At 41.3% G+C, this 230,686-nt stretch carries 215 protein-coding genes, 1 tRNA gene, 1 riboswitch and 2 other annotated features (2 of these 219 cut by a window edge); of the genes, 51 read left to right on the top strand and 165 right to left on the bottom strand.

Going from position 1 to position 230,686, the window contains the following annotated elements; all coding sequences use genetic code 11:
* Nucleotides 1-517: the 5' portion of a DNA polymerase III subunit gamma/tau gene (dnaX, locus tag IGK63_RS06235; protein WP_016613273.1), read on the bottom strand. It extends 1,205 nt beyond the left edge of the window; only the first 517 of its 1,722 coding nucleotides appear in the window; the start codon lies at nucleotides 515-517; the stop codon falls past the left edge of the window.
* A gap of 283 nt (nucleotides 518-800) precedes the next feature.
* Here dnaX and IGK63_RS06230 point away from each other — a divergent pair, with 283 nt between their 5' ends.
* The 5 genes from IGK63_RS06230 (at nucleotide 801) to IGK63_RS06210 (ending at nucleotide 6,081) form a co-directional block, all read left to right on the top strand.
* Nucleotides 801-2,030 carry an SPFH domain-containing protein gene (locus tag IGK63_RS06230; RefSeq protein WP_016613272.1) on the top strand — a complete coding sequence of 410 codons (1,230 nt, stop codon included), beginning with the start codon at nucleotides 801-803 and terminating at the stop codon, nucleotides 2,028-2,030.
* A 16-nt stretch (nucleotides 2,031-2,046) separates the two neighbouring features.
* Entirely contained in the window at nucleotides 2,047-3,168 is a 1,122-nt protein-coding gene (locus IGK63_RS06225) for a hypothetical protein (protein ID WP_008381609.1), read from the top strand.
* Nucleotides 3,165-3,986 (top strand): TPM domain-containing protein, encoded by an 822-nt coding sequence (locus IGK63_RS06220; protein WP_005236637.1) that lies wholly within the window; start codon nucleotides 3,165-3,167, stop codon nucleotides 3,984-3,986. Before IGK63_RS06225 ends, IGK63_RS06220 begins: the two co-directional genes overlap by 4 nt.
* Before the next feature lie 97 nt (nucleotides 3,987-4,083).
* Nucleotides 4,084-5,634, top strand: coding sequence for an ATP-binding cassette domain-containing protein (locus IGK63_RS06215; RefSeq protein WP_016613270.1), 1,551 nt, complete (start codon nucleotides 4,084-4,086; stop codon nucleotides 5,632-5,634).
* A gap of 9 nt (nucleotides 5,635-5,643) precedes the next feature.
* Entirely contained in the window at nucleotides 5,644-6,081 is a 438-nt protein-coding gene (locus IGK63_RS06210) for a helix-turn-helix domain-containing protein (protein ID WP_008381614.1), read from the top strand.
* Between the two features lie 95 nt (nucleotides 6,082-6,176).
* On the opposite strand, the gene IGK63_RS06205 is transcribed toward IGK63_RS06210, so the two are convergent.
* The gene (locus tag IGK63_RS06205) at nucleotides 6,177-7,145 is read right to left on the bottom strand and encodes a pyridoxal-phosphate dependent enzyme (protein ID WP_005236650.1); all 969 of its coding nucleotides are present in this window, start codon (nucleotides 7,143-7,145) and stop codon (nucleotides 6,177-6,179) included.
* A gap of 210 nt (nucleotides 7,146-7,355) precedes the next feature.
* Between IGK63_RS06205 and IGK63_RS06200 the strand changes: the two genes are divergently transcribed.
* Both IGK63_RS06200 and IGK63_RS06195 read left to right on the top strand, forming a co-directional pair.
* Nucleotides 7,356-8,375 carry a branched-chain amino acid aminotransferase gene (locus IGK63_RS06200; RefSeq protein WP_016613269.1) on the top strand — a complete coding sequence of 340 codons (1,020 nt, stop codon included), beginning with the start codon at nucleotides 7,356-7,358 and terminating at the stop codon, nucleotides 8,373-8,375.
* Between the two features lie 149 nt (nucleotides 8,376-8,524).
* Nucleotides 8,525-8,698, top strand: a complete 174-nt coding sequence (locus IGK63_RS06195) for a hypothetical protein (RefSeq protein WP_005236653.1) — start codon at nucleotides 8,525-8,527, stop codon at nucleotides 8,696-8,698.
* 119 nt (nucleotides 8,699-8,817) lie between these two features.
* On the opposite strand, the gene rplL is transcribed toward IGK63_RS06195, so the two are convergent.
* The 4 genes from rplL to rplK all read right to left on the bottom strand — a co-directional run bounded on the left by rplL (nucleotide 8,818) and on the right by rplK (nucleotide 11,218).
* The gene (gene rplL, locus IGK63_RS06190; RefSeq protein WP_003127081.1) at nucleotides 8,818-9,189 is read right to left on the bottom strand and encodes a 50S ribosomal protein L7/L12; all 372 of its coding nucleotides are present in this window, start codon (nucleotides 9,187-9,189) and stop codon (nucleotides 8,818-8,820) included.
* A gap of 60 nt (nucleotides 9,190-9,249) precedes the next feature.
* Complete coding sequence (gene rplJ / locus IGK63_RS06185; protein WP_005236672.1) at nucleotides 9,250-9,750, bottom strand: 50S ribosomal protein L10; 501 nt, start codon at nucleotides 9,748-9,750, stop codon at nucleotides 9,250-9,252.
* 65 nt (nucleotides 9,751-9,815) lie between these two features.
* Nucleotides 9,816-9,942, bottom strand: a sequence feature (ribosomal protein L10 leader region).
* A 63-nt stretch (nucleotides 9,943-10,005) separates the two neighbouring features.
* A complete protein-coding gene (rplA, locus tag IGK63_RS06180) occupies nucleotides 10,006-10,695 on the bottom strand; it encodes a 50S ribosomal protein L1 (RefSeq protein ID WP_005229790.1) in 690 nt (229 codons plus the stop codon).
* 100 nt (nucleotides 10,696-10,795) lie between these two features.
* Entirely contained in the window at nucleotides 10,796-11,218 is a 423-nt protein-coding gene (rplK, locus tag IGK63_RS06175; RefSeq protein ID WP_005229787.1) for a 50S ribosomal protein L11, read from the bottom strand.
* 318 nt (nucleotides 11,219-11,536) lie between these two features.
* Between rplK and sdaAB the strand changes: the two genes are divergently transcribed.
* Together sdaAB and sdaAA are read left to right on the top strand one after the other, a co-directional pair.
* Nucleotides 11,537-12,202: an L-serine ammonia-lyase, iron-sulfur-dependent subunit beta gene (gene sdaAB / locus IGK63_RS06170; RefSeq protein WP_005229781.1), complete on the top strand. Its 666-nt coding sequence runs from the start codon at nucleotides 11,537-11,539 to the stop codon at nucleotides 12,200-12,202.
* Between the two features lie 13 nt (nucleotides 12,203-12,215).
* Nucleotides 12,216-13,088: an L-serine ammonia-lyase, iron-sulfur-dependent, subunit alpha gene (gene sdaAA / locus IGK63_RS06165; RefSeq protein ID WP_008381622.1), complete on the top strand. Its 873-nt coding sequence runs from the start codon at nucleotides 12,216-12,218 to the stop codon at nucleotides 13,086-13,088.
* A 154-nt stretch (nucleotides 13,089-13,242) separates the two neighbouring features.
* Here the strand turns inward: sdaAA and IGK63_RS06160 are convergent, their stop codons facing one another.
* The 4 genes from IGK63_RS06160 to rpmG (IGK63_RS06145) all read right to left on the bottom strand — a co-directional run bounded on the left by IGK63_RS06160 (nucleotide 13,243) and on the right by rpmG (IGK63_RS06145) (nucleotide 15,860).
* Nucleotides 13,243-14,733 carry a DUF1576 domain-containing protein gene (locus IGK63_RS06160; RefSeq protein ID WP_008379789.1) on the bottom strand — a complete coding sequence of 497 codons (1,491 nt, stop codon included), beginning with the start codon at nucleotides 14,731-14,733 and terminating at the stop codon, nucleotides 13,243-13,245.
* Between the two features lie 129 nt (nucleotides 14,734-14,862).
* The gene (gene nusG / locus IGK63_RS06155; RefSeq protein WP_005229769.1) at nucleotides 14,863-15,405 is read right to left on the bottom strand and encodes a transcription termination/antitermination protein NusG; all 543 of its coding nucleotides are present in this window, start codon (nucleotides 15,403-15,405) and stop codon (nucleotides 14,863-14,865) included.
* Between the two features lie 119 nt (nucleotides 15,406-15,524).
* Complete coding sequence (gene secE / locus IGK63_RS06150) at nucleotides 15,525-15,695, bottom strand: preprotein translocase subunit SecE (protein WP_005229766.1); 171 nt, start codon at nucleotides 15,693-15,695, stop codon at nucleotides 15,525-15,527.
* Between the two features lie 12 nt (nucleotides 15,696-15,707).
* Complete coding sequence (gene rpmG, locus IGK63_RS06145; protein ID WP_005229764.1) at nucleotides 15,708-15,860, bottom strand: 50S ribosomal protein L33; 153 nt, start codon at nucleotides 15,858-15,860, stop codon at nucleotides 15,708-15,710.
* A 155-nt stretch (nucleotides 15,861-16,015) separates the two neighbouring features.
* On the opposite strand from rpmG (IGK63_RS06145), the gene cbpA reads away from it, so the two are divergent.
* Nucleotides 16,016-16,654 carry a cyclic di-AMP binding protein CbpA gene (cbpA, locus tag IGK63_RS06140; protein WP_008379786.1) on the top strand — a complete coding sequence of 213 codons (639 nt, stop codon included), beginning with the start codon at nucleotides 16,016-16,018 and terminating at the stop codon, nucleotides 16,652-16,654.
* Between the two features lie 83 nt (nucleotides 16,655-16,737).
* Here the strand turns inward: cbpA and IGK63_RS06135 are convergent, their stop codons facing one another.
* Together IGK63_RS06135 and IGK63_RS06130 are read right to left on the bottom strand one after the other, a co-directional pair.
* Nucleotides 16,738-17,247, bottom strand: a complete 510-nt coding sequence (locus tag IGK63_RS06135) for a QueT transporter family protein (protein ID WP_008379785.1) — start codon at nucleotides 17,245-17,247, stop codon at nucleotides 16,738-16,740.
* Nucleotides 17,248-17,875: 628 nt separating this feature from the next.
* Complete coding sequence (locus IGK63_RS06130; RefSeq protein ID WP_005236686.1) at nucleotides 17,876-18,574, bottom strand: Ig domain-containing protein; 699 nt, start codon at nucleotides 18,572-18,574, stop codon at nucleotides 17,876-17,878.
* Between the two features lie 367 nt (nucleotides 18,575-18,941).
* On the opposite strand from IGK63_RS06130, the gene IGK63_RS06125 reads away from it, so the two are divergent.
* Entirely contained in the window at nucleotides 18,942-19,469 is a 528-nt protein-coding gene (locus IGK63_RS06125) for an FUSC family protein (RefSeq protein ID WP_005236688.1), read from the top strand.
* Between the two features lie 58 nt (nucleotides 19,470-19,527).
* On the opposite strand, the gene bsh is transcribed toward IGK63_RS06125, so the two are convergent.
* The gene (gene bsh, locus IGK63_RS06120; RefSeq protein WP_005236690.1) at nucleotides 19,528-20,502 is read right to left on the bottom strand and encodes a choloylglycine hydrolase; all 975 of its coding nucleotides are present in this window, start codon (nucleotides 20,500-20,502) and stop codon (nucleotides 19,528-19,530) included.
* A 393-nt stretch (nucleotides 20,503-20,895) separates the two neighbouring features.
* Here bsh and IGK63_RS06115 point away from each other — a divergent pair, with 393 nt between their 5' ends.
* The 3 genes from IGK63_RS06115 (at nucleotide 20,896) to IGK63_RS06105 (ending at nucleotide 23,108) form a co-directional block, all read left to right on the top strand.
* Nucleotides 20,896-21,408: a hypothetical protein gene (locus IGK63_RS06115; RefSeq protein ID WP_034872217.1), complete on the top strand. Its 513-nt coding sequence runs from the start codon at nucleotides 20,896-20,898 to the stop codon at nucleotides 21,406-21,408.
* 16 nt (nucleotides 21,409-21,424) lie between these two features.
* Nucleotides 21,425-21,673: a hypothetical protein gene (locus IGK63_RS06110; protein ID WP_005236692.1), complete on the top strand. Its 249-nt coding sequence runs from the start codon at nucleotides 21,425-21,427 to the stop codon at nucleotides 21,671-21,673.
* 463 nt (nucleotides 21,674-22,136) lie between these two features.
* Nucleotides 22,137-23,108, top strand: coding sequence for a diacylglycerol/lipid kinase family protein (locus IGK63_RS06105; RefSeq protein WP_008379780.1), 972 nt, complete (start codon nucleotides 22,137-22,139; stop codon nucleotides 23,106-23,108).
* Nucleotides 23,109-23,160: 52 nt separating this feature from the next.
* Here the strand turns inward: IGK63_RS06105 and IGK63_RS06100 are convergent, their stop codons facing one another.
* The 3 genes from IGK63_RS06100 to IGK63_RS06090 are packed head-to-tail and all read right to left on the bottom strand — an operon-like array spanning nucleotide 23,161 to nucleotide 26,411.
* A complete protein-coding gene (locus IGK63_RS06100) occupies nucleotides 23,161-24,333 on the bottom strand; it encodes an ABC transporter permease (protein WP_016613262.1) in 1,173 nt (390 codons plus the stop codon).
* Nucleotides 24,320-25,465, bottom strand: coding sequence for an ABC transporter permease (locus IGK63_RS06095; protein ID WP_034872216.1), 1,146 nt, complete (start codon nucleotides 25,463-25,465; stop codon nucleotides 24,320-24,322). The genes IGK63_RS06100 and IGK63_RS06095 overlap by 14 nt, the downstream gene beginning before the upstream one ends.
* Before the next feature lie 13 nt (nucleotides 25,466-25,478).
* Nucleotides 25,479-26,411 carry an ABC transporter ATP-binding protein gene (locus IGK63_RS06090; RefSeq protein ID WP_005236700.1) on the bottom strand — a complete coding sequence of 311 codons (933 nt, stop codon included), beginning with the start codon at nucleotides 26,409-26,411 and terminating at the stop codon, nucleotides 25,479-25,481.
* 86 nt (nucleotides 26,412-26,497) lie between these two features.
* Here IGK63_RS06090 and IGK63_RS06085 point away from each other — a divergent pair, with 86 nt between their 5' ends.
* Nucleotides 26,498-27,607: a sensor histidine kinase gene (locus IGK63_RS06085; RefSeq protein ID WP_016613260.1), complete on the top strand. Its 1,110-nt coding sequence runs from the start codon at nucleotides 26,498-26,500 to the stop codon at nucleotides 27,605-27,607.
* Nucleotides 27,604-28,227, top strand: coding sequence for a response regulator transcription factor (locus IGK63_RS06080; protein ID WP_008379771.1), 624 nt, complete (start codon nucleotides 27,604-27,606; stop codon nucleotides 28,225-28,227). The genes IGK63_RS06085 and IGK63_RS06080 overlap by 4 nt, the downstream gene beginning before the upstream one ends.
* Before the next feature lie 99 nt (nucleotides 28,228-28,326).
* Here the strand turns inward: IGK63_RS06080 and IGK63_RS06075 are convergent, their stop codons facing one another.
* The 5 genes from IGK63_RS06075 to IGK63_RS06055 form a co-directional block, all read right to left on the bottom strand.
* Entirely contained in the window at nucleotides 28,327-28,554 is a 228-nt protein-coding gene (locus IGK63_RS06075; protein ID WP_005236708.1) for a hypothetical protein, read from the bottom strand.
* A gap of 96 nt (nucleotides 28,555-28,650) precedes the next feature.
* Entirely contained in the window at nucleotides 28,651-31,311 is a 2,661-nt protein-coding gene (gene recD2, locus IGK63_RS06070) for an SF1B family DNA helicase RecD2 (protein ID WP_016613259.1), read from the bottom strand.
* Between the two features lie 20 nt (nucleotides 31,312-31,331).
* A complete protein-coding gene (locus tag IGK63_RS06065; RefSeq protein ID WP_008379766.1) occupies nucleotides 31,332-31,985 on the bottom strand; it encodes a histidine phosphatase family protein in 654 nt (217 codons plus the stop codon).
* Nucleotides 31,986-32,002: 17 nt separating this feature from the next.
* A complete protein-coding gene (trmL, locus tag IGK63_RS06060; RefSeq protein ID WP_008379765.1) occupies nucleotides 32,003-32,506 on the bottom strand; it encodes a tRNA (uridine(34)/cytosine(34)/5-carboxymethylaminomethyluridine(34)-2'-O)-methyltransferase TrmL in 504 nt (167 codons plus the stop codon).
* Nucleotides 32,507-32,860: 354 nt separating this feature from the next.
* The gene (locus IGK63_RS06055) at nucleotides 32,861-33,703 is read right to left on the bottom strand and encodes a methyltransferase domain-containing protein (RefSeq protein ID WP_016613256.1); all 843 of its coding nucleotides are present in this window, start codon (nucleotides 33,701-33,703) and stop codon (nucleotides 32,861-32,863) included.
* A gap of 102 nt (nucleotides 33,704-33,805) precedes the next feature.
* Between IGK63_RS06055 and IGK63_RS06050 the strand changes: the two genes are divergently transcribed.
* Nucleotides 33,806-34,447: a copper homeostasis protein CutC gene (locus tag IGK63_RS06050; protein WP_016613255.1), complete on the top strand. Its 642-nt coding sequence runs from the start codon at nucleotides 33,806-33,808 to the stop codon at nucleotides 34,445-34,447.
* Between the two features lie 75 nt (nucleotides 34,448-34,522).
* Here IGK63_RS06050 and IGK63_RS06045 read toward each other — a convergent pair whose 3' ends face one another.
* Both IGK63_RS06045 and IGK63_RS06040 read right to left on the bottom strand, forming a co-directional pair.
* The gene (locus IGK63_RS06045) at nucleotides 34,523-36,304 is read right to left on the bottom strand and encodes an ABC transporter ATP-binding protein (protein ID WP_005236718.1); all 1,782 of its coding nucleotides are present in this window, start codon (nucleotides 36,302-36,304) and stop codon (nucleotides 34,523-34,525) included.
* Entirely contained in the window at nucleotides 36,291-38,042 is a 1,752-nt protein-coding gene (locus tag IGK63_RS06040; RefSeq protein ID WP_016613253.1) for an ABC transporter ATP-binding protein, read from the bottom strand. Before IGK63_RS06040 ends, IGK63_RS06045 begins: the two co-directional genes overlap by 14 nt.
* A 144-nt stretch (nucleotides 38,043-38,186) precedes the next feature.
* On the opposite strand from IGK63_RS06040, the gene IGK63_RS06035 reads away from it, so the two are divergent.
* On the top strand, nucleotides 38,187-39,023 hold the full coding sequence (locus tag IGK63_RS06035; RefSeq protein ID WP_005236722.1) for an AraC family transcriptional regulator: 837 nt from the start codon (nucleotides 38,187-38,189) through the stop codon (nucleotides 39,021-39,023).
* 59 nt (nucleotides 39,024-39,082) lie between these two features.
* Here the strand turns inward: IGK63_RS06035 and mgtE are convergent, their stop codons facing one another.
* From mgtE to IGK63_RS06015, 4 genes are read right to left on the bottom strand one after another with little or no spacing between them, the layout of a single operon-like run.
* On the bottom strand, nucleotides 39,083-40,447 hold the full coding sequence (mgtE, locus tag IGK63_RS06030) for a magnesium transporter (protein ID WP_005229714.1): 1,365 nt from the start codon (nucleotides 40,445-40,447) through the stop codon (nucleotides 39,083-39,085).
* Between the two features lie 17 nt (nucleotides 40,448-40,464).
* Entirely contained in the window at nucleotides 40,465-41,364 is a 900-nt protein-coding gene (locus IGK63_RS06025) for an RluA family pseudouridine synthase (RefSeq protein WP_034872214.1), read from the bottom strand.
* A gap of 4 nt (nucleotides 41,365-41,368) precedes the next feature.
* Nucleotides 41,369-42,166, bottom strand: a complete 798-nt coding sequence (locus IGK63_RS06020) for an NAD kinase (protein WP_301280263.1) — start codon at nucleotides 42,164-42,166, stop codon at nucleotides 41,369-41,371.
* Between the two features lie 5 nt (nucleotides 42,167-42,171).
* Nucleotides 42,172-42,840, bottom strand: a complete 669-nt coding sequence (locus IGK63_RS06015) for a GTP pyrophosphokinase (protein WP_005236729.1) — start codon at nucleotides 42,838-42,840, stop codon at nucleotides 42,172-42,174.
* A gap of 196 nt (nucleotides 42,841-43,036) precedes the next feature.
* On the opposite strand from IGK63_RS06015, the gene IGK63_RS06010 reads away from it, so the two are divergent.
* Both IGK63_RS06010 and IGK63_RS06005 read left to right on the top strand, forming a co-directional pair.
* Nucleotides 43,037-43,615, top strand: coding sequence for a CYTH domain-containing protein (locus tag IGK63_RS06010; RefSeq protein WP_008379748.1), 579 nt, complete (start codon nucleotides 43,037-43,039; stop codon nucleotides 43,613-43,615).
* Between the two features lie 105 nt (nucleotides 43,616-43,720).
* Nucleotides 43,721-44,377, top strand: coding sequence for a DsbA family protein (locus IGK63_RS06005; protein ID WP_008379746.1), 657 nt, complete (start codon nucleotides 43,721-43,723; stop codon nucleotides 44,375-44,377).
* A 137-nt stretch (nucleotides 44,378-44,514) separates the two neighbouring features.
* On the opposite strand, the gene pepF is transcribed toward IGK63_RS06005, so the two are convergent.
* From pepF to IGK63_RS05980, 5 genes are all read right to left on the bottom strand, one after another.
* Nucleotides 44,515-46,332 carry an oligoendopeptidase F gene (pepF, locus tag IGK63_RS06000; RefSeq protein WP_016613250.1) on the bottom strand — a complete coding sequence of 606 codons (1,818 nt, stop codon included), beginning with the start codon at nucleotides 46,330-46,332 and terminating at the stop codon, nucleotides 44,515-44,517.
* A 60-nt stretch (nucleotides 46,333-46,392) separates the two neighbouring features.
* Nucleotides 46,393-47,391: a competence protein CoiA gene (locus tag IGK63_RS05995; protein WP_429972461.1), complete on the bottom strand. Its 999-nt coding sequence runs from the start codon at nucleotides 47,389-47,391 to the stop codon at nucleotides 46,393-46,395.
* Between the two features lie 100 nt (nucleotides 47,392-47,491).
* Nucleotides 47,492-48,142 carry an adaptor protein MecA gene (locus IGK63_RS05990; RefSeq protein WP_005236753.1) on the bottom strand — a complete coding sequence of 217 codons (651 nt, stop codon included), beginning with the start codon at nucleotides 48,140-48,142 and terminating at the stop codon, nucleotides 47,492-47,494.
* A 152-nt stretch (nucleotides 48,143-48,294) separates the two neighbouring features.
* Entirely contained in the window at nucleotides 48,295-48,693 is a 399-nt protein-coding gene (gene spxA / locus IGK63_RS05985; protein ID WP_003127030.1) for a transcriptional regulator SpxA, read from the bottom strand.
* A 705-nt stretch (nucleotides 48,694-49,398) separates the two neighbouring features.
* Entirely contained in the window at nucleotides 49,399-51,135 is a 1,737-nt protein-coding gene (locus tag IGK63_RS05980; RefSeq protein ID WP_005236757.1) for an ABC transporter ATP-binding protein, read from the bottom strand.
* 244 nt (nucleotides 51,136-51,379) lie between these two features.
* Here IGK63_RS05980 and IGK63_RS05975 point away from each other — a divergent pair, with 244 nt between their 5' ends.
* Nucleotides 51,380-52,114, top strand: coding sequence for an HAD family hydrolase (locus IGK63_RS05975; protein WP_034872213.1), 735 nt, complete (start codon nucleotides 51,380-51,382; stop codon nucleotides 52,112-52,114).
* A 46-nt stretch (nucleotides 52,115-52,160) separates the two neighbouring features.
* Here IGK63_RS05975 and IGK63_RS05970 read toward each other — a convergent pair whose 3' ends face one another.
* From IGK63_RS05970 to IGK63_RS05960, 3 genes are read right to left on the bottom strand one after another with little or no spacing between them, the layout of a single operon-like run.
* Entirely contained in the window at nucleotides 52,161-55,325 is a 3,165-nt protein-coding gene (locus tag IGK63_RS05970) for a DEAD/DEAH box helicase (RefSeq protein WP_016613244.1), read from the bottom strand.
* Between the two features lie 16 nt (nucleotides 55,326-55,341).
* A complete protein-coding gene (locus IGK63_RS05965; protein WP_016613243.1) occupies nucleotides 55,342-58,470 on the bottom strand; it encodes an AAA family ATPase in 3,129 nt (1,042 codons plus the stop codon).
* Between the two features lie 2 nt (nucleotides 58,471-58,472).
* Nucleotides 58,473-59,594 carry an exonuclease SbcCD subunit D gene (locus IGK63_RS05960; RefSeq protein WP_005236763.1) on the bottom strand — a complete coding sequence of 374 codons (1,122 nt, stop codon included), beginning with the start codon at nucleotides 59,592-59,594 and terminating at the stop codon, nucleotides 58,473-58,475.
* Between the two features lie 254 nt (nucleotides 59,595-59,848).
* Here IGK63_RS05960 and anmK point away from each other — a divergent pair, with 254 nt between their 5' ends.
* From anmK to IGK63_RS05945, 3 genes are all read left to right on the top strand, one after another.
* A complete protein-coding gene (anmK, locus tag IGK63_RS05955; protein WP_034872212.1) occupies nucleotides 59,849-61,009 on the top strand; it encodes an anhydro-N-acetylmuramic acid kinase AnmK in 1,161 nt (386 codons plus the stop codon).
* A gap of 21 nt (nucleotides 61,010-61,030) precedes the next feature.
* On the top strand, nucleotides 61,031-62,326 hold the full coding sequence (locus IGK63_RS05950; protein ID WP_008379718.1) for a PTS sugar transporter subunit IIC: 1,296 nt from the start codon (nucleotides 61,031-61,033) through the stop codon (nucleotides 62,324-62,326).
* Nucleotides 62,327-62,444: 118 nt separating this feature from the next.
* The gene (locus IGK63_RS05945) at nucleotides 62,445-63,536 is read left to right on the top strand and encodes a DUF871 domain-containing protein (protein WP_016613241.1); all 1,092 of its coding nucleotides are present in this window, start codon (nucleotides 62,445-62,447) and stop codon (nucleotides 63,534-63,536) included.
* A 53-nt stretch (nucleotides 63,537-63,589) separates the two neighbouring features.
* Here the strand turns inward: IGK63_RS05945 and IGK63_RS05940 are convergent, their stop codons facing one another.
* A complete protein-coding gene (locus IGK63_RS05940; RefSeq protein ID WP_005229679.1) occupies nucleotides 63,590-64,225 on the bottom strand; it encodes a lysophospholipid acyltransferase family protein in 636 nt (211 codons plus the stop codon).
* 137 nt (nucleotides 64,226-64,362) lie between these two features.
* Between IGK63_RS05940 and IGK63_RS05935 the strand changes: the two genes are divergently transcribed.
* Together IGK63_RS05935 and IGK63_RS05930 are read left to right on the top strand one after the other, a co-directional pair.
* Nucleotides 64,363-65,097, top strand: coding sequence for a tRNA1(Val) (adenine(37)-N6)-methyltransferase (locus IGK63_RS05935; RefSeq protein WP_016613240.1), 735 nt, complete (start codon nucleotides 64,363-64,365; stop codon nucleotides 65,095-65,097).
* Entirely contained in the window at nucleotides 65,087-65,365 is a 279-nt protein-coding gene (locus IGK63_RS05930) for a GIY-YIG nuclease family protein (RefSeq protein WP_005236776.1), read from the top strand. Before IGK63_RS05935 ends, IGK63_RS05930 begins: the two co-directional genes overlap by 11 nt.
* An 83-nt stretch (nucleotides 65,366-65,448) precedes the next feature.
* Here IGK63_RS05930 and IGK63_RS05925 read toward each other — a convergent pair whose 3' ends face one another.
* Nucleotides 65,449-66,141, bottom strand: a complete 693-nt coding sequence (locus IGK63_RS05925; RefSeq protein WP_008379712.1) for a hypothetical protein — start codon at nucleotides 66,139-66,141, stop codon at nucleotides 65,449-65,451.
* Between the two features lie 231 nt (nucleotides 66,142-66,372).
* Nucleotides 66,373-66,445: riboswitch (Fluoride riboswitch) on the top strand.
* Nucleotides 66,446-66,539: 94 nt separating this feature from the next.
* Here IGK63_RS05925 and IGK63_RS05920 point away from each other — a divergent pair.
* Nucleotides 66,540-67,751 (top strand): chloride channel protein, encoded by a 1,212-nt coding sequence (locus tag IGK63_RS05920; protein WP_086299712.1) that lies wholly within the window; start codon nucleotides 66,540-66,542, stop codon nucleotides 67,749-67,751.
* 62 nt (nucleotides 67,752-67,813) lie between these two features.
* On the opposite strand, the gene efp is transcribed toward IGK63_RS05920, so the two are convergent.
* The 18 genes from efp to parE all read right to left on the bottom strand — a co-directional run bounded on the left by efp (nucleotide 67,814) and on the right by parE (nucleotide 94,058).
* Nucleotides 67,814-68,374, bottom strand: a complete 561-nt coding sequence (efp, locus tag IGK63_RS05915) for an elongation factor P (RefSeq protein ID WP_005229668.1) — start codon at nucleotides 68,372-68,374, stop codon at nucleotides 67,814-67,816.
* Between the two features lie 74 nt (nucleotides 68,375-68,448).
* Nucleotides 68,449-69,387 (bottom strand): cation diffusion facilitator family transporter, encoded by a 939-nt coding sequence (locus IGK63_RS05910; protein WP_034872243.1) that lies wholly within the window; start codon nucleotides 69,385-69,387, stop codon nucleotides 68,449-68,451.
* 104 nt (nucleotides 69,388-69,491) lie between these two features.
* Nucleotides 69,492-70,061, bottom strand: a complete 570-nt coding sequence (locus tag IGK63_RS05905) for a DUF2179 domain-containing protein (RefSeq protein ID WP_005236782.1) — start codon at nucleotides 70,059-70,061, stop codon at nucleotides 69,492-69,494.
* 362 nt (nucleotides 70,062-70,423) lie between these two features.
* Nucleotides 70,424-73,441 (bottom strand): WxL domain-containing protein, encoded by a 3,018-nt coding sequence (locus IGK63_RS05900; RefSeq protein WP_422708681.1) that lies wholly within the window; start codon nucleotides 73,439-73,441, stop codon nucleotides 70,424-70,426.
* A 409-nt stretch (nucleotides 73,442-73,850) separates the two neighbouring features.
* Entirely contained in the window at nucleotides 73,851-74,612 is a 762-nt protein-coding gene (locus tag IGK63_RS05895; protein ID WP_016613236.1) for a hypothetical protein, read from the bottom strand.
* Nucleotides 74,613-74,693: 81 nt separating this feature from the next.
* The gene (locus IGK63_RS05890; protein ID WP_016613235.1) at nucleotides 74,694-77,147 is read right to left on the bottom strand and encodes a glycogen/starch/alpha-glucan phosphorylase; all 2,454 of its coding nucleotides are present in this window, start codon (nucleotides 77,145-77,147) and stop codon (nucleotides 74,694-74,696) included.
* Between the two features lie 117 nt (nucleotides 77,148-77,264).
* The gene (gene glgA / locus IGK63_RS05885; RefSeq protein WP_429972460.1) at nucleotides 77,265-78,698 is read right to left on the bottom strand and encodes a glycogen synthase GlgA; all 1,434 of its coding nucleotides are present in this window, start codon (nucleotides 78,696-78,698) and stop codon (nucleotides 77,265-77,267) included.
* Nucleotides 78,695-79,846 (bottom strand): glucose-1-phosphate adenylyltransferase subunit GlgD, encoded by a 1,152-nt coding sequence (gene glgD, locus IGK63_RS05880; protein WP_016613233.1) that lies wholly within the window; start codon nucleotides 79,844-79,846, stop codon nucleotides 78,695-78,697. The genes glgA and glgD overlap by 4 nt, the downstream gene beginning before the upstream one ends.
* Nucleotides 79,836-80,978 (bottom strand): glucose-1-phosphate adenylyltransferase, encoded by a 1,143-nt coding sequence (locus IGK63_RS05875; RefSeq protein ID WP_016613232.1) that lies wholly within the window; start codon nucleotides 80,976-80,978, stop codon nucleotides 79,836-79,838. The genes glgD and IGK63_RS05875 overlap by 11 nt, the downstream gene beginning before the upstream one ends.
* A 42-nt stretch (nucleotides 80,979-81,020) precedes the next feature.
* Nucleotides 81,021-82,955 carry a 1,4-alpha-glucan branching protein GlgB gene (glgB, locus tag IGK63_RS05870; RefSeq protein ID WP_016613231.1) on the bottom strand — a complete coding sequence of 645 codons (1,935 nt, stop codon included), beginning with the start codon at nucleotides 82,953-82,955 and terminating at the stop codon, nucleotides 81,021-81,023.
* 174 nt (nucleotides 82,956-83,129) lie between these two features.
* Complete coding sequence (locus IGK63_RS05865) at nucleotides 83,130-83,537, bottom strand: hypothetical protein (RefSeq protein ID WP_008379690.1); 408 nt, start codon at nucleotides 83,535-83,537, stop codon at nucleotides 83,130-83,132.
* Between the two features lie 94 nt (nucleotides 83,538-83,631).
* Complete coding sequence (locus IGK63_RS05860) at nucleotides 83,632-84,078, bottom strand: hypothetical protein (RefSeq protein WP_005236794.1); 447 nt, start codon at nucleotides 84,076-84,078, stop codon at nucleotides 83,632-83,634.
* Between the two features lie 197 nt (nucleotides 84,079-84,275).
* Nucleotides 84,276-85,085: a DUF1803 domain-containing protein gene (locus tag IGK63_RS05855; protein WP_034872210.1), complete on the bottom strand. Its 810-nt coding sequence runs from the start codon at nucleotides 85,083-85,085 to the stop codon at nucleotides 84,276-84,278.
* Nucleotides 85,086-85,173: 88 nt separating this feature from the next.
* Complete coding sequence (locus tag IGK63_RS05850) at nucleotides 85,174-86,103, bottom strand: manganese-dependent inorganic pyrophosphatase (protein ID WP_008379685.1); 930 nt, start codon at nucleotides 86,101-86,103, stop codon at nucleotides 85,174-85,176.
* 94 nt (nucleotides 86,104-86,197) lie between these two features.
* A complete protein-coding gene (gene pflA / locus IGK63_RS05845) occupies nucleotides 86,198-86,953 on the bottom strand; it encodes a pyruvate formate-lyase-activating protein (protein ID WP_008379682.1) in 756 nt (251 codons plus the stop codon).
* Nucleotides 86,954-87,057: 104 nt separating this feature from the next.
* Nucleotides 87,058-89,286 carry a formate C-acetyltransferase gene (pflB, locus tag IGK63_RS05840; RefSeq protein WP_008379680.1) on the bottom strand — a complete coding sequence of 743 codons (2,229 nt, stop codon included), beginning with the start codon at nucleotides 89,284-89,286 and terminating at the stop codon, nucleotides 87,058-87,060.
* Nucleotides 89,287-89,556: 270 nt separating this feature from the next.
* Nucleotides 89,557-92,019 carry a DNA topoisomerase IV subunit A gene (gene parC / locus IGK63_RS05835; RefSeq protein WP_005236805.1) on the bottom strand — a complete coding sequence of 821 codons (2,463 nt, stop codon included), beginning with the start codon at nucleotides 92,017-92,019 and terminating at the stop codon, nucleotides 89,557-89,559.
* A gap of 11 nt (nucleotides 92,020-92,030) precedes the next feature.
* Nucleotides 92,031-94,058: a DNA topoisomerase IV subunit B gene (parE, locus tag IGK63_RS05830; RefSeq protein WP_034872209.1), complete on the bottom strand. Its 2,028-nt coding sequence runs from the start codon at nucleotides 94,056-94,058 to the stop codon at nucleotides 92,031-92,033.
* A gap of 284 nt (nucleotides 94,059-94,342) precedes the next feature.
* Between parE and plsY the strand changes: the two genes are divergently transcribed.
* Nucleotides 94,343-94,981, top strand: a complete 639-nt coding sequence (gene plsY, locus IGK63_RS05825; RefSeq protein WP_008379676.1) for a glycerol-3-phosphate 1-O-acyltransferase PlsY — start codon at nucleotides 94,343-94,345, stop codon at nucleotides 94,979-94,981.
* A 52-nt stretch (nucleotides 94,982-95,033) separates the two neighbouring features.
* Here plsY and IGK63_RS05820 read toward each other — a convergent pair whose 3' ends face one another.
* The 15 genes from IGK63_RS05820 to IGK63_RS05750 form a co-directional block, all read right to left on the bottom strand.
* Entirely contained in the window at nucleotides 95,034-95,909 is an 876-nt protein-coding gene (locus IGK63_RS05820) for an aldose 1-epimerase family protein (RefSeq protein ID WP_008379674.1), read from the bottom strand.
* Nucleotides 95,910-95,920: 11 nt separating this feature from the next.
* Complete coding sequence (gene codY, locus IGK63_RS05815; RefSeq protein ID WP_005236817.1) at nucleotides 95,921-96,712, bottom strand: GTP-sensing pleiotropic transcriptional regulator CodY; 792 nt, start codon at nucleotides 96,710-96,712, stop codon at nucleotides 95,921-95,923.
* 13 nt (nucleotides 96,713-96,725) lie between these two features.
* Nucleotides 96,726-98,123: an ATP-dependent protease ATPase subunit HslU gene (gene hslU, locus IGK63_RS05810; protein ID WP_005236820.1), complete on the bottom strand. Its 1,398-nt coding sequence runs from the start codon at nucleotides 98,121-98,123 to the stop codon at nucleotides 96,726-96,728.
* 14 nt (nucleotides 98,124-98,137) lie between these two features.
* Nucleotides 98,138-98,680 (bottom strand): ATP-dependent protease subunit HslV, encoded by a 543-nt coding sequence (gene hslV, locus IGK63_RS05805; RefSeq protein ID WP_005229630.1) that lies wholly within the window; start codon nucleotides 98,678-98,680, stop codon nucleotides 98,138-98,140.
* 22 nt (nucleotides 98,681-98,702) lie between these two features.
* Nucleotides 98,703-99,641, bottom strand: coding sequence for a tyrosine recombinase XerC (gene xerC, locus IGK63_RS05800; protein ID WP_005236822.1), 939 nt, complete (start codon nucleotides 99,639-99,641; stop codon nucleotides 98,703-98,705).
* Nucleotides 99,642-99,837: 196 nt separating this feature from the next.
* Nucleotides 99,838-101,274 (bottom strand): flotillin family protein, encoded by a 1,437-nt coding sequence (locus IGK63_RS05795; RefSeq protein WP_016613227.1) that lies wholly within the window; start codon nucleotides 101,272-101,274, stop codon nucleotides 99,838-99,840.
* A gap of 13 nt (nucleotides 101,275-101,287) precedes the next feature.
* Nucleotides 101,288-101,713 (bottom strand): hypothetical protein, encoded by a 426-nt coding sequence (locus IGK63_RS05790; protein ID WP_008379668.1) that lies wholly within the window; start codon nucleotides 101,711-101,713, stop codon nucleotides 101,288-101,290.
* 119 nt (nucleotides 101,714-101,832) lie between these two features.
* A complete protein-coding gene (trmFO, locus tag IGK63_RS05785; protein WP_016613226.1) occupies nucleotides 101,833-103,134 on the bottom strand; it encodes an FADH(2)-oxidizing methylenetetrahydrofolate--tRNA-(uracil(54)-C(5))-methyltransferase TrmFO in 1,302 nt (433 codons plus the stop codon).
* 152 nt (nucleotides 103,135-103,286) lie between these two features.
* Complete coding sequence (gene topA / locus IGK63_RS05780; protein WP_016613225.1) at nucleotides 103,287-105,365, bottom strand: type I DNA topoisomerase; 2,079 nt, start codon at nucleotides 105,363-105,365, stop codon at nucleotides 103,287-103,289.
* A 142-nt stretch (nucleotides 105,366-105,507) separates the two neighbouring features.
* The gene (gene dprA, locus IGK63_RS05775) at nucleotides 105,508-106,386 is read right to left on the bottom strand and encodes a DNA-processing protein DprA (protein ID WP_008379662.1); all 879 of its coding nucleotides are present in this window, start codon (nucleotides 106,384-106,386) and stop codon (nucleotides 105,508-105,510) included.
* A 68-nt stretch (nucleotides 106,387-106,454) separates the two neighbouring features.
* Complete coding sequence (locus tag IGK63_RS05770; protein ID WP_016613224.1) at nucleotides 106,455-107,219, bottom strand: ribonuclease HII; 765 nt, start codon at nucleotides 107,217-107,219, stop codon at nucleotides 106,455-106,457.
* Entirely contained in the window at nucleotides 107,203-108,069 is an 867-nt protein-coding gene (gene ylqF / locus IGK63_RS05765; protein ID WP_016613223.1) for a ribosome biogenesis GTPase YlqF, read from the bottom strand. The genes IGK63_RS05770 and ylqF overlap by 17 nt, the downstream gene beginning before the upstream one ends.
* A gap of 423 nt (nucleotides 108,070-108,492) precedes the next feature.
* Nucleotides 108,493-109,398 (bottom strand): class C sortase, encoded by a 906-nt coding sequence (locus IGK63_RS05760; protein ID WP_016613220.1) that lies wholly within the window; start codon nucleotides 109,396-109,398, stop codon nucleotides 108,493-108,495.
* A gap of 22 nt (nucleotides 109,399-109,420) precedes the next feature.
* Nucleotides 109,421-111,289, bottom strand: a complete 1,869-nt coding sequence (locus IGK63_RS05755; protein ID WP_016613219.1) for a SpaH/EbpB family LPXTG-anchored major pilin — start codon at nucleotides 111,287-111,289, stop codon at nucleotides 109,421-109,423.
* A 52-nt stretch (nucleotides 111,290-111,341) separates the two neighbouring features.
* Complete coding sequence (locus IGK63_RS05750; RefSeq protein WP_429972459.1) at nucleotides 111,342-114,917, bottom strand: SpaA isopeptide-forming pilin-related protein; 3,576 nt, start codon at nucleotides 114,915-114,917, stop codon at nucleotides 111,342-111,344.
* Nucleotides 114,918-115,260: 343 nt separating this feature from the next.
* On the opposite strand from IGK63_RS05750, the gene IGK63_RS05745 reads away from it, so the two are divergent.
* Nucleotides 115,261-116,754 (top strand): helix-turn-helix domain-containing protein, encoded by a 1,494-nt coding sequence (locus IGK63_RS05745; RefSeq protein WP_005236849.1) that lies wholly within the window; start codon nucleotides 115,261-115,263, stop codon nucleotides 116,752-116,754.
* A 133-nt stretch (nucleotides 116,755-116,887) separates the two neighbouring features.
* Here the strand turns inward: IGK63_RS05745 and lepB are convergent, their stop codons facing one another.
* From lepB to IGK63_RS05710, 7 genes are all read right to left on the bottom strand, one after another.
* Nucleotides 116,888-117,436, bottom strand: a complete 549-nt coding sequence (lepB, locus tag IGK63_RS05740) for a signal peptidase I (protein ID WP_008379649.1) — start codon at nucleotides 117,434-117,436, stop codon at nucleotides 116,888-116,890.
* A gap of 32 nt (nucleotides 117,437-117,468) precedes the next feature.
* Nucleotides 117,469-118,899 carry a S41 family peptidase gene (locus IGK63_RS05735; protein WP_016613217.1) on the bottom strand — a complete coding sequence of 477 codons (1,431 nt, stop codon included), beginning with the start codon at nucleotides 118,897-118,899 and terminating at the stop codon, nucleotides 117,469-117,471.
* Nucleotides 118,900-118,974: 75 nt separating this feature from the next.
* Nucleotides 118,975-119,196, bottom strand: coding sequence for a YozE family protein (locus tag IGK63_RS05730; protein WP_005236867.1), 222 nt, complete (start codon nucleotides 119,194-119,196; stop codon nucleotides 118,975-118,977).
* Complete coding sequence (gene msrA, locus IGK63_RS05725; protein WP_008379644.1) at nucleotides 119,189-119,710, bottom strand: peptide-methionine (S)-S-oxide reductase MsrA; 522 nt, start codon at nucleotides 119,708-119,710, stop codon at nucleotides 119,189-119,191. The genes IGK63_RS05730 and msrA overlap by 8 nt, the downstream gene beginning before the upstream one ends.
* A complete protein-coding gene (locus tag IGK63_RS05720) occupies nucleotides 119,710-120,360 on the bottom strand; it encodes a YpmS family protein (RefSeq protein WP_005236869.1) in 651 nt (216 codons plus the stop codon). The genes msrA and IGK63_RS05720 overlap by 1 nt, the downstream gene beginning before the upstream one ends.
* A complete protein-coding gene (locus IGK63_RS05715; RefSeq protein WP_086317054.1) occupies nucleotides 120,357-121,343 on the bottom strand; it encodes an SGNH/GDSL hydrolase family protein in 987 nt (328 codons plus the stop codon). The genes IGK63_RS05720 and IGK63_RS05715 overlap by 4 nt, the downstream gene beginning before the upstream one ends.
* 214 nt (nucleotides 121,344-121,557) lie before the next feature.
* On the bottom strand, nucleotides 121,558-122,400 hold the full coding sequence (locus tag IGK63_RS05710; protein WP_034872242.1) for a DegV family protein: 843 nt from the start codon (nucleotides 122,398-122,400) through the stop codon (nucleotides 121,558-121,560).
* A 126-nt stretch (nucleotides 122,401-122,526) separates the two neighbouring features.
* Between IGK63_RS05710 and trhA the strand changes: the two genes are divergently transcribed.
* On the top strand, nucleotides 122,527-123,180 hold the full coding sequence (gene trhA / locus IGK63_RS05705) for a PAQR family membrane homeostasis protein TrhA (RefSeq protein ID WP_005236874.1): 654 nt from the start codon (nucleotides 122,527-122,529) through the stop codon (nucleotides 123,178-123,180).
* Nucleotides 123,181-123,243: 63 nt separating this feature from the next.
* Here trhA and IGK63_RS05700 read toward each other — a convergent pair whose 3' ends face one another.
* From IGK63_RS05700 to IGK63_RS05635, 14 genes are all read right to left on the bottom strand, one after another.
* Nucleotides 123,244-123,732: a dihydrofolate reductase gene (locus IGK63_RS05700; RefSeq protein WP_008379636.1), complete on the bottom strand. Its 489-nt coding sequence runs from the start codon at nucleotides 123,730-123,732 to the stop codon at nucleotides 123,244-123,246.
* A gap of 5 nt (nucleotides 123,733-123,737) precedes the next feature.
* The gene (locus IGK63_RS05695; RefSeq protein ID WP_275626201.1) at nucleotides 123,738-124,484 is read right to left on the bottom strand and encodes a hypothetical protein; all 747 of its coding nucleotides are present in this window, start codon (nucleotides 124,482-124,484) and stop codon (nucleotides 123,738-123,740) included.
* A gap of 43 nt (nucleotides 124,485-124,527) precedes the next feature.
* Nucleotides 124,528-125,475: a thymidylate synthase gene (locus IGK63_RS05690; protein WP_005236877.1), complete on the bottom strand. Its 948-nt coding sequence runs from the start codon at nucleotides 125,473-125,475 to the stop codon at nucleotides 124,528-124,530.
* A 16-nt stretch (nucleotides 125,476-125,491) separates the two neighbouring features.
* A complete protein-coding gene (locus IGK63_RS05685) occupies nucleotides 125,492-127,399 on the bottom strand; it encodes an ABC-F family ATP-binding cassette domain-containing protein (RefSeq protein ID WP_016613211.1) in 1,908 nt (635 codons plus the stop codon).
* A 204-nt stretch (nucleotides 127,400-127,603) separates the two neighbouring features.
* Nucleotides 127,604-129,640 (bottom strand): cation:proton antiporter, encoded by a 2,037-nt coding sequence (locus IGK63_RS05680; protein ID WP_016613210.1) that lies wholly within the window; start codon nucleotides 129,638-129,640, stop codon nucleotides 127,604-127,606.
* A 3-nt stretch (nucleotides 129,641-129,643) separates the two neighbouring features.
* Nucleotides 129,644-129,925 (bottom strand): hypothetical protein, encoded by a 282-nt coding sequence (locus IGK63_RS05675; protein WP_008379625.1) that lies wholly within the window; start codon nucleotides 129,923-129,925, stop codon nucleotides 129,644-129,646.
* A 190-nt stretch (nucleotides 129,926-130,115) separates the two neighbouring features.
* Nucleotides 130,116-132,236 carry a peptidoglycan D,D-transpeptidase FtsI family protein gene (locus tag IGK63_RS05670; RefSeq protein ID WP_016613209.1) on the bottom strand — a complete coding sequence of 707 codons (2,121 nt, stop codon included), beginning with the start codon at nucleotides 132,234-132,236 and terminating at the stop codon, nucleotides 130,116-130,118.
* Nucleotides 132,237-132,547: 311 nt separating this feature from the next.
* Nucleotides 132,548-133,576 (bottom strand): LCP family protein, encoded by a 1,029-nt coding sequence (locus tag IGK63_RS05665; RefSeq protein ID WP_034872205.1) that lies wholly within the window; start codon nucleotides 133,574-133,576, stop codon nucleotides 132,548-132,550.
* 175 nt (nucleotides 133,577-133,751) lie between these two features.
* Complete coding sequence (locus tag IGK63_RS05660) at nucleotides 133,752-134,561, bottom strand: ABC transporter permease (RefSeq protein WP_005236888.1); 810 nt, start codon at nucleotides 134,559-134,561, stop codon at nucleotides 133,752-133,754.
* Between the two features lie 42 nt (nucleotides 134,562-134,603).
* Nucleotides 134,604-135,653 carry an ABC transporter ATP-binding protein gene (locus IGK63_RS05655; RefSeq protein ID WP_005236889.1) on the bottom strand — a complete coding sequence of 350 codons (1,050 nt, stop codon included), beginning with the start codon at nucleotides 135,651-135,653 and terminating at the stop codon, nucleotides 134,604-134,606.
* Nucleotides 135,654-135,671: 18 nt separating this feature from the next.
* A complete protein-coding gene (tagD, locus tag IGK63_RS05650; RefSeq protein ID WP_005236890.1) occupies nucleotides 135,672-136,097 on the bottom strand; it encodes a glycerol-3-phosphate cytidylyltransferase in 426 nt (141 codons plus the stop codon).
* A gap of 283 nt (nucleotides 136,098-136,380) precedes the next feature.
* Nucleotides 136,381-136,581 carry a cold-shock protein gene (locus IGK63_RS05645; protein ID WP_005229578.1) on the bottom strand — a complete coding sequence of 67 codons (201 nt, stop codon included), beginning with the start codon at nucleotides 136,579-136,581 and terminating at the stop codon, nucleotides 136,381-136,383.
* A gap of 144 nt (nucleotides 136,582-136,725) precedes the next feature.
* Nucleotides 136,726-137,331: a superoxide dismutase gene (locus IGK63_RS05640; protein ID WP_016613207.1), complete on the bottom strand. Its 606-nt coding sequence runs from the start codon at nucleotides 137,329-137,331 to the stop codon at nucleotides 136,726-136,728.
* 76 nt (nucleotides 137,332-137,407) lie between these two features.
* Nucleotides 137,408-137,851 carry a GtrA family protein gene (locus tag IGK63_RS05635; RefSeq protein ID WP_034872204.1) on the bottom strand — a complete coding sequence of 148 codons (444 nt, stop codon included), beginning with the start codon at nucleotides 137,849-137,851 and terminating at the stop codon, nucleotides 137,408-137,410.
* A gap of 132 nt (nucleotides 137,852-137,983) precedes the next feature.
* Here IGK63_RS05635 and IGK63_RS05630 point away from each other — a divergent pair, with 132 nt between their 5' ends.
* Together IGK63_RS05630 and IGK63_RS05625 are read left to right on the top strand one after the other, a co-directional pair.
* The gene (locus tag IGK63_RS05630; protein ID WP_016613205.1) at nucleotides 137,984-138,793 is read left to right on the top strand and encodes a DUF1189 domain-containing protein; all 810 of its coding nucleotides are present in this window, start codon (nucleotides 137,984-137,986) and stop codon (nucleotides 138,791-138,793) included.
* A 26-nt stretch (nucleotides 138,794-138,819) separates the two neighbouring features.
* Complete coding sequence (locus IGK63_RS05625) at nucleotides 138,820-139,815, top strand: phosphoglycerate dehydrogenase (RefSeq protein WP_016613204.1); 996 nt, start codon at nucleotides 138,820-138,822, stop codon at nucleotides 139,813-139,815.
* A gap of 63 nt (nucleotides 139,816-139,878) precedes the next feature.
* Here the strand turns inward: IGK63_RS05625 and IGK63_RS05620 are convergent, their stop codons facing one another.
* The 21 genes from IGK63_RS05620 to IGK63_RS05520 all read right to left on the bottom strand — a co-directional run bounded on the left by IGK63_RS05620 (nucleotide 139,879) and on the right by IGK63_RS05520 (nucleotide 161,324).
* Complete coding sequence (locus IGK63_RS05620) at nucleotides 139,879-140,823, bottom strand: glycosyltransferase family 2 protein (protein WP_034872202.1); 945 nt, start codon at nucleotides 140,821-140,823, stop codon at nucleotides 139,879-139,881.
* A 57-nt stretch (nucleotides 140,824-140,880) separates the two neighbouring features.
* Nucleotides 140,881-141,180, bottom strand: coding sequence for a HesB/YadR/YfhF family protein (locus tag IGK63_RS05615; protein ID WP_008379609.1), 300 nt, complete (start codon nucleotides 141,178-141,180; stop codon nucleotides 140,881-140,883).
* Between the two features lie 11 nt (nucleotides 141,181-141,191).
* Entirely contained in the window at nucleotides 141,192-141,857 is a 666-nt protein-coding gene (locus IGK63_RS05610) for a potassium channel family protein (RefSeq protein WP_005229566.1), read from the bottom strand.
* 87 nt (nucleotides 141,858-141,944) lie between these two features.
* Nucleotides 141,945-142,574 (bottom strand): response regulator transcription factor, encoded by a 630-nt coding sequence (locus tag IGK63_RS05605; protein ID WP_005236913.1) that lies wholly within the window; start codon nucleotides 142,572-142,574, stop codon nucleotides 141,945-141,947.
* Nucleotides 142,575-142,577: 3 nt separating this feature from the next.
* A complete protein-coding gene (locus IGK63_RS05600) occupies nucleotides 142,578-143,645 on the bottom strand; it encodes a sensor histidine kinase (RefSeq protein WP_005236914.1) in 1,068 nt (355 codons plus the stop codon).
* The gene (liaF, locus tag IGK63_RS05595) at nucleotides 143,642-144,373 is read right to left on the bottom strand and encodes a cell wall-active antibiotics response protein LiaF (RefSeq protein WP_016613201.1); all 732 of its coding nucleotides are present in this window, start codon (nucleotides 144,371-144,373) and stop codon (nucleotides 143,642-143,644) included. The genes IGK63_RS05600 and liaF overlap by 4 nt, the downstream gene beginning before the upstream one ends.
* 152 nt (nucleotides 144,374-144,525) lie before the next feature.
* The gene (greA, locus tag IGK63_RS05590) at nucleotides 144,526-145,005 is read right to left on the bottom strand and encodes a transcription elongation factor GreA (RefSeq protein ID WP_005229556.1); all 480 of its coding nucleotides are present in this window, start codon (nucleotides 145,003-145,005) and stop codon (nucleotides 144,526-144,528) included.
* 115 nt (nucleotides 145,006-145,120) lie between these two features.
* Nucleotides 145,121-146,464 carry an endolytic transglycosylase MltG gene (mltG, locus tag IGK63_RS05585; protein WP_016613200.1) on the bottom strand — a complete coding sequence of 448 codons (1,344 nt, stop codon included), beginning with the start codon at nucleotides 146,462-146,464 and terminating at the stop codon, nucleotides 145,121-145,123.
* Between the two features lie 100 nt (nucleotides 146,465-146,564).
* On the bottom strand, nucleotides 146,565-149,375 hold the full coding sequence (locus tag IGK63_RS05580; protein ID WP_275626205.1) for an N-acetylmuramoyl-L-alanine amidase: 2,811 nt from the start codon (nucleotides 149,373-149,375) through the stop codon (nucleotides 146,565-146,567).
* A gap of 90 nt (nucleotides 149,376-149,465) precedes the next feature.
* Complete coding sequence (gene rfbD, locus IGK63_RS05575) at nucleotides 149,466-150,305, bottom strand: dTDP-4-dehydrorhamnose reductase (RefSeq protein ID WP_016613198.1); 840 nt, start codon at nucleotides 150,303-150,305, stop codon at nucleotides 149,466-149,468.
* Nucleotides 150,306-150,355: 50 nt separating this feature from the next.
* Nucleotides 150,356-151,384 carry a dTDP-glucose 4,6-dehydratase gene (gene rfbB, locus IGK63_RS05570; protein WP_034872201.1) on the bottom strand — a complete coding sequence of 343 codons (1,029 nt, stop codon included), beginning with the start codon at nucleotides 151,382-151,384 and terminating at the stop codon, nucleotides 150,356-150,358.
* A 13-nt stretch (nucleotides 151,385-151,397) separates the two neighbouring features.
* Entirely contained in the window at nucleotides 151,398-151,979 is a 582-nt protein-coding gene (gene rfbC / locus IGK63_RS05565) for a dTDP-4-dehydrorhamnose 3,5-epimerase (RefSeq protein WP_005236920.1), read from the bottom strand.
* 2 nt (nucleotides 151,980-151,981) lie between these two features.
* Nucleotides 151,982-152,851 (bottom strand): glucose-1-phosphate thymidylyltransferase RfbA, encoded by an 870-nt coding sequence (gene rfbA, locus IGK63_RS05560; protein WP_016613197.1) that lies wholly within the window; start codon nucleotides 152,849-152,851, stop codon nucleotides 151,982-151,984.
* 12 nt (nucleotides 152,852-152,863) lie between these two features.
* Complete coding sequence (locus IGK63_RS05555) at nucleotides 152,864-153,061, bottom strand: hypothetical protein (protein WP_005236922.1); 198 nt, start codon at nucleotides 153,059-153,061, stop codon at nucleotides 152,864-152,866.
* Nucleotides 153,062-153,064: 3 nt separating this feature from the next.
* A complete protein-coding gene (locus IGK63_RS05550; protein ID WP_249850268.1) occupies nucleotides 153,065-154,585 on the bottom strand; it encodes a glycosyltransferase in 1,521 nt (506 codons plus the stop codon).
* Between the two features lie 4 nt (nucleotides 154,586-154,589).
* The gene (locus IGK63_RS05545; protein WP_016613196.1) at nucleotides 154,590-155,696 is read right to left on the bottom strand and encodes a CDP-glycerol--poly(glycerophosphate) glycerophosphotransferase; all 1,107 of its coding nucleotides are present in this window, start codon (nucleotides 155,694-155,696) and stop codon (nucleotides 154,590-154,592) included.
* Complete coding sequence (locus IGK63_RS05540) at nucleotides 155,697-156,725, bottom strand: ribitol-5-phosphate dehydrogenase (protein WP_005236926.1); 1,029 nt, start codon at nucleotides 156,723-156,725, stop codon at nucleotides 155,697-155,699. It abuts the gene before it with no gap.
* Complete coding sequence (locus IGK63_RS05535; protein ID WP_005236927.1) at nucleotides 156,725-157,426, bottom strand: IspD/TarI family cytidylyltransferase; 702 nt, start codon at nucleotides 157,424-157,426, stop codon at nucleotides 156,725-156,727. Before IGK63_RS05535 ends, IGK63_RS05540 begins: the two co-directional genes overlap by 1 nt.
* Nucleotides 157,427-157,449: 23 nt before the next feature.
* The gene (locus IGK63_RS05530; RefSeq protein WP_016613194.1) at nucleotides 157,450-159,435 is read right to left on the bottom strand and encodes a CDP-glycerol--poly(glycerophosphate) glycerophosphotransferase; all 1,986 of its coding nucleotides are present in this window, start codon (nucleotides 159,433-159,435) and stop codon (nucleotides 157,450-157,452) included.
* A 16-nt stretch (nucleotides 159,436-159,451) separates the two neighbouring features.
* Nucleotides 159,452-160,177 (bottom strand): WecB/TagA/CpsF family glycosyltransferase, encoded by a 726-nt coding sequence (locus IGK63_RS05525; RefSeq protein WP_016613193.1) that lies wholly within the window; start codon nucleotides 160,175-160,177, stop codon nucleotides 159,452-159,454.
* On the bottom strand, nucleotides 160,167-161,324 hold the full coding sequence (locus IGK63_RS05520) for a CDP-glycerol--poly(glycerophosphate) glycerophosphotransferase (protein ID WP_016613192.1): 1,158 nt from the start codon (nucleotides 161,322-161,324) through the stop codon (nucleotides 160,167-160,169). Before IGK63_RS05520 ends, IGK63_RS05525 begins: the two co-directional genes overlap by 11 nt.
* Nucleotides 161,325-161,521: 197 nt before the next feature.
* Between IGK63_RS05520 and IGK63_RS05515 the strand changes: the two genes are divergently transcribed.
* A complete protein-coding gene (locus IGK63_RS05515) occupies nucleotides 161,522-163,279 on the top strand; it encodes a hypothetical protein (protein WP_429972458.1) in 1,758 nt (585 codons plus the stop codon).
* Between the two features lie 114 nt (nucleotides 163,280-163,393).
* On the opposite strand, the gene asnS is transcribed toward IGK63_RS05515, so the two are convergent.
* Genes asnS through IGK63_RS05495 form a run of 4 tightly spaced genes read right to left on the bottom strand, consistent with a single transcriptional unit; the run spans nucleotide 163,394 to nucleotide 169,285 of the window.
* Nucleotides 163,394-164,692 (bottom strand): asparagine--tRNA ligase, encoded by a 1,299-nt coding sequence (gene asnS, locus IGK63_RS05510; protein ID WP_005236932.1) that lies wholly within the window; start codon nucleotides 164,690-164,692, stop codon nucleotides 163,394-163,396.
* Between the two features lie 43 nt (nucleotides 164,693-164,735).
* Entirely contained in the window at nucleotides 164,736-165,929 is a 1,194-nt protein-coding gene (locus IGK63_RS05505; protein ID WP_034872200.1) for a pyridoxal phosphate-dependent aminotransferase, read from the bottom strand.
* A 50-nt stretch (nucleotides 165,930-165,979) separates the two neighbouring features.
* A complete protein-coding gene (locus IGK63_RS05500; RefSeq protein WP_016613189.1) occupies nucleotides 165,980-166,480 on the bottom strand; it encodes a DUF5590 domain-containing protein in 501 nt (166 codons plus the stop codon).
* Nucleotides 166,481-166,528: 48 nt separating this feature from the next.
* A complete protein-coding gene (locus IGK63_RS05495) occupies nucleotides 166,529-169,285 on the bottom strand; it encodes a helicase C-terminal domain-containing protein (protein ID WP_016613188.1) in 2,757 nt (918 codons plus the stop codon).
* A 212-nt stretch (nucleotides 169,286-169,497) separates the two neighbouring features.
* Here IGK63_RS05495 and IGK63_RS05490 point away from each other — a divergent pair, with 212 nt between their 5' ends.
* Complete coding sequence (locus tag IGK63_RS05490; protein WP_005236936.1) at nucleotides 169,498-170,268, top strand: SDR family oxidoreductase; 771 nt, start codon at nucleotides 169,498-169,500, stop codon at nucleotides 170,266-170,268.
* 98 nt (nucleotides 170,269-170,366) lie between these two features.
* Here IGK63_RS05490 and IGK63_RS05485 read toward each other — a convergent pair whose 3' ends face one another.
* The 5 genes from IGK63_RS05485 to IGK63_RS05465 form a co-directional block, all read right to left on the bottom strand.
* The gene (locus tag IGK63_RS05485; RefSeq protein WP_034872199.1) at nucleotides 170,367-170,999 is read right to left on the bottom strand and encodes a YfbR-like 5'-deoxynucleotidase; all 633 of its coding nucleotides are present in this window, start codon (nucleotides 170,997-170,999) and stop codon (nucleotides 170,367-170,369) included.
* A gap of 106 nt (nucleotides 171,000-171,105) precedes the next feature.
* Complete coding sequence (locus IGK63_RS05480; RefSeq protein ID WP_003126918.1) at nucleotides 171,106-171,306, bottom strand: cold-shock protein; 201 nt, start codon at nucleotides 171,304-171,306, stop codon at nucleotides 171,106-171,108.
* Nucleotides 171,307-171,584: 278 nt separating this feature from the next.
* Nucleotides 171,585-172,709 carry a hypothetical protein gene (locus tag IGK63_RS05475; RefSeq protein WP_016613184.1) on the bottom strand — a complete coding sequence of 375 codons (1,125 nt, stop codon included), beginning with the start codon at nucleotides 172,707-172,709 and terminating at the stop codon, nucleotides 171,585-171,587.
* 83 nt (nucleotides 172,710-172,792) lie between these two features.
* Nucleotides 172,793-173,512 (bottom strand): ThuA domain-containing protein, encoded by a 720-nt coding sequence (locus IGK63_RS05470; protein WP_016613183.1) that lies wholly within the window; start codon nucleotides 173,510-173,512, stop codon nucleotides 172,793-172,795.
* 96 nt (nucleotides 173,513-173,608) lie between these two features.
* Nucleotides 173,609-174,541 (bottom strand): hypothetical protein, encoded by a 933-nt coding sequence (locus tag IGK63_RS05465; RefSeq protein WP_016613182.1) that lies wholly within the window; start codon nucleotides 174,539-174,541, stop codon nucleotides 173,609-173,611.
* A gap of 69 nt (nucleotides 174,542-174,610) precedes the next feature.
* Here IGK63_RS05465 and IGK63_RS05460 point away from each other — a divergent pair.
* Nucleotides 174,611-174,682: transfer RNA gene (locus tag IGK63_RS05460), tRNA-Arg, on the top strand.
* 76 nt (nucleotides 174,683-174,758) lie between these two features.
* Here the strand turns inward: IGK63_RS05460 and IGK63_RS05455 are convergent.
* The 10 genes from IGK63_RS05455 to sfsA all read right to left on the bottom strand — a co-directional run bounded on the left by IGK63_RS05455 (nucleotide 174,759) and on the right by sfsA (nucleotide 184,990).
* A complete protein-coding gene (locus tag IGK63_RS05455; RefSeq protein ID WP_016613181.1) occupies nucleotides 174,759-175,940 on the bottom strand; it encodes a GNAT family N-acetyltransferase in 1,182 nt (393 codons plus the stop codon).
* A gap of 60 nt (nucleotides 175,941-176,000) precedes the next feature.
* Nucleotides 176,001-176,414 carry a DUF3284 domain-containing protein gene (locus tag IGK63_RS05450; protein WP_016613180.1) on the bottom strand — a complete coding sequence of 138 codons (414 nt, stop codon included), beginning with the start codon at nucleotides 176,412-176,414 and terminating at the stop codon, nucleotides 176,001-176,003.
* A gap of 193 nt (nucleotides 176,415-176,607) precedes the next feature.
* Nucleotides 176,608-176,829, bottom strand: a complete 222-nt coding sequence (locus IGK63_RS05445; protein WP_005236947.1) for a hypothetical protein — start codon at nucleotides 176,827-176,829, stop codon at nucleotides 176,608-176,610.
* Between the two features lie 59 nt (nucleotides 176,830-176,888).
* Complete coding sequence (locus IGK63_RS05440; RefSeq protein WP_005236948.1) at nucleotides 176,889-178,286, bottom strand: PTS sugar transporter subunit IIC; 1,398 nt, start codon at nucleotides 178,284-178,286, stop codon at nucleotides 176,889-176,891.
* A gap of 81 nt (nucleotides 178,287-178,367) precedes the next feature.
* Nucleotides 178,368-178,685, bottom strand: coding sequence for a PTS lactose/cellobiose transporter subunit IIA (locus tag IGK63_RS05435; RefSeq protein WP_005236949.1), 318 nt, complete (start codon nucleotides 178,683-178,685; stop codon nucleotides 178,368-178,370).
* Nucleotides 178,686-178,723: 38 nt separating this feature from the next.
* Nucleotides 178,724-179,041 carry a PTS sugar transporter subunit IIB gene (locus IGK63_RS05430; RefSeq protein WP_005229471.1) on the bottom strand — a complete coding sequence of 106 codons (318 nt, stop codon included), beginning with the start codon at nucleotides 179,039-179,041 and terminating at the stop codon, nucleotides 178,724-178,726.
* A 133-nt stretch (nucleotides 179,042-179,174) separates the two neighbouring features.
* Nucleotides 179,175-181,889, bottom strand: a complete 2,715-nt coding sequence (locus IGK63_RS05425) for a sigma 54-interacting transcriptional regulator (RefSeq protein WP_016613177.1) — start codon at nucleotides 181,887-181,889, stop codon at nucleotides 179,175-179,177.
* Between the two features lie 66 nt (nucleotides 181,890-181,955).
* The gene (locus IGK63_RS05420; RefSeq protein ID WP_422708670.1) at nucleotides 181,956-183,230 is read right to left on the bottom strand and encodes a DEAD/DEAH box helicase; all 1,275 of its coding nucleotides are present in this window, start codon (nucleotides 183,228-183,230) and stop codon (nucleotides 181,956-181,958) included.
* Nucleotides 183,231-183,244: 14 nt separating this feature from the next.
* On the bottom strand, nucleotides 183,245-184,246 hold the full coding sequence (locus tag IGK63_RS05415; protein ID WP_008381134.1) for a Gfo/Idh/MocA family protein: 1,002 nt from the start codon (nucleotides 184,244-184,246) through the stop codon (nucleotides 183,245-183,247).
* A gap of 18 nt (nucleotides 184,247-184,264) precedes the next feature.
* Nucleotides 184,265-184,990 carry a DNA/RNA nuclease SfsA gene (sfsA, locus tag IGK63_RS05410; RefSeq protein WP_016613175.1) on the bottom strand — a complete coding sequence of 242 codons (726 nt, stop codon included), beginning with the start codon at nucleotides 184,988-184,990 and terminating at the stop codon, nucleotides 184,265-184,267.
* A 182-nt stretch (nucleotides 184,991-185,172) separates the two neighbouring features.
* Here sfsA and IGK63_RS05405 point away from each other — a divergent pair, with 182 nt between their 5' ends.
* From IGK63_RS05405 to IGK63_RS05395, 3 genes are all read left to right on the top strand, one after another.
* On the top strand, nucleotides 185,173-185,517 hold the full coding sequence (locus tag IGK63_RS05405) for a DUF4828 domain-containing protein (protein ID WP_008381130.1): 345 nt from the start codon (nucleotides 185,173-185,175) through the stop codon (nucleotides 185,515-185,517).
* A 214-nt stretch (nucleotides 185,518-185,731) separates the two neighbouring features.
* Nucleotides 185,732-185,896 carry a hypothetical protein gene (locus tag IGK63_RS05400; RefSeq protein WP_008381128.1) on the top strand — a complete coding sequence of 55 codons (165 nt, stop codon included), beginning with the start codon at nucleotides 185,732-185,734 and terminating at the stop codon, nucleotides 185,894-185,896.
* Between the two features lie 241 nt (nucleotides 185,897-186,137).
* A complete protein-coding gene (locus IGK63_RS05395) occupies nucleotides 186,138-187,472 on the top strand; it encodes a serine hydrolase (protein ID WP_142424431.1) in 1,335 nt (444 codons plus the stop codon).
* A 57-nt stretch (nucleotides 187,473-187,529) separates the two neighbouring features.
* Here IGK63_RS05395 and IGK63_RS05390 read toward each other — a convergent pair whose 3' ends face one another.
* Nucleotides 187,530-188,042, bottom strand: a complete 513-nt coding sequence (locus IGK63_RS05390) for a GyrI-like domain-containing protein (RefSeq protein WP_086317016.1) — start codon at nucleotides 188,040-188,042, stop codon at nucleotides 187,530-187,532.
* A gap of 124 nt (nucleotides 188,043-188,166) precedes the next feature.
* Between IGK63_RS05390 and IGK63_RS05385 the strand changes: the two genes are divergently transcribed.
* Entirely contained in the window at nucleotides 188,167-189,366 is a 1,200-nt protein-coding gene (locus IGK63_RS05385) for a YdcF family protein (protein ID WP_086299623.1), read from the top strand.
* 48 nt (nucleotides 189,367-189,414) lie between these two features.
* Here the strand turns inward: IGK63_RS05385 and IGK63_RS05380 are convergent, their stop codons facing one another.
* Both IGK63_RS05380 and IGK63_RS05375 read right to left on the bottom strand, forming a co-directional pair.
* Nucleotides 189,415-189,924 carry an HD domain-containing protein gene (locus IGK63_RS05380; RefSeq protein ID WP_005236965.1) on the bottom strand — a complete coding sequence of 170 codons (510 nt, stop codon included), beginning with the start codon at nucleotides 189,922-189,924 and terminating at the stop codon, nucleotides 189,415-189,417.
* 124 nt (nucleotides 189,925-190,048) lie between these two features.
* Entirely contained in the window at nucleotides 190,049-190,810 is a 762-nt protein-coding gene (locus IGK63_RS05375) for a TrmH family RNA methyltransferase (protein WP_422708668.1), read from the bottom strand.
* Nucleotides 190,811-190,905: 95 nt separating this feature from the next.
* Here IGK63_RS05375 and IGK63_RS05370 point away from each other — a divergent pair, with 95 nt between their 5' ends.
* The 3 genes from IGK63_RS05370 (at nucleotide 190,906) to IGK63_RS05360 (ending at nucleotide 193,286) form a co-directional block, all read left to right on the top strand.
* Nucleotides 190,906-191,184 (top strand): acylphosphatase, encoded by a 279-nt coding sequence (locus tag IGK63_RS05370; protein WP_422708666.1) that lies wholly within the window; start codon nucleotides 190,906-190,908, stop codon nucleotides 191,182-191,184.
* 124 nt (nucleotides 191,185-191,308) lie between these two features.
* Nucleotides 191,309-192,235, top strand: a complete 927-nt coding sequence (yidC, locus tag IGK63_RS05365) for a membrane protein insertase YidC (RefSeq protein ID WP_005236971.1) — start codon at nucleotides 191,309-191,311, stop codon at nucleotides 192,233-192,235.
* 109 nt (nucleotides 192,236-192,344) lie between these two features.
* A complete protein-coding gene (locus tag IGK63_RS05360) occupies nucleotides 192,345-193,286 on the top strand; it encodes an AEC family transporter (protein WP_034872197.1) in 942 nt (313 codons plus the stop codon).
* A gap of 285 nt (nucleotides 193,287-193,571) precedes the next feature.
* Here IGK63_RS05360 and IGK63_RS05355 read toward each other — a convergent pair whose 3' ends face one another.
* From IGK63_RS05355 to rpsB, 9 genes are all read right to left on the bottom strand, one after another.
* Nucleotides 193,572-197,921, bottom strand: a complete 4,350-nt coding sequence (locus IGK63_RS05355; protein WP_016613170.1) for a PolC-type DNA polymerase III — start codon at nucleotides 197,919-197,921, stop codon at nucleotides 193,572-193,574.
* A gap of 108 nt (nucleotides 197,922-198,029) precedes the next feature.
* Nucleotides 198,030-199,739, bottom strand: coding sequence for a proline--tRNA ligase (locus tag IGK63_RS05350; protein WP_008381112.1), 1,710 nt, complete (start codon nucleotides 199,737-199,739; stop codon nucleotides 198,030-198,032).
* Nucleotides 199,740-199,808: 69 nt separating this feature from the next.
* On the bottom strand, nucleotides 199,809-201,077 hold the full coding sequence (gene rseP, locus IGK63_RS05345) for an RIP metalloprotease RseP (protein WP_016613169.1): 1,269 nt from the start codon (nucleotides 201,075-201,077) through the stop codon (nucleotides 199,809-199,811).
* Between the two features lie 150 nt (nucleotides 201,078-201,227).
* Entirely contained in the window at nucleotides 201,228-202,034 is an 807-nt protein-coding gene (locus IGK63_RS05340; protein ID WP_016613168.1) for a phosphatidate cytidylyltransferase, read from the bottom strand.
* On the bottom strand, nucleotides 202,031-202,831 hold the full coding sequence (locus tag IGK63_RS05335; RefSeq protein ID WP_005236994.1) for an isoprenyl transferase: 801 nt from the start codon (nucleotides 202,829-202,831) through the stop codon (nucleotides 202,031-202,033). The genes IGK63_RS05340 and IGK63_RS05335 overlap by 4 nt, the downstream gene beginning before the upstream one ends.
* Nucleotides 202,832-203,022: 191 nt before the next feature.
* Entirely contained in the window at nucleotides 203,023-203,580 is a 558-nt protein-coding gene (frr, locus tag IGK63_RS05330) for a ribosome recycling factor (RefSeq protein ID WP_005229434.1), read from the bottom strand.
* 1 nt (nucleotide 203,581) lies between these two features.
* The gene (gene pyrH, locus IGK63_RS05325; protein ID WP_005229433.1) at nucleotides 203,582-204,304 is read right to left on the bottom strand and encodes a UMP kinase; all 723 of its coding nucleotides are present in this window, start codon (nucleotides 204,302-204,304) and stop codon (nucleotides 203,582-203,584) included.
* Nucleotides 204,305-204,451: 147 nt separating this feature from the next.
* Nucleotides 204,452-205,333 (bottom strand): translation elongation factor Ts, encoded by an 882-nt coding sequence (tsf, locus tag IGK63_RS05320; RefSeq protein WP_005229432.1) that lies wholly within the window; start codon nucleotides 205,331-205,333, stop codon nucleotides 204,452-204,454.
* A 110-nt stretch (nucleotides 205,334-205,443) separates the two neighbouring features.
* A complete protein-coding gene (rpsB, locus tag IGK63_RS05315; protein ID WP_005229426.1) occupies nucleotides 205,444-206,232 on the bottom strand; it encodes a 30S ribosomal protein S2 in 789 nt (262 codons plus the stop codon).
* Between the two features lie 300 nt (nucleotides 206,233-206,532).
* Between rpsB and IGK63_RS05310 the strand changes: the two genes are divergently transcribed.
* Nucleotides 206,533-207,003 carry an arginine repressor gene (locus IGK63_RS05310; protein WP_016613165.1) on the top strand — a complete coding sequence of 157 codons (471 nt, stop codon included), beginning with the start codon at nucleotides 206,533-206,535 and terminating at the stop codon, nucleotides 207,001-207,003.
* Between the two features lie 85 nt (nucleotides 207,004-207,088).
* Here IGK63_RS05310 and argS read toward each other — a convergent pair whose 3' ends face one another.
* From argS to IGK63_RS05260, 10 genes are all read right to left on the bottom strand, one after another.
* On the bottom strand, nucleotides 207,089-208,780 hold the full coding sequence (gene argS / locus IGK63_RS05305) for an arginine--tRNA ligase (protein ID WP_016613164.1): 1,692 nt from the start codon (nucleotides 208,778-208,780) through the stop codon (nucleotides 207,089-207,091).
* 127 nt (nucleotides 208,781-208,907) lie between these two features.
* Nucleotides 208,908-209,101 (bottom strand) — a binding site (T-box leader).
* An 80-nt stretch (nucleotides 209,102-209,181) separates the two neighbouring features.
* The gene (gene argF / locus IGK63_RS05300; protein WP_005237003.1) at nucleotides 209,182-210,195 is read right to left on the bottom strand and encodes an ornithine carbamoyltransferase; all 1,014 of its coding nucleotides are present in this window, start codon (nucleotides 210,193-210,195) and stop codon (nucleotides 209,182-209,184) included.
* Nucleotides 210,196-210,331: 136 nt separating this feature from the next.
* The gene (gene tsaD, locus IGK63_RS05295; protein ID WP_008381103.1) at nucleotides 210,332-211,351 is read right to left on the bottom strand and encodes a tRNA (adenosine(37)-N6)-threonylcarbamoyltransferase complex transferase subunit TsaD; all 1,020 of its coding nucleotides are present in this window, start codon (nucleotides 211,349-211,351) and stop codon (nucleotides 210,332-210,334) included.
* A complete protein-coding gene (gene rimI / locus IGK63_RS05290; protein WP_016613163.1) occupies nucleotides 211,344-211,817 on the bottom strand; it encodes a ribosomal protein S18-alanine N-acetyltransferase in 474 nt (157 codons plus the stop codon). Before rimI (IGK63_RS05290) ends, tsaD begins: the two co-directional genes overlap by 8 nt.
* Nucleotides 211,810-212,352: a ribosomal protein S18-alanine N-acetyltransferase gene (rimI, locus tag IGK63_RS05285; RefSeq protein ID WP_008381099.1), complete on the bottom strand. Its 543-nt coding sequence runs from the start codon at nucleotides 212,350-212,352 to the stop codon at nucleotides 211,810-211,812. Before rimI (IGK63_RS05285) ends, rimI (IGK63_RS05290) begins: the two co-directional genes overlap by 8 nt.
* Complete coding sequence (gene tsaB / locus IGK63_RS05280) at nucleotides 212,336-213,061, bottom strand: tRNA (adenosine(37)-N6)-threonylcarbamoyltransferase complex dimerization subunit type 1 TsaB (RefSeq protein WP_008381097.1); 726 nt, start codon at nucleotides 213,059-213,061, stop codon at nucleotides 212,336-212,338. The genes rimI (IGK63_RS05285) and tsaB overlap by 17 nt, the downstream gene beginning before the upstream one ends.
* 263 nt (nucleotides 213,062-213,324) lie before the next feature.
* A complete protein-coding gene (locus tag IGK63_RS05275; RefSeq protein ID WP_016613161.1) occupies nucleotides 213,325-214,305 on the bottom strand; it encodes a LacI family DNA-binding transcriptional regulator in 981 nt (326 codons plus the stop codon).
* 32 nt (nucleotides 214,306-214,337) lie between these two features.
* Complete coding sequence (gene galT, locus IGK63_RS05270; protein ID WP_016613160.1) at nucleotides 214,338-215,822, bottom strand: UDP-glucose--hexose-1-phosphate uridylyltransferase; 1,485 nt, start codon at nucleotides 215,820-215,822, stop codon at nucleotides 214,338-214,340.
* A 3-nt stretch (nucleotides 215,823-215,825) separates the two neighbouring features.
* Nucleotides 215,826-216,824: a UDP-glucose 4-epimerase GalE gene (gene galE / locus IGK63_RS05265; protein ID WP_034872195.1), complete on the bottom strand. Its 999-nt coding sequence runs from the start codon at nucleotides 216,822-216,824 to the stop codon at nucleotides 215,826-215,828.
* A gap of 41 nt (nucleotides 216,825-216,865) precedes the next feature.
* On the bottom strand, nucleotides 216,866-218,023 hold the full coding sequence (locus IGK63_RS05260; protein WP_008381089.1) for a galactokinase: 1,158 nt from the start codon (nucleotides 218,021-218,023) through the stop codon (nucleotides 216,866-216,868).
* Between the two features lie 150 nt (nucleotides 218,024-218,173).
* Here IGK63_RS05260 and IGK63_RS05255 point away from each other — a divergent pair, with 150 nt between their 5' ends.
* A complete protein-coding gene (locus IGK63_RS05255; protein ID WP_017144401.1) occupies nucleotides 218,174-218,341 on the top strand; it encodes a DUF3042 family protein in 168 nt (55 codons plus the stop codon).
* Between the two features lie 56 nt (nucleotides 218,342-218,397).
* On the opposite strand, the gene IGK63_RS05250 is transcribed toward IGK63_RS05255, so the two are convergent.
* From IGK63_RS05250 to IGK63_RS05210, 9 genes are all read right to left on the bottom strand, one after another.
* Complete coding sequence (locus IGK63_RS05250) at nucleotides 218,398-218,754, bottom strand: DUF488 domain-containing protein (protein ID WP_016613158.1); 357 nt, start codon at nucleotides 218,752-218,754, stop codon at nucleotides 218,398-218,400.
* A 151-nt stretch (nucleotides 218,755-218,905) separates the two neighbouring features.
* A complete protein-coding gene (locus tag IGK63_RS05245) occupies nucleotides 218,906-219,307 on the bottom strand; it encodes a rhodanese-like domain-containing protein (RefSeq protein ID WP_016613157.1) in 402 nt (133 codons plus the stop codon).
* A gap of 82 nt (nucleotides 219,308-219,389) precedes the next feature.
* Nucleotides 219,390-220,361: an ROK family glucokinase gene (locus IGK63_RS05240; protein WP_005229395.1), complete on the bottom strand. Its 972-nt coding sequence runs from the start codon at nucleotides 220,359-220,361 to the stop codon at nucleotides 219,390-219,392.
* Nucleotides 220,361-220,570, bottom strand: coding sequence for a YqgQ family protein (locus tag IGK63_RS05235; RefSeq protein WP_005229394.1), 210 nt, complete (start codon nucleotides 220,568-220,570; stop codon nucleotides 220,361-220,363). Before IGK63_RS05235 ends, IGK63_RS05240 begins: the two co-directional genes overlap by 1 nt.
* Before the next feature lie 30 nt (nucleotides 220,571-220,600).
* Nucleotides 220,601-221,269, bottom strand: a complete 669-nt coding sequence (locus IGK63_RS05230; RefSeq protein WP_005237037.1) for a rhomboid family intramembrane serine protease — start codon at nucleotides 221,267-221,269, stop codon at nucleotides 220,601-220,603.
* A gap of 12 nt (nucleotides 221,270-221,281) precedes the next feature.
* A complete protein-coding gene (locus IGK63_RS05225) occupies nucleotides 221,282-221,821 on the bottom strand; it encodes a 5-formyltetrahydrofolate cyclo-ligase (RefSeq protein ID WP_016613156.1) in 540 nt (179 codons plus the stop codon).
* A gap of 90 nt (nucleotides 221,822-221,911) precedes the next feature.
* Complete coding sequence (locus IGK63_RS05220) at nucleotides 221,912-222,889, bottom strand: FecCD family ABC transporter permease (protein ID WP_016613155.1); 978 nt, start codon at nucleotides 222,887-222,889, stop codon at nucleotides 221,912-221,914.
* Complete coding sequence (locus tag IGK63_RS05215; RefSeq protein ID WP_016613154.1) at nucleotides 222,889-223,869, bottom strand: FecCD family ABC transporter permease; 981 nt, start codon at nucleotides 223,867-223,869, stop codon at nucleotides 222,889-222,891. Before IGK63_RS05215 ends, IGK63_RS05220 begins: the two co-directional genes overlap by 1 nt.
* Nucleotides 223,866-224,657, bottom strand: a complete 792-nt coding sequence (locus tag IGK63_RS05210) for an ABC transporter ATP-binding protein (RefSeq protein WP_005237041.1) — start codon at nucleotides 224,655-224,657, stop codon at nucleotides 223,866-223,868. Before IGK63_RS05210 ends, IGK63_RS05215 begins: the two co-directional genes overlap by 4 nt.
* A 202-nt stretch (nucleotides 224,658-224,859) precedes the next feature.
* On the opposite strand from IGK63_RS05210, the gene IGK63_RS05205 reads away from it, so the two are divergent.
* The 7 genes from IGK63_RS05205 to IGK63_RS05175 all read left to right on the top strand — a co-directional run bounded on the left by IGK63_RS05205 (nucleotide 224,860) and on the right by IGK63_RS05175 (nucleotide 229,688).
* The gene (locus tag IGK63_RS05205; protein ID WP_016613153.1) at nucleotides 224,860-225,819 is read left to right on the top strand and encodes an ABC transporter substrate-binding protein; all 960 of its coding nucleotides are present in this window, start codon (nucleotides 224,860-224,862) and stop codon (nucleotides 225,817-225,819) included.
* A 137-nt stretch (nucleotides 225,820-225,956) separates the two neighbouring features.
* Nucleotides 225,957-226,106, top strand: coding sequence for a 50S ribosomal protein L33 (gene rpmG / locus IGK63_RS05200; protein ID WP_005229384.1), 150 nt, complete (start codon nucleotides 225,957-225,959; stop codon nucleotides 226,104-226,106).
* 330 nt (nucleotides 226,107-226,436) lie between these two features.
* Nucleotides 226,437-226,688, top strand: a complete 252-nt coding sequence (locus tag IGK63_RS05195) for a hypothetical protein (RefSeq protein ID WP_005237045.1) — start codon at nucleotides 226,437-226,439, stop codon at nucleotides 226,686-226,688.
* A gap of 70 nt (nucleotides 226,689-226,758) precedes the next feature.
* Complete coding sequence (gene fosX, locus IGK63_RS05190) at nucleotides 226,759-227,169, top strand: FosX/FosE/FosI family fosfomycin resistance hydrolase (protein WP_008381069.1); 411 nt, start codon at nucleotides 226,759-226,761, stop codon at nucleotides 227,167-227,169.
* Nucleotides 227,170-227,233: 64 nt separating this feature from the next.
* Nucleotides 227,234-227,620 (top strand): VOC family protein, encoded by a 387-nt coding sequence (locus tag IGK63_RS05185; protein ID WP_008381067.1) that lies wholly within the window; start codon nucleotides 227,234-227,236, stop codon nucleotides 227,618-227,620.
* A 254-nt stretch (nucleotides 227,621-227,874) separates the two neighbouring features.
* Complete coding sequence (locus tag IGK63_RS05180; RefSeq protein WP_016613094.1) at nucleotides 227,875-229,269, top strand: Y-family DNA polymerase; 1,395 nt, start codon at nucleotides 227,875-227,877, stop codon at nucleotides 229,267-229,269.
* A 143-nt stretch (nucleotides 229,270-229,412) separates the two neighbouring features.
* On the top strand, nucleotides 229,413-229,688 hold the full coding sequence (locus IGK63_RS05175) for a hypothetical protein (RefSeq protein ID WP_008381063.1): 276 nt from the start codon (nucleotides 229,413-229,415) through the stop codon (nucleotides 229,686-229,688).
* A 35-nt stretch (nucleotides 229,689-229,723) separates the two neighbouring features.
* Here IGK63_RS05175 and IGK63_RS05170 read toward each other — a convergent pair whose 3' ends face one another.
* From IGK63_RS05170 to IGK63_RS05160, 3 genes are all read right to left on the bottom strand, one after another.
* Nucleotides 229,724-230,182, bottom strand: a complete 459-nt coding sequence (locus IGK63_RS05170; protein WP_008381061.1) for a hypothetical protein — start codon at nucleotides 230,180-230,182, stop codon at nucleotides 229,724-229,726.
* A 67-nt stretch (nucleotides 230,183-230,249) separates the two neighbouring features.
* A complete protein-coding gene (locus IGK63_RS05165; protein ID WP_016613092.1) occupies nucleotides 230,250-230,618 on the bottom strand; it encodes a thioesterase family protein in 369 nt (122 codons plus the stop codon).
* Nucleotides 230,619-230,625: 7 nt separating this feature from the next.
* On the bottom strand, nucleotides 230,626-230,686 hold the final stretch of the coding sequence (locus IGK63_RS05160) for a CCA tRNA nucleotidyltransferase (protein ID WP_016613091.1). The gene runs 1,154 nt beyond the window's last position; only the last 61 of its 1,215 coding nucleotides appear in the window; its start codon lies beyond the right edge, outside the window — the gene reads right to left on this strand; it ends in the stop codon at nucleotides 230,626-230,628.

Raw genomic sequence — 230,686 nt, 5'->3', positions numbered from 1 at the left:
ATCGTTGGGTTCGGGAAATAATCGTTGCTGGAATCTTATGGGGCTCTGTTGTTGCCAAAATAAAGACAACATTTTTCCGTGGTTCTTCCAATGTTTTTAGTAATGCATTAAATGCGCCTGTTGACAGCATGTGCACTTCATCAATGATATAAACTTTGTATTCTGCTTGGGTCGGTGCATAGTTCGCACGATCACGAATAAAGCGAATTTCTTCTACACCGTTGTTACTTGCCGCATCGATTTCGATCACGTCTTCTTGCGTTCCTGCTGTGATTGAGCGACACATGTCACACTCATTGCAAGGCTCGCCATTGACTTGGTTCGGACAATTGATGGCTTTGGCAAAAATTTTCGCTGCACTTGTTTTCCCGGTTCCTCGAGGGCCCGTAAACAAGTAAGCATGCGAGATTTGATTTTGATCGATTGCATTTTTTAAGGTTTGGGTAATTGCTTTTTGTCCGACAACATCATCAAAACGCTGAGAACGCCAAACACGATATAATGCTTGATAGGCCATAGTTTTCCACACTCATTTCAAAATTCGCTACCTTCTATTATACGTAATATCAGCTAAAAAAACCACCGTTTGCGTGGTGGAATCTCAAAAGAAATGGAAATTTAATTCGAAGAGCCATTCCGCGCGCTTTCACTCACTATATCCTTTTATTCCTCCCTATTTTCAAGAAAAAAGACCATTCCTCTTCTCCAACTTTAGACTGATAACGTAAATCTCACCTCCTATGGTATAATGAATCTACGTTCATCTATTGTGATGAAAACAATTTAAAGGAGGACTGAAAATGGGTATTATCAAAGCGGCAACAAGCGCAATTGGCGGCGGATTAGCAGATCAATGGCTAGAGGTGATCGAGCCTGACAATATGAGCGATTCGACAGTAATGACAAAAGGTGTCAAAGTGCGGCGTAATGACAAACGCGGTTCTAACAGAAAAGGCACGGAAGATGTCATCACTGATGGGTCAGTGATCCATGTCTATCCGAATATGATGATGTTATTGGTTGATGGCGGGCGAATCATCGATTATACCGCTGAAGAAGGCTACTATACCGTCAAAAATGAATTAGCGCCTTCGATGTTGAACGGTTCATTGAAAGATGCGATTTCTGAAACCTTCGACCGCTTTAAGTTTGGCGGCGTTACACCACAAAAACAACAAGTTTTTTATATCAATCTTCAAGAAATCAAAGGAATTCGCTTCGGTACTTCATCGCCTTTGAACTATTTTGACAACTTTTATAACGCAGAACTATTCTTACGGGCGCACGGAAACTATTCCTTACGAATTACCGATCCAATTTTGTTCTATACGAATGCGATCCCAAAAAACAAAAGTCAAGTCGATATCAACGACATCAATGAGCAGTACTTAGCTGAATTTTTGACCGCCCTACAAACAGCGATCAACAAAATGTCCGCTGATGGCGAACGAATTTCTTACGTTCCATCTAAGAGCATGGAATTAAGCAAATATATGGGAACGGTTCTTGATGACAGCTGGCGAGAACTCCGCGGCATGGAAATCGTTTCTGTTGCCGTCGCAAGCATCTCTTATACGGATGATTCCGTAAAACTGATCAACATGCGGAACCAAGGGGCAATGTTAGGCGACCCTTCGATTCGTGAAGGCTATGTTCAAGGTTCGGTTGCTCGTGGTATGGAATCTGCCGGTAGCAATGCCGCTGGGGCTACGACTGGGTTTGTTGGCATGGGCATGGGGATGAACGCTGGCGGCGGTTATTTGAACCAAGCGTCTCAAAACAACCAGCAGCAGATGCAGCAGCAACAGGCTTCCGCACAAAACAGCGCAGATTATTGGGACTGTCCACAATGCGGCACCTCTAATACTGGTAAATTCTGCAGCAATTGCGGGACGCCAAAACCAACGAGCGATGGACCAAGCCTGAAAATGAAATGCAGCGATTGTGGTGAAGTGATCGATTTAGCCAACGGCATTCCAAAATTCTGTCCGAATTGCGGCAAACCTTTCAAAGGTGTCCCAGTAGACTAATTGAGGAGGATTGCTGATGGATGTTATCACACATAAGTGCCCCAATTGTGGGGGCGCTTTAACCTTTGAACCTGGTGATCAAAAATTTCATTGTCCATTTTGTCTGAGTATTTTTACTGAAGACGAAGTCACTGCCTTCGAAGAAAAGCAAAAAGAAGCGCAGATGGCCGATACTCCTGTCTCAGATCCTTCTGCAGCGACCGAGACTGAACCGTCCCTTCAAGAAGAAGTTAGAGAGCAAGCCGATGCACAAGCGGGGCAGATGGACCTTTTCACCTGCCCCAGCTGCGGTGCTGAAATCGTGACGGATGCGACTACAGCCGCAACCTATTGCTACTTTTGCCATAATCCGGTCGTTTTGTCGGGACGGCTTTCAGGAGAATTTTTACCTAACAAAGTCCTCCCTTTTGCCATCGAAAAGGAAGAAGCAACTGCGAAATTCTTAGAATGGGCGCAAAAGAAAAAATTTGTGCCACGGGATTTCTTCGATCAAGCACAAGTAGAGAAATTGACTGGTGTGTACTTCCCTTATTGGGTCGTCGATGCTGAGATGAATGGCTCGCTTTCAGGTATGGGTACCTCTTTGCGTATTTGGCGCGTTGGTGATATTGAATATACTGAGCACAAACAATACGATGTCTTGCGACGAGGAAAAATCAAGGTGAATGAATTGCTCAAGCATGCGCTGTCAAAAAACGTTCAGCAAAAAATGGTGACTGGCGTTCAGCCGTTTCCCCTTGAAAAAGCTGTTAATTTTCGCAGTCAATATTTAGCCGGCTTCCAAGCAGAAAAAAGAGACATTGAATACATTGATCTTTCTGACGAAGTCAAAAACGAATTATCGGGTTATGCTGAAAATCTGCTAGCAGGTACCGTCAATGGCTATACTAGTTTTAAACGCAACAATCGTTCCATCAATCTAACAAAAGAAGAAAACAACTACGTTTTGCTTCCTGTATGGCTAGTGACCTATCGAGCCGATGATGAAAACAAGAGTGCCTTTTATTATGCGATGAATGGGCAAACCGGAAAAGTCAGCGGTGTTTTACCGATTAGTTACAAGCGCTTGGGAATCGTCAGTGGCGCAATTTTCGCGGCAACGACCATCCTCGCATTGATTGGAGCGTATTTCTTATGAAAAAACTATCTTATTTGTTGTTACTGCTGGTTGGTTTTTTCTTAACCGCCCTGCCCGCCTTCGCAGCCGAAGAGACAGTCGCAGACCACGCTGGACTCTTTACCGAACAAGAGATCCAGAAGTTGAACGAAGAAGCAGAAGCGCTGAATGCAAAGATCAAAGGCGAAGTTTTTATTCAAACAACAAACAGCAATACGGGAGATATCGAGTTGTACACTGATCGATATCTTTCAAGACGGATCGGCAACGACAACAACGGTTCGGCATTGGTGATCGATATGGCGCAACGGAAATTTCACGTTTCGACTTCCGGAAATATGATCGATTATCTTACCGATTCACGTCTAGATAAGCTACTTGATGCGGTATTTGACCAGATGGCAGAGGGAAATTATTATCAAGCTGCATTGGTCTATCTGCAAAAAGCAGAGGGTTTTGTGGAAGCAGGTGTTCCTGCCGATCATTATCGTATCGATCGTGATACCGGAAAAATTACTTATTACAAAGTGATAACGCCACTAGAAATTGCTATTTGCTTAGCGATCGCGGCAGTGATCAGTATCGCTTTTTTCATCATTGTTAAATCCCGTTACCAATTAAAAATGGGCGGCTACAAATTTAACTATCTAGAAAAATCAAGTATTGATCTGACCCAAAAAGAAGATCGCTTAGTCAATTCCTTTGTCACAACCAGACGCATCCCCCGTCCTTCGAATAATGGTGGAGGCGGTGGTGGCGGTTTTTCTGGCGGCGGCGGTGGCAGTACGACCCACTCTTCTGGTGGCGGAACATTCGGCGGCGGCGGACGCAGCTTTTAATTTTTCAAGAGTTCCTTTAATCAGGAACTCTTTTTTTGTTGACAATTTTCATAAAAACATCTACTATTTAGGAAATTATAGGAAATGAGTTGATTTTATGTTTGAAATTATTAGAAACAATAAACTTTTTATCAGTTTGAGTAGTTTGCTAGTTTTTTTGACTGTCCTGACAAACCTCGCTTTCCCTTTGCTTCTACAAGAAGATCACGCACTGCGCTTTGATCATCTCGTCGGCTTATTAGCGTTCATATTAAGTATTACTTATTGCGCACAATTCTTATTGATTGTGATGAAAGAGCGCTATGCAGCTTCGATGAATGTTCGCCATCTCTTAGAATTGTTAAAAAAAATGAAAAGGAAGAGTTATGTAGAACTCTCTGAAAAGGAGCCCACTTATCTATTAAACCGCATCTTTGGCGTTGTTGATTCCTTATACTTGTTTATTTGCGGTAGTTTTAGCGAAGCCATTCGCTGCTTTTTCTTATTGCTGATCCCACTTTTTTTGTGTTTCCAATTGCATTATTTACTGGGTTTCATTTTACTATCGCTATTTCCCATCAATGTTTTTGGGTTTCGATGGATCAATCAACAGTTGAGTATTAAGATGAAAAATATGCAAGAAGCATTTGCTCTTAGCAATAAGGAAATGTTAACAACATTGTCCCATATTGATACAATGAAGCAATGGAGTGACGCTGTTCTTGAGCAGCTGTTTTCCTCTCAATTGACATCGATGTATCAAACATTAGCAAACACCAATACTTTTGCCCAAACGACTAGTTTAGTCCTTAATGCGATCAATCAGATCGCCCAGATCGGCGTCTATTTGTTTATGATTCAAGGAATATTACAAGATGAACTGCCAACCTCTGCGTTGATTTTGATTGGCGTGCTATTACCCATTTACTTTTCTGCATTAAGTGGTTTAACGAAAATCAATCTTGATACAGCTACTCTGAGGACCAATCAACGTTTTGTTAACGAAGAATTGGCTGCTCCCGATGACCGCTGGAACCAAACGTGTGAAGCTACTCTGAGTCTTACTTTCGACCACCCTGTCGTATCCATTGGCAACCACAGCTTTTCCTTTCCCATTGAAGAAACCTTGAAACCTGGTGAACATATTTACTTGGCTGGCGCTTCAGGAAAAGGAAAATCAACGTTTTTAAAGGCAATTGCTGGCCTTTATCCATCAGAAGGAATTTCGCTTTCAACGAAGAGTAAACGCATCAAGCCAAGAAACCCTGAAACAGATAAAACCCTCTACCTTGCTCAAGACCCTACGATTCTCTCTCGGACAATTGAAGAAAATCTTGTATGGGGAAGAAAAATGACGGGAGAAGAAAAAACAATTATCGAAACCTCTGGTATTTTAGCGCCCATTTTTCAACAGCGCTCATGGACTAGCAGGCTTGCGGAAAATGGTGCCGACTTGTCTGGAGGAGAAAAGCAAAGAATCGCTCTAGCTCGCATATTATTAAGTGATGCCGAAATCATTCTTTTAGACGAAGCTACCAGCAGCCTTGATGATGAAGCTGCCGAAAAGATTATGAAGTGTTTAAAAAAACATGCAGAAAAACGCATGATCATCTATACTAGTCATAAGAAAGAGGAGCAACGCTTTTGTGATCGTACAATCGCTTTGTAGGAGGAACCGATGAAAGATTATTATACCGTTGAAGAAGTCGCTGAAAAACTGGGCGTAACGACTCGAACCATCCGAAATTATCAAAAGACCAACCAACTTAAAGGGACAAAAATTGGCGGGCAGTGGCGCTTTTCTTACAAAGATGTGGCTTCGTTGATGGGCGAACCATTTGAAGATCCCCTGCTTTCTTTTGCTTCAATACGTTCAGAAAAACAGATACCCGAAAGCTTACTTGCCATTGATTTCTTTATTGAATCAGAGGAATTGCTACAACAGCAAAAAAAAATCGTTATTGATGAGTTCAATGCACTTTACTCAGGGGAAAGTCGGCGTTTTTACTTTGAAAAAATCAACCCAACGATGGCACGATTTACATTGGTCGGACCGTTGAAATATGTAACAACCTTTGGACAGTGGATCGAAACAATACTTTCTCTCCCAAAGTAATCATCTGAGCGCCTGCTTTGAATTTAAAAGAAGAGACCCAATTAGGAGAATGTCTAATCAGGTCTCTTCTTTCTTTTTTGGAAGGCTTGTTGCACTCAGATGATTTCCTTAAACACAGAGAAATCAATATTGCCGCCGGAGACCAATGCCACAGTTTTCTTTCCTCGAAGCAAATGATCGATCTGTCCGCTTAAAATCGCCGCCGTACTTAATGCACCAGCCCCTTCTGCGATGACTTTTTCCCTCAATGCTAAGTAATGGATCGCTTGTTCGATATCGGATTCTTCAACTAAGACCGTTTCATCGATACGGGTCTTTAAAACATCATAGGTCAGTTCCCCTGCCAAAGCAACATCACAGCCATCGGCGATCGTTCTACTGCGGCGATTGGCTACTAGCTTTTGCTGCCAAAGTGAGGCGATCATGCCATAAACGCCATAGGATTGAACGCCGATGATTTTGACTTCTGGACGAAGTTCTTTTAAGGCTAAAGCAATCCCAGCAATCAACCCACCACCGCCGATGGGAATAATGACATTATCAACATCTGGAAGATCCTCCAACAGTTCGATCGCAATCGTTCCTTGCCCCTCCATTACTGCACGATCATCAAAGGGAGAGACAAATACTTCGCCACTATCTTTCATGGCGTCTAGTGTCAGTTGTTTGGTTTCATCAAACGTCTCTCCTGCTAAAACGACTTGTGCGCCATAACTTCTTGTCGCCTCTATTTTTGTTTTGGCAGCCGTTAATGGCATAAAGATTCGGACATTGATCCCCAGTAACGATCCGGCGAGAGCAACACCTTGCGCATGATTTCCTGCAGAACAGGCAATGACACCGCGAAGTTTTTCTGCATCAGTCAATGACGCGAGTTTGTTATACGCCCCCCGCGCTTTAAAGGAGCCGGTACGCTGTAGATTTTCTAATTTCAAAAATATCGTGCCCTCTTTTTCTTTGCCTAAAATATTACTTGGTGCAAGTGGTGTATGGATCATGATTGGTTTCAATCGTCGATACGCAGCAGCGATCCCCAGACTGTCCGTCAACACTTCCTCAATCACAAACGTTCCCCCTTTTTTGTTTTTTTATACTCTCATTGAAGCACAGAACTTGTAGAAAAACAATCTGGGGAACTCGTACAAGCAAAGATCGGTTCCCCTTTCTTTACACGTCACTGTCACCAAATATTCTTACAGAAGAATTTTCAGAAAATAATGACATTTCTTTTCTGAAGTGCTATACTTAGAAAAATTAAAAAAGGGTGTGAACGAATGACAATCGATTGGTCAAATTTAGGGTTTTCTTATATCAAAACGCCATGGCGTTTTTTGGCAACATGGAAAGACGGTTCTTGGAATGAAGGCGAACTTACCGAGGATAATTATCTGCATATCCACGAGGGATCAACCGCTCTTCATTATGGACAGCAATGTTTTGAAGGACTAAAAGCCTACCGAAGAAAAGATGGCGGCATCAATTTGTTCCGTCCAGACGAAAATAGCAAACGGATGAACCGCAGTGCCTATCGCCTGCGTATGCCAGAGGTTCCTGAGGCCTTTTTCTTAGATGCGGTAAAACAAGTAGTAAAAGCAAATCAGGAATATGTTCCGCCTTATGGCAGCGGCGCCACCTTGTATATTCGTCCTCTATTGATTGGCGTCGGAGAAAATATCGGTGTAAGCCCAGCACCAGAGTATATTTTTACGGTTTTTTGTATGCCGGTCGGACCTTACTTTAAGGGCGGATTGACACCAACCAATTTCATTGTTTCTGATTATGATCGCGCGGCACCAAATGGTACTGGCGCAGCCAAAGTTGGTGGAAATTATGCGGCGAGTTTGTTACCTGGATACGAAGCCCATCAACGGAAATTTTCCGATTGCATCTACCTTGATCCAGAAACGCATACCAAAATCGAAGAAGTCGGTTCTGCCAACTTTTTCGGGATCACGGCTGCTAATGAATTTGTGACACCAAAATCTCCTTCTATTTTACCAAGTATCACAAAATATTCATTGCTGCATCTAGCGCAACATTCATTAGGATTGACCCCTGTGGAAGGTGATGTTTATCTCAATGAGCTGGATCGTTTTGTCGAAGTGGGTGCCTGCGGAACAGCTGCTGTTATTTCCCCGATCGGCGGGATCCAAAACGGCGAGGATTTCCATGTGTTCTATAGCGAAACGGAAGTTGGTCCACAAACAAAAGCATTGTATGACCAATTGACCGGCATTCAATTCGGCGATATTTCGGCACCAACCGGTTGGATCTTTGATGTTCCATTGGATTAAGCGAACCGGGCTACATCCTCTTCAACCGAACGATCACTACGGACCGTTCGGTTTTTCTCTTACTATCGATCAATTTATCATCACTGCATCAGAATTGATTGCCACAACTCTTTTGACTTGTTACAATCATAGCAAAGGGAGGCGTAATGATGGGCAAACGATTCGGCTATTCTTTGCTAGCAACAGCCTTGTATTTGGTGGTTTCCAATATTGGTAATCTCGTTTTTGGTATTAACCGCAGCTTTAGTTGGACCACAACGTTGTGGGAAGCATTTTTCTTTTTTATTTTCGTGTTCTTATTCCAACAATTTCGAAAAAAATAAGCAGCGATCCTCGCTCATAAAAAAACGAGGATCGCTGCTTATTACTTTTTAGGAATCTCAGCCTCTAACAAAAAAAGCGCCAAATCCCTTCATACAAAAGGATTTGACACTAAGAAAAATTATTTAACTGTTACTGAAGCGCCAACTTCTTCTAAAGCTGCTTTCAATGCTTCAGCTTCGTCTTTAGAGATGCCTTCTTTAACTGCTGAAGGAGCTCCGTCAACGACTGCTTTCGCTTCTTTCAAGCCTAAGCCAGTTGCTTCACGAACTGCTTTGATAACTTTAACTTTTTGATCGCCAGCTGCAGTCAATTCTACAGTGAATTCAGTTTGTTCTTCAGCAGCACCAGCATCGCCAGCTCCACCAGCTACAGCTACAGGAGCTGCAGCAGATACGCCAAATTCTTCTTCGATAGCTTTAATTAAATCGTTTAATTCTAAGATTGTCGCGCCTTTTAGCTCTTCGACAATGTTTTCAATGTTCAATGCCATTTTGTTTTCCTCCATTTAAGTAAGTAGTTTAGTTTTTAATACTGAAAAATTATGCGGCAATTATGCTGCATCTTCTTCTTTTTCTGCCACTGCTTTGACAGCGTAAGCCACGTTGCGGATAGGTGCTTGTAGCACAGATAGCAACATAGAAAGAAGTCCTTCGCGGTTTGGCAATTTCGCCAATGCAGTAATTTCTTCCAATGAAGAAACTTTGCCTTCGATGATACCGCCTTTGATTTCTAAAGCTTTTGCGTCTTTTGCGAAATCGTTAATGATTTTTGCAGGTGCAACAACGTCTTCGTTACTGAATGCTACGGCAGTAGGGCCAGTGAATACTTCACCTAAACCTTCTAGACCAGCTTTTTCAGCAGCACGAGAAAGAATTGAGTTTTTGATAACTTTCATCTCAACGTTTGCATCACGCAATTGTTTACGTAAGCGAGTTACTTCATCAACAGTTAGTCCACGGTAGTCAACAACGACTACAGATGCGGCTGCAGAGAATTTTGCACTCACTTCATCAACGATCGCGGATTTTTTAGCGATAGCTGCTTCACTCATTTATATTTCACCTCCTGATTTTGATGGAAGAGTTTCTTCGAAACAAACTGTTCCTTTGTCCTATAAAGGACAATAAAAAAACTCTATGCCACCGTAGACATAGAGGGACTATTGAAGATTCTCAATAAACGTCCTCGGTAGGAAATTAAGGCAAATGCCACCTACTGTCTTCGGTACAGTTAAACTTTTAACCTTGACTACCTTACCATAGATAAGGTAGTCAAGTCAATAAAAGTTTTGAATTTTTGTATTAAATTAGAAAGAAGCTTGTTCTACATGGATCCCAGGACCAAATGTTGTTGTAACTGAGATATTTTTCATGTATTGACCTTTTGCTGCTGAAGGTTTAGCTTTCAACAATGTTTCATGGATCGTTTTGAAGTTTTCAATCAATTTGTCATCTTCAAAAGAAACTTTTCCGATTGGTACGTGGATGTTTCCAGCTTTGTCAACACGGTAAGTAACTTTACCAGCTTTTACTTCGTTAACTGCTTTTGTTACGTCCATTGTTACTGTACCAGTTTTAGGGTTAGGCATCAAACCTTTAGGGCCTAATACACGACCTAATTTACCAACAGTAGCCATCATGTCAGGCGTTGCAACAACAACGTCAAAATCGAACCAGCCACCTTGGATTTTTTGAACCATATCGTCGTCACCAACGAAATCAGCACCAGCTGCTTCTGCTTCTTTGGCTTTATCGCCTTTAGCAAAAACTAAAACTGTTTGTGTTTTACCAGTACCGTTTGGTAATACAACCGCGCCACGGATTTGTTGATCCGCTTTTTTAGGGTCTACGTTTAATTTGTAAGCAACTTCAACCGTTGCGTCGAATTTTGCAATATTTGTTTCTTTTGCCAAAGCTACTGCTTCTTCAACTGAATAAGCTTTTGTAGCATCAACTTTTTTCAATGCTTCTTGCATTTTTTTGCTTTTTTTAGCCATTTTGTTTCCTCCTTGATGTGGTTATAACGGTAGAACCTCCCACGTGTCCCATATTTTTCAATATGAAGCCGACTGAGAAGCTACTTCCTTAGGGCTGTAATTATTCTACAGTGATCCCCATGCTTCGTGCAGTTCCTTCAACCATGCGCATTGCTGCTTCAACGTCAGCTGCGTTTAGGTCTTCCATTTTCAATTCAGCGATTTCTTTTACTTGATCGCGTGAAACTTTTGCAACTTTTGTTTTGTTTGGTTCGCCTGAACCTTTTTCAACGTTTGCTGCTTTTTTCAACAATACTGCTGCTGGTGGTGTTTTTGTAACGAAAGTAAATGAACGGTCTTCGTATACAGAGATCACTACTGGAATGATCAAACCTGCTTGATCAGCTGTACGAGCATTGAATTCTTTAGTGAATCCCATGATGTTGATACCCGCTTGACCTAGCGCAGGACCTACCGGCGGAGCTGGTGTTGCTTTACCTGCAGGAATTTGCAATTTAACGATTTTTTCTACTTTTTTTGCCACGAGACATACCTCCTTGAGTCCGTGATGTGGTTAATTGGAGATCCAAATTTCTCCTCCCACTTTGGTGATTCATGTGCACACACAAAAAACGTGTGACGAAAGCACACTGGAATATTATAGCATCTTTATGGAATAATTCAAGGTTTTTCAGCTGATTTTTTTGAAAAAATGCTCACCAGCGCTTTTCGTTAGTCCATCGCTAAAAAAAGAAATAAAAATCACTTGCTTTTGGTCTGCTTTTTTCATTCTCTCATTTTTTTATGCTACACTACTACTGGAATTCTTCCCTATTCGTTTACTACTATCGAGGTGAAAAAAATGGAACAATTAAAATACCGCAGTGTATTTGACATAATCGGACCCATCATGGTGGGTCCCAGCAGTTCTCATACCGCCGGTGCTGCCCGGATCGGAAAAATCGTTCGCAGTATTTTTGGCGAACAGCCAGACAGTGTAGATATCCTGTTGTATGAATCGTTTGCTAAAACCTATCGCGGTCATGGAACCGATATTGCGTTAGTTGGCGGTCTCTTAGGCATGGAGCCAGATGATGCTCGCCTAGCGGACTCTTTAAAAATCGCTTATGAGAAAGGGATCGAAGTCTTATTCGTCCCTAAAAAAGAAAAAGCGGAACATCCGAATATGGTCAAGATGATTTTGACAAAAGGTAGCCACAAACTATCTGTCACTGGCATCTCGATCGGTGGTGGCAACATTCAAATCTCAGAGCTTAACGGCTTCAAAATTTCTCTGACACTGGGTACCCCTACTTATGTGATCGTCCATCAAGATGTTCCGGGAATGATTGCGAAAGTAACCAATTTACTATCAGAGGCTCAAATCAATATCGGTACGATGACCGTTACGAGAGAAGCTGTCGGTGATAAAGCAATCATGATCATCGAAGTCGATCAGCGCAATGATCAGCTGGCGCAACAAATCAAAGTTTTGCCGCACGTTTACAGCGCTGCGTATTTTGATTAAAGGAGATAAGCACATGTTCTATACAATAGAAGAGTTAGTAATAGAAAGTAAAAATTATCCTTCCGTTGCAGAGATGATGATTGCGATCGAAGCAGAAAATACTGGTCGTAGTCGCGAACAGATCCTTGCAATCATGGAAAAGAATTTAGTTGTTATGGAACAATCAGTCGCTGAAGGTGTCGCTGGTGTAAAATCGGTGACGGGATTGACCGGCGGCGATGCGACTCGCATGAACGACTACCTTGCTGCCGGTGATTTTTTAAGCGGAGAAACCATTCTACAAGCGGTCCAAAATGCCATTGCAGTCAACGAAGTCAATGCGAAAATGGGCTTGATCTGTGCAACACCGACTGCCGGTAGTGCGGGTGTTGTTTCTGGTGTATTAATGGCCGTACGTGAGCGTTTGGCACTGACTCGAGCGCAACAAGTCGACTTTTTGTTTACAGCCGGCGCCTTTGGTCTGGTGATTGCCAACAATGCCTCGATTTCCGGTGCCGAAGGCGGTTGTCAAGCAGAGATCGGTTCTGCTAGCGCAATGGCAGCGGCGGCTTTGGTTTGTGCAAAAGGTGGCACCCCCCACCAAGCGGCTCAAGCGGTGGCGATCACCCTCAAGAATATGATGGGCTTGATTTGTGACCCCGTCGCGGGCTTAGTCGAGGTCCCCTGCGTGAAGCGCAATGCCCTGGGATCTTCCCAGGCCTTTATCTCTGCCGACATGGCATTAGCAGGAATCGAAAGTGTCATCCCACCTGATGAAGTGGTCTTAGCGATGTATCAAGTAGGACGACAAATGCCTAGCATTTTCAAGGAAACGGCTGAAGGTGGTCTAGCCATGACGCCGACTGCCCAACGCCTACAGGCAGAAATCTTAGAAGCCAATCGTTGATGTTTTTTTAGAAATGAACACGAATAAAAACCAACCAAGAACAACCAATCTTTGCTTGTTCTTGGTTGGTTTTCATTTTCCCATTATTTCCAACGACGAAAAGGCAAGCACTCCCTACTTGTTAAACAAGTAACAAATGACATTGGCGGTTTTTCTACTCCCACTCGCCTACCCTATAGTGTTTCTTTTGGGCAACGGGTTTTAATACCTTCACAGGCTCGGAAAATTTAGGTTTTCCTTCTGTTTGATCCAATGGGACCAATGGCTGCTCGCTTTCTTGTGCTTTCAAGTCCATTTGTGGTTTTTCATCCTTGGTAGCTTGCGCCTGATCGGCTGATTTTTGCCAAAGCTGTTTGCTGAGATCCAATAAGGGAATGATCATCATGGCGACTAGCCCGCCAGAAAAACCATTGTTATACAGATTCAAACCTCCATGTAAGAAATCAATATTCAGTACCATTGAGGCGTGCACAAAACCGACCACCAAGCCGCCTTTCCAGCCATAGGCATTTGTTACTGCACAGAGCATCATCGCAAAAATCGCTGACGTGACTGTAACCGTCTCGTTGATGGTGTATACGCTCAATAGATTGGCAATCGTCACCCCTGCCAATAAAGGCAGCGAGTTAAAGACATGAGAGCCACAAGCAGAAAAGCCGATGACGCAAAAGATCGCACCGATAACTGGTCCATTTAAAACCGCACCAATACTGACGACATATGCCACAAGCAAAAACGTCATCAATCCCATGTTGATCATCGTATTATAAACGCCGGTATCACGTAAGATATCTCGTTCGATTTTGCCACTATGAGACCAAATCGCTCGCATATTCAATCGTTTTTTCTTGATTGCCATCAGCGACCCATAGCCTACGAACACACTTCCTAAAACCAGCATCATGAGAATCAAACGCGGCTGCTGTTCTTGCGACACCAATGTTCTTAGCTCAATCGTTAGGCCAAACATCCGACAGATAGCGGCGACTAATGTACACAACATTCCTGAAGTGAATCCAGCACTGTATAAACTGACGCTTTGAAAAAGTCCTTGAAAATATAAGGCCATGGGAACCATCAAAAAACCGGTAAAAATTCCAATACCGTACCCCATCACCAAGCTAAAATAAGGCGGTAGTGAGTCATTGAATGCAAAATAGCTGACGATTGGAGAAACCGACGATCCATACAATGCAATCAACAGAAATTTTTTCAATGGTTCATTCATAAAATACGAATACAGACGGACGCCTAAAAATATCGGGATAAAATTTAGTAGATTTTTCCCAAAAAAACCATACCCAGTCACCATAAAGATAGCAGACACCGCGCCTCCTGTGATCGGCACCCGATAATGATAGCAAATCGAGATCGCTACAAACGTCATCAAACTGCTGTTTAATAAAGCCGACCCTACAGAAGTCATAGCAATATAATCTGTCACAAGATGACTTTCCGAAAATAAAATCAACTTGAGCTCTTCGACTGCCACCCTTGGATCGAAAAACAACATGGCAAAGAAAAACAGCAGCAAATTAAAAAGAAACAACAAGCTATACCCATTATGTACAGAGATCATCCCTTTAGTATGGGGATGAAAATCATTGTGAAACTTTACTCTAAAAAAAGCAAATAATTTTGACATAAGACCCCTCCCTCTTATAAAGCGCTTACTCATTTTGAGAAAAAAAAGTGGGCCAACGAATTGGTCCACTTTATTCTCATTACTGTTATTTTACCGTAAATGAGCCGTTCATGCTAGTCTATCCGGCAGTTAAATTTTATCTACTTGCTCAAAATCAAGTTCTGTACTCGTTTCACGACCGAACATATCGATGTTCACTTTTAGTTTTTGTTTTTCTTCATCGATTTCTGCTACTTGACCTTCTAAACCAGAGAACGCACCTTCGATGATCTTGACGGTTTCGCCAATTTCTACTTCCAGTTCAACTGTCCGAGTACTCATACCGATCGAACGTAAAATTGAATTGATTTCTTCTTGTAATAAAGGCGCTGGCTTGCTTCCTGCACCATGGGAACCAACGAAACCTGTTACCCCAGGAGTATTACGTACAACGTACCAAGATTCATCCGTCATGACCATTTCAACTAATACATAGCCAGGAAATGTTTTATGAACGATTTCTTTGGTTTTGCCGTTTTTTTCTTCTGTTTCTACTTCTTCGGGAACGACGACACGGAAAATATAATCACCCATCCCCATGCTTTGTGCACGTGACTCTAGGTTCGCTTTTACTTTGTTTTCATAGCCAGAATACGTATGCAGTACATACCAATTTTTTTCAAAAGATTCCATTTTTTTCGGACTCCCCATCTTTTTTGTAAAATAAAAAAACCTCAGCTGCACCGAAGTTTTTCCTCAAAGCGATTATAGCACGATTTGTGATAAATGACTAGCGCTATCAGTAAGAAGTGTTACTTTAGGATCCAATTGAAGACCGTTTGAATCAGTGTGTCCATCACAAAGAACATCAATGCAAAAATAATGGTTGTTTGAATCACCACAAATGTATCTTTGCGTAATTGTTTTTTTGATGGCCAAGAAACGTTTTTCATTTCTTCAACAACATTTTTCAAAAATTTCATTCGATTCCCTCCTTACTTCGTTTCACGATGCAAAGTATATTGATTGCAATACTTGCAAAATTTGTTGATTTCAAGGCGTTCGCCTTTTTTACCTTCACTGACTGATTTTGAATAGTTGCGGGATCCGCAGACAGAACAAGCCAAAGCAGCTTTTTTCGTTGCCATCTTAGTGTCCTCCCCCTTTTTATAAAGTTTTCCAACACTAAAAATACCATTTATTAAAGATTGTGTCAATTTTTGATTTTCTGTCGTATAAATATAGTTTCTGCTGATTTTGTGGTATGATAATGGTGTTAAATGGGTATTTGGGAGGGAAAATTATGTTATTAAAAACAATGGTTTACAAAAAACGCGATTTAACAACGGTAAAGGAAACAGCTACCTTAGAAGAAGCGCTGGCAATTTTAGAAGAGTCTGGTTATCGTTGTGTGCCTATCCTAGATGAATCAGGAAAGATTTTTAGAGGAAATATTTATAAAATGCACATCTATCGCCATAAAGCAAATGGCGGTGACATGACTTTACCCGTCACCTATCTGCTAAAAAATGCGACGAAGTTCATTTATGTCAACTCTTCATTTTTTAAGGTTTTCTTCACAATCAAAGAATTGCCTTATATTGCGGTACTAGATGAAAACAATCAATTTTACGGCATCTTGACTCATAGTTCCTTATTGAATATGTTATCACAATCATGGAGCGTCGAACAAGGAAGCTATGTGTTGACGATCGCATCAACAGGACAACAAGGCGACTTAGCGGTTATCTCAAAAATAATCGCAAAATACAGCAGTATCGCTAGCTGTATCACTCTCGACATCGGTAAAGACGAATTTATTCGTCGTACGATGATCACTTTACCAGCAAACACATCAAAAGAATTATGCGACAAGATCGTTGCGCAACTAGAAGCGAAAAACTTCAAAGTTGTGGAGATCGAAGACTTAAAAGCAGAATAAAATAAAAGATCATTCCTTCATTTCTTAGGAATGATCTTTTTTCTTGTTTTTTGAGAACCATCAAAGCAAAAAACAAGCTTTTTTTACACGCGCTTATCGAAGCGAACGGCACGATTGATGATATACATCACCGGTGCCGTAATCGTCATTACAATAAATTCACTCAATGCCGTTGTTGCAAATGTTGGCCAGAAAGGCAATGCTAAGGTGATATTTAGCATAATCGCAATCAGGAACATACTTAATGAAAAAACAATGGTATTAAATGCCAGTCTTACGAAAACATTTGGAATCTTCTTATATACCAATGCAGTTGCTCCTAAAGCCAAGAAGCTTCCGAAACCGCCGAATACGACATCCAAGATCCCCATTCCAAAGAACATGTTATACACTACAACCCCGCCAACGACACCCCACATCAATTTTCTGTTGAAAACGACCAAGTGATTCAATCCTTCAGATATCCTAAATTGAATCGCTCCTGAGGCAACGGGTGAGACTAGAACCGTTACAGCAACATAAAGTGCCATAATGATCCCATTGGCTGCGACGACACGCAAACGTTGATTGGTTAGATTTGTTGATTTTTCCATTTGATCCCTACTTTCTCCGAGTTTTGATTACGCGGGATGGTTGATGAACCGCGGTGCGCTTCGCACAAGTACTTATTATACACATTAATAGCCATATATCAATGTTAAACCGGCCATTTAATCATCAAATCATCTAGAATTCACCTGACAAAACTTTATGCAGATGGAATTGCTTCCTCTATTCCTTCATCCGTTGATTCAAAGAAACACTTCGCAGCTTTCATTTTCTAGCCCTATTCGACTATCAATGAATCATCCATCGTCAGATTTCCTAATGGCTTGTGATTCAATCTTTACCCTTGAAAGAGATGGGAAAAATATTATTTTTACGCCTACCGAAGAAATGAACGATGAAGATGGTGGCTTTGTGTTGAAACCTCGCTAAATCAAGGCGCATCTCGTGATGAAAGGTTAAGTGCTGAATTACTTTAAGATTCGTCGGATCTACGCACAGAAATCATCTTGAATACGTAAAACATCCCTTTTCGCTAACGGAAAGGGATGTTTAGAATGAATCAGACGATTCAGTTACTTTTTGATCAAAAATAGCTCTCTTCTCGTTGCCTCGTTACCTTTTTGGTAAAGCAATTTCTCATAGATGTTTACTCAGCGAATGCCTGCCACACCTCTATTTAGCTGGTCGAAAGCCCGCTTTGTAGGCTTCCACCTCTGTCTTGAACATCCGAATTGGACTGGTCGTTTTATTATAATATTGACTCCCCGGTATATGATAAATCTTTTGTTTGGAGCCTTTGATCAGCCCTTTGCCCCGTTTGTCTACATATTTTTTCAGTCCATCTCTAAATGCATCATTCGTCGTTCCAGGTGCTTTCCCACCTTTTTTCACCAGTTTGACCTGGATTGCTTCCAGTTGAAAACCAAAGCCAGACGTTCCTGAAGACTGTCCGTTTTTCGCCCACCCCATCCAGCCAAATTGTTGTGCATTGACTCGATAATAGACATCGTAATACTTAGCGATCTCACCGGTGAGTTTGATTTGGATCGCCTCCAACCGTTGTCCTTTTCCACTTGTACCAGACAGAGTCCCATTTTTTCTAAACGATTTTTCCCAGCCTTGTTTCTGAATGGAGGTTTTATATTCAATATTCCCTTTGTATTTTTCGTTAGTAATTTTTATCTTGATTGCTTCAAGTCGCTTGGCTTTCCCTGTGGTCCCTGACGTCTGACCGTTTGTTTTCCATGATTGCCACCCTTGAGACTGGATATTTGTTTGATAGCTCACACTTGGTGAAGATGCAGCAAAAACTGTCATCGGAAAAACAACAAAGCCAAGTAAAAGAACAAATAGTATTGACACTTTTTTCATTTTAAACCCTCCTTATTTTGATTATCTCAATATAATATCTAAAAAACAAACTTTTTATGAACAATAAATATTTTTTTATCAAAACACTTATTTAAACGTTGAACAGACTGAGAAATAAAAAAAGGAGTCTTAAGCGATGGCAACGAAAGTCAATTCATTTAGGGTTGGGGTCACTTATTGTATTCCTTTCAACACTCAAAGTTGAAAATTGCATGGTATCAAGCTAGCTTCTCGACGACTGATAAAATTTGCCTGTCAACGTACGATGAAAGAATCGTTGTTCATTTTTCTGAAAATCTAAGCAATTGACCGTCTGCAATGTGGTATAATCGACTTCGTTGAAATTTGTTTTGAGAGGATGGCATGATTGAACTTATTTGGATTGACCTTTGGCTTAAGAAATGTAAAAACTGGAATCAGTGTATTCCTCTGTATTTTGATTAGTGTTCTTTTGAATCGTGAAACCTACGTCGTATCAACGATCACAGCTGTTTTCACATTAAGAGAAGATCATGAGAATACCGTCAAATACGGGAAACATCGGATTGCCGGTAACAGCTTCGGCGCAATCGCTTCTGTATTTTGTATTGCGATATTTAACTTTTTCGGACATTCGTCCTTTATTCAAATGATTGCAATCCCTTTAGTGATCATGTTAATGATCGCTTTATTGGTCAAATTTGATTACTCCGAGGGAACAGTTGGTGCTTGTGCCACACTATTGACGATTTTATTTATGATTCCTCAAACTGAATCTTACTTGTATGCTTTTAATCGAATTGTTGATAGTTTTATCGGCATGACGATTGCAATATTGGTGAACCGCTTTTTTCCATTTCCGAATAAAAGTACCGCAGGGACGAAGACGACAACAAATGAGAGTGATTCATTTTAAAAATGAAAAAGAAAAAAACCATCTCAAAACAGCTTTGAGATGGTTTTTTAAGAATGGATCAGTTACTGAAAAGAACTTGTTGGTCTTCAATTAATGGATAAGAAATCGGTACATTACCTTCCAAATCTTCTTTATTCATATCAACTGCAACGATTTGACTATTTTCATACGTACGATAGTAATAGATTCCTTTATCTGTATTGCAGCAAGAAGAATAAATCGTGTACTCATAGCGCTCATTGCCTATGTCACAAAGTCCTTTTTGTTGCTCAACCGAACCTAAAATATGGAAGAACTGACTAATGCTTTCGGATTCAGATTCTCCAGAAACGGAATTCAATCGGGTAAAAGCTACTTTGACAAAGCGAGACATCGAAGAAAGATCTCCTGGCAGACCTAAGCCTCCCATTCCACGACTATATTCATCAAAATCCACCTTGTCAGAAAAATGAGTTTCCGGAGTTTTCGATGATAACACACGGTAATTATTCAAATTGAACAATTGATAGTCAAATGGTGGATTATTTGTCAAAACTCCCACCGGATTTTCATGAATATGAAGGCCATCACTCATACTTTCCACAACGATGGCACTTTTTTTATCAGCAATCATCCAATGCAAAGGCGATAGAGGCAAATCTTCACTAAAATTGATCCGAACGAGATTGACATTGGCTAATAGCCCTTTTACCTCTTCGACAGTAGCGCATTGTCCTAAGAGCCATGGGATGAACTCAAAAGGCGTAACATTCTCTTTTCCTTCTTGAAATTCATTGTAGACAGCATTTTCTGGAAAATTCAATCCAGCGATACCTAAACCTTTTTCATTGACCGCATCATAATACAGTGGATACTCAGCGACACCAGCAGCAATCCCAATCATTGCGTAATGGTGATCTATTTCACTTACTTTGCGAAATTTGAATGGATAATTTCTCGGAGTAATGGTCACTACTTCTTTATAAGAAACATCATAATCAAAATTTCTGCCAAAATAATGATCTTTCGTTACATAAGTTAACGCAGTACACATAATACTTCCTCCTAAATAAGTTTTTTACACTTCTAATTTACTCCTATCGCTTTTTTTTAACAAGGAAAAAGCAATAAATAATAATAAAAAAATAATTAGATATATTATAGTTATTTTAATATCTTTTCTCCATAAAATGCAAACCTTTCGAATTTTTACACAAAATAAAAAAACGATTTTTTTATCACTATTTATAACAATATGCATAAACATAGTTAAATAATGGTTAAAATAACCAGATACTTCTTTATTCGTGAGACTTTTCAAGGTAAAATAAATAAAGTATCTAAAAAAGAAAGGATATGTTCTTTTTTAGATACAAAAAAATATTTCTTCATAAATTATAATATAAGCAAAATATTACAATTTATTTTGAAAAAAAGGGGTTTAAAAATGAAAAAGATTTTATTTGGTTTTGTACTAGTATCCACTTTATTCCTGGCTGGTTGCTCTAGTGAAGATGTGGAAAGTGATACTGTCGAATCGTCACAACAAACAACTGAAACAACAATGGAAAGCTCCGAAGATTCTGAGGATGTCGCTGCTTCTGAAGAAGAAGAGATTGAAACTAATGAGAGCTCAGAAGAAGAAATTGACAGCCAAGCGAATGAGCAAGCTTCTGATGAATTGGAAGCACAACTTGAAAAATTATCTGATACGTACGCTGATCTGATCGCAGAAGTTGAAGGGTATATGGCCAATCCTGAAACTTATGATTTGTCCGCTTACACTTCTGTTATGCGTAGCTACACTGATTTGATGAGAGAATTTCAAACAACCACTGAGACAATTGAAGCGGCTGATCTAGGTGACGGCTGGGCTTACTACGATATCTATATGGATATTTTAGAAGAATCTGTGAAACTAACTGAAGCCTTCGCCAATCTACCAGAAATGCAGCAATAACTAAAGGAGCTCTCCTATGAAAAAAGTACTAATTAAGCTAGTACGGATTTTATGTGTGATCACAATAATCCTTAACATACTAGGCACCTCTGCTTTATTTTATCTTGCCCATACTCAAAATTTACTGGGATTTATGTTTCAAACATGGCAAAATAATCCGTTTAATTTTAGTAATTACGATGTGCTGATAATCAATAATGCGATTATATTTTTAGTGGTTCCAATTTTGATTTTAATTTTTGTGAAAAATCCAAAAAAAGAATGACTGCTACTTTCTAAAAGACATAAAAGCAAAATCGAATGAAAACTCGGTTTTGCTTTTCCTTTATCTTTTATTTAAACTATTTAAATTTATCTAAAAGACAACAACCAAATCATGTAAGCGATTGCTAAAAGAGAAAAATGTGCTATACTATAAGTGTAAGGAGCAAGGATTCCCAGTAAAGCAGACGAAGCAGGTTCTGCAAGAAAAGAATTGTTGTCAACTTAGAATAAAAGACAAAGGATGTGGGAATTTGAGTTACTCCTTACTAATTGAATAGGATTCGGCGATGGGCATCATTACCTGAGGATCAAAGTGGACATAAGAGAACCTTTGAAAACCCAGAAAGCACAATCGTCGAATCTATTTTTTTGCTCTTTTTTCAGGCATCGTCTCCCCGCCTTCTGTCGAAACATGCTATAATTAACCGCATTGAACGAAAAAACGATATGGAGCTATTCATAAAATGAACTATTATTATCACTTCCTCGTAAACCCTGCTTCAGGTAGTGGACGAGGAAAAAAAGCGGCGGAACGTGTGCAAAGAATCGTAAAAAAACATCGTTTCCCCCATCAAATCTACCTAACCAAATCACCCGGCGACGAACGGAACATCACCAGAAAACTCTTAAAAGAACGACTTTTGCCTTGGGATGATGTCTATTTAGAAAATGGCGAGATGCTTTATCCATTATTGGTGGTTATCGGCGGTGATGGAACGCTTCACCAAGTAGTATCAGAGTTACAACTTGAACAACAACAGATTCCCGTTGCTTACATCCCCGCTGGCTCGGGAAACGATTTTGCGCGAAGTATCGATCTGCCACGAGAGCCGGAAAAAGCGTTTTGGAAAATTGCCGGTACTACTAAGCCCCAAGAATTGGCCATTATCCGCTATGAAGAGCAGATCCAAGAGGAAAACGGCATCGCTCTTAATAATGTGGGTATTGGTCTTGATGCGGCAATCGTCTATACCACCAATCACTCTGTGGCAAAAAGCAGTCTTAATAAGTTCAACCTCGGCTCCTTTTCCTATATCGCTGCAATTATCCGCGTTTTGTTTCTTCAAAGAGGTTTTCCGATCTTAGTCGAGTGTAATGGGCAACAATTCAGTTATAAAAAAGCTTTTTTGTGCACCACGACCAATCATCCTTACTTTGGCGGCGGTGTTGCAATCGCCCCAACCGCTTCAGTCAGAGAGAAAAAGTTTGATTTCGTGCTCGTTGAGCGTGTGTCGATTTTCAAGATTTTCTGGCTGATCGGTTTACTGATGCGTAAGAAACACATGAATTCACGCTACTTTCATCATCTCTCCACGTCGAAGCTGAGAATTATCTCTACCGTGCCCCAACATGGACAAGAAGATGGCGAAGAAATGGGCCAACGTCCCTTTGATATTACCTTTACTACTGCCAATCAATTATTTTGGTGCCCATAAAGAAAACGATACAAATCAGCAACGATTTGTATCGTTTTTTTCTGTGTACCTGTTAGTTTTTCGCTGAGTTGTACTGCCAACGAGGACTTCCTTCTTTTCCCAAAACAAAATGAATCATTGAAAATACTGCTGCAAATGCAACCAAGACAAAGCCATTGAACCAAAACGATTCAGTAAACCCTTGATTGTACGTGAGGGTCTCGCTAATCAAGGTATTGTTTTGAACAAACCAATACGTTGGTGTAAACGCCGCGATTTTATTGACGATATCTGGCAGGAAATTAGCTGATACAAAGACACCACCGATAAAACAGCTGCCGGTTATAAAGATATTGCTGATCCCGCCGATTGCTTCTGAATTTTTCACCAGGGAAGTGACACACGCCGAGAAGCTGATGACTGGTAATAAAAACAAGAACGTGTTCAAAATGTGGTACCAAGCTGCTGTATCCCAAGACGTGCGGATCACTAATAACACCATCAGTAATAAAAAGCCGAAAGTTAAGAGCAGCGAATAACTGATCAAGCTTAACAGGATTTTCCGCTGTAAGACACGTTTAGCAAGAGGGGCGCTCTGGTTTCGCTTGCTGATTGCTTTGCGATTAAAGGCCATATTGATCACGCCAAACCCGCTAAATATTGATAGAAAGAGACCATATGACAATAAGTTAAAGGTCATGCCTGTTAACATTTTTTTCATTCGTTGACTATATTCTGTACTGAGTTCAACTTGCCCAGTGACGGCTAGCGCTGTTTGTGCTTGTTCTATCGCCTCACTAACTGTTTTACCTTCTTCTTTAAAAAGTAAAAGCGTCTGTAAGTACGTGTTCACTTGCTGGGTGACAATGGTTTTAGAGAAAGCATCTGGCCGGCTTTGAATCTCGATTGCTGGCATCTGGCCGGCCTCCACCTGTTCCGTGAAATCTACTGGTAAATGCAAGACGATGTTTATGCGATTAAAATAAAGGGCATCATCAATTTCTTTTTGTGAGGTACCCTCCAAAGTGACCAAGGTCTGCTTCTCCTTCAAGTAGTCCCGAAGACCGTCAACGACTGGCGACTCCTCTTCACTGATCAAAGCAATGTTGGCTTCTTGTAAAGAGGTGTTTTCGACGTCGATGCTTTGTGCATAAAAGAATGTAACTCCCACAGTGATCAGTACTCCAATTAGTAAGTTCGACTTATTGGCCTTCAGCAAAGTCCAAATCGTTTTATAAAGCGTCATAGCGCACCCCTCTTTCGATCCAAGCATTTCCAATTGCGAAAAGGACGATAAAGCCAGTCAACCATAGAAGATTGGTATAAAAGCTAGCAAGATCTGTATAGTAGTATAATTGATAGAGACTTTCACTGATCAAATTGACGAGATTTACTTGCCCCAGTATCGGCACATGTAGATCAAGCCAATACTTGATTTGTTCCGAGCCCATCATCCCGGCAAAAAAGCTCATTGCCATCGTCACGGAAATCAAAATGCCATCCTTTTGCACCAGATTCATTTTTGGCGTCAGATTTCCAATCAATGTTCCTAGCAAAATCGCACACAATGATCCCAATGCGGCAACCAGTAGTAACCACTGCCATCGTTCACCAAAGTCTACTTGATAGACAAAACGAAAAACCGCTAAAATAATGTAGACTTCTACTAACACAATCGTAAAACTCGCCGCTAAATTCGCACTTGAAACCAATGTGCGTTTTCTTGGTATCAAGGAAAGCCGAATCCCATTCGCGGATTGATTGGCTTGCTGATCCTGAACATTGCGAACACCCCACATCGTCCCATAGAGGATCGCCATCCCAATCAAAGTAAAGAAATAAAAACTTTTAACACTCATGTCACGATCAGCATTCACTTCTTGAAAAGTCGCTTCCTGTTCAAACTCGGCCATAATTGGTGCAAGATCAAGCGTTTCAAGTTCTGCTGCTTTACTAGAAATAATCGCTGTACGTTGTAAAAATTGATCCATTACATTTTTCATCAACGTCTGACTCATGCCCGCTTGCCCCACATGGAGTGAAATCGTTTCGTCAGCTATCAGATAAAACCCAGCTAAATCACCCGCATTCAGCTCTTCAACTGCCTCTGCTTCTGATAGTTCCTTAAGGTCAAATAATGGTTTTTCATTGATTTCCACTTGTTCAAGGACCGCGGAAAAATTTTCCGAAAGCGCTGATTGATCCCCGTTTTTTACGATTCCCGTCGTGATTGTCTCTAAATTTCCTGCTTGATCGATCTCCCCAAAGGCCGCCATAAACATTAGGCCTAAGAGAATGGGAAACGCCAACGTCCAAAACAGCATGGATTTATTTCGCAACAGCACTTTTGTGCGATATTTGTAAAAATGCCAAAACATGTTTTCCCCTCCTTTAGTCTCTCAATTCCTTGCCCGTGATCTCTAAAAAGACATCATTTAAGGTCGCTTCTTTGGTTGCAATTTTTCCGTAACTGATTTTCTCTGCTTGTAAGAGCGTCAAAATGGGGAGCAAGACCGTATTGAGTTCCGTCGTTGTTACTTGGAGCTGTCCCTCTTTATAAACGATCCCGTCAGCAGTAATGGTGGTTTGAATTGTAGCCAATACATGGTCTGGCAGTAAGGGGATGTCGATGGTCAAACGATCTGCCGTGCGTACCATGTCTTTCAGAGATTCCTTGGTCCCTTTGGCAATCACCTGTCCCTGATCCATAATCACGATCTGGTCACAAAGAATTTCCACTTCTTCCATGTAATGGGTCGTATAAACGATCGTTGCTCCTTGGCGATTCAGCTCTTTGATGCTTTCCAAAATTTTATTACGACTTTGGGGATCGACGGCGACTGTTGGTTCATCTAAAAAAATCAAGCGTGGCTTATGAGCGATCCCACAGGCAATATTCAACCGTCGTTTCAAGCCACCACTCAGCTCACCTGGATGGAAAGTCACGAAATTTTCCAATCCCACTAATTGTATGACTTCTTCGATCAATGCTTGCCGTTTCTCTTTGTCAGCAACATATAAACCACAAAAATAATCGATATTTTCTTGTACACTTAGTTCTTCAAAGACGGCAACATCTTGAGGAACGACGCCAATCATTGCTTTAACGGCATAGTTTTCAGGGGTCATGGTTGATCCAAACAGTTTAATGGTGCCTTTGTCATAATTTAGCAAAGAGAGCATACAATTGATAGCAGTCGATTTCCCACTACCGTTTGGTCCCAATAATCCTAAAACTTCCCCTTCTTGTACTTGCAGATCAAAATGATTCAATGCCACAAAATCCCCATAGCGTTTAACTAATTTATCAATTTCAATAATCATGATGAAAAACTCCTTCCAAATTTCTTGTTAATCTGACTATAATAAAGTTTAAGAAAAGAAACTAGTGACGATTGACCAAAACAACCATGACATTTGTCACAATGAAGGAGTCTGCCATGTCCAAATCTCGACTACTCAGCGAAGCTGGCTTTCTACTCGCTATCTCATTGCTTCTATTGGTAAATCAAGGATTTGTTGCCGTACAAGTCATTTTTTTGCTGATCGCTATTTTCTTCACTGGTGTCAGTTATTTATTGCCTAGGAAAGCAAGCTGGTTTTTTCAAGTTATTCTATTGCTTCTATGTACTTTTTGGCCAGAGCTTGCCCTCTTTCTGCCTGCAATTATGCGGGTGATCGCTCCTGAAGAAAGAAAAGATGACATTCTATCTTTATTAGGATTTTTATTGATCGCAACAGTTGGCAATCAATCCCCCTCCAAGATCGCCTTTGTCATCCTTTTGTTGCTTTTTGCTTTTTACTTACGTAAAAAAGAACAGCGAATGTCTGCTCTTGAGAAAAAGTACATCGCTTCAAAAGATACTCATTGGGAAAAACAGCAGCAATTATCGCAGCAAAACAAAGTACTAGCCTTATCACAAGAAACAAAATTGGCCTTACAAATTGCCGAAGAACGAAATCGAATCGCGCGAGATATCCATGACAATGTTGGCCATCTGCTGTCGAGTGCCATTTTGCAGATTGGCGCACTTGAAATGATCAATCAAGAACCAAAACTGAATGAGCCCTTAGCAAATTTGAGTGCTACGGTTCACACTGGGATGGATCGTATCCGCCAAAGCGTTCATGATCTCCATGAGACATCGATTACTTTCCAACAGTCCTTAGAGTTTCTGATTGCTGATTTTCCATCTTCAGTCACGATTGAAGGAACCTTATTTGAAGGATTGAACGAAACCCAGCAAAATTGTTTCTTAATGGTGATCAAAGAAGCCTTGACCAACAGCATCAAACACAGTCATGCCAAAACCGTTGTCTTGCATTTTCGGACACTGCCTGCTTTTTTCCGCTTGCAAATCACCAATGATGGGGTCCGCGGATCTCAAATTGCTAAAACTGGAATCGGTCTGAAAACGATGCGTCAACGGGTCCAAGAACAACAAGGACAAGTTCATATCTTACAAGAAAACCAACGCTTTCAGTTGACGATCATTTTACCAAAGGAGGAACACCAATGATTACTGTAGTTATTATTGACGATGATCCGTTTGTGACGACCTCGTTGCAAACCATTTTAGAAAGCACAGAAGAAATTCGTGTATTAGGCATCGGTCATTGTGCCAAAGACGCCATTGACCTCTATGAAACTCATCGTCCTGACGTTTTGCTGACGGACATCCGCATGCCGGAACAAACTGGGATCGATGCTGCCAAAGAAATACTGGCTAAATTTCCCCACGCGATCCTTTTGCTATTGACTACCTTCAAAGATGAAGAATACATTCGAGAAGCCTTTTCCATCGGTGTGAAAGGTTATTTGATCAAACAGAATTTACAGGCAATCATCCCTTCTGTCAAAGCCTCTTATAATGGCCAAGTTGTCTTTGGGAATGAAATCGTTGAGACCTTCACGCAGCTAATGAAGAACGAACCATCAATTGACAATCAAGCTTCCTTTAGCGAACGTGAATTTGCGATCATCAAAGAAGTAGCAGCGGGTAAAAACAATAAAGAAATCGCCGATGCCTTGTATTTGAGTGATGGAACCGTTCGTAATTACATCAGCCAATTACTAGAAAAGCTGGGGTTACGGGATCGCACGCAATTAGCAATCTATTTTTATCAGCATTTACAGTGAGTCTCGTTAGACACAAAAAACCTGAAGAAATGCGCCTTTGCATTCTTCAGGTTTCTTTCTATTCGATTATTCAACAGTTGGTTTCTTCTTGGTAGAAAATCATGGATTTCCAGGACTGCCAGGATTCGTTGGGTTATTTGGTGTGTTAGGCGGGAAAATCGGCGCCTTATCTAACGTTTTTTCTAATCCTGATTCTTCCCGTTCGCCTCGTTCTGCATCAGGGCTTTCATCTAATTTAAATTCTTTTTCCATCTCATCCAATTTCTTAAAGTCGTTGCCAGATTCTTTTGCGAGTTTTGCTAATTTGTCTTCGGTTTCTTTCGCCATAATGTAACGCCTCCTTTTGATTTCAGCTTAGCATAAGAAGCTGAAAAACCAAAAGAAAGCGCTCACTAACAACCCATTTTTAGCATTTTCTCATCGTTATAATCCCTCGTTTTTTACGGGCATAAAGTCGTACGGAGAACAGTCCTTCATCCCAATCATTGGATCTACTAAATGCTTTTTGACCATCGTTAAGGTCAGCACACCATCGTTTTGCGTTTCTTCGATGAGTGCTTCTTCCCCCGTAGTCCCTTCACTTAGGACCTTATCCCCTGACAGAGGCTTGGCCGTTTCTGTCTGATTTGATGCCGACGGATCAGGTTCGGCAAAAGCAAACAAGTCCAACCCACTATCTGGTGACTTTTCTGTCGCTTGCTGGTTAGCAGCAGCTTCAGTGCTGGGATTTTCCTTTGGCTTCGAAGCTACCATTTTTGCCTTCGTGTTCTCAGAGGAATCATTATAAAACGGATCATCGGCTTCCTCAAACTGAGCCAATTTCGCCCGTTGCAGCGGCGTCATTTCTTCCGTGCCATTGATACGTTCTTTTAATGTCGTTAAGCGAGTGGCAGATTCGTGACTGACACAGGTTTGGTAGGCTTGCGGTTCACCAAGTAAAATCAGCATCTCTTTGCTGCGAGTCACAGCGGTATATAGCAAATTGCGCTGCAGCATACGCTGGTATTGATGAACCATCGGCAAAATAACCATTTGAAATTCACTACCTTGGGATTTATGGATCGAACAACAGTAGGATAATGTGATCTTGTTCCATTCATTACGCTTATAGGTCACTTCGTTGGCATCAAATTGAATGACCAGTTCGTCAACCTTGTCTTCCGACTGTTTGGCTAGAGTGATCCCAACGATTTGGCCCATATCGCCATTAAACACGTTATCTTCAGGAGAGTTTACCAACTGCAAGACCTTATCGCCGATACGATACACCGTATCATTGAAGGTGACCTCTTTTTTGGTTCCATCGTTGGGGTTAAAAATCTCTTGCATCATTTTATTCAGAGCATCGATCCCAGCTGCCCCACGATACATCGGCGCCAACACTTGAATATCTTGCGGCGTATAACCTTTGTCTTTCGCCCGTTTCACGATCTGAGCGATCAACGGTTCGATCTTGTACGCATCACACGCAAAGAAAGAACGATCTTTTTGGTTTTGTGTAAAATCAGCAGGCAGCTGCCCGTTTTTGATGGCGTGGGCCAGTGGAATAATACTTGATCCATCTCCTTGACGATAGATTTCCGTCAATTCTTGTTTCGGGATCGCATCGATCGCTAGCAAATCATGAAGGACTTGTCCTGGTCCCACAGAAGGAAGCTGATCTTTATCCCCCACAAAAATCACTTGCATGTTTGTAGGGATCGACTTAAAGAGCGTATTCGCCAACCACGTATCGACCATTGACATCTCATCGACGATCAGTAAACCGCCTTCTAACTCTTTGGGACTAATCGATGGTGCTTTTTCACGGCCATTCAATCCTAACAAACGATGGATCGTACCACTTGGCAAACCAGTCGTTTCGTTCATCCGTTTGGCGGCTCGACCAGTCGGTGCTGCCAAGAGAATCGGAAAGGTTTCGTCGCTGTATCTTGATGGTTCTAAGTCCAAATCGTTCAACTCAGCAAATAATTGTACGATCCCATTGATTACTGTTGTTTTCCCGGTACCTGGGCCACCTGTCAAAATAAACAATGGCGATCGGATTGCTTCTTTGATCGCTTCTTCTTGCGAGGAACCATAGGTGATGCCTAAGTGCTTTTCTATTTTACGTAACGTTTTGCTGATTTTTTTCTCAGGATAGACGATTTCTTTTTTGCGGGAAAGCAAGCGTTCGATGGAACTGGCAATTCCCCATTCAGAAAAGTACAAACTATTTTCATATAAACGGGTTTCTTCTTGTTGGATCTTTCCTTCTTCCACTAGATGAATGATCGTTGATGCCAAATCGTCAGGCGCAATCTCAATGGGGCGGCTCGTTTCTAATAGGCGCAGTGTCTGCTCTAACAAATCTTGGGCGTGGATAAAGGTATTGCCCGTCTGCAAGGACTGGGCGAAGATTTGATGCAAGACCGCCGCTCGAAACCGTTGCGGTGACGAAGCCTCGATCCCCAGCTGTTCAGCGATGCCATCTGCACGTTTAAAGCCAATGCCTTCAATGTCTTCCACCAGCTGATATGGATTCTCCTCAATAATGGATAGCGCCTCATTTTTGTAGGCTTGATAGATAGCAAAAGATAGCTGGCTACCAAAGCCATAGCGACTCAAGCCAACGATTACTTGATCCATCCCATGGTTTTGCCGAACGGTATCTAAAATCATTTTTTGCTTACTTTCATTTAACCCTGGAATCTGCTCCAACAATGCCGGTTCTTCCAGCATCCGGTCGATCGCTTCTTCTCCTAACAGGTCAACGATTTTTTCAGCAGTCTTCTTGCCGATCCCAGGAAATTTTTCACCAGAAAGGTAGGCAATCAATCCTTGTTCAGAGGTCGGTTGTTCTTGTTGGTAACTCTCAGCCTTCAACTGGACGCCATACTTGGGATGATTGACCAGCTCACCAAAAAACCGATACTTTTCCTCTTCTTGGATCTCGCCGAAACTACCAGTAACGACGATCTCCGAGTCTTTGTAGTCGGCATTATTCTCAGTGACTTTAACTAATAGTACTTTATAAAAATTGCTGGGATTCTGGAAAAAGATGGCGGCAACATGGCCGACAAAAAACGTTCTTTCTGGAATCATGGTGCCGCTCCTTTCATGGTTTACAATAAAGCGTCTAATCCTGCCTGATTGCTTAAAAAGCTTGCTTCATTCCAAAGTTTCAGCTCAAAAGGCAGTACTTTTTGGTCATTGGTCTCTAAAAGGCTTAAGCTGTTGTTGACTAGTCCACCTTGCTCTCTTAATTCGGCTAATGGTTTGCCTGCAAGCCACTGGATAGCAGCCGTAAAGGATGCCCCATGACCGACGAACAATAATGGGCCTTCATGCTGCATCACCGCATCCATGACGACGGTCTCGATCCGGCTCAATGTTTCTTGGATCGGCTCTCCCTTAAAGGCACTGGGATCGTAGCGATCAAGATGATTACGCAGATCAGTCAATTGTTGAGGATACTTCTCATGCATTTCATCGATAGAACGTCCTTCTAATTCACCAAGTCCGATCTCACGCAGGTTCTCATTATAAATAATTTCAACAGGGTGATGGAGCCTTGTTTGGATCTCTTGGGCAGTTACTTTTGCTCGTAAAGACGTGCTTGAATAAATCTTCTCAAAAGGAATAGCAGCCAGATGATCACCGAGCAGTTTGATCTCTTCATGACTTTCCGGCAATAACGGTGAATCCCCTAGCATCCCTTGAAAGCGGCGCGCTTGGTTCCACTCTGTTTTTCCGTGACGGGTAAAGTATAATTGCATCGAACAAGCCTCGTTTCTTAATCTAGTTTGTCGTTCTCATAATGGTGTGTCAATTCCAGCTGTGGGAAGCCTTGCTGCCGCAAAACTTCATAAATGATCAAAGCAGCCGTATTTGATAGATTTAGGGAACGAACATGCTCATCATTCATCGGAATGCGTAGGCATTTTTCGGCATGCTCACGCATAAAGCTTTCCGGAAGCCCCGTCGTTTCTTTCCCAAAAATAAAGAACTGATCATCATCTGCGGTATAATCGACGTCAGAATACACGCGATTGGCAAATTTCGAGATCAGGTACAACGGACGCTCTCCTAAAAAGTCCATAAAAGTAGCCAAATCTTTGTGATAGGTGATATTGACATCATGCCAATAATCAAGTCCTGCCCGCTTCAATTGCTTGTCATCCGTTGAAAAGCCTAGTGGCTCTATTAAGTGTAAATGAGTATTTGTTGCTGCACAAGTACGTGCAATGTTCCCCGTATTGGCCGGGATCTGAGGTTCAAAAAGAACGATGTGATTCATAGATAAAAACTCCTTTCGATCGGATATTGCCGATCGGTTCTCGCATTGATTTGTGTCTCTGTATCTTGCGTTTTACAATTGATTCTCAATAGCTTCTTCAATAACTTCTATAGTACCATATTTTGGCACGCTTGTTTTTCTAGAAACAACATTTTTTGTGTGCTTTTTTGGGCATAAAAAAAAACGTACCAACTCGGTGTCGATCACTGCGAGTCGTTACGTTAGTGAAGCTCTTTTCACTAACTTTTATCAGAACAGGAACCTGATAAAAACCAATGAAAAATGACTTGAGAACAATATATCACTCCCATGGCATGATTGCAAGAGTAAATAACAAAAAAGTTCAAAATATTTTCAGGAAATTTTCGCAATCAACACCTCAACATCAACAGTTATCTGTGCCAAAGGGGTTTGACGCAGCTTTTCTTTCCTTTCCTCCGAAGCCCCCCACTCTAACGGCGACATGGCAAGTAAATCTTGCCGATTTTCTTCAGGAATCGCAAAAACATGCGTTACTCTTTGACGGGATGCGGTGGGATAGTGTTCAAAAAATTTGCTAACGACCCGCTCATTCGAATACTGCTGTTTTGTTTCGTCATCAGGATAAAAAGCGGCTCGTAGTTCTTTTAAATAATCCGCTGCTGGGACGACTTTGATCAACTGGCCACCCTTTTTTAGAATGCGGTTGAACTCCCCGTAATTTGACGGTGAAAACAGATTGAAAATCGTATCAAAGCTCGCTTCAGCAAACGGTAACTTAGTCAGATCCGCCACACACCAAAAAGCGGGTACGTTTTGATTGGTAGCTAGATAGACCCCGTCTTTGGCTATATCAAAACCGACAGCCGCTTGGGTCTTTTCATTGACCATCTGTGCAAGGAAACTGCCTTCACCGCAACCGACATCTAAAAGATACTCAGCATCCCCCAAAGCTGCTTTGATGGTCTCAAGGACTGGTGCATACATGCCGCTAGCGATCATACGTTGACGCGGCAAAAACAGTGCTTGATCATAATCTGCTTTAACTTGATGATCCAAAAAGAAAAGTGTGCCTTTCTTTGATAAGTCAAATCGATGACGATTTGGACAAACCAAGCCATTTTCGGTCGGGAAAAATGCTTGGCGGCACAACGGACATTCAAATAAGTGATAATGGGCGTTTAAAAAAAGGCGCCCGCGATCGATTTTTTTTAACATTCAACTTCCCTCATCTCTGCTCTACTTTAGCATATTCTTGTGGTAGAATGCTAGTGGATAGAATAACAAATCAATTGAACACCCATCTATTGGAGGTAAATCATGTTAAAAGAATTTTGTGCAGAAAATTATACCAATATTCCCTTAGCAATCGCCCGAGGTGCCCAACGCATCGAACTCTGTGATAATTTAGCAGTCGGCGGAACAACACCAAGTACCGGCGTGCAAGAAGAAGTCCTGCAATATGCTGGCGAAAAAGGAATACCCGTTATGACGATCATTCGACCTCGAGGCGGTGATTTTGTTTACAATGATACAGAATTGAAAATCATGCATACCGACTTGATCGAAGCAAAAAAATTAGGAACAGACGGCGTTGTTCTAGGTTGCTTAACACCTAGCGGTTGGTTGGACGAAGAAGCATTGGAGCTATTGTTAGAAACTGCAGAAGGCTTGCAGGTTACTTTTCACATGGCATTCGACGCGATTCCTGCAGCGCGTCAATTCAAGGCGATCGATTGGTTAGCTGAGCATGGCGTACAGCGGATTTTGACCCATGGTGGTACTGCAGGCACCCCTATCGAAGCAAATTTCGATCGTCTGAAAGAATTGATCGCCTATGCTGGTGAGCGTTTAACGATCTTACCTGGCGGTGGCATTTCCTATGAAAATGCCCAACAAGTTGCTGATATACTAGGTGTAAAAGAAGTTCATGGAACCAGAATCGTTGACCTTAACGATTGAGATTGAGGGACACAAAAGAATCACGCAAAGAAACCCCCACAAACGATGGTAACGCATCATTTGTGGGGATTCTTTTTATATGGCTTGCAGTAAGTCGTATTGTGATTGATACAAATGGTGGTACAAGCCTTTTTGTGCCATTAGCTGATCATGGTTACCAGATTCAGCGATCGTTCCCCCCGCCACGTAAAAGATTCGATCAGAATTTTTGATCGTGGACAGCCGGTGAGCAATGATAAAGGAGGTTCTGCCTTCTAACAGCTTCAACAATCCTTCTTGCAGCAATTCTTCTGTCTTCGTATCGATACTTGAGGTCGCTTCATCTAAGATCAAAATTTTTGGATCAGCCAACAACGCTCGGGCAAAGGAAATCAGTTGCCGTTGCCCTGCAGATAAAGTGCTTCCTCGTTCTTCGACGACGGTTTGATAGCCGTCTTTCAACTCCGTGATAAAGTCGTGAGCACGGACGATTTTCGCTGCTTCGATGATCTCTTCTTCTGTTGCATCTAATTTTCCATAGCGAATATTCTCTATGATCGTTCCTGAGAAAATAAAAGTATCTTGCAGCATGACCCCCATTTGTGAACGCAGCGATTCCAGCGTCACGTCACGAACGTCCATCCCATCTACTTTAACACTGCCTTCATTGACATCATAAAAGCGGCTCAGCAAATTGATGATCGTGGTCTTCCCTGCACCAGTAGGGCCAACCAAGGCAATGCTTTCCCCGGGTTCGATGTGGAAATTGACATCAGAAAGAATGTTTTTGCCTTCTTCGTATCGGAAGGTCACGTGTTCAAAATCAACGGTCCCTTTCATCGTCGGCAATACTTTTGCATCTGGTTTGTCTTCGATATCTGGGACTTCATCCATCGTTTCAAAAATCCGTTCAAGATAGGCTGTTGCTGTAATCAAAGAATTATAAAAATTCCCGATATTGATGACTGGATTCCAGAAATTATTGATATAACTGATAAAAGCGATCAGAGTACCTGTGCTGACAGCGACACCAATTTGGCGAATGCCGACAAAATAAATCAAACAAGTCGTAATGACTGAAATGTTTTGCACCCCAGGCCACATGAGAAACTGAATTTTGACAGCTTTCATCCAGGAAGTCCGATAATCATTGCTGACTTCTTGGAAAATCTCTGCATTTTCTTCTTCCCGTGCGAAGGATTGGGTAATCTTGATGCCGGCAATACTTTCATGAATGTAAGCATTTAAATTGGACTGTTTATTACTCAACTCCTGATAGGCTTTGCGCTGGTTATTTTTGATTACCATCACCATGATGAACAAAATTGGCAGCAACGCAAGGGAATATAGGGTCAATTTGAAGTCGATCGCAAACATAAAGATCAAGGTGATGATGACGTTGAAAACATCGGAAATCAAATTGATCAGGCCATTACTCAACAGGTCACTCAGTGTATTGATGTAGTTTACGATGCGGATCAAGATCTTGCCATGGGGCCTTGTATCAAAATAAGAAAACGGCAGCCGCTGCAGATGTTCAAAAATATCAAAGCGCATATCCTTCAAAACATCTTGCCCAATATTCGTGATATGGTAAATACGATAACGCATGCAGACGCCAATAACGATCAAGGTCACTAAAAAGGCAGCTCCTAAAAGCAGCAATTGATTGACATTTTTCTCAGGAATCGATGAGTCGATAGCGATCTTCGTGAAAACGGGCGCCAGCATTCCTGCTAAGTTTGCTAGGATGATCGTAAATAGTACTTTTCCAATACTTTTTTTATACGGTACGACGTATTGGGACAAACGCTTGAAATCCTTCCAGCTAAATTCCTGGTCTAATTCCTCATCCACATCAAATTTATTTCTCGCCATCGTCTTCACCTCCTGACAAACCTAATTGTTTTTGATACACTTCATAGTATTTACCTCGCAGTTTGACAAGTTCTTCGTGGGTGCCTTGTTCAACGACCCGCCCTTTTTCCATCATCAAGATCTGATCGGCTTCTCGAACGGAGGAGATGCGATGCGCAATGATGAACGTCGTTTTCTCTCCTGTTAATTTTGTCAGCTCTTGTTGGATCTTCGATTCTGTCTCCATATCGACGGCAGACGTCGTGTCATCCAAAATCAAGATCGATGGATCTTTGGCTAAGGCCCTCGCAAGAGAGATCCGTTGTTTTTGTCCGCCAGAAAGTCCGACGCCTCGTTCACCGACAATCGTCTCGTAGCCTTGAGGCATTCGAGAAATAAAGGTATCTGCATCGGCGACTACGGCCATTTGCCGAATAAAGCCTTCATCTGCTAAAGGATTTCCAAAAGCAATATTGTCAGAGATGGTATTAGAAAACAAGAAGACATCTTGCATCACCATTGAAATGTTTTCCCGCATTTGGCGCACAGGATACTCTTTGGCATTTTTTCCATCAATCAATACTTCCCCTTCAGTCGGGTCATAAAAACGTCCGACTAAATTCACTAAGGTCGTTTTTCCTGAGCCGGTTTCGCCTAAAATCCCTAACGTTTGTCCCGGCCCGATGGTGAAGTTGATGTTTTCCAACACATTTTGATCCGGGTCATCTGAAAAGTGGAACGAGACATCTTTGAATTCCACAAACCCATTGATCGGTTCTAATTTTTCTTGTTTGTGAACCGGTATTTTCGATTCTTGTGCTAGCATTTGTCGGATTTTGATACAAGCTGCAGAAAATCGCTGAACATCGTTGATCAACCAACCGCTCATACGCATAGGGTTATTCAACATCCATAGATAGCCATTAAATGCAACGAGATCACCTAATGTCATCTCCCCATTGATTACGAAAATTCCGCCTAAGACTAAGGCAATGACTGACAAACTTCCTGCTAAGCCATCAAGCCATGGCAGATAAGTGCGGGAAACTTTGGCAGATGCCATGTTGCGGGTCTTAAAATCTTCGTTGTACGAGCGAAATTTTTCGATCTCAAAATTTTCACGAGCAAAAGCTTTCACCACCCGATTGCCGCCAATATTTTCTTCTACCATTGAGTTCAAGCGCGAAAAGCTCTCACGAATATCAAAAAACAGTGGGTGTGCTTTTTTAGACATGCGATTCGTCAACAGAAAAATGATCGGTGTGACAGCCACCAATGTCAACATCAATTTCCAATCAATAAAGCTCATGACCACCACCGCAGAAAAGAACCACAAGATACATTCAGCGATATTATAGGTCACCCAAGAAACAAAGTGGCGTATGGCATCAGTATCCCCGGTCATTCGTGCCATAATATCTCCAACCCGTGTGTGATTAAAAAAGTCGAAATCCAATTCCTGCAGTTTCTGATACAAGTCTTCCCGTAAATCGTATAGCGTATTTTGTCCGACCCGTTCAAATAAAATTTGATAACTATAGCGGACAATGGTGCGAATGACGGTCGTTGCGATCATGATCAACAGTAATGGAATCAATAAGTGCGTTTTTTGCTGATTGATGACATCATCGATCACCATTCCTCCCAAGTACGGATTAACAATGATCAGCGCTGCATTGATCACTAAAAACAGGATCGCCAATATGATTTTTCCGCGGTTCTTTTTGGCATAGCGCCAGATCCATTGTGTATTACTCATCTAATTCCCCCTCTCGTTGTTAAGCTTAGCGTTTTGAAAAGCGATTTGAATGGTTTTTCTTACTCATTTTGATGTAAAATATTAGTAAGAAGCACCATTCCCTTTTTTTATCGGAGATGGGCACCAAATTGGAGTGAATCAGCCATGAATTTAGTTAACCCTCGAACCTTCAATCCCGAAATCATCTATCTCTTTGACCCATGGACGCAAGCAGAAAGTCATGGAGAAATGCACCATCATGACTTTTTAGAAATCAGCGTCTTGTTAGAAGGAGAAAGTACGTATTATTTTGAAAAAGAACCAGCGAAGAAAATTCGTGCTGGCAGTGTCATGCTTTTTAATCCTGGTGTCGACCACTGCGAGTTACAGCCTAAAGGCACTCGCTCCCACCAGTTGCATATTGGACTGAAGAATATTTCCTTGGAAGGATTCAAGCGAAATTTTTTCCCCAACAAGCACCCATTGTTAGAATTAGGCAAATACCATCATCAAGTTTTGGAAAAAGCGTGGCAGTTGGTGCGAGAAAGCAGTGAAGAGCGGGATGAGTTTCAGTTGATGCAAAAAGCTGTCTTGATGGAGATGCTCGTCTATATTTTACGCGGACTAAATGAAGACCACATCAATGTCGTTCCTTACCTTTCCAAAAGCCAAAGAAGACAACAACAAATCGTCAACTATACCGTCTATTATTTGGAAAATCATTATAAAGAAGAAATCACCTTGGAAAAACTGGCACAAGATCAATTTCTCAGCCCGACGTACCTTTCCAAGATTTTTAAAGAAGCGACAGGGGTCAGCCCCATTAACTATTTGATAGAAATCCGCCTAAAACGCGCCAAAGACATGCTAAAAAATGACAACCTCACGATCAAGGAAGTCGCCTCTGCAGTTGGCTATCAAGATGCCTATCACTTTAGCAAGTCTTTTAAAAAACTTTATGGCGTCTCTCCTTCTGGGGTGTTGCCAAAACCAAAAAATTAAAAAGCAAGCCAATGATTCTTCACTCGAAGAAAAATCATCGGCTTGCTTTTATTTTTTATTCATTGAATAAAATAGTTCATAAAAAGACTGGCAATATTGAAATAGATCAAAACACTGGTCAAATCACTGAGGGTCGTAATAAACGGACCGCTCGCCACTGCCGGATCAAACCCAAGCTTATCCATTAGCATCGGAATCAAACTTCCCGCTAAGTTGGCTACTGTGATGGCACACATCATAGCCATCCCGATCACAAACCCTAGAATCGGATTTTGTTTCCAGACAGCCACAATAGCAAAAATCGTCAATCCGGTAATAGCTCCTGTGAAAAGTCCTGTAAGCACCTCACCGACCACTGTTTTCATAAAGCTATTTTCTTTATCATCATTGATCGCCAAGCGGCGTACGGCTACCGCTAAAGATTGGGTACCGGCATTGCCGGCAGTTCCGGTGATCAGTGAGATAAAGACGGCGAGAATACTTGCTTCACTAACTAACTCTTCATAATGGCTGATTAAACTGGCGGTTGCCATTCCGAGAAAGAGTAAGGTGATGAGCCAAGGTAACCTTCTCGAAGAAGCTTTGATCGGGTTTTCACTGACTTCTTCTACATTGACCCCTGCCAAACCCGAGTAATCACTGGCTGCTTCATCATCGATAACGTCGATGATATCATCGACGGTCACGATCCCTAATAGGTGATCGTCATAATCGGTGACTGGCAATGCGAGAAAGTCATAATCCCGGAAGGTCTGAGCGACATCCTCTTGGTCATCTCCAACATGAACCGACATCACCCGCTCGTTCAAAATATCAGCAATCATGGTATCTTCATCATTGATGATCAAGTCTCTTAAAGAAATAACGCCCACAAGTTTGTTGTCGGTATCCACGACGTAAATATAATAAATCGTCTCAGCAACATCTGCGGCATTTTTTAAGACATACATCGCTGAACGAACCGTTTGGTTGGCAACAATGGAAACAAACTCGGTTGTCATCAATGATCCAGCTGTTTCATCTTCATAATGCAATAGTTCTTTGATCTCGCTAGCGGCTTCAGCAGTCATCAGACTCAAATATTTGGCCGTTTGTTTCTTGTCCAATGTATTCAGTAGATCGACAGCATTATCGGTATACATCTCTGCTAACATCGTTGCAGCATATGCCGGCCGCATTTCTGAAAGATAGTCCACCATGTTTTCATCGTCTTCTTCAATGACGTCAAACATGTCTGCCAATTCTTTCGGCGATAGATACGTATAGACGATTTGTCGATCGTCTGCTTCTAGAGATTGGTAGAATTGACCCTGCTCGTAGATATGCAGATCCAAGAATGCCTCACGAAATCCCTGGATATCATTGTCTTTTAGTGCTTGATTCAGTTGATCAAATCGTTCGGTTAATTCTTGATTTTCATCCAATCTCTTCACCTCATTTGTTATTGCTTATCGATAGCTGAACAAACAGCGGCCATGTCTGCAGGTAAAGGCAGTTCAAAAGCCAACGGTTCATTCGTAAAGGGATGCTGGAATTGCAGCTGACAGCAATGAAGTGCCTGTCGTCTGATCCCAAAAGCCATTGGTCCCCCATACATCTCGTCTCCTAGTAAGGGACAACCGATTGCAGAAAAATGGACCCTTATTTGATGTGTCCGGCCTGTGTGTAGTTGAATGTCGACTAATGCGCAATCTGAATTGCGCTGTTTTAGCCAATACTCCGTACGTGCCTCTTTTCCTTCTTCACTGACCTTGCGTTTCAAAAGCGAGGTCAGGTCCCTAGCGATAGGCAAATCGATCTCGCTATGGGCGGATAATGCGGAAAGATCTCCCGCAACGAGGGCTTGATATTTTTTAACAACTTGCTTCTTCCGTAACTGGCTATCCAGCTTCGCATGGGCAAAGCCGTGTTTTGCAAAAAGCATCAATCCTGATGTGTCACGGTCTAAGCGAGTCACTACATGGATCACTTGATCTTCATAGTGTTGCGCTTGATAGTAGGCCTTGACTCGATTGGCCATCGTGCCAGTCGGATGATATTGCGCAGGAATCGATGAGATGCCAGCCGGCTTATTCACGATTAACAGATGGGCATCTTCATACACAATCTCAATAGGTGTCGGATCAGCCAGCATCGTTTCATGTTCCCCTTCAGGAGGAATTACAATAGTTACCCTATCATTTTGCGCCAAAGAAAACAAGACGTTTTGCTCGTGGTCGTTCACAAATATCTTTCCGCCTTGAAATTTTATTTTCGCTAGCAGACCTTTGGATACTCCTTGTTCCTTCAAAAAATATTTGACTTGCTGCCCTTGTCCGGTATATTGATACGTAAATTCCATGAGTTTATTCTTCTCCAATAAAGGAATCTTTGACACGATTCCAAAAATGCATATGCCGATAAGACGCAAAATGAATCCGTTCATCGGCAATCCGGTAATAGATTGCGTCGATTTCTTCTTGCTCGATGGTAAATTGATCAATCGTCACTAAATAGTCGGTACTTTGTTGCAGTTGCACTTTGACCCACTCGTGATGACCCACGACGATCGGTGATCCAAGTGTCCGAAAGACGCGATTGTTCAAAGAAGCAATCTCTGCTAATTGAAACGCATTGATACTTGGGTGCAATACTGCCCCACCAACACTTTTGTTATAGGCAGTTGAGCCGGTTGGCGTTGAGATCGAGAGGCCATCCCCGCGAAACTTTTCAAAGAGGTCTTCTTTAATAGAAATATCGGCAACCATGGTGCGATTGCCGCGTTTGATCGTTGATTCGTTCAATGCCAGGAAATGCTTGTCTGGTTTGCCATTTGCATAAGTGATTCGGACATCCAATAAAGGATAACTGACACTCTTTTGATGGTCATTGCATAAAGACTCTACCAATTCATCCAATTCATAGTCACGCCAATCTGTATAAAAGCCGAGGTGTCCCGTATGGACCCCTAAAAATTGTACTTGGTCTAACTTATGGTTGAACAAGTGAAAAGCAGAAAGAAGCGTACCATCTCCACCAACAGAGATCACTAATTCAGGGTTCTCTTGATCGATCTTGTTTTCAGACTGCTCCAGGAGGACAGTTAAACGCTTCGTCACTTCTACTGACTTGCTTTCTTGATTATGGACGATTGCCACGCGGATGCCTTTCATTCTGATTCCTCCTTCGGCAACTTGGGCGTGTCATGTCCGCCGCGTTTGCCTTTCCCATGAGAAAACAACCGCTGTGCCTCTTGGATCTCTTCACGAATATTAGACATCTCTTCATCTAGCTGGTAGGCTGCTTCTGCCGAACGTCGTAGTCGCTCGCTAATTTCATCGGGAAATTCCCCTTGGTATTTGTAGTTCAATGAATGTTCAATCGTTGCCCAAAAGTTCATCGCCAGTGTACGAATTTGTACCTCTGCTAAGATAATTTTTTCTCCATCGATCAATTGAACTGGATACTCGATCACCAGATGATACGAGCGGTAACCACTGACTTTTTTATTGGTAATATAGTCACGTTCAATAATGACTTTCATGTCTTTACGTGTCCGCAACAGTTCAACGACTTGGTGAATGTCTTCCACAAACTGACACATGATTCGCAAACCGGCGATGTCAGACATTTCTTCTTCAAGACGATCCAGTGCGATTCCTCGTAATTTGCTTTTTGTTAAAATGCTATCTACTGGCTTGACACGCCCCGTGACAAATTCAATGGGAACATGTTTGTTTTGTTCCCGATATTGTTTTCTTATGCCTCTTAATTTTACTTTTAATTCTGAAACCGCCTGTTCATAAGGCGCTAAGAATTCTTCCCAATCTCGAATCATTCTTCTCCCTCGATTCTGTTCATAACATACCTCTTATTCTACCATACTCTTGGAATAAAACTGAATGGACAGAAGTGCAGAAACAAAAGATTTTTTTGTCTGCCCCAATCGTTTCCGCTTTTCTTTGTTTAGTTTCTTTGACGGAATAGCTGAAACAGCGTACACTATGTTTGCAATAGAAAGAGAGTGAAAATCAATGGTCGAACAAGTAGAGATTGAATATAAAACAATGTTGACGGAAAAAGAATACCACCAGTTGCTTGCTTATTACAAATTGTCAGAAAAAGCCTTCAAGACGCAAACCAATTATTACTTTGATACGCAAGACTTTAAACTGCGAGAAAAGCATTTTGGCTTACGCATTCGCACGACTCCTACCAATGCAGAATTAACGCTAAAGACCCCCATTGAACACGGTCTGTTAGAAACGACTGATCCTTTGACAATCGAAACCGCAGCGTCATTGATCGCGTCAGAAAAAATTTTAAAAACAGGTGTGGTTGCTCAACGCTTAAAAGCAGCGAATATCGAACCTGATTCATTACACATGATCGCAGCATTAAAAACGAAACGGGCGGAATTTCCGATCAATGAAGGATTACTTGCTTTGGATGAAAGCTGGTATGGTCAACAGCATGATTATGAGTTAGAGCTAGAAGTCAGTGAGCCAATTCAAGGAAAATTTGCCTTTCAATCGTTATTGCATTCTTTTGGTGTTCCTTACCGACCAGCAAAAAACAAGATCATTCGAGCCGTTGAAGAAAAATCATTGTAGGATGCCCTTTTGCTTACTTTTTTCGCGTTTTTTTGCTATATTTAATAAAACATACTTATTTTGTTTTTCAAGTTACTCAAGAATCTTAATTGGGGAGAGATTCAAATGATCGAACTTTTTTTATTTATTAATCCGATTGGGCCTATTTGTTATGATATCGAAAAAGAGATTCTCAACAAATTAAACACGAGCCGCAAAAAAATCCATTTGCAGATCCTGCCTTTCGTTAACTTGTTTTCCGTAGGTGTTTCAATGGACTATTTGTCCATGAATAAGGCGGATTTGGTCTTGCGAAATGAACAGACCAACCAAATCTATGCTGCGTCATTGGATTATAAAGCAGCCCAGTTGCAAGGAAAAAAAATTGCTCGGGATTTCTTATTGAAATTGCAACAACGGATAGGGATCGAAAAACAGGAATATTGTGACACCTTAGTGAAAGATCTATTTTCAGAAACGAATGGTGATTTAGAGATGTTCCTAGAAGATCGTACATCTGAGTTAGTGAAAAAGAACTTTGCCACCGATCAGAGGGTAGCGAAAGACATGGGCATCACGATCACACCTTCTGCTGTGGTGTATGATTTTTCAAGTGAAGAAGAATATGGGGTCCTTTTAGAAGGATCAGAGGAACTGAGAAGTCTTCCTCTCGTCTGTGGTACAGCAACAGAACTCGATACATTTATGCAAAAAGCTCAGTCTTTGAAAGCACCAAAACTTTCCACTATTCATGAAATTGATCGAGGGTTGATTCTTTTATGAAACCCTATTCAATAGCGACGCTGCGCAGCGAGCCAAACGATGATCTTGTGTTTGGCTCGCTGCGCAGCGTTTTTCATTGCGGGAGGAACAAAAAAAAACAAACCAATCCTTTTCGGACTGGTTTGTACTCTTTTCAATTATGCTTCGATTTCTTTTACGAGTTCTTCCAATTCATTCAAGCGTTGCTCAAATACTTTCATTGCATCTTCAATATAATCTGCTTTCGTCATATCTACGCCTGCTTTTTTCATGACTTCGATTGGATAATCACTACGTCCGGCTTTCAAATAGTTCAAATAGTTAGTTAAGGCATCAGGTTCGCCAGCTAAGATTTTCTTCGCCAAAGCAGAAGCTGCCGAAAAACCAGTTGAATATTGGTAAACATAGTAATTGTAATAGAAATGCGGAATGCGTGACCACTCAAGACGAATCTCCGGATCTTTTTCAACTGATGGTCCGTAGTATTTTGCATTTAACTCGGCATAGTTCTCGCTTAAGAATTCACTGGTCAACGGCGTTCCTTTCGCATCTTCCACGTGCATGAAGTGTTCAAACTCGGCAAATTGCGTTTGACGGAAAATCGTTCCTTTGAATCCATCAAGAAAATGATTCAAGACATAGGCTTTGACCCGCGGATCAGTCTCAGTCTGAAGCATGTATTCCGTTAAAATATTTTCATTCGTGGTTGAAGCGATTTCTGCTAAGAAGATCGAGTAATCCCCATAGGCATAAGGCTGGTTATTCCGTGTGAAGTAACTATGCACACTGTGTCCCATTTCATGAACGAGGGTAAAGAGTTGATCCAATCGATCATTCCAGTTCATTAAGATATAAGGCAGTGTGTCATAAGCACCTGAAGAATAGGCACCACTGCGTTTGCCTTTGTTTTCAACGACATCGATCCACCGATTGCTGAAGGCTTCTTCAACTACAGCTAGATACTCTTCCCCTAATGGTTTTAGCGCTTCTTTCGCTTTTTCGACTGCTTCTTCATAGGTATAGCGAATCGGTGCTTCCCCTAAAATCGGCGTGTACACATCATACATATGAAGCGTGTCGACAGCCAACAGGCGTTTTCTTAATGCCATATATCGGTGTAATAATGGCAAATGCTGATTAACGACGTCCACTAAGGTATCATAGACACTTTCAGGAATATGATTGGCACTCAAAGCGGCTTGGCGTGCCGAGTCGTATTTACGGGCTTTGGCTTTAAAGTTGTGGGCTTTGATATTCGTACTTAAAGTTTGGGCAAAGGTATTGCGGAATTGCTCATAGACGCCATAGAGACCTTTAAAGGCCGCTTCCCGAACAGACCGATCCGTGCTTTCCATCAACTCACCGTATACACCATGAGATAGCTGTACTTTTTCCCCGTTTTCGTCTTCAACTACTGGAAAATCCAAATCAGCATTGTTTAAAACAGAAAAAATGTTGCCGGATGCTCCAAAAATTTCGCCTGCTCCGGCCAATAGCGCTTCTTGATCGGCAGGCAAAACATGGGGCCGCTCGTTAATAGTTTTTTCGATCATATGACGATAAACAGCTAGTTTCGGTTCTTGATCGAAATAGCCCCAAATCGTTTCATCGGACATCGTCAATAACTCGGGATCAAACCAAGCAACGGCTTCACTTACTTGCGCAACTAAACTGCTGGCTTTCGCATATAAGCCTTGATAAGTCGTATTAGCGGTATCTTGATCATTTTTCAAATGACTGTAAACATACAGTTTCTCTAAACGGCGAGAAAGATCTAAGACAAATTCTAAAGCGGATAGGAAGGTTTGTGGCCCATCTGCTAAAGTGCCTTGGTAACTGCTAGCTTCTTTAAGCTGTGCTTGGATTTCTTGAAATTCTATGTCAAAAGCCGCATCATCGGCATAGATTTTCGTTAAGTCCCACGTTTTTTCGACTGGAATCGATTCACGTGCTGGTAATTGTTTTGTTTCTGACATTCCCTTCACTCCTTGTTCATTGGTTAAAAATATCTTATCACACTTTTCAACGAAACCAAATCATTGGCTTGAAAAAGAAACCGAATTTTCTAAATATTGGCATTCTTGAAAGATTTCTCTCAATATTTCTCTTTGATCAAGCAAAGGAAAGCACCATTGCCAATGCAGCTTCCTCAGCCGAATCAACCACTGTTCAAAACTAATGGGACATTCACTTAAATAGAGAAAGCGAAAAATCAGTATGCGGTGTTCAAATAAAAAGCCAAACCGACTTTCACAATAGCACCAAAGAGGCAACTGCGAGACATTCCCATTCAACGGGTATACTATTTCTTGAATCTCTCTGATTTTAGGCAGTCTGTTTCGCAGTTTTCGAATCACCCACAAACGATAATCGACCGCTACCCATTCAATAGAATGGTGGGTATCTGATTCATCTGCTTCGTACAAAGGTCGAAGTGTCTCTTTCTTGTAAGGCTCCCCTTTTTGTATAGCGCTTCGTCGACTGATTACCCCTTCTTGATAGTGCCATTTGATTTGGTGCAGCCGCACCAATGCCTGATTTCGCGTATCAATGAGCCACAAGCAAAAGCCAGTAGACTGATAAGTACAGCAAGCTTTTACCAAAAGCGACCAATGGCGTTTCGGATACATTTTGGTCCCTAGGATCCACCAAGGCTGATAACCATTTGCTAAATAAGTGCTGGTTCGTTCCAGAAATCGTGAAAACTTGAGTGAAGAACACTGGACTTCAACGGCAATATTTTTGTAACAGAGATCAGGTCGCTGCTGAAGTTGCGGCAAGTAGGCTTCAAGTTCAATTTCCATCTCTTGATACCATTCAAACAAAAGTTGTTTTGCTTCCAAGTGCTCCTTCGTCTCCCCTTCACTGTATGTCTGACAATCAGTGGTGGCTTGATGGGCAAAGTGAGACTGTCGCTTAAGTCCTTGCCTCAAAATCACTTCTTTCTGACAGCCAGGGCAATAAAAAGGGCCCGAGGATTTCTTTGCCCCTTTCGCTAGGATGACTTCTTTTCTTTGGTTCAACGCTTTCAACATCTGGCTCACCTCAATAAGAGGTACGCCAGATTCGTCAAACACAATTAAAAAAGCCAAGAACATTGTCAAAATGTCCTTGGCTGGAAATGATTTTCATTCATTAATCATTCTTGAAATAGAAACGAGTCAATTCAAGTGCATCGTTTTCCATGATCAACTCACCGTATTCTGATAAAACTTCGGGCGTCACTGAAGTCCTTTGGGCAAATTCCATCAAATAAGAAAGTGCATTTTCCACTTCAATATCAGTAATATCTGCATCCATAAATCGAATTTCAATATAATAATGATTGCCCATTTGGTAAAGATTGGTTGCAACGGAATCCAAATATACTTCGGATGCCAATTGAATCATATCTTCGAATCGCAACAACTCGAATACAAAACGATTGCCGATTTCTTCTGCTTGCTCTGACTCTTGTAATTGAGCCGCCACATGTTTTTTCAACATATCGGTAATGTCTTCATTCGCTTCATCGTTCATCTCATCAAAATTTTCCATTCCTTCTGGTGGAAGATTTTTGCTAATAAACAATTCTAACCCATCGCCTTTAGGCAAGACTTGGAAAGTTACAGCTTCACTGCCTTTAAATTCTTCGTCAATATCAACTTCTTCAAGAATACTGTAAAAGAAGTTTTCAATTTCATTGTGATTTCCTAGAAGGTCAAGAAAAGTGATGCCTCTCGCAGCTAAGTCTTCACTTTTGATCAATACACGAATGGTGTTCTCATTGATATGTTCCATTTCCATATTAGCTACACCTCACTTTTGCTACTCACTATAGGTTCATTGTATCGAAACCTGATAAAAAGTAAAGAGAAAACGAATATCCTCTTAAGAAAAACGTAAAAACTAAAAAAAAGACTCACTTTCTACGAGAAAGCGAGTCGATGAAGTCAAATTTATAAGCCTGCCATTAATTGCGCTTGTCTTAGTTCCAGTTGGCGAACATCCCTAGGTAAGAACCGACGAATTTCATCTTCGTTAAACCCAACTTGCAATCGTTTTTCATCGATCATAATTGGCCGACGCAATAATCCTGGATTTTCTTGAACAAGTGTCAATAAATCTTTTAGGGGCAAGTCATCTAGATCCATATTCAACTTTTGGAATACTTTGGATCTGGTGGAAATAATTTCTTCTGTGCCATCTTCTGTCATTTGTAGAATTGCCTTAAGCTCAGAAATATTTAACGGTTCTGAAAAAATATTTCTTTCAACAAAAGGGATTTCGTGCTCTTGTAACCACGCACGAGCTTTGCGACAAGATGTGCAACTTGGGGAAGTGTATAGTGTCAACAACGTGCATCTCTCCTTTTTAATTTTCAATCAAGCAAGTCCTGTTCCCTCGCTTGATTTCAATTATACAGGTTTAACTAAAAAAAATCTAGTCTAAATCTCATATTTTTTAATAAAACTCGAAAGTTATATTAAAAGCGAAACCTTTTAGGCAAAAGGTTTCACTCAAAAAGTTTATTTTTAAATGAGAAAAATCAAATTTTTTTTTAATATTACTTCTTTTATACAACAGTGTGTCAAAGGTGTATCAAAAAGATGTCAGAATATTAAAATACTCTTTTAGTTGAATCCCGCGTTTTTTAATTTCCCCTCTGTAATTACATGTGTAATCAAAAAAACGGAGGAAAAAACCAAGTCCATGGCTCAATCGTTTTCAAAGGAAAAATTTCACGATCCCTTGTTGCCTTGGAAACGACAGGGCTACAATAAAAATATATGTTATTTTTTCCAGAGAAGATTCTCAACCAATGTCTTCATTCTTGATTCCATTGTATCACATTCCTTTTTAATCAGAAAACCATACAAGCATTTCTGTCATAATAGACAATAAAACAGTAGGAGAAATGAATATCTGCTTATAAATGAAAAGGGTTTCTCACAAAAATTTAGTGAAAAACGATCAACCTAAGAAACCCGTCTTTTATGCTTTTTCCTGACAAAGTATAAAAAGACTAGTGTTTTCTTGGATTGATCGTTCATTTCTTTCTTCTAAGGGAGAGAAGGTTCTCCATCACGAGCGAATTGCGCATCATGCAATGCGCGATAATGTCCCTTTTTCGCCATCAAATCTTCATGGGTCCCCTCTTCTAAGATGCCTTTATCACTAACGACAATGATGCGTGTCGCATGTTTGATTGTTGCGAGGCGATGGGCAATGATCAAGGTTGTACGGCCATCTGCCAAAGAATTCAATGACTCTTGAATCACTTGCTCGGTTTCCGTATCCAACGCTGATGTTGCTTCATCTAATATCAAAATCGGCGGGTTTTTTAAGAACATCCGAGCAATCGCTACCCGCTGCTTTTGACCACCGGATAACTTGACTCCTCGTTCACCGATGACCGTATCTAACCCATCCGTCATTTGATCGATGACCTTTTCTAAGTGTGCTAATTTGACTGCCTTTAAAATCTCTTCTTCTGTTGCATCAAGTTTGCCATAAGCAATATTTTCTCGAATCGTTCCCGGGAAAAGAAAGACATCTTGCTGCACAGTCCCAATCTGCTGACGTAAAGAAGCCAGGGTCATCTCCTGAATATTGATGCCGTCAATCGTAATGGCGCCTTCAGTGACTTCATAAAAACGCGGCAACAAGTTGCATAACGTGGTTTTCCCTGAGCCACTTTGCCCGACGAAGGCGATCGTCTCGCCAGCTTTGATCGATAAATCGATGTGATTCAAGACTTTCGTCGCATCCGCATAGGAAAAAGAAACATCTTGGTAGACGATATCCCCTTTTAATGATTGAACAGCCCGTGCCCCTGGTTTGTCTTTGATCGTCGGTTCTTTATCCAATTCTTCGGTCAATCGTTTGAAGCCAGCGATGCCTTTCGGATAGCTTTCAATCATCGTATTGACCTTCTCAATTGGTCTAACAAAGACATTCGATAATAAAATAAACCCAACAAACTGGCCATTCGTCAGTTCACCACGAATCACGTAGTAAGCACCAAAAATCAGAGCAAACAAGTTGATCAAGCGAATCAGAAAGTAATTATACGCTGAACTGATCGCCATTACCTTATAAAAAAGGATCTTCGATTGCCGATAGATTTCGCTCAATCCATCAAAGCGTTTATGTTCGAACGTTTCATTAGCAAACGATTGGGTCACTCGAATGCCGCTAACAGATGCTTCCACTCCGGCGTTGAACTCACCGAGGTTGTCATAGATCTGTGTATTGACTTTGGTCATTTTCTTATTGAAAAAAACCAAGGCAATCGTAATCAATGGAATCAACGCAAATGTCGCTACCGCTAATTGAACGTGCATATTCAACATCAATAGGAATGCCCCCACCAAAGTCATGATGGTAATAAAAACATCTTCTGGCCCATGGTGAGCGACTTCAGAGATTTCAAAGAGATCCGTGGTCAAGCGACTGATCAGCTTGCCGGTCTTTTGATTGTCATAATATTCAAAAGATTGGGTCTGCAGATGTCGAAACAGTTCTTGACGCATATCTGTCTCAATATTGACCCCAAGTTTATGACCATAAAAAACCACGATATATTGCAACACAGTATTGATCACATAAAACAAGAACAAGCCTAAGCAAGCCAATAGTATCAAGCGAAAGTTGTTCTGGGGCATGATCTTATCGATTACTTGGTTGACGGCAACGGGAAAGGCCAGTTCTAATAAACCAGCAAATACCGCACAAGTAAAATCTAGCATAAATAGTGACCGATACGGTCGATAATAACGAAAAAACCTTTTTAACACATTTCCCCCTCCTCAATAGCTTTCATTATAAGCAACTCTTTGAAGAAATGCAAAATGAGAAACATGTGAAAATGGGTAAAATTCACTATAATTTTGAAAACCTATCAAGACGCGGATTTCTAAAAACAGTAAATAAAACCTTTATTTTACAGGGATTCCCCTCTTTTTTTTACAGGAATAATGGCTTATGATTGATTCGAAAACAAACTGAAAATTTTCACTAACTCTGAAAGGCGTGTCTCTTTTGATCACTAGTATTCTTTTTGATGTCGATGATACCTTATATGACCAGCAACAACCATTTCGTAATGCCATAACCTCATGCTTTCCACAAATTGCCCGCAAGGACCTAACCGCTCTTTATTTGCGTTTTCGCGTACATAGCGATGAACAGTTTGGAAGGGTATTGGCGAATGAATGGACGCTGGAGCATTTTCGTTATTACCGGCTGACTCATTCTCTAACGGACTTAGGTTATTTCTCTATTACTATGGAAGAAAGCTGCCAGTTTCAGCTGTGCTATGAACAAGAACTAGATGCTATCACGCTACATCCAGAAGTTGAGTCAACCTTGAGTTATTTGTCCAAATTGCCAATCAAATTAGGAATTATTACTAACGGTCCCACCGACCACCAACAAAAGAAGTTGAATCAGTTGCAACTGACTCGATGGATCAAACCAGAGCATATGATCATTTCACAAGCAACCGGTTATCAGAAACCAGAACTAGAAATTTTCCAATTGGCAGAAACCGCCTTTGCTCTTGATCCAGAAACAACACTGTACGTAGGTGACAACTTTGATAATGATGTAGTGGGCTGCAAAAAAGCCGGTTGGCAAGCCTTGTGGTTCAATCATCGTCTTCGTCAGGCGCCTAATGGATTGGAAGATTTACCCGATGTGTCGATCACTGCTTTCTCGCAGCTCCAAGAAAGTATTGACGCCCTCTTGCAGCTTCCTGCATACGCCTATAACTAAAAAACATGGACCTTCGCTTCAAGCGGGTCCATGTTTTTTTGAATGCTTAATGTTCTTCGCCGATACTCAAAATTAAGCGAATATCTTCTTCGGTCATTTGTTGAAGCTGGGTTTCATTGCCTTGAATCACTTTTTGGAAAAGCTCACGCTTTTCTTGTTGCAATGCATCCATTCGTTCTTCAATGGTTCCTTCGGCGATCATTCGCCAGACTTCGACTACATTTTTTTGACCGATCCGATGGGCTCGTCCAGCGGCTTGTTCTTCCACTGCCGGGTTCCACCATAAATCGTATAAAATCACTGTATCTGCACCAGTCAGATTTAGTCCAGTTCCTCCTGCTTTTAATGAGATCAAGAAGACATCTTTTTCGCCACTATTAAAAGCATTGACCATCGTCAAACGATCTTGCGGCGGTGTGCTGCCACGCAAATAGAAGGATTCAAACCCTTCCTGGGCTAATTCTTCTTCAATGATCGAAAGCATACTGGTGAACTGAGAAAATAGCAGGACACGACGGCCATTTTCTTTGGCTGCTAAGAGTAAATCTTTGACCTGTTCAAGTTTCCCAGAAGACCCTTCGTAGTCCTCCACGAATAATCGAGGGTCACAGCAGATTTGCCGTAGACGAGTCAAGCCAGCCAAAATACTGATCCGATTTTTGCGGAAAGACGTAGAATCCATTTGCGCGATTTCTTCTCGCATTTGTCGCAAATACGCCAAATAAATTTTCTTTTGTTCCTCTGTTAGGACACTGTAATAATTTGTTTCCAGCTTTTGCGGCAAATCATGTAACACAGATTTTTTATCTCTTCGCAAAATGAAGGGTTTGATCATTTTTGCAATTTCCTGTGTAGATAGTTCCTTAAATTTCTGCTTGTTGGGGAAAAAGCCTGGCATAATCATTTGGAACAAGGACCACAATTCTTCTAAATTGTTCTCGATCGGTGTGCCACTGAGGGCGAACCGCTGCGGAACTTCCAAGGATCGCAATGCCTGTGCCGTTTTGGTCGCGCTGTTTTTGACCATCTGTGCTTCATCTAAAATCAAACACGATAGCTCTAGTGCTTGATAGGCATCAATGTCCTGACGCAAGCTTGCATACGAAGTAATTCGGACGTCCGCTGATTGCGCCATCTGCGCTTCTCGCTCTTCTTTCGTTCCACTGATGACAGTCGCTGAAATTGAAGGTGCGAACCGTTTGATTTCTTGCTGCCAGTTGAATGTTAGACTGGCTGGCGCCACAATCAACGCATTCAATTTTTGATGCTCTTGTTTCTCAGAAAGCAAATAGCTAATGGTTTGGACGGTCTTCCCTAACCCCATTTCATCAGCAAGAATGCCGCCAAATTGATAATGGCTCAACATTTTTAGCCAACGAAAGCCAACTTCTTGGTACTGCCGCAACTCAGCATGCAAGTTGTCTGGCAACTGTGCCTCAAAGTTTTCTGGATGGATCAAATCTTTCGTCATTTGCTGAAAGCCTGTGCTAAAACTCGCTTGATCGGCAAACTGTTCTTGCAGTAATAGCCCTTGATTCAATGGGACTTGGATTGCCCCGTTTTTCGTATCTAACGAGAGCCGCAATTTTTTGAGGGCAGCACTTGCTTCTTGAAACTCTTCCGACTCCAACGAAAGAACTTGACCATTTTCTGTGGTATAAAATTGCGCAGATTGCAACAGACTCCGCAAAACATCGTTGATCTCTGATTCTTGAATGCCGCTAACATCAAACTTGATATCCAACCAAGAACCATTCTCTTCAATCACGATTTCTGGTCGATGATGCTGGGCATCAAGGTAGAGTTCCCGCAGCTTCTTGCCGATCCGCACTTCCCCTAATTGTCTCAAGACCGGGATCTCTCTCGTAAAAAAGGTATAGAGTTGCTCACCTAGTGGTAGATTTTTTTGCCAATTTTTGCTGCTGGCTTGATAGCCAAAGGTTTCAATAATGGCTTCGATCCGTGCTTCTTGTTGGAAATCACGTAAAATCTCTGGATGATTTTCTGGCATGTATTGATGTTTTTCATCACTTGAAAAAACGACTTCTCCATAAGTAAAATCAACTTGTAGATCTACTTGACCTTTGATTTTCCGCAAGGAGAAAACTGCTTTCAATTCAGATTCTTCGATGTCATTTTGAACCTCAGGAGCCACTTGGACACGCCCAATTTTTCGCAAATAAGGCAAAACTTTCATAAAGAGATTCGCCAGCTCTTCTTTTGGATAATCAATGATTGGCTGTTCAAAACGTTTAAACAGCTGCTGCATCGTGACATAGATCTCCTTTTGCTCGACAGTCAATTCATAAAATGTTCCGTCCAACAGCCCCCAGTTATAATAACTAAGTAAATGGTCGAAGTCTTTTACGAACTGCAGCGGAAAATGATCCGTTTCTTTTGTAACTGAAAACGTCAATGGTTCCCCCGATTGGAAGTCTACTTGGCTGACCTTGGTTTCACCAATGGTGATTTGCGTGTAGACATCATTGAATTGCAATAGCAGTTCTTTGCCGAATTCAACGGGCAGAAGCAAGTATTTTTTATCAAGTTTGCCATTGATTTGAATGCCCGCTTGCCCCATTAATTGTTGGGTTTGCGCGATTCCTGTCAATCGATTCAATAAAGCTCGATTTTTCTCATCAAAGGCATCCGCAGAAAGCAAAAAGGTCTGTTGCTTATTGGCCGCATATTGCTTGTTCTCTTGATACATCTGTAAAAATTTATAAATGTTTTTGACGACATAGGTCCTGGCCGTGCCGCGATGCCCGACCTTCAAAGAGACCCCTAAAATATCCATCTCTTGGTGATAAGGATTTGTCGCAATCGTATCTACCCGAAATTCAATCTGTAATGGTTTACTCGCTTCCTTTTCGCTGTCTAAGCGAGCAAAACCATTGGAAAACATCTCTGAAGCAGAAAAGGCCTTTTTGATGGGGGTTTGTTCATTGATTTTTCGTGTTTTTCCTTGTTGGCGTAAATAGAGTTCGACGGCCACCGTATGTTTGCAATAATGATGTTCTTCCCAATAGGGACATTGGCAATAATCCACTTCTTTGGCAGTAGCATCCAAAGTAACTAAATACAATTCTGTTCCGAGTACTTCTGCATGCCACACATTTTTTTCTTTATCCGGGGTGACAGACAGGACACGGCCTTCATTAAGATACGTTCTCCCCCGCTCGATTACTTTTTCTGGAATACTCCACTTCATAAGAGCCCTCCTCTCCTTATTCTTTTATTCGGATCCGGCTTTGCCCGCTGCCGTTGGTTTCTACGAAAACTTGCTGCAGGATCCTTGCCCGCAGTTCTCGAACATGACTGATGATCCCAATCATGCGCCCTTCATTTTCGATCATTTCTAATGCTTCCATCGCCATTTCCAATGATTCTTCATCAAGCGAGCCAAACCCTTCATCGATGAAAAGTGCTTCGATCTCAATCCCGCCAGCTCGTTGCTGGATCACATCTGCTAAAGAGATTGCTAACGCTAAGGCTGCAATAAAGCTTTCACCGCCTGACAGTGTATGTGCTCTTCTGACTTGACCGGCATTATCGTCATAGATGTCAATTTCTAAGCCTGTTGAGCTTCGATAGCTACCAACTTTATCCGCTAATTCAAATTGATAGCGGCCACGGGTCAAACGGGACAAGCGTTCATTGGCGACTTCTAAGATCTCCGTCAAAAATTGTTGCAACACATACCGTTCCAAGCTGGTTTTCTTCGTGTTTTCGCCATTGATGGTTTCTGCCAACTGTTGAAGTTGGCCTAATTGGGCAAGTTCTTCTACATTTTTCTGATAAATGACTTGCAACTCGTCAAATAACCGTTGATTGCTGTTGACCTTCTCCTGTTTGCGAACCGTTTCTTGCTGTAATTTCTCCATCACAGTCTGCAACTGAAGGTAGGTCGTTTCCAATTGGATTAAATCCATTGTCGCCTGCTCTTTTAATTGGGTATCTAGCAATATCAGACGCTGTTGAACAAACGCCGTTTCTTGCTCATAGGTTTTGATTTCTTCTGTCAGAAGGGTTGTTTGAGGAGCTTGGGCAATCAATTCCCGCATTGCTTCTTCAGTCATCGCTGCTTCTTGCAATCGTTGCATCAGCCGTTGTTCTGCTTTCGCCTTGGCGGCTTGCTTTTCTTCGAAAAATTGTTGTACATTCTTCAACTTCTCTGAAAGGATCGCTTGCTGCTCTTTGATCTGTGCTTCTTGCCGGGCATCCGCCTCGATTTGTTGCGTATATTCCCTTAGTAAAAGATGAATTGACGCTAAATCGGCTTGTAGTTGTTGGTAAGTAGCACCACCAAGTTGTTCTTGCAAAGAGGCCAATTTTCCTGCCGCAAGTTGGCGCGCTTCCTCGGCCTTTTTTGCTTGCTCACTGACTTGCTGATAGGATTCATCTAACTTTGTCAATTGCCCCTTTACTGCCTGATATGTTTTTTGCGCTGCTTCGTAAGAGGAGGCTTTTTGCTGATTGATAGATTGTCGTTTTTTTAATTCCTGTGCAATCGTTTCTTCAGTAAGCTTCTCTTGCGTTTCGAAAGGCTGTAACCTAGCGTATGCCTGCTGAACGTCGTTCCAAGCAGCAGCCGCTTGCTTTTCCGCCGAAACGCTTGTCGCTTGCCATTCATTGATCCGCAATAACGCTTGTTCTTGAAGCGTTTGATTTGCCGATACCTGCTGTTGGACTATCGTCAATTTTTCTTGCATTTGCTCAAGTCTTTGCTCACTCGCAAGAATGTCCTCAATGGGATAGGTCGTATGCTCCTGTGCATTCGGATGATCCAATGATCCACACACGGGACAAGGTTCATTTTCTTCCAATAAAAGACGAAGCCGCGCAATTTGCATCCGAGCATTTTGACTGGTTTCTTGTTTTAGCGTTTTTTGCAGCTCTAGCAAAGATGTTTCTAGTTGCTGTTTTTCAAGGACCAAATCCGAATGAATTTGTTGTTGTTCCCCTGTTTTTTGCTCTGCTTCACGAACCAGTGCCTTTGCTTGCTGCCATTTTTCAATTAGCAATTGTGTTTCAGCTAGTTTTAATGCTTCTGTTTGAAATGTTCTTAACGTTTCAATTTTTTCTACCAGTTGCTGCTCTTGTGTTTTGGTGTTAGCAAGCACTTGAGTAATTTTGGTCAATTTGCTCGTTTGCTGCTGTGCTGCTTTTTCCTGCTGTGCCACTTCTTCTCGCTGCTTTTCTGTGCGTTGCGCCAATGGAATCTGCTGCTGGATCTGTTGGCTTCTTTGATTGGCAGCTTCATGCTTTTTCTTAGTCTCTTCGATCAACGGTCTTTGTTCTTGCCAGCTTACTTGTTGCCGCTGAACATCTTGCAACAGCTGCTTCGTTTCGTCGATTTGCTGTGCTGCTTGCTGCGCTTCATTTACGCGTTCTTCTTTTTGCTGCATGATTTCTTGATGTTCAAGCGCCCACACAAGTTGAGTCAATCGTGCTTTTTTTTGATCGATCTCGTTTTTTTGGGCATTCAACAGTTGTGCTTTTTCTTGTAGTTCTTGCCATTCGATCCGAGCATTTTCGATTTCTTTTGCACGGTAAAAGGCATCTTGCGCAGCTTTCATTTCTTGCGTTGCCTGGTCTTTTCTCTGCAATAACTTTTGAAGTTGAATCTGTTGTTTCTCTAAATCTTGCGCCCATAAAGTCAGACATTCCGCAACCGTTAAAACTTCTTGCACTTCTTCCCATTCAAAACGCTCCATGATCTGCGAAGCGACTAGTTGCTGATGTTCAAGCTTTCTACTTTGTGCTTTGACTTGCTCTTTTAGCCATTCATTAAATTGCTGGTACATTTCTGTACCAAATAGATTTCGTAAAACCCGTTCTTTCTCGTTACTACTGGCAATCAGAAAATTACGAAATTCTCCTTGCGGCAACATCATGATTTGAAAAAACTGTTTTGCATCCAGCTGCAGCAGATCCTTGATAAACGCATCAACTTCTGTCCGTTTACTGATCTGCTTTTTCTCTTTGCCATCGGCGTCAAAAATCGTCAATTGAACTTTTGCCGTTTGGTTAGTGACACCGTCACCACGTTTTTTTGCTAACGTCTGTTCCGGTTTCCGTTGGATCTGGTAGGTAAAACGCTGATGTTCAAAAGTAAACGTGACGCTGGTCTCTTCGGTTGGTGAAGCAAACATCGATCGCATTTCTTTGCCTGAGCGCAGATTCCCCGATGTTTCACCGAACAAGGCAAACGTCATTCCATCGAAAATCGTCGTTTTTCCTGCACCAGTTTTACCGCTGATCAAAAACAACCCGCCAGCTTGCAGCTGACTAAAATCCAATTTTTCATCAATGAATGGACCAAAATTTTTCATTTGTAAAGACTTCGGTTGCATGACTATTCCCTCTTTTCCACGACAAATGCTTCATTTAATCCTTGTTCGATCCATTTGGTTTGTGAATCGAGCAATGAATCTCCCGTCATTTCTTGAAAAAAATGACTGATCAAGGTCTGCGGGTCGGTTTCTCGTGTCGTTAGCTGTCTTTTTTTCGTCTGTTCTCGTCCATTCAACCGTTCGACAGACAAAATAAATGGATAGATTTTTCGCAACTGATTCATCATATTTGGAATCACAGCACGATCCGTCAGCAGAAAATGCCAAAACGCCTCACGATCCAGATCACGGTAAAAAACCGGATCGATCAACTCCTCAAAGGACGCCGTCAGCTGCTGGATATCCCTTTTTGGTGTCAGTGGAATAAATTCATTGGTATCTTTTACGGTATCAATAAGATAGATCCCTTTTTGGTTCGTCCGTTCAGAAAGGGAAAATTTCAGTGGTGAGCCGCTGTACCCGATCTTTGGGTGTTTGAGAGCCGTATTGGCATGTAAATGGCCTAAAACAACCCGATCAAAAGGCGCAAAAGCGGTGGTCGGTACGCTGTCCAATCCGCCAACTTGAATTTTTGTTTCTGAATCTGTTTGGCTAGAACCCGCCACAAAAAAATGGGTCACTAGCACTTGCTTTTTGGACGAGTCAAAGTTCTTGGTCATCTCCTCAATGACTCTTTGGACACTATCAGAAATCTTCATTAATGGTTCATCAAAAAACAAGCGGGCCTCGATGGGTTCGAAATACGGTAGTAAAAAGAATTGTGTATCGTCAAACTCAACCGGGTGCAAACTTTGTTCGATGCTGGTGGACAGGTAAAAGCGTGTTTGTTGAAACCACTGACTGCCGGTTTCTAAACGAGTTGGACTATCATGATTTCCTGAGATAGCCAATAATGGCAGTTCATTCGTTAAATTGATTTCAGCGATTTTTTCATTTAGTAATTTGACTGCATCAACAGCAGGAACCGAACGATCATAAAGGTCCCCCGCAATGACGATGGCATCGACCTTTTCTGCTCTTGCTAGCGCTATGATTTGATCAATGATTGCTCGTTGGTCTTCCAGCAGATCATAGCCATGTAGTTTTTTTCCGATGTGCCAATCAGCTGTATGTATAAAGCGCATTTCTTCACCTTCTTAAAAAATATCCTTCCAATCATTATACCACTTTCCCTGATCGTTAGACATCTCTCTTCCACCGAAATTTCATTTACCACCCATTTTTGATAAAAATAGCGAACACCTAACATCATTATGTTGAAATGTTTTTTCAATTATAAATTTATATCTTGAAATATAATTACACTTCATTTACAATGAGTGTGAAATCGAATTCAACAATCGCTTTCATCACTATTCTAAAAGAAAGGAGAAACGATATGCTTGCAATAGGACTCATGTCAGGAACCAGTTTGGATGGAATCGACGCTGCTTTAGTAAAAATCAACGGCTGCGGTACCGAAACTGACGTCCAGCTGATGGAAATGCTCACACTGCCCATTGGTGAAGAATTGAAGGAACGAATAAAAACTGCTTGTGATCCGGTGGAATCAAATGTTCCCCTCATCTGCCAATTAAACACTGAATTAGGGTATCAATTTTTGAAAGCGTGTCAAATCCTCTGCCAAAAAGCCGGTATTGAAGAAAAAAGCATTGATTTTGTTGCCAGCCACGGACAAACGATCTGGCACTCCCCCGATGCTGATCCAGCGAAAAACAGCACCTTGCAAATTGGCGAACCTTCGATTATTGCTTATGGCTTACAAACGAAAGTCGTCGCCGATTTCCGAGTGATGGATATGGCTGCTGGCGGGCAAGGAGCGCCCCTTGTACCTTATACGGACTATCTGCTTTATCAATCAGACGATAAAAATCGCTTATTGCAAAATATTGGCGGCATCGGCAACGTTACGGTTCTGCCTAAAAATGGTGGCTTAAGCGAATTATATGCTTTTGATACAGGTCCAGGAAACATGGTCATCGATGAACTAATGGTTCAGCTATTCGGTCAGCCTTATGATGCGTTTGGTGAAACAGCCCGAGCGGGAGCAATTATACCCACCTTGCAAAAGGAATTAAGAACTCATTTTTATTTGTCCCAGCAACCGCCGAAAAGCACTGGACGTGAACAATTTGGCAAACATTTTGTGCAGCAGCTAATGACCGAATATCCCCAAGTAGCATCGGAAGACTTGGTGAGGACTTTAACCGATTTCACCGCATTTTCCATTGCTGACAGTTACCAAAGGTTCATTTTCCCTCAGTTGGGAACAAATGATATTGAAGTGATTCTTTCAGGTGGTGGCGCCCATAACCATCTGCTGATTGAGATGATCAAAGGCTATTTACCCGAAACAGTAGCCGTTGTAACACAAGATGACATTGGCGGTTCGAACGATGCCAAAGAAGCGGTGGCTTTCGCCATCTTAGGAAATGAAACCCTTCACAGCCGTGTCAACAATGCCCCTGCAGCAACCGGGGCAGCCCAAGGCGTGATTTTAGGAAAAATCATTCCGAATCCATGGGAAACAAAAATGTAAAACATCTTAGGAGGATAAACCATGTTAGATAAATTCACTCAGTTTATCGAACGCCATCTGGCAGGACCGATGGAAAAACTTGGCAGCCAGCGTCATTTGCGAGCGGTTCGTGACGGGATCGTTTCAACATTGCCATTGATTATCGTCAGTTCGTTCTTTATGATTTTAGCCTTTCCACCGCTGCCTCAAAGTTGGGGCATCTATCAATTCTTGTCTAGCAATGCCACAACCATCTTATTGCCTTATCGAATGACGATGTACATTATGAGCTTGTATGCTGCATTCGGGATCGGATACAGTCTTTCTCGCTCTTATAAGCTTGATGGTCTTTCAGGCGGGATCTTAGCAACGACCGCCTTCTTACTGACCTTCACCCCGGTCAATATCCCAGCAGAAGCGTTGGATGCAGCTGGAACGGTCGGTTTTGTCTTGCCAATGGCCAATTTAGGGAGTGCTGGTATGTTCGTGGCGATCATCACCTCGATTCTTGCCGTTGAAATCTATCGGTTAACGGACAAATCGAAATTTAAAATCACGATGCCAGAACAAGTCCCACCTGCAGTCGCTCGCTCTTTTGAAGCCTTGACTCCCACTTTAGTGATCATTTTAGGAATGGGCGCGATCACTTACTATATCGGTTTTGACTGGCACACGATCGTGGCAAAAGTCGTCGATCCTTTAGTCAGTGCCGCAGATACCTTGCCAAGTGTGCTTTTGATCACCTTCTTGACGACCTTCTTCTGGTCATTCGGGATCCATGGTGCTTCTATCGTTGGTTCACTGGCTCGTCCATTATGGTTACAGTTGTTAGAAGGAAATACAACAGCGCTTGCATCGGGAGATATGATTCCCAATATTGCAGCCGAACCATTTTATCAATGGTTCATCTGGATTGGTGGGGCTGGTTCAACGATTGGTTTGGCTATTTTGTTAGCTTTTCGCACAAAATCGGAATTCGGTTCAAAACTAGGAAAAACAGCCTTAATTCCAGCTATTTTCAACATCAACGAACCACTGATTTTCGGTACACCGATCGTCTTGAATCCAATCTTGATCCCACCATTCATCATTGCGCCTTTAATCAATGGTGTCATTGCATGGGTCGCCACCTCAGCAGGTTTAGTCAATGCCGTCACGGTCAATGCCCCTTGGACATTGCCTGGACCAATTGGTGCTTTCTTAGCGACTGGCGGCGATTGGCGTGCGATCGTGCTGAATGTTCTTTTGATTCTTTTATCGATTCTGATCTATTACCCATTCGTAAAAATCTATGACAAAAACGAATTGGAAAAAGAAAATCAACCAGTCACACAATAATTTGTTGATAAAGGTCGGACGAAGCACCCATCAAGACAATCGGAAGAAGCGCTCCTCAGCAGCATTTTTCGATACTAAGAGGTGCTTCGTACGATTTTTTTAGAAAGAGGGAAAACCATTGAAACGAGAAATTGGCCTTTCGATTTACCCCGACCATAGCGATCCTTTACTGGATCAAGACTATTTAAAAAAAGCTGCTGCCCTTGGTTACTCTCGCTTATTTATGAGTATGCTAGAAGTCAGTGAAGGCAAAGAGACCGTCAGAAAAAAATTCTCTTCGATTATCGGGTTTGCCAAGAACCTTGGGTTTGAAACGATTTTAGATATTTCCCCAGCTGTTTTTAGTGATCTGGCGATCTCTTATGACGATCTAAGCTTCTTTGCAGAATTAGGTGCGGACGGTATCCGCTTGGATCAAGGGTTTGATGGCAGCAAAGAAGCCCAACTGACCTTCAATCCATTCGGCTTGGCGATTGAATTGAATATGAGTAATGATGTGAACTATTTAGAAAATATCCTTTCTTATCAAGCCAATGAACCTTTTTTATATGGCTGCCACAATTTTTACCCCCAACGAGGCACAGGCTTAACGGAGGCTTTTTTCCGCAACTGCAGTCAACGTTTTAAAAAATATGGGTTGAAAACAGCCGCCTTCATCACTAGCCAATCAGCCAAAATTGGCCCTTGGGAAGTCAATGATGGCCTGCCAACCTTAGAATCTTGTCGCGATTTACCATTGGCGCTACAAGGAAAGCTGCTTTTTGCTTCTGGGTTGATCGATACGGTGATTATTGGCAATGCCTATGCGTCGGATGCAGAACTGAAAGCTCTGGCAACGATCGATCGCTACAAACTGACCTTTGGCGTTTCCGTAGAAGCAGAAGCCAGCGAAATCGAACGGAGGATATTAGCTGAAACCAATCATTTTCGTCGCGGTGACAGTAATGCGTTAGTCGCTCGGTCCACACAATCACGGGTGAAATACCGTCCCATCGAAAACCTCCCTCATACAAACCATGAACCGTTTGCTTATGGGGACATCGTTATCGGCAATGATACCTTTGGTCAGTACAAAAACGAATTGCAGATCGTTTTGACCCCTCACCAAGACGCCCGAAAAAACAAAGTCGGTGCTATCCCAAAAGAGGAGTTGCCTTTGTTGGAATATTTGAAACCATGGACCAAATTTGCTTTCGAATTGTTGGATTAAATCATTAGAAAAAAGCCGCTGATCACAAAAGGATCAACGGCTTTTCTTAGGTATTAATCTTCTCTTTTGGACTCATCGATTTGATAAACAAATGACGGATCGATCGCTTGATCCAGTGTGTCAAATGCACCTTGGATGCGCCGTTCCACTTCCGCCAAGCCCTCTTTGTCCATCTTTTTGATGTCACTGATATCGATTGGCTCCCCAAAACGGACAGTCACTCGCTTGCGTTTAAATAAATCCTTTAATGTCAGCGGTCCTTGATAAACAGAGGGAACGATCTTGACTTTGGCCATTTTCGCGATCAACGCCATGCCACCTTTTAAGGCCGTTGCATGTCTCGTACCACTTGGGAACATGATCAAGCTAAGATCGGTTTCCTTCAAGATTTTGACTGGCGTCTTTACCGCGCTCGGTCCTGGTTTGTCCCGTTTGACTGGAAAAGCATTGGCATGAATCAAAATGAACCGTAAAATCGGGTTTTTGAACAGCTCTTCTTTCGCCATAAAACTGAATTTCTTTGGCCGAGCAGCCACTGCTAGGTACAATGGATCCCACCAGGTTCGGTGAGGAGCCACTAAAATATAGTTTTCATTTTTAGGTAAAACCTCTTTGTTTTGATAACGAGCATTGCCGTTGATCAAAAATAATACTACGCGAACCACACCGCGCATAAAGCGAAAAAACATACTCATTTTCCTTTCTATTTCTCTCCTATTCAAGTATGCAAAAAAACGGTTTAAATGACAAGCCTTTTTTAGCGTTTCCCATTATTCTTAATCGTAGTATAATACATTGAAATGAATTTAGAACAGGAGTATGCTTCATGTTGCAACCGAACGAACGCATTGACCAATTGTATGCCGATGACATCAAGATTATTCAGAGTTCCGAAGTTTTTTCTTTTTCATTAGATGCTGTCTTATTAGCCAATTACGCTAGAGTACCAAAAAGAGGTGTGATCGTTGACCTTTGTGCAGGGAATGGCGCAGTCGGTTTATTTATCAGCAGAAAAACGACTGCTCATATTTATCAGGTCGAATTGCAGGAACGCTTAGCGGATATGGCGCAGCGCAGTATCGAATTAAATGACTTGCAAGAACAGCTGACGGTCTATCCTATGGATTTGAAGAATCTCTTTCAAAAAATCAAACCTGATTCCGTCGATCTTTTGGTCTGCAATCCGCCTTATTTTAAAAATATACCGACGGCGATCAAAAACCCGAATCCCTATTTAGCGATCGCCCGGCACGAGATCACCACAAATTTAGATGAAGTGATCCAAACCGCCAGTAAAGCGTTAAAAATGAATGGAAGGTTTGCGATGGTTCATCGCCCGGATCGCTTTCTCGATATTTTGGACAATATGCGCACCCATCGAATCGCGCCAAAACGAGTCCGCTTCGTCTATCCGAAAGTAGGCAAAGAGGCCAATATTTTATTGATTGAAGGAATCAAGGATGGTAAGGCGGAAGGGTTTAAAATTGATTCTCCTCTCATTACCTATGATGAAACGGGCTCTTATAGTCCAGAAGTGAAGGCGATGCTCTATGGCTGCTGACAACCATTACTTTTATGTCTTACGTTGCAACGACCAATCCTTTTACGGCGGCTATACTACCGATTTGAGTCGCCGCTTATTAGAGCATAACAAAGGGATCGGGGCAAAATATACCCGTCCCGCTAGTCGCAGACCCTTGCAAATGATCCATGCGGAAAGCTTTTCCACTCGCAGTAAAGCCACTCAAGCAGAAGCCGCCTTCAAAAAATTGCCTCGCAAAAAGAAAGAGGACTACCTGATCAGTCATAGGAAAAGCAATGTTCTCTGACCAAGCATGCAAAAAACTACCTGCGCACGGAAGTTTCCTTCTTGAGGGAGCTTTCTTTCGTGACTTAGGTAGTTTTTTTATCGTTATTCATTCCTATTCGGTAACGCCCATTGGGTTTGACTTTTCCCAAATTCTTTCGGGATCACAGAATCAACGGATTGATATTCGAGGGTTTCTTGGGACTTTGGAATCGTAATTGCCGTTAAATAGTTGTTGGTTTCGGAATAGAAACCAATTGTTTCAAAGGAAGGATCAGTCAAATGGTATTGAACCCCCTGCAGTTTAGCAGTTGTTTCCTCATCCACAAAAGTCGGTTGATAGCGAGCATAGTAAACCTGGGCGCCCATTTTAAAATATACGGAGTTATGAGCAGAACCAAGAAATTCAATCTCCCGTTCCACCGGTATTGCTTGATAGATTCCTAAAGTTTCAATCGCTTCATTGCTTTGGATGCGCTGATAAATTGCTGTAGTATCAGATTCGTAATATTTATAGCCTAGAAACATCTTTTCGCGATCTCGGATATTCGGTGTGATCAGCGCATTATACGTTTTGAATTCACCATACACTTGATCCCCAATAAAAAAACCTAATAGACACGTAACGACTATGCCGCCAAGCAATAGCGTCACTTTTGGGTTGCGGTTTTCTCGATAAAGCAGAACCATCAGGAACCCTAATAACGCAATCAGACCAACTACCATGAGAATTGGTAGGATCACATAATAAAAACGCTCACTTTGCAGCCATTTTTCGCTCGTCATAAATGCAACCATTTTTTATTCCTCTTCGATTCCTCACTACTCACTGTCTTACCTTTGGTCAAACAGTAGAAGGATCGTCCTTTCATCCCTTTTCATGCCAATTATCCTCAAGGCGCTCAATTCCCATATAAGTTCTTATGAGATTAATTTTACCATAACTATGTAGAAAAGATAAGTGTTAGATGAATTGCTTTTCACAACAAACATCCATTGACAAAAGGAGGGTTTTATCAGATAATATTAATGCTAATCGGGAATGAATGTCTCCCTCAGTTCTTACTGAAACCGCAATTTTGCTAATGACTTCTACCACTTTTTTTAGTGTGTAGCAGTCATTTTTTTATTTTCACTAGGTCGTCGTATTTGCAGGAGCATTGTTCCTATATTCTTTTTAAAGGATCGTGATAGAAATGATGAAACAAAAAACAACTAATTGGGAACTGACTGCTTTAGGTGTGGTCAGTCTGGTTATTGGCGTATTCGCTGGAGCCGTCGATACCTTCTTTGGGAAGATCCTACTTTCCTTAAGCGCCTTTCGTGATAGTCATTTTTTGCCCTTGATTCTCTTTTTACCCATTATCGGCATTTGTTTTACTTACCTGTTCCAAAAGTACGGTGACCGAAGTCCTCAGGGAATGAATTTAGTGTTTTTAGTCGGACATGAAGAAGAAAAAGACATTCCGTTGCGCTTGATTCCTTTTGTAATGGTGGGAACCTGGCTGACGCATTTATTTGGAGGAAGCGCTGGCAGAGAAGGGGTTGCGGTTCAGTTAGGTGCCACCATCGCCAATCGCTTAGGAAAATGGCTGCGACTAGAAAAGTACGCCAGCACCCTGATCATGATTGGGATGGCTGCGGGATTTGCTGGTTTATTTGAAACCCCGATCGCTGCGACGTTCTTCGCACTGGAGGTACTTGTCATCGGTAAATTCAGTCATCATGCACTCTTACCAACTTTGCTGGCTGCTTTCACCGCTAGTACGACTTCTCAATTGTTAGGATTAGAAAAATTTAGTTTTGCTTTGTCACCGTCCCCCGATTTGACTTTGGCTGTTTTTCTGAAATTACTTTTGATTGGCTTAATATTTGGTATTGTTGGTGGCAGCTTTGCGGGATTATTAGAAACGATGAAACGGATCATGAAACGACGCTTTCCTCATCCTCTCTGGCGCATTGGCATCGGTTCACTCGTGCTAGTCTTACTTTTTGTCCTTTTGTATCATGGTCGTTATTCAGGTTTAGGAACGAATTTGATCAGCGCTAGTTTCACGAATCAACCAATCTATTCTTATGACTGGCTGCTTAAGATGGTGTTAACTGTACTGACTATCAGTATTGGTTTTTTGGGCGGAGAAGTCACCCCTTTGTTTGCGATCGGCGCCTCTTTGGGCGTCGTGCTGGCACCGCTCTTCGGACTGCCTATCGAACTGGTGGCAGCCCTAGGCTATGCCAGTGTCTTTGGCAGTGCTACTAGCACTTTATTTGCACCGATCTTTATCGGTGGGGAAGTCTTTGGCTTTGAAAATCTGCCCTTGTTTGTGATCGTCTGCTCCGTCGCCTACTTTATCAGTAAACCCTATAGTATTTATCCCTTACAAAAATCATTGGCAGACGGGAAATGATTCACTTTTGATCCCTCCTCCAGAGCAAAAGAAAAAACCGCGAACAAGTCGCGGTTTTTTTCTTATTTCGCACGTTTTAAGTAGGTACCTTCAGCTGTATTGATTTCTAGCATTTCGCCTTCTTCAACAAAGTCAGGAACATTGACAACTAAGCCAGTTTCCATCGTTGCTGGCTTGCCTGAACCAGTCACAGTCGCCCCTTTGATCGACGGCTGTGTTTCAACAACCTTTAAGATTACGCTTGATGGTAGTTGAACGCCGATTACTTCGCTGCCGAAGAATTGGATTTTTACTTCCATGTTTTCAAGAATAAATTTCATTTCTTCTTCTACCACTTCAACTGGAATTTCATATTGTTCATACGTTTCCAGATCCATGAAGAATGCTGTATCATCCATTGTGTATAGATATTGTACAGCTTTCGTATCAATATGCGCTTTTTCAAATTTTTCTTCTGGACGGAAGGTTGTATCATAAGTCGAACCAGTCCGAACGTCCCGTAATTTCATACGCATAACCGTATTTCCCTTACCTGGTTTGTGATGGCTAGCATCTAATACTTTGATAAGTTTGCCGTCTTGAACGAATGTCATTCCAGCTCTTAAGTCACTTGCATTGATCATAATTTTGAAATCTCCTTCACTATGTGATAATCCTTGTCTATTGTATCAAAAAAAGCTGCTTTATTCTAGCTAAATCAGTGGGAAGGTCGCACAAGTTTACGGCGTTTCTCCATATAGTGAGGGTCATACTCATCTGTCTCAATATAAATATAGACTTTTTTATCTGCCATCTGGTGTCGAATCTCGGCTTCAATCTCATTAATGATCTCATAGCCGACCTCTTCTTGTTTCGAGGCAATATCAACTTTTGCCGCAATCAAAATTTCTGATGGTCCTAAATGCACCGTTTTAACATCAATCAAGCGATCAACATCTGGCCGTTCAAATGCTCTTTTGATCACTGCTAGATCCCGTTTTGTGACACTTTCGCCAATCAGTAGACTGTAAAATTCGCGGGCTAAGAAAATGGCTGCTACCATCAATAAAAGACCAATCAATAAACCACTGAAGGCATCAAAAAATGCGTTACCCGTAATCATGGTTAAAATCGTACCAAATAGTGCGATCATTAGGCCGATCATTGCACAAAAGTCTTCTGTGAAAATGATCAGAATCTCACTATGCCGACTTTCTTTCAAAAAACGATAGATTGGTTGACGTTCCACATTCAGTTCGCGGATCTCCTTGATCGCGATCCACAACGAACTTCCTTCAACGATCATCCCGAAAATCAAAATAGCGATCACCAACCAAGCGTTACCAACTTCATGGGCAGGATGCAGCAGCTTTTCTACCGCTTCCATCACACCGAGTGCGCCCCCACCAAAGAAGAGCATCATCGCAACGATCGTGCTAAAAAAATATTTCGCCCGACCTTCTCCAAACTGATGCAGTTCACTTTGGCCCTTTGTTGCCCGTTTATCCCCGATCAATAAAAAGATTTGATTGCTACAATCCACGACACTATGAATGCTTTCATTCAACATGGCTGCACTGCCACTTAGTGCATAACCGACAAACTTACTAATAGCCACCAAAATATTTGAGATCAGGGCAGCGATGACCGCCATCATACCATTTGCTTTCTTTTCCACACCTTACGCTTCCTCTCATCAATAAATTCCCTGTCTTTTACTCTGCTATTCTTCTCAAATGAATCACGGCTGACTGAGTTTCTTCAATCAACAGGTGCTTGTTTTTTCAACTTTGCTTCTCGGCGACTGATTTTTTTGGTCCAAAATCCACCTGAGATATACTTGGGTTCATAGCTGATGATAAACGCTCGTTCTTCCACCGCTTTGATGGTTTGATAGAGCTTTTTCTCACTTTTTCTTTGGGAAAGAATCTCTAAAATCAGTCGTGGCCCTTCTAAGCCTTCTCCATAACTTTGTGTAACTCCGTAGCCTTCTTGTCGTAAGATCTTAGGCAAACTTTTTTCCTCATCCGTATTACTAGGTAGGATCACTGTGACCATTGTATAGCCCAGAGCCAGCTTATCTTCGATTTTGATACCAATACTGACTCCTGCAGCATAACCTAATGCATAGAATAAGAGATTCAGCGGGTTATCCAAACGATCCAATACCATAGATAAGCCTAAAATATAGATCGTGATTTCGATCATACTCACTAATGGGGCAATCACGCGATACCCTTTCATTGTCAATAAAAATCGCAGTGTGTTCAATGTAACATAGGCGAGATTGATAAAGAAAATCATCGCCAGCATTTGTAGATCAACCTCCATCTTTGATTCCCCCTTGTTCTTAGCATATCAAAAGGCAAGAGAAAATTAAAATATTTGAGCAGGATTTAATTACTAAAATAGCTAAATAAAATTTATACTGGGGAAGATATAGTGCTTAAGTGATTTCATTGATCACTACCATGTCATGATTTTGCTCATTGGTCCATTGCCTGTGGTTTCACTCTCTTCTATTGATCGAAAAGCATATCCACCAAAGTGGGAAAAGCAGTTTAAACCACCGCTCGTCTGTTTCAGACAAAAAAGAAGTCCAATGGCAACTGGACTTCTTTTTGTCTGAGCAACTTTTACAGTGTTCGATCATATTCACGATTGCAGAACATGCTTACTTGTTTTCCAAGGGGTTATTCGTCAGCACCAGGTACGAAACTCAGCTCCCAATGGATGGTTCCTTGATAACTTGTTGCTTGTGGCCTCGCGCCAATAGGGATTTCCAGCTCGACACTTTTTTGCATGGTATCCTCGTTTCCATAGCGTTGAATCCAAGTTCCCGCCCCTTGCTTTTCATTGGCACGTGCAATCACTTGGTTCTGCGGTCCCAGCTCGATTGCATCAACGTAGTCTGGTGCTTCAGAGGGATTTTCTCTAGAGGTAACCATTTCAATATTCGTCAAATGCACACTCGCTCCTTTTAAGTGGTGCTTAAACGCTTCCGTGCTAACGAACCCTTCCTCTGATAATCGGGCACTCAAGGTCCAGCCATTTGGGAGAAATCGACGATCGGAAACCTGAATGTAGTTTGGTCGTTCGGTTGATTCATGATCATCCACTAAAGAAATTCGTTGCGGACGCGCCGGATAGCGGCTTGTCGACGAGCGAATCGGTACTGTACCAAAATCGAATTGTGAAACAAAGTCTATACTGATAAACCCGCGATTTTCTGGTATCAAGGGTGGATTTTCAGGTAGAATCGGTTGATCAGGATCAAGGGGATCTTTTGGGTCTACGTCACCAATGGGTTCCACAGTGGTTGATGCTTCTGCCCATTTGCCATCAAGAAATGCCTGAGCGGTGACCACCTCACCTTGAGTAAAATACTGGAAAGGTTCTAAATCAGATAGATCAAGTAAATAATGCCCGTTTTCATCCGCTTGGGTGTGAAAATACGTGCTATTGCCAGCACTATCGACTGGCGTTTCAAGCGTCGGTTCTGGCATCAGTCCCTCTCTTTGGAATCGAAGGTAGCTACCAGGATTGGCGGTTCCCGAAATCGTATAGGCATTAGGTAAGGTTCTATCTTCTGTCAAAGGATCGATGGTCACCGTGATGTCTGGGATTCTCTCAAATAATAGACGTTGTGAACGAGAAGCAAACTGCGAGGCAAACCCTCGACTTGTTTCCTCATTTAGCGAAGATACATTGGTCACATTGGTATTGGTTCCTGAAATCGCCGCAGTCATGGACAGAATCGGTTGCCACTGAAAATCAACTGTCTCTCCTGTATTTCCATGCCGCCACTGGCGAATCGCCTGATTCTTTGCAGTGATTCCTCCCCCTTCAATTAGACCATTTGTGGTGGTCGTTATGGCGCGGGTTCTTTGCAAATTGACACGCTTGGCATCGTCGATCGTCAATCTTGCGGGATTGTTGGCACCGGTAAAGAAAAGTAGCCGTTGGACAGCTTGTGGGCTGTCCGAACGAATATCTAAGGTAGCATCTTTGCCTACGTTGAGATTGCCAGTCGTGCCAGAGAAGTGGAAGATATTTGCGGTTGTATTTTGATTTGTTGCTTCAACCTCTAAGGTGCTGCTGTCTTCTAAGGTGATATGCGTATTGGCACTTAACCAGAAAATATGACTGTACAACGTTCGGTTTGCAGCAGCAACCGACAAGCGACTTTTTTCCATTAATCGAATATCATGGGGCGTGCCTGATGTGATGACTGCTGGGCTGTTGTTTTGTGTATTTAGTGTCAATTCCGCGCCTTTTCCTAACTCAATGCGTCCATTGCCAGCGACAAAGCGAATATTAGCACCGCCTGCTTCACCAGCTGAACCGTTGGCATTTAATGATAGTCGGGCATTATCCCCTAATACGAGACGCGCATTTGTATTATAAAAATCAAGATTTCCTGAGCTGATCGTCGACATTTCGACGTTTGCTCCCTCACGAAGCTCTATTTGGTTGATTTCAAAATTCGCCTGAGTATTTGTGTGAATCATCCAAGAAGCATTGAAGTCTGATGTATATCTAGGCGTTTGGTGTGAAACAGAATGTCCAGAAAAGCTGGCTCGAGAGTGCAACCCGTAAAACAACTGATTGCCCGTATGGTTGAGATTGTGGTACCGAATGATTGAACGCTGCTGATTTGACATATTCAAATCATGGTATTCAATTGCCCCCCAAAAGTTTCCATGGTAGAGTTCCAAATTTTGCAAAGTAATGTCCCATGGAGAATCTGGATTGACACTGGAATCGCGGAAACAGATCGCTACGGCTCTAAGATCCATCTGATATTTGTCGAGGCCATCGATGATTAACGTTCTTGAGACTTCCCTGGCATTGATATAAACATAGGCTAATCCGCCATTAGGATTGACGCTGCTGCTCCAGCCGTCAATTCCCGTAATGCCTAAACGAGGATTATCGTTCGTTTGAAAACTGGCTGTCAAATAAATATAATTGACCGTCGGATCGACCATTGCAGCCATAAATTCGATCCAATTAGCAACTCCTCTTTTTTTTACATCGTCGCCTAAAAGATAAAGATTGCCAGGATCAGATGCTGATGCCTCAGGAAGCTGGCTTTCTATTTCCTTCTCTTCTGCTAGTTGATCTTCTTGATCCTCTTGATCCAATTGATCCAATTGATCCAATTGATCAGTGGAGTCACTCGAATCGGTTAGCGCATCCTCTTGTGTATACGTAGGGTTTGTCTCCCGTGCTTCCTTTATTTCAAGTATTATCATTGATTCTGCTACTTCAAATGGAAACGCCCCTGCTGTATCAACTACCAATGGAACCAAAAAATCACTTCTAGGGATATCAGTCGTTAGTTTCCAACCATTCTCTTCAGTGGTTGACGTAATTTTGACTCCCTTTGGCAACTCCTCTTCAACAAAAACCGCAGATTGCGGCAACCGGATCGCTATTTCACTAATGGGACGGCCCGTATGAAACGCAACTAGTAACATGTCTCCTACAGTCCCGGCTTTCGTTGATTCATCAAAATAAATGGCAACTTTTCCCTCAGCCTCTTTCTCTCGTATCGGTTCGAATGGGTCACTCGCAACCGTTTCTTCCTCCAGCTGTGCAGCAAAGAAAATGTTTGAAGAAAACACACTCATGGTTGAAAAAAAGTAGAGTCCTCCAAGTAAGCCAATAATGATGGTGAAATATACCATTCTCTTTTTTTTGTTCATTTGTTGATGCCCCACCTTTCAGCGTATCTTTCCCTTGAAATCGATCATGGATCAGTCCTTCCCAAAGAGCAGCTATAACCATCAGGACGCTTGCTTCCTTTTTTCAATTACGGCTGATCAGAAAACCACAATCCTGCCATCGATTTTAAATGACAAAAGAAATCGCCAATTAAAATAACAAACATTATAAATAACGATGGTTTTGATCGTTTCACTTTATTCTATAGCCCACGCTATTGCTTAGTAAAATCAGAATATTCCTCAGTCGGTGAAAAATGTAATTCGACTAAGTATTTTGTGAAATCGGCAGTTTCAGCACACAAAAAAAACAGCTAGATGTTCGCCATCTAGCTGAAATCATTCATCGTTATGCTCAAAGGACTACTTCTATTAAGAGTAACTGTCTCTACTATTTAGAACGAAAATAGCCATTTGAAGATTCTTCTTGTTGATCGTCTTCAATCATTCCTTTTAATGATCGATCTAAAACGGACCGTTTTTTCTCACCATTTTTTTTATTGTTGGCGCGAAACTCGCTGCGTGTCATCCCAACAGAGGGGTGGCGATTGAATTTTTTGACGGTTGGATCGCTTTCTTCTTTGACTTGATAAGCTGCTGGTTCAGTGTCAAATAACAAATAACTTTCTTGTTTTTTTGCCATTGCATCCATCAAATCGTTCGGCGTAATTTCAGGTTTTTGCTCATCAGGAATAATTGATGCAGGAATATATTTAGGCACGAAGTAAGAGCGTCCCGAATATTCTTTTTTTGAAGAAACAGGAACCTCAGCTTTTTCCTTCTTACTAGTCACTTGATAAGAAGAATGGTTCGCTTCTTTGCCAAAAAAATTGGTTTTTCCTGTCGGCATCTGCTCTTTCACCGGACGTTTTCCGTACTGAGGCAAGTTGGCACGGTGATTGGCAAGCTCTTCTTTTTGACGAACATTGTGCCCTCGATCGCGTTGGCTGGAATGCACTTTACGCTGCAAAGATTGATTTTCTTCCTTGTGAGAATGACTCACGGGATCTTTGATTTCGGTTAAAATCCAATCATCTGCTTTACTGAATGCGGGGCGATGCTCGGATTGAAGCTTCACACCGTCTGTATCATCATAAGCAGGAAAACGGAAGTGTTTTCGTTTCACATCTAAATAATTTGCCACTGTACTCATCCTCTTACATGCATTTTTTTCATCATACCACAAATAAAAGAGAATTTCACGAAAGACTGCGCCATTTCAACCGAAGTCGCTTCAATTGTCTCCCCTTGGAGGCACTGACTCCGTCAAGCTTGCCGCATTTGGTTCTTTGATATGGGCAAATAATGGATCGATCTGCCAAATATCTGCTGCATAATTTCGCACCGTTTCATCCGCCGAAAACTTCCCAGCATTCGCAATATTCATTAAACTGATTTTTTGCCAGCGATGAGTATCTTGATAAGCAATATCCACCCGATGCTGTGCATCACAATAGGCGTGGAAATCTCTTAATAAAAAGTACTCATCATTGTATTTCAAAAGTGAATCAAAAATCTCGCGGCCTTCTACTTGGATATTGGGGATTGTCCCGTCAATAAAGGCATTGACTACACGTTGTAGTAGTGGATCTGACTCATAATATGCATAGGCAGAATAATTACGCTGGGCGTAATACTGATACACTTCTTCTTCGGTTAGCCCAAAGATCGCGATGTTTTCATCACCGATTGCATCTCGAATCTCAATATTGGCACCATCTAAAGTGGCGATCGTTACTGCCCCATTTAGCATCAACTTCATATTACTTGTCCCTGAAGCTTCTTTGGAGGCCAATGATATTTGTTCACTGACATCCGCTGCTGGGATAATTTTTTCTGCTAAAGAAACGTTGTAATTTTCTAAAAAAACAACCTTGATTTTATCATTGATGGTTTCATCATGATTGATCAGATTCGCCACTTCATTGATGACTTTAATGATCGATTTTGCGTAGTGATAACTTGGTGCGGCTTTGGCACCAAAGAGAAAGACTCTTGGATGAAACGCAGCAGTTGGATCGTCTTTGACCTCAAAGTAGAGCTTTAGAATATGCATAAGATTTAGTAATTGTCGTTTGTATGCATGCAGACGCTTGATCTGCACATCAAATATTGCCGTCGGATCTACTGTGATGCCCGTTGCTTTTTGAATGTACTGTGCCAGTGCACGCTTGTTACTCATTTTTGCGTCGGCAATTTGTTGGAGAACAGTTTCGTCCTCATAATAGTTTTTGAGTAGTTGCAGGTCTAATGGATCATTGCGCCAGCTTGTACCGATGGACTGATCCAATACTTTGGCTAACGGTTGATTGGCTAGCTGAAGCCAACGCCGTTGCGCGATGCCGTTGGTCTTATTGTTGAAACGGGCAGGATAAATAAGATAAAAGTCATGGAGTACCACTGATTTTAGTAAATCAGAATGGAGCTTGGCTACGCCATTGACACTGTGGCTGCCGATGATCGCGAGATGTGCCATATGGACTTGATCATCAATAATGATTCGCGTCCGTTCCAGTAAGGCTTGCGGATGGACCCCTTGCATCGTTTCCACAAAACGGCGATCAATTTCTTTGATGATCTGATCCATTCTCGGCAAAACTTCTTCAATCATGCGCACGGGCCATTTTTCTAAGGCTTCCGCCATGATCGTATGGTTCGTATAACTCATGACTTTCACGGTGATCGACCACGCTTGTTCCCAAGCAAGACCTTCTTCATCAACTAAAATGCGCATCAGTTCTGGGACGCAAAGGGCTGGGTGCGTATCATTGATGTGGATCGCTACTCGTTCACTCATCATGGCCAAAGGTAAATTCAATTTTTTATAATAACGGACGATACTTTGGATCCCTGCAGACACAAAAAAGTATTCTTGCATCAGCCGGGTCCGTTTGCCTGTCTCATTGGAATCATCGGGATACAAGACCGCTGTCAGATTTTCCAATGCTTGCCGCGATTCTAGTGTCGCGTAGTGCGCCTCATCTTCGGCAGGAACCTCAACACTCCATAAACGCAAGGTATTGAGATGGTGATTTTGGTAGCCAACCATTGCTGTATCATAAGGAACCGCCCGCCAGGTAAAGCCACCTTCATAAACTGGGGCTAATTTCCCGTCCTCTCCGGTAACGAGATAGACATGGCCCCCGAAACGAATAGGCACCGCCTTGCTTTCTTTGCGGACTTCCCAAACATTCCCCGAACGCAACCAGTCATCGGGCAACTCTACTTGATGACCGTCAATAAATTTTTGTTTAAATAATCCGTAGCGATAGCGGATCCCATTGCCATTTCCCGGCAAACCTAAAGAAGCCAATGAATCCATAAAACAAGACGCTAAGCGACCGAGTCCCCCGTTGCCTAAAGCCATGTCTTTTTCCGTCTCTGCAACATCGTCAAGTGAAACCCCTAACTCTTCAAAAACGGCTTCCGCTTGCTCCAACAGCTGCATATTTAACAGATTACTCTTTAACATTTTGCCGGGTAAAAATTCGATTGAAAAATAATACGCTTGTTTCTGATCCTCCAACAAGAGATTTTTTCTGGTCTGACGCCAGTCTTCTGAATACATTTGCTTCACGACATTGGCTAGCGCCTGAAACAATTCCTGCGGTGATGCTTCATCGATCTCTATCGCAAACAGTTCGTGCACGTTGGTTTCTAACAGATCACGCAATCGTTCTTTTGTCATAGGGTTACACTCCTTTATGCTAACCGTTTATAAAAAAGAAGAATTCTTGCCGCCAGAATGGCTAGTCATACAACTAGCCGTTCTGTTGCAGACAAGGATTCTTCTGTCTTAAAACAATCAAACTTTGATATTATTATACAACTCAACATAAAGATCTGAGCTTTGATTCCAGCTAAAATCTTTTTGCATTGCTTGCTTGACTAATGCCGTCCATGTTGTCGGATCCGATTCATATAATTCAATCCCCTGTTTTAAGGCATTCATCAAGTAAAAAGGTGAAAACTCTTGGAAGCCAAAGCCGGTTCCTTGTTTCGTGATCGGATTATAGGAATCCACCGTATCTTTCAAGCCACCGATTTCATGAACGATCGGTAATGTACCATAACGCATCGCGATCATCTGCGATAGTCCACATGGTTCAAAAGCCGAAGGCATCAAGAAGAGATCCGCTGCTGCGTATAACTTTTGCGCCAGTGCAATATCAAAAGAAATCGCGGCAGCACATTTGTCAGGATATTTCTGCGCAAAGTAGCGAAAGCCTTCTTCAAAATCATGTTCGCCAGTCCCTAGTAAGATGAACTGAACATCAAACTGCAAGAGGTTTTCCATTTCTTCAAGAACTAAATGGAACCCCTTTTGAGTGGTCAAACGACTAACAACGGAAATCAGCGGAACCTCTTTACGAGTTGGCAAGCCAAACTGTTCTTGTAGCGCTCGCTTGTTTTTAGCTTTTCCTGATAAATCCTCGACACTGAAAGGATAGTCCAAATGAGGATCGGTTTCTGGATCATTCATTTCATAATCAATTCCATTCAAGATACCGCTTAGCTTGCCACTTTCCATGCGTAAAATGACTTCAAGACCACAACCAAACTCAGCTGTTTTGATTTCTTCACTATAGGAAGGACTGACGGTCGTGATGCGGTCCGCATACAAGATTCCTGCTTTCATAAAGTTCAAGCAATCGTTTAAACGCAAGGTTCCATCATCATATCTTTCCGTACCCATCCCAAAAAGATCCGGTAAAATATCGCGACTATACCACCCTTGAAACCCAATGTTATGGATCGTCAAAACGGTGCGTATGTTTTGATACGCTTGGATCCAATGATATTTTTCTTTGATCAAGAACGGAATCATCGCCGTATGGTAATCATTGACATGTACGATGTCTGGAATAAATTCAATGCGTTCCATCATTTCGATCACGGCTAATTGGAAGAAAGCAAAGCGTTCCCCATCATCATAAAAATCATAGAGCCGTTCGCGACCAAAATAGTAAAGATTGTCTATGAAATAATAAGTCACAGCGCCTAGAACTAATTTTTTGATTCCACAATATTGCTTGCGCCAGCCGACCGCCACTTCAAAGGAAAAACAATCTTCCATTTGGTCTTGGTATTCGGCAGGCATTTTCGTGAAATAAGGTAAGACGCCAACTGTCTCGACGCCTTTTTTGACCAACTCTTTTGGCAATGCACCTGCAACATCCCCTAACCCGCCTGTTTTAAAAAACGGAGCGCACTCTGCTGCTGTAAACAAAACCTTCATGCGCTTGCTCCTCCGATTACATCTTCTGTCACATGAGAATTCTTCTTAATGACAATCGGGGTTTCTTTGGTTCCCTGCACTTTTACACCTTCTGCGATGGTTACATTTTTATCTAAGATCGCATAAGAAACTTCGGCACCTGCTTTGATTTCGTTATTTCCGAAAATGATCGCGCCTTTGACTTTTGCCTCAGGATGGATTTTCGTACGGCGAGCAACCAGTGACTGCTCGACAGAGCCTTCAACGATGCAACCAGAAGCAAAGTGGCTATTTTTCACCTCAGACGTTTCCGAATAATAGGTTGGTACTTCATTCTTCAATTTGGTATAGATTTTTTGATTCGAATAAAGCAATGAGGTGAATTTATGCACATCTAGCATGTCCATATTTGTTTGATAATAAGAAGAGATATCATAAATGTTACTTAAGTAACCAGTGTACTCATATAGGCCAGTGTTCTCCACAGAGATCATCTCTCGTAAAAATTGACCGAGATCTGCCGTTGCGCCAACTTTTTGCCCTTCTTTAAGAGCCGCGATCAGACGATCCGTTTGAATGATAAAAATATCCGTACACAAGTTGACTAGGGAGCCAACTTCCCCTTTTTTCGCTTGGATCGCTTCTTCTAAGTGTCCTTCACTGTCAACATTAAACAACAAGTCACTTTCAGAAACATTGTCACTGCCGATGCGTTTATACACCACAGTCATTTCATTGCCTTGTAGTTGATGAATTTTCAGCAAAGCACGCAAATCGATGTTGCATAAGATTTTGCTGCCCATAAATACAGTGTGATCTGATTTTGATTTTTCCAAATAGTCAATGACGTTATAGTAGTACTCTTGCCCTTCGGCTTGCTTTTTCAATGAGTCTTGGAATAAGTGGATAAAGAACCGGTTTTGAACACCGTCCAAGTTCCACTCTTTTCCACCACCGATATGATCAAAAACTGACTGGGTCTCTCCTTCATTGAAAATCATGTAGACTTGTTTGATGTTGGCATTTTCAATACTTGAAAGATTGAAATCCAGCAAGCGATATTTGCAGTCAAACAACAAGGTCGACAGCGGACGATTCTCCGTTAATGGCATCAAGTCTTGGTATCGCTGTAGGTTCCCTAAAATTGCACACATTTTATTAGTTCTCATCAATCGTCACCCCTAAAATTTCAGAATAGCCGACTACGGCAATTTCGTCTGTTCCATCGATCTCTGCGTCGTCACCAATCACTGCATTTTCCCCAACGATCACTCGATTTAATTTGACATTTCTGCCAATCACCGCTCCAGGCATGATCACGCTATCTTTGATAGTCGAGCCTTCTTTCACTTGCACGTTCTCTGATAAAATACTGTGCTCGATCTCCCCAGCAACATAGCAGCCGTCCATCACAAGCGAATTTTTAGCAGCACCGGTTTCAGTTACAAAGTGCGGTGGTGCGATTGGGTTTTTGGAGAACACTTGCCAGCTTTTATCCCGGATATTCAACTCCATAGCTGGATCAATAAATTCCATGTTGGCTTCCCACAATGAATCGATCGTTCCTACGTCTTTCCAATAGCCAGAGAAGCGATAGGCAAAAACGTTGTCGCCGCTTTCTAGATAAGAAGGAATCACATGTTTCCCAAAATCGACCATTTCGCCGTCTTTTGTGTAGTTACTCAATAGCATACTGCGTAGACGACTCCAATCAAATATATAGATCCCCATCGAAGCAAGATTGCTTTTTGGTTCGGCTGGTTTTTCATCAAATTCGATGATGCGGTCATTTTTATCAGTATTCATGATCCCGAAACGAGAAGCATCTTTCATCGGAACTTCGAGAACTGCAACCGTCAATGAAGCATCATTTTCTTTGTGTTTTTCCAGCATTTCTTCGTAATCCATTTTGTAGATATGGTCGCCGGACAAAATCAAGACATATTGCGGGTCCATCTCATCGATATAGGCGATGTTTTGATAGATGGCATGGGCAGTTCCCTCAAACCATTTTTCGCCTTCTGAATTTGAATATGGCTGTAAAATCGTCACACCGGTACTGATTCCATCCAATCCCCAACTGGCGCCATTGCCGATATGGTTGTTCAGTGCTAAAGGTTGGTACTGCGTGACTACACCCACATTTTTGATTCCAGAATTGACACAATTACTCAACGTGAAATCGATGATCCGATACCTGCCGCCAAACGGAACTGCTGGCTTGGCAATATTTTTTGTTAGTTTCCCTAAACGAGTCCCTTGTCCTCCTGCGAGGATCATTGCTAACATTTCTGTTTTCATTTTGTTTGGTGATCTACTCACCGTTCCCCCTCTACTCTTTTTTTATGCTTTCTTTACTGCTTTTTTACGAGTCATTTTGATTTTTTCTGGTTTGATAATCAAAGCCCCAAGTGCAGGCAAAATTGTTTTGATTTGATAGTCGTATTGTTTAAAAGGGGCATTACTGGTCTGGCAGTCTTGGTTATTAGCCACCCAAGTTCCACCAAATACATCCCGTTCAGTGTTTAAAATCTCTCGATACGTTCCTTCGTATGGCACGCCGATCGCAAAATCGTGACGCTCCACTGGTGTCAGATTGACAACAACGATCAAGAAATCTTTTTTCGTTTTTCCTTGTCGTAAGAAAGTCAATGTCGTTTCATCTAAGTTGTCTGCATCGATCACCATCAATGAATCTTCTTGATCATCCAATTCCCAAAGGGCTCGTTCTTCTTTGTATAGTTCATTCAAGGTCTGGGTGAAGAACTGCATTTTTGCATTTAATGTGTCGTTTAAATCGACCCATTCAAGCCCATGATCATATTTCCATTCTAAAAACTGTCCCCATTCACTACCCATGAATAACAATTTTTTCCCTGGATGCATCATCATGTACGTATAGAGATTTCGTAGTTGTGAAAACTGTTTGTAGCGGTCCCCCCACATTTTATGCATCAAACTTTTTTTACCATGAACGACTTCATCATGAGAAAGTGGCAAGATATAATTTTCTTGCATCCGATACATGAAAGAGAAAGAAAGCAGATTTAAATGATCTTTACGGAAAATCGGGTCCATTTCATAAAAACGCAGGACATCGTTCATCCAGCCCATATTCCATTTATAATCAAATCCTAACGCGCCTTCTTCGACCATTCCTGTTATTTTGGTTTCAGACGTACTTTCTTCTGCAATCATGACCACTGCTGGATGGGCTAACTTGATAACAGAATTAAGCTTCTGTAAAAAGTAATAGCCTTCAAAGTTGCGATTGCCCCCTTCGTGATTTGGTTCCCATGGACCTTCATCATAATCGCGATAGATCATGTTGGAAACGGCATCTACCCGAATACCATCAATGTGGTAAAATTCGATCCAGAACAAGGCACTTGAGATCAGAAAGCTTTGGACTTGTGGTTTGCCGAGATCAAAGTTGATCGCACCCCAGCGAACATTTTTGGCACGGTTTTCATCCATGTATTCAAATGTCGGCGTGCCGTCATAATAAGCTAAGCTGTCATCATTGACACAAAAATGTCCTGGTACCCAATCAACAAAGACACCAATATTTTCTAAATGGCATGCCTCTACAAAGTCTTGAAATTCTTCTGGTGTCCCATAATAGGAACTGAGCGCAAAATAACCTGTCAGCTGATAGCCCCACGAGGTACCTAATGGATGTTCCATCAAAGGCATAAATTCAATATGGGTATAACCCATTTTTTTCACATAAGGAATAAGTTCATCTTTTAATTCAGAGAAGCGATAAGGGGTGCCGTCTTCGTGGTGCTTCCACGAGCTGGCATGAACTTCATAAATATTTAGAGGTCGATTAAATGTTTTCTGTCTTTTTTTGCGGCCTTGCCATAGTCCGTCCCGCCATTTTTTTTGTGGGATCGAATGCAACACGGCAGCAGTTCCTGGTCGAGCTTCGAAATGGACAGCAAAAGGATCAATCTTCAATACTTCTCGTCCATTTGCTTGTTTGACTTTGTATTTGTAAAGCTGTCCTTCTTTTACTTGGTTGGTCTCAATCTCCCAGACCCCAGATTCTGCCCTTTTATTCATTGGCAAAGTGTCTGTCCATTGGTTGAAATCACCAACCAGCCAAACTTGTTGAGCGTTTGGTGCCCAAACACGAAACACATAGCCGTCATCCGCTTGATGGGCTCCTAAGAAATGTTGGACATAAAAATTTTCACCGCTCAGAAAGTCCTTTTCTGCAGTCAGTACCTGTTGTTTGGTAACCACTCTCTCATCAGTCCTCCTTCGACTCATCTTGATCGCTTATTCTTTAACGATCGATCATTGTCCCATTTTTTCATAGAGAAGCATTTGCAATCAAACGATCTCTACTGTTAGCATAGCATAAAATAAAATTCTAGTAACCTAATAACCCTATGATACGAACGAATTATTCAGGACAGAAAAAAACAGCTTGAACGTATCTGTTCAACCTGTTTCAGCTCTACTTTTTAGCTTTTGGAAAATGAAGTATGTGACTACACTTAACTGAAACAAACTTGCCAAAACCAGGATGAAAACAATCATCACCGGAAGTGTCTCAGTTAATTCAACATATGCCAGCAGTGTCCCAAATGCAGAAGAGGCGGAGCAAAAACACCAGAATCGAAACCCGTAAAAACTCGTCACTACGGTATAAAGACTAATAATCCCCAATAAGAAAAGCTGAGTAAATCGGTCAAATACCGTATCGGTATAATAAATTTCACCTAACATGACTTGGATCGTACCAAAACTAGTTGGTACTTTATAAAGCGTCAGCAATGCACCGATCAAACTGAATGCACCAATCAAAAGATGACTGCCAGCTAAGCTGATTCGAATGTTTAGTTTCACGCGTCCTTCACAACCTTCAATCTTCGATCCTTTTACGAAAACAACTGCTTCTACAGCCGTTTCCCTTCTTCGCTAGAGCCGAAATCACCTTCAATTATTTTGCTTGCCAAAGCTCTTTTACTTGCCCATCGGTGTAAACTTTATAGGCTTTATTTACTGCCAAGGACTTGTCTGCGTGACCAATTAAGTAATAATTGCCATCACAGTCAAACTCTCCCTCACTCAATAATTTATAACTCGTTAATGGACCATCTGCCATTTTTTTCGCCAAATAACGAAGGGCATTCGCGGGATTCACTAAATAGTTTTGATTCACTAGCCAATCAATAACCACTGAAACGATCGTATTTGCCCCAAATCGTTCCTTTTGCTTTAATGCGAGAATGAGATCTCCATCAGAAAAACGCGTTTCATCGATCCCCGCATTTGTAATTGCTTGCCGTGCCGCTTCTATCTCTGACATTGATACGAATGTAATCATTTCTGCTTTCGTTTTATTCCGTTCCAACTGTTCAAAATCAACCGTTTTATATCCTTCCATTTTTATATCCCCTTTCAACGTTCTAAAATCATCATATCATCAAGAAATCAAACCTCCAAACAAAACGATCGTTATATTTTAATTTTTATTCATCAAATTATCATTTTAGTGAACAAGAAAAAAAGCTATTAGAATAACATCTAACAGCTTTGTAATATTCAGAAAATTTAAAACAAATAACATAATTATTAGAAATCTCAATTATCATTGAAAAAAAACGTGTTGTATGAACCTGCTTTTTTCGCTAAGTGAGCGAGCACTGATCGTTGCAAGAAAATATCCTTTTCAGCAGATGGATAACGGCCGTTTTTTAGATTATCACAATTTATTTCTTCCAGCAAGAAATCTAGCTCGGAACTAACGATTTTCAACTGTTGAAGCGATTCTAGAAAAATACTCGGACGCACTTTTTTGTTTTTACGGATACGTTCAAAGATGACACTTACTTGATCTAAGTAATAGACCGGATCGACATCACCGATCAAATCCATTAGTTCGTCATAAACCGATAGATTTTGCAGCTGGCGATTTGCTTCAAAAAAAGCCGGCAGCGTTGGTGGCCATGGCGCTTCTGCGTATGAGATCATCTGAAAACTTTCATGGGCCAAGGAATAAACAATCCCCTGCTCCACCTCCTGCAAACAACCATAGAAGTATTTATTTTCATTACTTAATGTCGCAAAGTTTTTGAGAAAACCAGCGATTTCTTGTGTTGACCAATCAAGGGCATCTTGATAAAAACCGTCACTTTCTTGCAGCTGCTTTTGATCTTCTTCAGTATAAACAGGAAAACCTAAAAAATAGCGTCGATTTTGGCGGATGATCAAAGCTGATGCGATCAGACGGTCAAGGGTTTTATCAAATGACACCTCTGGAAACTTCGCTTTTAGCTCTCGTAGTGTCGGCGGTTCCTGACAGCTTAAAAGCACATGAACCAAATCATGGAATTCAGAAGATGCCAGGATCGGTTGCAACGAACGATAATGGGGACTATAAAAAAATTTCACTGTGTGTACTCCTTATTAAAAAAATCATGAAAAATGCTGGCTTGATCTACCAAAACAGATCTCACCAGCACTCTGACATTTATCCTAATTATCCTTCGAAAACCGCTGTTAATTGAGGAACGATTTGTTTTTTACGAGAAACAACGCCAGGTAAAAAGGCACGATGGTTCGTTAATGTCGTTTCAAACGCTGCTTCTACTGGGGCAATTGGTTCACCAACAACTAATAGCTCAGAATTACTGTCTAAGATATCAGTAGCAACAAGCAAGAACAAATCATAGCCATTTGCTGACATTGATTCTTTCATGGCAGCTTCCAATTCTGCTTGACGGTCAAAGACCTCTTTTAGGTCGACTGTATTGACTTGTCCGATACGGATGTTTTTCCCGCCCATTGGGAAGCTTTTTGCATCAAGATCCAGCAATTCTGCGGCTGATTTCGTTCCAAGATTTGTGCCGGCTTTCAACATATCCAATCCGTATGCTTCCAGTTCAACACCTGCTAAAACCGCTAATTCTTTTGCTGCCGCTACATCTTCATCGGTACATGTTGGCGATTTGAACAACAATGTATCGGAGATGATCGCTGAAAGCATGATTCCTGCGATCGCTTTTGGAATTTCCACTTGATTTTCTTTGTATAACTTCAATACGATCGTACTGGTACAACCAACAGGTTCTGCACGATAATACAACGGATTGGCTGTCTCAAAGTTAGCAATACGGTGATGATCAACCACTGCCAACACTGTAACATCCGCAATATCTGCCGCACTTTGCTGAAACTCATTGTGATCCACCAGCATTACTTCTTGTGTTTCCTTAGTTACTGAATCGATTACACGAGGAGCAGCCAGGCTAAAGGTGTCTAGTGCAAATTGTGTTTCTTCATTCGGTGTACCTAGCGCCACCGCTTCACAGTCTTTCCCAAGTTGATTTTGTAAGTTTGCAAAGGCAATCGCTGCACCAATAGCGTCGGTATCAGGATTTTGGTGACCGAATACTAATATTTTCGACATTTCTTCATCGCTCCTATTTCAATTGATATTCACTTTCTAATCATAGTAAAAAAACAGGAAAGAAGCAATAGCAATCTCTTCTTTCCTGTTTTGATCAACGGGTTAAGTAGCCTTTATAGTCATCTACATGGAGCAAACGTTTGGCATTTTTCACCCGATCTTCGGTTGGTGGTTCGATCCCTTCAAGGGGATATTTCAAGCCTAGCTCATCCCACTTGTATTTCCCCATCGTGTGATAAGGTAAGATCTCAACTTTATCGACATTCTTCAACGTCTTGATAAATTCATCCAAACGGATCAAGAAGTCATCATAATCGCTTCTAAAAGGAACCAGCACATGACGAATCCAGACGGGCTGATTGATCTCTGAAAGATAATTTGCCATATCCAAAATATTATCATTGGATTGGGTGGTCAGCTCTTTATGGGCTTTGTTATCGATATGTTTGATATCAAACAACAGCAAATCAGTCACAGTCATCAACTCTTGAAACTTACTGAAAAAAGGCTCTTCTCGTGTAAATGGTTTTCCGCAAGTGTCCAGTGTTGTGCTGACCCCTTCTGCTTTGGCTTTGCGAAACAGATCGATCAGAAAGTCCATTTGAAGTAACGGTTCCCCACCACTAACGGTGATCCCACCTTTTTGTCCCCAGAATTCGCGATATTTCAACGCCTCTTCTAAGACGTCATCGGTCGTTCGTTCGATACCCGTGCCAATCTTCCAAGTATCTGGATTATGACAAAACTGGCAACGCATGCGGCATCCTTGCATGAATACAATAAAACGGATACCTGGTCCATCTACTGATCCAAAACTTTCTGTTGAATGTACTTGTCCTGTTACTGCCATAATGCTCTTCCTTTCTTCGAAACGACGGATAACCATGCTCCGTCTGATACTCTCAAAACAAGAGGCGGCGGATTTTCCCGTCCGCCGCCTGAAGTTGTTGCTTATTACATTGCTTCGTGCATTGTACGAGCAATGACATCATCTTGTTGTTCTTTGGTTAATTTAATGAAATTAACCGCATAACCAGAAACCCGAATCGTTAATTGTGGGTATTTTTCTGGGTGAGCTTGCGCATCAAGTAATGTATCACGGTTAAATACGTTGATATTTAAGTGGTGACCACCTTTTGCTGCATAGCCATCTAGCATTGTTGCTAGGTTTTCTTGTTGTGTCTCATCGTCACGACCTAATGCTTTAGGTACGATTGAGAAGGTGTTTGAAATACCATCTAATGAGTAATCATATGGTAATTTCGCAACTGACGAAAGACTTGCTAATGCACCATGCGTATCGCGGCCATGCATTGGGTTTGCACCTGGAGCAAATGGTGCACCTGCACGACGTCCATCAGGCGTGTTCCCTGTTTTCTTCCCATAAACCACATTAGAAGTGATTGTAAGGATCGAAGTTGTATGTTTTGCATCACGATATGTTTTTGTGCGTTTTACTTTCTTCATGAAAGCTTTCAACAAGTTGACTGCGATATCATCTACACGGTCATCATTGTTTCCGTATTTAGGATAATCGCCTTCGATTTCGTAATCTTCAACAATGCCGTTTTCATCACGAATCGTACGAACTTTGGCATATTTAATCGCTGATAATGAATCAACTGCAACAGAGAAACCAGCGATACCAGTAGCCATCGTACGTAGAATATCTGTATCTTGGAGCGCCATTTCAATGCGTTCATAAGAATATTTGTCATGCATGTAATGAATGATGTTCAATGTGTTCACATACAGATCACAAATCCAGTCCATCATTGTGTCATATTTTTCCATTACTTCGTTGTAATCCAAGTATTCAGAAGTAATTGGTTGGAATTTTGGTCCAACTTGTGCTTTTGATTTTTCATCGACCCCACCGTTGATTGCATACAACAATGTTTTCGCTAAGTTGGCACGAGCACCAAAGAATTGCATTTGTTTCCCGATGCGCATTGCGGATACACAACAAGCGATTCCGTAATCATCGCCCCAATGTCCACGCATCACATCATCGTTTTCATATTGAATCGCTGATGTTTGGATCGACATTTTCGCACAGAATGTTTTGAAGTTATGAGGCAAACGTGTTGACCATAAAACAGTCAAGTTTGGTTCTGGTGCTGGACCTAAGTTTGCTAGCGTGTGTAAGAAACGGAAGCTGTTTTTTGTTACCATGTGGCGTCCATCTTCACCCATACCAGCGATTGACTCAGTTACCCAAGTTGGGTCACCAGAGAACAATGCGTTGTAATCAGGCGTCCGAGCAAATTTCACAAGACGTAGTTTCATGACAAAATGGTCAACGATTTCTTGTGCTTCTTCTTCAGTGATCACGCCATTTTTTAAATCGCGTTCAACATAAATATCAAGGAAAGTTGACGTACGTCCCAATGACATTGCCGCACCATTTTGCTCTTTGATGGCTGCTAAGTAACCAAGATATAACCATTGGAATGCTTCTTTCGCCGTTTGAGCTGGTTTAGAAATATCAAATCCGTAAATGTTTCCTAATTCTTTCAATTCGCTTAAAGCGCGAATTTGTTCACTTAATTCTTCACGTTGGCGGATAATGTCTTCAGACATGGTTCCGTTTCCGCAATACAATAGGTCTTGTTGTTTTTCTTTGATCAAGAAATCCACTCCGTATAATGCAACACGACGGTAGTCACCAATGATCCGGCCACGGCCGTATGCATCAGGAAGACCTGTGATTACACCAGAACGACGAGCTGCTCTGATTTCAGGTGTATAGGCATCAAATACCCCTTGGTTATGTGTTTTACGGTAGTCGCGGAAAATGTGAGAAACTTCCGCATCGATTTCATAGCCGTAAGATTCTGCTGCTTGTTCTGACATGCGGATGCCGCCAAATGGTTGCAAGCTGCGTTTAAATGGTTTTTCCGTTTGGAAACCAACAACTGTTTCTAAGTTTTTGTCTAAGTAGCCAGGTCCATGAGAAGTAATCGTTGAAACGACTTTTGTATCCATATCCAATACGCCGCCAGCTTCACGCTCTTGCTTGTTCAGTTCCATGACTTGATCCCATAGCTTCGTCGTTGCTTCAGTAGCATCTGCTAGGAATTCATCTGTTCCGTCATAAGGTGTGTAGTTTTCTTGGATGAAGTCGCGTACGTTTACTTCTTCTTTCCAAGTTTTTCCTTTAAATCCATTCCATTGTTCCATCTGATGGACCTCCTTAAATTTTCTGTTCACTAATGTAACAGCTTTACGTGAACAGTATAACACACACCCTAATGATTGCAAGTGTTTTCAAGAATTATTTTGAACAATTTAGTTTTTTTTAAGATTTTTATTATTAAAAACGTTGATTTATAAGCATTTATCAAATGTGAATCTTTTATTAAAGTGCGTTTTTCATTAATGTGAAAGATTAATTAAGAGGCAAAAAAGCAACCATTCTGTACTGGTACAGAATGGTTGCTTTGTTATAATTTATAGTACAGAATCCTCTGCGATTGCAGGACTGATTTGTGTTTTCACTTCGTAGATTTGCCCCCCTGTTTTCTCATCCATGATAAATGAGCCGTTGGAGGTCCGATCATTGATCGGGATTTGATTCGTGATGACTTCAAAGGCTTGTCCTTTTTGGTTGGTTACCAGTAGCTGCTGGTTCTCTCCATTCCCCATATAGACTACGCGATGAGGGTTTTTCTTCAATTCCCGTAAGACCATCAATCCACGCTTCGCCCGTCCTAATTGGGTGATCTCTTGGGCTAGCATGCGTTTTGCTGCGCCACGTTGGGTAATCAGAACGATCGGTGTATCCCCTTCTGAATAAACTAACAACCCATTGATAAGATAATCATCCGCTTTAAGGTTCATCGCTTTGACCCCAGCTGCTTTTGGTCCCACAACGGGCACTTCATTAAGCGAATACCGTAAGCCAAAGGCAAGATGACTGACTAAAAAGACATCCATTTCTTCTGTTTGATCAGTCAAAAAGACATTGACTAATTCATCTGATTCATCTTTCAGCTTCATGATCGTCATTGGCCGTGTCTTATAGGTGCGCCAAGGTTCAAATTCCGTCATTCGTGTTTGTTTAATCATGCCGTTTTTACTGATCAGCACAAAGTTTTTCAACGGATCGATCTCTTTGTAGGCAAAGACCCCAATGATCATTTCATCTTGCGCCAGTGTCATAACCGTTTGCGAAATATGTTCGCCTAGATCTTTCCATTTTAAATCAGGCAATTCATGAACCGGACGATAGATCGTGTTTCCTTTATTGGTTACCAATAACAGATGATCCAACGTATTCATTTGGTTGCTGTAAAGTAAAGAGTCGCCTTCTTTCATGCCGATCTCTTCTGGTTTTGAGGCACCGTAAGAACGCAAACTGCTGCGTTTGACATAACCGTCTCTTGTGACTGTCACGACGACTTCTTCTTGCGCGACTAAAACTTGTGTTTCGATCTTGATTTCTTGAATTTCGGCTTCGATCTCAGTCAATCGCGGTGTCGAATATTTTTTCTTGATCTCCCGCAATTCCTTTTTGATCACTTTCAGTAATTCACTTTCCTCATTTAAAATCGTTGTCAATTCAGCGATCGTTTCAGCAAGTTCTTTCGCCTCTGCTTGCAATTGTGTGATATCCGTATTGGTCAAGCGGTACAACTGTAAGTTCACAATGGCTTCTGCTTGCTCTTCCGTAAAACCGTGCTGAACAACCAGATTGTTTTTGGCATCTTTTTTGTCTTTACTGCCGCGAATGGTGGCGATCACTTCATCAAGAATCGATAAAGCTTTGATTAACCCATCGACGATATGCTGTCTCTTTTGGGCTTTTTGCAGTTCAAAACGACTGCGTTTTTCGATCACTTCACGCCGATGCTTGATGTAGCTTTCTAAAATCCGTTTCAAACCGACTTGTTGGGGGCGCATATTGTCGATAGCCACCATGTTGAAGTTGTAGTTGATCTGCAATTCGGTATTTTTAAATAAATAATTTAAAATTCCTTGTGCATTTGCTTCTTTTTTCAGCTCGACAACGATCTGCAAACCAGTACGGTCAGTTTCATCACGCACTTCAGCAATCCCGTCGATCCGTTTATTCAAACGAATCTCATCCATTTTTTTGACTAGATTGGCTTTATTGACCTCATAGGGAATCTCATTGATAACGATTTGCTGCTTGCCACCTTTGATGTCTTCGATCTTGGTTTTCGAACGCAGGATCACTTTGCCTTTGCCTGTTTCATAGGCTTTTTTGATTTCTTCTTTCCCTTGTAAAATCCCTCCTGTTGGAAAATCAGGGCCGGGAATATACTTCATCAGCTGATCCAAAGAAGCTTGCGGATGGTCGATCAAATAGACCGTTCCATCAATGATTTCCCCTAAATTATGGGTGGGAATTTCCGTTGCATACCCAGCTGAGATCCCAGTTGAGCCATTGACTAACAGATTTGGGTATTTTGCTGGTAAGACAGTTGGTTCTTTTTCGGTATCATCAAAATTCCACACCAATTCGACGGTGTTTTTTTCGATATCTTTTAACAGCTCACCGCTTAATTCTGAAAGTCGTGCTTCGGTATAACGCATGGCAGCTGGCGGATCACCATCCATACTCCCGTTGTTTCCGTGCATTTCAATCAAAATCTGACGCAATTTCCAGTCTTGGCTCATGCGGACCATTGCTTCATAAATACTCGAGTCACCATGGGGATGAAAGTTCCCCATGATATTCCCGACTGATTTCGCTGATTTGCGGAAGCCTTTGTCATACGTATTGCCGTCTTGGTTCATGGCGAACAAGATGCGCCGCTGAACCGGTTTTAACCCATCACGAATATCTGGCAATGCCCGTTCTTGAATAATGTATTTGGAATATCGACCGAAGCGATCTCCCATCACTTCTTCCAATGTCAATTCTTGTATATTGCTTCTGTGTTCCAAGAGACCACCTCCTATTCCTTAACTAAATGTTTGCTTTCTGCTTGTTCGGTATCCATTAACTTTTCATCAACTAATTCCGGTACCGTATCTTCTTTTTTATCCAAAATACTGCCATCTTCTTCTAAACTGAATTGAACATGGCTTTCGATCCACTTCCGACGAGGTTCTACCTTGTCCCCCATCAGTGTGGTGACACGGCGTTCTGCTTGGGCCGCATCATCGATTCTTACCCGAATCAGCGTCCGCGTTTCTGGGTCCATCGTCGTTTCCCACAATTGATCGGCATTCATTTCCCCCAACCCTTTGTAGCGCTGAAGCATATAGCCTTTACCGATTTTTTGGGTCAGTTTGCTTAGTTCATCATCCGTCCAAGCATATTCGACTACTGCCTTTTTCCCTAACCCTTTAGACACTTTATACAAAGGTGGCAAAGCAATGTATACTTTTCCCGCTTCGATCAAAGGTTTCATATACCGGTAGAAAAACGTTAAAAGCAGCACTTGGATGTGCGCCCCATCGGTATCCGCATCGGTCATGATAATGACTTTGTCATAATTGCAGTCTTCAATCGAAAACTCTGGGCCAACACCGGCACCGATAGTATAGATCATGGTATTGATCTCTTCATTTTTCAAAATATCCTGCATCTTGGCTTTTTCTGTATTGATAACTTTGCCTCGTAACGGTAAAATCGCTTGGAACTTGCGATCACGGCCTTGCTTCGCTGACCCGCCGGCTGAGTCCCCCTCCACCAAATACAATTCATTTTTCTTAGGATTACGAGACTGAGCAGGCGTTAATTTTCCAGAAAGCAGTGACTCACCTTTTTTGCGTTTCTTTCCTGTGCGGCTTTCTTCTCTCGCCTTTCTGGCAGCTTCACGGGCCTCTCTTGCTTTGATCGCTTTACGAACCAGCATTTGACTCATTTCACTGTTTTCTTGCAGGTAATAGCCTAGTTGCTCGCCAATCACATTGTCTACAGCATTTCTTGCTAAGGGTGTTCCTAATTTCCCTTTGGTCTGCCCTTCAAATTGCAAAAGATTTTCTGGAACACGGATCGACAACACGGCCGCTAAGCCTTCACGAAAATCACTACCTTCAAGGTTCTTATCTTTTTCCTTCAACAAATTGACCTTGCGGGCATATTCATTGAAAGCTTTCGTCATTGACGTTTTCATCCCCACTTCATGGGTACCACCATCTTTGGTACGTACATTGTTGACAAAGGACAAGACATTTTCCGAATAGCCATCATTGTATTGAAAGGCAAGTTCTACCTCGATTGCTTCTTTGGTACCGGAAAAATACACCACCTGGGTCAAGGTATCTTTTTCTTCATTTAAATAATCAACGAATTCTTTGATGCCTTCTTCATATAAAAAAACTTCATGAATTGGTTCTTCCCCACGTTCATCCGTCAGGGAGATTTTGACCCCTTTTAGCAAGAAAGCCGATTCTCTTAAACGTTCTGCGAGAATTTCATAGGAGAATTTGGTTGTTGAAAAGATCGTGTCGTCAGGTTTAAAGGTGACTGTGGTTCCAGTTGGTTTACGAGTTTTGCCGATTTTTTTCAAAGTACCCGCTGGTTTCCCACCGTCTTTGAAGCTCTGTTTGTATTCGATGCCATCACGAACGATGACTACTTCCAGCCAGCTGGATAGAGCATTTACAACACTGGCACCAACCCCATGAAGGCCGCCAGAAGTTTTGTAGCCTCCTTGGCCAAACTTCCCGCCGGCATGTAGCACTGTGAAGATCACTTCAACAGTAGGGATTCCCGATGCATGTGTCCCGACCGGCATTCCTCGCCCGTTGTCTCGAACACTGATACTATTGTCTTTGTGGATCGTAACATCGATTTCATTGCCGTATCCTGAGAGTGCCTCATCAACCGCATTATCGACGATTTCATACACTAAGTGATGTAAGCCGCGGCTATCGGTCGAGCCGATATACATTCCTGGCCGTTTTCTTACTGCTTCTAGGCCCTCTAAGACCTGAATGGAAGCATCATTATATTCTGTGGTTTTCTTTGCCAAACCCACCGCTCCTTTAATCTTGATCAGTCCTTTTTTACTGCTGAAAGGACTGCAAAAAAAATCTTAACACAAAATACGCTTTTTTCAAGCGAACATTTTTCTAAACTATCTTATCCTTTTTCCTTTGTTTGCACAAGCTAGAGTCACAAAATGGCTTGTTTGTGTTTCACAGCTCCGAGGAAAGCTGTTTTTCTTCTTTCCCTGACTAGCGAAAGATTTTCTTATTGTTGGAAAGGCGTTTTCATGCTAAAATTGCCCTAGCCTTGCAAAGAAAGTTGGTTATTATGAATACGATTCTTTTATTTATTGTTGCTTACCTTTTAGGTTCGATCCCCTCGGGTGTTTGGATTGGCCAATTGTTTTTCAAAAAAGATATTCGCCAATTCGGCAGCGGCAATACGGGAACGACCAATACATTTCGCGTTTTAGGAAAGAAAGCCGGGATCGTTGTTTTATTGATGGATATCTTAAAAGGAACTTTGGCAACCAGTTTGCCTGTCCTCTTTGGTCTCCATACCGTCAATCCGCTCTGGTTTGGGGTCTGCGCGATCTTAGGTCATACCTTTCCGATCTTTGCCAAGTTTAAAGGCGGCAAAGCGGTGGCGACAAGTGCTGGGATGCTCTTAGGATACAATCCGCTCTTTTTCATTTATTCTTCATTGATTTTTGTTATCTGTCTTTATGTGACAAGTATGGTAAGCCTGACCAGTATGATCGCGGCGTGTTTGATCACCTTATCGACGGTCGTTTTGCCTTTTATCGCCCCTGCGATATTGCCTGAGCAAAACTGGTTGCTGACCTTCATCGCGATCGGCGTAACGATTTTTATCTTTATTCGCCATCGCGAAAATATTTCACGTATTAAAGACGGGACTGAAAGTCGGGTACCGTTTGGTCTGAATAAGCGTCAAGCGAACAAATAAGCAGAAGCTGAGAAAAGTGCAATGACTTTTCTCAGCTTCTTTTTGCCTGCTTTTATTTGACTGTGATCGAGTACTTTGTTTCAAATAACTCCTCAGGCGAAAGTGCTTGAATACCCAATTTTTCTGAAAGCTCACCGGAAGCTTCCAGTGTATCTGCGATACCGCACCATGGTTCTATACATAGAAACGGCGATTTTACGGGATACGTGGACCAAAAACCGACATACGGCATATTATTGTAGCTTAACGTAACACTATGAGGCGATTTCTCACTGCGAATCGAGTAGGAATGTAATCCTTTCGTTTCATAAACCAGCGCATCATTTGCAAACATATCGTGGGTCAAGCGCAAATCCGTATTCGTTTGACCGAGTGTGCGTTGTTCATAATCAATATAATTGCCTTTTAATGGCAATTTCACTCGTGATTTTTTTGGAGAAAAAGAAAGGTAGTAGTCTTCAAATGTCAGCCCTTTTTCAAGTGGGACGTTGAATGCAGGGTGTCCTCCAATGGAGAAGAATAGTTCTTTTTGACCGCTATTCTTTACTTGGTATTTGACGACTAAGCCATCACCGCCTAATTCGTAACTGACATACAGCTGAAAATCAAACGGATACTTCACTTTGGTTTCAGTTGAACTTTCTAATAGAAACAAGGCATAGTCTGTACGTTTTTCAACGACAGTAAACACCATGTCTCTGGCAAACCCATGACGGGGCAAATGATAACTTTTGCCCTCATGCTGATAGGTGTCCTCTTTTAAGGCGCCAACAATCGGAAATAAGATTGGCGCATGCTTTCCCCAGTGGTTTGGATCAGCTTGCCAAATATATTCAAGGTCATTGCTTGTATCAACTAAGCTTTGTAGCTCAGCCCCTTTTTCTGCAATTTTTGCTTGCAGATGACCCGCCGTGATGGTAACTGTCATGGTCTCATCTCCTAATATTGATGTTTCGTCAATTCCTCTTTAAAGCGGCTGTTAAGCACTTTTAAATAGGTGCCTTTCATCCCCAAAGAGCGGGATTCTATAATGCCGGCAGACTCTAGTTTACGCAAAGCATTTACGATCACCGACCGTGTAATTCCAATGCGATCAGCGATACTTGACGCGGTCAGACGACCTTCGTCGCCTTCTAATGCCTCAAAGATCGCTTGAACAGCTTTCAACTCACTATAAGAAAGGGTGTTGATTGCCATTTGAACAGCTGTGGTACTGCGAACATCTTCTTCGATACTGCGGGATTTTTGGTACAAGAATTGCATACCAACAACTGTCGCACTGTATTCCGCTAATACCAAATCGTCGTCATCAAAGGACTTATCGATTCTGGAAAGAATGATCGTACCTAAACGTTCTCCTGCACCGTAAATCGGTACGATGGTCGTTAGTCCGTTGGGATACAACTCACGGCCTTCTACAGGAAAAGCGGTCATATCATCACTGATTGGCACATTAGCTTCTGTGGAAGTCAGGTGATCGACTAAATCTGTATAATTTTTAGGAAACTGTTTTTCAACAAACATTTTTTTGATGCGTTCATTATTGACATCATGGTTCTCAACAAAACCTAACACGCTACCGTCAATGCTAATAATATACGCATTGCTGTCTAGGATGTTTCCTAAAATGACAGCCATCTTGTCGTAAGGCAAATCAGAAGCTAAATTAAAGGTGTTTTTTTGCTGCAATAATTCGTTGATTTGTCTTGTCTTTTCTAATAATGTTTTCATTGGTCCACTCCCTTTATAAAATATACCGGCTTAAGTCTTCATCTTTTGCGATGGACGCAAGTTTTTCTTCCACATACGCTTCTGTGATGGTGATTTCACCCATTTGCATCTCAGATGCTTCAAATAATAAGTCTTCAAGTAGTTTCTCTAGAATCGTATGCAAACGACGAGCACCAATATTGTCGGTATCGCGATTCACTTGATAAGCAATTTCGGCAATTTTCTCGATAGCTTCCATCGTAAAGACTACTTTGACATTTTCGGTTCCTAACAAGGCAATGTATTGCTTGACTAAGGCATTGTTGGGCTCCGTTAAAATTTTAACAAAGTCTTCTTTTGTCAAATCATCTAGTTCCACACGAATCGGGAAACGCCCTTGCAATTCAGGGATCAGATCGCTTGGTTTCGACAGGTGGAATGCCCCAGAAGCAATAAAAAGGATATGGTCTGTTTGTAGGGTTCCGTATTTCGTATTGACTTGCGATCCTTCAACGATCGGCAAGATATCTCTTTGCACCCCTTCACGAGAAACTTCTCCTGACTGCTGTGATTTCGAAGATACTTTGTCGATTTCATCTAGAAAAATGATGCCACTAGATTCTGCTAAACGTAATGCTTCACTATGAATATCCGCGTCGTTGACCAGTTTTGAGGATTCTTCTTGAATCAGCAATTCTCGTGCTTCTTTTACGGTTACTGTGCGTTCAATTTTCTTTTGCGGTTTCAATGCTCCTAAGGTTTCATTCAAATCGATCCCCATTTGTTCTAAGCCATTGTTCATCATCGGTGCTTGATTTTTCGGCTCATCGACTTGGATCGTCACTTCCCGGTTGTCTAAAAGGCCCTTTTCTAATTGCTCAAAAATGGCTTGACGGTTGCTGCGAATCTCATCCGTCAATTCTTCTTTTGGCTCTTCTGGTTGTTGTGCGGCGTTGAACATATTCATCATTTGTTCATAAGGATTGGTATTCTTTTTCTGTTCCTTTTTAATACCAGGAACTAAGACTTTTACTAAACGACGGTTGGCTTTTTTCTCTGCTTGGATCCGCACGTTTTTATATTGTTCTTTTTTCACGATTTGGATCGCATTCTCAACGAGGTCACGTACCATCGATTCTACGTCTCGACCGACATAGCCGACTTCCGTGAATTTCGTCGCTTCTAACTTAACGAAAGGTGCATCAACGATCTTTGCTAAGCGTCGCGCAATTTCCGTTTTACCAACCCCTGTTGGTCCGATCATCAAAATATTTTTTGGTGTGACATCTTGTTGCATCTTTTCATCTAATTGCAGCCGGCGGTAGCGATTTCTCAAAGCAACAGCCACTGATTTTTTGGCGTTGGTTTGTCCAACGATGTATTCATCTAACTCTTTCACGATTTCTCGTGGTGATTTGTTTTGGTTTGTCATATCGTCATCCCTCTTTAAAACTCTTCTACAATGATATTGTGATTCGTAAAGACACAAATGTCTGCGGCAATATTCAAGGCACCTTCAGCAATTTCTTTGGCAGATAGTTCACCGCCATAACGTTTCATCGCACGGGCTGCTGCCAAGGCATAGTTTCCACCTGAACCGATGGCTAAGATTCCTTCATCTGGCGAAATGACTTCGCCTGTCCCAGAGACCAAAAGCATCTCCTTATCATTCATGACGATCAGCATCGCCTCTAATTTTTGCATCGACTGCTGAGTCCGCCATTCTTGTGCCAATTCTACTGCAGCTCGTTGCAAATTTCCGTTGTATTCATTTAGTTTTCCTTCAAATTTTTCTTCCAAGGTAAAGGCATCTGCCACACTGCCGGCAAAACCAACGATCACTTCACCGTTGTAAATTCGACGGACTTTCCGAGCGGTTCCTTTCATAACGACCTGTTCTCCCATCGTTACTTGTCCGTCACCGGCCATGGCAAATTTCCCATCTTTTTCAACCGCACAGATGGTGGTTGAATGAAATTCTGACTTCATTTATGTTCCTCCTGTACCAATTTTACGCGCGTGGATGAAATTGGCGATAATTTTTTTGTAAACTGTCTTTGGTGACATGCGCATAAATCTGTGTCGTCGATAGATTGGCATGCCCCAACAATTCTTGAACGGTCCGCATATCGGCGCCGTTGTTTAATAAATGGGTTGCAAACGTATGCCGAAGCATATGAGGATGGATTTTACTGTCTAAACTGCTTTTTCGAATGATTTGATTCAAAACATATTCGATCCCAGTTGCAGTGATCCCGTCACCAAGATGATTCACGAAAAGGATCTCGTGTTCCTTGTTCTGCTTTTCCATCAGCTGTTTGCGTCCTGAGGAAAGATAGCGTTTGACTGCTGCTTGTGCGTAACTACCGAAAGGAACATAGCGATCCTTATTCCCCTTCCCATGGATCAGTAATACGCCACTTTCCCAATCGATTGCCCCCAGTGTGAGACTGCTGCACTCACTGACCCGCAAACCTGAACCATAAAGGACTTCTAACAATGCTTGATTGCGCTGTTGTAGTGGCTCATCGCCAGCAACACTTTGAAAGAGAGCATCCATTTCCTTCTCATAAAAAAAACGCGGCAATTTGGCGTTTTTCTTTTTTAAATGAATGTAGGCGAAAGGATTCTCTTTGACGATCTCATGCTTGGTTAGAAACTGATAAAAAGATCGCAAACTAGCCATTTTACGACTGATGGAATTACGGCTGTACTCTCGTTCCGTCAAATAGCTTAAATAGACGCGAACATCGCGGTATTCCACTGCTAATGGGTCTTCATTGCCAGACTCTTTTAAGAAGTGAAAAAAATCGCCCATATCTTCTTGATACGCTTTTTTTGTCTTTTCCGAATACCCTCTTTCAACAATAAGATAACGAAAAAACTCTTCTTGAAACTGATCTGTTTGCAAATTAACCCCCCTTTTCATGATTCGAAATAACTTTAGCATAGACCACAAAAAAAAACAAATGAATTGTCAGAATTTAATCAATATTTCAAAGTTTAGACATAATTGTGAAAACTTTCTAAGAATCTACGTAAGATTCTTATCTTTGTTCAGAAAGATCCGTTAAATGCGCCAGAAAAACGTACCAGTCCCTCTCCTCAAAAGAAAGAGGGACTGATACGTTTCCACTTATTTGCTTTTATTCGATTGGATCAGTTGTTGGCTGATGCGAACCAGTGCTTTCAGATACAACCTGAACTAGCTCTTTGTTTCCTTGTTTTGTGGACATCGTGTCATTGATTAACCCAACTAAGTCTAATCCGGTTGTCTCTTTGATCGTATCAAAGGTTCGCGCTAAACCAGCTTCCCCCATTGATTGAAGACCATCATTGCCGCCAAAGCTAACCACTTTATCAATATTGCTCAGTGGCGCATTGACCTCTTTCGCGATTTCAGGCAGCACTTTGATGAACTCCATCAAAATACCAGCTTCGTTCAGTTTGGTCAAAGCAATCGCCATCTTTTCACGGCTTTCCGCTTCGGCTTGACCGACTTTTGCGATCCGTTCCGCGTCGGCACTACCTAGTTTTTCAATTCGTTCGGCTTCTGCTTGGGCAGCTAATTTGACTTTTTCCGCTTCCGCTTGTGCTCGTGCGATTTCTCTTGCTTTGTCTGCTAAAGCGTTTTGTTCAACCACATATTTATCCGCTTCGGCTTTTTTACGGACAGTTGCATTCAATTCTTTTTCCGTCAATTCCGCTTGTTTTTCTTGAATCTCGATATTTTTTTCTTGTTCGATCAATTGAACTTTCATTTGTTCGCCGACCGCGATCTGTTCCGCTTTCGCATCCGCAACTTCGCGTTCTTGTTTGTATTGTGCTTGTTTCAATGCCATATCTTTTGTCGCTTCTGCAATTTCTGTTTGGCGACGGATCTCTTCATGCTGTGCCAATTGCTCATTCTCAGCTTGCTTGATTCGAGTTTCTCTTAAGGCATTGGATTCCGCTACTTCGGCATTTTTTTTCACTTCAGCAATCTGAGGGCGTCCTAACGCATCCAAGTAGCCATTGCTGTCGCTGACATCTTTGATCGTAAACGAAACGATCTCCAACCCCATTTTCTTCAAATCCGTAGAGGCAACTTCTTGCACTTGTTCCGCAAAATCATCGCGGTTTTTATAGATGGCTTCTACCGTCATCGTTCCTAGAATCGCCCGTAAGTGACCTTCTAAGACTTCTTGGGCTTCATCTTCCAATTCACCTGTGGATTTGCCTAAGTATTGCTCAGCAGCTGTCTTGATCGACTCGGTACTGTTGCCGACCTTTACAAGCACCGTCGCACTGGCTTTGATCGGTACGCCTTGTTCCGTATAAACTTCTGGTGTCCCAATCTCTAACTTGTGGGTCAATAAACTTAATTTATGGGCTTTTTGAACAATAGGAATCACAAACGTCCCACTGTTTTTTAAGATTTTGATGCCTTCTTTTCCTAAAAACGACCCCGTAACGATCAATGCTTCATCGGGTTTCCCAATGCGATAGCGTATCATCAAAAAAGCGATCAATAAAACAACGAGGACAACACCCCATAAAATCGGATTACTTAAAAAATCTACTGCTGATCCTGTATCCACCATAACGTAACACTTCCTATTCTATAAAATTTTTACTTTCCACCACCAACGCGATCCCTTTTTTATCAAAATCGACAATGATGACTTTGGTTCCGACTGGCAATCGAACATTGTTTTCACGATCTTCTTCCCGAAAAAAACGTGCAGGATAAACAGAACGTGCACCTTGACTCCCTATCTCCATGACTTCGCCGATTGTATCTCCGACAATCTTTTCCGTCAGTTCACCGATCACAAAATCATTGCGACTAATGACATTGCTGCGGTTTTTGTCTGTGATGCGATTGTAAAGCCACATAATGGGACCTAACAGCAAACTAAATAAAACAAAGACAACGAAAATGACCCCGACCAACAGGATCAGCCATCCTAAAAATTGAATTACTGTAGGAAAACGCTGTAAATAGTTTTGAATCAAATGAATCCATTCTCCAATCACCATCTTCACCACCTTCTGTCATTGTTACTGTCTATCATAAGTCACCTTGATTAAAGTTTCAAGACAAATTAAAAAAAAACCTTCTTGCCATTTATTAGTAAGAAGGTGATGACTCATCGCTCTTATAGTTGTTCTTTGGCTTCTTCTAAGGCAGCTAATGCCCGGTTTGCCAATGCTTCATAACGAGATTTTTTATCTCTGATTCGTTCTGGAAGTTCTGGCAGCAAACCAAAGTTGGCATTCATCGGTTGGAAGTGTTTGCCTTCTGCATGAGTGATATAATACGCCATACTGCCAATTGTCGTCTCTTGTGGCATAATGATCGGCGCTTCCCCTTTTGCAAGTTTGGCAGCGTTGATCCCGGCCATCAATCCACTGGCTGCACTTTCAACATACCCTTCAACGCCTGTCATCTGACCAGCAAAAAAGAGGTCTTCACGTTTTTTCGATTGGTACGTTTGTTGTAACAACTCTGGTGAATTCATAAAACTATTCCGATGCATCACGCCGTAGCGCACAAATTCTGCCTCTTCCAAACCAGGGATCATCCGGAATACCCGCTTTTGCTCGCCCCATTTCAAATGTGTTTGAAAACCAACGATGTTGTACAGAGAAGCAGCTGCATTGTCTTGCCGCAGCTGAATCACTGCATAAGGACGCTTGCCGGTTTTCGGATCTTCCAAACCAACGGGTTTCATCGGACCAAACAACATAGTTTTCGGTCCACGGCCAGCCATAACTTCGATTGGCATACATCCTTCAAAGAATTTTTCTTTTTCGAATTCTTTCAAAGGGGCAACTTCCGCATTGACTAAAGCTTCACGAAACGCATAAAACTCCTCTTCGTTCATTGGACAGTTCAGATAGGCTGCTTCGCCTTTGTCGTAGCGTGATTTCAAATAAACTTTATCCATATTGATGGTGGATTTATCGACGATCGGTGCTGCTGCGTCATAGAAATAAAATCCTTCTGATCCGTTAAAAGCTTGGATCGCTTTTGATAAAGGTTCAGAAGTCAAAGGTCCAGTTGCAATCACGGTAATCCCTTCTGGAATTTCAGTGATCTCCTCTTCGATGACAGTGACTAAAGGATGTTCTTTTACACGTTTGGTTACTAACTCTGAGAAATCATCACGATCCACAGCTAAAGCACCCCCTGCTGGAACAGCTGTTTTGTCTGCAGAGGTAATAATGACTGAATCTAAGCGGCGCATTTCTTCTTTCAAAACACCGACCGCATTCGTTAAATTGTTGCCCCGAAGTGAATTCGTACAAACAAGTTCAGCAAAATTATTTGTGTGATGGGCTTCTGTCGATTTCTTAGGACGCATTTCATAAAGCTTTACTGCGACACCTGCTTGAGCTGCTTGCCAAGCAGCTTCGCTTCCGGCTAAACCGGCACCAATAACATTGATTTCTTTCATAGTGCTCTCCTTTTATTTCAAAAGCTCGCCTCTTCTCATAAGAAACTGCTTGTATTAATCAAAAGGACCGGCACTTTCTTTTGTCAGCCAACATCGAGGCTGACCGTTCAAAAGAATGCGCCGATTCTTTTTTTAACAGGGAATCCTGCTAGTTATTTTTGCACATTTTCTTCATAGTCCCCATTGATACACACGACTTGCTTGCCGCCTTTGACTTTCTTCTCGACTAAGTAATTATCACATTTCGGACAATTACGGCCTACAGGTTTGTCCCAAGAAGTAAAGTCACAGTCCGGATAACGGGTACATCCATAAAACAACCGATTTTTTTTCGATTTGCGTTCAACAACTTGGCCTTGGTGACAGACCGGGCACTCAACGCCGATTTCTTTGACGATTGGTTTCGTGTTGCGACAGTCAGGGAAATTACTACAGGCATAAAATTTTCCGTAGCGACCTAATTTGATCACCATTGGATGTCCACAAAGATCACAGTCAAAGCCTGCAGGTTCGTCTTTGATTTGGATTTTTTCGATACTTTCTTCTGCGGTCGTCAATTCTTTTTCAAAGGGACGGTAGAATTGATCGACGACTTTGACCCATTCTTCTTTCCCAGCTTCAATGCTATCCAAGCTATTTTCCATTTCAGCAGTAAAATGCATATCAACGATTTGCGGGAAGAATTCCTCGATCAATGAATTGACGATCTCACCAAGTTCAGTTGGCTCAAAACGTTTTTGTGTCAATTTCACATAATAACGTCGTTGGATTGTTTCCAACGTTGGTGCATAAGTTGAAGGACGACCCACACCGTTCTCTTCAAGGGTTTTGATCAAGGTGGCCTCACTGTAGCGGGCAGGTGGTTGAGTGAAATGCTGTTTTGGTTCGATCGATACGGATTGGACCACATCTCCTTCAACTAACTCTGGCAAAATGTTCTCTTTGTCTTCTTTGCCATCATCGCGCCCTTCCACATAGACCTGCATAAACCCTTTAAATTTGATCTTTGAACCATTGGCAATAAAGATGACACCATTTTGATCCAAGGTAACTTTCATTGTATCCAAAATCGCCGGCGTCATTTGACTAGCCACAAAGCGAGACCAGATCAAGCGATACAGTTTCAGTTGGTCTTTGTCTAAGAATTTCTCCATGGCTTCTGGCGTACGCATCACACTTGTTGGTCTTACCGCTTCATGGGCATCTTGTGCCCCTTGTGCATTCGCGCGTTTTTTGCCACCGTGCGCCGAGAACTCTGAACCATAAGTACTTTCAATAAATTCGGCCGCTTCGCCTTTGGCTGTGTCTGCGATTCGGGTCGAATCGGTACGCATATAGGTGATCAAACCAACGGTTCCTTGTTTACCAAGAGCGATCCCTTCATAGAGCTGCTGTGCGACCATCATGGTTTTCCGCGTTCGAAAGTTCAGTTTACGGGCTGCTTCTTGTTGCAAGCTACTGGTGGTAAACGGTGCCGCCGGGTTGCGTTTGCGTTCTTTCTTTTCAACCTTCGTCACTTGAAACTCTTTACTAGAAAGACGATCGGTGATTTCTTTTATGCTTTCAGCATTCGGTATTTTTTTCTTTTTGCCATCTAGGCCCCAAAAATTGGCTTTGAATTTTTTCGTGGCTTTTTTAAAGTTCCCATCGATGCTCCAATATTCTTCAGGAACAAACTCACGGATCTCTTTTTCACGATCTATAATAATCTTAAGCGCCACCGATTGAACACGGCCAGCACTCAAGCCTTTTTTCACTTTACGCCAAAGGATCGGGCTCAATGAATACCCCACCAATCGATCTAAAATCCGGCGCGCTTGTTGAGCGTCAACGAGATCTACATCGATCGTTCTTGGTTCTTTGAAAGCTGCCTTGACCGCATCCTTAGTGATCTCATTAAAGACGACTCGGTTTTTATCTTTTAAATCTAACCCTAGTAGAAAAGCTAAATGCCACGCAATAGCTTCTCCTTCTCTATCCGGGTCACTTGCGAGGTAGACTTTTTCGGCTTTTTTCGCAGCTGAGCGGAGACTTTTGATCACATCGCCCTTGCCACGGATCGAAATGTAATGCGGTTCGTAGTCATTTTCGACATCAATTCCCATTTTACTTTTAGGAAGATCACGAATATGACCGACACTTGCGACGACTTTGTAATTTCGTCCAAGGTATTTTTCAATGGTTTTCGCCTTTGCCGGCGATTCCACGATTACTAAATATTTATATGCCATATAAAGAATGGCTCCTTCCTGAATTTTTCCTACTATTATATTCTATCAATCAGTGAACCTATCGTATGCAGATGAAACATACAAATCGTAGCTTATCATAGCTTTCAAGAAAAGGTTTGTCAAGGAAGGTTGATTGGAAAAATCAAAAAAAGGCTAACTCCTGTAAAATATCTGACACACTAATCGTACATTTTGCGCCATCTTGAATCAAGTGGTGACAACCTTTTGACTGATCGGAAATCATTTCACCAGGCACTGCAAAAACTTCTCGGCCATTTTCCATTGCTAATTGTGCTGTAATCAAAGAACCGCTTCTTTCTTTAGCTTCAATCACACAGATTGCTTTTGAAATACCGGCAATGATGCGATTGCGTAAGGGGAAGTGATGTCTTTGCGGTTTGGTGTCGTGAGAATATTCACTCAGTACTAGATGTTCTTGACGAATCTGCTGGAACAACGGATACGCAGAAGTAGGATAACAATGTTCCAAACCAGAAGCAATCACGGCAATGGTTTGTCCCCGATTTCTGATGGCTGATTCATGGGCAAAACTGTCGACGCCATTTGCTAATCCACTGACGATCGTATAGTTTTCTGTCACTAAAGGCGGGATCAGCTTTTCGCAAACTTTACGCGCGTAGCGAGAAGCTGTTCTTGCGCCGACAAATCCAATCATGGGCGTTTGCAACAATTGCAGATTTCCTTCGTAAAATAGTAATAATGGTGGGTCCGCAATTTGTCTTAAAAGCATCGGATACTCCGCTGAAAAGAAGGTGAGGTAGTTTTGTCCCCCCATCTTTTGTGTGATATGCTCTTCTGTCATTTGCTCCCACGATCGGCGAAAGACCGTCCTATGCTGTGGAAGGACGCCGATGGCAATCATCTCTTCCAACGAACAACGCATTTCTTTTGTTTCCAGCCAATGCCAAATAATCTTCCAGCAACCTTGCAGACCGATTCCCTGACAGTAGTACAGTTTTATCAACTGTTTTTCAAAATCTGTTGCTTGTTGATATTTCATAAACAAAGCCCTCTTTTCTTAGTGATCTTACTTATAAGATTCGCTAAAAAAAGAGGGATGGATGAAATTTATAGGTATTGTTTAACTGGGGCAAAGGTTTTTCGATGAATAGGGCAAATTCCATGGGCAGCTAACCCTTCTAAATGAACTTTGGTCCCATACCCAGCATTTTGATCAAACCCATAAAAAGGATACACATCATGAAAATCTTTCATTAAATTGTCACGATAGACTTTGGCAATGATACTTGCTGCGGCAATCGAAATGGAGCGGGCATCGCCTTTGATCAAGCTTTGTTGAGGGATGTCGGTCTCGATCGTCATCGCATCAATGAGCAAATGTTCCGGCTTGACCGCTAAGTCGATCAAAGCTTCTTTCATCGCCAGGCGGCTCGCTTGATAGATATTTATCCGATCGATTTCTTCAGGACTAACCACACCGATACCGACAGCAACGGCTTTATTTTGAATTTCGATAAACAGTTCTTCTCTTTTCTTCGCAGAAAGCTGTTTTGAATCATTCAACCCCAAAATCTGGCATTCCTTAGGCAGAATCACCGCAGCTGACACCACGGGTCCTGCTAAAGGTCCGCGCCCTACTTCATCTAAACCGGCGATAAAACGGGCGCCTTGTCGAAATGCTTCGTTTTCAAAACGCATCATTTCTTCATATTTCTCCCGCAAAAGCTGCTTTTTGACTAATTGTTTCTCATATTGTTGCAACAGCTTTTGGACCCCCGCGCGTTCATCTGCTAGCAATTCCTGCAAAAATGCCGGGTCATTAAAGGTTGGATCAAATAATCGCTCTTTGATTGTCTTAATCGATTGTTTCATCTTGACTTTCCATTTCCTCCACTCGATCTAGTGTGTAACGGCCTAATTTTCCTTGCCGAATGTCAAAGACAACAAGTTCGCTTCCTCGATCATAATTGTCTTTATAGCCACGTTTTTCCGTGATCTTCATTAAAAGGTCTGGCGCTAATAACGCCTCTTCCTCCGCCTTTAATTGGTAACGATTGGCGATTCTTTCAGGATAATAACGAGCGAAAAAATCAAGTCCATACAATGCGATATCATCCAAATGGATCAGCTGGTCTTTGATCGCTCCGGTCAATGCCAGCTTCTTGCCGATCTCTGGATCTTCAAATTTTGGCCATAAGATCCCGGGCGTATCTAGCAGCTCTAGATCAGTCCCAAAACGCAGCCATTGCTGCCCTTTGGTCACACCAGGTTTATTGCCCGTCTGAGCAATTTTCTTCCCTACTAAGCGGTTCATCAAGGTTGATTTTCCGACATTCGGGATGCCGATCACCATCGCCCGAATCGCACGGGGCTTCAATCCTCTGGCTTTGTCACGGGCGATTTTTTCCTTCAAGACTTGCTTAGCCGTCGGGACAATCGCTTTAACACCTTGATTGTCTTGGGCGTTGATCGCCAATGCTAAATAGCCTTGTGCTTGGAAATAATGCTCCCATTTTTTGGTTTGAACGGGATCTGCTAGATCCGCTTTATTGATCAAGATCAATCGTGGTTTTTGCTGTAATAATTGGTCCAGCATGGGGTTGCGGGATGAGATCGGCAAGCGTGCGTCCACGAGTTCAAAAACGATATCCACGAATTTTAATTTTTCACTTACTTCACGTCTGGCTTTCGCCATATGGCCTGGAAACCATTGAATGGTCATTTGAACGTTTTCCTCCTTGGTACTTCTTCGAATTGGTAAAAAGACAGTAATGTCTAAATCCCTGCAGTATATACCTGACAAGAACAAGGACTATTTGCTCTAAAACCATCAGAGAAACTAGTCACACTGGGCATTTTGCCAAAGTTGCTTTAGGACAATGTTCTTGTTCCAACCTCGTGCATAGGTAAAGCTTTCAGCGCGATTCTCATGCGTCATACGCGCTTTCTCGCTTTTAAATTTTGGGGAAGTGATTGGAAAAAGCTTGTCTACCCACTCATTCTTCCTTTTTTCTGACACCTTTACCATTAGACCGACTGCTTTTTACTACCTTTTATCTTCGTTATTGTACCATATTTCACACGACATGTTTCGTTCTGAGTAAGGTTAACAAGTCATTTTCTAGTGGATTTAGAGGAAAACCTGCTATCTTTGCTTCTTATCACTGGGAGTGATCAAATCATGCTGTTTTTTTCTTTTGATTCTGCTAATCACCAGCAGGAGTAGTAATAGTGTGGTGCTTACAACTAGCAGCACCCACAAATCCTGCTGGTTTGCTTTTTTTGCGGCATTTGTTTCATTTTCTTCATTGTAAGGAACCCTTTTGCCGCGAACCAATAAACGATGGCTATTGACCATATAGGGTGTGCAGGTTAGTAAGGTGACATAATCACTGCCTTTGACAATTTTTAGTGCTTCGGTATCATCAGGGGCGACCGTTTTAATCTGATCTATTTGATACGCCAACGTATCATCAAACGTTTCGATATAAAACTCATCGCCGATCTGCAGCTTAGGCAGATCCGTAAAGAGGGTTGCACTCGTTAACCCACGGTGTCCGCACAGAACTGCATGGGTATCTTCACCACCTATTGGATACGAAGCGCCCTCCAATAATGTTGCTCCTCTTTTTAACAACGTATCGGTGGTTTGATCAAAAATCGGGAGAGCGACACCAATCACGGGGATCTTTAAAACGCCGATCGTATGTCGTTCATAGTAATCAGGTGTATCGCCTGATTCTGAGTCCCTTGTTTCTGATAAATCTTGCGTTTCTTTGATTCCAGGATTGCTGGGATGCTGTGCCAGCTCTTGATTTACTCGTTCCAACTGGTTCCTTTTTTGTTGTTTTTCTATTTCACTCATTTTTTTAGCTTGGCTTTGGTAGTAGCTGATCAACTGTTGATCCAAAAAGGTGTTGAGCTGATTACTTACAAAAGGATAACTGATGATCAGAACACCTAGCAGCAGCAGAATACCCATTAGAACATCCAACAAAGTCACTTTTTGAGTAGGTACTTTCGTGCCATTTCTTTTCCTTTTGATTGTCATCGTGCATTTTCATCTCATTTACTTACCCTTTCCGTTTTACAAAATAACACCCAGCTAAACCAACGATCACCACTCCGATGGCGCCCATTAAATACGTGCCGGCACCACCAGTTGCCGGTAAGGTTCCTTTGCGGCGGTTAGGGACTTTTTCTGGATCTCCCAATTGCTCTTTCGTTCCATAAGACGTTTCATGTACTTCAAAAGCGATGCGATTTGTTAGCAGTACATAATTTTTTGGTGCTTTTACTTCTTCCAAATAGTAGGTGCCAAATTTTAACCCGATGATATCAACTAATCCATCTGTCCCTGTGGTAAATTTCGTCGCTTCATCCGCTGTTTGCACCCAAGATACCTGTTTGGTTCCTTCTTCGATTTTCAGGTAGTTGGCATCATCACGGTCTTGATCCCGTACAACAAAAACTGCATCTGCCAATGCTTCGGTAGCGGTCACAGCCCCATCGACTTTTAAGAACCGTTTGCCCCCTGTCAAAACTTCCACGCTTGGAGGCGTTTGATCCGTCATGAAATCCGTTTCTACATTTGCTTCATTCGTAAAGCCATTGATAGGCATAGCCTGTTCATTTAAATACATATAATACACAAAGCGCAATTGATTTCCCGGCGTTAATTGCGGCACGAATTCTGGATTGATAGTTACCGTAAAGCCATGCTCTTTTTCCGTTACTTGGTAATTCGTCGCATCGATTTTATGCTCTCCATCATACAACGCATAGCCCGTTTCTCCTTCAGCTGTATTTTCAAAAGTTAATGCTGGATCATGGGCATCGATCAATTGAAAATGTTTGTATTTATTTTCTGATCCTACTTTATCTTGAATACCTGATGGGATATTGACCGTTAGGTGATATTGGATTCTTTCGCCGATCTCTACGTCTTTGCCGTCTAATTGTGGTGTTGTTTTTGTAACATTTGTTGTGTCATTCTTGATTGTTAGCTCAACAGTAACGTTACTTCCTGAATCAATCGAGAAATCCTTGATTCTTTCTTCCTCGATTAAGGCGGCTTGACTTGGGGCTTTCGTTTCCTCTAATTGATAGGCGCCTGTTTCTAGTTGCGCAATCTTTAGCTGTCCTTTTTGGTTCTCACTCACATCGATACCAGCGTCTCCAGCAGCATATTGTTTGCCTGTCAAAAAACGGTACGCTGCCTGTTTGTCAGTTGTCCATGTATAAAGTCCATCGGCTGCACTTAAAATGTATTTCTTGGTATTTTCGCGTCCTTCTTGCTTTGAAACAACAAATTCCGCATCATTCAGTGGTTCGTTTTCCCCCGTTCCTCGCTTATTCACAAGGAGCGTTCCTTCATTTGTGACGATATTTTTCGGATAAAGATGGATCGTGTCTAGCTCTTCTTCTCCATAAACATATGAGCCATCAGCTTGTTGGATCATTTCATATACGGGAAAGGCGATCACCATATTCTCAGCAGTTTTAACGCCGTCTTTAGGGGCTTCTACAATGGTGTAAACTGCATCCCGATTGGCTTGTTTTTTCGGCAATTCAAAAACCAAATCACCGGCTGCATCTGTTTTCCCGCTAGCTATAGGGGAACCAGACGTCAAGGTTTGGACTTGACGCTTGGCTTCTTCAACGGATGCCCCTGCAGATCGTTTTTCATAAAATGCTGCTGTCACATCATAGACAGAAAAAGTGACATCGGCTAAGCCTTGGTATTGATCAAACTCTTCCATCTCGGTCCCACTATTTTGAATCAATGAACCTGGTAGATTGACCATTTTCTTTTTATGCAGATGAACCTGTGCCAAATTGCTCTCTGCGGATACTTGCTGATTTTTTGTTCCAAAAAAGACCAATGGCAAAAGTAAAAATAGGAGACAAACCATTTTTGTATGATTAAAAATCTTTTTCATTGTTCTTTCCTCTCTTCTAAATTTTTTTCATTTATCTTCGCGAATGGAAAAATTACTTTAATGAAGGCTTATCTTTGCGCTTAACGTGCAAATAGCTACCAGCTAAAAGGACTAGCAGACTTGCTGAAAGAATGACCATCCATCCATGCCAATTCCCTCCGGTTTCAGGAAGAGACACTTTCACTTGATTGGTTACGATCAATTCTATTTGATTGTTCTTTTCTCCAGAAACAAGAAGATTCGGTAGTCGTTCTTCATCGATAAAGACCTGACCATCCTCTTCAATCTTGATTTGGACAGGTGCTGTTAAACCTGCATAGCCTGCGGGTGTACCAGTTTCTTCCAAGGTATAGCTGCCGGGTGTGAGATCTTGGAAGTGAAATACCGCTAGTGCTTCTCCGTTTTCAGGCAGTTCGACAGTCCGTCCGTTTCCACTTAGCCGGAATTTTGCCCCCTCAAGTGCTTGTCCCAGTTCATCCTGTTTATTGACCACCAAATCAAAAGGTTTTAACTGATTGCCATGGGTAAGGGTCCAACAGTTGGCATCCCCGTCGACATTTTCCCCTTGATACTGGATTTTTCCGTCTGTACCAACGACAAATTCATAGTCACCGGCAACCGTATCATATCCGAGCGGACCGGCTGTTTCTGAGATACGATAAGCGCCAGGCTCAAGGATCGTAAATTCAGCCATCCCAACATCATCCGACGTTTCTGAGGCGATTTCTTGATAATCCCCTCCTGCTGTTTTTTGTTGAAGAGAAAAGACAGCGCCTGCTAACAATACTTGCTGCTCATTTTGCAACGTATATTTTCGAATAGCGACTGGAATTTCTTTAAACGGATTGGTAATCTCCAGGGTAATCGTATGCTCGACCAGTGTGACAGGTTGTCCATCAATCGTCGCATGCCCTTGCTCATCAATATGGATCAGCCACTCTGTTTGCTTAGCCAAATGATGTCCCGCCGGTGCAGTGACTTCCTTTAAACGATACGTCTGACTTTTTTGCAACGTAGTATCTGCTGGCAGCCCGTACGTTCCATCCCCTTGATCCACAAGGGTTACTGTCTTTCCAGCGCCCGTCAATTCAAAAACAGCACCTGTCAGCTTCACCTCTCCTACAGCGGATTTTTTGATCAGATTTAATGCGAGGGGCACAAACGTCTTTGTGTTTTTCCATGTAGAAACGTCCACTCTTGTCGATTCGTAGCCTGATACTGCCAGTTCATTTGTGACTTGATAATTAAACGTTTCTCCTTGATTGTTATAAAGCGGCAGTAGCCGGGTTTCTTCGTAATCCGTTCCATCCTTTTCAGAAACCGCGGAAACCTTGCTTCGTTCCCAACTTGTCTGATCTTGTGCATCGGTCTCAGTAAGTTTGAGATATCCTGTTTGCCAGCTCTCCTTGCTAGTAACTGGGCTTCTGCTTATTTCAAAATAGACAGATTCTGGGCGACTTGACTTATCGCCATCGTATTCCTCCCAGACTTTTTTGATCGTCAACTCCTTCCCAGCTGCTTTGGCAGATGGCACACCAAACAATGCCTTTTGATCGGACTGATGATTCGGATAAAACACCGTTTCTCCATTCATTTGATACCAAGTATCTGGTTTAAAATCCGCTGCTTCCGTTTGAATCCGCACTTGATAATGAATTTGCAGTTCCTGTCCTTCGCCTAAATAAAGACCAGAAGCATTGAGTGTATTGTCAGATATCGTGACCTCAGGCTGCACCGTTAGAGCAGCAGAACCGACACTTTTGATGGACAAGCTATTTTCTTCGTATAAAAATGGCTGCGAAATGGGGTCAGTAATCTCTCCATCAGTGACTGTCGCCGAAATATGAAGGGCTTTTTTCTCGAGATAGTCGGCAATATCCGCTGCTTCATTGGCTGACTCATAATAAAGATGCCCCTCTTCATCAGCAGAAACCATCTGTCTCATTTTGTTCTCAACATCGGCCTTTGTATACCCAGCTGTTTGATCCCCTTGCAGTTGAATCCCCAATCCGTGAATCTCAATCCCGCGCTCTTTTAACGCCATCGCCTCACCGATCGTGGCGACAAACGTATTGTTGATCCATTTAGAGTTACCGTACTGATCAGATGCAAAATACCCGTTGTAGAGATGTGAAGTATTCATCGGCTGGTCTTGAGAAAGAGAAAAGGCGGTTCCATAATAACTACCATCTGCTTGTGTATGCACTCTGGACACATGATAACTGTAGGTCGGCACGCCATCTGTTAGCAAAACGATGACTTTCTTATGTCCATTTTGCGTTGCTAGCATATCCCCAGCTTGGCGCAGCCCTCTTTGGGTAAAGGTCCCCCCAGCTGCTGTTTCTGGCGTCATCGTTCGGATCGTCTCTTTGACTTCAGAAAATTTTCCTAACTGGCAGGTTTTGTTTTGGTAATTGTTACCATCACTGGAATAACCGACATAGCCCATGTAGACACTGTCTTGAATGCCGCTTCCTTCAATTTGATTCAAAAAGCGATCCACACCTTTTTTTACTTCAGTGATGCGTCCCATCTCATTCATACTCCCTGACCAATCCACTACCAACACAACATCGATCGGATCAATTTGGCGTTGAACATTCCCTCGTACATTTAGGTAGACATCAAACAGTCCTGGAGTATTCGTCTCTTTTGCAAATTTCCGTAAAGCAAAATCCGCTTCATCTCCCACACCACCATACTCAATATACGAGTTGGTCAAATTTTCTGGATCACCATTCCATGTAGTTACGCCATCCCAGGTTTCGCCTGCATCTTTGTTCCCCTGATGATTTAAGACATTGCTCTTTTCATCAATTGTCCAATTAGCCGAAGGATACGTCCCGCTTTGGTCTGTCGTATAATCTGGTTCAATCGAAGCAAAAGCCTGTGAAACGGTCGTTTTTTGATAAAGACGTTCTTGTTTAAACGGTTCAATGAGTGTTTCGTCTTCAGAAGAACTTGTCGTTGTTCCTGTTTCCTTTGTCTCTTCCTGCGTTTCTTCGTTTAAAATACCTTTTGAGTCCTCATTCGACACTTGTTCCGAAGTTGACTCCGTGCCGGTTTCTGCAGCTTGTGAATCAATTGAGCTGACTTCCACCCTATCTGAGGAAGCAGATTCTGTCGCAAGCGGAATGTCAACTATCAATTCATCCAAAGACGCCAATTTGTGCGATTCTTGATTTTCGTGATCATATTCTTCAATCTGAATCGCCAACTTCAGTTTTTTTGTTTCATTAGGTAGTTGAAACGTTACTTCTTGTTCACAGGGTGTTTTCAAGAAGTCTTGTGTTGTTAGCCAAGACTGCGCAGATTCATCCTCAATAAAAACCACCTCTTTGTTGTTCGTTTTCGTTAGCGGTTGTTCTTTCGTTTCATCAAGTGCATATAATTGCAGCCAGATGCGTTGCTGTTTGTTTTTTTGTGATAGCTGATATCGTAAAGTAAATTGATTGCCCTCCCGTTGACCTGTCAACTTGATCTGCTCCGTTTCGGTAATAGCGATCGTATTTTCTTCTTGTGCACTTGCTATCCCATTTGTTTGCAAACTCGAATAAATGAAAAATAATATCCCCCCTAACATACAGAAAATGAAAGAGAACCAGTGGTGTCTCTTTGTCAAAAACATAAAAAGACCTCCTTTCAAAGAATCAAAAATTACAAGCTGATGATACAAGAAAGAAGCGAAAGACACCTCTTTTTTTTATTTTCTGAAAAACAGGAAAAATTTACGCATCTGTAGTTATTCATAAATAAAAAAGTTTTTTTATTTCAAAGCGGAACCAATTAACCAACGTTATTTAATAACTAAAAAAAACTAGCGTTTTTCACATGCGATTTCTATTTTTGTTCTTTATGAGACAGCTCTGGCAAAAATTTGTCTCAGTTTTTCTAAAAAAAAGCAAAAGTTTTGAGACGTGTCTTTACACAGTAATATAAATAAGTTATTAATAAAATAAGAAGGTGATCATTTGATTGAAAAAATACTCTTAGATACCCGAGCATTAGACAAAATCGGACTCTACGGAAAACTACTATCAATTGCTCCGGGTGAATACAACATAGAGTTCGTGAAAAATCTGACCCATTTAAGTGCAACGAGATTGAAAAGTTTACTTTCCTCGATCCAAGAGGACCTGCAAAACCTCTCCCCAGTAAATCTTTCATTACATAAAAACACCCTTAGTCTCCCTAAAAATTTGATTGAATACAATCAATATCAGCAGTTTTTAGCCCAAGAAAGTATTTCTTATAAAATGTTGTTAAGTATCTTGACCAATCAAGATGAAAGTTTGCTGGCATTTTGCCAAAGAAACTATATCAGTCGTTCGACTTGTTTCCGACAAACTAAAAAGCTTCAGGATCATTTAAAGGAATTTAACGTAACCTTAAATCAATCCGCCATGACGCTTATCGGTTCAGAGATGGTGATTCGCATCTTATTGTTTAATTTTATCTGGCACATTTCTTTAGGGGATAGTTTGGTGAAGGCCTTTGACCAAGAGATCGAAGAGCTTTTTGTTACCTATGAAGGAACAAAATACAAAAGCAAGTATGAAATTGGCAAAAAAGAAGCCTTACTTCATTGCAAGATTTGTCTGTTTCGTTTAAAGGATGGTCACAAGACAAATCTTTATCAGTTAACGAACCGATCATTTATCCCCAGTGGTGAAAAGCTTGATTTCTTCTCTGCTTTCTTTATGATCATTGATTCAGCAATAGACATTCTTGAGATCAATTCTTTGTTCTTTCTTTTTTATTACTGGCCGATGCTGACTTCTGCCAAAGATGTGCGTCTTCCGATTGTAGCGGATTGTTACAATCACGAAAAGCTAGAATTAAAAGAGCTGATGACTGAGTTTGAAGAACATTGCCAAAAATTTCTCTGTGATTTTGACTTCGACCATCAGTCGTTCCTTTATATGAATACATATCTTACGTTGCTGAAGTTCTGTATATTTAAGCAAAAAGTCCCCCTTTCAAATTTTTTCGAAGCAAATGTCATTAAGGATAAATACCCATTACATACGATTTTGACAAATACCATTCAAAGTTTTTGGCGTAAAATAGCAAATCGTAAAGGTTATGAGTGGTTAAAAACCTGTTATACCGATCTTGCTTTTTATCAAGCCTGTTTGCTTTATCCCATTTACATTGAAAAGGAACAAAAATATAAACTTAAAGTTGCTTTTGTCTATGTATCTAACTACTTGGTTTCCATGGAAGTTTTTAATATATGTGAACGGTTGCCCTACGTTGAAATTGAACGGATCACGCTGCCAACTGAAGAACCTTTTGACTTTTATATTTTGAGCTCACCACAGCTTTTACCCCCTTTTACAACCGAAGAAAACTCGGCGATCATTGATTTTTGTCGCTATCGTGATTTTGAAACGAATTTATGTCAGAAACTATCGAATGCTTTTAATGAAAAAATAAAAAAATTAACAGCAATTAGTGACTAAACAAACGCTTTTTTCGATGCTAACCATTTCCCTTTGGAAAAAGAATAAAAAGCTAGACAAAATCCCCCCTTGGAATCAACGGATGATTCCAAGGGGGGATTCATTATTTAATTATTTATTGATTTTACACAGACTAAATCAATCGAATATGAGTCAATGGATAATAAACAAAACGAGCATTGCCTAAAATGGCCTCTCCTGATATTGGTCCAAAGGAACGGCTATCTTTGGAGGCACGTCGATTGTCTCCAATGACAAAGTAACTATCTTTCCCTAATTTCTCAACACCTAATAAAGATTCCAAATCAAAGTCATTGGTGTAAGAGACAGACTCGTGATCATTGCTGCGGTTCTTCACTAGAAAATCTTCATCTACCGGTTCATCATCAATGTAAAGCTGATCATTGACATATTTCACTGACTCACCCGGTAAGCCAATCACCCGCTTGATATAGGTCGAACCATCCGGCAACTGGAAAACAACGACATCAAAACGTTGGATGGGCGAAATCTTCTCAATGACCACCATGTCTCCTTGTTTTAAGGTTCCTTCCATCGAATTTCCTTCAACAGGAACTGGGATCAACAAGAATGCCCGAATCAAGAATGCTGTTGCAAAAGCGATCAACGCATATTTCACTACTAGCCAAAAACGATCAACCCAGAGTTTTTTCGCCTCCACACGTCTGCCTCCTCTCCAATTTTTCACTTAGTTTATTCTTCAGAAAGCAAGGACAGTGCTTTTAAATATGCTGGGTCCTCTGCTTTGAGTTTCTCCGTTACTTCTTTTTCGATCGCTTGGGCAGTGTCTGCATCGACTTCCCCAGTCACTTTTAAATCATGAGCCTCTTGAAAAGTCTTCACTGCTGCTGTCGTCTCATCATTGAAGGTATCACCACTAGTGGCATACCCTAACGCTTTAAGAAATTGATTTAGGTTATTGACTGCCGTTGATGATTGTCCAGCTTTTAAGGCATTGTCCCGTGGTAATGGCGGGAAATACGCATACTCTGGATAGTCCTCTTCATAATCCGGCATCACACCTTGATCATTGACCCAATTTTCATCCGGTGTCAGCCATTTCATGACCGTCATTTTTAATTCACTATTATCCCCCAGATCTTTCACGTTCTGAACGGTTCCCTTGCCGAAGGTTTCTGTACCAACAACTGGGATATCCGCTGATTCTTGCAAGGCTGCGGCAAAAATCTCCGATGCAGAGGCACTGCCGCCGTCGATTAAAACAACGACCGGTTCTGTGACTTTGAATCCTTCATCCAATGCTTCGCTCGCTTTGGTCTCACTGACCACCCCTTGATTGTTGGCAAACTTCACGATCGTTTGGCCGTTTTCTAAAAACATACTTGCCATGATCTGTACTTGGTCCAGCAATCCGCCAGGATTTTGTCTTAAATCCAAAACAAACGACTTTGCGCCGGCTTCTCGCAGTTCGGTGATGGTTTCTTTCAACTCAGCTGCTGTGTTTTCACCAAAGGAAGTAATATCGATACGACCGATTGTGTCATTATTTTCAGCAATTTCTCCATGGACTGTTTCGATTGGGATCACATCACGAGTGATCTCCACATCAAAGGTGTCCTGATCACGTTGAATCGTTAAGGTGACTTTCGTCCCTTTTTCACCACGAATCTTTCCCACAACTTCAGATAATTCCTGTCCTTGCGTATCTTCACCGTCTACCTTGACGATTCGGTCATTGATCCGCAGACCACTTTTTTCAGCAGGCGTATTTTTTATCGGCGCTTGTGCGACTTCTGGATAGTCTTCAACGATTGACAAGGTAGCACCAATCCCTTCAAAACTTCCAGAAAGTGATTGTTCTAAGTTATCCGCATCTGATTGGTTCAAATACGTCGTATAAGGATCATCTAGCGCATCAGTCATCCCTTGAAGGGCACCTTCTATCAAGGCATCCTCATCAACTTCTTGGTAATAATTCGCAAGGATTTGGTCATATAGCGACTGGATTTTCTCCATTCCGCTGGCTTCTGTGGTCGTTTCTGTCACCGGTTGCGTCGTCTGCTGATTTTGCTGAGCCGTTTGCCATAAATAGACACCGCCTCCTGACAAAATTGCGACACAAACGAGAGAAACGATATATCGGCTCGTCGTTAAACCTTTCATTCACAACACCTCTCTGAGAAAAAACAGCTCCGTTCTGCGGATTTTATGCAACCATACAAAACGAAGGATAGTTTTTTATTTGTTATTTTCGAGATACTCTGCCCAGATACGATCAAAAATATCCATGGATGGCAAATAATCAACATTTAGTTCCAGATAAGAAGAGACTTCATCATAGTCATCGCTGTGCTTCGGAAACTGGATATCATGACTTGCATGAGTAGCAAAGATCTGGGCCTCATCTGTATGACTCGGTCCTTTGACTGCCATTAAATAGGTATAAAAACTTTTACGCATGTTCTTGCTCCCAATGATTTTCTAAAAAGGCTGCTCTACGGGCGTGATTGCGAGCAAAATTCTCAGGATTCTTTTTGTAATACTCTTGGTGCTCTTCTTCCGCTAAATAAAAAGGTTGGGCTGGTTCGATCGTGGTCACGATCGGATCGGTAAATCGACCGGAAGCCTGAAGCGCCTCTTTGCTGGCTTCGGCTTTTTTCCGCTGCTCTTCATTAAAATAGAAGATAGCCGGACGATAATTGTCGCCGCGATCTTCAAATTGACCAAAAGCATCTGTCGGATCCGTTTGCTGCCAATAGATCGTCAAAAGGTCTTCATAACTGATTTTTTCAGGATCAAAAATGATTTCCACTGCTTCTGTATGCCCGGTTTGATGGCTTTTGACCTCTTCATAAGTCGGATTTTCGGTATGTCCTGCGGTATAGCCGGAAAAAATTGAATGCACCCCTTCTAATTCATCAAAGGGTTGGATCATACACCAAAAGCACCCACCGGCAAAAATTGCTCGTTCCATTATTCATCCTCCGTTTCAGCTGGTAAATATAAACTCATTTGAATTTCATCATCCACAAGATTGATTTTGTTGGCTTTGATAAACAAGCCATTTTGCATACGGAATTGATCCAAACGTATCAAAATGATTTGTTCATCGGCATTGACATCGATCCAATCAGGAAATTTAAAACTACGTTTGATCATTTTCATTACTTCACTGGTGGGCAGATCCAAGGTGCCGATTGATAAGCTTTTGGCTTTCAATTGAACGTTACCTTCTTCGGTCACGTAAGGATCAAAATAGAGATAGAAGGTGATAGGAAATCCTAATACTTGAAACTCTCCCGTCAACAATGCCTCATTTCTTAGCTCAAAATTATACTTGACCTCTTGATCTTTTTGAAAATCAGACAGATAAAAATCAATCAATTGGTTGACCTGGCTCTTGTTGCTGTTAACGGTCAGAACAGGACTGCCCTCCCGTTGAACAAGTTCAGCACTTTCATTTAAGCCGGTTTCTCGCTGTTGAAAAATTCTTGAAGCAAAGAAAACCGTCGTGCCTAAAAGGATACCGACCAACACTAGAAAAGCAATTTTCCAGTAGTTAATCGATTTTTTTTTCGTTGCAGCTGTTTTTTCCGGCTGCTTCGTTGATTCGCTTGGTTTCATTTTGCTTCCTCCTCTAGCAACCAATAATTTTGCGTTTTGATCACTTCATCGCGAACGGCATTCGCCATCAGTTGATACCCAAGATTATTGGGATGGAAGCGATCGCCTTCATACAAAACATTGTTTGTGATATTATTCCCGACAGTTTGCGATGAATCAGTTGTCGTTGAAGTACTGCTTTGTGATTCGTCCGAAGCTGTCGTCGATGAATCAGATAAGCGTTCTGTGTCCGATGATTCGGCAGTTTTCTCTGATTCCCCTTCTTCTGTATCAGCAATACCGACCTCATCACTTAACCCTTTATAGAGCAAATCGTTGATAGGAATAAAAAAGGCATTGTCTTGCTGATTGACGAACGTTTCCGTTTGTTTATTCCAGTTATCAATGATCGTCTGCATATCCGTGATTTCTGGGAAATTCAGATAAAATGGATTGTAGATGCCCAAGACATAGATTGGTGCATCACTATTCAAATCGCGGATTTGAGCAAACAAGTCTTTTAAACGTTCCTGGTAATCTTCCATCGGTTCCGTAAACGTCTCAATGCTCAAGCCGAAGAAATTGCTCTGAATCACTTTTAGTACGTCGTTACCGCCGACAGTCAAGGTAATCAAATCCGCTTGACTAAGATCTTGGCGTAAGTCTTCATCGTTTTTCACTCGCTTTAAAATCTGATCGCTTCTTTCACCAGCGACCCCATAATTTTTAGTTACCAAATTGCTCAAATCATAGCGATCCTCTAGATCCCCAGCCAAAATTGGCACAAAGCCACCACGAGCTGTTTCATCACCAACCCCTTCTGTCAAGGAATCCCCAAGAGCGAGATATTCAATGGCGGATTTTTTCGAATCATTGGCTGCTAGCTTGTCCACAGGGGTCAGCAATGGTTGGGCTTTGGGAACAGTAAAATGAAACAGTAAGCCAGTTCCAATAGCTATCAATCCCACAACGAGTAGATAAGTTACTAATTTCTTCCATTTCACAGGTATTCAAACTCCTTTGTAATCTTTGCTATTTTAACAAAATTCTCATAAAATTCCTAGTCGCAATCCTTCAAACTTAAGAAAGAAAACAGCTACCTGCCAAAGAGTCGACAAGCAAAGGCAGCTTCTTTTTTTCTTTTTTCTTCCTGACAGCTTGTCATACGCCAAAAAGCGATTCGTCATTAAACGAATCGCTGAAAGAAAACATGCTTTTTTATTCCGTACTATAAGTAATCGCAAAGGCACCTTTACCTGTGTGAGTGGCGATGATCGGTGTCGTGTGCAACAAGGGGATATCCAACTCGGGGAATAGTTCCGCTAATTCCTTTTGGAAACGTTCTGTGATTTCTAACCCTTCAGCATGAGAAATACCAATTTTCGTCACTTTAGGCATACTCTTCAGTTCAGCTTTTAACTCTTCAAACCATTTATTGAAGGTCTTGACACCACGTCCTTTGACGACTGGAATCAGTTCTGAATGATCAAAATCCATAATCACTTTCATGTTCAGCAAACTCGATAAAAGACCTTTGGCACGACTGATACGACCGCCTTTTACTAAGTTTTCTAACGTTGAAACGCCGATAAATAATTTCGTATGCTCCCGCACCAAATCCACCTCTGGTAAAACTTCTTCTAGTGTCTTACCGGCTTTAGCCAATTCTGCTGCCCTAATCACTTGAAAAGCCAACGCTTGGTCTGTCGTGTCACTATCGATCACGGTGACTTTGGCTTTTGATAAATGACTGGCTTGACGAGCCGCTTCCACGGTTCCGCTAAGCCCTTTGGTCATATGAATCGATAGTATTTCACTGCCATCTTTGCCTAATTCATCATATAGTTCTACAAAATGACCGATTGGCGGCTGGCTAGTTTTAGGTAATTCTTTGGCTTGCGCCATCATTTGCATAAATTTTTCTCCCGGCAGCGTTTCATCATCTGGATAAACGACACCATCGATCATTACAGATAAAGGCACGACATGGATAGCCAAAGCATCACGGACACTTGGTTCCATCGTACTGGAAGAATCTGTCACAATTTTAAGATTTGCCATCATATATTCACTCTCTCTTTAAATCAAGTCTTTTTTCGTGGTAAAATAACCACAGACCATTTATACTAAGTATAACAGAGAGAAAATTTTTTTTCATCTAATTTCGATTCGAAAGGACGGTGCCGAATGCAGCACATGAAGTTTAGTCGCAGATATTTGATCGTCAATGAAGTATTAAATGCAGTAACCCACGGGATCGGATTAGGACTGAGTATCGCAGGACTGGTCATCCTCTTAATCAAGGGGGCAAATCTAGGGTCACCTATCCATATCGTTTCCTATGCCATTTATGGGTCGATGATGATTTTGCTCTTCCTCTTTTCTACCTTATTTCACAGTTTGATTTTTACCAAAGCAAAAAAGGTCTTCCAAGTCTTTGATCATGCCTCCATTTTCTTGCTGATCGCCGGAAGCTATACACCTTTTTGCTTGCTTAGTATCCAAGGCTGGCTTGGCTGGTCACTCTTTGTCTTGATTTGGCTACTAGCAATTAGCGGCATCGTTTATAAGTCACTGACTCTTCATAAAAAAGAGACTGTCTCAAAAATCTCCACCCTGATCTACATCATCATGGGCTGGCTATGTGTCGTCGCCTTTAAACCTCTGATCGAACATTTAGGCTACTGGGGAACATTTTTACTAGCAAGCGGTGGTGTTTCTTATACTGTAGGTGCGCTATTCTATAGTTTAAAATCCGTTCGATTCATGCATGTGGTTTGGCACTTATTCGTTATGTTAGGTGCTGGACTGATGTACTTCTCCGTCTTGTTGTATACCTAAAAATGAAGCATTGCTTACAAACAAAGAACAGGAAACTTTCGCTGCAGAAAGCTTCCTGTTCTTTTATTTTCTATGATAAAATTCAAATTGATGGGGATAACGGTTCTTTTCATCGACGATCCCATCGATCACATGATCAAGTTTCCATTGCGCCCAATCAATCTCTGGGAAATACACATCTCCGTTAAATTCCGCAGCGATCACTGTACGGTACAATTGATCGCAATCGTCAATCATCGCTTCAAAAACACCCGCTCCACCAGTTAAAAAAACGGGATGCTCTTGTTGCTTCACATACGCTAAGATTTCCTCTCGGTCATGCATCACTAACGCGCCGTTGGCTTGATAGTGTGGATCACTTGTCAAAACGATCGTCGTACGCTGCGGCAGTAATCTTTTTCCCATGCCTTCAAAGGTTTTGCGCCCCATTATAATCGTATTATTGATGGTTTGCTCTTTAAAAAATTTCAAATCATTCGGCAAATGCCACGGCAGTGTGCCATCCGCTCCGATCAAACCCTTTTGATCTTGTGCCCAAAGTGCGATCAACATAAAAATTACATCCCTTCTGTATAAAATGATTCCGAAATAGTAGCAGCAACCTGCAGCCGCTGCATCAGCTGAAAAGCTGATGCATGCTCAAATGAATCTTTGTTGCGCTCATCAAAGCGCAAGCCATCACAGGCTTGGTAAACAATTGTGCCGCCGCTTCTTTGGACATTTCTCGGCCATTCCCCATCGTTTAAACGCGCGTTGTTGTTTTTCAGTAAGGTCGGTATCAGGGAGATAGGAAAAAGAGCACTACCAGCTGCGACATCAATTTCTTGTATTTGAAAAAAGTCAGCTGCGATCTCGTTGATCAAGCGCTCCGTTCTTTGCCACGTTTGCGGATGACTCGCAAACGCCCTTGCAGTTCGTCCTAGGATACAATACGTATTCTCTGGTAACGGCTGTTTGCTTATTGCCACAAGTTCTTCTGGATACGTCTCGATCCAAGTCACTACGCGATCAAAATCACAAATATGCAATGAATCCAGCATTGGTAAATTATGCTGTGCAGCAAAAACAAGTCTTCTGCGGGCATCCGCCGCCCCTTTTGCTGGTATAAAAATGGCAGTGCACTGCTGATTTGATCGAATGGCTTCTTTTAGCTCCGGCACTGTTTCCTCGGATACGGATAGCCAAACTGCATCATAGTGCTGATGCAAGAAATCAATGCATTGATCAATGAGCAATGCATGAATCGATCCAGCATGTCTCTGATGAAAGGTCGCCGCAAAGCCTCGTTTGTGGGTATTTTCCATTACGCCTCATTCCTTTCTTTATGAAATGAAACCAAACAACCACTTAAACTGCGATCGGTGCTTTGATTGTTGGATGCGGATCATACCCTGCCAGGGTAATATCTTCCATTTCAAAATCAAAGATTGACTGTTTTTCAGGATTTAACTGTAAGCTTGGCGCCGGACGTACTGAACGAGTCAACTGTTCCTTCATCTGTTCTATATGATTACTGTACAGATGAGCATCACCTAATGTATGGATAAAATCTCCGACTTCTAGTCCAGTTTCATGAGCAATCAGGTGCGTTAATAGCGCATAACTAGCAATATTAAAGGGAACGCCTAAAAAGACATCGGCACTGCGTTGATATAACTGACAGCTTAAGCGACCATCATGAACATAAAATTGAAACATCGTGTGACAAGGGGGCAACGCCATCGTCGGTACATCTTCTGGATTCCAAGCAGAGACGATCAAACGACGAGAGTCTGGCGTTGTTTTGATCATCTCGATCACTTCTTTGATTTGATCGATAAACCCACCCGTACTTTTTTCCCAATGGCGCCATTGGTACCCATAAACATGACCCAAATCGCCGAAGGTTTCAGCGAATGTATCATCAGATAAGATTTTTTCACAAAACTGTTTCAACTCATGTTGGTACTGTTCATTGAAAGCTTCATCCACTAAGGAACGACGGCCAAAGTCCGTCATGTCAGGACCTGTGTAAGCATCACTTTTAATATAGCGTTCAAACGCCCATTCATCCCAAATGTGGTTATTATGTTCTAGGAGATAACGAATGTTGGTATCTCCTTTTAGAAACCACAATAATTCGCTTTTGATCAAGCCAAAAGGAACTCTCTTGGTTGTCAACAATGGAAAGCCTTGGGACAGATCAAAACGCATTTGGTGACCAAAGACACTGCGTGTTCCCGTTCCGGTACGATCACTTTTATCATTGCCTTCTGCTAATATTTTTCTTCCTAGATCTAAATATGCTTGTTCCATCGTTCTCTCCTTTACTCTACACAAATTCGCTCAAATATTCCCAACGATCCATTTTTTCTGCAAGTTGCGTTTCAACCTCGCTGATTTCTTGCTGTAATTTTTGGAGCTTGGTAAAGTCAGCTCCTTGATGATTCATCTCTTCAGTCAAAGTGGCAGCTTTTTCTTCTAACACCGCGATATCATCTTCAATTGTCGCCCACTCTTTTTGTTCCATATAACTCAGTTTCTTTTTGACAGGCGCTGCAGCAGACTCCTCACTATCAGCAGAAAGCGAATCGTTTTTTGATTCTTTTGGCTCTAGTACACTTGAACTAGCTTTATTGGTATTGGCTGCTAAGTACTCATTAATGGAACCAAAGTAGGACTTAATCCTGCCGTCTCCTTCGAAGATCAGCAATTTTTGGGCAACTTTATCTAAAAAGTAGCGGTCATGGGAAACAGTGATCACTGCACCTGGGAATGTTTCCAAATAATTTTCCAAAATCGTCAGGGTATCAATATCCAAATCGTTGGTCGGTTCATCTAACAAGAGAACATTTGGCTGTCCAATCAATAGCTTGAGTAAAAATAGTCGTCGTTTTTCTCCGCCAGATAGCTTGCCGATCTTAGTGCCGTGCATGGATCGCGGAAACAAAAACTGTTCCAGCATTTCTGCGACACTGACTTGTGAGCCATCCACTTTTTGCACTTCCTCGGCTGCTTCTTGCAAATAAGCAATCATTCGCTGATCAGGGTTCATCGCTTCAATCGTTTGCGTATAATAAGCCATTTTCACAGTCACGCCAATCGTACGCTCCCCTTCTTCTAAAGGCAGGTGACCAGCTAAAATATTGAGCAACGTTGATTTGCCCGCACCGTTTTCTCCTGTGATCCCTAAGCGTTCTCTTGATTGAATCAACAAATCAAAGTGAGACAAAATCGTTTTGTTTTCAATCTGGAAACTCGCATCTTTTAGCTCTAAGACTTGTTTGCCTAAGCGTGTCGTAGCAACATCAATGGCCACTTCGCCGTTACGTTTTACTTGATGTAGGTTTTCTTTTAAATCATCGAAACGATCGATCCGTGCCTGTTGTTTCGTTGTACGGGCCTTTGCTCCGGTGCGAATCCAAGCCAACTCATGTTTGTATAACTGCTTGCGCTTGTCTTCTTGCGTCTCCTCCACTCGTTCTCGTTCTGATCGAGCATGAAGATACGTCTCGTAATTGCCTTGATATTCATGCAGCTTGCCAAAGGACAATTCAAAGATTCGGTTAACGACTCGATCCAAAAAGTAGCGATCGTGGGTCACCATCAATAACGCACCCCGATAATTTTTTAGATAGCCTTCCAACCATTGGATCGCATCATAATCTAAGTGGTTAGTCGGTTCATCCAATAACAACAGGTCTGGTTCATCGATCAATACTTGAGCCATAGCCACTCGTTTCTTTTGACCTCCAGATAACTCACTGACCTTTTTCTTTAAATCACTGATCCCAAGTTTTTGGAGGATAATTTTGGCTGTTGTATCTGTGTTCCAAGCATCCGCTTTATTCATCGCTTCTTCTGCCAATTGATAATTGCGCTGCGTTTGTTGATCCATACCATTATTTTCTAAAGCAATCAGCGCTTTTTCATAGTCGCGAACAACGCGGATCAGCGGACTGGTCCCTTGAAAAACAGCATCTACAACGGATAATTCTTCTTGTAGCTGATTGTCTTGCGCTAAAAAGCCAATTCGATAATCTTGACTAGCAAAAACAGTTTGGCGATCACCATCTCCACGATCCAAACCTGCTAAGATTCGCAGCAAACTTGATTTCCCCGTGCCATTGACACCGATCAAACCGATCCGATCTTTTTCATGTATCAGAAAAGAAAGCTGATCAAACAGTGTTTTTTCACCGTAAGTTTTGGTTAATTCACTTACTTTTAATTCTTTCACAGAATCCCTCCTGAGTTTTTTCTTCGCTCATTGTACCACATTTCATCCGAGGAAACGATGAGAGAAAGGAGCAGTTTTTGCAATAAAAAAGAATGCCTTCGTCAGTTTATTCCCTCTGATCATCGATGTTGATCATCTTTTAGGAATAACCTGACGGAGACACTCCATAAAACGTGCATCAAGTTGCGCGCCTTTAGAGACATATTATCGGCGGAACATCCGCTGTTTCGGTTGTTCTTCCGCTCGAGACATCGCATACGATTCTAACAGATTGACATTGCGTCGGTACTCATTTGCAGAAATCGTTGAAATTTTCTCAGCCACTTCATATTCATCGATCGTCTTGCGCTCAAGATAATAGCCCCAAAGGACTTTCTTAACAAAAATCGGGTCTTGCTCAATCATGATCGTTTCAATGAAATTGCTATGTTCAAACCGTTTGATGCTCATTTCTCGTTGACGAATAAAGAAATTGATCAGCGAGGAATCATAAACATCTTCTAAATTGCTCAAACTGTGAAAAATGTATTCGCTGTTTTTTAAGTAGATTTTTTGTACTTCAGAAATGTCTCGTTGTTTCAAGGCATCTTTCAGTTGCTGCTGCCGCTGTAAAAACAAACGTGGATGGATCAGTACACGAATAAAACGCTGAATAAAGAAGAGCCAAAAACTAAAGAATGAGAGAATTTGTTTTGCGAGGGAATGCTGCTGCTGAGAAATAAAGCGTGAATAAAAACGATAGCCATTTAGGCTGACTTTCCCATTTCGATAAGCTTCATCCAAGCCGTCTTGTTCGATCGATAATATCAATCCTTGAATTTCTTGGATTTCTTGTTTTTCTGAATCAGTCAAACTATTGCGATACAATTCCCAACGACGATTTTCATAGGAATTGATGACAGCATCGATCGCTAAGCGACCTTTATCAGAAAGCTCTTGTTTTTCTTCTGCTTCCAATTGTTCGATGACGTCTTCTAAGATCAGCAAGTGATTGAAGTCGACACTTTCGGCAGCTTCACCATCTGCCAAATAAGGTAAGACCATCACGCTGATGATCAATGTCAGCAAAATTACACAGGCGGTCAAAAACAGGAGCAAGCTCCGTTCCTGAAACGGTGTCTCATGCACCATCACCGGTAAAATGAAGATGGCTGCCAAACTGACTGTTCCCTTGACGCCACCAAAGGTCAACAAGGCGACTTGATTCATGGATACTTGTTTTTTTGACTGTAAGAACCAATAATAAAATAGCAAAAAGATAAAACGTACGAGGAAAATCACCGCTGTGACGACTAAAATCGTGATGACTAGATGCCAGTTTGCATAGTTTTTGCTTTCCCAGATCGGTGAAAAGACTTGTGACAACTCGATCCCTAGAAAGAGAAACACTAATGCGTTCAATGTAAAGACAATGGTCGACCATGTGCTTTCCGAAATGTTCGCTAATTCTGCATCAAACAACGAGATCCGGCGTTTTCTTTGGGCTTGGGCTACACCTGCCACAACTGCTGCGATAATCCCTGAGACGCCAATCATTTCTGCCAGCAAATAGGCAGCAAATGGCAAGAGCAGTTCAATCAATAAGTATACTGTGACATCTTGTGCCGAGATTTTTTCAATAAAACGTAAAATCCGGCGTTTCAGCCATACGATCAAGTAACCGACAAGCCCGCCACCGATACTAGAGAAAAGAAGTTGGAAGCCTGCGTTGGCTGCTGAAAAACTCCCGGTAGTCAAAGCCACGATAGCAAACTGTAATGCGGTAACCCCCGAAGCATCGTTCAGTAAGCCCTCGCCTTCAAGAATATGCATAATGTTTTTGGAAATTTTCAAACGCTTTGCTAATGAGGAGACTGCCACCGCATCAGTTGGTCCTAACGCAGCCCCGAAAGCGAAGCAAGCAGCCAGAGGTATCGTCGGCATCAACCAATGGAGGGTTCCGCCGACCGCAAACAGCGTCATTAACACGCCACCAAAAGCCAAAAACAGCACGATCTTGCTGTTTTTTAGGATCTCAGGTACATCTGCTCGTTCCCCTTCTCGAAATAGCAATGGACCAATGATCATTACTAAAAACATTTCCGGTTCAAAGGCGATCTCTTGACCCATTTCTGTAAGACCTAATAAAATTCCTAAGATGATTTGAATAAAAAAGATCGGTACTGAGGGCAATATTTTGCTCGCCACATTTGATAATGTGACAAGAATTGCAATGATAATGACGAGTTCAATAAATTCCATCCATTACCCTCTTTTCTTTCGAATGGCTAATAACAGCTCAAGAAAATCTTCTTTTTTTAAAAGGATCTTGTCGTTTAGAAGACCTAACTCCTTTTCGTTATTTTCAATCTCGCATTGGACACGCCGTGATTCCAAGCGATATAAATCGTGTTTCATTCGTTCAAATTTTCGGAAAAGCAATGGATTTTTCCGTTGCAAATAATCCCGAATCTCCTTTTTTTCAGCTGGTGTAAATTGTCCCAACTGCTTCATTAGTTCTTGCTTACTTAAACATTCCTTGTTCATAATTACGTTTTTTACCCCTTTTATCATCAGTTTATCTTTTTATTTAACGTGCAAATCAAAATTATCTCTTGACCGCTAGTATTCTAAGCCAATCATTCAAAAATAGCAAGTCTTTCTCACTAAATGTTGGTTTTCTATCAGTTTTCTTATAAAACAAAAAAACCGCAGTCTTCACTGCGATTTTTTATGCTTATTTCATATATAAGTCGTAGTAAGCATCCATGATCTCTTTGGCGATTTGAATATTTGGATGGGTATCTGTGTCGCCTTTTAATTGAGGCATTACGATCGCAATCGCAATATCCGCATCACTGCTTGGCCCGTAGGCAACGATGTTTAGGTTAACTAAGCTGATGGTATTGCCATTACTATCCACAATTGGTGTTTCGGCAGTACCTGTTTTGGCAGAGACCTCCATTTTCGCAGAAGCCAAGCCTTTGGCAGTTGCCCAAGCATCCGTTCCATGGACTGCATCATAAAATCCATTTTGAACAATTTGCATTTGAGCATCTGTTAAACCAACTTCATTCAATACCGTTGGTTCGATCTCTTCAATCAGTGAGCCAAGACCGCCAGTTTCATCATTGCCGTAAATACCGTCGACGATATGAGGCTGCAATCTTTTGCCACCATTAGCAACAGTTGCTGCATATTGTGCCAGTTGCAACGTGGTATAGGTATCAAACTGACCAAAAGCCAAGTCAAGGATCTTCCCACCATCACTGACCGGGTCCATGTTATCGATCGATGTGCTGATACCAGTCGCTTCTCCTGGTAAATCGATCCCAGTTTCAGTTCCCATACCAAAAGAGGCAAAAGACGAACGTAGTTTTTCATAGACATCCCCTTGACGATCCACTGTTGGAATCGAGATACCTGACTGATAATTGATGCCCATCAAACGTAAAGCGACTTGCATCATATAGGAGTTAGAAGAAACTTCCAACGCCTGCTCCGCAGAAAGGTTACGATTATTTGCCCCAGTTGGGTTGAAAATTGAGGCTTTTACATCGGAGCCAATTCTGATTGGTTGATCCAATAACACTTCATTGCCGTTTAAGACCCCATTTTCCCAGCCGGCAGCCAAAGTCCCTGCTTTGACAACGGACCCTGGTACAAAGGAATTAATGAAGGTACCAATGGCATTTTCCTGCAATTCATTTGAACCTGTATCATGATGATAGCCGGACATTGACAAAACGCCGCCGGTTTTTGGATTTAACGCCACTGCGTAAACCCCTGGAGAATATTCTGCTGCCCCAGAATCAATCAGTTTTTGGAAATTGTCTTGCAAGATTTTATCAACTCTCGCTTGAAACTCAGCATCTAATGTTAATACAAGGTTATCCCCTTTTGCCCCGGCAAAGGTTTCTTTTTGACTTTCAATATTATTATTGTTATCAAGGGAAATCTCGGAAATGGATTTTGTGCCTTGTAAGACTTCTTCATACTGCTGCTCTAAATAACTACGTCCAACGCGATCATTACGAGCATAGCCTTTTTCTAAAAATTCATCCAAAACTTCTTCCGGAATTCCTTGTTCTTCACTAGTCACCGTTCCGATCAAACTAGCCAGAGAACTTCCTTCAACGATGTTTCTCGTCCAATCAGTCCCCGTGGAGATTCCCGGTAAATCAACCATATTTTCAGCGACAACAGCTAATTCACGGTCAGACACATCCGACGTCTTAATAAAGACCGTACTCAAAGATTGGGCGCTATTCATCCGCTTAAAAATCGTGGCTGCTTCTAATTCTGCATCAGAGAAATTGATTTCATCTTCTGTCACTTTATCAACGGTTGCCGCATATTGTTCAGAAGTACCTAAAGAACGCTCTTCATCACTCAATCGGTCAGTTGCTGCTTCAAGATTTTCTTCATCGGCCAGCCAAAAGTCCTTAAGATCACGATCAGACAAGTTTTTGTCCACAGGTACTTCGATCAACTCGCTCAATTTTTTGGCCGTTTCTAATAAATCTTGAGCGGTCATTTTGTTTCCGCGGGTAAATGTGATTGCTGCATTGGCTTGATTTTCCACCAGCGCTTTTCCAGAAGCGTCATAGATCATTCCCCGAGGGGCGCTTCCTTTGACTTCCACTACAGATGAAGCTTTCAACTGCTGCTCAATATTGTCGCCATTGACGATCTGTAGATAGCCTAATTGAACGATCAAGGACACAAACAAAGCAAAAATAATAAAAAACAAAAAGTTCAATCGAAATGGAACATGAGATTTGCGATACGATTTAGCCTTTGGTTCTTCTGGCCCCTTGCGTATCCCTTGGACAACTTTATCTTTCAAATTCTTCATCTCATCTATCCTTCCAATCTATAATGACTACTGTCCTATTTTACCAAAAAATTCGATTCGAAACAGAAAAAACAAAAAATATCCATTAATCCTTAGAAAAAACTATAAAAATTGGCGTGAATCCGAGTAAATGTTTCACAGTTTGATTGTTTCATTTTCATTCTTTCATGAAAAAATTGTTTTTTTAAGCTTTCTTATGTTTTTTCATTTGATGGTTTCGTGAAACAAGATTTTCGTTGGTGCTTTTGTGGAAAACTAAAAAGCAGGAGGACCAAAAGTTCTCCTGCTTTTTAGGCTTCTAAAGAAACTAGCTACTCTCCAGTTGTTGAGTTTTCTTCTGAAAAGGTCAGACTGTCGTCGTATAACTGATAATTAGGCGATCCGTTAGTAAATTCGTCGCCTTGGGTCAAACCCTCGTTCGTCGGAAGCTGCAACTGCTCCTTTAATAAATTTTGCGTATGCAACAACTGATTCGTCCCCAATAACTGATAATATACTCCACCAATCAGTTGCCCTTCTCCTTGGAGTTGCTCTTGCTTGATGGTCGTAAAAGCAGGAATATAATTGGTACCGATGTCCATCATATCATTCCACGTAAGATCCGTCTTCGAATTCTTTTCAACCGCCTTAAGAATCTTTTGGTAATTACTGATACCATCCAGACTCATAACTTTTTGAAGAATTTTCGTAACCACTTCTCTTTGCCGTCTTTGGCGACCGATATCCCCTTCCGGATCTTGTTTTCGCATTCTTGCATAAGCCAGACCTGTCTTACCATCTAAAGTAATTCGCCCTTCAGGGACATGAACACCTTCTAAAGTAAAATCGATATCATTTGTCACCTCGATGCCCCCAACTGCATCGATCAGATCCCGCATACCCTGCATATTGATCGTCACATAGTGATCGATAGGAATGTCCAAGAGATTTTCAACAGAGTCCATGGCCATGGCCTCCCCACCAAAAGCATAAGCATGATTCAGCTTATCGATCGTATTGTACCCAACGATTTGTGTGTAAATATCACGGTCAAGGCTAATGATCGTTGACTGTTTTTTTTCTGGATTGACCGTCACCACCATCATACTATCCGAACGACCTTGTTCGGTTCGCCCTAAAGCCCCAGTGTCGATTCCCATTAGCAAAATGGAAAACGGATCTCGATCTTCAATGCTGATCGCTTCCTCTCGTTTGTCTGTTTTCCGATCAACAGCGTGAGAGATTTGATTAAAAGTAGCATTCGTCTCTTGATAAACCTGCATCCCGTAGATCGTTACTCCAATGATTCCAACCACTAACACGACTAAAATACCTAAAATTACCTTTTGATATCTCCGCATCTTACACCTCGCTAATAAAAATTCACTCATCAAATAAATTTTCCCACAAAACGCATCTTTCAGCAATCGCTATCATGCATCAACTTCATATTTAATCCTTCCGTAACTTCTTTGAAATAAACAAAAATAAAGTGCACCCTCTAAGTTAGAGAGTGCACCGCAAATAGTCACTTTTTTAAATATAATCCACAAAACGAGCACGAAACTTCATATGCAGATGGCTTCCTAGAATAAGAAGCATCAAAGTTAGACACCAGAAGATAAGTGTATAAGTTGTTTTTTCCCAAACCCATGCACGGGAAAGCAACGAGTCTCGAAAGCCCTCAATAATATAATAAAAAGGATTGAGTCTTAAAATTTTAACTAACCATACCGGCATATTGCGATTATTTATATCCCATATTGGTCCAGACACATAGAAAAGCAAACGTAGGACCGATTGTAAGAAGATATGATAATCCCGAACCAACACTGTGATTGTTGCATTCAACACCCCGTATGCAAACAAAAAACTAACCATACAGAAAAAATAATAAAAATACTGTATCCAATAAATGGTAGGTGTATTTCCAGTAAATAATAATGATCCCACAACAATTGCTACCATCGGAATATATGATGACAGATTACTAACAATATTGATTGTTGGTAAAATACTTACGGGAAATTTCATTTTAGCAACCATTCCAACTTGTCTGTGAATGCTGTTTGATGCTCCTAAAACAGATGAACTTATATAAAACCATGCTGTGATACCAACTAACATCCATATAATAAATGGAAATCCGTCTACCTGACGATTATTATTTACGCCCAATCCAAATACTAGATAATAGATTCCGATTTGAATGGCCGGATTCAAAATTTGCCAAGCTAGCCCTAAATAATGACTTTGGTAAGTGGCTTTATCTTCATAGCGAGACATTCGAAAAATCATACCACTATGCTGAATTTGTTCCTTTAAAACTGCAATTATTTCTTTCACAAGGCTCTTCCTCTTCTACATAATATAAGTAAGTATCGATGATTACCGTACGATAACTTTCGTAATAACTTCTATAGGATTCTTAAGCGCATAACCCAAAGATCTTCCACTAAATGTAACGATACTGAAAAAAAGAATACTCAAAATTGTTAAAGATAAAACGAGTTTAGTAAAAATAGTCATTTTTTCTCCAAATAAAGTTCGTTTCGTATTTTTTTCCAGTCCGGTAGCATCTAAATTCTGATTTAAAGTTTGTGGATCATTTTTGGCTTTTTCAACTAATTTTTCAATACTAAATTGTTTTTGTTTTTCTTTATATTCATCCTGATATTTTTTCTGTTCTTTTTTGGGTAATTTTTTAAACCAATCAATAAACTCACGATATTCTTTCATCACTTCATTAGTGGGTCCGAACATTTTTAAATCACCGTAATGCATCCAAATCGTTTTGTCACAAAGTTTTTCTACCTGTCCCAGTGAATGAGAAACGAAGAAAATAGTTTTCCCATTTTCTTTAAATTCCATAATCTTATCCACACATTTTTGGTAAAAAGTTTCATCTCCTACAGATAAAGCTTCATCAATTACTAATATGTCCGGATTGTTGTGGACAGCAATAGCAAAGCCCAAACGAGATTTCATACCACTGGAATAGCTTTTTACAGGTTGATTAATAAAATCTCCTAAATCAGCAAAAGCAACGATGTCATCTAATTTGTCATCAATCTCTTTATTCGTCATTCCTGACATCAAGCCTTTTAAACGAATATTTTCTAGTCCGGTCAGTTGGATTTTCAATCCAGCACCGATTGCAATGATCGAAGTTTCTCCGTTAACCTCCATCGTTCCTGATGTAGGAGGAATAATCCCACTAATCAAGTTCGAAAGTGTTGATTTCCCTGATCCATTAATACCAATGATTCCTACTGATTCACCGGCATTTACTTCAAAACTTACGCCTTTTAATGCCCAGAATGTACTCATATTTTTTTTATAAAATTTAAATAGAGATTTTACTTTATCTGATTTCTTCTTCAGAAGATCGTATTCTTTTGTTACTAAAGTACTACGAACTTTAACTTGTTTATCCATCTTATCTTCTCATCCATTCTAAAAATCTTTGCTTACATTGTTTTGATTGAACATTGTCAGGTCAGCCTTTATTTGGGTTGTTGAAACTTCTGGCGTTCTTGGAAGATAAACTACCTCAACTCCTGATTCAGTAGTTAGGTAATCAAATTTACCTGACCAGTCGTCCCCTATTACAAAAATATCGACGTTATATTTCTTCATGTCCGTTATTTTTTGCTCCCAATTTTCTTCTGGAATAACAAGATCGACATATCTTATTGCTTCTAAAAGCTGTTTCCTTTTTTCATAGCTAAAATAACTAGTCTTACCTTTTTGTAATAAATTGAACTCATCGGTTGATAATCCCACAATCAAGTAATCACCTTTTTGCTTAGCAGTTCTCAATAGATTAATATGACCATAATGAAGCAAATCAAATGTTCCATAGGTAATAACTCGTTTCATTTTTAGTCCCTTCTTATTTCAAAATAAAAATCACTAATAGATTATATCATAAAACCCAGAAAAAAAAGATTCTTAGGAAAGAATTAACAAATTTGAAAGATTATTAACACTAAATATTTGCTTTAATTTCCTATTTTTCATATAAAAAGCAGCAACCTATATGAAGGTACTTCCTCATCTCTAAGTCTAGCAAGAAATAGAAACTAATATAAGTGTATCAAAAAAGCAGATATTCATGCTCCTTTGAGATGAATAATCTGCTTTGTCTACAGTCTACTTGATTTTAGACTTTCGTCACTTCCGCTGCTTGAGGTCCGCGGGCACCTTCAACGATCGTAAATTCAACTTCTTGACCTTCTTCAAGTGACTTAAAACCGTCTCCTTGAATGGCAGAAAAGTGAACAAATACATCATCGCCACCGTCAACTGTAATAAAACCAAATCCTTTTTCGTTGTTGAACCATTTTACTTTCCCATGTTCCATAGTGTGTAAAGCCTCCAATAATTATAATCCGACGATTCCGTCGCCTTTATTATAGCGGATTATGTAAGCGTTAGCAATATCAAAACAATTCTTTCTATCCACAAAAAAAGAAGCCTTTTAGCAGGCTTCTTTCTAGTAAATTGTTTAAGCTTTTGCGAAATATTCGTTTACTTTGTCCCAGTTAACAACACTCCAGAAAGCATTGATGTAATCTGGACGAACATTTTTGTACTTCAAGTAATACGCATGTTCCCAAACATCTAAACCTAAGACAGGTGTTTGGCCATCCATCAATGGTGAATCTTGATTCGCTGTTGATGTGATTGCTAATTTGCCATCTTTAACGACTAACCATGCCCAACCTGAACCAAAACGTCCGGTTGCAGCCGTTTTGAATTCTTCTTTGAAGTCTTCAAAGCTGCCGAAAGCTTCGTCAATTGCCTCTTTGATAGCTCCAGTAGGTTCACCGCCAGCATTTGGGCCTAAGATTTCCCAGAAGAACGTGTGGTTAGCATGGCCGCCGCCATTGTTACGAACCGCTGTTTGAATATCTTCTGGCACAGAAGAAAAGTCAGCTAATAATTCTTCAACTGTTTTTCCACCTAATTCAGGGTGTTTTTCAATCGCTGCGTTTAAGTTTGTTACATAAGTGTTATGGTGTTTATCATGATGCAAATGCATCGTTTCTTCATCAATGTATGGTTCTAATGCATCGTATGCGTAAGGTAAATCTGGTAATGTGTAAGTCATAAAAAAATTCCTCCTCAATGATAATGTTTACATAAGTAACATTATCAGACTATCAGACTTTGTTCAAAAAATATGCTTACTTTTTCTCACTTTTTTTCGTATTGAAAATCAAAAATTTACTAAACACATAGTTTGCCAAAACAACAACAACTTGGGTGACCAGCTTGGCAACTAGATCGCCGGTTGCCAAAATTGAAATAAATAGATACATACAAAGCATATCTAAGCCTAATGATAAGACACGAAAGAAAATGAACTTCCCAAATGCCGCCCATGACTCTTGCTTTGTCTCGGTTTTTGCTTCAAAAACCCATAACTTATTTGTAAAGTAGGCGAACAAAACAGAAGCAATCCATGAAATCACATTCGCTGTCTGGTAATAAAGACCAAATCCTTCACGAAAAATGAGATAGACGACAATGTTGACTACAGTCGTTAATCCACCAAAAAATAAATACGTAATCGGCTCCCACAACTTTTTTTGCTGCAAGAACTGCTTGTATTCGTTGTACTTTTGCATTCTTTTGCCTACTTTCATTTCTTTATTTATTCATTCATTCGATTATTGATTCTTTTTTTGTGAATTCCTTGTAATTCAAAGAACCCTTCGTTACAATTACTCTAGTTATACCACAAAGGAGTTCATCAGCAAATGACTATCGTCCAACTATTTAAAATTGCTTTTTTCCGAATACCTGATTTAAAATTTGTCAAAAAAGCAGAATTTTCCAAAGTAATCGTTTTTCTATTAAGCGCCTCCGTGCTTATCGCGGTACCGATGACCATCAATGTATTAGGTGTCTTTCGCGATGTGCAAGCAGACGGACAAAAAATTGGCGAATCGATTCCAGATTTTACGATCGAAAATGGGCAGCTTGCTACAGCGCCGGATACGCAAGGTTTCATTTATCAAACCGATTCGATCATCTTTACTTTCGATCCAGATGGCAACCGTACGCCACCAGATATTGCATCTGATGTTACTGGCTCTGTCATCGCTGTTGGCTTGTTAAAAGATCAGCTGGTCATCCGTATCCCCTCTTCTGGCTTATCGACGTCAATGTTAGATTCTAATCAATTAGAATTTGATTACAGTGAGCCTGCGCTGCGCAATCTTAACGGTCAGGCGATTCGAGAAGCGCTATCAAACCAAGCAATTCCATGGCTAATCAAACTCATTGTCTTTTTTGTTGCATTGTATCCATCATTTGTCAGCTTGCTGATCACCTTAGTGATGGGGACCTTTATTGCAACGATCTATACAAGATTAAAACGATTCTCCTATACTTTCTTTGAAAATTTAAAGATTCTGATCGTAAGTGCTGCATTGCCTACACTTATTAGTGTAATCGTACAACTACTATTGCCTTACTTCGATGCAACCACCTTTATTTTGTTTGGTTCTTTATTCTTATTCACACAAGGGGTCAAACATTCTCCAAAAATTCAGTTTAAAACCTAATCTAGGCCATGTTCAATTCCTTGAACATGGTTTTTTTCTCATTCTTTGCTACACTTAAGTTAAAAGGAGGCTTGGCAATGAAAAAAATAATCTTAGCCACTCGAGAGTTTCGCGACACATATGTGAAACAAATCGAAAAAGACTATCAATTTCTTGTGTACACAAAGGACCAAGCAATTGATTGGTCACAAGTAGAAATCACCATTGGTTGGAAGTCGGAATGGAAGGACTACCTGCTAACGGAGAAAACAAATTTGAAATGGGTCCAAGCGATTTCAGCTGGCGTAGACACCTTACCATTAAAAGAGTTTGCGAAATACAATATTCGCTTATCTAATGGCAGCGGCATCCATGCCGAATCGATCACAGACCATTTGTTGGCTCTACTATTTATGGAAAACCGCGGGATTTTCCAAGCAATTCAGCAACAGAGAAAACAGCAATGGTCACCGAATACAATTCACTATACAAAATTGTCGGACCAAGAGATTTTGATCGTTGGTACAGGACAAATTGGCCAAAAGTTAGCTCAAGCATTGACCTTTTTTGGTGTAAGTCCCATTGGTATCAATACTAGCGGGCATGACGTGACAGGTTTTGAAAAAACGTTTGCGTTATCTGACTTACACGCTTGCGCAAAAACCGCCGATTGCGTCATCAACATCCTTCCTCTGACGGAAGAAACCACTCACTTGTATGATGCAGCTTTTTTTGCCCAAATGAAACCTAGTGCTTCCTTTTATAATGTCGGCCGTGGGCCTAGTGTGGATACCGATGCATTAGCAAAAGCCCTAGAAAAAAAGCAGATAGCATTTGCCGCTCTGGATGTTTTTGAAGAAGAGCCATTGCCCGAGAATGATCCGTTATGGCTCATCGAGAACCTTTTGATAACCCCCCATATCTCAGGGCATACGCCCCATTTTCAAAAAGCATTTATGGCCATTTTCTTAGCGAATTTCCAACAATTTTTGGCGAAACAAGAACTTGAAAAAAATGAGATAAACTTGGATAAAGGCTACTAACAAATTCTTTCCGCAAAAAAGTGTACAGTTGGAGGCGAAACCTTCAGATTGTACACTTTTAATTTATCGTTGTTTTTCTTGGTCTTTTTCAGTTTCTTTCAAGAAATATAAGGGTCTATTTTTGGTTTCTAAGAAAATTTTCCCAATATATTTCCCGATGATTCCCAAACAAAGCAATTGCAAGCCGCCCACAAATAAGAAAATGCTAACCATCGATGGCCAACCAGTTGTTGGATCACCAAAGATAAAGGTTCTGATCACAATAAATATCAACGCAATCAGAGAGCCAAAACAGGAAAGCGCCCCAATAAACGAAGCAATGTTCAGCGGCGTATCCGAAAAGTTGACAATCCCATCGATCGAATATTGGAATAGTTTCCAAAATGACCACGAAGTCTCGCCAGCGACTCGTTCCCGGTTCTCATAGGCGATGTATTCTGTATCAAAGCCTACCCAACTGAAGATCCCTTTTGAAAAGCGATTGTACTCTGATAGCTGTAAAACGGCATCTACCATATTACGGCGCATCAAGCGAAAATCTCGGGCGCCATTTACCATTTCGGTATCAGCAATCTTGTTGATAATATTATAGAAGGCATCTGAGAAAAAACTACGGATTTTCGGTTCTCCTTTGCGATCTGCTCGTCTGGTCCCAACACAATCAAGCTCTGGTTTTGCTTCTAGCATCGCAAACATTTCCGGCAGTAGAGTCGGAGGATCTTGCAGGTCTGCATCCATCACAGTGACAAAATCGCCTTTCGCCGCTTGTAAGCCTGCATAAAGTGCGGCTTCTTTGCCAAAGTTTCTCGAAAAAGATAAATAGCGAACACTTTCGGGATGGGCACGATATAACTCTCTTAAAACAGGTAGTGTTTGATCTGAAGAGCCATCATTGACAAAAATATATTCAAAGGGCATATTTAATTGTCTCTTCACTTTTTCTGTTTCCTCAAAGAATATCGGCAAGCTCGCCTCTTCATTAAAACAAGGTACAACAATTGATAACATCGGTTTCATCTCCTAGAGCCAATCGTGGGAAGCCGGTCAGCTATGACCGAATCCACATTATTTTTTATCTTCACTAAAATCGTACTTCGGTTCATCCAACGTTTGATCATAATCAACTGTCAGATTATAGCCTTTGAAAAACCACTCATCCGCTTCATCAATAAAAAAAAGCAAGCCGTCAATGGTTTGTTCAACGATCGGACGTTCTGGTTTGTCTACTGACATCCCCACGGAAAATCCGTCATGCACTTGTGTCTTTCCATAAATTTTTCCAAAAAAACGAATCCCGCTTCCTTGGTCTACCACCAACTCTTTTTTGAACCATTGCATTGCTTCAGGACTTATTGTTAAGTTCATTTTCTTCACTCCTAATCATTCATATGTTCATCGAGTATATCTACATCATCTGTATTGCCGATCACGAGTAAATTGTCATTTTCACGCACGATTGCCTCTGCATCAGGCGAAACGATCACTTGTCCTGGTCCACGACGAATCGCAACGACTGTCAGACCATACTTTTGTCGAAAATTCAGCTCAATCAGGGATTTATTGAAAAAGCGTGGATTGGACACGCGAATCTCTGCTAGAGAAAATTCGTCAGATAGTTCAATATAATCTAAGATATTTTTGGAAACTAGATTATGGGCGATGCGAATCCCCATATCACGTTCAGGATGGACGACACGGTCGGCGCCGAGTTTTTCCAGTACACGGGCATGGTATTCGTTTTGGGCTTTGGCTAAGATATTAGGAACACCCATTTCTTTAACCATCAGTGTGACCAATATACTGGCTTGAATATCTTCACCTATCGCAACAATGACATGGTCAAAGTTACGGATACCCAATGAACGCAACGTCATCTCATCTTGTGCGTTCCCGACCACCGCATGGGTGGCGATATTCATGTATTCATTGACACGATCTTCGTTGCTATCGATTGCCAACACTTCTTGACCTGATTCAATCAACGTACGACAAATACTTCCACCGAAACGACCTAATCCAATAATTGCATAATTTTGCTTCATCACAAACGCTCCTTTGTTTGCCAGATCATTATTTAGTATAACAAAAACCTCCCCTGCTTGCCACGAGGAGGTATGATTATTAAGATTTTATTTTATCAAGCCATGTTTAAAAGCATATATCGTAGCTTGTGTACGATCTTCTACTTCTAATTTTGATAAGATGTTTGACACATGTGTCTTCACTGTCTTCAGCGTAATGAAGAGTGAATCCGCAATCTCTTGGTTGCTCTTTCCTTCAGCGATCAACAGTAACACTTCTTGTTCCCGATTGGTCAAATCTTCATGTAGGATTGGTGTCCGATTCGTCAAACGATCCATCATTTTCGTGGTGACTTCGGGTTCTAAGACCCGCTCTCCTCGCTGGGTTGCACGAATGGCTTCCGCAATCTCATGAGCAGTAGACGTCTTTAACAGGTAACCGGCCGCACCCGCTTCAATTGCAGGATAGACTTTCTCGTCATCAATAAAACTAGTGACAATGATGATTTTTGCTTCTGGCCAATCATTTAAAATCAATTTCGTAGATTCGATCCCATCCATTTCATCCATCACCAAATCCATCAAAATCACATCTGGACGTAATTCCAATGCCTTTTCATACCCGACTCGACCATTTTCCGCTTCCCCAATTACTTCTATATCGTCTTGAATTGATAGATAAGAAGAGACCCCCAGACGAACCATTTCATGGTCATCAACTAACAACACTTTAATCATACGTTATGCCTCCTTCAACAGTGGAACTTTGATTTCAATACTGGTTCCTTGATTTTTAAAACTAATAATTTTCAACGTTCCGCCAACAGCACTTACCCGTTCTCGGATATTCATCAAGCCATAGCTGCCGGCCTTTTGATCTTGGGGATCAAAGCCAACTCCGTCATCGATCACCCGCAATAACACGTTATTATCGATGCGATGCAAGTAAACTTCTAACTCATCAGCTTTCGCGTGACGCAGTGTATTAGACAAGAGTTCTTGGATCACACGAAAGAGTTGATCTTCAATCGAACTAGGCATCGTAAAGTCTTCAATATCCCAAGTCAATAGAATTTTGATTTTGGTCTCTAATTCTTTTAACAATTGCTCGATTCCTTGCTTTAGACTCTTCCCTTCCAGAGTTACAGGTCGTAGATGAAGCAAGAGCGCCCGCATTTCAGATTGCGAAGCATTGATAATGTCTGTGACCATAGCTAACTGTTTCTTTTGGCTTTCTGGAGCATCTGTTCGAATCGCTTGCTCATTCAGTGCAGACATCATCATCATGGCGGCAAACAGCTGTTGAGAAACAGAGTCGTGCAGTTCACGAGCCAGACGCTGCCTTTCTGCTTCTAAAATCTCTTCTTTCGTCTGACCATCAACAAACTGCGGTTTCGCATTCAATTGCTGTAATTCCATCGACATCTGTTTCATCTTCGATTGGATACTGGCAATATCACGATCCACATTCGCAATCAAATGGTTTTCAGACGCATGTGGGATCTTTGTTTCCAATAAAGGGCTATCGATATAGCCGCTGGCTAACAGTCTTAGCTTTTCTTCCACCGGACCGTATTGACGGTTGCGAAAAAAAGAAATCAGTAAAAAGACAGCTAAAGCAATCAATGCAGATATTACAAGTAAGTGAAAGATAATTGGGATAAAAAAGAGCTTGATTTGAAAGACTTCTATCAGCCAATTATTTTTCCCACTGGCATACAAATAGGAAAACAGCATCAATATCATGGTGAAAAAACTTGCTAATCCTGCGTAAAAAGCGATCATGCCTCTTGAAAATTTCCCAATCATACCCGAATCACCTCAACATCACCAACAAGGGTATTCGTTAAGATTTTCAAACGCCGACTATTTTCGCCATAATCCGGGCTGTAAATCGTCACTTTTTCATTTTTCAAGCTCGTTTCTTCACCTTCAAAGATAACAGAGCCAATAAAAGTACTGTGCTCTAATTTGATCGCTATGCCAGCAGGCACTAAAATACGAGTTCTACCAAAGCCTTTTCGTACGATCACGACGTTTTCTTTCTTAGGCAATAAAGTGTTGCCTAGATCGATGAAAGTGTCTCCCGTCAAGATATCTAAATTGATATCGTCCCATTCATAGACTTGACTGCCGATCCGTTCATTGCCTACCCATTGCTGCTTTTGTTTCAGCGGATGATCAGCTTTGGGTTCTTCAGTTTCAACGATAATCATTTGTTTTTTGCGCCAGAATGAATTTTTAGTTAAGTCGATTCCGGTAATCTCGACGCCTTTTAAACCAATAAATAAAATCGCAAAAATCAGCATCAGCCACAGTGCTGGACTATTTAACAAACTAATCAAAATAGCAATGGAACTTGAGACCATCAAGAAATTTTTAAAATTGCTCTTGCGCTCACTTCGGTTCACAAGGACCAAGCACGTCACACCAAGTATTAATAAAAATAATAATGGCGGATTAGATAAAATTTGCCATACCGCAAAAAGCAGTAAGAGCGCTTCAACAATAAAGAAAAAACGCCAAGGACTTTTCATTCAAGCTCCTCCTCCTAGTAATTCTACTTTATCATACCTGAAAAAAATGGTTTGTCCATCCGTCGCTGGTCCGAAAAAAGACCCTGTTTGATCAATTTCCCTAAAGGAGAATGAACAACAGGGTCACCTAAATCTACCTAGTGATCAAGCGACTAGCTTTTCTTTACTTCTGTGATTCTTACTTGCATATCTCCGCCTGGCGTTGAGATCGTCACTTCATCATTGACTTTTTTCCCAATCAAGGCACGAGCGATTGGTGAATCATTGGAAATTTTACCAGAAAACGGATCTGCTTCAGCACTACCAACGATCATGTACTCTTCTTCGTCACCATCAGGCAACTCAACAAAAATCACAGTTTTTCCGATGGAAACTTCATCAGAGTCTACACCCTCATTATCAATGATCTCTGCAAAACGAATCATATTTTCTAAAGTAGTGATTCGGCCTTCGACAAACGCTTGTTCATCTTTTGCAGACTCATACTCGGAGTTTTCGGATAAATCGCCAAAACTGCGGGCTACCTTGATACGTTCAATGATTTCCCCGCGTTTTACCGTTTTCAATTCTTCTAATTCTTGTTCTAGCTTTTCTTTTCCTTCAAGTGTCATTGGGTAAACTTTTTCTACCATAGTTCTTTTCTCCTTTTAGTAACTTCTAATAAATCGCAAAAGGTAATCTTTTGCGATGAGTCCACAAAAGATTACCATGCTTTTTTTTAAATGTAAACTATAAACCTATGAAAATTTAATTTGAGGTATTGTTTACATATTGTTCCACTAATTGCATATGCTGTTCATAGGTTTCCGCAAAGTAAACTTCTTGGGTTTGAATGTCAGCAACGAAATAATAGTAGTTGTTCGGTGTTGGATCTAAGACAGCTTGGATCGCTGCTTCGCTTGGATTGTTGAATGGTCCAGGTCCGTAGCCAGTTTGCACATAGAGATTATAAGGAGAGTCAACTTGAGTGTCCTCATAAGTGACTAGCTCTTTGTGCTCACCTAACGCATATAGAATCGAAATATCCGATTGCAGCGGCATATCAATCGCTAAACGATTGAAGAATACCTGTGCGATATTTTTACGATCTTCTAGCTTACTACCCTCTTTTTCAACAAGTGAAGCCAATGTAAGGACTTCTTGGACCGTCATTTCTTTTTGAGCAATTTGATCGAAATATTTGGACAAGACTGAATTTGATTTATCCACCATTTGGGTAACGACTTCTTCTAGGGTATTCCCTGTATAGTAGTCATACGTCGCTGGGAACAAGTATCCTTCTAGTCGGTAACGCACGCCTTGCGCATCGCCGGCACTTGCTAAAAGCTCAGGATAGGTTTCTTTCATTTTTTCAAAGAACTCATCGCTTTCCATCAAAGCTAAGAAATCGTCTTTCGAGATATTTGTTGCTTCCGCTAGAGCATCACCGATTTGGTCCACATCAAATCCTTCTGGAATCGTCACTTTTGCATCAGAGGTGACCGAACCTTCGCCATTTTGCAGCATCTTTGAGATTTGATCCAAAGTCATACTAGGAGAAAAATGATAATTTCCTGCTTGAAATCCAGTTAAATTATTGAATTTCGTATAATAGTTAAAGATCATACCACTTTTAATGATATTGTCTTCTTCCAATATTTCTCCAATTGCTTTGTTGGACGATCCACTAGGAATCTCAACTGCCACCGTTTCTGTATCTTCTGGATTCAACGGCTGCAATCCTGATGTTACATAACGATACATTGAAAATCCTAAAACACCACCGATGACGAGCAGAGCAAGGACTACGATCAAAACGATCCGATTGACAATCCGATCTTCTTTTTTGCGTTGCTGCTTGCGCAATTGCGTTTCCCCACCTTCAGCTATGGGCACTTCTTCCGCTGCTGCCCTACGACTTGTAGCAGCTTGCTTTGCTTGTTTATTTTTGGTCTTTCCACTTGCAGTTCGCGAACCCACCTCTTCTTGAGGTTGTTGAATAGGACGCTCGTTCAAACCTTGATCTTCATGGGTTTGATCTGATTGAGGTTGCTTTAAAGCTCCTAATACTTCGTCTTTAAAGGATCTATCCTCTGGATGTTGTTTACTCAAAACAACTCCTCCTAACTTTCGTAATACTGGCTTGTACCATTATACACGAAAGTTAGGAGGAAGGAAATGATTAATAAATTACTCAAACGCTTCTTTAAATTTATAGTCTTTCACCTGTTGCGTCTTGAATCAATTGTTTCGCTATTGTATCAATATTTCTCCTGATTTTTGCCACATCATTAGGATTTGAGATAAATCCAAGTTCCGTTAGTCGATAGTCAATTCCTCTATTTTTAAAGACTCTTAAGTTCAATAGGTCACTACGCAAGCTCAGTCCTCGATTACTTGCATAAGCAGAGTGCCAACCTACATGCTGACGAATAGTTTCAGCCATAGCTATGCTCGATGAGGAAGGAACAAGATCTTTATGAACAATAACATGACCACCTGTTGATAAGGCTCCACCAGCATCTAAATGGATTTCAGTAACAGACAAAATTTTTGAACTAACTAAATAAGCTCCACCCATGATCTGGGTGTCCTGATACATGTCCTTTGATGTATCATAAAAATTGATTTTACTCGTTTTTAATTTCGCAGCATATTTTCTTAAATAAGGTAACAGTTCATTACGTGTGAAATCACGTTCGTTAGTTCCACTCCCGACTGCTCCTGGATCCCAAACCCCATGCCCCATTACAAAAAGATACTCACTTTTTTCAACAAAAGGTTTTTCCGTTAAGCCAGGTGCTTTTTGACCTTTAGGAATCAGTTGAATTTCTATTGCTTCAGCACGTTTACCTAAAGAAATAGTTCCAGCTTTCTGGTCATTGACTGCCCAATCAAGCCAACCATATGTTTGTGAGTGAACACGGTAATAGATATCATAGAGTCTCGCTGCTTTTCCTGTCAGTTTTACCTGAAGTGCTTCCAGTCTCTTACCTTGTCCAGTAGTCCCAGATAGCGCCCCATTCGATTGATAACCTTGCCACCCAATGCCTTGGACATGTGACCGGTAAGTAATACCACCATCAAATTCACTGTTTTCCAATTTGATCTGTATTGCCTCTAAGCGCAAGCCTCTCCCTGTTGTTCCCCCAGTGACTTTGCTTCCTGTTGTATTTACCCATCCAACTCTTTGAGAGTGAGATGAGAGGTCAATGGTAGTTTTTCCTAACGTATTACTAGATACAAATGCTTGTCCTGCCTGATTTGGCTCAGATAATCTTCTTGGCTTAACAATGATTTGAATCGCTTCAATTGCGAGATTAAATCCTGTTGTGCCTGCTTCAGCACCATTTTTAGTCCAACTTAACCATCCTAGACCTGAAACGTGTACTCTATAATAAATATTTGCATATTTGGCTAAGTCACCTGTCAGTTCAAGTTTTATAGCTTCCAATGGCGTATCAATCATACCAATTTCTTGTCCGGCATTTACATAAGACGACCAAGATCCATTTTGAGAGAGCCCGCTGTAGCGCACACTTCCAGATATTTTATCATTGATTGTTACCATTGAAAATTTTTGGATAGGTTGTTTTTCACCAACTGTGCCTGATGTTGTACCATTGTTAACTACAGTTTGCCAACTATTTCCCACAAAACTTGTATATGAGCTATTGATTGTTCCAGATTCCATTTGGCTAGGAGTAGATAGATCATTTGGTTTTTCAAAAGTAACTTGAATTGCTTCAATTCGCAAACCCATGCCTGTGGTACCAGCAGTCTCACCATTTTTTGCCCAGCCTAGCCAACCAAGATCTCGGACATGAACTCTATAATAGATATCCTGACTTGTACTATTGATTTGAATAGACTCCATTTGTCGCGTGGAACTAATATCACCAATGACTTCTGAGGTACTACTCCAATTCCCCCAACCTGTTGATTGAAAGTGACCTCGATAACTGATACTATCAGGCTCTTTTAATCCCGTTTTTAAAATTTTGAAACCTGTGATCTTTTTTGCTTGTCCTGTTGTACCACTTATTTCTCCATTAGATTTTACACTTTGCCAAGAATCATTCTCCAAATAACTTTGATAAGAAATACTAGACGTTTCATTGTTGTCTTTGCTCCTAGTCGTCATTTGTTTGGATTCAACAGCTATTTTCAATGTGAAGTGATACGTCTGAACATCTAGATTTGAGTTAAAATTTTTAACTGTCATTGTAAGGCTTAACGGACTTAAATCCGCAGAAACAAGTTCTTTGGTCGAGCCTTCTTGCAAACGCCATTTAGAGTCATTCAACACATACTCTGGTAATTCATCAGAAAATATATCTTCTAAATCAACAATATACAGATCATCTTTTTGGTCAGCACTTATTGAAGTGGTTTGCGTTCCTCCATAAAATTTTGTAAGATTGATACTTTTTGATAAATCAATTGATACAATTTTGTTGTCAGAAACATCTAATTGTTCTAGTTGAACCAATGGGCTTAGATCAATCTCCTCTATGAAATTCTTACTGACATCAAGAGTAACTAAATTTTTGAAGATTTCAATGCCGCTTAATGATTCAATTTCTAAATTTGATAAATCTAACTCAAGTATTTTAGCTGGATCTTCATCAAATAAACCATCTCGATCACTATCAAAATTTTCTATTAGATAGTTTCGAAAATTTTCATCAGGAAAAATCGTTTCATCCAATGAAACTTTTTTTTCATCCACTATTGATTCTTCGGTAGATTCTTCAACTATACTGCTATCGATAGCTGGATTTGTTTCATTCGTCATCGAAGATGATTCCGAGCTTGTATTAGATTGACTGCCTTCATACAAAGGATTCTCAGTTGTTTTTTCAGTAGTATCCGAAGAAATTTCATTTTCTGAAGAAGTACTATCGGTCGTTACCTCGTCTATAGTTATGGTTTCGGCTACAGTTGTTAAAGTTGGCACAGCGACATTTAAACTTATTATAAGAACGCTAAACAAATATGCTACTTTTTTTTTCAACCCCATTTTTTTCTCCTTTTCCTAAGACCTATTACGATTTTTTTGAAATCCCTAAGCTGACAGAACCTCATGACAGGTTAATTAGTATGTTACTAACTAGCTAATATCCTGCACCATCATTCTTAAAGCTTCTTGCCATGTAGGAATTTCAAATCCCAACTCTTTTGCTTTTGAAAGATTCATCACCGAATATTGTGGTCGCTTCGCCTTTTGTGGGAACTCGGAAGAAGGAATCGGCTTGACAACTACATCTGAATCTTTTAGTATTTCGCACGCAAATTCATGCCATGAGCAGCTGTTATCATTGGAAAGATGATAAATTCCAGTCGGTGCTTGCTTTTCGATAACATAAAGCATAAATTCTGCTAATGTTCGTGTCCAAGTTGGGCGCCCATATTGATCATTGACTACTGTTAAAGTCTTATGTTCCTTAGCTAACCGCTGCATGGTATAGACAAAATTGTGTCCGTACCGTCCAAAAACCCAAGAAGTACGAATAATATAGTAATCATCCAATATTTCTTGGACTGCTTGTTCCCCTAATAATTTGGTTCTTCCGTATTCATTTTGGGGATTTACTTGATCATCGACTTGGTATTCACCAACTTGCTTTTCTCCATCAAAAACATAGTCAGTACTGATATAAACAAGTTTTGCACCTATAGCTTTTGCAGCCAGGGCCACATTTCTTGTGCCGTTGACATTGATTAACTCATCTAATTCTTTGCCTTCTTCTTCTGCTTTATCAACTGCGGTATACGCAGCACAATGAAAGATAACCGATGGGTGGATTTCTTTTACTTTCTCCATCGTGACCGTTTCATCTGTGATATCCATCTCTTTCGCATCGGTAGACACGTAGTCAATACCTTTTTCATCAAATAGATGACGTAATTCACTGCCTAATTGGCCATTTCCTCCTGTGATTAAGTACATAAATGATCGCTTCCTTTCAAAAAAGCAGGATCTCTCCTGCTTTTGATTCCTTATTGTCCCTGTTCTGCGTAACTTTTCTCAACTTGATCTTTTTCATCTTGCCACCAAGAAGGATTGTTTCGATACCAGTCGATCGTATCAGCTAGACCTTCTTCAAAATCCGTGAACATCGGCTGCCAACCCAATTCTTCTTTTAATTTTGAGGCATCGATGGCATACCGCAAGTCATGACCGGGGCGATCAGTCACATGATCATAGGCATCTTTTGGCTCTCCCATCAATGTTAAAATCGTTTCAATGACTGATTTGTTGTCTGCTTCTCCATCAGCACCAATCAAGTAAGTCTCGCCAATTCGACCTTTTGTTAAGATTGTCCATACTGCTGAAGAATGATCATTTGTATGGATCCAATCGCGAACATTTTTTCCTTCACCATATAATTTTGGTCGTATGCCACTCAGAATATTCGTAATTTGGCGTGGAATAAATTTTTCGATATGTTGGTAGGGACCATAATTATTGGAACAGTTAGAAAGGGTTGCCCGCAAACCGAACGAACGAACCCAAGCTTTGACTAATAAATCAGAGCCAGCCTTTGTGGAAGAATAGGGACTAGATGGGTTATAGGGTGTTTGGTCGGTAAACTTCTCCCCTGGTCCTTCCCCATGCCCTGGAAGATCTTTTCGTAACGGTAGATCGCCGTACACTTCATCGGTTGATACGTGGTGATAACGCACATCGTATTTTCGACAAGCTTCAATCAATGTATAGGTGCCAATCAGATTTGTCTGAACAAAAGGAAATGGATCTTTCAATGAGTTATCATTGTGTGATTCTGCAGCATAATGAACCACCGCATCGGTTTGCTGGACCAACTGATCGACTAATGCGCTGTCAGCAATATCGCCAACCACTAACTCTACACGATCTTTTGGAAGACCCGCTAGATTTTCTTTGTTTCCAGCATAAGTTAGTTTATCTAAAACAGTGACATGGATCTCTGGGTGATGATTAACGACATAATGGACGAAATTTGACCCAATGAAGCCTGCCCCTCCGGTTACAATGATTTTTTTCATGTCCACTCGCTCCTTATATCTCGCCATAAATAAACGGGTTTTGTTCTTCAAACGCTTTTAAAGTTGGGTGATGTTGGTCTTTTTCCGAAAGAATCGCTTTTTCTTTTGCAATGGGCCAATCGATCGCCAAATCAGGATCATCAAATGCAATACCTGCATCAGCCTGAGCATCATAATAATTATCACACTTGTACAAAAAGTTTACGTTTGAAGTCAATGTCATGAACCCATGAGCAAATCCTTTAGGGACCAACAATTGTCGCTGATTACTTTCAGATAAAATATAGCCTTCCCATTCTCCATAGGTAGGACTTCCTTTTCTAATATCAACGATTACATCTAAAACGGCACCCGTCACCACACGAATCAATTTGGTTTGCGCGGCAGTTCCTTTTTGAAAATGAAGTCCTCGCAAAACACCTGCTTCAACGGACAAGGAATGATTGTCCTGTACAAAGGTTTGTGTGATTCCTGCTTCTTGAAAATCAGCTTGAGAATAGCTTTCGGTGAAGAAACCACGATGATCACCAAAGACAGCAGGCTCTAAAATCAAGACATCTGTCAATTTTGTTTTTGTTACGGTTAATTTTCCCATGTTTATGCCTCACTTGCCAGGTTCAATAAATATTGACCATATTGATTTTTTTTCAATGGTTGTGCTAATGCGATCAATTGCTCCTGATTGATATAACCCATTCGATAAGCAATTTCTTCTAAACAAGCAACTTTAAGATTTTGTCGCTTTTCAATGGTTTCAATGAACGTGGATGCTTCTAGTAAGGACTCATGTGTACCTGTATCTAACCAAGCAAATCCCCGTCCCATCACTTCTACTGAGAGTTTTCCTTCTTCAAGATACTTTTGATTGATATCGGTGATTTCCAATTCTCCTCGTTCAGAAGGGACAATTTTTTTAGCAATCTCAACAACTTGATTATCATAGAAGTATAAACCTGTCACGGCATAGCTAGACTTTGGCATAGCAGGTTTTTCTTCAATCGAAACAGCTTGCATCGACTCATCAAATTCTACCACACCAAAACGTTCTGGATCGTTGACATGATAACCAAATACCGTGGCACCTTCTTCTTTTTGAGCAGCTTTTTGTAACATCTTAGATAAGCCACCGCCATAGTAGATATTGTCTCCTAAAATCAGGCAGACACTCTCATTTCCAATAAATTCTTCCCCAATGATGAAAGCTTGTGCAAGTCCATCAGGTGTTGGCTGAACAGCATATTCTATCTGAAGTCCTAATTCTCGTCCATCGCCAAAGAGCTCTTCGAATCGTGGGGTGTCCTGTGGTGTAGAGATAATCAAGATCTCTTTAATGCCAGCCAGCATCAGCGTAGACATAGGGTAATAGATCATTGGCTTATCATAAATTGGCATCAATTGTTTCGATGTTGCTTTTGTGAGTGGATACAAGCGTGTGCCTGATCCTCCTGCTAAAATGATTCCTTTCATTGTTGTCCCCCATTATTGTAATTTAAGTTTACTTTTTTGTATAAATTCTGTGTAAAGTGTACCTTCAGCAGTTACAGGTCTTAGTTCCATCCATTTGTCTGTTAAAGGATAAACTTCAATTATTTCTTCTAGCTTAAAATCCCTGACTTCTTCAGCTTTTTCTGAAGGTCGTCGAAATGATTTACAGTCCTCAATTATTTTGGCTTCCATTGTTTACCCCACCTTAATATTAAAAGATAAATTATCATATGGTTTAGTGAAATACGGTTCAACTGAATAAACATTCCCGTCAAGGCCCTCAATTTTTGATTTGATAAGCGTCGGTTGGAAATTACGCTGATTTCCTATTCTGCGCTCAAATGAGTAATCATCTGCACTAGCTTTAATAAAAACATCCCATATACCTAATGCTATTTCTTTTGATAGTAGTAAAGACTTAAAATCTATTTTAAAAGAAAATTGGTTTTCATTTGGTACGATATAATCATTATAGCGCTTCTCAAATTTCTTTTCTCTATGTCTCATAATTAAAGTATATTGAGTTATATGATTAATTAAAAGGGTTTGAGTAAATAAACCCTCAAAAACAAACTGCCCTTTATCCAAGCTAATATTTGTAATATTAATAATATCTTTTGACAAAAATGACACATTCAACGATTCATCATAAGAGTGTTGCTTATCGAAATATTTTTGTTGCGAGTAGATGCCATCTTTATTGACAGCCATAACATCTTTACTCGTTATTTTATTCATATTATTGTGAAAATGAGTCAGATCATCAAAAGTATACTTTTGACAAAATACTACTATATATTGAAACTCAGGATTTATCGAAGATAGTTCTTCTTGTGAAATATAGTTGTTAAAAAAAGTCTTGCTGGCATTAAAATAATCAATTTTTGTTTCTCTAGAAAATCTTTTTGAGAATAATATGCTTCGTAATCGACTAGCTTTTAGAAATCGATTCAAAAAAGCGATTTTCAATTTTTTTTGATAGAGAACATCAATGGCATTTTTCTTTAGCTCTTCCATGATAAGCGTAAACGAGTGGTAAAATTCATTCGCCGGGAACTGTTTTAAACTTAAGTTTTCTTCTCCTCTTTTTACAACATAGTAATACTCATAATCTGACAATACAGCAATATTTTTTGCATATATATATGCTGTCATTACGAATAATTGATCTTCCCCAACAACTGCTTTAGGATCAAATCGTAGATTTAACTGGTTTATCAATCTTTTACTAAATAATTTATGCGGAGCAAGAGTATATACTAAATTGGTTGAAAGAATATCTGCACTCAAGTTAACACCTTTAGTAAATTGGGATTGAGGAACATTTCTACCATTTACGCCCACATACTTTCCTATCACAACGTCTGCATCAGCCTTGACTGCATTCTCATAAAAACGTTCCAAGGTTTCTTCACCATAAAAATCATCATTATCTAAAAAGGCGATGTAATCTCCTTCAGAAGCCTCAATTCCTTGGTTCCGTGGGGTCATTGGTCCACCAGACCCTACATCTCTTTTAATAATACGTAAATTTAAAATTTTGTTTTTAAAACTTTCGATTACATTTAAACTATTATCACTTGATGCATCATCAATACAAATAACCTCAAAATCACTTTGCTTCATTGTTTGACAAGCAAGTGAATCTAGAGCAACGCTAATATGTTTCTCAGCATTATAAACAGGAATTATGACACTTATTTTCAATAATAACACTTCCTCAATATTTAGTCTGTTCAACTATAAAATTATATAACCTTTCCGCATTTGATCCTTCAACATAATCAAAAACTTTATTTTTTAAAGCTAAAATATAGTTAAGATCATTCAAATACTCGCCTGTTTCTACAAAATAGGTTAATTGGCTTATTGATGTAAAAATAGGTGCTTCAACATACTTTGGAAAATCAACATAGAATCCTACATCTTTTGTATATGTATTAACGTCAGGAGCAAAAATAAGCAAAGGTTTTTCAAAATAGCTATACTCTAACATAATAGAAGAGTAATCAGTTATCATCAAATCAATTTTAGGAAGAATTTGCTCTGAAAAATTTCCATCTTGAAAAATTGTAATTCCATCGATATTAATATTCTTTTTATAAGTCACATATGGATGCAGGGAGATGTAAATATCAAAAATAGATGTCAAATGCTCAAAACTAGATAAAAAAGATTCAATGATTTCAACAGAATCTTGATTATCCTTCCGGTAGGTCGGTGCATAAAGGAGTTTCTTTTTACCATTCTTTTCTCTACTACCTACAAGATCACTATATAAATATAAACCATCTACTTTGGGATTTCCTAATGATATTACCTTCTCTTTAGTCATTCCAAATGCTTCTGCGTAATATGGAATATCCTCGGTACTATTGACGATTGCAAAATCATAGTTTGAATGGTGTTTAATTATACTTGAATTATTAGATGGAATAGATAATCCAAACTTTTTAAGGTGACCGATCGCATGCCAAATTTGGATGACATTATTTTTTTTGTTTTTGTTTATACAATATACAGGAAAAAAATAATCATCTATTATAAAGAAGCGTGACGTTGCTAAATGATAAACACTACCAATCGAATTAAACAAATATTTGACTCTGCCGTATAAGGTTCGCTCAAAATTGAAAGAAATCGCAGTAATTTTAAACGAACCTTTTTCATTAAAAATCTTCTGAATGTTTTTTAAACCAGCAAACAGTTCGGCATTTCGATTCGTTGCTAAAGTTATTTTTGTAGAATCAACTCTACAAAACAATAAGAAAAATTGATAAAACAAATTGATTACTAATCTTAGTAGATATAGCTTTATACTTTTCACTTATATTTCCCATTTCATTACTGATTTACCCCAGCTACTTATTAAGTCTTCTTCAAAAAATTCTACTACGTCTGACAATTTCTTGATTGTCTTTCGAATACCAATTAAACTTAATAATCTTTGGCGTGTTTCATCATTGTTACTTAAAAAATCAACTGTTTTTTGAAAAGCTTCACGCCCGCTTCGAGAGCTTCCTAACACAGTCAAGCCTTTTTCTAATACCATCCGAGTATTCACTTCTACAAAATGCTCCGAGACTCCCATTAACGCAATAACCCCTTGAGGTTTTATCAGATCAATAATTTGATTAATGGCGTCTTGACTTCCCATCCCACCTGTACACTCTACAGCATTAGAAATTTCTAAATTAGCTGGTATCTCATCCACTTGATATGTTTCGTCTGCAAAAGAAAAATAATCAAGCTTATCTCTATGCTTTCCAAAAACAATTAATTTGGCTTCTGGGAACATATTTTTAATCAAAACAGATGATATATAACCAAGGTTACCATCACCCCAAACACCGAATACTTGACGATTTTGATTCATCACTTTGTCCAATCGACTAATCGCATGCATAGATACTGAGATCAACTCAATAAAAGAAGCTAACTCAGACTCGATATTATCAGGCAAGAAAACTGCACGATCTCGTCTCAAATAGACGTACTCTTGCATATAACCATCGTACCCACTTGATCGGAATTTAGAACTTCTTAAATAGTTTTCTTCAATAACTGGATCTTCTTCAAATGGAGTATTAGGTATCATGACAACTCTCTGTCTTTTTTTAAACTCACCTTTTGGATCAAAAATGACTTCTCCAATCCCCTCATGAATCAATGCCATTGGTAATTTTTGACTCAATACTTTTTTATCACGACTCCCAGTAAAATATCGTTGGTCTGCATGACAAATTGATAAATAGGTAGGTCGAACGATTATACAATCTGTTTTATCAATTTCTTCATCAACAATAACTGTTTCAAATTGGTGCGGGGAAACCAATCGATAGACTTGATTTAACATTACTCTCTCTCCTCAATGATTGCATTTGCAATTTTTAGATCAAATGGTGTAGTCACTTTAATATTAGAAGTAGAACCTTCAACAAGCCCAACCTTTACGCCAGAAAGCAAACAAATCTTACAGGAATCACTCAGCGTTTTAATATCTTCTTCAGAAAGTTTATTCAAACAATCAAGAAAAACATTAATATTGAACGTTTGAGGGGTTTGCCCTTGATACATTTCATCTCTAATAGGAATCTCAGTGATTTCTTTATCAGTCCCTCGAACAATTGTATCTGTAGCCGGAATGACAGTATCAATGGCATTGTATTGCTTAGATAATTTAATATTGTCTTCAATGATTCGTCTTGAAATAAAAGGTCGAACTGCATCATGTACAACGATTACATCATCATCATGACTACCAAATTGTTCATGTATATAGGTAATACCATTCTTTAGCGTATCATTTCTTTCTTTACCACCAGCAATGATTTTTACTCTATCATCTTTAATATATTTAGAAATAATATCTTTTGCATGTTGGATCCAGTTTTCTGGACAAGATACAATAATTGCATCAAACTCATCATTTAAAACAAATTTTTCCAGTGTATGAATAATGATTGGTCGATTGCCTAATTGAAGAAATTGTTTCGGCATGCCTACATTCCCCATTCTTGTACCTTTACCACCTGCTAAAATTTGTGCATATAACATTGTTAGCTCTCCTCATCTGTTAATTAGTTGTTTTCTTCTACTTCTTCTCTGCTTTTTTTCTTTTGCTTAGTCGATTCTCCCCACTGAGGAATGAATTTACCATCAGCTGTATAGCGTGAATCAAACACCTCTTCTTGATTTATTTCTTTGTAGAAATCATTTGCTAAGTATTCAACAAAACGTTCACTTGATTTTCCATCGAGATCATCAAAAAAGAAATGAACAAAGTCATCTATTCTCTTAATATCTATTTTTTGATCCTTAATTTGAGAAATCAATTCATTCGTATTTGTGGCAAAAGAACCAGGAATAAAGTCCAGATAATCATAATAAAAGTTTCTAGAACTCATATACTCTGCCAAGTCTGGACTAAAGAAAATCATTTGCTTCTTAAGTAGTGCATATTCAAAACAAACTGACGAATAGTCTGTGATCAGTATATCAGTAACCAACAATAAATCATTTATCTCTCTGTAACTTGAAACATCATAGAAAAAATCAGCATATTTATATGGGATATTCGGTTCATTTTGGACAAATGGATGAATTTTCAGCAAAAAGATATACCCTTTGTCAGCAAATTCTTGATAGATTTTTTTAAAATCAATCATTTCATAGGGATAAAAGGCAGACTGTTGACCATTCCCCCTAAACGTTGGAGCGAATAAAATCACCTTTTTTCCTTTCAAAAAAGGAAGCTCATTGTAGACTTTATCAATTACAATCGCCTGTTCATTCTTATTAAAAAACAAGTCCGTTCGTGGAATACCTATTGGCAAAATATTGTTGATGGATATTCCAAATCCTTCAGCATATTTGTCCGCAATATTATGTGAGCTTACAAGGGCACGAGTATAATTTTTATGATTGACACTGTCCGGTCTTGGTCCTCCAGGCATTCCCACTCGACTATAACCAAATGTTTTAAAAGCTCCTACAGCGTGCCAAACTTGAATCAACTCTGCTTTTTCTCTAATTTTCAACGGATAGATCATAGGATAAAAATCATCGACAATAATGTATTTACTTGTTGCAATCGCCTTTGCAAGTAACCGAATCTCAGTGAAAGTTTTCTTTTCTTTAATACTTGACTTCAAATAAAATCGAACATCAAAATCTAAATTTTTTTCAAGTAATTTTCGATAAATGTACTCAAAATTTCCAGATATATCAATCCGACTATCTGAAAGAAAGGATATTTTTTTCTTATTTACGGGGTGCAAATGATAATACTTGTAGAAGAAAGAAAACATGTATCGTTTCATGACTCGTGCAAAAAAACTATCTACATTAATTTCTTCTGTAGAATACTCTAGTGGATCAATATCGGATAGCTTTTTGGAAAGAATCGTGATTGAGCTTCCTGCATAACTGTGAACAACAGTTAAACTATATTTTTTATTGCTTCTTGCTGAAAAACTATACATTTTTGTAGACACAATAATATCGCTTGTCGCATTTTTTACTTTCCCAACTGTGTCCCTCTTTGTTACCCAGCCTTCTGCACTCTTTAGATATTGAGTAACTTCTATTAACATTTCATAACTACCAATATCGATTGGTTTTCCTTCATGGAAGCTTGAGAAATTAATCGAGCCCTTATATTTTATCCACGAATCCGAATCGGATGATTTTTTGTTAATTAAAGGAACAATATACTCTTGTCTTGTCTCTTTATTAATGATTATTAAATTTTTACGAATTAAATCATCTGAAATCTCAGATTCTGTCTCAAAATAAGCATATCCTTCAACCTTAAAGAAAGAATTGTTAAACTCTATCTTATCTATGCCACGTTTCAAAATATATCGATTGCTCGAATTTTTAGAATCAGAATTATTTTTGCTTGCTGTTTTACTGATTACATAATCGCTCAATATCTGGTCCATTACAATACTTCGTAGTTCTTTACTGTCAATTTTAGTTTCATCTGACTTGTTATGAACCACTACCGCACTCCTACCTGTGAGCTTTCTTTTCACTCTAGATAAAAATGATCTAATCCCCATCTTTACACCTCGTCGTCTATTTTTTACTATTCCATCCTAAGCTTTTAATTAAAAAAACTGGCAATTGAAAAATTCTTCCTATTCTTTTTGGAGAACTTAATGAACGATAAAGCCACTCTAAGTGCCATTTAATAAAAAAATTGGGTGCCCTTTTCGCATGACCACTTATCACATCTAAGCTCCCACCAATATCTTGAAAAACTGTGGCATTTAAGATGTTAATGTTTCTTGCCAAAAACAACTCTTGGCGAGGAAAACCTAGCGCAACAAAAAGAAAATCTGGATTCTTTTTGTTGATTTCTTCGACGACTTCCCTTTCCGTAAGATTAGTATAGCCATCAATACTACCTAATATCTGCAAATCAGGGTATGATACTCGTATATTCCGCAATGCATCCTTCAATACTTCTGAATGCGCACCATACAAAAAAATGCTTTTCTTTTTCTCGTTAGCATACTGTAATAGTTCCATCATAATATCAAAACCAGCTAGACGCGCTCGAATATTCCCTTTTTTTATCCTAGAGACCAGAACAATTCCAATACCGTCTGGAATCCGATGCGTGCCCTGTTTAATAAACTCTACTATCTCAGGATACTTATTTGATTCAGACACAATTTGTGGATTAACACTGATTATTGACATCTTTTTCCCATTATTCAAGGAAAAGGTTACATCTTTCAGCACATCCTCTTTTGTCAACGAATCTACTGGTATTCCCATAATAACATCAGTTTTCATATTGCTTATCGATCCAATCTATTAATTGTTTAGCTGCTGTTCCATTTACGAATGAGTTCCACTTTCTATTAAAAGCCTTACAATCAAACTCATCAAAAGCAAGTATTTTTTTTAATAAAGCTTCAGTCGAATCTTCTATGACAAGATTGTTCTCGTCAAATGCATCATCTTGAATTCCTACTAGGTGATCATACTCTTTATAATCAAAGCAATAGTAGACAACTCTGCCCATCGGGTTAGCTAATGAATATTCAAATGGAACTGAAGAATAGTCTGTAACCAAACAATCTGTAACAAACAATAAATCTGATAGTGACCATTTACTCAAAGGCTCATTATGTGACGACAATGAAGATAATTTTAAATATAGTTCTTTATCATGTGGGTGAGGATGAACGATTAGAATCCATTCATCACCTAATTTTTTTTCCATATAGGTAAAGTCAAGTGGATTATTCATCTTCTCTTCACGATATGTTGGTACATAAAGAACTATTTTCTTTCCCTTCGGATTATCTTCTTTCAAACGTTTAAGTACTTCTTTTTTATGATCATTATCAAAATAAATATCTGTTAATGGATAACCAAAAGGTAACGTATTTATTGAACTGTGGTAACTGCTCGCAAAAATATTAGCCATATGTTGAGAACTTACCACATAGTGGGTAAATTGATTATACACTTGCTGGTATCTCTTTTTATCAATTTGAGTCATTCTCCTTACATACTCAGCTTCAAATCCAAACTTTTTAATCGCACCATTTGCGTGCCAAATTTGTATTATTTTCACGTCATTTGAAAAGTTAATCCCTCCCAAAACAGCAAAATAATTGTCACAAATAATGACTTTCGCCTTTTTTAATTCTGGTACCACTCGTCTCAACACAGCGTCGAAAGAGTTCAGATTAATAATTCGGCATCCTTTTTCCTTATACTTCTTAGCTACCTCTCTAGAATTTGGCGTATAACAAACCACTAAACGGTCTTCATAATGCTTATAGAGTTTTTCAAGAATATAACTGCTAGTACTTGGAAAACTTAACATAAAAACAACTTTATCCTTTTTTTTATATGAAAATCGTGATACTTGCTTGACACATTGTAAATAAAAAGATTTCGATAATGATTCAACTGTTAAATATGACATAATATACCTCTTTTTTCACACTAGTATCTATTTTAACCGATAATATCGGAAAAGAAAATAATTGTAATAAAACCGACATATTCTTTTGATTTTTAACCTACCATTTCTTTATCATTTTTCCGAATTTATTGTAGACAAAATTCTCTTGTGTTAGTATAAACATGATTTAATAAATAAGATATTTGAAAGGAAGTAACATGCAAGTCAAATCAAAGAACATAAAAAGCTTATCAATAATTATTATTTTTGCTATCTTTTTCTTATCTCCGCAAATATTTCAACGCTCACTTATAGTGGCGAATGATTGGTTATTTCATATGAATCGGTATTATGAAACATCAATGCAAATTCAAACAGGTCATTACAATTATTTTCAATCACTTTTTGGGTTTAATCAATCAGGCAGAATAATCAATGCAATGTATGGTGCAGATTTCGCTTATTTTGCAGGAGCAATTTTATCTCTTGTAAAAAGTTGGTTTCATTTCCAATTAATATTGAATTTCCTATGCTTTTTCAGTGCAGGATTTTCAATGTATTTATTGGCTAAGTCGGCACGCATCAGCGAGAACGTCTCTCTATTTTGCGGTATAATTTATATGGTTACTCCCTTAGTTATTTGGTGGTCCACTACACAAGGTTTTACTGGAGTAGGTGCAGCATTCTTGCCTTTTGCTTTTATCCCTGCAGTGAAGATGGTTCAAAACCCGAGAAACCCAATTCAACCACTATTATTCGGTGGTGTAATCGCACTTCTGTTATCAATCCATGTCTTTACTGCGTTCTTAGCTGTCATAGCTATCATTCCTTTTTTCTGTATTGGATTTTATCGAGCTCAGAATAAAATAGTGATGTTAATCAATGCTATGTTAGCTGTGATAATTGCAATCTGTTTGTCAATGAACACATTTGTTGCGATGCTTGAAGTTCAAAGTAATACTTTAATTATGCCTTTAGTCGCAAGGGATCTATACGGTGGTGGAACCTTTCTATCTACGGGCGCAATGGATTATAACAATTTTGGACTAATATTATCTACTCTTTTTCTTATACAACTCGTTGTTACCATCAGTCAATGGAAAGAGCTTACCACATTAGAAAAAGTTATAAATGTTACTGGCCTACTTTTTTTAATTGTTTCATCAAAATACTTTCCTTGGAATCATTTAACTGACTGGTTCCCAAGTTTGCTTTCTATTCAATTCTTACGCAGACTAGCCTCAATTCCTCTAGTATTATTAGTTCTTGGTTTTGGGATTACCATCGATCGTGGCATTCAAATGGTCAAAAACATACACTTTAAAAAAGCATCCTTGATTTCTCTAAGTGTAATAGCACTATTGAGTACAACAAATGGTTGGCAACTTATCGAAAACCAAGCTAGACGATGGAATTCAAGTGAACCTTTATCTGGAGACACTCGAGCAGCGGAAATACTTGAGGATGATGAAAATAAAGTACGTGCGGCACTGAGTGATTCAGATTTATCAAAAGCATTTACTGTCAGTCAAAAACCAACATCCGATTACTTACCTACAAACACAAACTTGCAAAATGGTTATTCAGCATACTCTAAAGAAATTCTTCATAACGATCTCAACTTAAATAAAGAAGTTACAGCGAAGTCAGAATTAAAACTAACTTGGGATAGTAATCAAAGTGATGAAGAAAACATCCTGCTACCTGTTATAATCTATAACAATAGTTACGTAGAATTAAACGGAGAAATGTTATCTAGTGAAGATTACACACTTTCGGAAATCGGGAGTTTGATTCTCTCAAACAATCATCAAAAAAATACCGTGATTGTTGGTTATCAACCTTCTACTTTATTCTCAATTTCGCTTTTTATCAAATTCATTAGTATAGCTCTTGTGGTAATATACTTACTCTACCAATTATTCAAAAAATTAAAGAAAACATCAAAGGCTAAAAATAAGAGAACTAGAAGCTAAAAAAAGAGGAAGCCATTAATATTGGGCTTCCTCTTTTACTTTTAGCTCCCTTTGTCTTTCTGAATAAGAAGTAAATAAATACAGCACTGACAGTTAGTCTGGCTTTCTATCTTTTTACGGATAAATCCGATTCAACAACCGTGGAAACGGAATGGATTCTCTTACGTGCTCGATTCCTGATAACCAGGTAACGGTCCGTTCTAATCCAAGACCAAAGCCGGTGTGAGGGACTGAACCGTACTTGCGTAGGTCTAAATACCATGAGTATTCGTTTTCGTCCAAGCCGTGGGCACGGATTTGTTCTAGCAGGTATTCATGATCGATGGCACGTTCAGAACCACCTATGATCTCGCCATAGCCTTCTGGTGCGATCATATCGGCACAGATCACGACATCTTCTCTCGTTGGATGTGGCTTCATATAGAAAGGTTTGATGGCTTTTGGATAGTTTAAGATAAAGACGGGCTGATCGAATGAATTGGCAATAAAGGTCTCATGTGGTGAGCCAAAGTCATCGCCCCATTGAATATCATCAAAGCCGTTCTTTTGTAATAATTCCACTGCATCATCGTAAGAGATTCTTGGGAATGGTAATTTGGTGTATTTTTTCAAGACTTCACGGTCACGGCCTAAGACGTCTAGTGCATAGTCACAGTTATCAAGCACATTTTGCACTAAGAATGCCACGTACTGCTCTTGGACTTCTAAACTTTCTTCTTGGTGCATAAAGGCCATTTCTGGTTCAATCATCCAAAATTCAATCAAGTGACGACGTGTCTTTGATTTTTCGGCACGGAAAGTTGGTCCAAAAGAAAAGACTTTGCCAAACGCCATAGCGGCAGCTTCCATGTACAATTGACCGGACTGAGATAGATATGCTTTTTGATCGAAATAGTTGGTTTCAAATAAATCGGTCGTTCCTTCTGGTGCTGATCCGGTTAGGATCGGTGGATCGATTTTGATAAAGCCATTCTTGTTGAAGAATTCATACGTTGCCCGGATGATTTCGTTTCTGATTTGCATGATGGCGTGTTGTTTTGAGGAACGCAACCATAAATGACGATGGTCCATCAAGAAATCTGTTCCGTGTTCTTTTGGTGTGATTGGGTAATCATGGCTTTCCCCAACAACTTCTAAACCAGAAATGCCAATTTCATAGCCAAATTTTGAGCGGCTGTCTTCTCTGATTTCCCCAGTGACCAGTACGGCAGTTTCCTGATTTAAATTTTTCGCTAATTGGAAAACTTCCTCACCTACTTCACTTTTCACAACGATTCCTTGGAAATACGCTGTTCCGTCGCGAAGTTGTAAGAAGGCGATCTTGCCGCTGGAACGTTTGTTAGCAACCCATGCTCCGATTTGAACGGTTTCGCCAACGTGTTTTTTTGCATCTAAAATTTGAATAGATTCCACTTGATTCTCTCCTATCTAATTAATAAAGGCACCATAGAGCATTTTAAGCTTTTTGGCGCTTCTTTTCAACAAAATCATGGATTCGTTTGGTAGCTTCCGCTAACGTGTCCCAATCAGTTGCATAGCTGATTCGTAAATAATCCGGTGTGCCAAAACCAGCACCAGTCACTACTGCCACGTGGGCTTCCATTAGTAAAGCTTCTACGAAGGCATCAATGGTTTGATAGCCGCACATTGTCATGGCTTCTTTGACATTTGGGAACAAGTAAAAAGCGCCTTGGGGTTTCGTCACCTTAAAACCAGGAATAGCGGCAATTAGCGGATATAGTTTATTCAAGCGTTCTTCGAAGGCCTGACGCATCACTTCGATCGATTCTTGATTACCAGTCAGTGCCTCAACTGCTGCGTATTGGCTAGCAGCCGGCGGGTTGCTGGTAGCTTGGGAAGCGATATCGACCATCGCTTTGATGATTTTTGCATCGCCGACAGCAAATCCGATCCGCCACCCAGTCATAGAATAGGTTTTTGAAACGCCGTTGATCACGATGGTTTGTTTGCGGATCTCTTCAGATAGGCTAGCGATTGATGTAAAGGTATTGCCGTTATAAACCAAACGACCATAGATATCATCCGCTATGATCCAAATATTATTTTCCACTGCCCAGTTGCCGATTGCCGTTAATTCTTCTTTTGAGTATATCGCCCCTGTTGGGTTGGCAGGCGAGTTTAAAATGATGGCTTTCGTTTGCTCTGTACGAGCGGCTTCTAATTGAGCAACAGAAACTTTAAAATCTGCTGATTGCTTAGCTTCAACAAACACAGGTGTCCCTTCTGCTAAACGGACTTGTTCCGCATAACTGACCCAGTAAGGAACTGGAATGAGTACTTCATCCTCTTCATCAAGAAGCGCTTGAAACAACGTATACAGGGCAAATTTCGCGCCATCTGTCACGATCACTTGGTTTGAATCATAGTCAGCACCATAAAACTCTTTCATATAAGCAAGAATCGCCTGTTTTAGCTCTGGAATCCCAGCAGTTGCTGTATAAAAACTAGCTTTGCCGCTCTCAATCGCTGCAATCGCTGCTTGGCGAATGTTCTTCGGGGTAATAAAGTCGGGCTCACCGACGGTTAGACTTAATACGTCTACACCTTGGTCTGCTAATGCTTTTGCCTTAGCAGATGCCGCTAACGTAGCGGAGGGTTCTAATTTTTCTGCTCTTTTTGAAAGTACCATGTTTATCATCCTTCCTACGATCCAAATTTCTGTCTATCAAAAGCGCCTTTTTATAGTTCAGTGACCGCTTTGATTTCTTCTCCTTCTTTGAAACCAATCAAATAATAGTTCAAGCGGCCTTGGTCGTCTTTAGTCATGACTTCCCAAGCGGGCTCGCCTTTAAAAATACCCAATGCTGCTTTTTGGATTTCCTGCCCTTGATGGTTGTCGCGAACGAAGGCCTTGGCCTGTGCTTCCGTCAATCCATCCCCTTGATTAAAAACGGAAACCTTTTCGCCGCTTTTAGGAATGATCACGACGATCTCATTGTTATTCGTATCTTTTCCAACAATGCTAAAAGATGTTTCCTCACGGGTGAACCAATAAAATTGTTCGACCTCTGCTAAATCGGTGTATCTTTCTGCTATTTCGATCGCTTCGTTTCTTGCTTGCCGCATTGGACGAGAAGAACGGAGATAGAAAATAGAAGCGAAGAGAATAACGACCAGTAAAACCGTGATCGCACTCAGCAAAATAATCACTCGCCGATGTTCTTTGTCTTTTGTTTTCACACTTCGTACTCCAATCTTAAATAAAACTCATTATATCAGATGTTCGACTCATTTTTCAAAATCAACCGCCGCTTTTTCCTCTTGCGCAAAAAAATGTTGAATATCTTCGGCAATTTCGGTTGGACTAGCTTCAATCAGAGGTAAGTTTTTAGGCAGACCTTTGACCATCCGTTTGCCATACTTCGTTGATAACAAGCGTCGATCAAGGACGACCATCACGCCTGTATCCTCTTCAGAACGGATCAAGCGCCCCAACGCTTGGCGTAGCCGTAGAATCGCTTTAGGTAAGGCATCTTCTTTGAAAGAATCGATGCCTTCTGCTTCCAAGAAGGCATGCCGTGCTTGGACCATTGGTTGCTTAGGATTCTCAAAAGGTAAGCGAGTCACCACAGCGATCTTCAAGGCCTGACCTGGTAGGTCGACCCCTTCCCAAAAACTGCTAGTCCCTAATAAGATGCCATTTTCCGCTAATAAAAATTTCTTTAAGATTTTCTCACGGGTTCCGCCAGTTCCTTGAGCAACGATTTCTCTGCCATAATGCAGGGCTTTTTTATTCAATCGATCATAGACATTTTTCAAAGTTTCGTGCGCCGTAAACAACACAAGCGCTGGTTGCGGATTGTCAAACAAAATTGGGACTAACGCTTCGACTAAATAATCCGCGTATTCAGCAGCTGATGCTTGTTGGATCGAGAGTCCTTTTTTAACTACATAGAGTCGAGTTTGTTTGCTGTAGTCATAAAAAGCGGGAATCGTTTTGACTGGCACATCGGTCAAGCCAATCTGATGGGCAAAATATTCTTTATTTCCTGGGATCTTCAATGTCCCCCCAAGATAAATGATGTGCTGATAGCGTTGATACCACGTGCTTTCCACGATCGAATGCCCTTCTAGATCAGCTAATTCAATCACAGCATTTCCTGACTGGGGATGCTTTTTCAACCAATGAACGTAACGAGGATGCCACCAAGTCAACCATGCGGTCACCGTTTGTTCCTGGGTTTCCATTTGACCAAAGAAATCAAACAAACGAGCAATCACGATTCGTTGTCTTGCATACCACCGATCATTGGTCAACTCGAATCGCTGACGCAACTGTTGTTGGATCTCATTGATTTCTTGATAGTAAAGGCTCAATTTCTGATGAAGCTTGTCTTGTTCTAACGTGCCATCATAGAGGTCGTCATGGTGCACGACTTGTAGCTCTGGCGCATCGATCGACAAACTGCGAAAATACTGTTCTTGTGTTTCGACCAAGATCGACAACGCGTTTCGATACAACGAGAACATCCGTTGCAGAAAGTCATCCTCGGTAATGATTTGGGCAATTTCTTCAAATAGCCCTTCTTCATTTAGCTGTAAAAACTGCCGCTTGAAGTGAGCAGAGTCAAAGACATGTTGACTAAAGCCTTCTGCTTGTTGCGGCAACTGTTGGGCTTCATCAATCAATAAGTAATCACTCGTTGGCAACAGTGGCTGCGCTCGCCGGTTTTCCTGCATCAAAAAGGCATGGTTGACGATCAAAACATTGCTTTGCGCCATCCGCCGATATAAATGGCGGACAAAATCTTGTTCATAGAAGGGTTGATCTTTGGCTAAAAAAGCAACGCCGCGATGGCGGATGTCGGTAAATAAAGGATGATCAAGTCGAACCAAGTTCAATTCATCGAAATCCCCCGTTTCTGTTTTAGTTAGCCAAACTAAGATCCCCATTTGGTATTGCGCATATTGCTTTTGCTCTATCGGTTGATCAAGGGTCGCTTTAAAACGCTGCAAATCAATGTAATGACGATGACTTTTGACCAAAACTGCTTGCAAAGGTTGCTGCAGTACTTGGTTTACCAAAGGAATGTCTTTGTTGATGATTTGATTTTGCAATAGAATTGAAGAGGTACTAACGATCAACGGATTTTCTGGTGTCACTAAATAGGCGGCTGGAAACAAGTAACCAATGGTTTTCCCCATGCCTGTTTCTGCTTCAATGATCAGATTTTTCTCTGGCTGGGTGTAATGCGTATACACTGCATTCATCAAGCGTGCTTGTTGTTTCCGATAGACTAAGTGCTGGCCAAAGCGCTGTTCTTTTTCCGTTTTAACTTTCGGATACGTTTCTTGAAAATGCGTAGATTCAAAAAGCGGGACGGTCTTTTTCCGCAAGACGATACCGTCGATCACTTCTAAATCTTCTGCCAACTCTGGGCCTTTTTCTTTTAAGATTCCATGGATATAGTCACTCGTTTGCATGCCCATTTGACCGCTTAAAAGCGCAATTTGTTTAAGGGTCGTTCGGGGCAGTTCTCGCATGATCGCTTCGATATACAAAAATAAAGCTGCGGTCACTTCTGCATCACTATCAGCTTGATGCGGGTTATCATGACGAAAGCCGATGCTATCTGCCAGATCGCCTAAACGAAAGCTGCTTTCTGTTGGTAGAAACACTTGCGCCAATTCCACCGTATCGATTCCGGGAAGTGATAAAGGCGGTAGCCCGCAACGCACAAATTCATTGCTTAAAAAATGATAATCAAAATAAATATTATGCGCCACAAAAATCGTGTTGCTGAGTAAGTTATAGATCGTATCAGCTACGTCTTCGAAATATGGCGCTTTGCTTACTTGTTGGTTTGTGATGTGTGTCAATCGTTGAATTTGCTTAGAAATTCTGCGGTCAGGGTTGATATCTGCGGCAAAACGATTGATGATCTTGCCATCTTGGACTAAGACACAGCCAAATTGAATAATTCGATCAATCGTCGAATCGGTTCCTGTTGTTTCAAGATCCACCACAGCGTATATGGGTTTCATTGTATTCCTCCTTGCACACTGTCTGCATTATACTACAAAATCAATGGCGATTACATCTGTTTTCCCACTAGATAAGAGGGTTCTCGGGAGGTAAAATTAGAAAACCAACCATTGGCGTTTCCTAGCTGAAGAAGTTTGTTGCTGTTCGCTGATCGCTTTTTTCGACAAAAAAAGGGATCTTTTTTATAATTTACTGTAAGGAGGCGAAAAAAATGAATGATTTCAAAAACAAACGAGTGATTGTAACGGGGGCTGCTTCAGGGATTGGAAAAGCGGTGGCAGAACAATTTCTAGCACAGGGCGCACTTGTTGGGTTAATTGATCGCAACGAAGAAGAGCTGCAGGAGTTTCTTGCTGACTATCAAGCACAAGCCCATTATCGAGCTGTTGACGTCACTGAAGCGGATAAGCTGCAAGAAGCAATGAGTGGTCTTGTAGAAGAACTAGGCGGTCTCGATGTACTCCATGTCAATGCCGGCATCAACGGTACCTGGACACCGATCGAAGAGCTGACAGTGGCAGAATGGGATCAGACGATCAACACAAACTTACGTAGTACCTTTATTACCGTCAAAGCAGCCATTCCCTTTATGAAAACGAACGGTGGCAGCATTGTCATTACGAGTTCAGTCAATGGAAACCGCATCTTCAGCAATTTTGGTGCGACTGCTTACAGTACGTCTAAGGCAGGTCAAGTCGCCTTTACAAAAATGGCTGCGCTGGAACTTTCTGGTTATAATATTCGGGTCAATGCCATCTGCCCTGGGGCGATCGCGACGAATATCGATGCCAGCACAGAAATTGAAGAAGAGGTTGCTCGCGTTGAGATCCCCGTCAAATATCCAGAACGTTCTCGACCATTAAAGCAAGAAACAGGCGTGCCAGAACAAGTCGCCAACCTTGTGCTTTTTCTATCTTCAGAGGCTGCCGGCAATATTTCTGGAACGGAAGTCTATATTGATGGAGCGGAATCTTTACTTTAATCCAACAAAAAAACGAAAAATCAAACCTGATCCCCTCACTTGTTTCATTGAAGCCCTTGAGATGGATCATCTCTTGATTTTTCGTTTTTTCGTTTGGGTTATTTTCCCACCAAAGCCGCGATTTCTTCTAGAAAAGCAGTCTTGCCATAAAAATCTGCATTTAGTAACTCTGGAAAAATGGCTTCAAAGAAATAAGTGACACACGGTCGATGCTGAAACTCTTTGACGGTTAAAACGGCCTCTCGAAACATTTCTTTGTATACTTTATCTGGGTTGCTTTTTGAGATCTCTTCAAAAGATTCATACAAAAGATCGATCTTATCCGCAATTGCTAATAGCTGCCCTTCAAGGCTGTTGTCTTTGCCATCCGCTAAGCGTCTGCGATACGTTGCTTGAAAGCTTCCTGGAATTTCTTCTTCGATGAAGGCATCGGTCATTTTTTCTTCAACGGTTGATAACATTGCCCGCAATTCTTTGTTCGCATATTTGACCGGCGTTTTGATATCACCGATGAAACGTTCGGTGTAATCATGATTCAAGGCTTTTTCGTAGAGAATTTGCCAATTGACTTGATTCCCCGCCTTTTCTTCGATATCAGCTAAGGTCTGGGCAATCATCGTTACTCGAAATGAATGAGCAGCGACACTGTGCTCAGTAAACTTAAAAAAACCCGGCGCTCGTTGGATCTTCTCTAAATTAGCCAATCCGAGAATAAATTCATTCAATCCCATAAATGTGCCTCCTTTTTTTAAGAGTATAACAACTCCTTTGTCTGCAAGCAACTATCTCGCGCACAAAAAAAGAGCAGCTAAGCTGCTCTTAAAAGGCATTCACTAATTATGCTTTGTTAACGTTAGTCGCTTGAGGGCCACGTTGTCCGTCTTCGATATCGAAAGTCACTGCTTGACCTTCTTCTAAAGTTTTGAAGCCTTCGCCTTGGATAGCTGAGAAATGAACGAATACATCGTTACCGTTTTCTGCAGTGATGAATCCAAAACCTTTGTCTGAGTTAAACCATTTAACTGTACCTGTTTCCATAATAAAAATCCTCCTTGTGTTTATACACATATTTTGCAATTACTTGTATAAGGTGAAAATGTGGAAGATGTTTAAGATGAAACAAGCTACCATAATTTACCGTAACAAAAACTACACTTTGTATTATAGCACATTATCTTCATTATGACTAATAGAAAATCAAAAAAAATGAAAACGCCTTTATTTTTTTATAATTCGCAAAAAGACTGCTGCATTAAAGATCTGCAACAGCCTTCTCTTTTTTGGAAACGATTTATTGGCTAACGACGCAACTGCGTTTAGTAGCGCAAAATCGCCGTCAAACTTTTTTCTCCAGGGGCATCTTTTTGTTCCAAGATAGATACCTCACCGCCGTTCTCTAAAACATCGATTGCCAGTGTATTTAACACTTGCCGCCGATCGTACTCTGTATCAGGATCTTCTCCAAAACCATCGGCGAGATTTGAGGTAGCCACAAACAGATAGGCGATCCGGCCTTCTTTGGCTGCAGGCACGATATCAACCAATTGGTCAATAAATTTTCGATCCAACAGCTTGCCGTATTCCCCAACTTCTTTTTGTGTCAACTCTGCAATCAACTTATGCGTACACGTTTGGATCTCTTTCAAGGATAACGATGCTGGGGAAGAGGAAATACTTGGTTCTGCTTTGAAAAAGTTCGTTTTTGCCACTTTTTTAAACAGCGTTTGATTTTCTGGTAATGCAAACAGATACATTGGTAAATGCTCTTCATTTGAAAAATCATTCTTGAAAAATGCATCAACTGCTTGGTAGTAGTTGACGTGATCGATCTCGACTTCTTCATCTTTGGCACTAAAGCCGTGATAAGCAACGCCTTCTCCCCCTGAGTTAGGGCCACCTTGAGCACTGTAATTAAAGTTACCACCACCAGTGACTTCTTCCCCCAGCGCTTTTTCAATCGTCGTCGGTGCCTCTTCTGGCAACTCGACTTCACGCACTTGATTGTTTTCAACTTGATAGACTTGCATTGAATCGCGATTCAACGCTAAGAGATAAAATGGGTAATTAAATTGTGCATTTTTGATGACAGCTAATACATAAGGGGTTTCCCCTACGTAATATTGATCATCCACACGAATACTTAACCGATGGACCAGTACCTCTTCTGGGGTGATAATCACCGCCACACTTGTTGTACTGTTGCGCCAAAATGATTGATCTGCAAGCAGTTCATCAATTTTCGTTTGAAAAAGATTCCAAGAATGTTCTGGGTATTTCTTTTCAAAGCGGCGCTTCGCATCTTTGGCAAAGTTCTTAAATTTGATTTGATCCTTTTCGACATTCTGGTGGCCGACATGCGTATTGAGCATGATCGTGACAAATGGTCCTTTGATTCCGTCAGATATTACCTGCGATAAAAAACTTTTTCCAAATTTTCCCATTCCACATTACCTCCTGCTTAATCAAATACAAATAAAGTGTACCATGCTTATTTTCTTCCATAAAGTAAAACGATTGCACGCGTTTATTTCCTCATTCGTTTTTCTGATGACTCACTATACTGGCTATTTTTCAGCGGATCAGCCAATGTATTTCTGGTGGCCCATAGAAAGCCTCGTTTGGTCCAAGTCTGAATGGTCGGCTCTTTCAGCTCTTTTAGACTGTGTCCAACGGATTGGAAAAAGACTCTGCCCTTGCCCCATTTTTTGATCCACATCATTGGCAGTATGATTTCTTGGTTAGCTGCATTCGGATGATCTTTAGCGGCAAATGTTGAGGTAGCTAACACAGTGACGGCTGGATCAACCAAGCAATAGTATTGCTCCGTCGTCAACTGAGGGATCGATTGCGTATTTGCCGTAATATAGTGATCTGTCGTAAGATCGATGCTATAGGTCGTTTCCAAGCCACCAGGATGTGCCAAAAAACAGCCACCAGTCAGAAACAACCAGCCTTTACTGGCTTGAAAAGCCGAAGCAAAGCCGCCATGAACTCCTGCTAATCCTAATCCTTCTGCTACAGCCTGAGTGACATTTTGCAGCGGCTCATCAGGTAATTCTCCACGCGTCCAATTCATGATCAACAGATCCAGCCTTTTTAATTCTTCTTTATGATAGAGAGGTTCAAAATCTGAGGCGAGTGTCACCTGATATCCTTCTGACTCCAGCAACGTTTGGTAAAACTGACTGGTTTCTTTTGGGGCGTGTCCTTCCCATCCTCCGTAAATGATCAATGCTTGTTTCATTTTGTGTTTCCTCCCTTCTTTCTAACTTAGCGAAAAAAACGCAAAAAGCGAAGCAGAACGATTCTTCGTTTTCCTTCGCTAGTAATTTTTTCTGATTTAACGATTAATTGAACGCCCGACACGATTGATCGTATGGCGCATGCCTCTAATTGCAACCGATGTTTCGAAAATATTTTCGGTCGGTGCCATGCCGCCATAGCCGGCATCACCGATATGCTGCAGATCGACCCCACAGGTTTTGTTGATAATGGCTAATTGACGCAACGTTTCTGGACGTGCGCTTTCTTGACTCGTTCCGATCGCTGACATCGTCAATAAGTCATATTGTTTGGCAATTTGAACAGCTTCAATCAGATCCTTTTCTAGAAAGCCTTGAATCGAGCCAACTGAAGGCAGTAACAAAATATCTGCCCCAGCTTCAGCGTAAGAAATGATTGCTTCTCGATCAACCACAGGCTCATCTGAGCCGGCACTGTGCATTTTTCCAGCGATGATCAACCCAGAGAAATGTTCTTTTGCCAATTTTACTGCTTTAGCGATTTCTCGGTTGGTCACACCTGTTCCAGGATTGCCTGTAAAGCAGAGAAAGTCCACCCCGAGTTCTTGGGCTTTTTTGATGGTGTCAACCGAACTTGTTCGGCCTTGACTGATGCTGATCTTTTCACTCATCATCTCCGTCGTAGCTGGGATCGGCTCAAGATTGATGCCGACAGGTCGTCCAATCAGTTGTTTTAGTTGAGGAATCGGGTTTTCAATCGGTTGTTTAGGATCAAGCAGCTGCTCCAATGTGATACCAGGCATCCCAAAAATAGCTGGGCGATAACAATCAAACCCATTCAACAAAATTAAGTCAGCCCCAAAAGCTGCCGCGACTTCTGCGTTGGTGATATCGCCAGCTTGCGGCATGGTTTGAACCACCGTTTCACAGACGATTACTCGTCCTTCGCTCGCTTTAATGGATTGTTTCAATTCTTGCGCCGACATTTCTTTGATTTCACTATAGTTTGCACTTATCAATCGTTTGACCATGTTTTTCTTCCTTTCTTTTCCTTCTCATCTTGCGAGAAACACGAATAACAGGTAAAATATAGCTATTGTGTTCCCTTAGTTAAATGGATATAACAAGTCCCTCCTAAGGATTAGTTGCTGGTTCGATTCCGGCAGGGAACGTTTTTTGAAGAAAAAGATTCCTTATTTTTAAGGAATCTTTTTTTGTTGGAAAGTAAATACCTCTGCCTCGATTTGCTTAGAAATAATCTTCCAGAATCGGCTTTCCGTCTGGTAAGTTTTCCTGAATCATCACTGCAGCTTCCTTCTCCGTTTCCATTTGCTGGAAAAAGACCAGAGAATCGAGGGATTGTGCCTGCAAGAACAGCTGCACAAAACGCTGAATCGACAAGGTTGCTTTTGGCAGCTTGGTAGCCGTCGTTTTCGTGACCTGATGCTGAGCGGTTTCGATTGTCACTTCATAACAGCCATTATTCCATGGGGCATATTCATCCCCTTGAATTTCTATGGCAAAACCGCCGGCTTTTTTCAATGTGAATGGATAACTTTTTAGAAACCCTTCCACATCGATGACGCGCGCCATCATGTCCGGGCGCACTTGGTAGTGAGCCAATGGTTTGGCCGCGTTTGCTTGTAGGACTTCCCCATCAAACCCTGGTCGATAGTTAATCTGTGCTACTGAATCTGCATGGGAGACGATAAACCGATTAAATCCTTGGTAAGCATTCGCAGTCAAATAGCCCCACTCTTGAATATCGAAACGTCCTCCCTCGATAAAGTAAATCAAGTAGCCTTCAGGGACCCCTGCTTCATTGCGATAAATCGCAAACGTATACGGTCGTCGCAAAACAAACTTGATTTCTTCCCACCAGGGTTGGCGAATCAGTCCGCCCTTTTGATGGCGCGGCAATTGATGATAAATCTCGTGAATGATCGGCTGTGCTTCCTCCCAATTCATGCGTTGAATCGTTCCATTCACTTTCTTGCCATCGGGCCATTGATGCGCATCGACTTCATAAACCGTCCGTTCAAAAGTATACTCATACCCATATCTGCGATAAAAAGCAAAGGAGAAAGGTGCCAGATAGGAAAGAACGATTTTTTGTTCATAGCAGTCCTTAATGATTTGTTTCATGATCCGATCGATCCGACCTTGGCTGCGATACTCTGGATACGAAGCCACAAAACCGATCCCTGCCATCGGATAACTCGTTCCATGAAAGTTCACATCAAAAATCGTTGCCATGATTTGGCTCGCCAATTTTCCATTCCCATCGTAGGAACCATAATTCCAAGAATTTTCCGCAAGCTTGCGATAGCGCTTGATATTTGTTTCATTCAATTCCCACTGAAAGGCATAAGAAACCAAGTCCAGTACTTCTTGCGAACCAAATTCGGTCATTTTTTTGACATCTGTCATTCCTTCATCTCCTCTACTTGAAAACACGCAAGAAACGCAAAAAAGGCGTCAGTCGACCCCTTAATATGCTTCTTCCATCATACTCAACATTTTTTTAAATTGCTTGCGTTTGAAATATCCTAGAATCGTACCTAAGAGCATGTCATTTAATTGCTGAATCATGCCTTCAGAAGTCATTTTTTCTTCATAATGCAAGTTGCAGTGCGACTCGTCTATCGCTTCGATCTGATAGTGTACACGGAAGGTATTTTTTTTCGTCGCCGTTTGGAACGCATAGGCTTGATTCTTCTTGACCGTTTCGATTGTTATGGTGGCATTACTATCTTTATAAAACTGTTTAAGATAGCTGTATCCTTCTAATTGCTCTTCAGTAAGTGTTTGATCTGTCGCTTGTTTAATATCATGTAAAACGGAATCGATGATCGTCTTATATAAAAAGTCAGCGGGTACATTCATTTTTTTAGTGATTTCCATCTTGCGCCTCCTTGTCTTTCTTGTTGCGTTTGTGTCCAATTGAAGCCATGATTCCTCCAATAGCCATTAGAATGACTGACGTGATGAGATTCACCCAGTGGTATTCACCTGACTGCGCGTTAGCGCTGTATATAAATAACATACTACCGATACTTATAAAAAACAATCCATTTTTAAACATGATATCACCTCACTATTGACTAACGACGTTAAAGTATAGCACTCGACCCCAATCAGTATTTTTGATTGCGTCTTTGGCAAGTTTCGCTGCTTTTTCTTTGTCTTCTGCCGTTGTTTCAAAAATCAACTGAATCCCTTTTTTTTCTTTAAAGGTATACTTGATCTCACCTTCTGTCAAAGACTCAAGTAATGCTTTGATGTTGTCTTGTTGCATCGCGGAATTTACAATAATCATTTTTTCTCCTCCTAAAAAAGATAGCTAGATGGGTGAAGCCACCCATCTAGTTTATTTGATTAGTTCTCTTGGTCTGCTGGATTGATTTTGTTGGCAGCAATAATAAATGGTGCCCAGATCAATAAAGCTACAGCCAAATTAATAATTGTCAAGATGATCGCACGCCAGTCTCCACCGGTAGCTAAGAAGCCGCTTAGGATCGTTGGCATTACCCAAATCACATTTACCACAACTGGTGCAACTAACCCTAAAGTTGTTGCAAAGTAAGCAATCGTTGCTGTAACTAACGGTGCAACAATAAATGGAATGATAAACAATGGGTTTAACACGATTGGTAGACCAAACATTACTGGTTCATTGATATTGAACAACCCAGGTCCAATCCCTAGTTTACCAACTGTCTTATAGTCGGCACGTTTAGAGAATAGCAAAATTGCGATCAAGAGCATTAAAGTCACACCTGCTCCACCAGGCCAAACAAATGCTTCGAATGAACCTGCTACCCATTTATAAGGAACAGCTTCCCCTAATTGATAAGCATTAGTATTTTCAACCATTGCCACACCGTAGATCGATTGTAGAACAGGTCCCATGATATTTGTTCCATGTAATCCAAAGAACCACAAGACATGGACAAGTAAAACAATGATAAATACGGCAAAGTACCCTTGAGAGAGACCCAATAATGGTTTTTGGATCGATTCGGAGATCCAGTCAATTATCGGCATACCGACAAAGCGTTCAAATAGATAGTAAATCAAACCTGAAGCATATAGTCCGGCAATCCCAGGGATAATCGCTGCAAAGGCACGGGAAACTGCTGGTGGCACTGAATCTGGCATTTTGATAATAATATTTTTTTGCATCAATTTTGCAAAGATAATAACTGAAACGAAACCAAAGATGATTGCCGTGAACAATCCAGAGCCACCCATATAGGCGCTAAATGGGAAGTAGCCCCAGCCTGCAGCGCTGATCGTTGAACCATCTGCTGCAAATCCTGATGTAGCACTTGTACTGTTGATCATGTCTACCACGTTTGCTGGTAGTGCTTCTTCTAACGCTAAAGAAAGAGAAGCAGATTGTGGAATACCCATAATAAATGCTGCTAAAGAGACCAACGCACCTGATAGTGCATCAACATTGTAAGCCTTCGCTAAATTATAACCGAATGAAGCTGAGAAGATAACCGCCATAATTGCTAAGGTACCTGTCCAAACTAAACCATTGACTGCGATCACTGGCGTGAAAAATTTCGTGATTGCATTGTCCGCACCAAGATAAGTGTTTGGAAAATCACGCATGAAGGCGTTCAATAATACTGCAATTGCCCCAGCCATCGTTGCTGGCATCATTCCGATAAAAGCATCCCGCAAGGCAACCAAATGCTTTTGCGCACCAATCTTAGCTGCAACCGGGAGAATGTGTCTCTCCATCCAACTTGTTAATCCATCCATTCTTAATTCCTCCTATAAGTTCTATTCGTCAAAGAAGATTTTTTGATTCATCGACAATAACTACTTCTATCCGTTCAAAGATTATTCGTTATTTAGACGTCGATAGACATCAATGATTTCTTTCGCTAAATCGGTAAATGCGATTGATGTCATTAGGTGATCTTGTGAATGCACGGTCAACAATGTCACGGTCATATGATTGCCTTGCGCTTCTTGTGTCAACAATCCTGTTTGCGAATGATGCGCTTCCACAAGAGATGCTTCAGCATCTTTGATTTTTTGGTCAGCTAATTCGAAGTTCCCTTCTTTTGCTGCCGCGATTGCTTCCATTGCGTCACTTTTTGCATTACCACCATACATGATCAATCCCATAATGGCTTCCAAATTTTGCTCATCCATCTTTAAAAATCCTCCTTACACTTCGATCCTAAAAAATCTTAGTTCATTAATGTTTCTGCTTGTTGCAATACTTTTTCGCCGTTCATCATGCCATAGTCTGCCATGTTGATCACGTCCAAAGGAATGCCTTTTGGTGCTAATTTTTGTTCAAATTGTGATTTCATGAAACGTACTTGTGGTCCTAACAATAGAACATCGACTGGTTTTGACTCCAAATGTTGGTCGGCTTCTGAAGCTGAAACAGCAAAGATATCTGCTTCCATTCCTTTAGCTTCGGCTGCTTTTTGCATTTTTGTCACCAATAGACTGGTACTCATTCCTGCTGAACAAACCAGCATAATCGTTTTTTTCGCCATCGCGCATCTGCTCCTTTCTGTTGTAAGTTACACTTTACTATAAAGCAAAAAGCGTGCCAAAAAAAATAAGTTCAGACCTTTATTTATCAATGGTCTGAACCAATTTCTCATTTACACACTCGCAGTTTTTTCATTACACACTAAAATTGTGTGCGGATTCATCATAATTTTTGATTTTGTTTTCTAAAAACATTTGGGTTAAATAGGCGATCTCATCTTCAGAAAATTTGATTTGATAATTTTTTTCAATTTGTAATAAATGGGTTCGTAAAACATCCATTTCAATTCGGTACCGTTTTTGGAAAGTAGCTAAGTTGACGAAAGTACGGGAAGGCTCCTTCTTCAATAAACTTTCTACCAAAAAGGCTAAATGAATGACTAATCCTGCATCGACGGTTGGTTCTACAATCACATGCAATTGATTTTGAATCTGATGAACGATTCGTTGCAGGCTTTCGATCAGATGATAGACGGACCCAACATGAGTTATCGTATTTTCCAATGAACGCACGATCTTTTCGATCGGCACTTCATCTGAAGCGATTCGTTTTAGCACATTCAAGCGATTGTCATCAAAAACATCATAGGCGGAGAAAAACGGAATGTTTTGATAATCGATCTCGACGGTGCCGGCAATAGCTTTGATCTCATATTCTTCTAGCAAGCCGTCAATATGTTTTTTGAAGGTTTCTTTTTCAATAAATTGCATTTGGATGATCTCGACTTTTGATTGATCGACGACGGGATAAATTCGTTGATAAAGTTTGGCAGCGACACCTTCCCCAGTAAAGCAAGTAACGATGACTGCCTTTTTATTTCCTTTTGCTTCACGAACCGTACGGAACTGTTCTTGTACGATGGTTTCAAAAGAACGCTGAATGTTTTGGTAGATATCTTCTAAACTGCGCCCACTCTCTGCCATCCGCAAAGCTTCTAAAACAATCATCGTGCTGACCATCGAAATAGCTTTCGTACGAATCCCCGTCTCTTCGGAAATCAAATTCGCAAATGAATTGAGGGAGCCCATATCGGTTAAAAGCAATAAGCCATTGCTCATCTTCTCTTTGTTTTCATTGATATAATTCAACAGCTGGTCATACATTTGCCCGACTTCCATATCCAAAGACATATTCATTGCCTTGCCATGGTCGGTCTCCAGCAGCTCTTGGGCTGTCTCCAGCATACTGCTGGCAGTTGCCTTGCCATGCATCAAGACAATGATCTCGATTTTTTCAAGGGGCAATGGCGAAGGCTGTTTGACTTGAATCGCTAAAAACATACTGATAAAGCCGATTTCATCAAATGGGATCTCGACATGACGTTCCTCTTCAATGATCGTCGATAAATCCATTGCCACTTGAAATTCGGATTTTAAGTTTTTTCTAATCGTGTTCAAATCCGGATGAACGATCATATGTCCCTCTTTAACACGTTCCAGCGTACTTTGCAAATGCAACGCAAAGGCAAAACGGGCTTTTTCACTATAAGTTCGATCTAACCTCTGACCTGCCAAGTCATAAAGAACATTGGTCAGTTTCCAAATGTCTTCTGGAATCAACTCTTTATGAACAGGGTTTTGGATCAATTCTTCGACATATTTTTCAAAGTAGGCATCCACATCCTTAGAGATCAAGTTTTCTAAATCAACATTGGCTACACCGGTTTCAATCAGTGTGCTGACTTTTTCTTCGATCTCATTGTACACCTGCATATTCCGTTGCGGATCACGAGACCAGACAACATCTGGGTCGCCGGGTTCGAAACTCAGAAAGTCGCCTTTGCCATCTAAAAACCGATCCAAGCGTTCTGACATTTCTTTGATCTTCAACAGCCCTTTTTGAACTTGCAGTGAGCAATCGCCTTTTCGAATCAGGAGGTGTTTTTTCCCATAGGTCCGATAATGTAAGAATGCCTTCGCACAGACGAGTTTCAGGTCTCGCTTGATTTGACCGATGTTGCCTTCTGCATCATAGAGCATAAAGGCCAATATCGCATCTCGCTCGACATCGATCCGCTGATTTAGACGGGTCGCCTCTTGCTTGATAAACAAGGAAATGATTTCATACCGTTCATCTAGCGAACGACTTTCCACATTTGGCAAAGTAATAGCCATGGGAATTCGCCGATTGAAGGTCGTCAAAAAGGTTTCTGATGATTCAGTGGTGGCACCAATGATCTGCACGGCGGCTTCATGAACTTGGTTGCTTTCCCCTAATGGGCGGTAGATCCCTTTGTCAATGAAGGTAAAGAGCATTTCTTGGCCTTCTGGCGGCAGTCGATGGATCTCATCCAAGAACAATATGCCGCCATCGGCTTTTGCCATAAGTCCTGGACTATCTTCTGCAGCACCTGTGTAGGCCCCTTTTTTAATGCCAAAGATGTGACCAAACAACAACTGCGGATTTTGTGCATAATCCGCACAATTAAACGATACGAAAGGAGCATCTTTTTCTAACATATTTGATTCAACCGCAAAGTGATACATACATTCGGCAAATAAGGATTTACCGGTACCTGTCTCTCCAAAAATAATGGTATGGAGTCCTCTAGGCGGATATAAAATTGCTGCTTTGGCTTGCTGGATACTTACTTTTAAAGAAGCTTGAACCCCAACAAGACTTTCAAAACTCACTTCAGAGGAAACATCCACATGCACCGTTTCTTCTAATGGCTCATAAACGACCGGACGGCCGGAACGTTTGCCGATTTTCTTTTCTTTATAAAGCTCACTGAGATAACGGCTTGCATTGCTGCGATCGATTTGTAAGATTTTAGCGACGTCAACTGCGGTCAACCCTTGCTTATGCAGTTCGATCGTTTGAAAAATCTCTTCTTTTCGCGAATTCATTCGATAGCCTCCTCATTTTTTTACACACTAATAATAAACAACGTTAATGGTAACACAAAAAGACGCTCAATGGCGTCTTTTTCCTTTGTCTTTTTGCTTTTTCGTCTTTTTCTTGGTCTTTTTAACAGGAGTGTGTAATTTTTCAGATGTTTTCTTGGAAATTTTCTGCACACTTACTATTTTCGTTTCTTTCTTGCTTTCCTTTTCGATAACAGGTGCTTCTGTGTGTAATTGTCCCCCATGCAGATAGACTTCCTTGAGTTCTATGGACAATTGATTCGCGATTTTTTTCAAATCCTTCAACGAATGGTCTTGAACGATCGTGACGACGGTTCCTTCTTTGCCCATTCGTCCAACACGTCCTGCCCGGTGCAGATAGGATTCTTTTTCTAACGGGACTTCCGTATTGATGACATAAGGCAAATCCACCACATCTAAGCCGCGAGAGGCGACATCGGTCGTCAATAATTCTACTAGTTTTCCTTGACGGAAGCTCTCCAGTGCGCCTTTTCGGGCAAGTTTGTTTTGGTCAGATGCTAATGATGCCACCGGCAAGCCGTGAAACAGTAGTTTTTCTTCTGCATTTCCCATTGCGCTTAATTCATTGAAGAAAACCAAGGCTTGAAAGTTTGGTAAATGAGCAAAGCGCCTTAAAGCATCCACGATTCGTCGTTGCGGATAATTCAAATAGTAGTGATGGATCACGCCTTTGCTCTGATCTTCTTGGGTAACATCAATGATCAGCGGCTCTTTTGTCACCAATGGTCGAATCTCATCAATCACTTCGTTAGCGGTTGCTGAAAAGAAACTACGCTGGATTTGTTTTGGCAATGTTTGATTGATCTTGGCAGCCAGTGTGAAGGCCCCTTCTTTCAATAATTGGTCAACCTCATCTAATACCAACGATTGCAACTGCTGGGTCTTGATTTTTTTTGCTTTGATCAATTCTAACACTCGGCCTGGGGTGCCAATCAAGACCTCGGGCTTGTCTTTCAGTTTTTCCACTTGGCGTTTTGTACTTGCGCCACCAATTAGCGGCAGAACGGTCAAACCAATGGCTTGGGCCCATTCCCGGGCCACTTCTGTGACTTGCATCGCTAATTCTTGTGAAGAAGTCAAAATCAACAACTGATTGCCTTGCTTTACCTCGACTTTTGTTAACAGTGGCAAGAGGTACGCCAATGTTTTACCAGAACCGGTCGGTGAGACTCCAATGACAGACTCACCATCTTTTAAAGGGCCAAAGGTTTTCTCTTGGATCAAGGACGGTGCGTGATACCCTGCCGCTTGCCATTTTTCCTGCCAGATGTCTGGCAATTGTGTCAATTCAAATACTGTCATAAATGTTCCATTCCTTATTTTTTATCTGCATCAAAAATGATGCCTGCTTGTTTACGCATAAGAGCGATGGTTTCATTGACACTGCGAGCAAGTTCCACCCATTCCTCATACCGTTGTCCTTGTTGGGGATCATTTTTGTTTTCGATGATGTCTGCAAAGTCTTGTGCTTCTTCGATCATCGGGTTTTCTAAAGCACTTACTGCTAATGCCTGTGTTTGTTTTGTTTTTCGCTCATAAAACGCGGCTTCTTCGATGGCATTGACGGCATTTAGGTCTAATGTACCGTCTTCAAAATAGATTTCTGAACGCAACTCTGAATCAGCAATTTTTCCTGTTTGGATTGTGACATCAAAGTCAGCATAGCGCAACACTGCGGTCCCGATACCATCTACACCAGTCGGTAATTTACGAGCAAAATAATGAACATCTTGCGGTTTGCCAAACCAAGCGACCGCCGCATAAATCGGATAGACGCCCAAATCCGCTAAGGCACCGCCAGAAAAATGTGGAGAAAAAATATTTGGTTCCTCCCCAGCTAGTACAGCGTCATAACGAGACGAATATTTCATATAAGAAAAGTTCGCCCCAAGAATGGCACCGCGTGTCGGTAAGAATTCGGCTACAGTAGAAAAACTTGCTTCATGGATGTTGCGAGCTGCTTCAAAGAATAATACCTGTTGCTGATTTGCCAATTCGATGATCTCCGCCATTTCCTCAGGCGTTGAAAAGGCTGGCTTCTCCACAATGACATTTTTTCCTGCTAAAATACCTTGCTTGGCTTGTTCAAAGTGCAAACTATTCGGAGACGCGATGTAGACCGTGTCCATATGAGCTAAGCCAAAAAAAGTGTCCAGATCGGTCGCATACTCGATATCCCCATATTTTTCTCCAAAACGTTGTGCCGTTGCTAACTTTCTTGAGTATACGGCAACCAATTGATAGCGTTTGGTTTCGTGGGCTGCTTGTACAAATTGATCGGTGATCCAATTTGTGCCGATAATCCCTAAATGAATCATGTTTTTTCCTTCTTTCTTCTATAGATTAGGGTCGTCAAAGACGACATTCAAATCAAAAGGGATTGGTTCTTTGACCGTGATCATCCCTTGGTTTACTTGGCAATTATAGGCAAACACTTCGACACCCTTGCTTTGCGCTTCAGCGATTTTAGTGGCTAGATCCGGTTGCATCTGTCGATGGATCGTGGCGATTTGCACCGCTTCAAATTGGATCATAAACAAAACCGCCGCATAATAGCCAGCTTCTTTGGCATGGATCAATTCATTGACGTGTTTCAAGCCACGAATGGTTGGTGCATCTGGAAAAGCACCGACTTGCTTGTTTTCAAGGGTCATTCCCTTGATTTCTAAAAAGCCTTTTTCTTGTTCATCTGTTTCAAAATAAAGGTCGAATTTTGATGTCCCATAGACAACTTCCCTTCGCAAAAGCGCGATTCTCCCTTTGATATTTGGCAACTGGATCGTGCCATCCAAGAGGCCTTCATAGCCTAAACGATTCGGTACTTGACTATCGATGTTGATCCATTGGTCTTGTTTCTTGACTGAGATCAAGTCGTAATTGGTTTTGCGTTTCGGATTGTCCCAATATTGCAGGGTAACAAGCGCACCTTTGTGCAAGAGCTCTTTTCCTCGTCCGGTATTTTTTACATGGACGATTACTTCTTGACCGTCAACGAGACATCGGGCAATGAACCGGTTGTCTCGCACGAGAAACGTGGCTAAAAGGGTATTCGGATAATTCATTTTCTCACCTGCTCTTTTGAATCATAGCATATTTTGATAAAAACTTCTAAACTTCAAACTAAAGTACCATGCTTTTTTACCTTCTCATGGTATACTTATGGCAATTGTTTTCTAGTGCGAAAAAGTGGACACCTGTCCACAAGGCACAACTTGATGAATCGTAAATGATAGGACGTGTATAAATGAAGAAAAGGTCTATTTTGATTGGTTTATCTCTTGCAACGGGCGTGGTCAGCTCCTTGCTGTTGCGAAAAGAAAAACAAAAAAATGAGAATCGCCAGAATTTCATTGGTAATTGGCGTTTTACTTCCAAGACAAAAGAAGATGTCACGATAGAAATAGCCAATGATTATTCGTTGACCATCGAAGGCAAGCCTTTGACTGCTTCCATCGTTGAATTGACTCCGATGCGGTTAGTTTTACTGGACACATTTGGCTATCATTTAGTTCTTGAACAAAAAGGCTCCGTCATTACTTTATATGATGAAGCAGAAGATTGCCACTATTCTTTGACAAAAATCATCTAAAATCGCTGAGAAAGACAAGTTCATGTTTTCTTCACATTTTCTTCGGTCAATTCTCAGACTTTTTATCAGCATTTCTTGGCAATCCATGCTATCATTAACTTAACAAGTGGTTGAACAAGGTGTTCCGTTGAGTGATGTTTGATCGTTCATAGATTAAGGTGTAGGTTCGATTCCTACCTTCCACATTTATTTTAAATAGAAAGAAGGGATTTTTATGTTAACGACCTTTATTTCACTCTTTTCCATCTTTGCTTTAGCTGCATTGTTAGCTGGGACATTCTTTTTAGCAAAATTGGCTATGCAACAAGAAACGAAGGCGGTGAAAGTTCCCGTCAGAGTCCAAAACCAAAACCCGAGAATCCATTCCAATCGTCGCTAAGTGAATCAGTTTGACCCTATGTCAATTCACAAAAACTTGCCTTCTATTTTATAGGAAGGTAAGTTTTTTTGTTAGCTATTATTTACAATAAACAACCTTAGTCACGTAACGTCTCAGTTTGTCTACTGAGGGATCGGTCTTACGCAATTAAATGCTAAGTTTTCTCTTAGAGTATTGCAACGGTGGATACTCTTTGTTAAAATTTTTGCTTAGATACAACTTTAAAGGAGCTACTACATATATGCAGAAAATAACCAAGTTCGGGTATTCCATCGTTGCTGCTTTGGCAATCCTCTTTGCTGCTGCCGGCTTACCCGTCGTTTCGTATGCTGATGATACAGCTATGAGCGCCGAAGAGATCCAAGATTTTTCAGTCGATGCAAAAGCCGCTTATTCCATTGATTTTGACACAGGCAAAGTGTTGTATGATCAAGATGGTGAGACCGCCATGGGCATCGCCTCCATCACCAAGATCATCAGTCTCTACCTTGTAGCTGAGCAAGTAGAGCAAGGAACCATCGCTTGGGATGATCCTGTCCCTATTTCAGATTATGCCGCGAATCTCAGCGTGTCGCCAAACTTATCGAATGTCCCTTTGCATCAAGACGTTACCTATACAGTAAAAGATTTGTATGATGCCAGTTATATCCAATCTGCAAATGCTGCAATCGTAGCGCTCGCGGAGCTGATTGCTGGGTCTGAAAGTGCCTTTGTTGATCAAATGCAAGAAAAAGTGCAATCATGGGGCATTACCGATGCAAAGATCGTTAATGCTTCTGGCTTGAACAATACTTATTTAGGGGACAATATCTATCCCGGGTCAACTTCCACTGACGAAAACGAACTTTCCGCAAAAGATGTCGCCCTGATTGCTCGCCATTTGCTGCAAGACTTTCCAGACGTTTTAGAAGTAACAAGTCTTTCCACCAAACAATTCGGCGAAGGTTCCTATTCGCCTGTCGAGATGGTCAATTGGAACTGGATGCTTCCAGGCTTTACGAATACTAAAGATGGGGTTGACGGTCTTAAGACTGGTACGACAGATATGGCAGGCGCCTGCTTTGTCGGAACCGCCGTCAAGGATGGTCAACGAATTATCACCGTCGTGCTAAACGTCAATGGTCATGCGGAAAATCCAAGCGTACGTTTTATCGAAACAGGTCGGTTGATGGACTACTCCTTCGATGCTTGGGAACAAGTAGAAATTCTACCAGAAAATGCACAGTTAGAAGATACACAGACGGTGACAGTCAAAGATGGGAAAGAATTGAGTGTTCCCGTTGCCTTAAATCAAGGTTTGACCTTATGGGTACGTGGAGATATGGATGCAACAGCCTTTGAAACAACCATTGACTTTAATGAGCATTATCGTGATTCTGCCCTGCAAGCGCCATTGACTGAGGGCACAGAAGTCGGTACTGTAAGTGCTTCGATTCCAGCTGATACGCTTGGTTATATTGATGCTTCTGATCATGACGAAACTGCAGGATTGGTCACAACACAAACGGTAGAAAAAGCCAACATCTTTGTTCGTGCTTGGCGCGGTGTGTCTACCTTTTTCGAGAATCTTTTTTAATCCAAACCAAAGAAAAAATCTGTCCTGAGCAAAGATTGCTTCTCGGACAGACTTTTTTTATTCTACCGTTTCCACCGTTGCTGCTGCCAAAGGCTCAACAGGGAAAAACAATTCAACTTCCCCTTCTTTAAAATGAGGAAGATATCTTTCTTGGATCGCTGCTGACAAGTGGACGTTATTTTCTGGTAAAACTTCGATCAACATTTTTTCAGTCATCATGGTCAAGTTTTTTTCATCCGTTTTTACAACGAGATAGGTCATTGCGGGCATTTCCCAACGGACCCAACCGACGGGAGGAAAATTTTCTGTATGGACTTGAACGCCTGCCAAATAACGGCCGGTTTCTTGCCAAGGCTCTAACCAATTAGTGCCATCACTCATTAAGCCCCAAAATTCCAGTTCTTCTGCCTTTTGATCGCTCACTAGAAATTCGATCTCTTCAAAATCCTTTGTTGCAAGTTCCCATAGCGCTGGTACCCAAGAAGCTCCTTCTTCCGCTAATCCCTTGCCTTCTTTTCCGATCACATAAAAAGCGGGCCGTTCAACGCGAATCACTTCACCTAATTGCATGTTCCTTCCTCCTTCTTTTCTTCATTTTAGCGAATTGCAAGAAATTCAGCAACTTTGACCTTAGCAACAAGCAATTTTTGTCATTTTTCGGTATACTAGATGTATCGTTAAAGGAGTGAAAAACATGGATTTTACGCAATTGCTGATTTTTGCCATCAGCTATTTGACGGGTGTGATCGTCGTTCAAAAGTGGCGCAAGAATAAAGATGAGCCAGATATTTTCTTTTTTGAGTGCTGTTGGACGATTTTAGCCCTGCTGATTTATTTAGCCGTCTCAGAATTACGGACAGGCAGTTTCTTTATTCTAATACCAGTTGCCTTCGCCGGCCTTTTTTTATTTTCTTATCGGCGCAACAAGCACCGACTCGTAAATGGCTTGCTCTTTAATTTGTTTGTCTTAGCATTTGGTGGCTACCTAGTCATTAATCTATACCGAACACAAGATATTCTTGTAGGTGGTCTATTGGCTGTTTTGCTAGCGATCTTCTTTGCTGTATTATTATTCGGCTTAGCCATTCTCGTGGTCTTTCTTTACTGGAATTCCATTATTGTTTTACGAAGAGAGTCGCGATCAATCGCCAATCTATTGACCCTGATCTTAGCAGTGGTTTTGACCGTTTTATTATTTTCAGATACCCTTTTGCACTTTTTCCCGGATTGGATCCGAACCTTATTCGGCGTTGTTCCCCTAAGTCTGATGTATCTATTTGTGGTCTTTTTGAACTTTTTATCGATTTCAGTCATTTATCAGTTCAATCATCCTCGTTACAATCAAGATTTTATCATCGTCTTAGGAGCAGGTCTTTTGAATGGCACCACGGTCTCCCCTTTATTGGCCAAGCGTATCAATAAAGCAATCTCGTTCTACGAAGCGCAATTTAAAGCGAAAAAAACCGCTCCTCGGTTACTGATGTCAGGCGGCCAAGGAAGCGATGAAAAGCTGCCAGAAGCTGTCGCGATGAAAGAATATGCAGTTGCGCAAGGAGTGCCCGAAGGAGAGATTTTAGTAGAAACAAATTCCACGACTACTTATGAAAACATGAAGTTTTCGAAAGAAATCATGGATTCCTTAAAGCCAAATGGCTACAAAGTTATTTTTTCCTCCAACAATTACCATATTTTTCGTGCCGGTCTCTATGCAGATCAAGCACAACTTAAAGCGGATGGTATCGGAGCACCCACCGCCTTTTACTATTTACCAAATGCCTTCTTACGAGAATTCGTAGCGATCCTTTTTATGCACAAAAGACGACACTTAATGGTATTGATCACCTTACTGATCCTTTATGTAGGCGCAGCGATCCTCCAACTTATTTTTGGCTAAGCAAACAAAAAAAGTTCTTTGAACCGGCTGGTTCGAAGAACTTTTTTCTTATTGAATCGTACGATGTTTCTTCCAGAAACGTTGTTGCCATTTTTCTTTCATACTTTCTGTAAGTGGTTCTGATGCTTCTTTGATCGCACAATATTTGTCAACCATTGTGACAATATAGCTTTCTTTATAACGTGGCGGCGCAATCGTTGCTCCCCACATATGTTTCAAGATGATATCTTTTTCTAGATCACTTAGTTCAGTGATTTTTTCAGCATTTTTTACTGCAATTCGTGGATGCATATACGCATGGGTACCTTCATCAAACTTTGTGGTACGCCAGTCATAGTAGAATAAATCATGAAGGAGTCCTGCACGAGCTGTTGCACGAGCATCGCCGCCCCATTTCTTGGCCAATTTGTAACTATAATAAGAGACGCTGATCGAATGTTCCAAACGTGTGGAGTTCATATGCTGCACAAAGTTGGCTAATTTTTTTACAGCTTCTGTTTCTAACAGGTCAGCCACGTAAGACATATATTCGCTATCTTCTTGCCATTTTTCTGTCATAAATTTTTGTCTGCCACCTTTTTTTGATCTGCTTGATTGTTACAAGACAAAGTATAGCACCTATTCATCGAAGATTCTAGGTGAGGTGCAATAGATTCAAATAGTTTAACAGTTCCTTAAAAATCTAACTGACAGAAAAATACATCAAAATTCCGGCTGCAATGGCGACGTTCAATGATTCCGCCTGACCATAGATGGGAATATACACATTTTTGTCAGTCAAAGCCAACAGTTCTGGGTGAACCCCTTGTCCCTCGTTACCTAAAATAAAGGCAGCTGTTTGTTCTTTAGGAAGCTCGGTATAAGGAACGGCTTCTTTATTTAATTCGGTGCCATAAATCGTCACGCCAGCTGAGCGTAGCTGCTTTAGAAATGGCGGGATCGCTCCTTCTAAAATCGGTAAATGATAGTTGCTTCCCTGCATGCTGCGCAAGACTTTTGTGCTGTAAAGATCTGCTGTTCCTTCGCCGAGAAACACCCCGCTAAATCCAGCAGCATCCGCTGTTCGAATCATGGTACCAACGTTCCCGGGATCTTGAACATTATCTAAAATCAACCAATTACCCGTCAGTGTCTGTAAGTTTTGCTCTTGCTTTTCCACCACGGCAAAAATTCCTTGTGGTGTTGGTAAATCAGAAAGCATCGCTGCGATCTCCTCTGTGATCAAATAGCTTTCTTCCTGATAATCACCGAGCTGCCCATTGGCTTCGCTTAACCCTCGCGGTGTCACCAACAACGCTTTGATAGGTACTTTGGCCTGCAGCGCTTCTTGCACTAAATGCCAGCCATCGATCAAATACGTATTGGTCTGTGTACGGTGTTTTTTTTGTGTTAGTTTTTTGATTTCCTTGATAAAGGTATTTTTTTTCGATTGAATTTCTTTCATGTGGTCACCTCAATTTATTATAGCATGAGTCAATCGATCTAACTTGTTCTTTTACTGAAAAAACGCTATCATTATAAGCAGAGGAGGGATTGTCCATGAAGAAACTACGAATCCATGTTCAAGGGCGTGTCCAAGGTGTCGGCTTTCGTTATACCACGAAAATGCTTGCCGATCAGTTAGGGGTCACAGGATCTGTAAAAAATGAGGCAGATGGTTCTGTTTCGATTGAAGCGATTGGAGATGAAAAAATCATCGATGCCTTTGTTGCCGGAGTGAAAGATTCTCCTTCTCCCGCTGGAAAAGTGAACCAAATCGACATCCAACCAGACGATACCATTAAAGAACGTACTAGCTTTGATGTAGTCTATTATTGATAATTGAATGTTTTCTAAGTCGAAAGATTGATTTTTCAATGAATTTCTCTTTGTACATTGAAATAGTCGGTCTTTTTTAGTATAGTTATTTTTGTCTAAATTTATTGTGAAGAGGAAGAATAGAATGTCTAAAATGAATAAATGGCTGCTTTCATCAGGATTATTTGGCCTGTTATTAGCATTATCAGGCTGTGTCAGTACCAATGCTGATGGTACGCCGAAAGAAACAGGAATGATTTATCGCTTTTTGGTGAAACCTTTAGGTGATATGATCACGATGCTCGTTGAAAACTTCAACTGGTCTTACGGCTGGGCGATCATCGCCGTAACGATCGTTGTCCGCGTCATTATCTTACCATTAGGGATCCATCAGTCTCGAAAAACGATGATTCAAAGTGAAAAAATGCAGTTTCTGAAACCTCAAGTGGATATTGCGCAAGCCAATTTGAAGAAAGCAACCACTCGGGAAGAACAAATGCAAGCGCAAGCGGAGATGCAAAAAATCTATTCTGAAAACAACGTCAGTATGTTTGGCGGTATCGGTTGTTTGCCTTTACTGATTCAGATGCCGATCTTCTCTGCCCTCTACTTCACCGCCCGTTACACACAAGGAATCCAAAACTCTGAGTTCTTTGGCGTATCATTAGGTGACCCCAGCATCCTCTTTGTAGCGATTGCTGGTATTTCCTACCTGGCACAAGGATACATCTCAACCATTGGGATTCCGGAAGAACAGAAAAAAACGATGAAAACCATGTTGATCGTTTCTCCATTGATGATCGTTTTCATGTCAATGAGTGCACCAGCTGGTGTGACGCTTTATTGGGTAGTCGGTGGGGTCTTCAGTTGTATCCAAACATTTATCACGAATGTCATCATGAAACCAAAAATTCGTGCCCAAGTCGAAGCAGAAATGAAAGCCAATCCGCCAAAAACGGTGGTTACGCCTCGCAAAGATGTAACTCCTGAAAAAACAGAAGCTGTCAAAAAAGCGTTGAACACGACAAAGCCTAATGGAAAAGGTCGTAACGCAGGCAAGCAGCAACGTTAGTAATTCTTGACCAAATCGCTCAATGAGTGGTTTGGTTTTTTGTTGTTTTCAAATGGGAATCAGTTGCTTCTTCTTCTGCCTTTCGCTATAGTAAATGAGAGGTGAGCACATGTTTCAAGCATATATCAATATTTTTGTCATTTTCAGTCTCATGTTTATCGGTTATTGGTTGTCTTACAAACAATGGTTTTCTAATCGAACCGCCGATACGTTTTCAAAATTGGTATTAAATGTCTCATTACCAGCCAATATGTTTTTAACGATTATTAAAAACTTTACGAAAGATGAATTTCTTTCATTGGTTTCGGGGATGATCATCCCATTACTTTCCATGATGATCACTTACTTCGCTGGTTATTTATGGCGACGTTTCGCGCAAGTTGAAGCCAAACACCAAGGCGCATTTTCCGCCATGTTTACCTTTTCCAATACGATCTTCATCGGCTTACCGATCAATTTAGCTATTTTTGGTGAAAAAGCCGTTCCTTATGTGTTGTTGTACTATATTGTAAATACGACATTATTTTGGACCATCGGTATTTTTGAGTTAGCAAAAGACAATCCTGATTTTGGTGAAGCCCGGATTTCCTTTCATCCATTGGTCATGCTAAAAAAGATTTTTTCACCAGCCTTGATTGGTTTCATCATCGGTTTGATCTGGATGCTATTCACCTTACCGCTGCCCTCATTTGTTGATGGCCTTGGAAGCTATCTAGCAGATTTGACGACACCCTTATCAATGTTTATTATCGGAATCATCGTCTACTTTGGGGGACTCAAAAATTTGCGAATGACGAAAGACATTGTCGGTGTCTTGTTTGGTCGTTTCGTTCTTTCGCCCCTCGTTGTGTGGCTGTTAAGCAGAATCATCCCTGTTCCTGAATTGATGCTTTCTGTGTTTATTATTCAAGCCTCTATGCCCGTCCAAAACTCTGTCCCGATCCTTGTACGAAACTACCAAGGGGATGAAGAATTTGCAACTTCATGTTTAGGCTATTCCGTCTTACTGTACATGGTGTATTTGCCTGTTTTGCTTTTTTTCTTTTTTTAGCTATTTAACGAACTTTGTCGATAAATACTCGTTACCAAAGGCATTCGCTTCTTTCGGTAACGAGTATTTTTCTCCTCTTTGTATGGTAAAGGTTCGATTGATTCGCTACCAAGGCTGGCCCCTATGATTTCCCACAATAGACCACGATCTTTCTGATTTTCGTCAGATTGTGGCTGCTTAGATCGATTTCACAAACAAGACAAAAAAGCACATCATGCAGAAACTAGCTATACTAGCCATTATGATGATGTGCTTATTTTTTATCTTAAGTGAACAGCCGGTGGTTTACAACATATCAAACAACGATAACTGATTTTCATCAGGTAAATCTTTAAGAACACCGTTATCCGTCATGTATTCAATCAAAGTCTTAGAAACTTTCCCGCGATTGGCGAGATCTTCTTTCGATAAGAAAGGACCATTTTTCCGTGCTTCCACGATTTGTTTCGCTACGTTTAGTCCCAAACTCGGCACTGCTCGAAATGGTGCGATCAATTTTTTTCCGTCGATCACGAAGTTTTCCGCATCCGATTTATACAGATCGATCATCCCAAATTCATAACCGCGCTCTAACATTTCATTGGCTAACTCCAGAACGGTTAACAGATTCTTTTCTTTCGTTGACGCATCCAATCCTTTGTCAGTGATTTCTTGCATCCGTTCTTTTACGGCGTCTTTTCCTTTTGACATGGCAATCAAATCAAAATCATCCGCCCGGACAGAGAAATAAGCACAGTAATAGAGAATTGGGAAGTACACTTTAAAGTAAGCCACCCGCAACGCCATCAAAACATACGCCGCCGCATGGGCTTTCGGGAACATATACTTGATCTTCGAACAAGAATCGATATACCATTCAGGGACATTGTTCTCCCGCATCGCTTGCAAGTAAGTGTCCCGCAAGTCGTCAGGGATCTTGTTCCATTGCCCTTTACGAACCGTCTCCATGATTTTAAAGGCCATCCCGTCATCTAAGCCAGCATGGATCAAGTACACCATGATATCATCCCGACAGCCGATTACTTCTGCTAGACTGGCATCTCCGCGACGAATCAGTTCTTCGGCATTGCCCAACCATACATCGGTACCATGGGAAAGACCAGAGATCTGCAAAAGCTCTGCAAACGTCGATGGATGGGTTTGATCCAACATCCCCCGCACAAATCGGGTCCCAAATTCTGGGATGCCTAATGTACCTGTTTTGGAGTAGATCTGCTCTTCAGTCACACCTAGCACGTCCGTACCACCAAAAATACGCATCACTTCCGGATCATCCGTGGGGATCGTTTTAGGATCGATTCCTGATAAATCCTGCAGCATCCGAATCACCGTTGGGTCATCGTGTCCCAGGATATCCAGTTTTAAAATATTGTCATGAATGGAATGGAAATCAAAATGGGTCGTTTTCCATTCTGAATTTTGATCATCTGCTGGGTATTGAATCGGCGTGAAATCATAGACATCCATATAGTCTGGAATAACGATGATTCCCCCCGGATGCTGACCAGTTGTCCGTTTGACGCCAGTTGCACCCTTAGCCAATCGATCGACTTCAGCTGCTCGATAATGGAGATTATGATCGCGCTCAAAGCCTTTTACGAAACCGAAGGCTGTTTTATCGGCTACTGTACCGATCGTTCCGGCACGATAGACATATTCTTCGCCGAAGAGCACTTTCGTATAGTTATGGGCCTCTGGCTGATATTCCCCAGAGAAGTTCAAATCGATATCGGGGACTTTATCGCCATGGAAACCAAGGAAGGTTTCAAAAGGAATATCATGGCCATCTTTGTTCAGACGTGTGCCGCATTTTGGACATTTTTTCTCTGGCATATCATAACCAGAACCATACGAGCCGTCTTCGTAAAACTCAGAATACTGGCAATCGGGACAATAATAATGAGGGGCTAATGGATTGACCTCAGTGATCCCAGTCATCGTTGCTACGAAACTAGAACCGACTGAGCCCCGTGACCCTACTAAGTAGCCGTCTTCATTGCTTTTATGAACCAGTTTTTGTGAGATCAAATAGATCACGGAAAACCCATTCCCAATGATCGAATCAAGCTCTTTTTTCAAACGTTTTTCCACAATTTCTGGTAATGGATCACCGTATAGCTCTTTGGCACGGTTGTAACTCAAGTCGGTGATCTCTTGTTCAGATCCGGGAATCTTTGGTGTATACAGATCATCTTTTACCGGAATGACTTTTTCACAGAGATCAGCGATTTTATTTGGGTTCGTCACCACAATTTCTTTCGCTACTTCTGGACCTAAAAACTGAAAAGCGGTCAGCATCTCATCGGTTGTTCGGAAGTGTACATCCGGTAAACTATGTCGATTCAAGGGATTGGCGCCCCCCATTGAATTGATCAAGACCTTACGATAAATGGCATCTTCTTCGTTCAGGTAGTGGGCATTCCCAGTAGCAACAACGATTTTCCCTAACTCTTCACCCATTTGGATCAAATTCCGAATAATGTCTTCTAGGTCTTTTTCGCTTTTCACGAGCTCCGTTTCTAGGAGATGGGCATAAACTGCTTTGGGCATGACTTCGATATAGTCATAAAACTTAGCAAGTTCCCGCGCTGCATCGACCCCTTTTTGCATCATTGCGACAAAGACTTCCCCTTTATCACAAGCGGTTCCGACTAACAATCCTTCCCGCAATTTCACCAATTCTGAGCGCGGGATCCGTGGGACTTTATCATGGAAGTACTTCACATTCGACATCGAGATCAGCTTGAATAAATTCTTCAATCCCGCCTGTGTTCGGGCTAAGATCGTGGCATGGAAAGGCCGAGCTGCTTTATAGGAGTTCTCGCCCCCAACGTGTCGGTTCAAATCTTCGTGCAGCAGCATGTCATGTTTTTCCATCGCTTCTTTGACAAAGATCCACGCTAAATGACCGGTTGCCTCGGCATCGTAGATCGCTCGGTGATGTTGCTCCAAACTAACGCCGAATTTTTTGGAAAGGACACCTAAACCGAATCGCTTAAACTCTGGATACAAATAACGAGCGAGTTCCAATGTATCAATGACGGGGTTTTCTGCTTCTGGAATACCGTATTTTCGATAACTTGTATTTAAGAAGCCCATATCAAATGACGCATTGTGGGCAACTAGAATGGCTCCTTCAGAAAAATCACGGAACAAACGTAAGACTTCTTCTTCCGATTTTGACCCCCGAACCATTTCATCGGTGATCCCCGTCAATTCTACAGTCGTTCGTGATAAAGGATGGCCAGGATCGATGAATTCATCAAAGGAGCCTTCCACGTTGCCTTTATGCATCCGCACAGCGGCCAATTCAATGATGGTGTCGTACACTGCAGACAATCCGGTGGTCTCCACGTCAAACACGATATAAGTGGCATCAGTCAGTGGGACAGGCTTCGGATTATAGGCAACCGCTACCCCGTCATCCACGATATTGGCTTCCACACCGTAAAGAATTTTTACCCCGGCTTTTTCTCCGGCGTGATGGGCATCAGGAAACCCTTGTGCGCCACCATGATCGGTGATCGCAATCGCCTTATGGCCCCACTTGCCAGCTTGAGCGACAAAGTCTGCCACATTGTTGGTTGCATCCATCGTACTCATATTAGAATGCAGGTGAAGTTCGACCCGTTTTTCGCCTTCAGGTGCATAATCTTTGCGGGCCTCGTGTTTGACTTCCAGCAAATCTTGCGCATTCATAACGAGATCTCGCATAAAAGTATCTTCTTGAACACTACCACGCACTTTGACCCAACTACCTTTAGCAATGGCATCAAAGACTTGTTCATCTTTTTCATTATTGGAGAATTTTTTCACACTAAACGACGACGTATAGTCGGTGATTTTCAAAATCAAAATCTTCCGTTTTGAACGCAATTCTCGAACTTCTTTATCAAAGACATACCCTTGGATCGTAACTCTGCGTTCTTCCTCAATGATATTGATCATCGGTGTCACAGGTTCATCGGCAGGAATATTACGTCCCAAGGCAATTGGTCCGTCAAATTCGACTGTTTTGACTTCTTTTTTGCGTTGCTCGTGGGCCATTAAGTTCTCAGCGGCTTGCAATTGGAAGGCTGCCGTTTGTTCTTCTTTTCGTGCTTCAAGTTCTTTCAAGGCTGCCTCAGCCTGTTCTTTGTCTAGCTGCGGCAAGATCCGAAATTTTTGAAACCCGAAAGTCCCATAATTTTCCTCAATGATCGGTAAGTACTGTTGCTGCAAAATCGTGATGACCGCATCATTGTTGACGGGTAAAATCACTTTGTTCTCTTGAATCATAGGCATTTGATTTTTAATCACTTGATGAACTAACGGCCGATCACAATTTTGATTGGCTAACGCTAATGGCCAGTATTCTTGAATGAACTGCTCATCGAAGGAACCATCTTGAGCTTCAATGACAATGCGAACTTCCGCGATCTCTTTAAACGCTAGTTCAATGTGTTGTTTAAAGGATTGATACACCATCACCGGTAATAAACGTTCAAATTGGAAATAAAACGTCCACGCTTTTGATTGTCGATGCACGGTTACTTGTCTGATTTGGGCAGTCTGCATCAACGGATGCTGCCGAAGATTTGGGGCAGCTGCAATTTGGTCTAATAATATCTCAAAGGTCTCTCTTTCTTTTGACAATTGAAGATCCTCCTTTTCTCAGTACTCACTAGTATACCTCTTTTTGTCTTCACTTTCATTAAAAAATCGAGAAAGGATTTCCTCTCTCGATCTACCATTTGTTCCGATTTATTCTTGGTTGGCTAATAAAATCGTCAAGGTCGAAGCGACTTCTTCTTTCCTCACTTCAACGGTTGCGCCAGTATGCTTGATTTTGATCTCCACGATGCCTTCTACGGCTTTTTTACCGATGGTCAAGCGAATCGGACAACCAATCAAATCGGCATCTGCAAATTTGACCCCTGCACGTTCATTGCGGTCATCCACCAATACTTGATAGCCGACTTGGTTCATCATTTCTTCTACTTCTTCACTTAAGGCATTTTGATAGCTATCTTCAATCGACGTTTGGATGATATGCACATCAAATGGGGCAATTTCTTGGGGCCAATCGATCCCAAACTCATTGCCGTATTGTTCGACGATTGTTGAAAGCAGCCGAGAAACGCCCAGACCATAACAGCCCATGATGATTGGTTGTTCATCGCCATTTTCATCGACAACCGTCGCTTCTTGGGCCTCGCTGTACTTGGTTCCTAACTTGAAGATATGCCCAACTTCGATTCCTCGCGTAAAGGTTAAGGTTCCTTTTCCATCTGGGGAAGGATCGCCTTCTTGAACCAAGCGAAAATCGGCAAAGGCTAGTGGTTGAAAATCACGGCCTACATTTGCATTGAGAAAATAGCTCTGTTTTTCTGCCGCTGGGACGATCAGATTCGCCATATCTTGGACATGCTGATCCGCATACAATTGGATCGAATCAGCAAGCTCAATGGGGCTGCGAAGTTGTGTGTCACTGGTCAGATAGGACTCGGCTTCTTCAGCAGTCAGGACCTTCACTTGATCAGCCGCTAAAAAATGCTTGATTTTTGTTTCATTGAGACTGTGATCACCTCGAAGCAATACCATTATGACTTGCTCGTCAACGAGCAGCAAAAATACTTGAACGATTTTTTGCAAATCCGTATCGTGTGTTTTCGCCAGTTCCTCTAACGATAATGATTCTTTATGAACGACTTTTTGTAACTCTAAGTAGGTCTCATGAGATTTTTTAGCGATATACTGACTAGTTGCTAGTTTCCAATTGGCGACATAGTCGCTTTCAGTCGAATAACAGATCAGCTCTTCGCCGATTCCAGACAATGCCAAAAACTCTTTTGAATCTCGGCCACCCATCAAGCCATTATCCCCGACCACTGCCCGATACTCGATCCCACAGCGTTTCAATATGGCATGGTAAGCCATTTCGTAGCGATTATAGGTTTGATCTAAGCTGGCTTCATCGGCGTGAAAAGAATAGCCATCTTGCATGATAAATTCACGGCTGCGAATCAATCCAAAACGCGGCCGCTGTTCGTCCCGATATTTCGTTTGGATCTGATATAAGCTCAAAGGCAGCCGCTTATAAGACGTGATCTCGTTTTTGATCAATGTCGTGAACGGCTCTTCGTGAGTGGGCCCTAAAACGATCTCTCGTTCGTTTCGATCTGTCAACCGATACAAAGACTCACCATACAATGAGGCCCGTCCAGACTCCTTCCATGGTTCATACGGAAGCAAAGAAGGCATCGCCATCTCCACAGCATCGATTTCTGCCAGCTCCTCACGAATGACCCGTTTGATCTTTTCTAACACCCTTTGAGCTAATGGCAAGTAGACATAGATGCCTGCCGCCACTTGTCGAATATACCCTGCCCTAACTAACAGTTGATGACTTAACGTCTCCGCATCGCTGGGGGTTTCCCTCAATGTCGGAATCAAACATTTTGACTGTTTCATTTTTTTCTCCTTTGCTACAAAAAATCATGTTCACCCGATCAACAATTGATTTGCTTGTGCGTCTTATTTTTAAAAGAAGAAACGTTGGATATCATTCCAGGTAACGAGAACCATCAGCAGCATCAAAAACCCAAACCCAATCAGGGTAATGATGCCTTCTTTTTCTTGACTGATTGGCTTGCCTCGCACACCTTCTAAAATATTTAAAACCAGTTTCCCACCATCTAATCCAGGAATCGGCAATAAATTAAAGATCCCCAAATTGATGGAAATCATCGCCATCATGGCGATCACCGTTGTGACACCTTGCGATGCGGCTTGAGAAGACAGTTGGAAAATCGCTACCGGTCCGCCCAATTTATTGATATCTGGTTGGGCGATCAAGTTGCCGACTGCTCTAAAAATAACCAGCGAATTGTCAATGGTCGTTTGTAAGCCACCCAGTAAGATGTCTCCGATCCCAGTTTTTAACGAAGCCGTGATCCCTAAGAAACCGATCGTGGTCTCCCCTGATTCTTGACTCGCAGGAGTTGCTGTCAAAGCAAGTGTTTCCGCTCCTCGTTTGACTTCTAGAGTAATCTTAGTAGCTGGGTACTTTTGGATCTCTGTCGTCAATTCTGACCAGTTGGAAACATCGACGCCTTCAACTGCTAGGATTTCGTCGCCATTTTGCAGCCCGGCTTCAGCTGCCGGGGTTCCTGCTTCGATTCCTGTCACGACGGTTGCATCTTGATTCGCGACACCACCTTGCGCAAACACCAACCCAGTGAATAAAACCAAGGATAAAATAAAGTTATTCATCGGTCCTGCAAAATTCGTCAGCATTCGTTGCCACAGCTTTGCAGACTGGAATTGAACGTCTTTTGGTGCGATCCGAACTTCAACGCCATCTTCATGAATGATCGTTGCGTCATGATCCACAGCGTACGTAACCGCTTCTTGTTCATTGCCGTTGATGAAGCCAGTGATCGTCAACTTCTCCTCCAAGTCAAAGTCGGTCACTTCCATGGGGATCGCTTGCGGCAATTGGATCTTTTTGCTTGTATTGATTTTGATGACTTTGCCAGTTGCATCTTGAACCAAGGAGACTGGCATGCCAGGCGTTAATTCAGTCTCATCTTCGCCCCAGCCTGCCATTTGGACATACCCGCCTAATGGCAGCATCCGAATCGTGTAGGTCGTCCCATCTTTCGCTTGATGCGCGAACAATTTAGGCCCCATACCGATGGCAAACTCTCTTACTAAAATACCTGCCCGTTTTGCAAAGAAGTAGTGTCCAAATTCGTGAATCACTACCACCACGGAAAAGATAATGATAAATACAAGTATCGTTTTCATGCTCGTTCCTCTCTTTCACAGCATCCCTCTCATTCAGGGCAGCCTTTCCTTATTTTATCACACCGGTTCCCGTTGAGGAACTCACATTCCCGTTGTAACAAGAATTTAAAAAAAGAAGCGCAAGCCAAGCCTGCACTTCTTAAAAATTTTCTAAAAGACACCGAATAAATACATGATTGGAAACACAAACAACATGCTGTCGAAGCGATCTAAGATTCCTCCGTGACCTGGCAGGATATTCCCTGAATCCTTCACGCCATAGTGACGTTTGATCGCGGATTCCACTAAATCACCAAATTGCCCAGCGATCGAAAAGAGGACCGTCAATAAAATCATGATGGCACTACCGTGTCCAAAATAATCTTTCCCAGGAAATGCTAATAGATACAAACCAGCTACGACCACCGCAGCAGCAATCCCGCCTAGGGCCCCTTCGATGGTTTTATTAGGAGAAATCTCCGGCCATAATTTTCGTTGGCCGTAACGCCGTCCCACCATGTAAGCCCCAATATCCGTTGCCCACACGATAAACAGCCCGAAAACTAAAACAACTAATCCATCCGTTGCTGACCGTGCCGTCAAGAAACGTTCAAACCCGACACCGGTATATAAGCTAACGATCACCGGAAACCCAGCTTCATCGATGGTATACGTATTTTTCGAAATAACCGCGATCCCTAGTAACAAAAGAACGATCACATAGTACAAGGCACTTTTATCTGTCCCCTCTGGCAAAAAGAAAAACCAGCGTTCTTGAGGCAAAACTAAGATCACCGCTCCGAGGATTGAAAGAATTCCTTCAAAACTGAAAATAGCTAGTCCTTTCATCCGAAATAATTCATAAACACCAATTCCTGCCATTGCTGCTGCCAGCAATTCGACGGCAATACCGCCAACATAAATAATTGGCAGGAAAAAGGCTAATGCGACGACCGCAGTGATTACACGTTGTCTCACTCTTCTTCCTCCTCTGTTTTCAAACCGCCAAAACGCCGGTTTCGTTGTTGAAAGCTCCCAATCGCGTCCTCTAATAACGCAGCATCGAAATCAGGCCAGAGCGCCTTCGTAAAGAATAACTCGCTGTATGCAATCTGCCATAACAAGAAATTACTGACACGTTCCTCACCACTCGTTCGAATCACCAATTCAGGATCCCGCAAAGGGCTTGGTAAAAAACCAGTCATCAAATGCGTCCCCAGCATGTCTTCCGTGAGCTCTGGTAGGGCTTCGCCGGAAGCCGAGAGTTCTTCATAAAGCGCTTGGACAGCTGTCAAAATTTCTGCGCGGCTGCCATAATTCAAAGCAAAATTCAAGATCATTCCCGTATTGTCTTTGGTTTGGTCGATCGCTCGCTTGACCGCTTCTTGCGTGTGTAGGGGTAAAGAATCCGTGAACCCCATCACTTTGACTTGAACATTTTCTTTGATTAGTTCAGGAACAAAGGTGTCGAAAAAGTCGACTGGTAGTTGCATCAAAAAGTCTACTTCCTCATTCGGCCGCTTCCAATTCTCTGTCGAAAATGCATAAAGCGTCAATACCTTCACACCTAAGTGTGAAGCGTGTTTCGTGATTTTCTTTACCGTCTCCATGCCTTCTTTGTGGCCAGCTACTCTTGGCAAGCGCCGATTTTGCGCCCATCTGCCGTTACCATCCATAATGATTGCGATGTGTTGGGGAATCGGCAGTGATGGATCAAATTCATGTTCAGCCGCTTCTTTGATATATTTGTCTTTTTGTGGAAAAAAACGCAGCATCGTATTCGCTCCTCTTCCAATTCTTGAAATTCATCTTTTACATTATAACAATAATCAGATTTCTTGCCTATGAAAACCAAGAAAAGATTTCCATATTAAGAAAAAACAAAAAAACAGCTGTCATATTCAAGTACATGAGATAGTTTCGCCCATAAAAAAAGAGCCGCTGAAGCGACTCTTCGTCATTCCTTTTAAACTTCAAGTAATTCTTGTTCTTTTTCAGCTGCGATGGCATCGATTTCTTTGATGCTGTTATCTGTAGCAGTCTGCACTTCTTTTTCAGATTCCCGCAAATCATCTTCTGTGATGTCGCCAGCTTTTTCTTGTTTCTTGTAAGCTTCCATGGCATCCCGACGAATGTTACGGACGGCGATTTTCGCATTTTCAGCTTCTTTTTTCACGTCTTTTGCTAATTCTTTACGGCGTTCTTCCGTTAATTGAGGAATCACCAAACGAATCACTGTTCCGTCATTGGCAGGCGTGATACCAATATCACTTTGCATGATGGCTTTTTCAACTTCTTGGATCATTGTTTTGTCAAAAGGTGTGATCATCAAAATTCTTGCTTCTGGAATCGTAATTGAAGCCATTTGGTTCAAGGGTGTTGGTACACCATAGTAAGTAACCATTACGCGGTCTAAGATGCTCGCGTTCGCGCGGCCAGCACGGATTTGTCCTAGTTCCCGCTGCAAGTTTTCTGCTGCTTTTTTCATTTTGTCTTTTGCTTCTGTTAAAATTTTGTCAGCCATGTTATTTCCCCCTTACTGTCGTTCCAATATGTTCACCTAAAATGGCGCGGCGAATGTTTCCATGCTCATTCAAGTTGAATACGACTAATGGAATATCGTTGTCCATACTTAATGAACTTGCGGTTGAATCCATTACTTGCAATCCTTTGGAAATGACTTCTAAATGAGTCAATTCTTCAAATTTCACAGCACTTTGATCCGTTTTAGGATCTGCTGAGTAGACGCCATCAACATTGTTTTTTGCCATCAAAATGACATCGGCGTTGATTTCAGCTGCCCGTAAGGCTGCGGTCGTATCAGTTGAGAAATAAGGATTCCCGGTTCCGCCAGCAAAAATGACGACCCGTCCTTTTTCTAAGTGGCGTTCTGCTCTACGACGAATATAAGGCTCAGCGATTTGACGCATCTCGATTGAAGTTTGGACACGCGTTGGTACACCAGCGTTTTCTAGTGTATCTTGTAATGCTAAAGCATTCATCACAGTTGCTAGCATGCCCATGTAATCAGCTTGGGCTCTTTCCATCCCCATTTGCGCACCGATTTGTCCACGCCAAATGTTTCCGCCGCCGACTACGATCGCCATCTGTACACCTAATTCGTGGACTTCCTTGATCTCTTTAACGATCTCCTGGATGGTCGGTGGTTTGATCCCAAAGCCTTCGTCACCCGCTAATGCTTCACCACTTAATTTTAATACAACACGTTGATATTTTGGTTTGCCCATCATGATTCCTCCGTACATTCTCCAATACTATTGTAGCATATTGGTGCTCTTTCGTTGAAAATTATCTACACTATTTCTTCAAAAACCGTTTTTGCTTAAAAAAAGGGAGCGCACTTCCATGCGTTCCCATCTGTTCGAGGAACAGAATTATTTTTTCACTTGGCTCATTACTTCTTCAACGAAGTTGTCTTCGCGTTTTTCGATACCTTCGCCGACTTCAAAGCGGACAAAAGATTTCACAGTTGCGCCTTTTGATGCAACATATTTTTCAACTGTCATATCTGGGTCTTTAACGAATGGTTGGTCAACCAAAGCGATTTCTGCTTTAAATTTCTTCAAGCGTCCTTCAACCATTTTTTCAACGATGTTCGCTGGTTTGCCTTCGTTCAATGCTTGTTCTGTCAAGACTTGTTTTTCATGATCCAATTCTTCTTGAGAGATTTGTGCTTCGTTCACGTAGCGAGGGTTGATCGCTGCAACGTGCATTGCAACATCTTTCGCAACTGATTCGTCAGTTGTTCCTTCAAGAACAGTCAACACCGCAATACGTCCGCCCATGTGTAGGTAACCGCCGAAAGCAGCATTGTCATCTTTTTCAACAACTTCAAAACGACGGAAGCTGATTTTTTCTCCGATTACTTGTGTTGCTTCGATCAACGCAGCATCCATTGTGCCTTTAGAGGTTTCTAATTTTAAAGCAGCATCCATATCAGCTGGTTTGTTCGCTGCGATTACTTCAGCGATTTCTTTTACTAAGTCTTGGAACATTTCGTTTTTAGAAACGAAGTCAGTTTCTGAGTTCACTTCAACGATTGCTGCTGTGTTGCCGTTGATTGCTACAGATGCTAAACCTTCAGCAGCAATACGGTCGTTTTTCTTCGCAGCTTTTGCCATACCTTTTTCACGTAATAAGTCAACGGCTTTTTCGATGTCGCCTTCTACTTCAACTAATGCACGTTTTGCGTCCATCATTCCTACACCAGTCATATCGCGTAATTCTTTTACTAATTTAGCTGTTACTTCTGCCATTTTTTGTTTCCTCCTAAATGTTTTTAAACAAGATTGCTTGTCTTTAAAAAAAGCTGTTTCAAAGGAGAGTGAGGCTTGGCGCCTAGCCTTTGAAACAGCTCCATCATTTATTATTCAGCTGATGCGTTGTCGCCTTCGACAACATCAACGATTTCTTCGATTGAAGTTGCGTTTTCTGTTGATTCAGCAGCAAAATCTTCTTCTGCTACTTGGTCTTCGCCTTGGTTACCTTCGATGAAAGCATCTGCCATTTTCGCAGTGATCAATTTAACGGCACGAATAGCGTCATCATTTGATGGGATAACAACATCGATTTCGTCTGGATCACAGTTTGTATCGACCATCGCTACGATCGGGATATTTAATTTGCGTGCTTCTTGGATCGCGATACGTTCTTTACGTGGGTCAACAACGTACATTACATCTGGAATTCTTGGCATATCAGCAATACCGCCTAAGAATTTTTCAAGACGTTCGCGCTCTTTGTTCAAGCCAACGACTTCTTTTTTAGGAAGAACAGCAAATGTACCATCTTCTTCCATTTTGTTGATTTGTTTCAAACGAGCAACACGTTTTTGGATTGTTTCCCAGTTTGTCAATGTTCCACCTAACCAACGATGGTTAACATAGTATTGACCTGAACGGATTGCTTCTTCTTTGATTGCTTCTTGTGCTTGTTTTTTAGTACCTACGAACAATGCAACGCCGCCTTCTTCAGCAACATTTTTCATGTAGTCGTAAGCTGCGTCTACTAATTTCACTGTTTTTTGCAAATCAATGATGTAGATGCCGTTTCTTTCTGTGAAGATATATTTCTTCATTTTTGGGTTCCAGCGACGAGTTTGGTGACCAAAGTGTACGCCGGCTTCTAGTAATTGTTTCATTGAGATTACTGCCATGTTGTGTTTCCTCCAATTTGGTTTTTTATTTTCCTCTCTTGCTCTTTTACTCCTTGAAGAACTGAATCGATCAGCACCGCTTCGCAGATGGAACAAGATGTGGGATTGACGTGAAAAACTCACGCCTTAAACAGTATACAGTAGCTAAAAAAGAAATGCAACTGATTCAAATGAAAAACTACGATTCGCGATCCAGCTTTTTTTAACACTCTAAATCTTTTCTTATAATATATAGGTTTTTTCGGCGTTATCTGCTATGATAAGGCTGACTTAATCAATCATGCTTAAAGGAGTTTACCTATGCGAAAAGCTGATCGCCATTTACTTATTAGACAAATCATTACTGAACATACTGTACGCACGCAAGAAGAATTATTGCATCAATTGGAAGCCCAAGGCGTCTCCGCCACGCAAGCGACTATTTCTCGCGATATTCGTGATTTGAAAATCGTGAAAGTGCCCGATGAGTCAGGTCAGACAAAGTTTGTCATTTTTCAAGGAATGCAAGCTTCTGAGGATGAAAAAGAAGAAGAGCAGCGTTTGATACAGATGATCGAAGACGTTGTCACTAAAGTAGATCGTGTGCAATTCATGACCTTGATCCATACCGTTGCGGACAATGCGCCTTTGCTTTCGGCAGCGATCGATGAAGTGACCATGCCAGAAAAAGTTTGCTCGTTGGCGGGCTTTGATACAGTAGCGGTGATTTCCCGCAGCGACGAAGACGCTGAAACTTTTTATCAATTTATCAGAAACCACGCGGTCTTATAGCGCAAAAACAGCTATAGGATCTAGCTGCATTCTTCACTACAAAAAAGCTGTGCCCTTGTCGAAACAAGTGACACAGCTTTTTTTGTTACATTTTGTCAGGTGCATGTAAACCAAGCAACCGTAAATCTTCTTTCAATAGAGTAGTTACTGCATAAACCAGAGCCAGACGTGCGTCTTTTTCCGTATCTTCGGCTAAGATTTTGACATTGGCATAATACTTGTTAAAGGCTTGTGCCAACTTGATGGCATGTTTGGCAATGACGGATGGTTCATATTTTTCCGCCGCTTGCATGACCGTTTCTGGGTAGCGCTGAATCAATTTGATAACTTCCCAGCTCTCAGCGTCTGCCAACGCCAGACTGCTGACAGCAGCGGGATCAAAGTTGGCTTTTTCAAGAATGCTCATGGCACGGGCATGAGAGTATTGCACGTATGGTCCGGTCTCTCCTTCAAAACGGACGACTTCTTCTAGCGTAAAGTCGAAATTATTCAAACGGTCATTTTTCAAATCGTGGAAAACGACTGCCCCGACACCGACTTGTTTTGCTACTTCTTCTTTGTTTTCAAGTGTTGGGTTCTTTTCAGTGATTTGTTCTTTCGCTGAATCGATCGCTTCATTCAATACTTCTTCCAAAAGAACAATCTTGCCTTTTCTTGTAGACAGTTTTTTCCCATCTTTGGTGATCAACCCAAATGGTACGTGGGTCATATCATCTGCCCACTCAAAGCCCATTTCCTTCAAAACAGCTTTTAATTGTTTGAAGTGATAACTTTGTTCATTCCCTACCACGTACAATGATTTTGCAAAATTGTAGGTCCGTTTGCGGTAAAGCGCTGCAGCCATATCCCGTGTGATGTAAAGGGTCGCACCATCGGACTTACGGATCAACGCCGGATTTAAGTCATAGGCAGCCAAATCAACGATTTCTGCCCCTTGGTCTTCTTTTAGCAAGTGTTTTTCTTCTAATAATTCCACGACTTCTGTCATTTTATCATTATAGAAAGCTTCGCCATTCAATGAATCAAAGGAAACTTCCAACATATCATAGATTTTATTGAATTCTTTTAATGATTCATCACGGAACCATTGCCACAAATCCATTGCTTCTTGGTCACCATCTTCTAGTTTCTTGAACCAAGCTCTCGCATCATCTTCTAATTGCTTATCTGTCTCGGCTGCTTCATGAAAATCAACATACAAACGTAATAGTTCGTTGATTGGTTCCGCTTTGACCGCTTCTTCTGACCCCCACTTCTTATAGGCAACGATCAATTTCCCAAATTGTGTGCCCCAGTCGCCTAAATGGTTGATGCGAATTGGCTGATAACCGATTTTTTCTAAAATAAAGCCGATCGAGTTACCAATCACAGTGGAACGCAAATGCCCCATTGAGATGGGTTTGGCAATATTTGGTGAAGACATATCGATCGGTACTGCTTGCTGATTGCCGATGGTTTGATCGCCAAAATGATTTTTTTCTTTGAGAACCAGCTCTAAGACATGGGCAGAGATTGCTTTTTTATCCATAAAGAAGTTTAAATACGGACCGACCACTTCAATTTTTTCAAAAGACGCTTGATCGATTCTTTCTGCTAAGTCTGTGGCAATTTGCTGCGGCGCTTTCCGATAGACTTTTGCTAGCGAGAAGGCTGGGAATGCCACATCCCCATGGTCGGCTGACTTTGGATTTTCCAGTAATTGCTGAACTTGTTCGATCGATAGATCTTCTTTTACTACTTGATGGATCGCTTGTGCGACGATTTCTTTGTTATTCATAGTATCCCTCCTATAATGACTGAACCCATTTTTTGATGAAACGTTGTTTGAAGCAAGCAAACAGTTGTATGTTTTTCATGCAAGAAATGATTGATAAAAACAAAAAAGCCTCTAGCGCATAACTTGCACTAGAGACGAGATTTCCCGCGGTACCACTCTGATTGTCCTTTTCGGACCCACTTTTTTCTGATAACGGCAGAATTCCGTTTGCTTAGCAAATTCTCACAAGTGCGTTTCACAATCTGATCAATTCGGCTTCCACCACCCCGAACTCGCTAACTGATACTCGAATCGCTACTTCTCTTGTTTCATCAAATCAAGGCTATTTACTTCCCAGAAAGTATAGCAAAGAAATGTTTGTTTGGCTAGCGAGATTCTGGCATTTTTCAAAAATTTTATTTTTATACTTTAGGAATAAATAGATCCCCGGCAGTCACTGCCATGATCGCTTTGATTGAGTGCAAACGATTTTCGGCTTGATCAAATTGACGAGCATACTTGCTACGAAAGACCTCGTCAGTGACTTCCATCTCAGAAATCCCATACGCCTGCGCTGCTTTTTTGCCATAAATAGTTTGTTCATCATGAAAAGCCGGTAAACAGTGCATAAAAATCACTTGGTCATTTTGCGTTTTTTCCATCAACGATTGGTTTACTTGATAAGGCAGCAGCTGTTCGATCCGCTCTTGAAATTTTTCTTCTTCGCCCATTGAAACCCAAACATCGGTATACACGACATCAGCGCCTAAAACACCTTGATCCACGTCATCCGTCACCAGGATCTTTGCGCCAGAGTGCTGAGCATAGGCTTGTGCTTGTTCGATAATGTTTGCTTCTGGCTGCAAGGCCTTTGGGGTGACGACATGAATATTGACCCCTAAAATCGCACTCGTCACTAACAAAGAATTGGCGACATTGTTGCGCCCATCCCCACAGTATGCGATGGTCAAGCCAGTCAGTTCACCGAAGTTTTCTTGAATGGTTAAAAAGTCAGCGATCATTTGTGTTGGATGCCAGTCATCCGTTAAGCCATTCCAAACAGGTACGCCTGAATAGTTGGCCAGATCTTCGACGACCTGTTGGCTAAAGCCGCGAAACTCGATCCCGTCAAACATGCGGCCGAATACTTTGGCGGTATCTTCAACGGATTCTTTAGACCCCAACTGAATATCATTGGCCCCTAAAAATTCCGGATGCGCCCCCAAATCCACCGCTGCAACTGTAAAGGCTGCTCGCGTCCGTGTCGAATTCTTTTCAAATAAAAGTGCAATATTTTTTCCTTCTAAGTAGCGATGTGGTTGATTGTTGGCTTTCATCCCTTTTAAGTGCTGGGAAAAATCAATTAAATATTGCAGTTCTTCTTTTGTGAAATCTTTCTCTGCTAAAAAACTGCGTCCTTTAAAAACTGATGTCATTGCATACCCGCCTCTCAAATAATTAATAAATATACATCAGAATATCAAACAATGAAATATAATACAACTATATCTTCTGTTTGCTCATAAATGAAACAAAAAAAACACCTAAGAACGGATCTTAGGTGCAATCATCTTAAGAAATCCTATGGGCAAAGCTGACACTTGGATCAGCATTCAATGAAAGGTCTGCTAGGTGCTGCTTTTTCAACGCAACATGGGCATAGGCACCAATCATGGCCGCATTATCTCCGCAAAGGCGCAACGGTGGAATCAACAGTTCTACCTCCGGCAATTCCTGCATTGCTTTTTGTAAAGCGTCACGCAAGCCTTGATTCGCGGCGACCCCGCCAGCGACGATCAGTTGTTTTACTGGATAGGCTTGGCATGCCCGCACTGTTTTGTGAACCAATACTTCGACTACGCTGGCCTGAAAACTGGCTGCTAGATTTTCTACTGACAATGCTTCCTCTCTTTGCTGTGCATTATGCACAAAGTTGATAAAGGAACTCTTCAAGCCACTGAAACTAAAATCAAAATTATCTTCTTGCATCATTGCTCGAGGAAAGTGATACGTATCACTACCTAGATGGGCAAGGCGATCAATTTCTTTCCCACTAGGATAAGGCAAACCGAGAACTCGACCGACTTTGTCATAGGCTTCACCAGCGGCATCATCTCTCGTTTCTCCGATGATCTCAAAAGAGCCATCTTCTGCCATATACACCAATTCGGTGTGGCCACCGCTGACCAATAATGCCATTAAAGGAAAAACCAATGGCTTCACTAGGCGAGCTGCATAAATATGTCCTGCCATGTGATTGACTGGAATCAGCGGTAAGCTGTGGGCCCACGCAAAGGCTTTTGCTGCAGAAAGCCCAATCAACAGTGCCCCAACCAACCCTGGACCATAGGTAGCAGCAACAGCTGACAACTCTTCTGGTTGTGTGTTGGCTTGGGTCAATGCTTCGTCGATGCACAAAGTAATCTGTTCGACATGGTGACGACTAGCGACTTCTGGTACGACACCGCCGAAGCGCTGGTGGCTCTTGATCTGCGAAGCAACAATGTTACTTAAAATGGTGTCGCCGTTTTTAATCACTGCCACACTGGTTTCATCACAACTGCTTTCAATGGCTAAAATCAATTCATTCATTTGATTTTTTTCCGCCTACTTTCTTTTCCATAATCAACGCATCCTCTTCAGGATGACTGTAATATTTTTTTCTACGACCGATGACCGTATAGCCCATGCGCAAATAAAGGGCCTGTGCTTGTAAATTCGACACACGTACTTCAAGATAGATCCGCCGACCATCGGTTTGTTCCACGAGCGATTCCATTTGTTTCAACAATTCTTTCGCCAAACCATGCCCTTGATATGCTGGTAAAACCGCTACATTAAACAGCTCTGCTTCATCCAGCACTTGCTGAAAACAGAGAAACCCAATCAGCTCTTGGTTGGTTTTTCCATAACGAAACAAATAGCGACTGTTGCTGTTTTGCAAATCTTGCTGAAATTGCTGCAAATTCCAAGGCGAGCCAAAGGGATAGCTCTGATCCGCCAATGACCAGAGCATTTGCGGTGTCGGGATCGTTTGATCTGCTTGTTCGTTAGTCATTTAAAAATTTCACCATATCCAATGCGTCTTCATTGCCTTCAGTGTAATACGCCGTTTTGATCGCCTGTGAAACAAACCCGAGGGTCCGATACAAACGTTGCGCATCACGATTGCCCAGGCGAACTTCTAATGTCAAACGGTCGCATTTGTTTTTCCTTGCATAACGTTCCATCTCTCCTATCAAGAAAGAACCGATCCCTTTTCCTTGATAATCAGGAATGATCGCGATATTGGTGATATGGGCATCAGCGCCTAAAATCCGCACCCCGATAAACCCAATCATCCGTTCATTATGCAAGATGCCCAAATAAAGATGTTTGACCCGTGAATAAAGTTCTGACAAAAAGGCGCTCTTGGTCCAAGGCAGTTCCCCAGCATACACGAGACGCTCCACCTGCAGCAGCTCTTTAATGTCATCACCGACTAATTCACGAACAACATACGTTTCCCCTCGTATCTCTTTTTTACGCTCTGGATATTGAATCTGACGGAAAAGAGCCAACTTTCCCGTCATCGTTTTAAATTTTTTCAACATAGGCATCCACTCCCGGTTCATGCGAGGCTAACCATTTTTCTTCGGCTTCAACTAATTTTAAGTAGTCCGGTACAAAATCATGGATCGAAGCCACCGGCGCTTCTTCTTTCGCAATAGCAGCTAAAACAACGCCATTCGGGTAATTCCATAACGACACTTGATTGATATGGGCTGTCGGCAGTTCCGCCTCGATCATGTCCTTAAATTTGACGGTATCGGCGCCGACAAATAGGACTTCTTGACCATCGACTGCTTTTAGCTGGGTCAATAACTCAGACAGTGAGATATGCTGATCTTTGATCCTTGTTTCTAAGGTACCATTATGCCATTGGTAGGCACCTGCGTAGACATTTTGACGGCGAGCGTCAAACAACGGGACGATCACTTGCGATACGCCCACGCAATTGGCAGCGACTGCTTTCAAACTAGAAACACCAATCAGCGGGATGTTCAATGTTTGTGCCAGCGTTTTTGCTGTTGTGACACCGATGCGCAAACCCGTATACGAGCCAGGACCTTTCGCAACAACAATTTGCTCCAGCTCTTTAGGGGCCATCCCCACCGCCTGCATCAATCCATCAATGGCAGGCATCAATGCTGTGCTGTGGTTTTTGATCGCCATCGTCTGGCTTTGTCCCAACACTTCTTGACCATCGACCACCGCAACCGCCAGTGTCTGGTTTGAGGTATCAATCGCTAATGTTTTCATCTATCTTCTCCCCATTCAAAAAACTCTCTCATATTCTACCATATTCTAATCAAATGCCCAACCAAGTCTCCAAAAAGATGCCTGCGTTTAGAAAAAAAGCAATAGGACAACAATACCCGAACCTTTGAAAAAAGCAAGCACGGCTGCAGTTGCAAACCAGCGGGGCTGTTTAAAGGTTCGGGTAAGGCGATATTCATTTTTTTTTAATCCATTAAAACTCAGTTGACGTGTGTAACGACATCCTTCGGTGATTCAACTGGTTGCTAGGAAGATTGGCGCGTAATCAGCTCCGTTGCGATCGTAACTTTGCGAGGAACGGGTGCTGCATTCGTAATGATATCCAGCAAGGTCGTCACTGCCAGCTCCCCCAGCCATTCCGTATGAACTTTGATGGTTGACAGAGTCGGAAAGACGTACTTTGCGACACTGACATCATTGAAGCCGATAATTGCGATCTCATCTGGAATCTTGATGTTTTTTTCTTGCAAAGCACGCATAGCGCCAATCGCTAAGGCATCACTGGAAGCAAATAAGGCACTTGGCAACTCTTTGTTTTGCTGCAAATACTCTTTCATCGCCTCATAACCGCCCTCTACTGTAAACGGTGCGCTGAGATGATATTGCGGGTGGTGCAACTTCAACCGACGAAGCCGTTCCTCAAAAATCCGGCGCCGAGGGTCTTCGATTTCTTGGTGATGGTCCTTGGTAAACTCAACGCCTGATAACAAGCCGATCCTTTGGTGGCCTTTTGCAATAAAGTCATCGATCACTAAATCGACCGCTTGTTGAAAGTCCACCACCAGAGAATTGACGCCCTGGGCCAATGCGTCAAAATCGACCATCAACAAATTGGATTGGCTTTTTTTCAATTGACGAATCTGGTGATCATCGAATTTCCCTAGCGCGATCGTTCCATCGACGGCGGTATCAGACAATCCTTCATAGGGTTCTTTCAGCAAACGGATCCCTAATTCTTCGGTTTTGTTTTCAATCCCGATACGGATCGCTAAATAGTAAAGATCCGCTAATTCTTCCTCGGTATCAAACCATTGGATCAAGCGCATACTACTGGTTTCTGGCTGACTCTTTTTTTTATGTTTTGTGTAATTGAGTGCTTCTGCGGCTTTAAAAATTTTCTCTTTGGTTTCAGAACTGACCGATAATTCTGAATCGTAATTCAGCACCCGTGATACAGTGGCTGGCGAGACGCCAGCCTGTTGTGCAATATCTTTAATCGTTGCCATCTTCCAGCCTCCTTTTTTTGCGGGGAACTTTTTTATAAAGTAGCTATAAAGCGAGCAAAGGCCGCTTGCCCTGTCTGGTCTCGTTTAAAGACGCCTGCATGCGTCAATACTTGTGTAAAGACTTCTCCTAATGCATTGCGCAAAATCTGCGACACGTTTTCGGCATTGCATTCTGGGTGCTGGGCTTTGATCGCATCTGCCCACGGTATATGGTAAGCCGCGATCTGATTGGGCTGATCCAATAGATAAGCAGTCACTTCTTCTAGTTCCGGAGCTAAACGCGGTGGGAGAACTGCCAAACCCATGACTTCAATCAATCCGATATTTTCTTTTTTGATATGCTGCACTTCTTGATGTGGATGAAAAATGCCGTCAGGATGTTCTTTGGAAACATTATTATCCCGCAAGACTAAGTCCATTTCAAACAGCTCTCCTTGCTTGCGGGCGATCGGTGTCACTGTATGATGAGCCGTCCCATCTTCTGAAAAAGCATGGATCGAAACACTTGGATCTGAGTACTGTTGCCATTGGGCTAACACGTATTGGCAAGCGGCGGCTAATTTTTGTTTGTTTTTCGCTTGTAATCGTATCACCGACATTGGCCACTTCACGATCCCCGCAGCTACATCAGGAAACCCAGTCAAAGAAAAGTGTTGTTCGATTGGCGCTTTTGCCATGGCAAACGTATGCCGCCCTCCTTGGTAATGGTCATGGGACAAGATCGAACCCCCGACGATCGGCAGATCGGCATTGGACCCGACAAAATAATGCGGCATCACTTCAATGATCTGCAACAAGCGAGCGAAGGTTTGCAAATTGATTTTCATAGGCCGATGGTCTAAAGAAAGAAAAATCGAATGCTCATTGTAATAGGCGTAAGGAGAATATTGGAAGCCCCACGCTTCATTATCCAAATTCATACGAATGATCCGATGATTGGTCCGCGCTGGGTAATTGACCCTTCCTTGGTAGCCTTCATTTTCCAAACACAACATACATTTCGGATAATCTACAGAAGCAGCGGTACCTTCTTGGGCAATTTGCTTCGGATCTTTTTCAGGTTTTGATAAATTGATCGTGATCTCGATCTCCCCATACTCCGTATCAACAGGAAAGACGATATTTTTAGCGATGGCCCGAGTCTTGATGTAATCATTTTGACGGCACAGCTCAAAGAAATAATCCGTCGCTTCTTTAGGGTCATTGGCATAATGTTGCGCAAAAAAAGCATTGACTACTGAAGGTGGTGGCGTCAAAAAGTCCATCAACTGTGCTTCAAAGATTTCTCTTTCTGCGTGAGAATCGCCAATTTGCTGATTGCTCAATGCACATGCCACCAGTTCGTCCATCATTTCAATCGAGGAACGAGCAACAGAACGAATTTCGCTGGGCTCAAAAACAGCTTCCCCGATCATGGCTAGTACTCGGTTTTGCAAATAAATACGATCCATTTCCATCCAGCCGCCAGCCTTGATTGCTAAAGTGACGAAATCGCTGATTGTTTGGCTGATCGTCATTGGTTATTCCTCCTGCCCTTGATACCCATTTGGATGGCTGACATGCCAATTCCAAGCAGTCTCGATGATTGCTTCGACGTCGGTATAGACTGGTTTCCAGCCTAAAACCTTTCGTGCTTTTTCACTCGATGCCACTAAGGTACTTGGATCACCGGCACGGCGAGGCGCCACTCTGGCTGGGATCTCTTTTTTCGTTACATTGCGGGCCGCTTCCACCATTTCTTTCACAGAGTACCCATGATTGCTGCCTAAATTGAAGACATTGCTCTCACTGCCTTTTTGTAAATACTCTAATGCTAACAGGTGAGCAGCGATCAGATCTTCGACATGAACATAATCGCGGACACAAGTCCCATCTGGAGTATCGTAATCCTCCCCAAAAATCGCGACTTCTTTTCGTTGTCCTAAAGCAGCTTGCAAGATGATCGGTACTAAGTGTGTTTCTGGATCATGGTCTTCACCGATCGAAGCATCCGACTTCGCGCCAGCCACATTGAAATAACGCAATGCGACATACTTCATACCATAGGCTTCATCGCACCAACGCATCATTTTTTCCATGATCAACTTGCTTTCGCCATAAGGATTTTTAGGATTTGTTGGGGTTTCTTCCGTGATTGGACTATGATCAGGTTCCCCATAGGTTGCTGCTGTAGAAGAAAAGACAATATGTTTCACTTGATGTTCCTTCATCACTTCTAAGAGGACCTGCATCCCATACACATTATTGTTGAAATATTTCAATGGTTTTTCTACGGATTCGCCCACCAAAGAGCTAGCAGCAAAGTGAATCACGCCATCGATCGTTTCTTTTTCAAATACCGATTGTAAAAATGCTTTGTCGCGAATATCCCCTTCATAAAAGGTTGCTGCTGGATGGATCGCTTGGCGATGTCCTGTCAGCAAATTGTCAACGACAACGACTTGTTTTCCTTGTCCGATCAATTGATCGACTGCATGAGAACCGATATAGCCGGCTCCTCCTAATACTAAAATCGCCATATTTTCAGCCTTCTTTCTAAATTCCTTCATCATTTCTTATTCTACAGTTTTCGTGCACCATCATCAATACTTGCTTGATAAATGTCGGTTGCGTAGCCGATTTCTGCTAAATAGGTTGCTTTGACGGACGCTTCAAAATCAGCCCATTCACTTGCTTTGACCAATGCGATCCCGCAGCCGCCAAAGCCCGCACCAGTCATCCGCGCACCTAAAACAGCAGGATGCGCTTGAGCAGCTGCGACTAATGTATCTAGTTCACGCCCTGTCACTTCATAATCATCCCGCAATGAAGCATGCGAAGCATTTAACAACTGGCCGAATTCTTCAAGATCACCAGCAGTCAAAGCGGCTTTTGCTTTTAATGTCCGTTGGTTTTCCGTCACTGCATGTTTCGCCCGTTTGATCAAGCGTGGATCATCGATCAATGCTGTATTTGCAAAAAAGGTTGCTTCGTCCAATGCGCCCAATGAATCAACGGCTAATGATTTTTGCAAACGAGCTAATGCTTCTTCACATTCTGCACGTCGTTCATTGTATTTAGAATCAGCCAATTCGCGGCGCTTATTGGTATTCATGATCGCTACGACATAATCACCAAATGCCGCTGGTACGACTTCATAATTTAAAGTGTTCGTATCTAAAAGCAATGCATGGTCTTTTTGACCCATTCCGATCGCAAATTGATCCATGATCCCTGAGTTAACGCCAATAAACTCATTTTCGACTTTTTTGCCGATTTTAACTAAGTCCAAGGTCTTCAAAGTTAAATCAAAGAGATCTTTTAGACAAACCCCCGTCAGCAATTCAATCGATGCAGAAGAAGAAAGACCTGCGCCATTCGGAATGTTGCCATAAAAAGCGATGTCAAAGCCACGATCGATCCCTTGCCCCGCTTCTTTTAGGAAACGAACGACCCCTTTCGGATAGTTTGTCCAATCATCTTCTTTTCGGTAATCTAGTTCATCTAACTGAAAGGAGATCACGCCTTTTTCTGGAAAATTCTCTGAATAGAGTTGGATCAACTGGTCTTCACGTTTTCGTGCTACTGCATACGTGCCTAATGTGATTGCCGCCGGGAAAACATAACCGCCATTGTAATCTGTGTGTTCACCGATCAAGTTGATTCTCCCTGGCGCAAAATACATGCCTGTGCCTGCTGTTCCAAATTTATCAATAAATATCTGTTGCAATTGCTCCATTTTTCTCACTCCCACTTTCTTTTTAGTAAACTTATTGTAAATTATTTACTAAATTATTTCAAGCGTTTTCAATCCCAAAAGTGATTTTTTTTGATATTTTTTCCGTTTTCATTCATAATGAACCTATAACTAAAGGCGAGGTGTTTAATGATGAAACGATTTCTTTCAGGATTTTTAGTAGGAACAGTCGCAACGGTTGCTGCAGCTGCAAGTGTTGTTATGACGGTCAAGAAACAAGTGATTGATCCAATTGACGAACAACAAGCAGATCATGATGAAAAACGGAAACGCGCGATGCGTAAAAGCGTTGCCCGCTAATCATTTGCTACAAAAGAGCCGTCAGCCTTCAATAGGCTGGCGGCTCTTTTAGGTAATCATTCTGCCTTCTCCAGTAAGTCCTGCAAAATCACGGCTTGATTTTGTTCTTCATTTTTCGCTCCGTAAAGTAAGGTCACGGTCTGTTGTTCAGCAACCAACGCTTTTAACCGTGCCAAGGCATCTTTAGCTGGCGCTTTCTCTAATTCTTGTAGATAGCGGCCTTTAAACGCATCAAAACGTTCAGGATCATGCCCAAACCATTTGCGCAATTCAGTACTTGGTGCGACTGCTTTGAGCCATAGATCGATCTGGGCTGCCTCCTTTTTCATTCCTCTAGGCCAGATGCGATCCACCAATACCCGATAGCCATCTGTCGTTTCCGCCACTTCATAAATTCTTTTTCGCTTGATCAACGCACACTCTCCTTATCGATAGACCTAAGTTCTATAAATAAAGGCAAAAGTCCACAATGTAAATTGAACAATGACTTACTTGAAACACTCCGTTTGGTGTTTCGTCGCTCATTCAAATTTGCTTGTGTTCTTTTGCCTTAAGTTCTCTCTTTTATAAACTATTTTTCTTTTTCGTCTTGCCACTCCAGCCTTCATAACCTTCTTTTAGGATATAGACATTGGTAAAGCCTTCTTTTCGTAATTTATTTGCTGCGCGAATACTCAACGATTTACGCGTGTCATATAAGTAGATCGGTTGATCTTTACGAAATGCGCTGAAGGAATTGGTTAAAACAGTAAAGGGAATATTACGCGCCCCTAAAATATGCCCACTGTCAAATTCATTTTTTTCCCGAACGTCGATCACTTGGGCTTTCTTCATTCCTGCTTTAAATTCATCTTCTGAGATGATCGTTGCTGAACGGCGTCCCATAATTTGAAAATACGCCCAGTTCAAAGCGATTGCTAAGATTATTAATGCCAAAACCAAGTTTAGCCACATAATTGGTGTCATTTCTTCTATTCCTCTCTATTGTAACAAACATTCTTTTTTGATTTATGCTGCTTTAATCTATCCTTGCCTAGCAGCTTGTCATCTATGCTTTTGCTGCAAACTGCAAAGCTAATGATGCTGCCCCAATCACACCGGCATCATTCCCAAGTTCGGCCAATTTGATTTCAGTACTTTCCGTTACCTGTGGGAAGGTAAATTGAGCAAAGTAGGCAGCAACCCGTTCACGTAAAAATTCACCGGCTGCTGATACGCCTCCACCTAAAACGATACTTGATGGATTTAATGTGTTTCCTAGGTTTCCGCATGCCAACCCAAGGTAGAAGCACACTTTATCAACGACCATCAAGCCAAATGGATCGTTTGCTTGAGCCGCTTCAAAAATATCTTTACTTGAAACATCTTCCCCATTGTCCAGCTGTTGTTTCAATGCCGAGTCGCCAGCATATTCTTCTGCCAACTGTCGAGCAACTCGCACAACACCCGTCGCACTAGAAACCGTTTCTAAACAACCACGTTTGCCGCAAGTACATTCGAACCCTTCAGGATCAACAGTGATATGACCGATTTCTCCGGCACAACCAGCAACCCCATGAAGCAATTGCCCTTCCATGATGATACCGCCGCCAACACCTGTACCTAGTGTGATAAAGATGACATCAGGATTGTTATCCCCTGCCCCTTTCCAACGCTCACCTAAAGCTGCTACATTGGCATCGTTATCGATGGCAAAGGGGATTTTTGTGCCTTTTTCAATCAGTTCTTTGACTGGCTGAAGTGTTTTCCAGTTCAGATTGTAGGCACCTATGACGGTTCCTTTGTCACGGTCGACACTTCCTGGTGTCCCCATACCAATACCGATAAATGCTTCCGGCTGTAAGCCATATAATTCTAGGCGATGATTGATCGATGCCACGATTTCTGGCACGATATGTGAGCCTTCATCAAGAATATTGGTGTCAATACTCCATTTTTGCTGAATCTCGCCTTCGCTCGTTAAAATAGCGAATTTCACAGTTGTTCCGCCTAAATCAATTCCGATGATTTTTTTGTCCATCACTTGTTTTCCTCCCGGCTTTCTTCAATTCGATGCTCCCGCGTAAGAATTCGCCGGGCAGTCAGATATACATCCCGATCTATCAAGCGACTGTCATAAAAGTTTTTCAACTCGATTTGCATCAGTTCTATATCGTAGATCCGCTTGCCGACATATACGTAAACACCAAATTGTTTCAGTAATTGTTGTACGTCATATAACGTTTCCATTTAACCACTTCCTGCTTATTATACAAGTAATTAATATTTTTTAAAACCATATATCACAAAAATAGCCAATAAGAAAACAAAGAGTCCGCCAGAGAGGATTCTGGTGTGGATCGAATATTTTCCATAGTTCTTTGGCAATGCCAAAAGATTCCCTAACAATAACCCACCGAGGATCCCGCCAATGTGTCCCCACATATCAATCGTTTGATCAAACACCCCAAAAACCAGGTTCAATCCAACGAATAGGGCAAATTGCCGTACCATTGCTTGGATGCGGTAATCATTTCTAAAATGCCAACCTAAAATCAAAAATGCCCCGAAAAGCCCGAATAATGAAGTACTAGCGCCTGCTGATTGAACCCCTATTTGGTTGAAAGCAAAACTCATGGTATTGCCCATGATGCCGCTTAGTAAATACAAGGCAAAAAAACGGCTATGACCATAGATGGCTTCTACTTGTTGCCCCATATAATAGAGAATCACAGAGTTGATCGCAAAATGTGCCAACCCGAAATGCAGAAAGATTGGGGTAACGAAACGCCAATATTCATTTAAATAGACGACAAACGGACCAAACATCACCCCGCCTGATTGAATAGAGGGACTAAAATAACCCAAGATAAACACAATAGTTTGGATAGCTAAAAATAGATACGTGAAGATCGGCTGATTCAGCCATCTTTTCATTTGAGAATTCATTGACGTGCTCCTTTACGTGCGAATAAGCGAATCCGTATAGATTTTATCGATTGGAATGTCGAATACATCTGGTGTCCATTGATCGTTGAATTGTTCTCCGAAGACCAAAGAAACGGTCTTGCCATCAAAAGCAGACAAGAAACGATCATAATAGCCGCCGCCAAAGCCGATGCGATAGCCTTTTTTCGAAAAAGCCAAGCCGGGAACAATGAGTAAATCCAAGTGATGGGCTTCTTGCTCACTGATCGGCTCTTCAACCCCAAATGCCGACGTTTCATAACGCGTTACCGGCTCCACATGATAAAACTGCAATTTTTTTTGTTGTGCTTTCGGCACTGCGATTCGTTTGTTTTGTTCAAATCCTTTAGCAAAAATAGCCGCTGTATCAAATTCAAATGGCAACGAACGGATCACTCCTACTGACTTAGCCGTTTGCCAAAGCTGAGAAGAAAACAGCAACTGCAAAATCACCGTTTCTTTCTGCTGCTTTTGTTTGCTCGGCATTTTTTTTAATGTTTGGATCATGTGCTCTCTAATGACTGGTTTTTCCATTGGATCACTCCTCTCAGAAATAGTACCAAAAACTGTGTCCAAATAGCAAACTAGAATCGCAGATTTCTTGGCAAGATCATGACTATCTGCTCATCCTTCTTTACGCCGGATCAGTAAAAAGACAAAGTACGGTGCCCCCACGATAGAAATGATGATACCAGCTGGGATCTCACCGCTTGTCAATAGTAAACGACCGATCGTATCACTTACTAAGACCAGCAGACTGCCGATCATTCCCGCTAAGAAAAAGGCACTGCGAGATTCTCTGCCGATGAGTCCCTTGGCGATATGAGGCGCCAATAAGCCCACAAAGGCTAAATTACCGGTATAGCCAACCGTACTGGCAGCCAAACCAACCGCAATCACTAAAAACCACGTCCGCAACCGTGTCAAAGAAACCCCTAAGCTAATTGCCTGTTCCTCACCAAAACCAAGCAGATTAAGTTTAGGTACGGTCCAGAAAGCTGCGACAGACAATACGATGACCCAAGGAAGCAGACTGGTAATTTGCTGCCACGAGGTTCCCCAGATAGATCCAGAAAGCCATGCTGTTACAAAGCGATAGCGGTCTTTTGATAATTCCACCGTAAAAAGTAAAGTAGCCGCGGCCAACCCTGCATTGACGGCGATTCCCGCCAGCAGCACTCGCTCCATCGACAACAATTGGCGGTGTTTATAGGCAATCAAATAGACCAGTACAGCAGCCAACAAGCCACCGAAGATCCCAACGACAGGTAAAAGCTGCGATCCTTGGGTATAACCCCCTAAGTAGATCATTACAAAGAGACCCGCGCCATTGTTGATTCCTACGATACTTGCATCAGCCAGCTCGTTTCTCGTCACCCCCTGCAAGACAAAACCAGAAAAACCAAAGGCACCGCCGGCGATCAGCGCCAGACAAGCCCGTGGTAGTCGAAACTCAGTAAACGTCAGTACCTGACTCGAAGAAGCCGTACCTTGAAAGATTGCCCCTAATGTCTGAAAGGTTAAGATTGTTTTTCCCACCATGACACTTCCTAAAAAAGCGGCCATCACCAGTAGAAAAAAAACAAAGAGTGTTTTTTTCATCAGTCTTCCCTCCGTATCTTGACCAATAGAAAAGGCACACCGATCAATGCCATCAGTATCCCAAAGGGTGTCTCAAAAGGGGGATTGATCAAGCGACCTGCCAGATCAGCGGCCATCACTAGGGACCCACCTCCAATGATCGTCAAAGGCAAAATTAATTGGTAGTTTTTGCCCACCATCCCCCGCACGACATGAGGAACCATTAAGCCGACAAAGCTGACCGGTCCTACAAGCGAAACCGCCATTCCCGCCAAAACTACGACTAACAGTAAGGCAGATGCCCGAATCAGATGCGGGTGCTTGCCTAATGAAATGACGGTGTCATCTCCTAGTGCTAACAGATTGAGGGCTTTTCCTAGCCGTAGCACAAAAACGATGGCGATCAGATAGATGGGGCCCACAAAACGCAGTTGCTGCCAAGTCACATTCGCCGCACCACCGATAAACCAAAAGGCTATCTCTTGGTTTAAATCAAATTGCAATGACAGAGTTTGACTAATGGCTGAGAAAAAAGAACTTAATGCCACACCAGCCAAAATCAGTCCCGTGGGCGACATGCCTAGTTTGGCGTATCTGGTCAGTAAAAAAAGCAGCCCAGTTGCCGCAAACGCACCAAAAAAGGAAAACAGCGCCGCTTGACTCGGTTGCACACTAGGAAAGAGGATAAATGCGATCGCTAGTCCCAAGGCAGCCCCACTATTGACACCTAAAAGACCACCATCTGCCAAGGGATTTCTCGTAATCCCCTGCATGATGGCTCCTGTAACAGCAAAACAACTTCCTACTAGAAAAGCAGCCAAAACACGTGGCAACCGAATATTGCGCAAGACTTGATGCAGCTGATTCTCATAATCAAAAGCAAAGACGGCATCCCAGATCGTTTCAAAAGAAAGGTCCGCTGCTCCTTGAGTGATCGCTAAAAAGAAACAGATAATAAAGCAGCCACTAAAAAGCAGCAGCAGCCAAGGAAACTTTTTCATATCTGCGCTCCTAACTCATAGGTCAAGACCAGCGGCTTTGTACTATTAGGAAAGGTACCTAACACGGCATCGATCTCAAACAAACGCTGCAGCCATTCTTTGGTCAGCACCGTTTCCGGTGTACCGGAAACCAAAAGCTCTCCACCTTTTAATGCGTAAATATAATCAGAAAAACGTGACGCATGATTCAGGTCATGAATCGACATAATGATCGTTTTCCCATAGGTTTTATTGATTTGCTGTAATAAGAGCAAAATTTCTAATTGATGCGCAGGATCTAAAAAGGTTGTTGGTTCATCTAAAATCACGATATCCGTATCTTGCGCCAGTGCCATGGCGATCCAAACGCGCTGCTTTTGCCCCCCTGACAGCGTACTGATCACTTCTTCTGCTAATGCCGTCAAACCAGTTGCTTGCAAAGACCAGTCGATCGCTGCAAGATCTTGTTCCGATAGACTATTCAGTCCTTTTTGATAGGGAAAACGACCGTAAGAAACAATTTCGCGAATCGTCAAGCCAATCGATGAGTCGCTAACTTGTGAAAGCAGCGCAATCTTTTTAGCCACTTCTTTGGTTTTGATGTTCTGGAGGTTTTGTGTATCTAATAGGACCTCACCAGACAAAGGCTGTAAAATTCGGGCGAGTGCCTTTAAAAATGTCGATTTTCCACTGCCGTTCGGACCAATCAAGCCGATGATTTTCCCTTCTGGAATCTCAATTGTTAGATCTTGCACAATTTTTTGTTTTTGATAGCCGACACTCAAGTCAACTGTTCGTAATTTCGCCATATTCGTCCCCAAAATAATTGATTGATAATGCTTATCAATTATGAATGTAATCCTACTATTCGTCAATAGTTCTAAAAAAAGGAAATAAAAAAATAAGATTGACAAATCAGCGTTTCTCCGTAATAATAGCAATCAGCAAATGAGAATTATTCTCAATTAAAATGATAAGTGCTCATCTTTTAACAAAGGAGGAAGTTTTTCTATGAAACAATGGTCAAAAAGAAGTACTTGGCTTACCCTGCTAGCAGCCTGCTCCCTTACCCTACTGGGTGCTTGCGGTACGAATAATGACTCAACGGATAGCAGTGGAAAAGCCACTACTTCTTCAGAAATAGCAACAACCTTTACCGATGCGATGGGAAATGAAGTCACTGTTCCCGAAAACCCACAACGGGTGATCGGTAGTTACTTGGAAGATTATTTGGTCGCTTTAGGGGTAATCCCGGTTGCTCAATGGACAGTCGGCAATGACAGTGATCAAGCATACTTGCAAGACAAACTAGCAGATGTGCCAAGAATCAACTATGATCTGCCCTATGAAGATGTCTTGAGCTTTGAGCCAGACCTACTGCTGATGGATAGCAATTCCATGGTGGAAGGCGATAAATATGATCAGTACAGTAAGATCGCGCCGACCTATGTGGTCACAAATGGCGAGGAAGTAACCTGGCGTGAACGTCTGACAGATATCGCAAAGGTCTTACACAAAGAAGAGGAAGCTGCCCAAGTAGAAGCTGATTATGATGACTTAGTCGCTACTACCAAGGAAACGTACGCTGATCAAATCCAAGGCAAGTCGATTGCTGTTTTATGGGTGGTCAATAATTCTGTCTTCATGGTTTCAGAAACAAAATCAAGTGGTCAACTGCTGTATCACGAACTCGGTTTTGAAGTTCCCTCGCTTGTTTCAGAAATCAGTGAAAGTGCCACTGCTGACTGGTCTGCCGTTTCTCTGGAAAAATTGGCAGAATTGGATGCCGATTACTTGATTTTAGTGAATAGTGATAAAGGCGCTGATTTTTTCAGCGAACAAGTCTGGCAAAATCTTGATGCAGTCAAAAACAATCATTTATGGGAATTTGGTCCTGAATCAAGCTGGCTCTACAACGGTCCGATCGCCTATACCAAAATGATCGAAGATATCCAGAGCAAATTGGACTAATACGTTTCAAGTAATTCGTCAAGTAAAACTACTTAACAAATTTCAGGAAAAAGCTAGCATTCCCGCACAAAACATGCTATTATATTTTAGTCTGAGAGATTTCTTAGAGGATTCTTGTATCGTTAGGGGGGAAAATCATGCGCGTAAACATCACATTAGAGTGCACTTCTTGTAAAGAACGCAACTACTTATCAAACAAAAACAAACGTAACAATCCTGATCGTTTGGAAAAGAAAAAATATTGCCCACGTGAAAGAAAAGTTACTTTACACCGCGAAACAAAATAATGCTATTTAAGAAGTTCGCAAACGCTGATAACCAAGGCGTTTGCGAACTTCTTTTTTTTCAGACATTTTGCAATGATAGCTGCTGCATTTTTATTTCCCTCTTTACACAACCACTCCCCTATTTTCACTTATTTGCTTTGAACTTTTGAGCCAACTTTTTCTTTGAAGCGACGTATAAATAAATTTTAATGTATAATGTAAAAAAGAAACTAATGTTCAACAAAGGCGGCACATAGAACATGAACTAGCTTTTTCTTCTAGCTGTCCTTTCAATATACTTTGAGTGCCAGTCGATCCTTTCATGCTATACTGCCTACAGGAGGTGAACCCATGCTTGGCAATTTTACGTATCTACCTAGTAACTATCGTCTGTTTTATGGCGCTTTTCTTTTTGCTCTTATTGGAAATATGCTTTTCATTTTCATTAAACACCCTGCTTGGACCTTTAGCTTACCGACAGTGATTATCCTCTTCTTAATAAATGTCTTCTTTTGGACAAAATACAAGAAGAAAGTTATTCCTTGCACAACTGATGCACTGTTTTATGTTCTGCTCTTCCTATTGGTATTTTACAATCACTAACATAATGCTTATTTTGATACTAATTGTTTCTCTTTCCCCTATTTCGTCATAACGAAGGAGTGTTGATGCGATGGAGATTTCCCATATCACGTTGATCGTACAGAATTTAGCAAAGACGACAACGATGCTGGAAACATTGTTTGAAGCAGAGGAAATTTATGATAGCCGAGACCAGCCCCATTCTTACTTCCCAGAAAAATTCTTTTTGATCGATGGCTTATGGCTTGCTGTTATGGAGGATGCCTCCCAGAAGCTGCCGAAAACGTATAACCATATTGCCTTTAAAATCGATCAAACTCAAATCGATTCCTTGATTACGCGCATCCAAGGACTAGGATTGAAGATCGAAAAAGATCGTTCTCGTATCAAAGGCGAAGGTGCTTCCATTTATTTTTACGATGATGACAATCATTTGTTTGAACTACACACTGGTACGTTGGCTGAACGGTTGCACCATTACCGTCTGACAGAAACGAGGTAATCTTCATTGCTAGCAACTGCATTGACTGTTATGGAAAGAATTCCCACAAGAAAGGAAGAAAACAATGAAACTAGATATGGTTGGTATTATCACAAAAAACATGGAACAGGCACTGGCTTTTTATCAAGTACTTGGCTTCACACCATTAGGTCAGCACTCAGAAGATTATATGGAATTAGCAAACGACGGGGTTCGCATCTCCTTGAATAGCCGCAAAATGGTTGCCGGAATCTATGGGCATTCACCAATGACTGTGGGAGATACGATTGAATTAGCCTTTTTATGTGATTCCCCTGAAGAGGTTGATGCCCTTCATGCAAAAGTCGTAGCTGCCGGGTATCAGTCTTTCAAAGAACCTTGGTGTGCCTTTTGGGGGCAACGCTATGCCATCGTCAAAGATATAGACGGCAATCTCTTAAGTTTGTTTGCAATGCTACCTGCCGAAAATTGATTTAAGCTACGACAGTCGGTCCAATGGATCGGCTGTTTTTTTAATCACACCTTCGGGTAAAAAGACAAAATCACGTTTTTATGTCCAATCGGATTCTGATAACCTGAAATGAATGTATCCCTTATAAAACAACGTTTCCCATCATTATAAACCAAAAATAATCTCTCTATAAAAAAACAAATCCACCCATCCGCTCCTGTTCGCTTGACAAAAAAGAACAAACGTTCGTATAATCTCGGTAAGGAGTGATAAAAATGGGTGGTTTTAATTATGCGCTCGAGCCAAAACGCGATATCTTATTTATCGATGTCAAAAGTTTTTATGCTTCTGTCGAATGCATCTCGCGCGGATTAGACCCTATCCAAGCGATGCTGGTCGTCATGTCTCATTCTGACAATACTGGAAACGGCTTAATCTTAGCGGCTTCCCCAAAGGCAAAATCGGCTTTAGGAATTTCAAATGTGACCCGCAATGACAATCTGCCGACGCATCCCGATTTGTACAAAGCATCGCCACGTATGAGTTTTTATATCAAAGAAAACACCAAAGTCAATGATGTCTTTCGCAAATATGTTGGACAAGATGATTTGCTGCTCTATTCAATCGACGAAACGATGATGGATCTGACTCGTACACTGGATCTTTTCATTCCTGATAACACGATTTCTCGCGAAGAAAAACGTTGGCTGATTGCCCAGCAAATTCAAAAAGACATTTACGAAACAACGAAATTGTATGTCACCATCGGTATTGGTGACAATCCTTTGTTAGCAAAACTAGCTTTAGATAACGAATCCAAACACAACCGTTCCTTGATTGCCGAATGGACCTACGAAGATGTCCCGACAAAAGTTTGGCAAATCAGCCCCATGACTGAGTTTTGGGGAATCGGTCGACGCACAGAAAAACGACTTCACTTGATGGGGATTGAATCTATTGAACAATTGGCTCATGCCAGTCCTGATCTTTTGCGCAGTCGCATGGGAATCATTGGTGAGCAGCTCTACCATCACGCTCACGGCATTGACCGCACCATTTTAGCCGAACCGACACCGCAGGTCATGGAAAAAAGCTACGGCAATAGTCAGGTCCTACATCGCAATTATTATTTACAAGAAGAAATCGAGATCGTCATCAAGGAAATGGCAGAGCAAGTTGCCGCTCGAATTCGCCGCCATCATTGTCAGACCGCTTGTATCAATGTTTACATCGGCGTAGCCTTTGGTGAAACTGCCTCTGGCTTTTCCCGACAAATGAAAATCCCGCCAACTGACAATACACGTAAGCTTGTTGCTCATTGCCTATTTCTCTTTCGAAAATTTTATACCGGGCAAGTCGTTCGCCACATCGGTATCACCTATTCAAAATTGGTTTATACAGAAAATGTCCAGCTGGATCTTTTTGAGCAAGCAGAAACGCAATTACGCCAGCGTAAATTAGATTTGATCATCGATAAGATTCGTGAGAAATACGGCTTCACTTCGATCGTTCATGCCACAAGCCGAATGGAAGGCGCTCGTGCCATTGCACGCAGCAAATTAGTCGGTGGTCACGCTGGTGGTCTAGATGGGATCGCCAACATAGGACCTGTCCATCAGCAAAAAGAAAAAGAACCGTTTGCTGATGGTTCAAAAAATACTGGCACTTGACTCGTTTTTCTTTCCTTTTCGATGACAAATCTTAAGATAACATTAACAAACGATCCATTTTTTAAAGATTTATGTAATTTCGAGGCCCCCATCTCCCCCTTTACTTCTTTCTAAGGTACTTTAATAGCAAGGAGTGTGAGCAGATGAAAATTGACAAAATCGAATACAAACGAGTCATCAATGGTGCGGGACACCTTGAGTACGATTTGCTGCAATATTTAGAAAAGAATCGGGCGACTGCTGCACAAAACCTGAAACAGTCTGAGATCGATTACCTTCTGGAAAAAGATATTCAGCATCGGATCATTCAACATGCTCGTAAGAGTTTCTTTGGCGATACAATCGTTTTAAAGGATGAATATGCCGAAGATTATCTTTTATTAAAAAAGTATACGGATATGTTCCAAGAAACATTCTAAAAAAAAACGCAGAACCAACTGGTTCTGCGTTTTTCTTATTCTTCGAAATGTTCTTGATAAACATCATCAACCGTTTGATTTGGGTCGATCACGATATACAGACTCTTCGTTTTTTCACTGATTTTTGTTGATTGGTATACATTATCCAATCCTTCCGTATCTTTGTCCTTGTATGGGAAATAAACAAGATCCGGTGTACCGTTACGGTAAAGAATTTCCATCCGTTCAATATCTTCATATTTCAACGCACGAGCAAACATCCCTAATTCAAGTCCGCCTAAGTTGATGTCATGTGTTGCCACATGATCGCCTTCTTGAAAGATTTCAATTTTGAACCCAGCACATGGATGAATCTCAACGAATTCGCTTCCGTGGATACGGCCAAAACTGGTCGTGATTTGTTTGATCCATAAGTCACCGATGTAACGGCGCTCGATCGTCCATGTTTCTCCATTACGGAAATAAAATTTTAAAGCTTTCATTTCTCTAGCCATGACAAAACGCTCCTTTTTATTAATAATACATTTTAATTCTAACACATAGTCGCTACTGGGACACAAATTAACTTTGGTTTTCGTTGACTTTTTTCATAAACCGAGAGATTTCCACCGCCGCTCGTTGATGAGTCCCTTTAGCAATGAGTTGTTGCGCCCCATCGGTCACCTGATAATCAAACTGGAATCCTTGTTCTTTTTCCCATTGTATAAAAACTGTGATTGTCGCTCCGACTGGTGAAGGTTTCAAATGATCGATCGAAAACTTTGTACCAACGGTGGTAAACCCTTTATCTAAAGTAGGCTCAAGTGCTTCCCAACAGGTGTTTTCCACCATTGCGACCAGTCGAGGGGTTGCTAAAACCGCTAAACCGCCAGAACCCAAAACAGCCGCAGTGTCTTGAAGGTCAACGAGAAAGTCTTTTTTGCTTTCCATTCTTCAGTTATCCCTCCTTCGCTAAATATGCTTGGGCAAACGCCAATAGTGCTTCTTTTTCATTAGGG

It is taken from the genome of Enterococcus sp. AZ040 (genome assembly GCF_050499185.1).
Taxonomy (GTDB): domain Bacteria; phylum Bacillota; class Bacilli; order Lactobacillales; family Enterococcaceae; genus Enterococcus_D; species Enterococcus_D entomosocium.
The sequence above is the reverse complement of the archived record's forward strand: the minus strand, read 5'-3'. Positions and strand labels throughout refer to the sequence as shown.

Bases quoted from the DNA above. Each gene is read 5' to 3' on its own strand.
- IGK63_RS05210 (WP_005237041.1), bottom strand. From the start codon at position 224,657: ATGGCGAAATTACGAACAGTTGACTTGAGTGTCGGCTATCAAAAACAA.
- IGK63_RS06100 (WP_016613262.1), bottom strand. From the start codon at position 24,333: ATGACGCTTTATAAAACGATTTGGACTTTGCTGAAGGCCAATAAGTCG.
- IGK63_RS05720 (WP_005236869.1), bottom strand. From the start codon at position 120,360: ATGAAACCAAGCGAATCAACGAAGCAGCCGGAAAAAACAGCTGCAACG.
- trmL (WP_008379765.1), bottom strand. From the start codon at position 32,506: ATGAATCACATCGTTCTTTTTGAACCTCAGATCCCGGCCAATACGGGG.
- IGK63_RS05535 (WP_005236927.1), bottom strand. From the start codon at position 157,426: ATGTTATATGCACAAATTTTAGCAGGTGGTAAAGGTACAAGAATGGGG.
- rpsB (WP_005229426.1), bottom strand. From the start codon at position 206,232: ATGGCAGTAATCTCAATGAAACAATTACTAGAAGCCGGCGTACACTTT.
- IGK63_RS05820 (WP_008379674.1), bottom strand. From the start codon at position 95,909: ATGACAGTTACCATCACGGCGGGTCATCTGCAAGCAAAAATTGCAGAA.
- IGK63_RS06095 (WP_034872216.1), bottom strand. From the start codon at position 25,465: ATGTTTTGGCATTTTTACAAATATCGCACAAAAGTGCTGTTGCGAAAT.
- IGK63_RS05615 (WP_008379609.1), bottom strand. From the start codon at position 141,180: ATGAACTTAACAATAAGTCCTGAAGCAATGCAATGGTTCAAAAAAGAG.
- IGK63_RS06035 (WP_005236722.1), top strand. From the start codon at position 38,187: ATGAATTTAGTTAACCCTCGAACCTTCAATCCCGAAATCATCTATCTC.
- fosX (WP_008381069.1), top strand. From the start codon at position 226,759: ATGGAGATTTCCCATATCACGTTGATCGTACAGAATTTAGCAAAGACG.
- rfbB (WP_034872201.1), bottom strand. From the start codon at position 151,384: ATGAAAAAAATCATTGTAACCGGAGGGGCAGGCTTCATTGGGTCAAAT.
- IGK63_RS05310 (WP_016613165.1), top strand. From the start codon at position 206,533: ATGCGAAAAGCTGATCGCCATTTACTTATTAGACAAATCATTACTGAA.
- nusG (WP_005229769.1), bottom strand. From the start codon at position 15,405: ATGGAATCTTTTGAAAAAAATTGGTATGTACTGCATACGTATTCTGGC.
- IGK63_RS05255 (WP_017144401.1), top strand. From the start codon at position 218,174: ATGAAACGATTTCTTTCAGGATTTTTAGTAGGAACAGTCGCAACGGTT.
- IGK63_RS05480 (WP_003126918.1), bottom strand. From the start codon at position 171,306: ATGGAAACAGGTACAGTTAAATGGTTTAACTCAGACAAAGGTTTTGGA.
- IGK63_RS05175 (WP_008381063.1), top strand. From the start codon at position 229,413: ATGAAAATTGACAAAATCGAATACAAACGAGTCATCAATGGTGCGGGA.
- IGK63_RS05735 (WP_016613217.1), bottom strand. From the start codon at position 118,899: ATGAAAGGTTTAACGACGAGCCGATATATCGTTTCTCTCGTTTGTGTC.
- IGK63_RS05230 (WP_005237037.1), bottom strand. From the start codon at position 221,269: ATGAATTCTCAAATGAAAAGATGGCTGAATCAGCCGATCTTCACGTAT.
- IGK63_RS05375 (WP_422708668.1), bottom strand. From the start codon at position 190,810: ATGAAAGAAATTCAATCGAAAAAAAATACCTTTATCAAGGAAATCAAA.
- IGK63_RS05495 (WP_016613188.1), bottom strand. From the start codon at position 169,285: ATGAAACCCATATACGCTGTGGTGGATCTTGAAACAACAGGAACCGAT.
- IGK63_RS05710 (WP_034872242.1), bottom strand. From the start codon at position 122,400: ATGGCAAATCTTAAAATTGTGACAGATTCTTCCAGTACGATGGAACCA.
- hslV (WP_005229630.1), bottom strand. From the start codon at position 98,680: ATGAAGTCAGAATTTCATTCAACCACCATCTGTGCGGTTGAAAAAGAT.
- IGK63_RS05465 (WP_016613182.1), bottom strand. From the start codon at position 174,541: ATGGTCAAACGATTGATAAGTGCAAACTATAGTGAAATCAAAGAAATG.
- IGK63_RS05990 (WP_005236753.1), bottom strand. From the start codon at position 48,142: ATGGAAATGGAACATATCAATGAGAACACCATTCGTGTATTGATCAAA.
- IGK63_RS05910 (WP_034872243.1), bottom strand. From the start codon at position 69,387: ATGATGGCGGTCATCGCTGCCCTGATCTCAAATATTTTGGTGGCTATT.
- dprA (WP_008379662.1), bottom strand. From the start codon at position 106,386: ATGAAATATCAACAAGCAACAGATTTTGAAAAACAGTTGATAAAACTG.
- IGK63_RS05380 (WP_005236965.1), bottom strand. From the start codon at position 189,924: ATGACAGAAAAATGGCAAGAAGATAGCGAATATATGTCTTACGTGGCT.
- hslU (WP_005236820.1), bottom strand. From the start codon at position 98,123: ATGACAAACCAAAACAAATCACCACGAGAAATCGTGAAAGAGTTAGAT.
- IGK63_RS05890 (WP_016613235.1), bottom strand. From the start codon at position 77,147: ATGACAAAAGAACGATTGCGTGATCTGTTAGAAACCAACGTGCACGAA.
- IGK63_RS05635 (WP_034872204.1), bottom strand. From the start codon at position 137,851: ATGCAAAAGTACAACGAATACAAGCAGTTCTTGCAGCAAAAAAAGTTG.
- IGK63_RS05690 (WP_005236877.1), bottom strand. From the start codon at position 125,475: ATGGAACAAGCATATTTAGATCTAGGAAGAAAAATATTAGCAGAAGGC.
- IGK63_RS05860 (WP_005236794.1), bottom strand. From the start codon at position 84,078: ATGGAAGGATATAAAACGGTTGATTTTGAACAGTTGGAACGGAATAAA.
- IGK63_RS05225 (WP_016613156.1), bottom strand. From the start codon at position 221,821: ATGGAAAAACCAGTCATTAGAGAGCACATGATCCAAACATTAAAAAAA.
- rpmG (WP_005229764.1), bottom strand. From the start codon at position 15,860: ATGGCAACGAAAAAAGCTGCTTTGGCTTGTTCTGTCTGCGGATCCCGC.
- glgD (WP_016613233.1), bottom strand. From the start codon at position 79,846: ATGAGAACTAATAAAATGTGTGCAATTTTAGGGAACCTACAGCGATAC.
- IGK63_RS06010 (WP_008379748.1), top strand. From the start codon at position 43,037: ATGGTCGAACAAGTAGAGATTGAATATAAAACAATGTTGACGGAAAAA.
- IGK63_RS06130 (WP_005236686.1), bottom strand. From the start codon at position 18,574: ATGAAAAAAGTGTCAATACTATTTGTTCTTTTACTTGGCTTTGTTGTT.
- IGK63_RS05790 (WP_008379668.1), bottom strand. From the start codon at position 101,713: ATGGTGATTGGAGAATGGATTCATTTGATTCAAAACTATTTACAGCGT.
- IGK63_RS06105 (WP_008379780.1), top strand. From the start codon at position 22,137: ATGAACTATTATTATCACTTCCTCGTAAACCCTGCTTCAGGTAGTGGA.
- pflA (WP_008379682.1), bottom strand. From the start codon at position 86,953: ATGGCAGTAACAGGACAAGTACATTCAACAGAAAGTTTTGGATCAGTA.
- IGK63_RS05665 (WP_034872205.1), bottom strand. From the start codon at position 133,576: ATGCGGAGATATCAAAAGGTAATTTTAGGTATTTTAGTCGTGTTAGTG.
- rseP (WP_016613169.1), bottom strand. From the start codon at position 201,077: ATGAAAACGATACTTGTATTTATCATTATCTTTTCCGTGGTGGTAGTG.
- glgA (WP_429972460.1), bottom strand. From the start codon at position 78,698: ATGAAGGTTTTGTTTACAGCAGCAGAGTGCGCTCCGTTTTTTAAAACA.
- ylqF (WP_016613223.1), bottom strand. From the start codon at position 108,069: ATGACCATTCAATGGTTTCCAGGCCATATGGCGAAAGCCAGACGTGAA.
- IGK63_RS06090 (WP_005236700.1), bottom strand. From the start codon at position 26,411: ATGATTATTGAAATTGATAAATTAGTTAAACGCTATGGGGATTTTGTG.
- IGK63_RS05235 (WP_005229394.1), bottom strand. From the start codon at position 220,570: ATGGAAACGTTATATGACGTACAACAATTACTGAAACAATTTGGTGTT.
- IGK63_RS05475 (WP_016613184.1), bottom strand. From the start codon at position 172,709: ATGGGAAAATTTGGAAAAAGTTTTTTATCGCAGGTAATATCTGACGGA.
- IGK63_RS06200 (WP_016613269.1), top strand. From the start codon at position 7,356: ATGACAATCGATTGGTCAAATTTAGGGTTTTCTTATATCAAAACGCCA.
- tsaD (WP_008381103.1), bottom strand. From the start codon at position 211,351: ATGAATGAATTGATTTTAGCCATTGAAAGCAGTTGTGATGAAACCAGT.
- IGK63_RS05970 (WP_016613244.1), bottom strand. From the start codon at position 55,325: ATGAAGTGGAGTATTCCAGAAAAAGTAATCGAGCGGGGGAGAACGTAT.
- sdaAB (WP_005229781.1), top strand. From the start codon at position 11,537: ATGGAACAATTAAAATACCGCAGTGTATTTGACATAATCGGACCCATC.
- IGK63_RS05850 (WP_008379685.1), bottom strand. From the start codon at position 86,103: ATGTCGAAAATATTAGTATTCGGTCACCAAAATCCTGATACCGACGCT.
- pflB (WP_008379680.1), bottom strand. From the start codon at position 89,286: ATGGAACAATGGAATGGATTTAAAGGAAAAACTTGGAAAGAAGAAGTA.
- IGK63_RS06195 (WP_005236653.1), top strand. From the start codon at position 8,525: ATGGGCAAACGATTCGGCTATTCTTTGCTAGCAACAGCCTTGTATTTG.
- IGK63_RS05540 (WP_005236926.1), bottom strand. From the start codon at position 156,725: ATGTTAAATCAAGTCTATCGATTGGTTTCCCCGCACCAATTTGAAACA.
- IGK63_RS05260 (WP_008381089.1), bottom strand. From the start codon at position 218,023: ATGGAGCAATTGCAACAGATATTTATTGATAAATTTGGAACAGCAGGC.
- frr (WP_005229434.1), bottom strand. From the start codon at position 203,580: ATGGCTGACAAAATTTTAACAGAAGCAAAAGACAAAATGAAAAAAGCA.
- tagD (WP_005236890.1), bottom strand. From the start codon at position 136,097: ATGAAACGAGTTATTACCTATGGAACATTTGATTTGCTTCATTATGGT.
- IGK63_RS06045 (WP_005236718.1), bottom strand. From the start codon at position 36,304: ATGGCGAGAAATAAATTTGATGTGGATGAGGAATTAGACCAGGAATTT.
- IGK63_RS06040 (WP_016613253.1), bottom strand. From the start codon at position 38,042: ATGAGTAATACACAATGGATCTGGCGCTATGCCAAAAAGAACCGCGGA.
- IGK63_RS05220 (WP_016613155.1), bottom strand. From the start codon at position 222,889: ATGAAAAAAACACTCTTTGTTTTTTTTCTACTGGTGATGGCCGCTTTT.
- IGK63_RS06025 (WP_034872214.1), bottom strand. From the start codon at position 41,364: ATGGAATTTACGTATCAATATACCGGACAAGGGCAGCAAGTCAAATAT.
- IGK63_RS06080 (WP_008379771.1), top strand. From the start codon at position 27,604: ATGATTACTGTAGTTATTATTGACGATGATCCGTTTGTGACGACCTCG.
- IGK63_RS05770 (WP_016613224.1), bottom strand. From the start codon at position 107,219: ATGAAACAATCGATTAAGACAATCAAAGAGCGATTATTTGATCCAACC.
- galE (WP_034872195.1), bottom strand. From the start codon at position 216,824: ATGGCGATTTTAGTATTAGGAGGAGCCGGCTATATCGGTTCTCATGCA.
- tsaB (WP_008381097.1), bottom strand. From the start codon at position 213,061: ATGAAAACATTAGCGATTGATACCTCAAACCAGACACTGGCGGTTGCG.
- IGK63_RS05965 (WP_016613243.1), bottom strand. From the start codon at position 58,470: ATGCAACCGAAGTCTTTACAAATGAAAAATTTTGGTCCATTCATTGAT.
- IGK63_RS06135 (WP_008379785.1), bottom strand. From the start codon at position 17,247: ATGGAAAAATCAACAAATCTAACCAATCAACGTTTGCGTGTCGTCGCA.
- IGK63_RS05670 (WP_016613209.1), bottom strand. From the start codon at position 132,236: ATGAAGAATTTGAAAGATAAAGTTGTCCAAGGGATACGCAAGGGGCCA.
- IGK63_RS05245 (WP_016613157.1), bottom strand. From the start codon at position 219,307: ATGACACCAATTATGTGGCTAAACTTGGTTTTGGCATTAATAATCTTA.
- sdaAA (WP_008381622.1), top strand. From the start codon at position 12,216: ATGTTCTATACAATAGAAGAGTTAGTAATAGAAAGTAAAAATTATCCT.
- IGK63_RS05640 (WP_016613207.1), bottom strand. From the start codon at position 137,331: ATGACTTACACATTACCAGATTTACCTTACGCATACGATGCATTAGAA.
- liaF (WP_016613201.1), bottom strand. From the start codon at position 144,373: ATGAAAAGTCCTTGGCGTTTTTTCTTTATTGTTGAAGCGCTCTTACTG.
- IGK63_RS05950 (WP_008379718.1), top strand. From the start codon at position 61,031: ATGTTAGATAAATTCACTCAGTTTATCGAACGCCATCTGGCAGGACCG.
- IGK63_RS05370 (WP_422708666.1), top strand. From the start codon at position 190,906: ATGAAGAAACTACGAATCCATGTTCAAGGGCGTGTCCAAGGTGTCGGC.
- IGK63_RS05240 (WP_005229395.1), bottom strand. From the start codon at position 220,361: ATGGACAAAAAAATCATCGGAATTGATTTAGGCGGAACAACTGTGAAA.
- trhA (WP_005236874.1), top strand. From the start codon at position 122,527: ATGCAGCACATGAAGTTTAGTCGCAGATATTTGATCGTCAATGAAGTA.
- topA (WP_016613225.1), bottom strand. From the start codon at position 105,365: ATGGCATATAAATATTTAGTAATCGTGGAATCGCCGGCAAAGGCGAAA.
- IGK63_RS05600 (WP_005236914.1), bottom strand. From the start codon at position 143,645: ATGATTGGGAAATTTTCAAGAGGCATGATCGCTTTTTACGCAGGATTA.
- yidC (WP_005236971.1), top strand. From the start codon at position 191,309: ATGTCTAAAATGAATAAATGGCTGCTTTCATCAGGATTATTTGGCCTG.
- IGK63_RS05400 (WP_008381128.1), top strand. From the start codon at position 185,732: ATGTTAACGACCTTTATTTCACTCTTTTCCATCTTTGCTTTAGCTGCA.
- IGK63_RS05195 (WP_005237045.1), top strand. From the start codon at position 226,437: ATGCTTGGCAATTTTACGTATCTACCTAGTAACTATCGTCTGTTTTAT.
- rimI (WP_008381099.1), bottom strand. From the start codon at position 212,352: ATGTTGAAAAAATTTAAAACGATGACGGGAAAGTTGGCTCTTTTCCGT.
- cbpA (WP_008379786.1), top strand. From the start codon at position 16,016: ATGTTATTAAAAACAATGGTTTACAAAAAACGCGATTTAACAACGGTA.
- IGK63_RS06065 (WP_008379766.1), bottom strand. From the start codon at position 31,985: ATGCAATTATACTTTACCCGTCACGGAAAAACAGAGTGGAACCAAGCG.
- rpmG (WP_005229384.1), top strand. From the start codon at position 225,957: ATGCGCGTAAACATCACATTAGAGTGCACTTCTTGTAAAGAACGCAAC.
- efp (WP_005229668.1), bottom strand. From the start codon at position 68,374: ATGATCAATGCAAGTGACTTAAGAGCTGGAATGACATTCGTTCAAGAC.
- IGK63_RS05440 (WP_005236948.1), bottom strand. From the start codon at position 178,286: ATGGATGGATTAACAAGTTGGATGGAGAGACACATTCTCCCGGTTGCA.
- IGK63_RS06110 (WP_005236692.1), top strand. From the start codon at position 21,425: ATGAAAAAAGTACTAATTAAGCTAGTACGGATTTTATGTGTGATCACA.
- IGK63_RS05995 (WP_429972461.1), bottom strand. From the start codon at position 47,391: ATGTTGAAAGCGTTGAACCAAAGAAAAGAAGTCATCCTAGCGAAAGGG.
- plsY (WP_008379676.1), top strand. From the start codon at position 94,343: ATGAATACGATTCTTTTATTTATTGTTGCTTACCTTTTAGGTTCGATC.
- IGK63_RS05960 (WP_005236763.1), bottom strand. From the start codon at position 59,594: ATGCGCTTTATACATACAGCTGATTGGCACATCGGAAAAAAACTACAT.
- IGK63_RS06210 (WP_008381614.1), top strand. From the start codon at position 5,644: ATGAAAGATTATTATACCGTTGAAGAAGTCGCTGAAAAACTGGGCGTA.
- IGK63_RS05700 (WP_008379636.1), bottom strand. From the start codon at position 123,732: ATGTTGATCGCACTTTGGGCACAAGATCAAAAGGGTTTGATCGGAGCG.
- IGK63_RS06230 (WP_016613272.1), top strand. From the start codon at position 801: ATGGGTATTATCAAAGCGGCAACAAGCGCAATTGGCGGCGGATTAGCA.
- rfbD (WP_016613198.1), bottom strand. From the start codon at position 150,305: ATGTACTTAATCACAGGAGGAAATGGCCAATTAGGCAGTGAATTACGT.
- IGK63_RS05930 (WP_005236776.1), top strand. From the start codon at position 65,087: ATGGCTGCTGACAACCATTACTTTTATGTCTTACGTTGCAACGACCAA.
- IGK63_RS05695 (WP_275626201.1), bottom strand. From the start codon at position 124,484: ATGGAAAATACCCACAAACGAGGCTTTGCGGCGACCTTTCATCAGAGA.
- IGK63_RS05755 (WP_016613219.1), bottom strand. From the start codon at position 111,289: ATGAAAAAGATTTTTAATCATACAAAAATGGTTTGTCTCCTATTTTTA.
- IGK63_RS05180 (WP_016613094.1), top strand. From the start codon at position 227,875: ATGGGTGGTTTTAATTATGCGCTCGAGCCAAAACGCGATATCTTATTT.
- IGK63_RS05680 (WP_016613210.1), bottom strand. From the start codon at position 129,640: ATGGAATTTATTGAACTCGTCATTATCATTGCAATTCTTGTCACATTA.
- IGK63_RS05675 (WP_008379625.1), bottom strand. From the start codon at position 129,925: ATGAACAAGGAATGTTTAAGTAAGCAAGAACTAATGAAGCAGTTGGGA.
- codY (WP_005236817.1), bottom strand. From the start codon at position 96,712: ATGAAAACATTATTAGAAAAGACAAGACAAATCAACGAATTATTGCAG.
- pepF (WP_016613250.1), bottom strand. From the start codon at position 46,332: ATGTCAGAAACAAAACAATTACCAGCACGTGAATCGATTCCAGTCGAA.
- IGK63_RS05170 (WP_008381061.1), bottom strand. From the start codon at position 230,182: ATGGCTAGAGAAATGAAAGCTTTAAAATTTTATTTCCGTAATGGAGAA.
- IGK63_RS06225 (WP_008381609.1), top strand. From the start codon at position 2,047: ATGGATGTTATCACACATAAGTGCCCCAATTGTGGGGGCGCTTTAACC.
- IGK63_RS05405 (WP_008381130.1), top strand. From the start codon at position 185,173: ATGAAGAAAAGGTCTATTTTGATTGGTTTATCTCTTGCAACGGGCGTG.
- rplJ (WP_005236672.1), bottom strand. From the start codon at position 9,750: ATGAGTGAAGCAGCTATCGCTAAAAAATCCGCGATCGTTGATGAAGTG.
- IGK63_RS05555 (WP_005236922.1), bottom strand. From the start codon at position 153,061: ATGGAAGCCAAAATAATTGAGGACTGTAAATCATTTCGACGACCTTCA.
- IGK63_RS05940 (WP_005229679.1), bottom strand. From the start codon at position 64,225: ATGTTTTTTCGCTTTATGCGCGGTGTGGTTCGCGTAGTATTATTTTTG.
- IGK63_RS05895 (WP_016613236.1), bottom strand. From the start codon at position 74,612: ATGAGTACAGTGGCAAATTATTTAGATGTGAAACGAAAACACTTCCGT.
- IGK63_RS05360 (WP_034872197.1), top strand. From the start codon at position 192,345: ATGTTTCAAGCATATATCAATATTTTTGTCATTTTCAGTCTCATGTTT.
- IGK63_RS05605 (WP_005236913.1), bottom strand. From the start codon at position 142,574: ATGATTAAAGTGTTGTTAGTTGATGACCATGAAATGGTTCGTCTGGGG.
- IGK63_RS06215 (WP_016613270.1), top strand. From the start codon at position 4,084: ATGTTTGAAATTATTAGAAACAATAAACTTTTTATCAGTTTGAGTAGT.
- IGK63_RS05425 (WP_016613177.1), bottom strand. From the start codon at position 181,889: ATGAATTCGCGAAAAGAAGAGATTTTTCAAACGATCGAACTGCATAAG.
- rfbA (WP_016613197.1), bottom strand. From the start codon at position 152,851: ATGAAAGGAATCATTTTAGCAGGAGGATCAGGCACACGCTTGTATCCA.
- IGK63_RS05205 (WP_016613153.1), top strand. From the start codon at position 224,860: ATGAAACAATGGTCAAAAAGAAGTACTTGGCTTACCCTGCTAGCAGCC.
- IGK63_RS05905 (WP_005236782.1), bottom strand. From the start codon at position 70,061: ATGGAGGTTGATCTACAAATGCTGGCGATGATTTTCTTTATCAATCTC.
- recD2 (WP_016613259.1), bottom strand. From the start codon at position 31,311: ATGATTCCAGAAAGAACGTTTTTTGTCGGCCATGTTGCCGCCATCTTT.
- IGK63_RS05525 (WP_016613193.1), bottom strand. From the start codon at position 160,177: ATGAAAACTGATGTTATTATGGGAATACCAGTAGATTCGTTGACAAAA.
- IGK63_RS05645 (WP_005229578.1), bottom strand. From the start codon at position 136,581: ATGGAACATGGGAAAGTAAAATGGTTCAACAACGAAAAAGGATTTGGT.
- IGK63_RS05165 (WP_016613092.1), bottom strand. From the start codon at position 230,618: ATGGAAAGCAAAAAAGACTTTCTCGTTGACCTTCAAGACACTGCGGCT.
- IGK63_RS06160 (WP_008379789.1), bottom strand. From the start codon at position 14,733: ATGTCAAAATTATTTGCTTTTTTTAGAGTAAAGTTTCACAATGATTTT.
- IGK63_RS05470 (WP_016613183.1), bottom strand. From the start codon at position 173,512: ATGAAACAAGCATTGATCATTTACGGAGGATGGGAAGGACACGCCCCA.
- IGK63_RS05630 (WP_016613205.1), top strand. From the start codon at position 137,984: ATGACTATCGTCCAACTATTTAAAATTGCTTTTTTCCGAATACCTGAT.
- anmK (WP_034872212.1), top strand. From the start codon at position 59,849: ATGCTTGCAATAGGACTCATGTCAGGAACCAGTTTGGATGGAATCGAC.
- galT (WP_016613160.1), bottom strand. From the start codon at position 215,822: ATGACGATCAGCCAAACAATCAGCGATTTCGTCACTTTAGCAATCAAG.
- IGK63_RS05795 (WP_016613227.1), bottom strand. From the start codon at position 101,274: ATGGTGGATACAGGATCAGCAGTAGATTTTTTAAGTAATCCGATTTTA.
- pyrH (WP_005229433.1), bottom strand. From the start codon at position 204,304: ATGGGCAAACCAAAATATCAACGTGTTGTATTAAAATTAAGTGGTGAA.
- argF (WP_005237003.1), bottom strand. From the start codon at position 210,195: ATGACATCAGTTTTTAAAGGACGCAGTTTTTTAGCAGAGAAAGATTTC.
- IGK63_RS05385 (WP_086299623.1), top strand. From the start codon at position 188,167: ATGGATTTTACGCAATTGCTGATTTTTGCCATCAGCTATTTGACGGGT.
- xerC (WP_005236822.1), bottom strand. From the start codon at position 99,641: ATGCTAAAGTTATTTCGAATCATGAAAAGGGGGGTTAATTTGCAAACA.
- IGK63_RS05610 (WP_005229566.1), bottom strand. From the start codon at position 141,857: ATGAAGCAAAATTATGCAATTATTGGATTAGGTCGTTTCGGTGGAAGT.
- rfbC (WP_005236920.1), bottom strand. From the start codon at position 151,979: ATGGGAAAATTAACCGTAACAAAAACAAAATTGACAGATGTCTTGATT.
- IGK63_RS05185 (WP_008381067.1), top strand. From the start codon at position 227,234: ATGAAACTAGATATGGTTGGTATTATCACAAAAAACATGGAACAGGCA.
- greA (WP_005229556.1), bottom strand. From the start codon at position 145,005: ATGGTAGAAAAAGTTTACCCAATGACACTTGAAGGAAAAGAAAAGCTA.
- IGK63_RS05415 (WP_008381134.1), bottom strand. From the start codon at position 184,246: ATGATTCATTTAGGGATTATCGGCACAAATTGGATCACCGATCAATTT.
- IGK63_RS05430 (WP_005229471.1), bottom strand. From the start codon at position 179,041: ATGGCGAAAAAAACGATTATGCTGGTTTGTTCAGCAGGAATGAGTACC.
- sfsA (WP_016613175.1), bottom strand. From the start codon at position 184,990: ATGAATTATCCGAATACCCTTTTAGCCACGTTTCTCGTGCGAGACAAC.
- argS (WP_016613164.1), bottom strand. From the start codon at position 208,780: ATGAATAACAAAGAAATCGTCGCACAAGCGATCCATCAAGTAGTAAAA.
- IGK63_RS06075 (WP_005236708.1), bottom strand. From the start codon at position 28,554: ATGGCGAAAGAAACCGAAGACAAATTAGCAAAACTCGCAAAAGAATCT.
- IGK63_RS06085 (WP_016613260.1), top strand. From the start codon at position 26,498: ATGACATTTGTCACAATGAAGGAGTCTGCCATGTCCAAATCTCGACTA.
- IGK63_RS06015 (WP_005236729.1), bottom strand. From the start codon at position 42,840: ATGATTCGAGATTGGGAAGAATTCTTAGCGCCTTATGAACAGGCGGTT.
- IGK63_RS06115 (WP_034872217.1), top strand. From the start codon at position 20,896: ATGAAAAAGATTTTATTTGGTTTTGTACTAGTATCCACTTTATTCCTG.
- IGK63_RS05505 (WP_034872200.1), bottom strand. From the start codon at position 165,929: ATGGTACTTTCAAAAAGAGCAGAAAAATTAGAACCCTCCGCTACGTTA.
- rplL (WP_003127081.1), bottom strand. From the start codon at position 9,189: ATGGCATTGAACATTGAAAACATTGTCGAAGAGCTAAAAGGCGCGACA.
- IGK63_RS05390 (WP_086317016.1), bottom strand. From the start codon at position 188,042: ATGCAATTAGGTGAAGTGATTCGCGTTGAACGGCCCGCTTTTTATGTG.
- IGK63_RS05730 (WP_005236867.1), bottom strand. From the start codon at position 119,196: ATGCGTAAAAGTTTTTATACCTATTTAATGGCAGTCAAAGGACCGAGT.
- IGK63_RS05925 (WP_008379712.1), bottom strand. From the start codon at position 66,141: ATGGTTGCATTTATGACGAGCGAAAAATGGCTGCAAAGTGAGCGTTTT.
- IGK63_RS05275 (WP_016613161.1), bottom strand. From the start codon at position 214,305: ATGGCAACGATTAAAGATATTGCACAACAGGCTGGCGTCTCGCCAGCC.
- IGK63_RS05450 (WP_016613180.1), bottom strand. From the start codon at position 176,414: ATGGAAATCACTAAAAAAATGAATGTACCCGCTGACTTTTTATATAAG.
- IGK63_RS05875 (WP_016613232.1), bottom strand. From the start codon at position 80,978: ATGAAAACAGAAATGTTAGCAATGATCCTCGCAGGAGGACAAGGGACT.
- trmFO (WP_016613226.1), bottom strand. From the start codon at position 103,134: ATGAAAGAAATCAATGTTATTGGTGCCGGTTTAGCCGGAAGCGAAGCT.
- IGK63_RS05655 (WP_005236889.1), bottom strand. From the start codon at position 135,653: ATGGATAAACAAGTTAAAGTTCGTAGTACTTTAGTAACAAAAGAATAC.
- IGK63_RS06005 (WP_008379746.1), top strand. From the start codon at position 43,721: ATGATCGAACTTTTTTTATTTATTAATCCGATTGGGCCTATTTGTTAT.
- secE (WP_005229766.1), bottom strand. From the start codon at position 15,695: ATGAAATTTTTGAAAAATGTTGTTGAAGAAATGAAAAACGTTTCTTGG.
- IGK63_RS05485 (WP_034872199.1), bottom strand. From the start codon at position 170,999: ATGGGATTGAATGAATTTATTCTCGGATTGGCTAATTTAGAGAAGATC.
- rimI (WP_016613163.1), bottom strand. From the start codon at position 211,817: ATGACTAACGAACAAGCAGATCAAACGATCCCGACACCGCAAATGCTC.
- IGK63_RS05750 (WP_429972459.1), bottom strand. From the start codon at position 114,917: ATGTTTTTGACAAAGAGACACCACTGGTTCTCTTTCATTTTCTGTATG.
- IGK63_RS05760 (WP_016613220.1), bottom strand. From the start codon at position 109,398: ATGACAATCAAAAGGAAAAGAAATGGCACGAAAGTACCTACTCAAAAA.
- IGK63_RS06055 (WP_016613256.1), bottom strand. From the start codon at position 33,703: ATGTTAAAAAAAATCGATCGCGGGCGCCTTTTTTTAAACGCCCATTAT.
- IGK63_RS05900 (WP_422708681.1), bottom strand. From the start codon at position 73,441: ATGAACAAAAAAAAGAGAATGGTATATTTCACCATCATTATTGGCTTA.
- IGK63_RS05455 (WP_016613181.1), bottom strand. From the start codon at position 175,940: ATGACAGATGTCAAAAAAATGACCGAATTTGGTTCGCAAGAAGTACTG.
- IGK63_RS05395 (WP_142424431.1), top strand. From the start codon at position 186,138: ATGCAGAAAATAACCAAGTTCGGGTATTCCATCGTTGCTGCTTTGGCA.
- IGK63_RS05350 (WP_008381112.1), bottom strand. From the start codon at position 199,739: ATGAAACAGTCAAAATGTTTGATTCCGACATTGAGGGAAACCCCCAGC.
- IGK63_RS05515 (WP_429972458.1), top strand. From the start codon at position 161,522: ATGCAAGTCAAATCAAAGAACATAAAAAGCTTATCAATAATTATTATT.
- IGK63_RS05920 (WP_086299712.1), top strand. From the start codon at position 66,540: ATGATGAAACAAAAAACAACTAATTGGGAACTGACTGCTTTAGGTGTG.
- rplA (WP_005229790.1), bottom strand. From the start codon at position 10,695: ATGGCTAAAAAAAGCAAAAAAATGCAAGAAGCATTGAAAAAAGTTGAT.
- IGK63_RS05435 (WP_005236949.1), bottom strand. From the start codon at position 178,685: ATGGATGAGCAAAATTTGGAAGCCATTATGGGATTGATCATGTATGGT.
- IGK63_RS05490 (WP_005236936.1), top strand. From the start codon at position 169,498: ATGAATGATTTCAAAAACAAACGAGTGATTGTAACGGGGGCTGCTTCA.
- IGK63_RS05580 (WP_275626205.1), bottom strand. From the start codon at position 149,375: ATGGGGTTGAAAAAAAAAGTAGCATATTTGTTTAGCGTTCTTATAATA.
- bsh (WP_005236690.1), bottom strand. From the start codon at position 20,502: ATGTGTACTGCGTTAACTTATGTAACGAAAGATCATTATTTTGGCAGA.
- tsf (WP_005229432.1), bottom strand. From the start codon at position 205,333: ATGGCAGAAGTAACAGCTAAATTAGTAAAAGAATTACGCGATATGACT.
- IGK63_RS05935 (WP_016613240.1), top strand. From the start codon at position 64,363: ATGTTGCAACCGAACGAACGCATTGACCAATTGTATGCCGATGACATC.
- msrA (WP_008379644.1), bottom strand. From the start codon at position 119,710: ATGGAACGAGCAATTTTTGCCGGTGGGTGCTTTTGGTGTATGATCCAA.
- IGK63_RS05625 (WP_016613204.1), top strand. From the start codon at position 138,820: ATGGTTTTTTTCTCATTCTTTGCTACACTTAAGTTAAAAGGAGGCTTG.
- IGK63_RS06220 (WP_005236637.1), top strand. From the start codon at position 3,165: ATGAAAAAACTATCTTATTTGTTGTTACTGCTGGTTGGTTTTTTCTTA.
- IGK63_RS05420 (WP_422708670.1), bottom strand. From the start codon at position 183,230: ATGACAGTATTTGAATTGACACAATTGCCAGACATCTGGCAGGAAAAA.
- glgB (WP_016613231.1), bottom strand. From the start codon at position 82,955: ATGAGTCGAAGGAGGACTGATGAGAGAGTGGTTACCAAACAACAGGTA.
- IGK63_RS06050 (WP_016613255.1), top strand. From the start codon at position 33,806: ATGTTAAAAGAATTTTGTGCAGAAAATTATACCAATATTCCCTTAGCA.
- IGK63_RS05520 (WP_016613192.1), bottom strand. From the start codon at position 161,324: ATGTCATATTTAACAGTTGAATCATTATCGAAATCTTTTTATTTACAA.
- IGK63_RS05335 (WP_005236994.1), bottom strand. From the start codon at position 202,831: ATGCTGCGTTTTTTTCCACAAAAAGACAAATATATCAAAGAAGCGGCT.
- IGK63_RS05445 (WP_005236947.1), bottom strand. From the start codon at position 176,829: ATGATTATTGTAAATTCCGCGATGCAACAAGACAACATCAAAGCATTA.
- IGK63_RS05215 (WP_016613154.1), bottom strand. From the start codon at position 223,869: ATGAAAAAGTTTCCTTGGCTGCTGCTGCTTTTTAGTGGCTGCTTTATT.
- IGK63_RS05530 (WP_016613194.1), bottom strand. From the start codon at position 159,435: ATGGGGATTAGATCATTTTTATCTAGAGTGAAAAGAAAGCTCACAGGT.
- IGK63_RS05620 (WP_034872202.1), bottom strand. From the start codon at position 140,823: ATGTTATCAATTGTTGTACCTTGTTTTAATGAAGAGGCGAGCTTGCCG.